The 228667-nt window shown below is 61.9% G+C and carries 213 protein-coding genes, 1 other RNA gene, 1 pseudogene and 1 riboswitch (2 of these 216 only partly in view); of the genes and pseudogenes, 122 read left to right on the top strand and 93 right to left on the bottom strand.

Annotated elements, in window-relative coordinates:
• The 3 genes in view from gatB to gatC are tightly spaced (at most 16 nt apart) and all read right to left on the bottom strand, a layout consistent with a single transcriptional unit that may run on beyond the window.
• Positions 1–1383, bottom strand: the 5' portion of a protein-coding gene (gene gatB / locus PverR02_RS04715) for an Asp-tRNA(Asn)/Glu-tRNA(Gln) amidotransferase subunit GatB (RefSeq protein WP_017845406.1). Its footprint begins 63 nt before the window's first position; only the first 1383 of its 1446 coding nucleotides appear in the window; it begins with the start codon at positions 1381–1383; its stop codon lies off the left edge, out of view.
• 10 nt (positions 1384–1393) lie between these two features.
• Positions 1394–2845 (bottom strand): Asp-tRNA(Asn)/Glu-tRNA(Gln) amidotransferase subunit GatA, encoded by a 1452-nt coding sequence (gatA, locus tag PverR02_RS04720; protein WP_057004249.1) that lies wholly within the window; start codon positions 2843–2845, stop codon positions 1394–1396.
• Between the two features lie 16 nt (positions 2846–2861).
• Positions 2862–3149, bottom strand: a complete 288-nt coding sequence (gene gatC, locus PverR02_RS04725; protein WP_017845404.1) for an Asp-tRNA(Asn)/Glu-tRNA(Gln) amidotransferase subunit GatC — start codon at positions 3147–3149, stop codon at positions 2862–2864.
• Between the two features lie 210 nt (positions 3150–3359).
• Here gatC and mreB point away from each other — a divergent pair, with 210 nt between their 5' ends.
• The 8 genes from mreB (at position 3360) to tldD (ending at position 14546) form a co-directional block, all read left to right on the top strand.
• Entirely contained in the window at positions 3360–4397 is a 1038-nt protein-coding gene (gene mreB / locus PverR02_RS04730; RefSeq protein WP_002555108.1) for a rod shape-determining protein MreB, read from the top strand.
• A gap of 140 nt (positions 4398–4537) precedes the next feature.
• Entirely contained in the window at positions 4538–5635 is a 1098-nt protein-coding gene (gene mreC / locus PverR02_RS04735; RefSeq protein WP_079442865.1) for a rod shape-determining protein MreC, read from the top strand.
• On the top strand, positions 5635–6123 hold the full coding sequence (gene mreD / locus PverR02_RS04740) for a rod shape-determining protein MreD (protein ID WP_046384686.1): 489 nt from the start codon (positions 5635–5637) through the stop codon (positions 6121–6123). Before mreC ends, mreD begins: the two co-directional genes overlap by 1 nt.
• A gap of 51 nt (positions 6124–6174) precedes the next feature.
• Positions 6175–6771, top strand: coding sequence for a Maf family protein (locus tag PverR02_RS04745; RefSeq protein ID WP_057004251.1), 597 nt, complete (start codon positions 6175–6177; stop codon positions 6769–6771).
• A gap of 70 nt (positions 6772–6841) precedes the next feature.
• Entirely contained in the window at positions 6842–8299 is a 1458-nt protein-coding gene (gene rng / locus PverR02_RS04750; RefSeq protein WP_046384684.1) for a ribonuclease G, read from the top strand.
• A gap of 75 nt (positions 8300–8374) precedes the next feature.
• Positions 8375–12190 (top strand): YhdP family protein, encoded by a 3816-nt coding sequence (locus PverR02_RS04755; protein WP_079442866.1) that lies wholly within the window; start codon positions 8375–8377, stop codon positions 12188–12190.
• Between the two features lie 48 nt (positions 12191–12238).
• On the top strand, positions 12239–13087 hold the full coding sequence (locus PverR02_RS04760; protein WP_079442867.1) for a carbon-nitrogen hydrolase family protein: 849 nt from the start codon (positions 12239–12241) through the stop codon (positions 13085–13087).
• Positions 13088–13103: 16 nt separating this feature from the next.
• Complete coding sequence (gene tldD / locus PverR02_RS04765) at positions 13104–14546, top strand: metalloprotease TldD (protein ID WP_046384681.1); 1443 nt, start codon at positions 13104–13106, stop codon at positions 14544–14546.
• A 45-nt stretch (positions 14547–14591) separates the two neighbouring features.
• Here the strand turns inward: tldD and yjgA are convergent, their stop codons facing one another.
• Positions 14592–15113 carry a ribosome biogenesis factor YjgA gene (gene yjgA / locus PverR02_RS04770; protein ID WP_010567685.1) on the bottom strand — a complete coding sequence of 174 codons (522 nt, stop codon included), beginning with the start codon at positions 15111–15113 and terminating at the stop codon, positions 14592–14594.
• A gap of 108 nt (positions 15114–15221) precedes the next feature.
• Here yjgA and pmbA point away from each other — a divergent pair, with 108 nt between their 5' ends.
• The 6 genes from pmbA to PverR02_RS04800 all read left to right on the top strand — a co-directional run bounded on the left by pmbA (position 15222) and on the right by PverR02_RS04800 (position 20476).
• Positions 15222–16568, top strand: coding sequence for a metalloprotease PmbA (gene pmbA, locus PverR02_RS04775; RefSeq protein WP_079442868.1), 1347 nt, complete (start codon positions 15222–15224; stop codon positions 16566–16568).
• 147 nt (positions 16569–16715) lie between these two features.
• A complete protein-coding gene (locus PverR02_RS04780; RefSeq protein WP_057004254.1) occupies positions 16716–17111 on the top strand; it encodes a hypothetical protein in 396 nt (131 codons plus the stop codon).
• A complete protein-coding gene (locus tag PverR02_RS04785; protein WP_017845990.1) occupies positions 17104–18480 on the top strand; it encodes a class II fumarate hydratase in 1377 nt (458 codons plus the stop codon). The genes PverR02_RS04780 and PverR02_RS04785 overlap by 8 nt, the downstream gene beginning before the upstream one ends.
• A gap of 27 nt (positions 18481–18507) precedes the next feature.
• Positions 18508–18936, top strand: coding sequence for a hypothetical protein (locus PverR02_RS04790; protein WP_017845989.1), 429 nt, complete (start codon positions 18508–18510; stop codon positions 18934–18936).
• A 1-nt stretch (position 18937) separates the two neighbouring features.
• Positions 18938–19549, top strand: coding sequence for a superoxide dismutase (locus PverR02_RS04795; protein ID WP_079442869.1), 612 nt, complete (start codon positions 18938–18940; stop codon positions 19547–19549).
• Positions 19550–19582: 33 nt separating this feature from the next.
• Positions 19583–20476: a ZIP family metal transporter gene (locus tag PverR02_RS04800; protein ID WP_079442870.1), complete on the top strand. Its 894-nt coding sequence runs from the start codon at positions 19583–19585 to the stop codon at positions 20474–20476.
• A 38-nt stretch (positions 20477–20514) separates the two neighbouring features.
• Here the strand turns inward: PverR02_RS04800 and PverR02_RS04805 are convergent, their stop codons facing one another.
• From PverR02_RS04805 to PverR02_RS04850, 10 genes are all read right to left on the bottom strand, one after another.
• Entirely contained in the window at positions 20515–20787 is a 273-nt protein-coding gene (locus PverR02_RS04805) for an HPr family phosphocarrier protein (RefSeq protein WP_046384677.1), read from the bottom strand.
• Between the two features lie 16 nt (positions 20788–20803).
• Complete coding sequence (gene rapZ / locus PverR02_RS04810) at positions 20804–21661, bottom strand: RNase adapter RapZ (protein ID WP_017845985.1); 858 nt, start codon at positions 21659–21661, stop codon at positions 20804–20806.
• A 2-nt stretch (positions 21662–21663) separates the two neighbouring features.
• Positions 21664–22128, bottom strand: a complete 465-nt coding sequence (gene ptsN, locus PverR02_RS04815; RefSeq protein ID WP_057004257.1) for a PTS IIA-like nitrogen regulatory protein PtsN — start codon at positions 22126–22128, stop codon at positions 21664–21666.
• Between the two features lie 12 nt (positions 22129–22140).
• Positions 22141–22446: a ribosome hibernation-promoting factor, HPF/YfiA family gene (hpf, locus tag PverR02_RS04820; RefSeq protein WP_017845983.1), complete on the bottom strand. Its 306-nt coding sequence runs from the start codon at positions 22444–22446 to the stop codon at positions 22141–22143.
• A gap of 75 nt (positions 22447–22521) precedes the next feature.
• The gene (locus PverR02_RS04825) at positions 22522–24015 is read right to left on the bottom strand and encodes an RNA polymerase factor sigma-54 (RefSeq protein WP_026139902.1); all 1494 of its coding nucleotides are present in this window, start codon (positions 24013–24015) and stop codon (positions 22522–22524) included.
• A gap of 197 nt (positions 24016–24212) precedes the next feature.
• Positions 24213–24938: an LPS export ABC transporter ATP-binding protein gene (gene lptB / locus PverR02_RS04830; protein WP_017845981.1), complete on the bottom strand. Its 726-nt coding sequence runs from the start codon at positions 24936–24938 to the stop codon at positions 24213–24215.
• Entirely contained in the window at positions 24938–25471 is a 534-nt protein-coding gene (gene lptA / locus PverR02_RS04835; protein WP_046384676.1) for a lipopolysaccharide transport periplasmic protein LptA, read from the bottom strand. Before lptA ends, lptB begins: the two co-directional genes overlap by 1 nt.
• Positions 25458–26030: an LPS export ABC transporter periplasmic protein LptC gene (gene lptC / locus PverR02_RS04840; protein ID WP_046384675.1), complete on the bottom strand. Its 573-nt coding sequence runs from the start codon at positions 26028–26030 to the stop codon at positions 25458–25460. The genes lptA and lptC overlap by 14 nt, the downstream gene beginning before the upstream one ends.
• 8 nt (positions 26031–26038) lie before the next feature.
• Positions 26039–26563 carry a KdsC family phosphatase gene (locus PverR02_RS04845; RefSeq protein WP_017845978.1) on the bottom strand — a complete coding sequence of 175 codons (525 nt, stop codon included), beginning with the start codon at positions 26561–26563 and terminating at the stop codon, positions 26039–26041.
• On the bottom strand, positions 26564–27538 hold the full coding sequence (locus PverR02_RS04850) for a KpsF/GutQ family sugar-phosphate isomerase (protein WP_017845977.1): 975 nt from the start codon (positions 27536–27538) through the stop codon (positions 26564–26566).
• Positions 27539–27853: 315 nt separating this feature from the next.
• On the opposite strand from PverR02_RS04850, the gene PverR02_RS04855 reads away from it, so the two are divergent.
• The 10 genes from PverR02_RS04855 to hisC all read left to right on the top strand — a co-directional run bounded on the left by PverR02_RS04855 (position 27854) and on the right by hisC (position 36084).
• Positions 27854–28663 carry an ATP-binding cassette domain-containing protein gene (locus tag PverR02_RS04855; protein WP_003171811.1) on the top strand — a complete coding sequence of 270 codons (810 nt, stop codon included), beginning with the start codon at positions 27854–27856 and terminating at the stop codon, positions 28661–28663.
• Positions 28663–29460 (top strand): lipid asymmetry maintenance ABC transporter permease subunit MlaE, encoded by a 798-nt coding sequence (gene mlaE, locus PverR02_RS04860; protein WP_017845976.1) that lies wholly within the window; start codon positions 28663–28665, stop codon positions 29458–29460. Before PverR02_RS04855 ends, mlaE begins: the two co-directional genes overlap by 1 nt.
• On the top strand, positions 29460–29927 hold the full coding sequence (gene mlaD / locus PverR02_RS04865) for an outer membrane lipid asymmetry maintenance protein MlaD (RefSeq protein WP_017845975.1): 468 nt from the start codon (positions 29460–29462) through the stop codon (positions 29925–29927). The genes mlaE and mlaD overlap by 1 nt, the downstream gene beginning before the upstream one ends.
• A gap of 11 nt (positions 29928–29938) precedes the next feature.
• Positions 29939–30586: an MlaC/ttg2D family ABC transporter substrate-binding protein gene (locus PverR02_RS04870; RefSeq protein WP_046384674.1), complete on the top strand. Its 648-nt coding sequence runs from the start codon at positions 29939–29941 to the stop codon at positions 30584–30586.
• Positions 30583–30888 carry an STAS domain-containing protein gene (locus PverR02_RS04875; protein ID WP_017845973.1) on the top strand — a complete coding sequence of 102 codons (306 nt, stop codon included), beginning with the start codon at positions 30583–30585 and terminating at the stop codon, positions 30886–30888. The genes PverR02_RS04870 and PverR02_RS04875 overlap by 4 nt, the downstream gene beginning before the upstream one ends.
• Positions 30889–31002: 114 nt before the next feature.
• Entirely contained in the window at positions 31003–31242 is a 240-nt protein-coding gene (locus PverR02_RS04880; RefSeq protein WP_017845972.1) for a BolA family protein, read from the top strand.
• Between the two features lie 23 nt (positions 31243–31265).
• Complete coding sequence (gene murA, locus PverR02_RS04885) at positions 31266–32531, top strand: UDP-N-acetylglucosamine 1-carboxyvinyltransferase (protein WP_017845971.1); 1266 nt, start codon at positions 31266–31268, stop codon at positions 32529–32531.
• A gap of 156 nt (positions 32532–32687) precedes the next feature.
• Positions 32688–33323, top strand: a complete 636-nt coding sequence (gene hisG, locus PverR02_RS04890) for an ATP phosphoribosyltransferase (protein ID WP_017845970.1) — start codon at positions 32688–32690, stop codon at positions 33321–33323.
• 379 nt (positions 33324–33702) lie between these two features.
• Positions 33703–35028 (top strand): histidinol dehydrogenase, encoded by a 1326-nt coding sequence (hisD, locus tag PverR02_RS04895; protein ID WP_017845969.1) that lies wholly within the window; start codon positions 33703–33705, stop codon positions 35026–35028.
• Positions 35029–35031: 3 nt separating this feature from the next.
• On the top strand, positions 35032–36084 hold the full coding sequence (hisC, locus tag PverR02_RS04900) for a histidinol-phosphate transaminase (protein WP_079442871.1): 1053 nt from the start codon (positions 35032–35034) through the stop codon (positions 36082–36084).
• 129 nt (positions 36085–36213) lie between these two features.
• On the opposite strand, the gene PverR02_RS04905 is transcribed toward hisC, so the two are convergent.
• Both PverR02_RS04905 and upp read right to left on the bottom strand, forming a co-directional pair.
• Positions 36214–37488, bottom strand: coding sequence for a uracil-xanthine permease family protein (locus PverR02_RS04905; protein WP_017845967.1), 1275 nt, complete (start codon positions 37486–37488; stop codon positions 36214–36216).
• Between the two features lie 2 nt (positions 37489–37490).
• Complete coding sequence (upp, locus tag PverR02_RS04910; RefSeq protein ID WP_017845966.1) at positions 37491–38129, bottom strand: uracil phosphoribosyltransferase; 639 nt, start codon at positions 38127–38129, stop codon at positions 37491–37493.
• A 163-nt stretch (positions 38130–38292) separates the two neighbouring features.
• On the opposite strand from upp, the gene PverR02_RS04915 reads away from it, so the two are divergent.
• From PverR02_RS04915 to PverR02_RS04930, 4 genes are all read left to right on the top strand, one after another.
• On the top strand, positions 38293–38850 hold the full coding sequence (locus tag PverR02_RS04915; protein ID WP_010567709.1) for a hypoxanthine-guanine phosphoribosyltransferase: 558 nt from the start codon (positions 38293–38295) through the stop codon (positions 38848–38850).
• 62 nt (positions 38851–38912) lie between these two features.
• Positions 38913–39398 (top strand): hypothetical protein, encoded by a 486-nt coding sequence (locus PverR02_RS04920; RefSeq protein WP_017845963.1) that lies wholly within the window; start codon positions 38913–38915, stop codon positions 39396–39398.
• 191 nt (positions 39399–39589) lie between these two features.
• On the top strand, positions 39590–39877 hold the full coding sequence (locus PverR02_RS04925; protein WP_017845962.1) for a PA4642 family protein: 288 nt from the start codon (positions 39590–39592) through the stop codon (positions 39875–39877).
• A 112-nt stretch (positions 39878–39989) separates the two neighbouring features.
• A protein-coding gene (locus tag PverR02_RS04930; protein WP_167379478.1) for an IS3 family transposase occupies positions 39990–41212 on the top strand; the annotation gives its coding sequence in 2 pieces (ribosomal slippage) (positions 39990–40341 and positions 40341–41212; 1224 coding nt in all).
• 43 nt (positions 41213–41255) lie between these two features.
• Here the strand turns inward: PverR02_RS04930 and mqo are convergent.
• The gene (gene mqo, locus PverR02_RS04935) at positions 41256–42764 is read right to left on the bottom strand and encodes a malate dehydrogenase (quinone) (RefSeq protein WP_057004261.1); all 1509 of its coding nucleotides are present in this window, start codon (positions 42762–42764) and stop codon (positions 41256–41258) included.
• Between the two features lie 718 nt (positions 42765–43482).
• Positions 43483–43716, bottom strand: coding sequence for a hypothetical protein (locus tag PverR02_RS04940; RefSeq protein WP_046384669.1), 234 nt, complete (start codon positions 43714–43716; stop codon positions 43483–43485).
• Positions 43717–43909: 193 nt separating this feature from the next.
• On the opposite strand from PverR02_RS04940, the gene PverR02_RS04945 reads away from it, so the two are divergent.
• Entirely contained in the window at positions 43910–44494 is a 585-nt protein-coding gene (locus PverR02_RS04945; RefSeq protein ID WP_017845959.1) for a YajG family lipoprotein, read from the top strand.
• A 55-nt stretch (positions 44495–44549) separates the two neighbouring features.
• Here the strand turns inward: PverR02_RS04945 and PverR02_RS04950 are convergent, their stop codons facing one another.
• Positions 44550–44759 carry a hypothetical protein gene (locus PverR02_RS04950; protein ID WP_017845958.1) on the bottom strand — a complete coding sequence of 70 codons (210 nt, stop codon included), beginning with the start codon at positions 44757–44759 and terminating at the stop codon, positions 44550–44552.
• 182 nt (positions 44760–44941) lie between these two features.
• Here PverR02_RS04950 and PverR02_RS04955 point away from each other — a divergent pair, with 182 nt between their 5' ends.
• A complete protein-coding gene (locus PverR02_RS04955; RefSeq protein ID WP_046384667.1) occupies positions 44942–45199 on the top strand; it encodes a hypothetical protein in 258 nt (85 codons plus the stop codon).
• Between the two features lie 121 nt (positions 45200–45320).
• Here PverR02_RS04955 and PverR02_RS04960 read toward each other — a convergent pair whose 3' ends face one another.
• The gene (locus PverR02_RS04960; protein ID WP_169850554.1) at positions 45321–46484 is read right to left on the bottom strand and encodes a 1-acyl-sn-glycerol-3-phosphate acyltransferase; all 1164 of its coding nucleotides are present in this window, start codon (positions 46482–46484) and stop codon (positions 45321–45323) included.
• A gap of 133 nt (positions 46485–46617) precedes the next feature.
• On the opposite strand from PverR02_RS04960, the gene PverR02_RS04965 reads away from it, so the two are divergent.
• The 4 genes from PverR02_RS04965 (at position 46618) to PverR02_RS04980 (ending at position 48684) form a co-directional block, all read left to right on the top strand.
• Positions 46618–46800 (top strand): CPXCG motif-containing cysteine-rich protein, encoded by a 183-nt coding sequence (locus PverR02_RS04965; protein ID WP_017845955.1) that lies wholly within the window; start codon positions 46618–46620, stop codon positions 46798–46800.
• An 11-nt stretch (positions 46801–46811) separates the two neighbouring features.
• Positions 46812–47072, top strand: coding sequence for a putative signal transducing protein (locus PverR02_RS04970; protein ID WP_017845954.1), 261 nt, complete (start codon positions 46812–46814; stop codon positions 47070–47072).
• 36 nt (positions 47073–47108) lie between these two features.
• Positions 47109–47729, top strand: a complete 621-nt coding sequence (locus tag PverR02_RS04975) for an SOS response-associated peptidase (RefSeq protein WP_046384665.1) — start codon at positions 47109–47111, stop codon at positions 47727–47729.
• Positions 47730–47865: 136 nt separating this feature from the next.
• On the top strand, positions 47866–48684 hold the full coding sequence (locus tag PverR02_RS04980; RefSeq protein ID WP_017845952.1) for a M48 family metallopeptidase: 819 nt from the start codon (positions 47866–47868) through the stop codon (positions 48682–48684).
• An 80-nt stretch (positions 48685–48764) separates the two neighbouring features.
• Here the strand turns inward: PverR02_RS04980 and PverR02_RS04985 are convergent, their stop codons facing one another.
• The 3 genes from PverR02_RS04985 to PverR02_RS04995 form a co-directional block, all read right to left on the bottom strand.
• Positions 48765–49349 (bottom strand): TMEM165/GDT1 family protein, encoded by a 585-nt coding sequence (locus PverR02_RS04985; protein WP_017845951.1) that lies wholly within the window; start codon positions 49347–49349, stop codon positions 48765–48767.
• Between the two features lie 88 nt (positions 49350–49437).
• Positions 49438–49559: riboswitch (yybP-ykoY riboswitch) on the bottom strand.
• 50 nt (positions 49560–49609) lie between these two features.
• Positions 49610–50608 (bottom strand): class I SAM-dependent methyltransferase, encoded by a 999-nt coding sequence (locus PverR02_RS04990; protein ID WP_017845950.1) that lies wholly within the window; start codon positions 50606–50608, stop codon positions 49610–49612.
• A 30-nt stretch (positions 50609–50638) separates the two neighbouring features.
• A complete protein-coding gene (locus tag PverR02_RS04995; protein ID WP_017845949.1) occupies positions 50639–51604 on the bottom strand; it encodes a 2-hydroxyacid dehydrogenase in 966 nt (321 codons plus the stop codon).
• Positions 51605–51688: 84 nt separating this feature from the next.
• On the opposite strand from PverR02_RS04995, the gene PverR02_RS05000 reads away from it, so the two are divergent.
• The 7 genes from PverR02_RS05000 to PverR02_RS05030 all read left to right on the top strand — a co-directional run bounded on the left by PverR02_RS05000 (position 51689) and on the right by PverR02_RS05030 (position 62517).
• Positions 51689–52321 carry a LysE family translocator gene (locus PverR02_RS05000; RefSeq protein ID WP_017845948.1) on the top strand — a complete coding sequence of 211 codons (633 nt, stop codon included), beginning with the start codon at positions 51689–51691 and terminating at the stop codon, positions 52319–52321.
• 205 nt (positions 52322–52526) lie between these two features.
• Complete coding sequence (locus PverR02_RS05005) at positions 52527–54209, top strand: fatty acid--CoA ligase (RefSeq protein WP_017845945.1); 1683 nt, start codon at positions 52527–52529, stop codon at positions 54207–54209.
• A gap of 331 nt (positions 54210–54540) precedes the next feature.
• Positions 54541–56412, top strand: a complete 1872-nt coding sequence (locus PverR02_RS05010; RefSeq protein WP_079442872.1) for a DUF1302 domain-containing protein — start codon at positions 54541–54543, stop codon at positions 56410–56412.
• Between the two features lie 29 nt (positions 56413–56441).
• Complete coding sequence (locus tag PverR02_RS05015; protein WP_079442873.1) at positions 56442–57806, top strand: DUF1329 domain-containing protein; 1365 nt, start codon at positions 56442–56444, stop codon at positions 57804–57806.
• 225 nt (positions 57807–58031) lie between these two features.
• Positions 58032–60761, top strand: a complete 2730-nt coding sequence (locus PverR02_RS05020) for a LuxR C-terminal-related transcriptional regulator (protein ID WP_057004263.1) — start codon at positions 58032–58034, stop codon at positions 60759–60761.
• A gap of 126 nt (positions 60762–60887) precedes the next feature.
• Positions 60888–61532, top strand: coding sequence for an MBL fold metallo-hydrolase (locus tag PverR02_RS05025; RefSeq protein WP_079442874.1), 645 nt, complete (start codon positions 60888–60890; stop codon positions 61530–61532).
• A gap of 211 nt (positions 61533–61743) precedes the next feature.
• On the top strand, positions 61744–62517 hold the full coding sequence (locus PverR02_RS05030; RefSeq protein ID WP_079442875.1) for an OmpA family protein: 774 nt from the start codon (positions 61744–61746) through the stop codon (positions 62515–62517).
• A 68-nt stretch (positions 62518–62585) separates the two neighbouring features.
• Here PverR02_RS05030 and PverR02_RS05035 read toward each other — a convergent pair whose 3' ends face one another.
• The 4 genes from PverR02_RS05035 to PverR02_RS05050 all read right to left on the bottom strand — a co-directional run bounded on the left by PverR02_RS05035 (position 62586) and on the right by PverR02_RS05050 (position 66032).
• Positions 62586–63167: a BON domain-containing protein gene (locus PverR02_RS05035; RefSeq protein ID WP_017845939.1), complete on the bottom strand. Its 582-nt coding sequence runs from the start codon at positions 63165–63167 to the stop codon at positions 62586–62588.
• Entirely contained in the window at positions 63164–63757 is a 594-nt protein-coding gene (locus tag PverR02_RS05040) for a phosphoheptose isomerase (RefSeq protein WP_003171862.1), read from the bottom strand. The genes PverR02_RS05035 and PverR02_RS05040 overlap by 4 nt, the downstream gene beginning before the upstream one ends.
• 92 nt (positions 63758–63849) lie before the next feature.
• Positions 63850–64221 (bottom strand): YraN family protein, encoded by a 372-nt coding sequence (locus tag PverR02_RS05045; RefSeq protein WP_017845938.1) that lies wholly within the window; start codon positions 64219–64221, stop codon positions 63850–63852.
• A complete protein-coding gene (locus PverR02_RS05050; protein WP_079442876.1) occupies positions 64221–66032 on the bottom strand; it encodes a penicillin-binding protein activator in 1812 nt (603 codons plus the stop codon). The genes PverR02_RS05045 and PverR02_RS05050 overlap by 1 nt, the downstream gene beginning before the upstream one ends.
• Before the next feature lie 187 nt (positions 66033–66219).
• Between PverR02_RS05050 and rsmI the strand changes: the two genes are divergently transcribed.
• The 18 genes from rsmI (at position 66220) to lpxC (ending at position 85769) form a co-directional block, all read left to right on the top strand.
• A complete protein-coding gene (rsmI, locus tag PverR02_RS05055) occupies positions 66220–67125 on the top strand; it encodes a 16S rRNA (cytidine(1402)-2'-O)-methyltransferase (RefSeq protein ID WP_162231502.1) in 906 nt (301 codons plus the stop codon).
• 96 nt (positions 67126–67221) lie between these two features.
• Positions 67222–67575: RNase P RNA component class A (gene rnpB, locus PverR02_RS05060), an RNA gene on the top strand.
• A 355-nt stretch (positions 67576–67930) separates the two neighbouring features.
• Positions 67931–68386, top strand: coding sequence for a division/cell wall cluster transcriptional repressor MraZ (gene mraZ, locus PverR02_RS05065; RefSeq protein ID WP_003171868.1), 456 nt, complete (start codon positions 67931–67933; stop codon positions 68384–68386).
• Positions 68383–69330 (top strand): 16S rRNA (cytosine(1402)-N(4))-methyltransferase RsmH, encoded by a 948-nt coding sequence (gene rsmH, locus PverR02_RS05070; RefSeq protein ID WP_012722289.1) that lies wholly within the window; start codon positions 68383–68385, stop codon positions 69328–69330. The genes mraZ and rsmH overlap by 4 nt, the downstream gene beginning before the upstream one ends.
• On the top strand, positions 69327–69620 hold the full coding sequence (gene ftsL / locus PverR02_RS05075; RefSeq protein ID WP_017845934.1) for a cell division protein FtsL: 294 nt from the start codon (positions 69327–69329) through the stop codon (positions 69618–69620). The genes rsmH and ftsL overlap by 4 nt, the downstream gene beginning before the upstream one ends.
• Positions 69620–71362, top strand: a complete 1743-nt coding sequence (locus PverR02_RS05080; RefSeq protein ID WP_164673122.1) for a peptidoglycan D,D-transpeptidase FtsI family protein — start codon at positions 69620–69622, stop codon at positions 71360–71362. The genes ftsL and PverR02_RS05080 overlap by 1 nt, the downstream gene beginning before the upstream one ends.
• Positions 71362–72825, top strand: coding sequence for a UDP-N-acetylmuramoyl-L-alanyl-D-glutamate--2,6-diaminopimelate ligase (locus tag PverR02_RS05085; protein WP_017845932.1), 1464 nt, complete (start codon positions 71362–71364; stop codon positions 72823–72825). The genes PverR02_RS05080 and PverR02_RS05085 overlap by 1 nt, the downstream gene beginning before the upstream one ends.
• On the top strand, positions 72818–74188 hold the full coding sequence (locus PverR02_RS05090; protein ID WP_079442877.1) for a UDP-N-acetylmuramoyl-tripeptide--D-alanyl-D-alanine ligase: 1371 nt from the start codon (positions 72818–72820) through the stop codon (positions 74186–74188). Before PverR02_RS05085 ends, PverR02_RS05090 begins: the two co-directional genes overlap by 8 nt.
• Positions 74188–75270 (top strand): phospho-N-acetylmuramoyl-pentapeptide-transferase, encoded by a 1083-nt coding sequence (gene mraY, locus PverR02_RS05095; protein WP_046384653.1) that lies wholly within the window; start codon positions 74188–74190, stop codon positions 75268–75270. The genes PverR02_RS05090 and mraY overlap by 1 nt, the downstream gene beginning before the upstream one ends.
• Positions 75271–75276: 6 nt before the next feature.
• Entirely contained in the window at positions 75277–76623 is a 1347-nt protein-coding gene (gene murD / locus PverR02_RS05100; RefSeq protein WP_079442878.1) for a UDP-N-acetylmuramoyl-L-alanine--D-glutamate ligase, read from the top strand.
• Positions 76620–77843, top strand: a complete 1224-nt coding sequence (gene ftsW, locus PverR02_RS05105; protein ID WP_017845928.1) for a putative lipid II flippase FtsW — start codon at positions 76620–76622, stop codon at positions 77841–77843. Before murD ends, ftsW begins: the two co-directional genes overlap by 4 nt.
• Complete coding sequence (gene murG / locus PverR02_RS05110) at positions 77833–78903, top strand: undecaprenyldiphospho-muramoylpentapeptide beta-N-acetylglucosaminyltransferase (protein WP_046384652.1); 1071 nt, start codon at positions 77833–77835, stop codon at positions 78901–78903. The genes ftsW and murG overlap by 11 nt, the downstream gene beginning before the upstream one ends.
• Positions 78896–80356, top strand: coding sequence for a UDP-N-acetylmuramate--L-alanine ligase (murC, locus tag PverR02_RS05115; protein WP_046384651.1), 1461 nt, complete (start codon positions 78896–78898; stop codon positions 80354–80356). Before murG ends, murC begins: the two co-directional genes overlap by 8 nt.
• Positions 80353–81321 carry a D-alanine--D-alanine ligase gene (locus tag PverR02_RS05120; RefSeq protein WP_017845925.1) on the top strand — a complete coding sequence of 323 codons (969 nt, stop codon included), beginning with the start codon at positions 80353–80355 and terminating at the stop codon, positions 81319–81321. Before murC ends, PverR02_RS05120 begins: the two co-directional genes overlap by 4 nt.
• A 3-nt stretch (positions 81322–81324) precedes the next feature.
• Positions 81325–82194 carry a cell division protein FtsQ/DivIB gene (locus PverR02_RS05125; RefSeq protein WP_026139894.1) on the top strand — a complete coding sequence of 290 codons (870 nt, stop codon included), beginning with the start codon at positions 81325–81327 and terminating at the stop codon, positions 82192–82194.
• Positions 82195–82209: 15 nt separating this feature from the next.
• Positions 82210–83472, top strand: a complete 1263-nt coding sequence (gene ftsA / locus PverR02_RS05130; RefSeq protein ID WP_017845923.1) for a cell division protein FtsA — start codon at positions 82210–82212, stop codon at positions 83470–83472.
• Between the two features lie 67 nt (positions 83473–83539).
• The gene (ftsZ, locus tag PverR02_RS05135; RefSeq protein ID WP_017845922.1) at positions 83540–84745 is read left to right on the top strand and encodes a cell division protein FtsZ; all 1206 of its coding nucleotides are present in this window, start codon (positions 83540–83542) and stop codon (positions 84743–84745) included.
• A 112-nt stretch (positions 84746–84857) separates the two neighbouring features.
• The gene (lpxC, locus tag PverR02_RS05140; protein WP_003171886.1) at positions 84858–85769 is read left to right on the top strand and encodes a UDP-3-O-acyl-N-acetylglucosamine deacetylase; all 912 of its coding nucleotides are present in this window, start codon (positions 84858–84860) and stop codon (positions 85767–85769) included.
• Positions 85770–85864: 95 nt separating this feature from the next.
• Here lpxC and PverR02_RS05145 read toward each other — a convergent pair whose 3' ends face one another.
• From PverR02_RS05145 to PverR02_RS05170, 6 genes are all read right to left on the bottom strand, one after another.
• Positions 85865–87358: a sensor domain-containing diguanylate cyclase gene (locus PverR02_RS05145; RefSeq protein ID WP_079442879.1), complete on the bottom strand. Its 1494-nt coding sequence runs from the start codon at positions 87356–87358 to the stop codon at positions 85865–85867.
• A gap of 86 nt (positions 87359–87444) precedes the next feature.
• Positions 87445–88773 carry an OprD family porin gene (locus PverR02_RS05150; protein ID WP_079442880.1) on the bottom strand — a complete coding sequence of 443 codons (1329 nt, stop codon included), beginning with the start codon at positions 88771–88773 and terminating at the stop codon, positions 87445–87447.
• A gap of 395 nt (positions 88774–89168) precedes the next feature.
• Positions 89169–90533 (bottom strand): heavy metal sensor histidine kinase, encoded by a 1365-nt coding sequence (locus PverR02_RS05155; protein ID WP_079442881.1) that lies wholly within the window; start codon positions 90531–90533, stop codon positions 89169–89171.
• Positions 90523–91200 carry a heavy metal response regulator transcription factor gene (locus tag PverR02_RS05160; protein WP_017845918.1) on the bottom strand — a complete coding sequence of 226 codons (678 nt, stop codon included), beginning with the start codon at positions 91198–91200 and terminating at the stop codon, positions 90523–90525. The genes PverR02_RS05155 and PverR02_RS05160 overlap by 11 nt, the downstream gene beginning before the upstream one ends.
• 9 nt (positions 91201–91209) lie before the next feature.
• Positions 91210–94305, bottom strand: coding sequence for a multidrug efflux RND transporter permease subunit (locus PverR02_RS05165; RefSeq protein WP_079442882.1), 3096 nt, complete (start codon positions 94303–94305; stop codon positions 91210–91212).
• On the bottom strand, positions 94302–95468 hold the full coding sequence (locus PverR02_RS05170) for an efflux RND transporter periplasmic adaptor subunit (protein WP_046384646.1): 1167 nt from the start codon (positions 95466–95468) through the stop codon (positions 94302–94304). Before PverR02_RS05170 ends, PverR02_RS05165 begins: the two co-directional genes overlap by 4 nt.
• A gap of 215 nt (positions 95469–95683) precedes the next feature.
• Between PverR02_RS05170 and PverR02_RS05175 the strand changes: the two genes are divergently transcribed.
• Together PverR02_RS05175 and PverR02_RS05180 are read left to right on the top strand one after the other, a co-directional pair.
• Entirely contained in the window at positions 95684–95917 is a 234-nt protein-coding gene (locus PverR02_RS05175) for a hypothetical protein (RefSeq protein WP_017845915.1), read from the top strand.
• Between the two features lie 168 nt (positions 95918–96085).
• Positions 96086–96874 carry a transporter substrate-binding domain-containing protein gene (locus PverR02_RS05180; protein ID WP_046384645.1) on the top strand — a complete coding sequence of 263 codons (789 nt, stop codon included), beginning with the start codon at positions 96086–96088 and terminating at the stop codon, positions 96872–96874.
• Here PverR02_RS05180 and PverR02_RS05185 read toward each other — a convergent pair.
• The 5 genes from PverR02_RS05185 to PverR02_RS05205 all read right to left on the bottom strand — a co-directional run bounded on the left by PverR02_RS05185 (position 96871) and on the right by PverR02_RS05205 (position 102030).
• Positions 96871–97614 carry a YkgJ family cysteine cluster protein gene (locus tag PverR02_RS05185; RefSeq protein ID WP_017845913.1) on the bottom strand — a complete coding sequence of 248 codons (744 nt, stop codon included), beginning with the start codon at positions 97612–97614 and terminating at the stop codon, positions 96871–96873. The two genes, PverR02_RS05180 and PverR02_RS05185, sit on opposite strands and share 4 nt — an antisense overlap.
• Before the next feature lie 108 nt (positions 97615–97722).
• Entirely contained in the window at positions 97723–98205 is a 483-nt protein-coding gene (locus PverR02_RS05190; protein WP_079442883.1) for a GNAT family N-acetyltransferase, read from the bottom strand.
• Between the two features lie 3 nt (positions 98206–98208).
• Complete coding sequence (locus PverR02_RS05195; RefSeq protein WP_017845911.1) at positions 98209–99111, bottom strand: chemotaxis protein; 903 nt, start codon at positions 99109–99111, stop codon at positions 98209–98211.
• A gap of 96 nt (positions 99112–99207) precedes the next feature.
• Positions 99208–100182 carry a 2-hydroxyacid dehydrogenase gene (locus PverR02_RS05200; protein ID WP_079442884.1) on the bottom strand — a complete coding sequence of 325 codons (975 nt, stop codon included), beginning with the start codon at positions 100180–100182 and terminating at the stop codon, positions 99208–99210.
• Between the two features lie 879 nt (positions 100183–101061).
• A complete protein-coding gene (locus tag PverR02_RS05205; protein WP_017845908.1) occupies positions 101062–102030 on the bottom strand; it encodes a LysR family transcriptional regulator in 969 nt (322 codons plus the stop codon).
• Positions 102031–102212: 182 nt separating this feature from the next.
• On the opposite strand from PverR02_RS05205, the gene PverR02_RS05210 reads away from it, so the two are divergent.
• From PverR02_RS05210 to PverR02_RS05225, 4 genes are read left to right on the top strand one after another with little or no spacing between them, the layout of a single operon-like run.
• Complete coding sequence (locus PverR02_RS05210; RefSeq protein WP_079442885.1) at positions 102213–103724, top strand: efflux transporter outer membrane subunit; 1512 nt, start codon at positions 102213–102215, stop codon at positions 103722–103724.
• Positions 103725–103734: 10 nt separating this feature from the next.
• Positions 103735–105936: an FUSC family protein gene (locus PverR02_RS05215; RefSeq protein WP_079442886.1), complete on the top strand. Its 2202-nt coding sequence runs from the start codon at positions 103735–103737 to the stop codon at positions 105934–105936.
• On the top strand, positions 105926–106126 hold the full coding sequence (locus PverR02_RS05220) for a DUF1656 domain-containing protein (protein ID WP_017845905.1): 201 nt from the start codon (positions 105926–105928) through the stop codon (positions 106124–106126). The genes PverR02_RS05215 and PverR02_RS05220 overlap by 11 nt, the downstream gene beginning before the upstream one ends.
• A 10-nt stretch (positions 106127–106136) precedes the next feature.
• Positions 106137–106997 carry an efflux RND transporter periplasmic adaptor subunit gene (locus tag PverR02_RS05225; RefSeq protein ID WP_046484565.1) on the top strand — a complete coding sequence of 287 codons (861 nt, stop codon included), beginning with the start codon at positions 106137–106139 and terminating at the stop codon, positions 106995–106997.
• 34 nt (positions 106998–107031) lie between these two features.
• Here the strand turns inward: PverR02_RS05225 and PverR02_RS05230 are convergent, their stop codons facing one another.
• From PverR02_RS05230 to yaaA, 20 genes and pseudogenes are all read right to left on the bottom strand, one after another.
• Complete coding sequence (locus tag PverR02_RS05230; RefSeq protein WP_017845903.1) at positions 107032–107934, bottom strand: HlyD family secretion protein; 903 nt, start codon at positions 107932–107934, stop codon at positions 107032–107034.
• Positions 107931–108581: pseudogene (locus PverR02_RS05235) on the bottom strand (ABC transporter ATP-binding protein); the annotation flags it as partial. The pseudogene PverR02_RS05235 and the gene PverR02_RS05230, both read right to left, overlap by 4 nt.
• A 109-nt stretch (positions 108582–108690) precedes the next feature.
• Positions 108691–109821 carry an ABC transporter permease gene (locus tag PverR02_RS05240; protein ID WP_046384635.1) on the bottom strand — a complete coding sequence of 377 codons (1131 nt, stop codon included), beginning with the start codon at positions 109819–109821 and terminating at the stop codon, positions 108691–108693.
• Complete coding sequence (locus PverR02_RS05245) at positions 109821–111167, bottom strand: efflux transporter outer membrane subunit (RefSeq protein ID WP_256823249.1); 1347 nt, start codon at positions 111165–111167, stop codon at positions 109821–109823. The genes PverR02_RS05240 and PverR02_RS05245 overlap by 1 nt, the downstream gene beginning before the upstream one ends.
• A 310-nt stretch (positions 111168–111477) precedes the next feature.
• Positions 111478–111879 carry a hypothetical protein gene (locus PverR02_RS05250; protein WP_017845899.1) on the bottom strand — a complete coding sequence of 134 codons (402 nt, stop codon included), beginning with the start codon at positions 111877–111879 and terminating at the stop codon, positions 111478–111480.
• The gene (locus PverR02_RS05255; protein WP_017845898.1) at positions 111880–112692 is read right to left on the bottom strand and encodes an SDR family oxidoreductase; all 813 of its coding nucleotides are present in this window, start codon (positions 112690–112692) and stop codon (positions 111880–111882) included. It lies immediately after the preceding gene.
• 14 nt (positions 112693–112706) lie between these two features.
• Positions 112707–113171 carry a hypothetical protein gene (locus PverR02_RS05260; protein ID WP_017845897.1) on the bottom strand — a complete coding sequence of 155 codons (465 nt, stop codon included), beginning with the start codon at positions 113169–113171 and terminating at the stop codon, positions 112707–112709.
• 692 nt (positions 113172–113863) lie between these two features.
• A complete protein-coding gene (locus PverR02_RS05265; RefSeq protein WP_079442889.1) occupies positions 113864–115315 on the bottom strand; it encodes a mannose-1-phosphate guanylyltransferase/mannose-6-phosphate isomerase in 1452 nt (483 codons plus the stop codon).
• 221 nt (positions 115316–115536) lie between these two features.
• Positions 115537–116193, bottom strand: coding sequence for an alginate O-acetyltransferase AlgF (locus PverR02_RS05270; protein ID WP_079442890.1), 657 nt, complete (start codon positions 116191–116193; stop codon positions 115537–115539).
• A 16-nt stretch (positions 116194–116209) separates the two neighbouring features.
• Positions 116210–117394, bottom strand: a complete 1185-nt coding sequence (locus PverR02_RS05275) for an alginate O-acetyltransferase (RefSeq protein WP_046488669.1) — start codon at positions 117392–117394, stop codon at positions 116210–116212.
• Between the two features lie 11 nt (positions 117395–117405).
• Positions 117406–118938 (bottom strand): MBOAT family O-acyltransferase, encoded by a 1533-nt coding sequence (locus PverR02_RS05280; protein WP_046384629.1) that lies wholly within the window; start codon positions 118936–118938, stop codon positions 117406–117408.
• Positions 118939–119071: 133 nt separating this feature from the next.
• A complete protein-coding gene (locus PverR02_RS05285) occupies positions 119072–120181 on the bottom strand; it encodes a mannuronate-specific alginate lyase (RefSeq protein ID WP_126587567.1) in 1110 nt (369 codons plus the stop codon).
• 8 nt (positions 120182–120189) lie between these two features.
• Complete coding sequence (locus PverR02_RS05290; RefSeq protein ID WP_046385355.1) at positions 120190–121638, bottom strand: alginate O-acetyltransferase; 1449 nt, start codon at positions 121636–121638, stop codon at positions 120190–120192.
• A gap of 11 nt (positions 121639–121649) precedes the next feature.
• Complete coding sequence (algG, locus tag PverR02_RS05295; protein ID WP_079442891.1) at positions 121650–123239, bottom strand: mannuronan 5-epimerase AlgG; 1590 nt, start codon at positions 123237–123239, stop codon at positions 121650–121652.
• On the bottom strand, positions 123239–124726 hold the full coding sequence (locus PverR02_RS05300; protein ID WP_046384627.1) for an alginate export family protein: 1488 nt from the start codon (positions 124724–124726) through the stop codon (positions 123239–123241). Before PverR02_RS05300 ends, algG begins: the two co-directional genes overlap by 1 nt.
• Positions 124723–126225 (bottom strand): alginate biosynthesis TPR repeat lipoprotein AlgK, encoded by a 1503-nt coding sequence (gene algK / locus PverR02_RS05305; protein WP_174630449.1) that lies wholly within the window; start codon positions 126223–126225, stop codon positions 124723–124725. Before algK ends, PverR02_RS05300 begins: the two co-directional genes overlap by 4 nt.
• Before the next feature lie 8 nt (positions 126226–126233).
• Positions 126234–127400 (bottom strand): alginate biosynthesis protein Alg44, encoded by a 1167-nt coding sequence (locus tag PverR02_RS05310; protein WP_017848639.1) that lies wholly within the window; start codon positions 127398–127400, stop codon positions 126234–126236.
• Between the two features lie 38 nt (positions 127401–127438).
• Entirely contained in the window at positions 127439–128920 is a 1482-nt protein-coding gene (alg8, locus tag PverR02_RS05320; RefSeq protein ID WP_017848640.1) for a mannuronan synthase, read from the bottom strand.
• An 83-nt stretch (positions 128921–129003) separates the two neighbouring features.
• Positions 129004–130320 (bottom strand): nucleotide sugar dehydrogenase, encoded by a 1317-nt coding sequence (locus PverR02_RS05325; RefSeq protein WP_079442893.1) that lies wholly within the window; start codon positions 130318–130320, stop codon positions 129004–129006.
• Positions 130321–131205: 885 nt separating this feature from the next.
• Positions 131206–131985 (bottom strand): peroxide stress protein YaaA, encoded by a 780-nt coding sequence (gene yaaA, locus PverR02_RS05330; RefSeq protein ID WP_046384625.1) that lies wholly within the window; start codon positions 131983–131985, stop codon positions 131206–131208.
• 131 nt (positions 131986–132116) lie between these two features.
• Between yaaA and PverR02_RS05335 the strand changes: the two genes are divergently transcribed.
• From PverR02_RS05335 to moaE, 5 genes are all read left to right on the top strand, one after another.
• Positions 132117–133241 carry a polysaccharide deacetylase family protein gene (locus tag PverR02_RS05335; RefSeq protein WP_079442894.1) on the top strand — a complete coding sequence of 375 codons (1125 nt, stop codon included), beginning with the start codon at positions 132117–132119 and terminating at the stop codon, positions 133239–133241.
• 349 nt (positions 133242–133590) lie between these two features.
• On the top strand, positions 133591–134985 hold the full coding sequence (locus PverR02_RS05340; protein ID WP_017848644.1) for a PhoH family protein: 1395 nt from the start codon (positions 133591–133593) through the stop codon (positions 134983–134985).
• 147 nt (positions 134986–135132) lie between these two features.
• Complete coding sequence (gene moaC, locus PverR02_RS05345) at positions 135133–135606, top strand: cyclic pyranopterin monophosphate synthase MoaC (protein WP_046384623.1); 474 nt, start codon at positions 135133–135135, stop codon at positions 135604–135606.
• On the top strand, positions 135603–135845 hold the full coding sequence (locus tag PverR02_RS05350) for a MoaD/ThiS family protein (RefSeq protein ID WP_046384622.1): 243 nt from the start codon (positions 135603–135605) through the stop codon (positions 135843–135845). The genes moaC and PverR02_RS05350 overlap by 4 nt, the downstream gene beginning before the upstream one ends.
• 2 nt (positions 135846–135847) lie before the next feature.
• Positions 135848–136297: a molybdopterin synthase catalytic subunit MoaE gene (gene moaE / locus PverR02_RS05355; RefSeq protein WP_017848647.1), complete on the top strand. Its 450-nt coding sequence runs from the start codon at positions 135848–135850 to the stop codon at positions 136295–136297.
• 147 nt (positions 136298–136444) lie between these two features.
• Here moaE and rhlB read toward each other — a convergent pair whose 3' ends face one another.
• Together rhlB and PverR02_RS05365 are read right to left on the bottom strand one after the other, a co-directional pair.
• Complete coding sequence (rhlB, locus tag PverR02_RS05360) at positions 136445–137926, bottom strand: ATP-dependent RNA helicase RhlB (protein WP_046488650.1); 1482 nt, start codon at positions 137924–137926, stop codon at positions 136445–136447.
• 96 nt (positions 137927–138022) lie between these two features.
• On the bottom strand, positions 138023–138679 hold the full coding sequence (locus PverR02_RS05365; RefSeq protein ID WP_017848649.1) for an alpha/beta hydrolase: 657 nt from the start codon (positions 138677–138679) through the stop codon (positions 138023–138025).
• Positions 138680–139024: 345 nt separating this feature from the next.
• On the opposite strand from PverR02_RS05365, the gene PverR02_RS05370 reads away from it, so the two are divergent.
• From PverR02_RS05370 to PverR02_RS05385, 4 genes are all read left to right on the top strand, one after another.
• On the top strand, positions 139025–140056 hold the full coding sequence (locus PverR02_RS05370; protein ID WP_010564018.1) for an amino acid ABC transporter substrate-binding protein: 1032 nt from the start codon (positions 139025–139027) through the stop codon (positions 140054–140056).
• 72 nt (positions 140057–140128) lie between these two features.
• Complete coding sequence (locus PverR02_RS05375; protein WP_079442895.1) at positions 140129–141310, top strand: amino acid ABC transporter permease; 1182 nt, start codon at positions 140129–140131, stop codon at positions 141308–141310.
• A gap of 10 nt (positions 141311–141320) precedes the next feature.
• Positions 141321–142418: an amino acid ABC transporter permease gene (locus tag PverR02_RS05380; RefSeq protein WP_017848652.1), complete on the top strand. Its 1098-nt coding sequence runs from the start codon at positions 141321–141323 to the stop codon at positions 142416–142418.
• Positions 142419–142429: 11 nt separating this feature from the next.
• A complete protein-coding gene (locus tag PverR02_RS05385) occupies positions 142430–143194 on the top strand; it encodes an amino acid ABC transporter ATP-binding protein (protein WP_003171943.1) in 765 nt (254 codons plus the stop codon).
• A 64-nt stretch (positions 143195–143258) separates the two neighbouring features.
• On the opposite strand, the gene PverR02_RS05390 is transcribed toward PverR02_RS05385, so the two are convergent.
• The gene (locus PverR02_RS05390) at positions 143259–143747 is read right to left on the bottom strand and encodes a type II toxin-antitoxin system MqsA family antitoxin (protein WP_046384619.1); all 489 of its coding nucleotides are present in this window, start codon (positions 143745–143747) and stop codon (positions 143259–143261) included.
• Positions 143744–144055: a type II toxin-antitoxin system MqsR family toxin gene (locus PverR02_RS05395; RefSeq protein WP_017848654.1), complete on the bottom strand. Its 312-nt coding sequence runs from the start codon at positions 144053–144055 to the stop codon at positions 143744–143746. Before PverR02_RS05395 ends, PverR02_RS05390 begins: the two co-directional genes overlap by 4 nt.
• Before the next feature lie 159 nt (positions 144056–144214).
• Between PverR02_RS05395 and PverR02_RS05400 the strand changes: the two genes are divergently transcribed.
• Positions 144215–144874 carry a FadR/GntR family transcriptional regulator gene (locus PverR02_RS05400; RefSeq protein WP_079442896.1) on the top strand — a complete coding sequence of 220 codons (660 nt, stop codon included), beginning with the start codon at positions 144215–144217 and terminating at the stop codon, positions 144872–144874.
• Positions 144864–146129 (top strand): CynX/NimT family MFS transporter, encoded by a 1266-nt coding sequence (locus PverR02_RS05405; RefSeq protein ID WP_079442897.1) that lies wholly within the window; start codon positions 144864–144866, stop codon positions 146127–146129. Before PverR02_RS05400 ends, PverR02_RS05405 begins: the two co-directional genes overlap by 11 nt.
• Here the strand turns inward: PverR02_RS05405 and PverR02_RS05410 are convergent.
• The 8 genes from PverR02_RS05410 to PverR02_RS05445 form a co-directional block, all read right to left on the bottom strand.
• Positions 146126–146767: a DUF1120 domain-containing protein gene (locus tag PverR02_RS05410; protein WP_079442898.1), complete on the bottom strand. Its 642-nt coding sequence runs from the start codon at positions 146765–146767 to the stop codon at positions 146126–146128. The two genes, PverR02_RS05405 and PverR02_RS05410, sit on opposite strands and share 4 nt — an antisense overlap.
• Positions 146768–146784: 17 nt before the next feature.
• Positions 146785–147909: a DUF1120 domain-containing protein gene (locus PverR02_RS05415; RefSeq protein WP_079442899.1), complete on the bottom strand. Its 1125-nt coding sequence runs from the start codon at positions 147907–147909 to the stop codon at positions 146785–146787.
• A 10-nt stretch (positions 147910–147919) separates the two neighbouring features.
• The gene (locus PverR02_RS05420) at positions 147920–150358 is read right to left on the bottom strand and encodes a fimbria/pilus outer membrane usher protein (protein WP_079442900.1); all 2439 of its coding nucleotides are present in this window, start codon (positions 150356–150358) and stop codon (positions 147920–147922) included.
• 124 nt (positions 150359–150482) lie between these two features.
• Complete coding sequence (locus PverR02_RS05425; RefSeq protein ID WP_017848660.1) at positions 150483–151205, bottom strand: fimbria/pilus chaperone family protein; 723 nt, start codon at positions 151203–151205, stop codon at positions 150483–150485.
• A 79-nt stretch (positions 151206–151284) separates the two neighbouring features.
• The gene (locus tag PverR02_RS05430; RefSeq protein ID WP_017848661.1) at positions 151285–151911 is read right to left on the bottom strand and encodes a DUF1120 domain-containing protein; all 627 of its coding nucleotides are present in this window, start codon (positions 151909–151911) and stop codon (positions 151285–151287) included.
• 56 nt (positions 151912–151967) lie between these two features.
• A complete protein-coding gene (locus PverR02_RS05435) occupies positions 151968–152594 on the bottom strand; it encodes a DUF1120 domain-containing protein (RefSeq protein WP_017848662.1) in 627 nt (208 codons plus the stop codon).
• Positions 152595–152658: 64 nt separating this feature from the next.
• Positions 152659–153279 carry a DUF1120 domain-containing protein gene (locus PverR02_RS05440; RefSeq protein WP_079442901.1) on the bottom strand — a complete coding sequence of 207 codons (621 nt, stop codon included), beginning with the start codon at positions 153277–153279 and terminating at the stop codon, positions 152659–152661.
• 44 nt (positions 153280–153323) lie between these two features.
• Positions 153324–153953, bottom strand: a complete 630-nt coding sequence (locus PverR02_RS05445; protein WP_017848664.1) for a DUF1120 domain-containing protein — start codon at positions 153951–153953, stop codon at positions 153324–153326.
• 414 nt (positions 153954–154367) lie between these two features.
• On the opposite strand from PverR02_RS05445, the gene PverR02_RS05450 reads away from it, so the two are divergent.
• The 8 genes from PverR02_RS05450 (at position 154368) to dacB (ending at position 162887) form a co-directional block, all read left to right on the top strand.
• Complete coding sequence (locus tag PverR02_RS05450; protein ID WP_186351966.1) at positions 154368–155195, top strand: response regulator; 828 nt, start codon at positions 154368–154370, stop codon at positions 155193–155195.
• A gap of 181 nt (positions 155196–155376) precedes the next feature.
• Positions 155377–156012 carry a response regulator transcription factor gene (locus tag PverR02_RS05455; RefSeq protein ID WP_026140231.1) on the top strand — a complete coding sequence of 212 codons (636 nt, stop codon included), beginning with the start codon at positions 155377–155379 and terminating at the stop codon, positions 156010–156012.
• A gap of 227 nt (positions 156013–156239) precedes the next feature.
• Positions 156240–156878 (top strand): DUF1120 domain-containing protein, encoded by a 639-nt coding sequence (locus PverR02_RS05460; protein WP_167379479.1) that lies wholly within the window; start codon positions 156240–156242, stop codon positions 156876–156878.
• A gap of 100 nt (positions 156879–156978) precedes the next feature.
• Complete coding sequence (locus PverR02_RS05465; protein ID WP_079444987.1) at positions 156979–157449, top strand: nuclear transport factor 2 family protein; 471 nt, start codon at positions 156979–156981, stop codon at positions 157447–157449.
• A gap of 36 nt (positions 157450–157485) precedes the next feature.
• Positions 157486–157761, top strand: coding sequence for a GIY-YIG nuclease family protein (locus tag PverR02_RS05470; RefSeq protein WP_026140234.1), 276 nt, complete (start codon positions 157486–157488; stop codon positions 157759–157761).
• A 76-nt stretch (positions 157762–157837) separates the two neighbouring features.
• Entirely contained in the window at positions 157838–158773 is a 936-nt protein-coding gene (locus tag PverR02_RS05475) for a glutathione S-transferase family protein (RefSeq protein ID WP_017848670.1), read from the top strand.
• A gap of 111 nt (positions 158774–158884) precedes the next feature.
• A complete protein-coding gene (locus PverR02_RS05480) occupies positions 158885–161299 on the top strand; it encodes a TonB-dependent siderophore receptor (RefSeq protein ID WP_079442903.1) in 2415 nt (804 codons plus the stop codon).
• 130 nt (positions 161300–161429) lie between these two features.
• On the top strand, positions 161430–162887 hold the full coding sequence (gene dacB / locus PverR02_RS05485; protein ID WP_079444988.1) for a D-alanyl-D-alanine carboxypeptidase/D-alanyl-D-alanine endopeptidase: 1458 nt from the start codon (positions 161430–161432) through the stop codon (positions 162885–162887).
• A gap of 1 nt (position 162888) precedes the next feature.
• Here the strand turns inward: dacB and PverR02_RS05490 are convergent, their stop codons facing one another.
• Positions 162889–163668, bottom strand: a complete 780-nt coding sequence (locus PverR02_RS05490; protein ID WP_046384607.1) for an IclR family transcriptional regulator — start codon at positions 163666–163668, stop codon at positions 162889–162891.
• Positions 163669–163787: 119 nt separating this feature from the next.
• On the opposite strand from PverR02_RS05490, the gene hmgA reads away from it, so the two are divergent.
• From hmgA to maiA, 3 genes are read left to right on the top strand one after another with little or no spacing between them, the layout of a single operon-like run.
• Positions 163788–165071: a homogentisate 1,2-dioxygenase gene (gene hmgA / locus PverR02_RS05495; RefSeq protein WP_046488623.1), complete on the top strand. Its 1284-nt coding sequence runs from the start codon at positions 163788–163790 to the stop codon at positions 165069–165071.
• A 3-nt stretch (positions 165072–165074) separates the two neighbouring features.
• Positions 165075–166361, top strand: coding sequence for a fumarylacetoacetase (fahA, locus tag PverR02_RS05500; RefSeq protein ID WP_079442904.1), 1287 nt, complete (start codon positions 165075–165077; stop codon positions 166359–166361).
• Positions 166362–166372: 11 nt separating this feature from the next.
• Positions 166373–167008: a maleylacetoacetate isomerase gene (gene maiA / locus PverR02_RS05505; protein WP_079442905.1), complete on the top strand. Its 636-nt coding sequence runs from the start codon at positions 166373–166375 to the stop codon at positions 167006–167008.
• A gap of 15 nt (positions 167009–167023) precedes the next feature.
• Here maiA and PverR02_RS05510 read toward each other — a convergent pair whose 3' ends face one another.
• Complete coding sequence (locus PverR02_RS05510; protein WP_046488617.1) at positions 167024–167827, bottom strand: SirB1 family protein; 804 nt, start codon at positions 167825–167827, stop codon at positions 167024–167026.
• Between the two features lie 185 nt (positions 167828–168012).
• On the opposite strand from PverR02_RS05510, the gene PverR02_RS05515 reads away from it, so the two are divergent.
• A complete protein-coding gene (locus tag PverR02_RS05515; protein ID WP_017848678.1) occupies positions 168013–169032 on the top strand; it encodes a Leu/Phe/Val dehydrogenase in 1020 nt (339 codons plus the stop codon).
• A 55-nt stretch (positions 169033–169087) separates the two neighbouring features.
• Here the strand turns inward: PverR02_RS05515 and PverR02_RS05520 are convergent, their stop codons facing one another.
• Positions 169088–169348 carry a YebG family protein gene (locus PverR02_RS05520; RefSeq protein ID WP_010564043.1) on the bottom strand — a complete coding sequence of 87 codons (261 nt, stop codon included), beginning with the start codon at positions 169346–169348 and terminating at the stop codon, positions 169088–169090.
• Between the two features lie 248 nt (positions 169349–169596).
• On the opposite strand from PverR02_RS05520, the gene PverR02_RS33015 reads away from it, so the two are divergent.
• Complete coding sequence (locus PverR02_RS33015) at positions 169597–169803, top strand: hypothetical protein (protein ID WP_079442906.1); 207 nt, start codon at positions 169597–169599, stop codon at positions 169801–169803.
• Positions 169804–169893: 90 nt separating this feature from the next.
• Positions 169894–170331, top strand: a complete 438-nt coding sequence (locus PverR02_RS05530) for a phosphate-starvation-inducible protein PsiE (RefSeq protein ID WP_057004297.1) — start codon at positions 169894–169896, stop codon at positions 170329–170331.
• 121 nt (positions 170332–170452) lie between these two features.
• Here the strand turns inward: PverR02_RS05530 and PverR02_RS05535 are convergent, their stop codons facing one another.
• Positions 170453–171670 carry a DNA cytosine methyltransferase gene (locus PverR02_RS05535; RefSeq protein ID WP_079442907.1) on the bottom strand — a complete coding sequence of 406 codons (1218 nt, stop codon included), beginning with the start codon at positions 171668–171670 and terminating at the stop codon, positions 170453–170455.
• A 90-nt stretch (positions 171671–171760) separates the two neighbouring features.
• Here PverR02_RS05535 and PverR02_RS05540 point away from each other — a divergent pair, with 90 nt between their 5' ends.
• Entirely contained in the window at positions 171761–172012 is a 252-nt protein-coding gene (locus PverR02_RS05540) for a helix-turn-helix domain-containing protein (protein WP_222941879.1), read from the top strand.
• Position 172013: 1 nt separating this feature from the next.
• On the top strand, positions 172014–172772 hold the full coding sequence (locus PverR02_RS05545) for a hypothetical protein (protein ID WP_079442909.1): 759 nt from the start codon (positions 172014–172016) through the stop codon (positions 172770–172772).
• A 435-nt stretch (positions 172773–173207) separates the two neighbouring features.
• Here PverR02_RS05545 and PverR02_RS05550 read toward each other — a convergent pair whose 3' ends face one another.
• Complete coding sequence (locus PverR02_RS05550; protein WP_057004300.1) at positions 173208–173525, bottom strand: DUF3509 domain-containing protein; 318 nt, start codon at positions 173523–173525, stop codon at positions 173208–173210.
• Positions 173526–174094: 569 nt separating this feature from the next.
• Here PverR02_RS05550 and PverR02_RS05560 point away from each other — a divergent pair.
• Positions 174095–174505: an HPF/RaiA family ribosome-associated protein gene (locus PverR02_RS05560; protein WP_046384600.1), complete on the top strand. Its 411-nt coding sequence runs from the start codon at positions 174095–174097 to the stop codon at positions 174503–174505.
• A 54-nt stretch (positions 174506–174559) separates the two neighbouring features.
• Here PverR02_RS05560 and PverR02_RS05565 read toward each other — a convergent pair whose 3' ends face one another.
• Complete coding sequence (locus tag PverR02_RS05565) at positions 174560–176080, bottom strand: MFS transporter (RefSeq protein WP_079442910.1); 1521 nt, start codon at positions 176078–176080, stop codon at positions 174560–174562.
• A gap of 106 nt (positions 176081–176186) precedes the next feature.
• On the opposite strand from PverR02_RS05565, the gene PverR02_RS05570 reads away from it, so the two are divergent.
• The 6 genes from PverR02_RS05570 (at position 176187) to PverR02_RS05595 (ending at position 180955) form a co-directional block, all read left to right on the top strand.
• Complete coding sequence (locus PverR02_RS05570) at positions 176187–177098, top strand: LysR family transcriptional regulator (protein WP_026139741.1); 912 nt, start codon at positions 176187–176189, stop codon at positions 177096–177098.
• A 96-nt stretch (positions 177099–177194) separates the two neighbouring features.
• Positions 177195–177497 carry a DUF3649 domain-containing protein gene (locus PverR02_RS05575; protein WP_046384598.1) on the top strand — a complete coding sequence of 101 codons (303 nt, stop codon included), beginning with the start codon at positions 177195–177197 and terminating at the stop codon, positions 177495–177497.
• Positions 177494–179068 carry a PepSY domain-containing protein gene (locus PverR02_RS05580; RefSeq protein WP_079442911.1) on the top strand — a complete coding sequence of 525 codons (1575 nt, stop codon included), beginning with the start codon at positions 177494–177496 and terminating at the stop codon, positions 179066–179068. The genes PverR02_RS05575 and PverR02_RS05580 overlap by 4 nt, the downstream gene beginning before the upstream one ends.
• Positions 179069–179395, top strand: coding sequence for a DUF3325 domain-containing protein (locus tag PverR02_RS05585; RefSeq protein WP_046384596.1), 327 nt, complete (start codon positions 179069–179071; stop codon positions 179393–179395).
• Positions 179396–179402: 7 nt separating this feature from the next.
• Positions 179403–179981 (top strand): RNA polymerase sigma factor, encoded by a 579-nt coding sequence (locus tag PverR02_RS05590; protein ID WP_079442912.1) that lies wholly within the window; start codon positions 179403–179405, stop codon positions 179979–179981.
• Positions 179978–180955 carry a FecR family protein gene (locus PverR02_RS05595; protein WP_079442913.1) on the top strand — a complete coding sequence of 326 codons (978 nt, stop codon included), beginning with the start codon at positions 179978–179980 and terminating at the stop codon, positions 180953–180955. Before PverR02_RS05590 ends, PverR02_RS05595 begins: the two co-directional genes overlap by 4 nt.
• Here PverR02_RS05595 and PverR02_RS05600 read toward each other — a convergent pair whose 3' ends face one another.
• Both PverR02_RS05600 and yejK read right to left on the bottom strand, forming a co-directional pair.
• Complete coding sequence (locus PverR02_RS05600) at positions 180956–181306, bottom strand: glutaredoxin family protein (protein WP_017844532.1); 351 nt, start codon at positions 181304–181306, stop codon at positions 180956–180958.
• Entirely contained in the window at positions 181306–182310 is a 1005-nt protein-coding gene (gene yejK, locus PverR02_RS05605) for a nucleoid-associated protein YejK (protein ID WP_017844533.1), read from the bottom strand. Before yejK ends, PverR02_RS05600 begins: the two co-directional genes overlap by 1 nt.
• 397 nt (positions 182311–182707) lie before the next feature.
• Between yejK and PverR02_RS05610 the strand changes: the two genes are divergently transcribed.
• Positions 182708–182989 (top strand): HU family DNA-binding protein, encoded by a 282-nt coding sequence (locus PverR02_RS05610; RefSeq protein ID WP_003188840.1) that lies wholly within the window; start codon positions 182708–182710, stop codon positions 182987–182989.
• A 68-nt stretch (positions 182990–183057) separates the two neighbouring features.
• Here the strand turns inward: PverR02_RS05610 and rlmF are convergent, their stop codons facing one another.
• From rlmF to PverR02_RS05635, 5 genes are all read right to left on the bottom strand, one after another.
• Complete coding sequence (gene rlmF / locus PverR02_RS05615; protein ID WP_079442914.1) at positions 183058–184080, bottom strand: 23S rRNA (adenine(1618)-N(6))-methyltransferase RlmF; 1023 nt, start codon at positions 184078–184080, stop codon at positions 183058–183060.
• A gap of 156 nt (positions 184081–184236) precedes the next feature.
• Positions 184237–187083, bottom strand: coding sequence for a valine--tRNA ligase (locus PverR02_RS05620; RefSeq protein WP_079442915.1), 2847 nt, complete (start codon positions 187081–187083; stop codon positions 184237–184239).
• Positions 187084–187257: 174 nt separating this feature from the next.
• Positions 187258–187662, bottom strand: a complete 405-nt coding sequence (locus PverR02_RS05625) for a hypothetical protein (RefSeq protein WP_046384590.1) — start codon at positions 187660–187662, stop codon at positions 187258–187260.
• A gap of 7 nt (positions 187663–187669) precedes the next feature.
• Complete coding sequence (locus tag PverR02_RS05630) at positions 187670–188098, bottom strand: DNA polymerase III subunit chi (RefSeq protein ID WP_017844538.1); 429 nt, start codon at positions 188096–188098, stop codon at positions 187670–187672.
• Positions 188099–188150: 52 nt separating this feature from the next.
• Positions 188151–189641 carry a leucyl aminopeptidase gene (locus PverR02_RS05635; protein ID WP_017844539.1) on the bottom strand — a complete coding sequence of 497 codons (1491 nt, stop codon included), beginning with the start codon at positions 189639–189641 and terminating at the stop codon, positions 188151–188153.
• Positions 189642–189927: 286 nt separating this feature from the next.
• On the opposite strand from PverR02_RS05635, the gene lptF reads away from it, so the two are divergent.
• The 10 genes from lptF to tadA all read left to right on the top strand — a co-directional run bounded on the left by lptF (position 189928) and on the right by tadA (position 200405).
• Positions 189928–191046 (top strand): LPS export ABC transporter permease LptF, encoded by a 1119-nt coding sequence (gene lptF / locus PverR02_RS05640; protein WP_046384588.1) that lies wholly within the window; start codon positions 189928–189930, stop codon positions 191044–191046.
• Positions 191039–192118, top strand: a complete 1080-nt coding sequence (gene lptG / locus PverR02_RS05645; protein WP_079442916.1) for an LPS export ABC transporter permease LptG — start codon at positions 191039–191041, stop codon at positions 192116–192118. Before lptF ends, lptG begins: the two co-directional genes overlap by 8 nt.
• Positions 192119–192269: 151 nt before the next feature.
• Complete coding sequence (lepA, locus tag PverR02_RS05650) at positions 192270–194069, top strand: translation elongation factor 4 (RefSeq protein ID WP_017844542.1); 1800 nt, start codon at positions 192270–192272, stop codon at positions 194067–194069.
• A gap of 5 nt (positions 194070–194074) precedes the next feature.
• Positions 194075–194929 carry a signal peptidase I gene (lepB, locus tag PverR02_RS05655; RefSeq protein WP_046384586.1) on the top strand — a complete coding sequence of 285 codons (855 nt, stop codon included), beginning with the start codon at positions 194075–194077 and terminating at the stop codon, positions 194927–194929.
• A gap of 147 nt (positions 194930–195076) precedes the next feature.
• On the top strand, positions 195077–195766 hold the full coding sequence (rnc, locus tag PverR02_RS05660) for a ribonuclease III (RefSeq protein WP_046384585.1): 690 nt from the start codon (positions 195077–195079) through the stop codon (positions 195764–195766).
• Entirely contained in the window at positions 195759–196661 is a 903-nt protein-coding gene (gene era / locus PverR02_RS05665) for a GTPase Era (RefSeq protein ID WP_003210432.1), read from the top strand. The genes rnc and era overlap by 8 nt, the downstream gene beginning before the upstream one ends.
• Before the next feature lie 156 nt (positions 196662–196817).
• Positions 196818–197507, top strand: coding sequence for a DNA repair protein RecO (gene recO / locus PverR02_RS05670; RefSeq protein ID WP_017844545.1), 690 nt, complete (start codon positions 196818–196820; stop codon positions 197505–197507).
• A 52-nt stretch (positions 197508–197559) separates the two neighbouring features.
• Complete coding sequence (gene pdxJ, locus PverR02_RS05675; protein ID WP_017844546.1) at positions 197560–198303, top strand: pyridoxine 5'-phosphate synthase; 744 nt, start codon at positions 197560–197562, stop codon at positions 198301–198303.
• Between the two features lie 222 nt (positions 198304–198525).
• The gene (locus PverR02_RS05680) at positions 198526–199908 is read left to right on the top strand and encodes a multicopper oxidase family protein (RefSeq protein WP_079442917.1); all 1383 of its coding nucleotides are present in this window, start codon (positions 198526–198528) and stop codon (positions 199906–199908) included.
• Positions 199908–200405 carry a tRNA adenosine(34) deaminase TadA gene (gene tadA, locus PverR02_RS05685; protein ID WP_079442918.1) on the top strand — a complete coding sequence of 166 codons (498 nt, stop codon included), beginning with the start codon at positions 199908–199910 and terminating at the stop codon, positions 200403–200405. Before PverR02_RS05680 ends, tadA begins: the two co-directional genes overlap by 1 nt.
• Positions 200406–200545: 140 nt before the next feature.
• Here the strand turns inward: tadA and cmoB are convergent, their stop codons facing one another.
• The 6 genes from cmoB to PverR02_RS05715 form a co-directional block, all read right to left on the bottom strand.
• On the bottom strand, positions 200546–201502 hold the full coding sequence (cmoB, locus tag PverR02_RS05690; protein ID WP_046384583.1) for a tRNA 5-methoxyuridine(34)/uridine 5-oxyacetic acid(34) synthase CmoB: 957 nt from the start codon (positions 201500–201502) through the stop codon (positions 200546–200548).
• A complete protein-coding gene (cmoA, locus tag PverR02_RS05695; protein WP_017844550.1) occupies positions 201499–202242 on the bottom strand; it encodes a carboxy-S-adenosyl-L-methionine synthase CmoA in 744 nt (247 codons plus the stop codon). Before cmoA ends, cmoB begins: the two co-directional genes overlap by 4 nt.
• Positions 202243–202278: 36 nt before the next feature.
• Positions 202279–202935 (bottom strand): lysoplasmalogenase, encoded by a 657-nt coding sequence (locus PverR02_RS05700; protein WP_046384582.1) that lies wholly within the window; start codon positions 202933–202935, stop codon positions 202279–202281.
• 1 nt (position 202936) lies between these two features.
• Positions 202937–203326: a protease inhibitor I42 family protein gene (locus PverR02_RS05705; RefSeq protein WP_079442919.1), complete on the bottom strand. Its 390-nt coding sequence runs from the start codon at positions 203324–203326 to the stop codon at positions 202937–202939.
• Positions 203327–203517: 191 nt separating this feature from the next.
• Positions 203518–205938 (bottom strand): endopeptidase La, encoded by a 2421-nt coding sequence (gene lon / locus PverR02_RS05710; RefSeq protein ID WP_079442920.1) that lies wholly within the window; start codon positions 205936–205938, stop codon positions 203518–203520.
• Positions 205939–206092: 154 nt separating this feature from the next.
• Positions 206093–207082, bottom strand: a complete 990-nt coding sequence (locus PverR02_RS05715; RefSeq protein ID WP_046384581.1) for a GntR family transcriptional regulator — start codon at positions 207080–207082, stop codon at positions 206093–206095.
• Positions 207083–207432: 350 nt separating this feature from the next.
• Between PverR02_RS05715 and PverR02_RS05720 the strand changes: the two genes are divergently transcribed.
• The 9 genes from PverR02_RS05720 (at position 207433) to PverR02_RS05760 (ending at position 215691) form a co-directional block, all read left to right on the top strand.
• Positions 207433–208764 (top strand): amidase, encoded by a 1332-nt coding sequence (locus tag PverR02_RS05720; RefSeq protein ID WP_079442921.1) that lies wholly within the window; start codon positions 207433–207435, stop codon positions 208762–208764.
• A 12-nt stretch (positions 208765–208776) separates the two neighbouring features.
• Positions 208777–209655 (top strand): polysaccharide deacetylase family protein, encoded by an 879-nt coding sequence (locus PverR02_RS05725; RefSeq protein ID WP_046488589.1) that lies wholly within the window; start codon positions 208777–208779, stop codon positions 209653–209655.
• 162 nt (positions 209656–209817) lie between these two features.
• Positions 209818–211158: an MFS transporter gene (locus PverR02_RS05730; protein WP_017844557.1), complete on the top strand. Its 1341-nt coding sequence runs from the start codon at positions 209818–209820 to the stop codon at positions 211156–211158.
• A 10-nt stretch (positions 211159–211168) separates the two neighbouring features.
• The gene (locus PverR02_RS05735; protein ID WP_017844558.1) at positions 211169–211930 is read left to right on the top strand and encodes an SDR family NAD(P)-dependent oxidoreductase; all 762 of its coding nucleotides are present in this window, start codon (positions 211169–211171) and stop codon (positions 211928–211930) included.
• Positions 211931–211967: 37 nt separating this feature from the next.
• Positions 211968–212717 carry an SDR family NAD(P)-dependent oxidoreductase gene (locus PverR02_RS05740; RefSeq protein WP_017844559.1) on the top strand — a complete coding sequence of 250 codons (750 nt, stop codon included), beginning with the start codon at positions 211968–211970 and terminating at the stop codon, positions 212715–212717.
• Positions 212718–212730: 13 nt separating this feature from the next.
• Positions 212731–213030, top strand: coding sequence for a hypothetical protein (locus PverR02_RS05745; RefSeq protein WP_017844560.1), 300 nt, complete (start codon positions 212731–212733; stop codon positions 213028–213030).
• A gap of 112 nt (positions 213031–213142) precedes the next feature.
• Positions 213143–213544 carry a GTP-binding protein gene (locus tag PverR02_RS33020; protein WP_407691833.1) on the top strand — a complete coding sequence of 134 codons (402 nt, stop codon included), beginning with the start codon at positions 213143–213145 and terminating at the stop codon, positions 213542–213544.
• A gap of 3 nt (positions 213545–213547) precedes the next feature.
• On the top strand, positions 213548–214522 hold the full coding sequence (locus PverR02_RS05755; RefSeq protein WP_079442922.1) for a CobW family GTP-binding protein: 975 nt from the start codon (positions 213548–213550) through the stop codon (positions 214520–214522).
• Positions 214519–215691, top strand: a complete 1173-nt coding sequence (locus PverR02_RS05760; protein WP_026139746.1) for an ABC transporter substrate-binding protein — start codon at positions 214519–214521, stop codon at positions 215689–215691. Before PverR02_RS05755 ends, PverR02_RS05760 begins: the two co-directional genes overlap by 4 nt.
• A 62-nt stretch (positions 215692–215753) precedes the next feature.
• Here PverR02_RS05760 and PverR02_RS05765 read toward each other — a convergent pair whose 3' ends face one another.
• Both PverR02_RS05765 and PverR02_RS05770 read right to left on the bottom strand, forming a co-directional pair.
• The gene (locus PverR02_RS05765; RefSeq protein WP_079442923.1) at positions 215754–218165 is read right to left on the bottom strand and encodes a glucose/quinate/shikimate family membrane-bound PQQ-dependent dehydrogenase; all 2412 of its coding nucleotides are present in this window, start codon (positions 218163–218165) and stop codon (positions 215754–215756) included.
• Positions 218166–219094: 929 nt separating this feature from the next.
• Positions 219095–221113, bottom strand: coding sequence for a TonB-dependent receptor (locus tag PverR02_RS05770; RefSeq protein WP_046384575.1), 2019 nt, complete (start codon positions 221111–221113; stop codon positions 219095–219097).
• A gap of 210 nt (positions 221114–221323) precedes the next feature.
• Between PverR02_RS05770 and PverR02_RS05775 the strand changes: the two genes are divergently transcribed.
• Positions 221324–221557, top strand: a complete 234-nt coding sequence (locus tag PverR02_RS05775; RefSeq protein ID WP_010212838.1) for a VF530 family protein — start codon at positions 221324–221326, stop codon at positions 221555–221557.
• Between the two features lie 4 nt (positions 221558–221561).
• Positions 221562–222185, top strand: a complete 624-nt coding sequence (locus PverR02_RS05780) for a Pr6Pr family membrane protein (protein ID WP_079442924.1) — start codon at positions 221562–221564, stop codon at positions 222183–222185.
• A gap of 1 nt (position 222186) precedes the next feature.
• Here PverR02_RS05780 and PverR02_RS05785 read toward each other — a convergent pair whose 3' ends face one another.
• A complete protein-coding gene (locus PverR02_RS05785) occupies positions 222187–222954 on the bottom strand; it encodes a siderophore-interacting protein (RefSeq protein ID WP_079442925.1) in 768 nt (255 codons plus the stop codon).
• The gene (locus PverR02_RS05790) at positions 222951–223520 is read right to left on the bottom strand and encodes a PadR family transcriptional regulator (RefSeq protein WP_017844567.1); all 570 of its coding nucleotides are present in this window, start codon (positions 223518–223520) and stop codon (positions 222951–222953) included. The genes PverR02_RS05785 and PverR02_RS05790 overlap by 4 nt, the downstream gene beginning before the upstream one ends.
• Before the next feature lie 157 nt (positions 223521–223677).
• Between PverR02_RS05790 and PverR02_RS05795 the strand changes: the two genes are divergently transcribed.
• Positions 223678–228667, top strand: partial view of a membrane-targeted effector domain-containing toxin gene (locus PverR02_RS05795; protein ID WP_079442926.1) — the 5' portion only. The gene runs 722 nt beyond the window's last position; the window shows 4990 of its 5712 coding nt (coding positions 1–4990); its start codon is at positions 223678–223680; its stop codon lies beyond the right edge, outside the window.

A 228667-nucleotide genomic window follows, 5' to 3' on the forward strand; every position in this document is an offset into this window, starting at 1 on the left:
GGCTTTCATGGCCTGGCCGACAAAGAAGCCGAACATCTTGCCGCGCTTGGCTTCGTCTGCCGCGCGGTATTGTTCGACCTGCTCCGCGTTGGCCGCGAGCATTTCATCGAGCACCGCCGAGATGGCGCCGCTGTCGGTGACTTGCTTGAGGCCGCGCTTCTCGATGATCTCGTCGCTGCTGCCCTCACCGCTGGCCATGGCTTCGAACACGGTCTTGGCGATTTTGCCGGAGATGGTGTTGTCTTTGATGCGCAGCAGCATGCCGCCCAACTGCTCGGCCGAGACCGGTGCTTCGTCGATTTCCAGGCCCTGTTTGTTCAGCAGGCTGCCCAATTCCACCATCACCCAGTTGGCCGCCAGCTTGGCGTCCCCGGCGATGCTCACGACTTTTTCAAAGTAGTCGGCTTGCTCACGGCTCGACGCGAGGACGCTGGCGTCGTAGACCGACAGGCCGAACTGCGCCTGGAAGCGCTCGCGTTTCTGCGGCGGCAATTCCGGCAGGGTGGCGCGCACGTCATTGAGGAACGAGTCCTCGATGACCACCGGCAACAGGTCCGGATCGGGGAAGTAACGGTAGTCGTTGGCTTCCTCTTTGCTGCGCATGGCGCGGGTTTCGTCTTTGTTCGGGTCGTACAGGCGAGTTTGCTGGATCACCTTGCCGCCGTCTTCGATCAGTTCGATCTGGCGACGCACTTCGGTGTTGATCGCCTTCTCGATGAAACGGAACGAGTTGACGTTCTTGATCTCGCAGCGGGTGCCGTACTCGACCTGGCCCTTTGGCCGGACCGACACGTTGCAGTCGCAGCGCAGCGAGCCTTCGGCCATGTTGCCGTCGCAGATGCCCAGGTAGCGCACCAGCGCGTGGATCGTTTTGACGTAGGCCACGGCTTCCTTGGCGCTGCGCATGTCCGGTTCGGACACGATCTCCAGCAGCGGCGTGCCGGCGCGGTTCAGGTCGATGCCGGTGGCACCGTTGAACTCTTCATGCAGGCTCTTGCCGGCGTCTTCTTCCAGGTGCGCGCGGGTTACGCCGACACGCTTGATGGTGCCGTCTTCCAGCGGGATATCCAGGTAGCCTTTGCCGACAATCGGCAACTCCATCTGGCTGATCTGATAGCCCTTGGGCAGGTCCGGGTAGAAGTAGTTCTTGCGCGCGAACACGCTGTGCTGGCCGATCTCGGCGTCAATCGCCAGGCCGAACATCACCGCCATGCGTACCGCTTCCTGGTTCAGCACCGGCAACACACCGGGCATGCCCAGGTCTACCAGGCTCGCCTGGGTGTTGGGTTCTGCGCCGAACGTGGTGGCGCTACCGGAGAAAATCTTCGATTGGGTGGCGAGCTGGGTATGAATCTCCAGCCCGATCACGACTTCCCATTGCATAGTGTTCTCCTCAGAAGCCGGTAGGGGTGCGAGTGTGCCAGTCGGTGTTCAACTGGTACTGGTGCGCCACATTGAGCAGGCGGCCTTCCTGGAAGTACGGGGCAAGCAATTGCACGCCGACCGGCAGGCCATCGACGAAACCGGCGGGCATGGACAAGCCCGGCAAGCCCGCGAGGTTGGCGGTGATGGTGTACAGGTCTTCCAGGTACTCGGCGATCGGGTCGCCGGTCTTGGCGCCGATCTTCCAGGCCGGGTTCGGCGTGGTTGGGCCGAGGATCACGTCGACTTCTTCGAACGCCGCCATGAAGTCGTTCTTGATCAGGCGACGGATTTTTTGCGCCTTGAGGTAGTACGCGTCGTAGTAACCGGCCGACAGGGCGTAGGCACCGACCATGATCCGGCGCTGCACTTCGACACCGAAGCCTTCGCCACGGGAACGTTTGTACAGGTCGTTGAGGTCTTTCGGGTTTTCGCAGCGGTAACCGAAACGCACGCCGTCGAACCGCGACAGGTTGGAGGACGCTTCGGCCGGCGCGATCACGTAGTACGCCGGAATCGCGTGCTGGTTGTTCGGCAGGCTGATTGGCTTGATCACGGCGCCGAGCTTTTCCAGCTCCTTGACGCTGTTGTGGACCAGTTCGGCGATACGCGGGTCGAGGCCGGCGCTGAAATATTCGTTCGGTACGCCGATGCGCAGGCCTTTGAGCGAGGTATTGAGGCTGGCGCTGTAGTCCGGCACCGGCTCGTCGACGCTGGTGGAGTCCTGTGCGTCGAAGCCTGCCATACCTTGTAACAATATTGCGCAGTCTTCGGCAGTGCGTGCCAGGGTACCGCCCTGATCAAGGCTGGAGGCGTAGGCGATCATGCCCCAGCGGGACACGCGACCGTAGGTCGGCTTCAGCCCGGTGAGGTTGGTGAACGCGGCGGGCTGGCGGATCGAGCCGCCGGTGTCGGTGGCCGTGGCCGCCGGCAGGAAGCGCGCGGCAACCGCCGCCGCCGAACCACCGGACGAGCCGCCTGGCACGCAGTCCAGGTTCCACGGGTTTTTCACCGCGCCGTAGTAGCTCGACTCGTTGGCCGAGCCCATGGCGAATTCGTCCATGTTGGTCTTGCCCAGGGTCACGGCCCCGGCGGCGGCCAGCTTGGACACCACGGTGGCGTCGTAGGGCGCCTTGAAGTTGTCGAGCATCTTCGAGCCGCAGCTGGTGCGAATGCCCTGGGTGCAGAACAAGTCCTTGTGGGCGATCGGTGCGCCCAGCAGCGCGCCGTTCTCACCGTTGGCGCGACGTGCGTCGGCGGCCTTGGCCTGGCTCAAGGCCAGCTCCTCGGTGATGCTGATGAAGCTGTTGACCTTGGGGTCGAGCTCGGCGATACGCGCCAGCAAGGTCTTGGTCAGCTCTTCGGAAGAAAACTTTTTGTCGGCGAGACCGCGGGCGATCTCGGCCAGAGTCATGTGATGCATGAAAGGCTCTTTCCCTTTAGTCGATGACTTTCGGAACCAGATACAGGCCGTTTTCGACCGCTGGCGCGATGGACTGGTAGGCCTCGCGATGATTGACTTCGGTCACGACGTCTGCGCGCAGGCGCTGGGTGGCTTCCAGCGGGTGAGCCAGGGGCTCGATGCCGTCGGTATTCACGGCCTGCATTTGGTCAACCAGCCCGAGAATGCTGTTCAGGGCTGCGGTGGTCTGTGGAAGATCGGCATCATTCAGGCCAAGCGAGGCCAGATGTGCGATTTTTTCCACGTCGGAGCGTTCAAGCGCCATGGGATTCTCCAGTGGAAAACAGAACGGAGGGCGTCCGTGTGTTAGATTGTCGGAACACTACCGCATTTCTACGGTCATATGGCCGCGATTGTGGGGGTTGGTGCGTAGAAAGTCGGCCAATTTAGCACATTGGCGCCTTGCCCAAAATCCCTGTCGTTGTTAGAGTTTGCCGCACTTTTTTACCCACGCGTTGCCTAGGGTCCTTTCCCCATGTTCAAGAAACTGCGTGGCATGTTTTCCAGCGATCTTTCCATTGACCTGGGCACTGCCAACACCCTTATTTACGTGCGCGAGCGCGGTATCGTCCTGAATGAGCCATCGGTTGTGGCTATTCGGACCCATGGTAATCAGAAAAGTGTCGTTGCCGTCGGCACCGAGGCCAAGCGCATGCTCGGCCGAACACCAGGCAATATCGCGGCCATTCGTCCGATGAAAGACGGCGTGATCGCCGACTTCAGTGTCTGCGAGAAGATGCTGCAGTACTTCATCAACAAGGTTCACGAAAACAGTTTTCTGCAGCCCAGCCCTCGTGTGCTGATCTGCGTACCGTGCAAGTCCACCCAGGTGGAGCGTCGTGCCATCCGTGAATCGGCCCTTGGTGCCGGTGCCCGTGAAGTGTTCCTGATCGAAGAGCCGATGGCTGCTGCGATCGGTGCCGGCCTGCCGGTTGAAGAAGCGCGCGGTTCGATGGTGGTGGATATCGGTGGTGGTACCACTGAAATCGCCCTGATTTCCCTGAACGGTGTGGTGTATGCCGAATCCGTCCGTGTGGGCGGTGACCGCTTCGACGAAGCGATCATCACTTATGTGCGTCGCAACTACGGCAGCCTGATCGGCGAATCCACTGCCGAGCGCATCAAGCAGGAAATCGGTACCGCTTATCCGGGCGGCGAAGTGCGCGAAGTTGATGTGCGCGGTCGCAACCTGGCCGAAGGCGTGCCACGTGCCTTCACCCTGAACTCCAATGAAGTGCTCGAGGCTCTGCAAGAGTCCCTGGCCACCATCGTTCAGGCGGTGAAGAGCGCGCTGGAGCAATCGCCGCCGGAGCTGGCTTCCGATATCGCCGAGCGTGGCCTGGTACTGACCGGTGGTGGCGCCTTGCTGCGCGACCTCGATAAGTTGCTGGCCCAGGAAACCGGCCTGCCGGTGATCGTCGCCGAAGACCCGCTGACCTGCGTCGCCCGTGGCGGTGGCCGTGCACTGGAAATGATGGATAAACACACCATGGACCTGCTCTCCAGCGAATAAGTGATTGCTGGTAAGCCCATGTTTCGCCCGCAGGCAGCACTTTGCAGTGCTGCCTGTTGGCGTTTATCTTCTTCAATCTGCATCCAGGCCGGTTAGATGCCGTATGAATAGAGAGAACATTTGCCTGGGAGGAGCGGCCTATTAAACCGCTTTTCGCCAAAGGCCCCTCATTGGGCGTGCGCTTATTGGTGCTGGTCGTGCTTTCGGTCGCGCTGATGGTGGTCGATGCTCGCTTTGCACTGCTCAAACCCGTGCGTAGCCAGATGTCGCTGGTGTTGATGCAGACTTACTGGATCACCGACCTGCCGCAACGTCTCTACCAGGGCGTGGCCAGCCAATTCGGCAGCCGCACCGAGCTGGTCGCCGAGAACGAAAAACTCAAGACTGAAAACCTGCTGCTGCAGGGGCGCATGCAAAAGCTGGCGGCCCTCACCGAGCAGAACGTTCGGCTGCGCGAGTTGCTCAACTCCTCCGCTCTGGTCAACGAGAAGGTCGAAGTCGCCGAGTTGATCGGCATGGACCCCAACCCCTTTACCCATCGCATCATCATCAACAAGGGTGAGCGCGACGGTGTGGTTCTTGGTCAGCCGGTACTCGATGCCCGTGGCCTGATGGGGCAGGTGGTCGAGTTGATGCCCTACACATCGCGGGTATTGCTGCTGACGGACACTACCCACAGCATTCCGGTGCAGGTCAACCGCAACGGCCTGCGCGCGATTGCCAGCGGTACGGGTAACCCGGAGCGGCTGGAACTGCGTCATGTGGCCGACACCGCCGATATCAAGGAAGGCGACCTGCTGGTCAGTTCCGGCCTGGGTCAGCGCTTCCCGGCGGGTTATCCGGTGGCGACGGTCAAGGAAGTGATCCACGACTCCGGCCAGCCTTTCGCGATTGTCCGCGCCGTGCCGACGGCCGCGCTGAACCGCAGCCGCTACCTGTTGCTGGTCTTCAGCGACAACCGCACCCCGGAAGAGCGCGCCAACGACGCCGCTCAGGCCCAGGAAGCGGAAGACAAACGCAACGGCACCGCGCCGATCATCCCGGCGACCGTACCCAAACCCGCGCCAGCCACACCGCCTGCAACAGCGCCGGCGGTGACTGCGCCCGTGGCCACGCCAGCCAAGCCGGCCGCTCACAGCGCTCGCCCGGTGAAACCGGCGGCGACCAAACCGCCGGCCGCCGCGCCTGCGCCCGCGACGCCCGCCGCCCGGGCAACCACGCGGCAGAGGGAGGAATAATGGCCGGTACTCATTCGCGCAATGGCTGGATCGTCTGGCTGACCTTTGCTCTCGGCTTGCTGCTCAGTGTTTCGCCGCTGCCGCAGTTCATGGAAATCCTGCGTCCGCTCTGGCTGGCCCTGCTGCTGGCATTCTGGTCGCTGAACCTGCCGCATAAAGTGGGCATGGTCACCGCAATGTTTCTGGGCTTGGCGGAAGATGTGCTCTATGGCACCTTGCTGGGGCAGAACGCGTTGATCCTGACCTTGATCACCTTCCTGGTGCTCTCATTGCAGCAGCGCCTGCGCATGTTCCCGATGTGGCAACAGTGCCTGGTGATCCTGGTGATCTTCGGCCTGGCGCAGTTGGTGCAGCTGTGGCTCAGTGCCTTGACCGGCAACCGACAGCCGACCTTGGCACTGGTGTTGCCGGCCCTGGTCAGCGCGTTGCTGTGGCCGTGGGTCAGTTTCGGTCTGCGCGGGTTATGTCGCCGCTATAAAATCAATTGAATGGATTGCGAGGCTCTGCCTGGTTATCGAACCCCACAGGGAGAGTCTGCAATGAATTCGCTTTATCTGGCCTCGGGCTCCCCAAGGCGGCGTGAACTGCTGACCCAGATCGGTGTGCCGTTCACCGTGGTCAGCGCCGCGATTGATGAAACGCCTCTTACCAACGAATCTCCTGTTTCCTACGTCGAGCGTCTGGCGCGCGCCAAGGCCGCGGCGGGTTTCGCTGCCCTCGGGGAAACCTCCGGGGCCTGTGTGCTGGGCGCCGACACGGCGGTGATCGTCGACGGCCAGATCCTTGGCAAACCGGTGGATCAGGCCGACGGCCTGGCCATGTTGCTGGCGCTGGCAGGGCGTGAACATGAAGTGCTGACGGCCGTTGCTCTCACGGACGGTCAGCGCTGTGACACCCGATGTGTAAGCAGTCGCGTACTTTTTCGTGGGATTTCTGTCGAGGAGGCTACAAGCTACTGGCACAGTGGCGAACCTCAGGACAAGGCCGGGGGTTATGCTATCCAGGGGCTGGGCTCGGTGTTCGTGGCCGGGCTCAATGGCAGTTATTCCGCCGTGGTCGGCTTGCCGGTGTGCGAAACCGCGCAGTTGCTTGGCCAATTCGGCATACCCTGTTGGCAAAACCTTACCGCGCGCTGAACGCCGTACACCAGCGCCCAGCCTTAAGCGATCGGCCACTATTGTGAAAACGCCTGAACGAGACCCAGCCATGAGTGAAGAGATTCTGATCAATATCACGCCGATGGAATCGCGCGTGGCGGTGGTAGAGAACGGTGTTCTGCAGGAAGTTCACGTCGAGCGCACCCAGAAGCGCGGGATCGTCGGCAACATCTATAAAGGCAAGGTCGTGCGCGTATTGCCCGGCATGCAGGCCGCCTTCGTCGATATCGGCCTGGACCGCGCCGCGTTTATCCATGCCTCGGAAATTTCCCTGCGTGAAGGCCCGGCGGTGGAAAGCATCAGCGCCCTGGTGCATGAAGGGCAGAGCCTGGTGGTGCAAGTCACCAAGGACCCCATCGGCTCCAAAGGTGCGCGGCTGACCACGCAACTGTCGATTCCTTCGCGCTACCTGGTGTACATGCCGCGCACCGCCCATGTCGGCATTTCCCTGAAGATTGAAGACGAAGCCGAGCGCGAGCGCCTGAAAAAAGTGGTCAGCGACTGCGTTGCCGCCGAGGGCATCAAGGAAGCGGGTGGGTTTATCCTGCGCACCGCCGCCGAAGGCGCCGGTGCCGATGAAATCCTCATGGATATCCGCTATCTGCGGCGCCTGTGGGACCAGATCGGCACACAGATCAAGACCGTCGGCGCCCCCAGCGTGATCTATGAAGACCTGGGCCTGGCCCTGCGCACCTTGCGTGACCTGGTCAGCCCCAAGATCGAGAAAATTCGCATCGACTCGCGGGAAACTTTCCAGCGCACCACGCAATTTGTTGCCGAACTGATGCCGGAAATTGCTGACCGCCTGGAGCATTACCCTGGCGAGCGGCCGATCTTCGACTTGTATGGCGTCGAAGACGAAATCCAGAAAGCCCTCGAACGCAAAGTGCCGCTCAAGTCCGGTGGCTACCTGGTGGTGGACCCGGCCGAAGCCATGACCACCATCGACGTCAACACCGGTGCGTTCGTGGGGCACCGCAACCTTGAAGAGACCATCTTCAAGACCAACCTCGAAGCGGCCACTGCGATTGCCCGCCAATTGCGCCTGCGCAACCTGGGCGGGATCATCATCATCGACTTCATCGACATGGAAGATGAAGAACACCAGCGTCAGGTGCTGCGCACCCTCGAGAAGCAGCTGGAACGTGATCACGCCAAGACCAACATCATCGGCATCACCGAGCTGGGCCTGGTGCAGATGACCCGCAAGCGCACCCGCGAAAGTCTCGAGCAAGTGCTGTGCGAGCCGTGCAGCAGTTGCCAGGGGCGCGGTAAATTGAAGACCCCTGAAACGGTTTGCTACGAGATTTTCCGGGAAATCCTACGAGAGGCACGAGCCTACCAGGCTGAAGGTTATAGAGTGCTTGCCAACCAGAAAGTGGTCGACCGCTTGCTGGATGAAGAGTCCGGTAACGTGGCTGAACTGGAAGGGTTTATCGGGCGCACCATTCGTTTTCAGGTCGAAACCATGTACTCCCAGGAACAATACGACGTGGTGCTGCTCTGATTTTCATTCATTGGCTTTCCCTGAACCCGACAGACCTGGATCTGCGGTCCGACTACTGCCTGAGGGTCGCTTGACATGGAGCGTCTGACACGCTTTTTTGCCGCTTTGACCCGCTGGGGCCTGGGCCTGTGCGCCCTGCTGCTGGTATTGGCGGCGGTGTACGTGAGCCTGGGGCGTGAATTGACCCCGCTGGTCGCCGAATACCGCGCAGAAATCGAAGCCAAGGCCCAGGCCGCGGTGGATATGCCGCTGCAGATCGGTCGCCTTGAAGGCCGCTGGAGCGGTTTCGCCCCTGTGTTGCTGGCTCATGACGTGATGGTGGGCGAGGGCAGCAATGCCTTGCGCCTGGACCAGGTGCAGGTGGTGCCGGACATCTGGGCCAGCCTGATGGCGCGCGACGTGCGTATTGCCCACCTGGAAGTCAGCGGCCTGCAACTGAGCGCCAGGGAAGACAAGGATGGCCACTGGGCGCTGCAAGGCCTGCCGGTGCAGGACGACCAGCCGCTGGACCCGGAACAGTTGCTCAAGCGCATGCAGAGTGTCCAGCGCGTGTCGTTGCTGGATAGCCAGGTCACGTTGCAGCCGTTCGACCAGGCGCCGCTGACCTTCACGTATGTGGGCCTGAGCTTGCAAACGGGCGCGACCCGCCAACGCCTGGACGCCCGCCTGACCCTGCCGGATGGCCAACCCCTGGCCCTGAGCCTGCGCACGCAGATCCGCGCCAGTGCCTGGAAAGACGCTGAGGTCCAGGCCTACCTGAGCCTGCCCCAGAGCGATTGGGCCAAATGGGTTCCGGCCAGGTTGACCCAGCAGTGGAAACTCACGCAGTTCAAGGCTGGCGGTGAATTCTGGCTGACCTGGGCCAAAGGCACCGTGCAAAGCGCGGTGGTGCGCCTCAACTCGCCGCAAGTGAAGGGCAGCTACGCCGACCGCAAGCCGGTCCACATTGAAAACCTCGCCCTGACCGCCTACCTGCAACGCAGTGAGAGCGGCCTCAAGGTGCTGTTCGATTCGTTGGCGATGAACATCGGCGATAGCCGTTGGGAATCGCGTCTGCAATTGCAGCAACGCCTGGCCACCGACAAGGCGCAGGAAGTCTGGAACCTGCAGGCCGATCGCCTCGACCTGACCCCGATCACCCCGTTGCTCAATGCCTTGGCGCCGTTGCCGGAAGGCTTCGCCAAGACGATCGAACACCTCAAAGCCACCGGTCTGTTGCGCAATGTGTTGGTGGATTTTCGTCCGCAGGACACGACCGATCAGAAAGTCAGCTTTGCCGCCAACCTCGAGCGGGTGGGCTTCGACGCCTACTTCGGCGCCCCTGCCGCACGCAACGTTTCCGGTAGCATCAGCGGCGACCTGGGGCAGGGCGAGCTGCGCATGGACAGCAAGGACTTTTCCTTGCACCTCGACCCGATCTTCGCCAAGCCCTGGCAGTACATCCAGGCCAATGCGCGCCTGACCTGGAAGCTTGATCAGCAAGGTTTCACCCTGATCGCGCCGTATATCAAGGTGCTGGGCGAGGAAGGCAAGGTCGCCGCCGACTTCCTGATTCGCCTGCATTTCGACAATAGCCAGGAAGACTACATGGACCTGCGGGTCGGCATGGTCGATGGCGATGGACGTTTCACGCCTAAATACCTGCCGGCGGTGCTGAGCCCGGCGCTGGATGAATGGCTGCGTACCGCGATTCTCAAAGGCGCGGTCGATGAAGGCTTCTTCCAGTACCAAGGCTCGCTGAATCACGGCGCGTTGCCGGCTTCGCGCAATATCAGCCTGTTTTTCAAGGTGCATGACGCTGAGTTGGCGTTCCAGCCGGGCTGGCCCCATGTGAGCAAGGTCAACGGCGAAGTGTTTGTCGAGGAGAGCGGTGTCCGCATCCTGGCCAGCAAGGGCCAACTGCTCGATACCGGCGTCAAGGACATCTACGTCAATATCCCCCACGCGCCCGCGGGCAAGGACAGCCACTTACTGCTCACCGGTGAGTTTGCCGGCGGCCTGGGTGATGGCCTGAAAATCCTCCAGGAAGCGCCGATAGGCACCGCTTCGACCTTTGCCGGTTGGAAAGGCGAGGGCGATCTACAGGGCAAGCTGGACCTGGATATCCCGCTGGCCAAGGGCACCGAACCGAAGATCGTGGTGGATTTCCAGACCGACAAGGCGCGCCTGCAATTGGCTGAGCCGCCTCTGGACCTGAGCCAGCTCAAGGGGGATTTCCGCTTCGACAGCGCCAAGGGCCTGAGTGGGCAGAACATCACGGCGCAAGCCTTCGATCGGCCGATCACCGCGCAGATCTTCGCGGATGGCAAGCCGGGCAGTATCAGCACCCGCGTTACCGCCAAAGGCCAGGTCACGGTCAAGCGCCTGACGGACTGGTTGAAAATCAGCCAGCCGCTGCCGGTGTCCGGTGATATTCCGTATCAGTTGCAGCTCAATCTGGACGGTGCCGACAGCCAGTTGAGGGTCAGCTCCAACCTCAAAGGCGTGGCCGTGGACCTGCCGGCACCGTTCGGCATGGCGGCCAGTCAGGGCCGTGACAGCGTGTTCCGCATGACCTTGCAGGGCGCCGAACGCCGCTACTGGTTCGATTACGGCGACCTGGCGAACTTCACCTTTGCTGCGCCGCCGGATAAATTCAGCGACGGCCGCGGCGAGTTGTTTCTCGGCGATGGCGATGCGCTGCTGCCCGGTGGCAAGGGCCTGCGCATTCGCGGTGTGCTGTCGGAACTGGACATCGATCCGTGGAAGAAACTCATTGATCGCTACGCGGGCAACGACCCGGGAGGCAGCGCGAAACAGCTGTTGAGCGGCGCCGACTTCAAGGTGGGCAAGTTGACTGGCTTTGGGCAGCAGTTCGACCAGGTCAGCCTCCAGCTTGACCGCAAACCCTCGGCTTGGGGCCTGCAGTTCGACAGCCAGCAGGCCAAGGGCACGGTCAACCTGTCGGACGCCAAGGGCGCACCCATCGCGGTCAACCTGCAGTACGTGAAGCTGCCGGCGGTGGACCCGACGGTACAGGCGGATGAAAATGCGCCGGACCCATTGGCCGACATCGATCCCAAGGATATTCCAGCGCTGGACATCAGCATTGATCAACTGTTCCAGGGGCCGGACCTGATCGGCGCGTGGTCGCTGAAGATCCGACCGACCGCCAAGGGCCTGGCCTTCAACAACCTGGACCTGGGCCTCAAGGGCATGTTGCTCAAGGGCGCTGGTGGTTGGGAAGGCGCGCCGGGCGACAGCAGCAGTTGGTATAAAGGGCGCCTGGATGGCAAGAATATCGCCGATGTCCTCAAGGGCTGGGGCTTTGCGCCTACCGTGACCAGTGAAGATTTCCACCTGGACGTGGACGGTCGTTGGCCGGGCTCCCCCGCCTGGGTCGGGCCCAAGCGTTTTTCCGGCAGCCTGGATGCAACATTCCGCAAAGGCCAGTTCGTTGAAGTGGAAGGTGGCGCCCAGGCGCTGCGGGTGTTCGGCCTGCTTAACTTCAACTCCATCGGCCGTCGGTTGCGCCTGGACTTCTCCGACCTGCTCGGCAAAGGCTTGAGTTATGACCGGGTCAAAGGCTTGCTCGCGGCCAGCAACGGGGTGTTTGTGACCCGCGAGCCGATCACCCTGACGGGGCCGTCGAGCAACCTGGAGCTTAATGGCACCATGGACCTGGTGGCTGATCGCGTGGATGCCAAGTTGCTGGTGACATTGCCGGTGACCAACAACCTGCCGATCGCTGCGCTGATTGTCGGCGCGCCGGCCATTGGCGGCGCGCTGTTCCTGATCGACAAGCTGATCGGCGACCGGGTTTCGCGGTTTGCCAGCGTGCAGTACAAAGTCGAAGGGCCATGGAAAGACCCGAAAATCAGCTTCGACAAGCCATTTGAAAAACCAAACTGAGAGCCTGTGGAGTAGCATGGCTGCATGCCATTTATGGAGTGTCGGCCCATGTCCTTTGCGGTAATTCAAATGGTCAGCCAGAGCGATGTGCTGGCCAACCTGGCCCAGGCCCGGCGCCTGCTGGAGCAAGCGGCGGCAAAGGGGGCGCGGCTGGCGGTGCTGCCGGAAAACTTCGCCGCCATGGGCCGCCGCGATGTGGCTGACATCGGCCGCGCCGAGGCGTTGGGTGAAGGACCGATCCTGCCATGGTTGAAACAGACCGCCCGCGACCTCACCTTATGGATAGTGGCTGGCACTTTGCCGCTGCCGCCCAAGGATCAACCGAACGCCAAGGCTAACGCCTGCTCGTTGCTGATCGATGAGCATGGCGAGATCGTCGCCCGCTACGACAAGCTGCATTTGTTCGATGTCGACGTGGCGGACGCGCGCGGTCGCTATCGTGAATCCGATGACTATGCTTTCGGGAGCAACGTTGTGGTGGCGGATACGCCGGTCGGCCGCTTGGGCCTGACGGTGTGTTACGACCTGCGCTTCCCGGAGTTGTACAGCGAGTTGCGCGCGGCGGGGGCTGAACTGATTACCGCGCCCTCGGCCTTCACCGCGGTCACCGGCGCCGCCCATTGGGATGTGCTGATTCGCGCACGGGCCATCGAGACCCAGTGCTATCTGCTGGCGGCCGCCCAGGGCGGGGTGCATCCGGGGCCACGGGAGACTTATGGCCACGCGGCGATTGTCGACCCCTGGGGGCGCGTACTGACGCAACAGGATCAAGGCGAAGCGGTGTTGCTGGCCGAACGCGACAGCAGTGAACAGGCGTCGATACGGGCGCGCATGCCGGTGGTCAACCACCGGCGCTTTTTCTCGCAGGGCGCGCAGCGGCCTGTTTCAGAACGATGAATTTAAGGCCAAACCTATGAGCGAGTTGTTGTCCTCAGTCAGCGAACACCTCCTGGCACCCGGTGGCGTGACCATCGAAAGCCTGCAAACCGTGCTGGGCGATCTGGCCGGGCCGGGCATCGACGCGGCCGACCTGTATTTCCAGGGGCAGATTTCCGAGTCGTGGGCTTTGGAAGACGGGATCGTCAAGGAAGGCAGTTTCAACCTCGACCAGGGTGTCGGCGTGCGCGCGCAATCCGGTGAGAAAACCGGTTTCGCCTACAGCAACGCGATCACCCTGGAAGCCTTGGGCCTGGCCGCCCGGGCTGCCCGTTCGATTTCCCGCGCCGGCCAGAACGGTACGGTGCAGGCATTCAGCACCCAGGACGTGGCCCAGTTGTACGCGCCGGATAACCCCCTGGAGGTGATCAGCCGCGCAGAAAAAGTCGATCTGCTCAAGCGTATCGATGCCGCGACCCGCGCCCTCGACCCGCGTATCCAGCAAGTCACGGTGAGCATGGCCGGGGTGTGGGAACGCATCCTGGTGGCGTCCACCGACGGCGGCCTGGCGGCGGATGTGCGGCCGCTGGTGCGTTTCAACGTCAGCGTGATCGTCGAACAGAATGGCCGCCGCGAGCGCGGTGGGCACGGCGGCGGCGGGCGTACCGACTACCGTTATTTCCTCGCCGAGGACCGCGCCATGGGTTATGCCCGTGAAGCGCTGCGCCAGGCGCTGGTCAACCTGGAAGCCATCCCCGCACCGGCTGGCACCTTGCCGGTGGTGTTGGGCTCGGGCTGGTCTGGCGTACTGCTCCACGAAGCCGTGGGCCATGGCCTGGAAGGCGACTTCAACCGCAAGGGCAGTTCGGCCTACAGCGGGCGCATGGGCGAGATGGTCGCCTCCAAGCTGTGCACCATTGTCGATGACGGCACCCTGGCCGGTCGCCGTGGCTCGTTGAACATCGATGACGAAGGCACGCCGACCGAATGCACCACGCTGATCGAAAACGGCGTGCTCAAGGGTTACATGCAAGACAAGCTCAACGCCCGCCTGATGGGCGTGGCGCGTACCGGTAACGGCCGTCGCGAATCCTACGCGCACCTGCCGATGCCGCGCATGACCAACACTTACATGCTCGCTGGCGAAAGTGACCCGGCGGAAATCATCGCCTCGGTGAAACGCGGGATCTACTGCGCCAACCTCGGCGGCGGCCAGGTGGACATCACCAGCGGCAAGTTCGTGTTCTCCACCAGCGAGGCGTACCTGATCGAAGACGGCAAGATTACCGTGCCGGTCAAAGGCGCGACGTTGATTGGTAACGGGCCGGAAGCGATGAGCAAGGTGTCGATGGTCGGTAACGACCTGGCACTGGACAGCGGCGTGGGTACGTGCGGCAAGGATGGGCAGTCGGTGCCGGTGGGCGTGGGTCAGCCAACCTTGAAAATTGATGCGATCACCGTGGGTGGCACGGGGTCGTAAGAGCGGGAGCTTCGGGTGGCGAAGACCGCCACCCGGGGAAGAGGATCAACGCAGGCCGCGTTGAGTCTCGTCCAGCTCACGGATGTACTTGAAGATTTTACGGCTGGTGGCCGGCGCCTTGTTTTGCGCCAGTTCGTGCTGGGCCTGACGGATCAGGGAGCGCAGTTGCTGGCGGTCCGCGTCCGGGTAGTCCAGTACGAATTTCTCCAGCACCGCGTCATCGCCCGAGATCAGGCGGTCACGCCAACGTTCCAGGTTGTGGAAGCGTTCGTTGTACTGGCGAGTGGAGGCATCGAGTTGATCGAGCAGGGTCAGAATCGCGTCAGTGTCCTGATCGCGCATCAGCTTGCCGATGAACATGATGTGCCGTTTACGCGCGATATTCGCGGTGTGCTTGGGTGCATCCGCCAGAGCCCGGCGCATTTCGTCGGTCAGAGGCAGTTTTGCAATCAAGTCCGGCTTGAGCGTTGTAAGGCGCTCGCCGAGGTCAACCAGAGCATGCAGCTCGCGTTTGACCTGGGTTTTGCTTTTCTCCCCATCGAGGGAGTCGTCGTAAGAATCAACCATGGTGGCAGTCCGCAAAGAAACGCCGCCATGATAACCAGTCGGGGGCCGCTTGTCCGGCCCGGTCGCTCGATGGCCTTAACCGAAAGCAGAATTTGAGTGGAGAAAACCATGAGTGCAGCCCAAAGCGTCGGTCCGCAAGCGTTACCGGCACTGCAGGAACAAGTCGAGCAGATCCTTGCCGAGGCCAAGCGCCAGGGGGCCAGTGCCTGCGAGGTGGCTGTGTCCCTGGAGCAGGGGCTGTCGACGTCGGTACGTCAGCGGGAAGTCGAAACCGTCGAATTCAACCGCGACCAGGGGTTTGGTATCACCTTGTACGTCGGCCAGCGCAAAGGTTCGGCCAGCACCTCGGCGAGTGGGCCGGAAGCGATTCGCGAGACGGTGGCCGCCGCATTGGCGATTGCCAAGCACACGTCCGAGGATGAAAGCTCGGGCCTGGCCGACAAGGCGTTGATGGCCAAGGATCTGCAGGATTTCGACCTGTTCCATGCCTGGGACATCACCCCGGAACAAGCCATCGAACAAGCGCTGACCTGCGAAGCGGCGGCGTTCGATGCCGACCCGCGGATCAAGAATGCCGACGGCACCACCTTGAGCACCCACCAGGGCTGCCGCGTGTACGGCAACAGCCATGGTTTTATCGGCGGTTATGCGTCGACGCGCCACAGCCTGAGTTGCGTGATGATCGCCGAAGCCAACGGCCAGATGCAGCGCGATTACTGGTACGACGTGAACCGTCAGGGCGAGTTGCTGGCCGACCCGGTCAGCATTGGCCTGCGTGCCGCGCAACGTGCCGCGAGCCGCCTGGGCGCGCGCCCGGTGCCGACCTGTGAAGTGCCGGTGCTGTTTTCGGCGGAGCTGGCCGGGGGTCTGTTCGGCAGTTTCCTGGGGGCGATTTCCGGCGGCAACCTGTACCGCAAATCGTCGTTCCTCGAAGGTGCGATTGGCCAGAAGCTGTTTCCGCAGTGGCTGACCATCGACGAGCGTCCACACCTGATGCGGGCCATGGGCAGTTCGTCGTTCGACGGCGATGGCCTGGCGACCTATGCTAAGCCGTTCGTCGAAAACGGTGAGTTGGTTTCCTACGTGCTGGGCACGTATGCCGGGCGCAAACTGGGCCTGCCGAGCACCGCGAACGCTGGCGGCGTGCATAACCTGTTCGTGACCCACGGCGAGGAAGACCAGGCGGCGCTGTTGCGACGCATGGGGCGTGGCCTGCTGGTGACTGAATTGATGGGCCAGGGCTTGAACATGGTCACCGGTGATTATTCCCGTGGCGCGGCGGGTTTCTGGGTAGAAAACGGTGAGATTCAGTTTGCTGTCCAGGAAGTAACCATCGCCGGCAATATGCGCGACATGTTCAAGCAGATCGTTGCCGTGGGTAACGACCTGGAACTGCGCAGCAATATCCGTACAGGTTCGGTCCTGATCGAGCGGATGACGGTCGCCGGTAGTTAATCCTTCCGACGCTTCACCAAAAGGCGCGCCATCTGCAGGATGGCGCGCCTTTTTTGTGGCTGCATTCCCGGTTGATTGGCTTGCCACTCTTGTGTTGATTATCAATATCATTTAATAATAAATATCATTATCGAATGAGTACGGATCATGAATGCTGTCCTGCATGAGGACCCCTACCTGGAAAGCTGGCGTTGGATGAGTCGTCAGATTCGCTGCTGCCTCGAGCCCAATGAACCGCGCCTGATCGAACATTACCTCAATGAAGGTCGATACCTCGCCTGTTGCACCGCGACTCATCCGTGGACGATCGCTGAAACGGCTTTCCGCCTGCTGATCGACACCGCCACGGACATTGCCTTGCCGTGGCATTGGCGATCCCAGTGCCTGGACCAGGCCTGGCGCCCGCTGCGCGACCTGGAAACACTCTCCCACTGTGCCTGCCGCCTCAAGCGCTGGCAGGCCTTTGCCTGGCAATTGGCGACGTGCGAATTGCTGCCTTCGATTTCCGTTTCTGACTGGGTGCAAGGATCTTCCGATGAGTAATAACCGTATCGAACGCGACAGTATGGGTGAACTGCAAGTCCCCGCCGAGGCCTTGTATGGCGCGCAAACCCAGCGCGCGGTGAACAACTTTCCGATCAGCCACCAGCGCATGCCGGCGCCGTTCATTCGTGCGCTGATCCTGGCCAAAGTGGCAGCGGCCAAGGTCAACGTCGATCTCAAGCAGATCAGCGAAGGGCAGGGCAAGGCCATTGTCGATGCTGCCCTGGGCTTGCTGGACGGTGACTTCATGCCGCACTTTCCGGTGGATATCTTTCAGACCGGTTCCGGCACCAGTTCCAATATGAACGCCAACGAAGTGATCGCGACCCTGGCCAGCCGTTTGCTCGGTGAGGCGGTCAACCCCAACGATCACGTGAACTGCGGCCAAAGCAGCAACGACATCATCCCGACCACCATCCACGTCAGTGCGGCGTTGGTGCTGCATGAGCAAACGCTGCCGGCGTTGCTGCATCTGGTGCAGGTCATCGAACGGAAGGCCGAAGAGGTCCACCCCTTCATCAAGACCGGTCGCACGCACCTGATGGACGCCATGCCCGTGCGTATGAGCCAGGTGCTCAATGGCTGGGCGCAGCAGCTCAAGGCCAATATCGCGCACCTGCAGGACCTGTTGCCCAGCCTGCAAGCCCTGGCCCAGGGCGGCACGGCTGTCGGTACCGGGATCAACGCGCATCCGGAGTTTGCGCTGCGTTTCAGCCAGCAGCTGAGCAGCCTGACCGGCGTGCAATTCACGCCGGGCAAGAACCTCTTCGCGTTGATCGGCTCCCAGGACACCGCCGTCGCCGTCTCCGGCCAGTTGAAAGCGATCGCTGTGTCATTGATGAAAATCGCCAACGACTTGCGCTGGATGAATTCCGGGCCCCTGGCTGGCTTGGGCGAAATCGAACTGGAAGGGTTACAGCCCGGTTCTTCGATCATGCCGGGCAAGGTCAACCCAGTGATTCCGGAAGCGACCGCCATGGTCGCCGCACAAGTCATCGGCAATGACACGGTGATCACCATTGCCGGGCAATCCGGCAACTTCGAGCTGAACGTGATGCTGCCGATCATCGCCCAGAACCTGCTCGGCAGCCTCGAACTGCTGGCCAATTCCAGCCGCCTGCTGGCGGACAAGGCCATTGCCAGTTTCAAGGTCAACGAGGCCAAGCTCAAGGAAGCGTTGTCGCGCAATCCGATCCTGGTGACCGCACTCAACCCGATCATTGGTTACCAAAAGGCCGCTGAAATCGCCAAGCAAGCCTATCAGCAAGGTCGCCCGGTGATTGATGTCGCCCTCGAGCACACCGACTTGCCGCGCAGCCAACTGGAAGTCCTGCTGGACCCGGAAAAGCTCACGGCCGGCGGCGTGTAATCACCGACCCTGCTTTGGAGGCTGACCATGGAGCATTGGAAACGCACGATCGAACGGGCCAATCGCTGCTTTATGCAGGGCGAGTTGGTCGACGCTCGCGAAGCCTATTTACAAGCCCTGGCCCTGGCTCAAGTGTTGTTCGAGCGCTGGGCGAACGCCGACGAAGCAGTGGCGGCTTGCGTCATTTCCCATCACAACCTGGCGGACCTGCACCTGCGCCTGAACCAGCCGGAAGAAAGCGCGGAATACCTTTGTGCCATCCACCAACGGCTGTTACAGGCGCTGCAGGACCAGCGCCTCAGCCCGCAACTGCGCGACGCGGCGTTGCGCCAGAGCAGCAAGACCTACGTCGAACTGTTGAATTTCATCAGCGATCACGGCGAATACCCCCGTACCCATCGCTTGCTGGGCGGTACTGCGGCGCAACCGACCCCTCCTCAATACGGAGCACACTGATATGTCCTACACCTTGCCTGCTTTGCCTTACGCCTACGATGCCCTGGAACCGCATATCGATGCGCAAACCATGCAAATTCACTACACCAAGCACCACCAGACTTACATCAACAACCTCAATGCCGCCGTGGAGGGCACCGAGTTTGCGGGTTGGCCGGTAGAGAAGCTGGTGTCGAGCGTCCAGCAACTGCCCGAGCAACTGCGCGCCGCGGTGATCAATCAGGGCGGTGGGCATGCCAACCACTCGTTGTTCTGGGCGGTGATGTCACCCAAAGGCGGCGGCAAACCCGATGGCGCGCTGGGCCAGGCGATCGATGAGCAACTGGGCGGTTTCGACAGCTTCAAGGAGGCCTTCACCAAGGCCGCATTGACCCGCTTCGGCAGCGGCTGGGCCTGGTTGAGCGTGACCCCGCAGAAGACCCTGGTGGTGGAGAGCAGCGGCAATCAGGACAGCCCGCTGATGAGCGGCAACACACCGATCCTCGGCCTGGATGTGTGGGAACACGCCTACTACCTGCTGTACCAGAACCGGCGTCCTGAATACATCAATGCCTTCTACAGTGTCATCAACTGGCCGGAAGTCGCCGCCCGCTACCAGGCCGCCCTGGCCTGATATCACGCCGTACAACACGACCTAAGGCCGACCATGGGTACTGAAACACTGGCGATCAGCAGCGTGCGAATGTTTCGTTACGCATTTGGCTCGCTGCTGCTATTGGCAGGTATTGCATTGCTGGTGGCTCAAGGATTCGCCTGGCTGGACCTGGAGCCGCGCATCCTGCGGGCCCTGCAAGGTGGGGCGATCTGTGCGCTCGGCACCGCGTTGGGCGCCGTACCGGTGTTGGTTATCCGGCGCATGCCAGCAGCAATGAGCGATACCTTGCTGGGCTTTGGTGCCGGCGTGATGCTCGCGGCCACGGCGTTTTCGTTGGTCGTGCCGGGCATTGCCGCCGCTGAAGGCCTGGGGCTCAGCCCTTGGGGCGCGAGTGGCTTGATCAGCATTGGCATCATGCTGGGAGCGTTCGGCTTGTACCTGGTCGATCGCAAGGTCTCCGGGGCCAGCCCGGAAATGCTGGTCGGTACGCCGGAGCATCCGGTGATCCCGCCACGTATCTGGCTGTTCGTGTTTGCCATCATCGCGCACAACATCCCGGAGGGTATGGCGGTTGGCGTGTCGGCGGGCGGCGGCATGCCGGATGCCGACAGCCTGGCCATGGGCATCGCTTTGCAGGATGTGCCCGAAGGCCTGGTGATTGCGTTGGTGCTGGCCGGGGCAGGGATGTCGCGGTTCAAGGCGTTCCTGATCGGTGCGGCTTCGGGCTTGGTCGAGCCGATATTCGCAGTGCTTTGTGCCTGGTTGGTGAGTCTGGCGCAGGTGCTGCTGCCGTTAGGCTTGGCGTTGGCTGCTGGCGCGATGCTGCTGGTGGTCACTCACGAGGTGATCCCCGAATCGCGGCGCAATGGCCATGAAAAGCTCGCCAGCCTGGGACTGTGCATCGGGTTTTGCTTGATGATGGTGATGGATACTGCATTGGGCTGAAGCTGTTGCGGCTTCAGCCTCTGTCTCGTCGGGTGGGTTTATTCACCCTCATCAAAGAAGTTATTGATCAGCTTGGTCAAGGCCGCCATCGCTTCCTGCTCTTGCTCGCCTTCGGTCTTCAAATGAATCTTGGTGCCCTTGCCGGCGGCGAGCATCATCATCGCCATGATGCTCTTGCCGTCGACCATGGTTTCCGGAGTGCGTCCAGCGCGAACCTGGCAGGGGAACTGCCCGGCAATGCCGACGAACTTGGCTGAGGCGCGGGCGTGCAGGCCCAGCTTGTTGATGATTTCAATTTCCAGAACGGGCATCGCGGGGGTGTTCCTTTCAGCTAAGGTCGCGGTGGCGAACCTGGACGTTCTTGAGGGTTTGTTGCAGCATCTGGCCCAGGCGTTCGGTCAGGTAGACGGAACGGTGGTGGCCGCCGGTGCAGCCGATGGCAATGGTGACATAGGCCCGGTTGCTGGCGGCAAAGCGTGGTAGCCATTTGAGCAGGTAGCTGGAGATGTCCTGGAACATCTCCTCGACATCCGGTTGCGCGGCCAGGTAGTCCGCCACCGGCTGATCCAGCCCCGACTGGTCCCGCAACTCCGGCTTCCAGTAAGGATTGGGCAGGCAGCGCACATCGAATACCAGATCGGCGTCCACCGGCATGCCACGCTTGAAGCCAAACGACTCGACCAGAAAGGCCGTGCCGGGCTCGGGCTGGTTCAGCAGGCGGAGCTTGATGGCATCGCGCAGTTGGTACAGGTTGAGGCTGGTGGTGTTGATCTTGAGGTCGGCGAGGTCAATGATCGGCCCCAACAGCTTGGTCTCGTCCTCGATGGCTTCGGCCAGCGAACGATGCGGGCTGCTGAGGGGGTGACGTCGACGGGTCTCGGAGAAGCGTTTGAGCAGGGTTTCTTCGTCTGCGTCCAGGTACAGCACATCACAGTGAATGTGCTTGGCACGCACTTCCTCAAGCAGTGCCGGGAACCGCGAGAGGTGGCTGGGCAGGTTGCGGGCGTCGATCGACACGGCGACCAGTGGCTGTGCCAGTTCGGTGTGGATCAGCGCGCGCTCCGCCAACTCCGGCAGCAGGCCGGCGGGCAGGTTGTCGATGCAATAGAAGCCGTTGTCCTCAAGAACGTTGAGGGCGGTGCTTTTACCTGAGCCGGAGCGGCCACTGACGATGATCAAACGCATGATTACTGCTCGATTTGTTCAGCCAGGACAACCTGATACAACGCCTCATTGCTGCTGGCACTGCGCAGTTTGTCGCGTACTTCCTTGCGGTCAAGCATGCTGGCGATCTGCCGGAGCAGTTCCAGGTGTGCATCGGTGGCGGCTTGCGGGACCAGCAACACGAACAGCAGGTCGACCGGGGCACCGTCGATGGCGTCGAAATCGATGGGAGCGTCCAGGTGCAGCAGGGCGCTGACAGGTGTCTCGCAGCCTTTGAGGCGGCAGTGAGGAATGGCGATGCCGTTACCAAAACCGGTCGAGCCGAGTTTTTCACGGGCAATCAGAGCCTCGTAGACATCTTGCATCTCCAGCTCAGGCACTTGTTTGCTGATCAGGTTGGCAATCTGTTCGAGGGCTTTCTTCTTGCTGCCCCCCGGCGCGTTCACAAGGGAACGGCCGGGAGTCAGGATGGTTTCAAGTCGGATCATGGGTGGGGAGTGTTAGCGGCCGGTGCCCTGTAGGAGGCTCTGCTGCTTTTCCTTATGCTTTTTGATTTGGCGATCCAGCTTGTCGGTCAGGTCGTCAATGGCGGCATACATATCAGAATGCTCAGCATTGGCGACGACTTCTCCGCCGGGTATACGCAAGGTGGCTTCGATTTTCTGCTTCAGCTTTTCGACAGTCATAATGACTTGCACGTTGGTGATCTTGTCGAAATGCCCCTCAATTCGTTTGAGTTTTTCGCCGATATAGGTGCGCAGCGCGTCGGTCACTTCCAGTTGGTGTCCACTGATATTGACTTGCATACAGCTTCTCCTTCGTTGCCAGTGCATAAAGCGGCAGGCAGAGATGCCTGCCACTGGAACGCTGTGGCCTGCCCGTCACATCAAACGCTTACGCTCGCTGGAAGGCGCGATCCCAAGGGACTCGCGGTACTTGGCGACGGTTCGACGGGCGACCTGAATGCCTTGTGCCTCCAGTAAACCAGCGATCTTGCTGTCACTCAACGGCTTTTTCTGATTTTCCGCGGCAACCAGTTTTTTGATGATTGCGCGGATCGCCGTGGACGAGCATTCGCCGCCTTCGGAGGTGCTGACATGGCTGGAGAAAAAGTATTTCAGCTCATATATACCCCGTGGGGTATGCATGAATTTTTGCGTCGTTACCCGGGAAATCGTCGATTCGTGCATGCCCACCGCTTCTGCGATGTCGTGCAGGACCAGCGGTTTCATCGCTTCGTCGCCGTACTCAAGGAAGCCGCGCTGGTGCTCGACGATTTGCGTGGCCACTTTCATCAGGGTTTCGTTGCGGCTTTGCAGGCTCTTGATGAACCAGCGCGCTTCCTGCAGTTGGTTGCGCATGAAGGTGTTGTCGGCGCTGGTGTCGGCGCGACGGACGAAACCGGCATATTGCGGGTTGACCCGCAGGCGCGGCACCGATTCCTGGTTCAGCTCCACCAGCCAGCGTTCGTTGTCTTTGCGCACGATCACATCGGGGACGACGTATTCGGCTTCGCTGGACTCGATCTGCGAGCCCGGACGCGGGTTGAGGCTCTGCACCAGCTCGATGATGTGGCGCAGGTCGTCTTCCTTGAGCTTCATGCGGCGCATCAGCTGGCTGTAGTCGCGGCTGCCCAGCAGGTCGATGTAGTCGGTGACCAGGCGTTGGGCTTCAACGAGCCAAGGGGTCTTGGCGGGCAGCTGGCGCAATTGCAGCAGCAGGCACTCGCTGAGGTTGCGCGCGCCAATGCCGGCGGGCTCGAACTGCTGGATGCGGTGCAGGACGGCTTCGATCTCGTCCAGTTCGATGTCCAGTTCCGGGTCGAAGGCTTCAAGAATCTCTTCGAGGGTCTCGTCCAGATAACCCTGGTTGTTGATGCAGTCGATCAGGGTCACAGCGATCAGGCGATCGGTGTCGGACATCGGCGCCAGGTTCAATTGCCACAGCAAGTGGCTCTGCAGGCTCTCGCCGGCGGAGGTGCGGGTGGTGAAATCCCACTCGTCGTCATCATTGCTGGGCAGGCTGCTGGCGCTGGTCTGGTAGACGTCTTCCCAGGCGGTGTCCACGGGAAGTTCGTTGGGAATACGTTCGTTCCATTCGCCTTCCTCCAGGTTGTCCACCGTAGGGGCGGTTTCCTGGTAAGAGGGTTCCTGCACGTCGGAATTGGGTTTTTGCTCGATGTTGTCGGCCAGCGGGTCTGCATTATCGAAGTCGTCGCCTTCTTCCTGGCGTTCGAGCATCGGATTGGACTCCAGGGCTTCCTGGATTTCCTGTTGCAGGTCCAGTGTCGACAATTGGAGCAGGCGGATGGCCTGTTGCAGCTGCGGTGTCATCGTCAGCTGCTGGCCCATTCTCAGGACTAGCGATGGTTTCATGGCAGGGGCTTAACACCTTATTCGCCGGCGCAATGCGCCATCCACGACAGGGCGCGTGAGCGCCAAACATAAGCAAATTATATGCCTGATATCGGGGGCTTTGCCTAGAGCGCGGTAACAATAAAAATCCGGAGGTTTTCATTGACTCCCGCGCACCTTGGCGAACGGCCTGCCACCGCCTTTTTTTCCAGGCAGGCTTACAGGCGGAACTCGTGGCCCAGATACACTTCCTTGACCAGTTCGTTGGCCAGGATCGTGGCCGAATCGCCTTCGGCAATCAGTTGCCCATCGTTGACGATATACGCAGTTTCGCAGATATCGAGGGTCTCGCGGACGTTGTGGTCGGTGATCAGTACACCGATGCCCTTGGCCTTGAGGTGATGGATGATCTGCTTGATGTCGCCGACCGAGATCGGGTCGACACCGGCAAACGGTTCGTCCAGCAGGATGAACTTCGGTGCAGTGGCCAGGGCGCGGGCAATCTCCACGCGGCGGCGTTCACCACCGGACAAACTCATGCCGAGGTTGTCGCGAATGTGGTTGATGTGGAATTCCTGCAGCAGGCTTTCCAGCTCCTTGCGGCGGCCGTCGCGGTCGAGTTCCTTGCGGGTCTCGAGGATCGCCATGATGTTATCGGCAACCGACAGTTTGCGGAAGATCGACGCTTCCTGGGGAAGATAGCCGATACCGGCGCGCGCACGGCCGTGCATCGGCTGGTGGCTGACGTCGAGGTCGTCGATCAGGATGCGACCTTGGTCCGCTTGGACCAGGCCGACGATCATATAGAAACAGGTGGTCTTGCCGGCACCGTTGGGGCCAAGCAGGCCGACGATCTGGCCGCTGTCGATCGACAGGCTGACGTCGCGCACGACCTGACGGCCTTTATAGGCCTTGGCCAGATGCTGGGCTTTCAGGGTTGCCATTACTCGGCCTTCTTCTTCGGCTGGATAACCATGTCGATACGTGGACGCGGTGCGGTGACCTTGGTGCCGTTGGCGCGACCGGCGTTGGCAACCTGCTTCACGGTGTCATAGGTGATTTTTTCACCTTCCGTGGAGTTGCCGTCGGGGCTGAGTACCTTGGCCTGGTCGATCAGCACGATGCGATTTTGCTGGGCGTGATACTGGATGGTTTTGCCGTAGCCCTTCATCGGGGCGGTGTCGGTGGCAGCCTGCTTCTGTTCGAAGTAGGCCAGGTTGCCCACCGAGGTCACGACGTCAATGTCGCCAGCAGGGGTGCGAGTCAGTGTCACCGTGTTGCCGGTGATCTTCATCGAGCCTTGGGTAATGATCACACCGCCGGTGTAGGTCGCGACGCCTTGCTTGTCATCGAGCTGTGCATCGTCGGCCGAAATGTGGATCGGTTGCTGGCTATCGTTCGGCAGAGCCCAGGCGCTCACGCTTCCCAGTGCTGCGCCCAGACTGAGCAAAATAGGGAGGGTTTTAACGAGCCTCATACTGTCCTCTTACGTTCGATAGCAGGTGTATCCTGCTTTCTTTCAAATACGCTTTCATTCCCTTGCCAGTCGATACACCGCCAGCGCCGTCGATTCTAACGTCTTGCTCGGTCTGCGCATATTGCTTCTGTGGGAATACGGTCATGCGACTGCTGGTGATGATGGTGTCGCGGTTCTGTGCGTCGGTCCGTGCGACGCGCACCGAGTCGATCAGTTCCACTTCGGTGCCGTCCGGGTTGACTTCGCCACGCTTGCTGGTGACGTGCCAAGGGAATTCGGTGCCGCGATACAGATTCAAATCGGGGTTGGTCAGCAGGGTGACTTCGGACGCTTTCAGGTGCTCGACCTTGTCCGAGTTCATTTCATACTGCACCTTGCCATCGGGCAGGAACTGCACGCTGTAGGCATTGGTGGCGTAATAGTCGATAGCGCCTTGGTCAACCTGCGCCACAGGCTGGTCGAGAAAGCGCTCCGGGCTGATATTCCAGTAGCCAACCGCCAGGAGCAGCGCGGCGATGACCCCGAATAGCAGGAAGTTGCGAATCTTTTTGCTCAGCATAAAACGCTCTATAGGTAGGCGGCGTGGGCCGCTTCAAGGCTGCCCTGGGCACGCAGGATCAACTCGCAGAACTCGCGGGCGGCGCCTTCGCCGCCACGGGCCGTGGTGATGCCGTGGGCATGCTCGCGAACAAATGCCGCCGCATTGGCGACAGCCATGCCCAGGCCCACCCGGCGGATCACCGGCAGGTCGGGCAGGTCGTCGCCCAGATAGGCAACCTGCTCATAGCTTAGGTTCAGTTGGCCAAGAAGCTCGTCCAGAACGACTAGTTTATCCTCCCTGCCTTGATACAGGTGAGGAATCCCCAGGTTTTGTGCGCGGCGTTCCACAACCGGGGTTTTCCGACCGCTGATAATCGCGGTTTGCACGCCCGCCGCCATGAGCATCTTGATGCCCTGGCCGTCGAGGGTGTTGAACGACTTGAATTCGCTGCCGTCCTCGAGGAAGTACAGGCGGCCATCGGTCAGCACGCCGTCAACGTCGAAAATCGCCAATTTGATGTGCTTGCCGCGTTGCAACAGGTCGCTGGTCATTTACATCACTCCCGCACGCAGCAAGTCGTGCATGTTCAGGGCGCCGATCGGGCGGTCATTGCCATCGACCACCACCAGCGCGCCGATCTTATGGTCTTCCATGATCTTCAGGGCTTCTGCCGCCAGCATTTCTGCGCGTGCGGTCTTGCCGTGGGGAGTCATCACCGCATCGATGGTGGCGGTGTGGATATCGATAGTGCGGTCCAGGGTGCGGCGCAGGTCACCGTCGGTGAATACGCCGGCCAGGCGTCCGTCGGCTTCCAGGATCACGGTCATGCCCAGGCCCTTGCGGGTCATCTCCATGAGTGCGTCCTTCAGCAGAGTGCCGCGCTGTACGTGGGGCAGTTCATCGCCGGAATGCATGACGTTTTCCACTTTCAGCAGCAGGCGTCGGCCCAGCGCGCCGCCCGGATGGGAAAACGCGAAGTCTTCCGCCGTAAACCCACGTGCTTCCAGCAGCGCCACGGCCAGGGCATCGCCCATGACCAGCGCGGCGGTGGTGGAAGAGGTTGGCGCCAGGTTCAGCGGGCAGGCCTCTGCGGTCACATGAACATTCAGGTTCACTTCGGCGGCCTTGGCCAGCGTCGACTCCGGGTTGCCGGTGATGCTGATCATCTGGATGCCCAGGCGCTTGATCAACGGCAGCAAGGTCACGATTTCGTTGGTGGTGCCGGAGTTGGACAGTGCGAGGATGATGTCATCCTTGGTGATCATGCCCATGTCGCCGTGGCTGGCTTCGGCCGGGTGGACGAAAAACGCCGTGGTCCCGGTGCTTGCCAGGGTGGCGGCGATCTTGTTGCCGACGTGACCGGACTTGCCCATGCCGACCACGACAACGCGGCCTTTGCTGGCCAGAATCATCTCGCAGGCGCGTACGAAATCCACGTCGATATGGGCCAGCAAGCCTTCTACGGCTTCAAGCTCGAGGCGGATGGTGCGTTGTGCGGATTGGATAAGATCGCTGGATTGGCTCATGTCTGAAATCGTATAGCCTGACGAAAAGTCGACGATTATAACGATAATGATCAATTCCCTCACGCAAGTTCGTCAGTCTTTAGTCGTCAGGCGCTTCAGATTCATTCCTCGGTAACATAGCAAGCAACGGTTTTTCCCTGTCTCCAATCTGAACAAGCGCTGTTCCGGCCTTGGGGGCGCTGTACCAGCAGTGATATAGTTCGCCGCCAGTTCGGTCCACCCAGCCCATGTGGCTAACTATATGTTGGGCAACCGTTGCAAACGTTTGTCACAAGCGTGGTGTCTGAGTGAGAGGCTGCATCCCAAGGAGTTTAGATGAGTGCCGATAACGCCTACGCGGTCGAGCTGAAGGGCCTTACCTTCAAGCGCGGGACGCGCAGCATCTTCAATAACGTCGATATTCGCATTCCCCGCGGTAAGGTCACCGGCATCATGGGGCCTTCCGGTTGCGGCAAGACCACCCTGTTGCGCTTGATGGGCATGCAATTGCGCCCCAGTGCCGGCGAAGTGTGGGTCAACGGCCAGAACCTGCCGACGTTGTCGCGCAGCGATCTGTTCGATGCGCGCAAGCACATGGGGGTGCTGTTCCAGAGCGGTGCATTGTTCACCGACCTCGATGTGTTCGAAAACGTAGCGTTTCCGCTGCGGGTGCATACCCAGCTGTCCGACGAGATGATTCGTGACATTGTGTTGCTGAAGCTGCAGGCCGTGGGCCTTCGCGGCGCCATCGACCTGATGCCGGATGAACTGTCCGGCGGCATGAAGCGTCGTGTCGCCCTGGCGCGTGCCATTGCCCTCGATCCGCAGATTCTCATGTATGACGAACCCTTCGTGGGCCAGGACCCGATCGCCATGGGCGTGTTGGTGCGCCTGATCCGCCTGCTCAACGATGCGTTGGGGATCACCAGTATCGTGGTCTCCCACGACCTGGCCGAAACCGCGAGCATCGCCGACTACCTCTATGTAGTCGGTGATGGCCAGGTGCTGGGGCAGGGTACGCCGGAAGAACTGATGAACGCTGACAACCCGCGCATTCGCCAATTCATGACCGGCGATCCCGATGGCCCGGTGCCTTTTCATTTTCCGGCAGCGGACTACCGCTCAGATCTTCTGGGGAAGCGCTGATGCGCAAGACATCTCTTATCGAAAAGGTGCGCCTTTTCGGGCGTTCCGGCATCGACATCATCGAAGTGCTCGGCCGTTCGACGATATTCCTGTTTCACGCCTTGCTCGGCCGTGGCGGCATTGGCGGCAGCTTCGGCCTGCTGATCAAGCAACTGCACTCCGTTGGTGTGATGTCCCTGGTGATCATCGTGGTTTCCGGGGTTTTCATCGGCATGGTGCTGGCGTTGCAGGGCTTCAATATCCTGTCCAGCTACGGCTCGGAGCAGGCGGTGGGGCAGATGGTCGCCCTGACGCTGTTGCGTGAACTCGGCCCGGTCGTCACGGCCCTGTTGTTCGCTGGGCGCGCTGGTTCTGCGCTGACCGCCGAAATCGGCAACATGAAGTCCACCGAGCAGTTGTCCAGCCTCGAGATGATCGGCGTGGACCCGCTCAAGTACATTGTTGCCCCGCGCCTGTGGGCCGGCTTCATTTCCCTGCCGCTGCTGGCGATGATCTTCAGCGTGGTGGGTATCTGGGGCGGTTCGTGGGTGGCGGTGGACTGGCTGGGGGTCTATGAAGGCTCCTACTGGTCCAACATGCAAAACAGCGTGAACTTCAGCGGCGATGTGTTCAATGGCATCATTAAGAGCATTGTCTTCGCCTTTGTCGTGACCTGGATCGCCGTATTCCAAGGCTATGACTGTGAGCCCACTTCAGAAGGGATCAGTCGCGCCACCACCAAGACCGTTGTGTACGCCTCGCTGGCGGTACTGGGCCTTGACTTTATTTTGACCGCCTTGATGTTTGGAGATTTCTGATGCAAAACCGCACTGTGGAAATCGGTGTCGGCCTTTTCTTGCTGGCTGGCATCCTGGCTTTACTGTTGCTGGCCCTGCGAGTCAGCGGCCTTTCGGCCAGCCCCACCGCCGATACCTATAAACTTTACGCGTACTTCGACAATATCGCGGGTTTGACTGTCAGAGCTAAAGTGACCATGGCCGGTGTAACCATCGGCAAGGTCACGGCGATCGATCTGGACCGCGACAGCTTCACCGGGCGTGTGACGATGCAACTGGACAAGAAGGTCGATAATCTGCCGACTGACTCCACGGCATCGATCCTCACCGCAGGTTTGCTGGGCGAGAAATACATCGGTATCAGCGTAGGCGGGGAAACCGCTCTGCTCAAGGATGGTTCGACCATCCACGACACACAGTCGTCGCTGGTGCTTGAGGACCTGATCGGTAAATTCCTGCTCAATACGGTCAATAAAGACGCTAAATGAGGAATCTGTTCATGATCTCTACCTTGCGACGTGGTCTGCTGGTACTGCTTGCAGCACTGCCGTTGATGGCCAACGCGGCAGGTTCTGCGCACGAACTGGTGCAGGACACGACCAGCAGAATGCTGGCTGACCTGAAGGCCAATAAAGAACAGTACAAGCAAGACCCTACCAAGTTCTACGACTCGCTCAACACCATTGTCGGCCCGGTCGTGGATGCCGAAGGCATTTCGCGCAGCATCATGACGGTGAAGTATTCGCGCAAGGCGACACCTGCGCAGATGCAGACATTCCAGGAAAACTTCAAGAAGGGCCTGTTTCAGTTCTACGGCAACGCCCTGCTCGAGTACAACAACCAGGGGATCACTGTCGACCCTGCCAAGGATGAGTCGGGCGATCGCACCAGCGTCGGCATGACCGTCAAGGGCAGCAACGGCGCCATCTATCCAGTGCAATACACTCTGGAGAAGGTCAGCGGTGAGTGGAAGCTGCGTAACGTGATCATCAACGGCATCAACATCGGCAAACTGTTCCGTGATCAGTTCGCCGACGCGATGCAGCGCAATGGCAACGACCTCGACAAGACCATCAATGGTTGGGCCGGTGAAGTGGCCAAGGCCAAGGAAGAGACCGATAAAGCCGCCGGGAAGCCCGCGCAATGACCGAGGCGGCTGTTCGTATCGGCGATGCCGGCGAGTTGTTCCTCAGCGGCGTGCTGGATTACCGCACCGGGCCCGACCTGCGCAAGCAGGGGCAGGCGCTGATCCAGGCGAGCACCGCACCGTCGCTGGTGCTCGATTGCTCGGCGGTGACCAAGTCCAGCAGCGTCGGCTTGTCGTTGCTGCTGTGCTTCATGCGCGACGCCGAGGCGGCCAAAAAGCCGGTGAGCATTCGTGCGTTGCCCGACGACATGCGTGAAATTGCCGACGTTTCTGGTCTGACCGAGCTGTTGGCGCATCCTTAATACACATATTCAAGAAAGCCCCCCGTCAGAGTCCTGCTATGCGGGGTTCGCAGGCGCGGGGCTTTTTTGTATGATGTGCGACCCGCGCGCACTGGGCGCCGATAGAGGTTGAGCATGCAGGCCCTAGAAGTTAAGAGCTTCCTTGAAGGAAAGCTGCCGGAAACGAACGTAGAAGTTGAAGGCGAAGGCTGCAACTTCCAGCTGAATGTGATTAGCGATGAACTGGCGGCATTGAGCCCGGTCAAGCGTCAACAGCAGGTCTATGCCCATTTGAACCCGTGGATCACCGATGGCAGCATCCATGCGGTCACTATGAAATTTTTCAGCCGCGCGGCCTGGGCCGAGCGCACCTGAGCCCCCAAGGCGTCGAGATTCTTATGGATAAATTGATTATTACCGGTGGTGCCCGCCTTGATGGCGAGATCCGCATTTCCGGTGCGAAAAACTCCGCCTTGCCGATCCTGGCAGCGACCTTGCTGTGTGATGGCCCTGTGACCGTGGCCAACCTGCCGCACCTGCACGACATCACCACCATGATCGAACTGTTCGGTCGCATGGGCATTGAGCCGGTGATCGACGAAAAACTGTCGGTTGAAATCGACCCGCGCACCATCAAGACCCTGATCGCCCCGTATGAGCTGGTGAAAACCATGCGTGCGTCGATCCTGGTGCTCGGCCCGATGGTTGCCCGTTTCGGCGAAGCCGAAGTGGCCTTGCCTGGCGGTTGCGCGATCGGTTCGCGTCCGGTCGACCTGCACATCCGTGGCCTTGAAGCCATGGGCGCCACCATCGACGTCGAAGGTGGCTACATCAAGGCCAAGGCGCCGGAAGGCGGCCTGCGTGGCGCCAACTTCTTCTTTGATACCGTCAGCGTGACCGGTACCGAGAACATCATGATGGCCGCTGCCCTGGCCAACGGCCGCAGCGTCTTGCAAAACGCCGCGCGCGAGCCGGAAGTGGTCGACCTGGCCAACTTCCTGATCGCCATGGGCGCCAATATCAGCGGCGCCGGCACCGACACCATCACCGTCGAAGGTGTAAAACGCCTGCATTCGGCCACCTACAAGGTGATGCCGGACCGCATCGAGACCGGGACCTACCTGGTTGCCGCCGCCGTCACCGGTGGCCGCGTCAAGGTCAAGGACACTGATCCGACCATCCTTGAGTCCGTGCTGGAAAAACTCAAGGAAGCCGGCGCTGAAATCACCACCGGTGAAGATTGGATCGAGCTGAACATGCACGGCAAGCGGCCAAAAGCCGTCAACGTGCGGACCGCTCCGTACCCGGCGTTCCCGACCGACATGCAAGCGCAGTTCATCTCCCTGAACGCGATTGCCGAAGGCACCGGCGCTGTGATCGAGACCATCTTCGAAAACCGCTTCATGCACGTGTACGAACTGCACCGCATGGGCGCGAAGATCCAGGTCGAAGGCAACACGGCCATCGTGACCGGCATCGACAAGCTCAAGGGCGCGCCCGTCATGGCCACCGACCTGCGGGCCTCGGCCAGCCTGGTGATCTCCGCACTGTGTGCAGAGGGCGACACTCTGATCGACCGCATCTACCACATAGACCGTGGCTACGAGTGCATCGAAGAAAAACTGCAGATGCTCGGCGCGAAGATCCGCCGCGTACCGGGCTAGCCCCCGCTGCACGGGCGCAGGGATGCGCCCGCCCGGGGTGTGCAATTGCGTATTCCGGCTGAATGTGTTTCAAATCGAGGCTGTAATGGCCTCGATCTGTGTCTGGCGCCGTTTGCGACCAGACCGCAATAGCCTGATGAAGGACTGACGTTTCCCATGTTGACCATCGCACTGTCCAAGGGCCGCATCCTTGACGACACTTTGCCGCTTCTGGCTGAAGCGGGCATCGTGCCGACCGAGAATCCGGACAAGAGCCGCAAGCTGATCATCCCTACGACCCAGGACGACGTTCGTCTGCTGATCGTGCGGGCTACCGATGTGCCGACCTATGTTGAACACGGTGCCGCCGACCTGGGTGTCGCCGGTAAAGACGTATTGATGGAATACGGCGGCCAGGGCCTGTACGAGCCGTTGGACCTGCGTATTGCCCTGTGCAAGCTGATGACCGCCGGCCGTGTCGGTGATGTCGAGCCAAAAGGTCGCCTGCGGGTGGCCACCAAGTTCGTCAATATCGCCAAGCGTTACTACGCCGAGCAAGGCCGTCAGGTCGATATCATCAAGCTGTACGGCTCGATGGAGCTGGCGCCGCTGATTGGCCTGGCCGACAAGATCATCGACGTGGTCGACACCGGCAACACCCTGCGCGCCAACGGTCTGGAGCCCCAGGATTTCATTGCTGACATCAGCTCCCGGCTGATCGTCAACAAGGCATCGATGAAGATGCAGCACGCGCGTATCCAGGCGTTGATCGACACCCTGCGCAACGCAGTGGAGTCTCGACACCGCGGTTGACTCACCCGCGTAGCCAAACGGCTGCGCCCGTCTATCCGCCTCATAGCCAGAATTCTCAGGTGCCCAGGCGGATACGACTGCTGGGAAGGTGCGCTGATGTTCAATAACGAATCGCGCCTTACCCCAAAAGGCAAGTTATGTTAGTAGAAGATTTTTTTTCAATACCTAGCGACGCGTAGCAGCCTGCCTTTTGAGGCAAGGCTCTACGGGTTGGTACTGTGGCCGCGCCATGCCGCGTTGCGGGACTTGGTAGGGAAACAAACCCTTACCGGCGTCCCGCGCCTTGCCTGGCACGGCCACAGCACCAACGCGATTCGTTATTGAACGTCAGCGCACCTTCGGGCGCCTGAGTTTTTGCCAATCCTATGAGGCCCTCGCTATGACCACGTCCACTGCAATTGCCCGACTCAACGCTGCCGACCCGGATTTCGCCCATCATCTGGATCATCTGCTGAGTTGGGAAAGCGTGTCCGACGACTCGGTCAACCAGCGGGTGCTCGATATCATCAAGGCCGTGCGCGAGCGCGGTGACGCCGCGTTGGTGGATTTCACCCGCCAGTTCGACGGCCTGGACGTCAAGTCCATGTCGGACCTGATCCTGCCCCGCGAACGCTTGGAGCTGGCCCTGACGCGCATCACCGCGCCGCAGCGCGAAGCCCTGGAACTCGCGGCGGCGCGGGTGCGCAGCTACCACGAAAAACAGAAACAGGATTCCTGGAGCTACACCGAGGCCGACGGCACCGTATTGGGCCAGAAGGTCACGCCGCTGGACCGCGCCGGCCTGTACGTGCCGGGCGGTAAAGCCTCGTACCCGTCGTCGGTATTGATGAACGCGATTCCCGCCAAGGTGGCCGGTGTGACCGAAGTGGTCATGGTGGTGCCGACCCCGCGCGGTGAGATCAACGAGCTGGTCCTCGCGGCCGCCTGCATCGCCGGTGTCGACCGCGTGTTCACCATCGGCGGCGCCCAGGCTGTCGCGGCGTTGGCCTACGGCACCGAAAGCGTGCCGATGGTCGACAAGGTGGTCGGCCCCGGCAACATCTATGTCGCCACCGCCAAGCGCCATGTATTTGGCCAGGTCGGTATCGACATGATCGCCGGTCCTTCGGAAATCCTCGTGGTGTGTGATGGCCAGACCGACCCGGACTGGATCGCCATGGACCTGTTTTCCCAGGCCGAGCACGACGAAGACGCCCAGGCGATTCTGGTCAGCCCAGATGCCGAGTTCCTCGACAAAGTCGCCGCCAGCATCAACAAGCTGCTGCCGACCATGGACCGCGCCGAGATCATCGAGAAGTCGATCAATGGCCGTGGTGCGTTGATCCTGGTGCGCGACATGGAGCAGGCCATCGAAGTGGCCAACCGCATCGCGCCGGAACACCTGGAGTTGTCCGTGGCCGACCCACAGGCCTGGCTGCCGTCGATTCGTCACGCGGGCGCGATCTTCATGGGCCGTCACACCAGCGAAGCCCTGGGCGACTACTGCGCGGGCCCCAACCACGTGTTGCCGACCTCCGGCACCGCGCGCTTCTCGTCGCCGCTGGGGGTGTACGACTTCCAGAAGCGTTCGTCGATCATCTTCTGCTCGCCACAAGGTGCTTCCGAGTTGGGCAAGACCGCCTCGGTACTGGCCCGTGGCGAATCCTTGAGCGCCCATGCCCGGAGCGCCGAATACCGCATCCTTGAAGACAATAAGGGGAACTGAGACATGAGCAAATTCTGGAGCCCCTTCGTCAAGGAGCTGGTGCCTTACGTACCCGGTGAACAGCCCAAGTTGACCAAGCTGGTCAAGCTCAACACCAACGAAAACCCCTACGGCCCGTCGCCCAAGGCGCTGGCGGCCATGCAGGTCGAGTTGAGCGACAATCTGCGCCTGTACCCGGACCCCAACAGCGACCTGCTCAAGCAGGCCGTGGCCCGCTATTACGGGATCGACGCCGGTAAAGTGTTCCTCGGCAACGGTTCCGACGAAGTCCTGGCACACATCTTCCACGCGCTGTTCCAGCACGACTCGCCGCTGCTGTTCCCGGATATCAGCTACAGCTTCTATCCGGTGTACTGCGGCCTTTACGGCATCAAATTCGACGCGGTGCCGCTGGATGAGCAGTTCCAGATCCGCGCGGCGGACTACGCCAGGCCGAACGGCGGGATCATCTTCCCCAACCCGAACGCGCCGACCGGCTGCGTGCTGGCCCTGGACGCGGTGGAGCAGATCCTCAAGGCCAGCCCGGATTCGGTGGTGGTGGTGGATGAAGCCTACGTCGACTTCGGTGGCGAAACTGCCATCAGCCTGGTGGATCGCTACCCGAACCTGCTGGTCACCCAGACCTTGTCCAAATCGCGCTCACTGGCCGGTTTGCGCGTGGGCCTGGCCGTGGGCCACCCGGACCTGATCGAGGCGCTGGAGCGGGTCAAGAACAGCTTCAACTCCTATCCGCTCGATCGCCTGGCGATTGTCGGCGCAGCGGCGGCGTTCGACGACCGCGAGTACTTCGAGAAGACATGTCGGTGGGTGATCGACAGCCGCAACAAGGTGGTCGCGCAATTGGAAGGCAAGGGCTTTGAAGTGTTGCCATCGGCTGCGAACTTCATCTTCGCCCGCCACCCACGGCACGACGCCGCCGGCCTGGCGGCCAAGTTGCGTGAGCAGGGCGTGATCGTGCGGCACTTCAAGCAGGCGCGGATTGATCAGTTCCTGCGGATCAGCATCGGTACGCCGGAGCAGAACCAGGCGCTGATCGATGGCCTAGGCGAGCTCTAAGTCACACTGAAGATCTAACAATGTGGGAGGGGGCTTGCCCCCGATAGCGGCAGATCAGTCGATTAGATGTCGACTGGCACTCCGTCATCGGGGGCAAGCCCCCTCCCACATTCAGTTTTGCAGTGCTGGTTAGATCAACGGCTCATCCGGCTTCTTGTGCTTCCAGCCATCATTGCCCGGCAGCAGCAGGTTCAAGCCAATCGCTACCACCGCACACAGGGCGATGCCCTTCAGGCCGAAATCGTCCGGACCGGTGCCGGTGCCGATCAGCACACCGCCAATCCCGAACACCAACGTCACCGACACAATCACCAGATTGCGGGCTTCGCCCAGGTCGATCTTGTGGCGGATCAGCGTGTTCATGCCTACGGCGGCGATCGAGCCGAACAGCAGGCACAGAATCCCGCCCATCACCGGCACTGGAATGCTCTGCAGCAGTGCGCCGAACTTGCCGATAAACGCCAGGCTGATGGCAAAGATTGCCGCCCAGGTCATGATCTTCGGGTTGTAGTTCTTGGTCAGCATCACTGCGCCGGTCACTTCGGCGTAGGTGGTGTTCGGCGGGCCGCCAAACAGGCCAGCGGCCGTGGTGGCAATCCCGTCACCCAGCAGGGTGCGGTGCAGGCCGGGCTTCTTCAGGTAGTCGCGACCGGTCACGCTGCCCACCGCGATCACACCGCCGATATGCTCGATCGCCGGGGCCAGGGCCACCGGGACGATAAACAGAATCGCCTGCCAGTTGAATTCCGGCGCGGTGAAGTGAGGCAGGGCGAACCACGGTGCGGCGGCAATTTTGGCCGTATCGACCACGCCGAAGTAGAACGCCATGGCAAAGCCCACCAGCACGCCGGAGATGATCGGCACCAGGCGGAAAATGCCCTTGCCGAACACGGCCACGATCAGGGTGGTCAGCAGCGCCGGCATCGAGATCAGCATCGCCGTCTGGTAATGGATCAGCTCGGCGCCATCGCCGGATTTACCCATCGCCATGTTGGCGGCAATCGGCGCCATGGCCAGGCCGATGGAAATGATCACCGGCCCGATCACCACCGGCGGCAGCAGCCGGTCGATGAAACCGGTGCCCTTGATCTTCACCGCCAACCCCATGAAGGTATAAACGAAACCGGCCGCCATCACCCCGCCCATGGTCGCCGCCAGGCCGAACTGGCCCTTGGCGAGAATGATCGGGGTGATAAAGGCAAAGCTCGACGCCAGAAACACCGGCACCTGCCGCCCGGTCACCAGTTGGAACAGCAGCGTGCCCAAGCCAGCGGTGAACAGGGCGACGTTTGGATCAAGACCTGTGATCAGCGGCATCAACACCAACGCGCCAAATGCCACAAAGAGCATTTGTGCGCCAGACAGGATCTGGCGCCAAAGCGGGTCGTTGAATTCATCCTGCATGCTCACGCGTCCTTCTGCTTGGTACCGAAGATCTTGTCACCGGCGTCGCCCAGGCCTGGGATGATGTAGCCGTTTTCATTCAGGCGCTCATCGATGGACGCGGTGTAGATCTGCACGTCCGGGTGGGCCTTCTCGACGGCGGCGATGCCTTCGGGCGCGGCGACCAGCACCATGGCGCGGATGTCCTTGCAACCGGCCCTCTTCAGCAGGTCGATGGTGGCAACCATGGAACTGCCGGTGGCGAGCATCGGGTCGATGATCATCGCCAGACGCTCGTTGATTTCCGGTACGAGTTTTTCCAGGTAGGTGTGGGCCTGCAGCGTCTCTTCATTGCGAGCCACGCCCACGGCGCTGACCTTGGCGCCGGGGATCAGGCTGAGGACGCCTTCGAGCATGCCGATGCCGGCGCGCAGGATCGGCACCACGGTGATTTTCTTGCCGGCGATCTTCTCGACCTGGACGGGGCCGGCCCAACCGGGGATCTCGTAGCTTTCCAGGGGCAGGTCTTTGGTGGCTTCGTAGGTGAGCAACGCTCCGACTTCCTGAGCGAGCTCACGGAAGTTCTTCGTGCTAATGTCGGCGCGGCGCATAAGGCCGAGCTTGTGTCGGATCAGCGGATGGCGGATCTCGCGAGTGGGCATGGGAAAGGCTCCGGCGGCGGGCAAAAAAACCGGCCTAGATTAATCTATCCGAGGGTGTTGTCCTATAGACATCTAGCACGTTAGTCCATTAAGGCTTGAACGTTGCGCCTCACATGCGTACCTTTGCCCGCTTTTCTTGCCACAGCACCCCCTGGAGAGCGCCATGTCTGCTGATCTCGAGCATATCCGTCAAATCATGCGCGAGGCTGACTGCCTGTACACCGAAGCGCAAGTCGAAGAGGCGATCGCCAAGGTCGGCGCACAGATCACCCGCGAAATGGCCGACACCAACCCGGTGGTCTTCTGCGTGATGAACGGTGGTCTGATCTTCGCCGGCAAATTGCTGACCCATCTGCACTTCCCGCTGGAAGCGTCCTACCTGCATGCCACGCGTTATCGCAACGAAACCAGCGGCGGCGACCTGTTCTGGAAAGCCAAGCCGGAAGTCTCGTTCATCGACCGCGACGTGCTGATCATCGACGACATCCTCGATGAAGGGCACACCCTGGGCGCGATCATCGACTTCTGCAAACACGCCGGCGCGCGCAAAGTCCACACCGCCGTGCTGATCGACAAAGACCACGACCGCAAGGCGCGCCCCGAAATGAAGGCCGATTTCGTCGGCCTGCCGTGCATCGACCGCTACATCTTCGGTTACGGCATGGACTACAAAGGTTACTGGCGCAACGCCAATGGGATTTACGCCGTTAAAGGCATGTGATCAAGGCTCCGACGCAGGGTTGCGCATGCTATCGTGCTTGGCTTCTGCGTCTGGAGCTGTTCATGAGCCTGTTGATTCGCACCTGCGCCGCCCTGGCGCTGACCCTCAGCTTGCCGCTGGCCGCCGCCCCGGCGCCGATGCACAGCCAATTCCTGCCGCCCGACGACCTGGCCCTGCGCGCCGAAGCGCCCGATCAGCAGCAACTGTTGCAAGTCACCGAGTATGCGGTGGTGGTCGGTAATCAGCGCCAATCCACGCAGCAGCCGATCCCGGTGACGTCGCCGGTGATGATTCGCCTCAAGGGCAAGTCCTTGAACAAAGGCGCAAGCATCGCCCAGGTGATCGTCAATTTCGACGCCGAAAGCAAAAGCCTGAAAAAGCCGGTGTTCGATGACAAGACCAAGACCCTGACCTTGTCCTACCCCGCGACCCAATACCGCGTGATCGTCGACCTGCTGCGCAATGACACGGTGTATGTGCAGTTCCTCAGTTATGCCAACGGGCATATCTGGGCGGATCTGCATACCGGCGTGGTACGCACCAAGTAGCCAGCACCCTGACGAACCCAATGTGGGAGGGTGCTTGCTCCCGATGACGGTGTGTCAGTCGACAGCTAATTGACTGATCCAGCGCAATCGGGAGCAAGCCCTCTCCCACAGTGGTTCTCAGCGCTTTCGCCGCCCGCGCCTCGCAGGTAGACTTCAAACCCCATGTAAATGTCCGCAGGCTGGAGTCGGTAATGCGTAAAGATAAGAAACAGGTGATTGGTGACGAGATCGGCGACGATCAGATCAAGTTGTTCCTGGACTTCGAACCCGTCGACGCGACTTCACCCTCCCTGCACAAACTGATCAAGGCCTATCGTGGCCTGCGTATCGACGACTTCGAGCGCTTCCTGGGCTTCTTCAAGGCCGCCGGCCTGGACCTCGATGGCAAGGACGAGCATGGCCAGACCTTCGTCGACCTGATCAAGGACCAGCGCAACGCCGCCGAGTACATTGAATTGATCGATAACGCCCGCGGCTGATTGCAGGCGAAAAAAAGCCCCGCTGCTCATATCGAGAAGCGGGGCTTTTTTATTTCGAGTGTCCCGTCCTGAATAAGGTTTACGCCTTCTGACCTATCTTCAGGAGGACTCAATGGATACGGGCAAAAGGCGCAGCCAGCGCGACTACACGTTAGCTTTTAAATTATCGGTCGTAGACCAAGTTGAAAAAGGCGAGTTAAGTTATAAAGAGGCTCAACGGCGCTTTGGCATTCAGGGCCGGTCCACGGTACTGGTTTGGTTACGCAAGCATGGCCGACAGGACTGGAGTCAAGGCGCATCAATTCGAGCGCCGCGGAGCAAGCCAATGACCGACCCCAACCTCCCGCTAACACCCGAACAGCGGATCAAAGAGCTTGAAGAGCAACTGGCACTGAGCAATCAGAAAGCCCAGTTCTTTGAGGCTGTCGTGAATGTCTTGAAAAATGACTACGGTGTTTCCATCGTAAAAAAGCGACCCGGCAAGTCCTCTCGCAAGGGCAAATCCAAAACCTGAGCATTACCAGGGCTTGCCTGTTCATGGGTATTTCGCGTCAAGCGTATTACAAACGCAATCGAGTTTTTGATGCCCGAGTCCGCCAGGACCAGGAAGTGGTGGACTTTGTTCTGGAAAAGCGTCGACGCCAACCCAGGCTAGGAACGCGTAAGCTGCATTACCTGATGAGCATTGAGGCTGGTGCGGCATTAAGTGTCGGCAGAGACCGCCTGTTTGCCATCTTGAGAGAGGCGCGAGCGCTCGTTCCACGCAAGCGGGCCTACCATAAAACCACTCATAGCCATCATCGTTTTCGCCGCCATCCAAACCTGCTCAAAGCAGGTCCGGAACAAGTCGTAGCCAGCAGGCCCGAACAGGTTTGGGTCGCAGACATTACCTATCTACCAACGCGGGAAAGTGTCGCCTACGTCAGCCTGATAACGGACGCGTACTCACGCAAGATCGTAGGTCATCATGTGCATGAAAGCCTGCATACGGAATCGGTGATCAAAGCGCTGCAGAAAGCGGTTAGCCAGCGAAGCTCCAAGGAGCCGCTTGTCCATCACTCAGACCGCGGCGCCCAATACTGCTCCGACTTATACCAGCGGATGCACATCAAGCACGGGATCAGGTGCTCAATGACCGACGGTTATGATTGTTATCAGAACGCGATGGCCGAGAGGATAAACGGGATTTTGAAAACTGAATTTTTGCTACATCGCCCCAAAGACTTGGCAGACGCAGTAAAAATGGTGGATGAGTCGGTGCGGATCTACAACGGGGAGCGACCGCATTTCTCCCTGAAATACAAAACGCCCGATGCGGTGCACCGGGCGTTTTGAGACTGAAATAGGTGTAAACCTATTTCAGGACTAGACAGAGGCCTTAAGCGTAGCTTTGGGCTTCGTTGTTTTGCTCAACCAGTTCCAGGCTGATGTTGTTCTGCGCGTTGATCTTACGGTACAGCTCGGCATCGGTCTCCAGGACCTTTTCACGGGCCGGGAAGATCTCGTGCAGTTTGGCCGCCCACTCGCCGGCAGCCTTGGTCGGGAAGCAGCGTTCGATCAGTTCGAGCATGATCGACACCGTCACCGAAGCGCCCGGGGACGCGCCCAGCAGCGCCGCCAGCGAGCCGTCTTTGGCCGCGACCAGCTCGGTGCCGAATTGCAGCACGCCGCCTTTTTTCGGGTCTTTCTTGATGATCTGCACCCGTTGGCCGGCCACTTCCAGGCGCCAGTCTTCGGCTTTGGCTTGCGGGTAGAAGCGGCGCAGGGATTCCAGGCGCTGTTCCATGGACTGCATCACTTCGCTGACCAGGTACTTGGTCAGGTCCATGTTGTCCCGGGCCACGGCCAGCATCGGGCCGATGTTGCCGGCGCGCACCGACAACGGCAGGTCAAGGAACGAGCCGTGCTTGAGGAACTTGGTGGTGAAACCGGCGTAAGGCCCGAACAGCAGGGACGTCTTGCCGTCGACCACGCGGGTGTCCAGGTGCGGCACGGACATCGGTGGCGAACCCACGGCGGCCTGGCTGTAGACCTTGGCCTGGTGGTGCTTGACCACTTCCGGGTTGTCGCAACGCAGCCACTGGCCACTGACCGGGAAACCGCCGAAGCCTTTGCTTTCTTCGATGCCCGAGGCTTGCAGCAGCGGCAGGGCCGCGCCACCGGCGCCGAGGAACACGAACTTGGCGTCCACGTCGCGGCTGTTGCCGCTGTTGACGTCCTTGATGCTCACGGTCCAGCCCGCGCCATTGCGCTTGAGGCCGGTCACGCGTTTGCTGTACTTGACCTGGGCATCGGGCGCGCTGGTCAGGTGGTTCAGCAACTGGTTGGTCAGGGCGCCGAAGTTGACGTCGGTGCCGTTCTGCACACGGGTCGCGGCGATTTTTTCGTCGAGCGGGCGGCCTGGCATCATCAGCGGCATCCACTCGACCATCTCGTTGCGGTCTTCGGTATAGCGCATATCCGAAAATGCATGATGCTGGCTGAGGGTTTCAAAGCGCTTCCTGAGGAAGGCTACGCCTTTGTCGCCCTGCACGAAGCTCAGGTGCGGCACCGGGGTGATAAAGGACCTGGACGAGCCAAAGGTGCCTTTTTTGGTCAGGTACGCCCAGAACTGCTTCGACACCTCGAACTGGGTGTTGATGTGGACAGCTTTCTTGATGTCGATGGAACCGTCGGCGGCCTGGGGTGTGTAATTCAGCTCACACAGCCCGGCGTGGCCGGTACCGGCGTTGTTCCACGGGTTGGAACTCTCCGCGGCTCCCGAGTCCATCAGCTCAACGACTTCCAGCTTGAGGCCGGGGTCGAGCTCTTTGAGCAGTACGGCCAGGGTGGCACTCATGATGCCGGCCCCTACCAGTACTACGTCGACTGCTTCGTTATGCGCCATTTAACGCGTCTCCAAAATCTGCAGCACCAAATTGACGGCATGGCTGCCAGGAGTGACGGGGCGGTTCACGTGTTGCCCCAGGTTACCCATGGCCAGGATCGCCATGTCCGATTCGCAATTCTTTGCAAGTTCAGCGCACGCTTCCTGCCGGGCTAATCCGCCTATGAACGCATTCATGGGCTGCCGTGGCAATTCGACTTATGGTCAAAGCGTGCGATCCGTGCAATCAATCCGTAGCGGACAGGCTCAAGCCCCGGAGCACTCGGTCCTGTGTGATTGGGCTGTTCCAGACGCTGATGGTGCTTGTACAAACGCCAAACTATTCATTTGCTCGCCACACTCTTGTGAAGTTGTGAAAACCCGTTTTTTCACGCTCTTTTGAAGACGTGAACCTCAAAAAAGGGCTGCCCCAGCCTGGCACCTGGCCCGGAAAACCTTGCCGGCATGCGGCAAAACGGGCAAACAACTCAAGTGGCCGAGCGCAATGGCAGCTCTGGCAGATTCGGTAAAGGCGGGTGGTTTGCAAAGAAAACAGCAAGCGCGCCAGCTTCACACGATCTGTGTGGGCGGCTCTCTGTGGGCGATCTGGGGGGGCTAATACCGAAGCATTAACGATGTTGCGAGGCCCGATCAGGAGACGTCCTTATAATCGGGGGGAGATTGTAGCGAAGAACGCCAAGGAAATGGGCGTGTTTTATGACTTTTATTAGGCGTTCGGTCAGGCGGCCAACGGGTGGCGATGCGGCGACTGCGTCGCGCGTGGGCTGATACGGGCGCTGGCGGGCAGCGGGCGGTGCATCCAGCTCAAGCGGATTTCTTCGATTTCCACCCAGCCAGCGCCGACCGGTGGCTGGCTGCACTCTTTGAAAGCCTGGCAGCGACCTTGCACATCGAGCAGGGCAAATTGGCGAAGGGCGGGCTTGCGGGTAAACAGCGACCAGAGAAAATGCATGAAGTCAGCCTCCTGAGATTGAGGCCAAGCATGCCTGCCGGGGATGACGGGCGCGTGTATCGGCTGTGACATATCGGTGACACCGAACCCCTACAATGTCTGCGGGTCTTAGGTTGTAACTGACGCTAGTTCCCGGCGAGGGCCGCCCGCTATACTGCCGGCCTGTCGGTACTCGATTTCTGGAGAGAAGAGCATGTTGCAACGCCTGTTGTTCGGTTTGATCACTGTGACCAGTTTGACCCTGGTTGGCTGCGCCAATAGCCCGCAACAACTCAGCCCGCAACCGAAGCTCACCACGCAGTTGGCCCCGGTGGGTCACGGTCAGCCGGTGTCGGTGCGTGTGGTGGATGGTCGTCCTTCGCCGACCCTGGGCTCCCGTGGTGGCCTGTATCCGGAGACCGCGCTGGTGTCGGTGAGCGGTGCCGATGTGCTCCCCAAGCTGCAAGCCCAGGCTGAAGCCGCGGTGCGGTTGCTCGGCTTTACCCCGGCCAACTCGCCGGGCGCGCCGCAGTTGACCATCACCCTGGCCGAGCTGAAATACCAGTCGCCCAAAGACGGCCTGTACGTGACTGAGGCCACTATCGGCGCGACGTTCAGGTCCGACGTGAGCGCCGGCACCCGTCGCTACAGCGGCCGTTATGGTGCGTCCCTCAACCAGCGCTTCGGCATGTCGCCCAACCAGGAGACCAACACCAAGCTGGTCAGCGACGTCCTGAGCGACGCCTTGACCCGTCTGTTCAAGGACCCGAGCATCGGCCAGCTGCTCAGCTCGCAATAACGCTCAATAACAAGCCGGGCTCAGCGCTGAGCCCGGCTTTTTTGTGCCCGCCGTTTCATGCCGCGGTGTCGATACCGAAGTCGAGCAGGCTTATCCCGGTCAGCAGGTCCGTCTCCGGCAGGTCCGCATGCTGGTGCCCGCCAAGGGCGCAATACACCAGCCAGTGGCGGTCCTGGACGTTGAACGCGAGGCCGCCGATCAGCGCCTCTTGCTCATCGCTTGGGGCTATCAAATACAGTCGATCCTGGTTTTGCGCGTGCAACATGACAAGCTCCCGAGCGTTCGAAGGGCCACAGAGTGAACGGTTAAGGTGACGTTCAGGTGACGCCGTAAATTACTCGATACATTAGCCGTCAATGGGGGAAGGAGCTTTTAGGCGCAGAAGGCGACTTCCGTTCAGGTTTGTATCTGAATGGATACCAAGGCACTGTTTCAAGGAGGTGTGTGATGGCGCTGGCCGGACTGCTGATCAATGTTGTTGCTCTATCAGTGGCCTGCTCTGGCGCTGCACTGCTATTCATTACCCGTTTGAAGGAACAGCGCGCCATGGCCAGGCTCGCCGCGCAAAGCGAAGAGCGCGCCATCGACCAACCCATGCTGTTTCTGGATGTACGCACCGAACGGGCGCATCGCCTGGCTTATCGTATTGGTTTCGCCTGCCTGGGGCTGGCGCTGCTGGTTTCATGGATCAGCACGCGTTTTTAGTTGCACCCTGAAACGACGGTGGGAGCGGGCTTGCTCGCGACAACGGAGTTACAGTCGGTACCGCTGTGACTGAACCACCGCATCGCAGGCAAGCCCGCTCCCACAGGTTTGGCTAGGTGTATTACAGCGGGATTCCCGCCTTGACCCGATATTGATTGCGCACTGGCGTTGCATATTGCACCACCAGGAACGGCCGGTGTTCGACCGGGCACTCGCTCAAGCGCCGCTCCCACTCTGCCTTGGCCTTGGCCAACTCGTCGGCCGGGAAGATATCCGCTGCCTTGGGCACCTGCAGTTGCGGGTCGGCGTCACTCCACTGGGCGTAGGCCAGGTAGTGAACCGGGAACAGGCGATAACCTCCGAGAATCTGCCGGTCCATTTCCACGGCGAGCAGCTTGGTGTCTTCGAAGCGCTCGGTGATCGGCGGCGCAAAGTTCACATGCACCCGGCCCTTGTAGCCGGTAATGCCCAGGGCAATGCTCACATCGTCTTCACCCGGCGCCTTGGTGTAGGTGCCGGTGGTGGCGCGGATGTACAGCTCGCGAGCCTTGGCCAAGTCGCATGGGTCGTATTCGTAGCTGATGGACACGGGCGTCAGGTTCAGCGACTGGATCACCTCGGCGAACGGCTCGTCCTTGCGGCTGACGTGGAACATCTTGAGGATCGCCGATTCGGTGCGGTCATCCCCATCCTTGGCGCGGCCTTCGGCCTGGGCGATCCAGATCGACTGGCAGTCGTGGCGGATCGAATGGTTGATGTAGGCCGACAGCAACTGGTAAGCCGCCATTTTTTCCTTTCGCCCGGTGATCGAGCGGTGCACGATGAAGCTCTTGTTCAGGCGCATCAGGTCGCTGACAAACGGCTTTTGCAGCAGGTTGTCGCCGATGGCGATACGCGGTGTCGGCAGGCCGGCGTGGTACACGGCGTAGTTGACGAAGGCCGGGTCCATCACGATATCGCGATGGTTGGCCAAAAAGACGTAGGCGGTGCCCGATTTGAGCTGTTCCACGCCGGTATAGGTCACGCCGTCGGTCGCTCGATCAATGGTGTGGTCGACGTAATACTCGACTTTGTCCTGCAGCGTGGCCACGGTGGTGACGCCGGCGAATTCACGGCGCAGTTTGCGGGCGATCATGGGTTTGAGCAGCCAGCCCAGCGCGCCGGCAAAGCGCGGGAAGCGGAAGTGGGTCAGGATGTCCAGAAAGGCCTTGTCACTGAACAGCCGCTCCAGCACTGCCGGGACTTCGCTGTCGTTGTAAGGTCGGATGGTATCGAATTCGCCCATCATGCTCTCTTGTTAGAAACGGCTAGGGTAAGTAGAGGAAATACCAGGGTGCGGCCCGAGTAATGGGCTCGGCCGAAATATAACCCTGTAAATAGACCGGCGATTATACGCACAAGTCACTTGGGAGACTGCGATGCTGGAAACCGCGCTGTACGATTGTCCTTATTGTGGTGAAGTGGTGGAGACAACCGTGGATTTATCCGGCGGCGACCAGACCTATATAGAAGACTGTCAGGTATGTTGCCGACCGATCATTTTCAACCTGCAGGTCCATGGTGAAGAGTGGATGCTCGAAACTCGCAGCGAAAACGAATAACAGGTACGCCCATGCAGCGAATCTACGAACCGGAAAACCTGATGGAAGGCGAGCTGCTGCAGCAGATGCTCGCCAGCGAAGGGATCGAGGCGCATTTGGTGGGACGCCATTTGCTCGGCGGTAGCGGCGAGTTGCCGATTTTCGGGCTGCTGGGGCTAGAGGTGGACAACGACCAGGCAGCCTGCGCGCGGGAGCTGATCACCGCGTATAACGGTGCGCAACCGTTGCCTGGCGATGAACCCGACAGCTTCCCCGACGTGTTGGTCTGTTAGGCTGTCGGTCGGTTTACCCAAGAGTCGTGTTGCCCCATGTGTGGACGTTATGCCCTGTTTCGCTGGAACCCCACGTTTGCTGCCTTGCCGGGCTTTCCGGCGGATCAGCAGGCCCAGTGGAATATTTCTCCCAATGATTCGGTGCTGATCCAGCGCGCCACCGACGGCCAGCGCACCCTGGCCCGCGCCCGCTGGGGCCTGACACCGCCTTGGCTGACGGACCTTTCCCGTACCCCGGCGCATGCCCGCGCCGAAACCCTGGCTGAGCAACCGATGTTCCGCGAAGCGTTTCGCCAGCGTCGCTGCCTGTTGCCGGCCAACGGGTTCTACGAATGGCGCGGCACCCAGCGCAAGCGGCCGTACTGGTTGACGCCAGGGGAAGGTTCGACGCTGTTTTTTGCGGCCATCTGGGAAGCGTATCCGGTGCAGGAGCAAGTGTGGCTGAGCACCGCGGTGGTGACCCAGGCGGCGCAGAGTCAGCGGCGGCCGTTGATTCTGGATGTGGCGGGGCAGGAAGCCTGGCTGAACCCCGAGACGCCGCTGCCGGTGTTGCAGGGACTGTTGGCCAGCGAGCCGGTCGCCTTGCGTGAACGGGTGCTGGCCAACATGGTCAACGATCCCAAGCTGAATGGGCCGGAGTGCCTGACTCCGGCTTGAGCCAGAAAATCCGCCACCGTTGTGGGATGTATCCGAAATTTAGCGTCTGCACGTCTGATGTATCTGGCGTCGATACAAATCACCGCCTAGGATACGCGCCATGTTTTCAGGGCGTCTTTTCAGGGAGAGTGTGTTGATGAAGAAATCATTGGCCGTAAGTGTATTGGCGGCAGCAGTGCTGCTGGCCGGGTGTCAGTCCGTCAACACCACCAGCGGCGGTGCCGTTGGGGTGGAGCGCAAGCAGTACATGTTCAGCATGCTGTCGAGCCAGGAAGTCGACCAGATGTATGCGCAGTCCTACCAGCAGACTTTGGGTGAAGCCAGCGGTAAAGGCCTGGTGGACAAGACCAGCGCCAACGCCAAGCGCGTGCAGGCCATCGCCAACCGCCTGATCGCCCAGGCGCCGACCTTCCGTCCGGATGCGGCGCAGTGGAAGTGGGAAGTGAACCTGATCAAGAGCGATGAGATGAACGCCAACTGCGGGCCGGGCGGCAAGATCTTCGTGTACAGCGGGCTGATCGATAACCTCAAGCTCAGCGATGACGAGCTGGCGGCGGTGATGGGCCATGAAATCGCCCACGCCTTGCGCGAACATGGCCGTGAAGCCATGTCCAAGGCCTACGGCATCGAGATGGCCAAGCAGGGCGCCGGCGCGTTGCTTGGTCTCGGCCAGGACAGCATGGCGCTGGCCGATACCGTGGCCAACTACGGCATGACCTTGCCCAACAGCCGCAGCAATGAAAACGAAGCGGACCTGATCGGCCTGGAGCTGGCGGCCCGCGCCGGTTACAACCCGAACGCCGCCATCACGTTGTGGAACAAGATGGCCAAGGCTTCGGAAGGCGCGCCTCCGGAGTTCATGAGCACTCACCCGGCCTCCGACAGTCGGATCGCCTCGTTGCAGGCGGCGATTCCGAAGGTGATGCCGTTGTATCAGCAGGCCAAGAAGTCCTGATAATCCAAGCCTCATGAAGATCCCAATGTGGAAGGGGGCAAGCCCCTCCCACATTGGATTGGGTTTGCAGGCTTGGATCCTTAGATCCAACCGCTGCTTTGCATGGCCTTGTACACCGCCACGATCGCCAGGACAAAAAACGCCGTAGCCGCCAGTCGACGAATCAAGGTCAACGGCAATTTCTCCGCGGCAAAATTCCCCGCCAGAACCACCGGTACGTTGGCAATCAACATGCCCAGGGTGGTGCCGATAACCACCAGCCACAGCTCAGGGTATTGCGCCGCCAGCATTACCGTGGCGATCTGCGTCTTGTCGCCGATTTCGGCGAGGAAGAACGCAATCAGGGTGGTCAGGAACGGCCCGAACTTGCGCGTGGTGCTGGCTTCGTCATCGTCGAGTTTGTCCGGCACCAGGGTCCACAGCGCCGTGGCGCAGAAACTCGCGGCGAGAATCCAGTGCAGCACCGCATCCGAGAAGAAACTGCCGAACCAGGCACCTACGGCACCCGCAGCGGCATGGTTCGCCAGGGTTGCGGCGATGATGCCGGCGATGATCGGCCAGGGTTTGCGAAAGCGTGCGGCAAGGATGAGCGCGAGCAGTTGGGTCTTGTCGCCGATTTCGGCCAAGGCAACGATTGCGGTAGGGACGAGCAGTGAATCCAGCATCAGGTAGGTTTCCAGGGGCGGGTCGACACGGCTATGACACGTACAGCCTTCCCGCCCCGGGTAAGGTGTGCGTGTCATAGGTCTTGTCAAACCCCGGTCCGTCTGAGCGGACTCCTGGGTCGCATACGCCATGGTCTGCTGACCAAGTATGTTGACGTATGCCGGACGAGCGTGGCGCTCGTGGGAGACTACTCCCCTAGGACGGAGCGGATTCTGCCTAGGCAAAATCCATTCGGCAAGTGTTCTTTTGCAAACGCCGATCAGCCGCGCTTGGCGCGATAGATGCGAAAACCATTGCCTTCGGCCTTGACCGCACACACGCCCAAGTGCTCTTCGATCAGCGGCTGGTACTTCAGGAAGCTGTTGGCAACCAGTCGGAGTTCGCCGCCTTTTGCCAGGTGTTTCGCGGCTTTTCGCAGCAAGTTCTCCGTGGCGAAGTAATCGGTGTGTACCCCGACATGGAACGGCGGGTTGCTCAAGATCGCGTTCAAGCCCATTGGCGCGGCATCGATGCCGTCTGCGGTCAGCACGTCGGCTTCCAGACCGTTGGCCGCCAGGGTCAGGCGGCTGCTGGCGGTGGCGAAGGCGTCCACATCCAGCATCGTCACCGTATTGTGCGGGTAGCGACGTTTGACCGCCGCGCCCAACACACCGGCGCCGCAACCGAAGTCCAGCAGGTGGCCGCTGGGCAGTTTGTCCAAATGCTCCAGCAACAACTCGGTGCCACGATCCAGGCGACCATGGCTGAACACGCCCGGCAGGCTCACCACTTTCAGCGGGCCTTCGGCCAGCGGCACTTCGAAAACCTGCGCCAGGCTCTCCAGCTCTACCGCTTGCGGCGCGTTGGCCACGGTGACCTGCCACAACTGGCAGTGCCGTGCGTTATCGAGTTTGCGCGGCTTGCCGAAGGGGATCATCTGTTTGGCGGCGCTTTCGATCCCGCCTTTTTTCTCCCCCACCAGAAACAGCTCGGCACCGGGCAGGCGTGCGGCCACGGCGTTGAGCAGATAGTCGGTGAGGTCCTTGGACTTGGGCAGGAAGATCACTGCCGCATCAAACGTGCGCTGCGGCACATTCACGCCGAACTGGCTGCGCTCGGGGAAACGTGCGTCGAGCGCAGCCTGGTCACCGGCATGCCAGCACCAGCCATGGGCGTTGGGCAGGCGGCCGAGCAAATCGTCGGCAGGCAACCCCACCAGCAGCAGGTTGCCTTGAAAAAGTTCGGCCTGACGAAGCAGTACTTCACTGCGCGGATCCATGGTCTGCTCCTTGAAAAGGGGCGCAGTTTATCAACTGACGACGCGCAGCGGGGCGCCGCTGAAAAAGCCGCGGGCGTTTTCCGCCAGTTGGCCGACAATCCGCTGCCGCGCTTCGCGACTGCCCCAGGCGTTGTGGGGCGTGACGATCAAGCGCGGGATATCGTCGGCCAGCAACGGGTTGCCATGCACCGGGGGTTCGACGCTCAGCACATCGGTCGCCGCGCCGCCCAGGTGGCCATTGCGCAAGGCGTCGGCCAGGGCCTGTTCGTTGATCAGGCCACCGCGCGCGGTGTTGACGATAAACGCGCCGGGCTTGAGCAACGCCAGCTCGCGAGCGCCGATCAAGTCGCGGGTGTGTTCGTTGAGCGGGCAGTGCAGCGTCAACGCGTCGACCTGCGCCAGCAGTTCATCCAGCGGCATGCGGTCGGCGCGGGCAGGGCGCCCGGGAATGGCGCCGAGTATGACGCGCATGCCAAAGGCCTCGGCCAGCCGTGCGACGGCGCTGCCCAGTTCGCCATGCCCGAGCAAACCGAGGGTTTTGCCCTCCAGCTCGACGATCGGGTGGTCCAGCAGGCAGAACTGCTTGGCGGCTTGCCATTTGCCCGCGCTGACATCCCGTTGATAGTCCTTCAGCCGCGTCGCCAGGTTGAGCAGCAGCATGATCGTATGCTGCGCCACCGACGGCGTGCCGTAGCCCTGGCAGTTACTGACGGTGACACCATGGGCGCGGGCGGCTTCAAGGTCGACGTTATTGGTGCCCGTGGCCGACACCAGGATCAGTTTGAGTTCGGGGCAGGCGGCCAGGGTTTCGCTGTTGAGCGCAATCTTGTTGCTGATAGCGACCTGGGCGCCTTGCAGGCGTTCGACCACATTCTGCGGGGTGGTCTGCTCAAACAACTGCAGCTCGCTGAAACAGTTGTGCAGCTCACTGAGATCGAGATCCCCCAGGTCGAGGGATGGGTGATCGAGGAAGACGGCGCGGCGATTGTTCGTCATCAACTGTACCTTTTGTGACAGGGTTCGAAGGCGTAATCTGCCGAGCCTATCAGATGAAATAATCCGTTACTTAATGGAGTGAGTATGTACGTCGCCGAGTTTTTGACCGTGGCCTTGATTCACCTGCTGGCAGTGGCCAGTCCCGGTCCGGATTTCGCGGTGGTGGTGCGCGAAAGTGTCACCCACGGCCGCCGCGCCGGGACCTGGACCGCATTGGGCGTGGGTTCGGCGATTTTCCTGCACGTGGGGTACTCGTTACTCGGCATCGGTTTGATCGTGTCCCAGTCCATCGTGCTGTTCAACGCGCTGAAATGGGCGGCGGCGGCCTACCTGCTGTACATCGGCTTCAAGGCCCTGCGCGCGCAGCCGGCCAAGCCAGCCGCCGAGGGTGAACTGCACCGCGAAGTCGGCGAACGCACCCCACGCGGGGCGTTTACCGCAGGCTTTGTGACTAACGGTTTGAACCCCAAGGCCACGTTGTTCTTCCTGTCGCTGTTTACCGTGGTGATCAACCCGCACACACCGCTGGCGGTGCAGGCGGGTTATGGCGTGTACCTGGCGGTAGCGACGGCGGCGTGGTTCTGCCTGGTGGCGATGTTGTTCAGCCAGCAGCGGGTGCGTGCAGGGTTTGCGCGGATGGGGCATTGGTTCGATCGGACGATGGGGGCGGTGTTGATTGCCATCGGCGTAAAACTGGCGTTCACCAGTATGAAATAAATGATCTTCTCTCATTGAGGACAGTCCAAATGTGGGAGGGTGCAAGACCCTCCCACATTTGATCGCTATCGGCTTTGAGTGGTGGCGCAAAGCTAGCATCCAGCAGTCCCTACAAATCATTCCTTTGGCTGATTTGGTCGGCACCTAACGTCTCTACAGTGCAGGTCTTCAAGCCGAGACCGTGCAGTCATAAAAAGGGATTCGTATGTTGCAGACCCGTGTTATCCCGCCCGCCGAAGGTGCGTACCAATATCCGCTGTTGATCAAACGCCTGCTCATGTCCGGGGCCCGTTATGAGAAGACCCGGGAAATCATCTATCGCGACAAGCTGCGCTACACCTATCCAACCCTGATCGAGCGGGTCGCGCGCCTGGCCAATGTGCTCACCGAAGCCGGGGTCAAGGCCGGTGATACCGTTGCCGTGATGGACTGGGACAGCCACCGTTACCTGGAATGCATGTTCGCCATCCCGATGATCGGCGCGGTGATTCATACCATCAACGTGCGCCTGTCGCCGGAACAGATTCTCTACACCATGAACCACGCCGAGGACCGCTTTGTGCTGGTCAACAGCGAGTTCGTGGGGCTCTACCAGGCGATTGCCGGGCAGCTCACCACCGTCGACAAAACCTTGTTGCTGACCGATGCGGCCGAGAAAACCGCTGAACTGCCGAACCTGGTGGGGGAGTACGAAACCCTGCTGGCCGCCGCCAGCCCGAAATACGATTTCGAGGATTTCGACGAAAATTCCGTCGCCACCACCTTCTATACCACCGGCACCACCGGTAACCCCAAGGGTGTGTACTTCACCCATCGCCAATTGGTGCTGCACACCATCGGCGTGGCGACCATCATGGGCAGTGTCGACAGCGTGCGCTTGCTGGGCACCAACGACGTGTACATGCCGATCACGCCGATGTTCCACGTGCATGCCTGGGGCCTGCCGTATGTGGCCACCATGCTGGGCCTGAAACAGGTCTACCCCGGGCGTTACGATCCGGAATACCTGGTGGAGCTGTGGCGCAAGGAGAAGGTCACCTTTTCCCACTGTGTGCCGACCATCCTGCAAATGGTGCTCAACGCCAAGGCCGCCCAGGGCGTGGACTTTGGCGGCTGGAAAATCGTCATCGGCGGCAGCGCCCTCAATCGCACGCTGTATGAAGCGGCCAAGGCGCGTGGGATTCAACTGACCGCCGCGTATGGCATGTCCGAGACCGGGCCGTTGGTGTCCTGCGCCCATCTCAACGATGAGCTGATGGCCGGCACCGAGGACGAGCGCACCACTTACCGCATCAAGGCCGGTGTGCCCGGGCCGTTGGTGGAAGCGGCGATCATCGACAGCGACGGGCATTTCCTGCCCGCCGATGGCGAGTCCCAGGGCGAACTGGTGCTACGCGCGCCGTGGCTGACCGAGGGTTACTACAACGAGCCGCAAAAGGGCGCCGAGCTGTGGGAAGGCGGCTGGATGCACACCGGCGACGTGGCGACCCTCGACGCGTTTGGGGTGATCGATATCCGCGACCGCATCAAGGACGTGATCAAGACCGGCGGCGAATGGATCTCGTCCCTGGCTCTGGAAGACCTGGTCAGCCGCCACCCGGCGGTACGCGAAGTAGCGGTGGTGGGCATCGCCGATCCGCAGTGGGGCGAGCGCCCGTTTGCGTTGCTGGTGGTGCGTGATGGCCATGTGATAGGCGCCCGTGAGCTCAAGGAGCACCTCAAGCCGTTCGTGGAGTTGGGCCACTTGAGCAAGTGGGCGATTCCAAACCAGATCGCCATTGTTACTGAAATTCCCAAGACCAGTGTCGGCAAGCTCGACAAAAAACGTATCCGCGTCGACATCATTGAGTGGCAGGCCAACAACAGTACGTTCCTCTCTACCCTTTGATACCTTTCGCCGTGCCCGTTCGGGCACGGCAATGCTCTATCTCGCGGCTTCACTTGTGATTTGCCGATTTTCAGCCATCCTTGCCGCGTCGGCCTTCGTCGACGTGGCAAAAGGGCTGTGGCAGACGGGTCGGTGATGCAAATCACACTTTAGAGGGATCAAGCGGTACCCCCTGCTGGCTATAGTCCCTCTCAGAGTTTTTCAAGGATGTTGCGCTTCGAGCCATGGGGGCTCGGTTGCCGGGCGGCATTGGAATCGTTGTATTCCGGCCGTTACATGCATCACCGAAAGAACTCACTGCCATAACAATAATGCACATGGAGTAGCGTCGATGACCTCAGTAAATCAGTTCTGGCGCCGGGCAAGATTGCCCCTGGCCGTCAGTCTCGCTTCTACGCTCGCCGGGCCGGCATTCGGCGTCAGTTTCAATATCGGTGAAATCGAAGGGAATTTTGACTCCTCTCTTTCCGTGGGGGCGAGTTGGTCGACAGCCAAGGCCAACCGCGATCTGATCGGCGTCAACAATGGCGGCAAGGGCTTGTCCCAGACCTCCGATGACGGCCATTTGAACTTCAAGCGCGGCGAGACGTTCTCGAAAATCTTCAAGGGCATCCATGACCTGGAACTGAAATACGGCGACACCGGTGTGTTTGTACGCGGCAAATATTGGTATGACTTTGAACTCAAGGACGAAAATCGTGAGTTCAAGGACATCAGTGACAAAGGCCGTCCTATGGGCGCCCGGTCTTCCGGCGGGGAAATTCTCGACGCCTTCATTTATCACAACTACTCGATTGCCGATGAGCCCGGTTCCGCGCGTTTCGGTAAGCAGGTTGTAAGTTGGGGCGAAAGTACCTTCATCGGCGGCGGCATCAACTCCATCAACCCGATTGACGTAGCGGCGTTCCGTCGCCCGGGTGCCGAGATCAAGGAAGGCCTGATTCCGGTCAACATGTTCTATGTGTCGCAGACACTGACCGAAAACCTGTCGGCGGAAGGCTTCTATCAGTTGGATTGGGAGAAGACCGTCACCGATAACTGCGGGACATTTTTCTCCCAGGCGGACGTCATTACAGGCGGCTGCAATGACAACCTGCGGTTGCTCAGCAAGCGCTCTGTGATAACCGCAGCCGGTGGTTTGCCGCTGATGAATCAGTTTGGCGTCAACATCAACGAAGAAGGTGTGCTGGTCAAGCGCGGCTCTGATCGCGACGCGCGTGATGGCGGGCAGTTCGGTGTAGCCATGCACTATAACTTCGAGCCGCTGGACACTGAGTTCGGCGCTTACTTCATGAACTACCACAGCCGTGCGCCGATTTTCAGCGCCAAGGGCGCATCGGCTGCGACTTACGCTGCGGCTAACGCATTGACGTTCACGCCAGCCAGTAGTCTGCGTCCACTCATCGTGGCCGGTAACTCCAGCTACTTCGTCGAATATCCAGAAGACATTCGCTTGTACGGTTTGAGCTTCTCGACAACCTTGCCTACCGGCACAGCGTGGAGCGGCGAGATCAGCTACCGGCCGAACGCGCCGGTTCAGCTCAACACCACCGACATCTTGTACGCGGGCGTTACGCCGTTGACAGGCTTGAACGGTGCTTCCCCGCTCAAGGGTGCCGCCGGTCAGGATCTGAATGGCTATCGCCGCAAGGAAATCACCCAGCTCCAGACCACCTTTACGCACTTCTTTGATCAGGTCATGGGCGCCAGCCGGCTGACACTGGTGGGCGAAGTGGGGCTGACCCACGTCGGCGGCCTGGAAAGCAGCTCGAAAGCGCGCTACGGGCGTGATCCGGTATTTGGTCCTGGGGAAGGCCCACTGTGTGCGACGCTCAACGCGGGAACCATTGCCGGTGCGGGCGCAGGTACAGACCGCAGTAACCTGACGGCCAACTGCAACAATGACGGCTTTACCACCGCCAACTCCTGGGGCTATCGCGGCCGGGCAATCTGGGAATACCCGGACGTGTTCGCGGGTGTGAACCTCAAGCCCAACGTGGCCTGGTCCCATGACGTCAGCGGTTATTCGCCAGGCCCTGGCGGCAACTTCGAAGAAGGTCGCAAGGCTGTCAGTCTCGGCCTGGATGCTGAATACCAGAATACCTACACCGCGAGCTTGGCCTACACCAACTTCTTCGGCGGTAAGTATTCCACTGTGGACGACCGTGATTTCATCGCCCTCAGCGTCGGCGCCAACTTCTAAGCACACTGCATTTCAGGAAGAACCAGAACATGAAAATAACTAAAAGTCTGTTGCACGTCGGTGTGCTTGGGCTGTCGATCCTGGCGAGTAACGTCATGGCGGCGGTGTCGGCGGATGAGGCCGCCAAGCTGGGCACGACCCTGACCCCGATGGGTGCCGAAATGGCCGGTAACGCCGCAGGCACCATTCCCAAATGGTCGCCGTTGCCGACGAATGCCGGCGCCGTCGACGCCCGTGGTTTCCTGGCCAACCCTTATGCCAGCGAACAACCGCAATTCACCATCACCGCGCAAAACGTCGAGCAATACAAAGACAAGCTGGCGCCGGGGCAGTACGCGATGTTCAAGCGCTACCCGGAAACCTTCAAGATGCCGGTCTACCCGACCCATCGCGGCGCCACTGTACCGGCCGAGGTGTTCGCCTCGATCAAGAAGAACGCGACCAACACCAACCTGGTGTCCGGCGGTAACGGTCTGGAAAACTTCGAAACCGCCGTGCCGTTCCCGATTCCGAAAAGTGGCGTTGAAGTCATCTGGAACCACATCACCCGCTATCGCGGCGGCAGCGTGACCCGCCTGGTGACCCAGGCCACGCCGCAGACCAACGGTTCGTTCAGCCTGGTGTATTTCAAAGACCAGTTCGTGTTCCGCGACAAAATGAAGGACTTCGACCCGAAAAACCCCGGTAACGTGCTGTTCTACTTCAAGCAGCAAGTGACCGCGCCGGCACGTCTGGCCGGTGGTGTGCTGCTGGTCCACGAAACCCTCGACCAGGTGAAGGAACCGCGCTCGGCGTGGGTCTACAACGCCGGCCAGCGCCGTGTACGCCGGGCGCCGCAAGTGTCTTATGACGGGCCGGGTACCGCTGCCGACGGCCTGCGTACCTCCGACAACCTCGACATGTACAACGGTGCGCCGGACCGCTACGACTGGAAACTGGAAGGCAAGAAAGAAATCTACATCGCCTCCAACAGCTACAAGATCGACGATCCGAAACTCAAGTATGTCGACATCATCAAGGCCGGCCACATCAACCAGGACCTCGCACGCTACGAGTTGCGCCGCGTGTGGCATGTGGTCGCGACCCTGAAGGAAGGCCAGCGCCACATCTACGCCAAGCGTGACTTCTTCATCGACGAAGACACCTGGCAAGCGGCCGTGATCGACCACTACGACGGTCGCGGCCAACTGTGGCGCGTCGCCGAAGCCCATGCCGAGAACTACTACGACAAACAAGTGCCGTGGTACGCCCTGGAAACCCTCTACGACCTGCAGTCCGGCCGCTACCTGGCCCTGGGCATGAAGAACGAAGAGAAACAGGCGTATGACTTCGGCTTCACCGCCGGCATCAGCGACTTCAGCCCGGCGGCCCTGCGCCAGGACGGTGTTCGCTAAGCTGCACGCATAGCCAAATGTGGGAGGGGGCTTGCCCCCGATAGCGGTCTGACAGCCAAGAATTCTATTGGCTGCCCCAGCGCAATCGGGAGCAAGCCCCCTCTCACATTTCTTGTCGCAGTTCTTTTTCAGGCAAATGTTGCAAAGATCTACAAAACCGCCGCTTTTACCGCTAGTCTGCGGACATCTGCAATGCCGACAACAGCCTTCTACAAGAGCCCGGCGATGACTGATCTGTCCCGAATCCAGGGGCCTGCCAGCGCGGTGATCCCGACCCTGGAAGGTCGCTTCTACAGGCCTCCGCTGCCTGACGGCTATGTGCTGCGCCCGCGCCTGTGCGAACGGCTGAGCGCTGGCCTGGAAGGGCGATTGCTGCTGGTCTGCGCGCCGGCGGGGTTCGGCAAGAGTTCGCTGGCGGTCGAGTTCTGCCAGAGTCTGCCCGCCCATTGGCAAAGCCTTTGGCTGGGCCTGAGCCCACGGGATAACGACCCCGGGCGTTTCCTCGAGCGCCTGCTTGACGGCTTGCAGCAATACTTCCCGCAACTGGGTGCGCAATCCCTGGGCCTGCTGAAAATGCGTCAGCGTCATCAACCGTTTGCCTTCGAGGAATGGCTCGATGGCTTGCTCGATGAGCTGGCGCTGCAGTTGTCCACGCGTGCGCCTTTGTTGCTGGTGCTGGATGACTACCATTTGGCCCAGGGCCCGGTGCTTGACCGTTGCCTGCAGTTTTTCCTCAATCATTTGCCCGATGGCCTGCTGGTGTTGGTTACCAGTCGCCAGCGCCCGGACTGGCACCTGGCGCGCTTGCGCCTGTCTCGGCACCTGCTGGAGCTGCATGAGCAAGACCTGCGCCTGACCCACGCCGAATCCCTGGCGGTGTTGGATCGCCACAGCAGTTCGCTGCGCGGCGAGGCGCTGGATAACTTGATCCGGCGCAGTGAAGGCTGGGTCGCCGGCTTGCGTTTCTGGCTGTTGGCGGCCTCCGAAGCGGGGAATGAGGGCGCCTTGCCGCAGAGCCTGCACGGCGGCGAAGGCTTGATACGCGACTATTTGCTGGAAGAAGTGATTGATTGCCTGCCGGCGGAAGTCCAGGCATTCCTCTATGAAACCGCTTCGCAGGAACGCTTTTGCAGTGAACTGTGCGACGCCATACGCGATGCCCACGACAGCGCGGAAATCCTGCGTTACTTGCAGGCTCATCAGGTATTTCTGGTGCCGCTGGACGAGCAGGGGCACTGGTTCCGTTACCACCATTTGTTTTCCGACCTGCTGCGCACCCGGCGCGCGAGCAGCGCCGTGCTGCCGCCCGCCAGCCTGCACCTGCGCGCCTGTCGCTGGTTCAACGCCCAGGGGCTGATCGATGAAGCGGTCGAGCAGGCGCTGCGCGCCGGTCATCTGGATGTGGCGGCGAACCTGGTGCAGAACCTCTCCGAGGAGCAACTGCTGGCCGAGCAGAACGTCGGCATGCTCCTACGCTGGAAAATGGACCTGCCCGACAGCCTGCTGATCAGCACGCCCCGGTTGATCGTGCTGTACAGCTGGGCCTTGGGCCTGGCGTGCCAGCTGGATGCGGCGGAAGAACTGTCCGGCTATCTCAGCCGCTTCCTGCCGGCGCCATCGGCCACTGCGCAGAAGTCGATGCTGGCGCAGTGGCTGGCGCTGAGCGGGATCATCGCCCGAGGCCGAGGCGACCGCGAGCTGACCCAGCGCTATTGCAGCGAAGCCTTGGAAAGCCTGCCGCAGCGCCGTTATGGTCAGCGCCTGATGTGCCTGTCGACCCTCTCCAACCTGGCGATCGTCGATGCCGACCTGTGGCGCGCCCGTGGCTTGAACCGCGAATCCCTCGAATTGGCGCAGCGTGTCGGCAACCCCCTGTTCGAGGCCCTGGCCCATTACGACCGCGCGCGGGTCCTGCAGGCGCGCGGCGAAATCCTGCGCTCGCTGGATGAAGTACACCAGGGCCTGCAACGCTTGCACGACCTTTCGCCCCAACGGTTGTACGCCGTGCGCGCCCGATTAGCGCTTTACGAAGGCTACCTGCTGCTCGCGCGTTGTCAGCCTGAAGCCGGCCTGGTCCGCCTGCGCGCCGGCCTGGCCGAAGCCCGCGCCTGCCGGGATATCAGCGTGCTGATCGGGCATTGCGTGATTGCCAACTTCGAAGGGCGCCGCGGCGACTTCCCCAAAGCCTTCGCCGAACTGGCCGAGGCCGAACGTCTGATGCACATCTGGGATGTGCCGCCGATTTACTACCTGGCAATGATCACCCTGATCAAATGCGAGCTCTGGTTGGCCCAGGGGCGTACCGACCTGGCCGACGCCTGGCTGACCCGCCTGGGGCAAACCTACAACGGCGCACACGCGGCGGCGGCCCCGGAGTTTCATCCGCACCTACCGCAGCATATCGAGCTGCAGCAAGCCGCGTTGGACGCGATCCGCCATCAACCGGCGGCGGCCCTGCAGCGCCTCGAAGACCTGGCGCAACACGCTCATGGCAGCGGCCGCCAGATGATTGCCCTGATGGCGCTGACCCAGCAGGCGCAGTTGCTGCTGGAGAGCGGCCAGGAGGCCAAGGCGCGCGAGGTGTTGGTTCGCGCCCTGGAAGCCGGAGCCGGGGGCGCGCTGCAACCCTTCCAGCGCCTGCTTGAAGGGTATCCCGACTGGATGCGCGATCAACTCGGCCAAGACCCCCATGGTTTATTGAACCAGAGCCTGTTGGCGCTGCTGCCGGCCGTTGCTGTCAGCGAGCCGGCGCCCAACCATGAAACCCTGAGCGCCCGCGAGCTGGCGGTGCTGCAACTGATCGCCCAGGGTTGTTCGAACCAGGAGATCAGTAACCGCCTCTTCATCTCCCTGCACACGGTCAAGACCCACGCGAGCCATATCAACAGCAAGCTCGGCGTGGAGCGGCGCACCCAGGCGGTCGCACGGGCGCAGGAGCTGCGGTTGATTGGTTAAAGCCTGAGTCCGCTGGCGAGCTTGCTTGCGTTGAGGTGCGACGCCGCTCCAGTCTGGTTTAATAGTGCAATTATTCTGGCGACAGTCGCCCGGAAACCCTATGCCGTTTGCACGAGAGGACCGTTCATGGACACCGCAAAGCCGACCCTTATCCGCGAAACCTTCCCCGTCGGCCCGTTGCAGTGCAACTGCACCATCATCGGCGACCCCATCAGTAAACAAGCCATCGTGGTCGACCCCGGCGGCAATCACGAGCTGATCCTGGCGCGGCTCGAGGCGCTGGGCCTCAAGGTGGTGAGCATCATTCACACCCATGCTCACCTGGATCACTTCCTGGCGTCCGGCCAGTTGAAGGAGAAGACCGGCGCGACCCTGCATTTGCACAAGGCCGACCAGTTCCTCTGGGATAACCTGGAGATGCAGTGCCAGACGTTTGGCGTGCCGTATACGCCGGTGCCGTCGCCGGACCGTTGGCTGGCCGACGATGAAGAGCTGGCTTGCGGTTGCGGCGTCGCATTGCATACGCCGGGGCACACGCCGGGGTCGATGAGTTTCTGGTTTGCCGATGCCAAGCTGCTGATCGCCGGGGATACGTTGTTTCGCCGGGGCGTAGGCCGCACGGATTTGTGGGGCGGGGACCAAGCGGCGATTGTGCGCTCGATCAAGCAGCGCCTGTATACGCTGGATGAGGCGGCGACGGTGGTGACCGGTCACGGGCCGGAGACGCGACTCGGTGACGAGATGCGCGAGAACCCCTTTGTGCGCGCATGATTGCAACGTAGGCGGTCAAGCTCTGTAGCAAAAAACTCAGCGTGTGTTCAGCGTGCGTCTGCTACGGTTTGTGCCGCGACGATAGTCCTGCGTTTTTTGTTACAGGTTAAGATACGTCCACGGAATTTTTACCGTTTGTCGCGTTCAAAACCCGGCAAAGATCCATTGTCCATATCCTCTGCACCCAGAGTGCAAAAGTAGGAGCTTCTCCATGTTCACTCCGCGTCGTCTGCTCGTTGTCGCTACTGCCGTAGCCATGTTATCTGGCTGTGCTTCACCCAATCCGTATGACGGTAGCAGCCAGGGACAGGCGAGTAATGAATCCGGTGGCATGAGCAAGACCGTCAAGTACGGCGGCCTCGGCGCTCTGGCCGGTGCGTTGGCCGGTGCAGCCATCGACCATAACAACCGTGGCAAGGGCGCACTGATCGGTGCCGTCGTCGCGGGTGCAGGCGCTGCGGGTTATGGCTACTACGCCGACCAGCAGGAAAAGAAACTGCGCGAAAGCATGGCCAATACCGGGGTTGAAGTTCAGCGCCAGGGCGATCAGATCAAGTTGATCATGCCGGGCAACATCACCTTCGCCACCAACTCGGACGCGATCTCCAGCAGCTTCTATACGCCGCTGAACAACCTGGCCAACTCGCTCAAGCAGTTCAGCCAGAACACCATCCAGATCGTGGGTTACACCGATAGCACCGGCAGCCGCCAGTTGAACATGGACCTGTCCCGGCGTCGTGCGCAGAGCGTGGCCAACTATCTGACCTCCCAAGGCGTCAGCGCTGCCAACCTGAGCGCTCGTGGTGCCGGTCCGGATAATCCGATTGCCAGCAATGCCGACGTCAACGGTCGCGCGCAGAACCGTCGTGTAGAAGTGAACCTGGGCCCAATCCCAGGCCAGCAGTATGGCCAGCCGGCCGCCCAGCAACAGGCGCCGCAGCAGAACAACCAGTTCCAGGGCAACCCGTACTCGCAGTACCAGTAATCTGCAGCCAATAAAAAGGGCGCCGTGCAATCAATGCACGGCGCCCTTTTTTGTGGCCGTCGGTTACATCAATCGATGTACTCGAACACCTTCACGATCTTCTGTACGCCGGACACGCCCTGTACCAAGTTCGCCGCACGGGTCGCTTCCGCCTGGGTCAGCAGGCCCATCAGGTAAACGATGCCGTTGTCGGTGACGACTTTGATGCGTGAACCGGGAATGGCGTTGTCGGTCAGCATCTGCGCCTTGATCTTGGTGGTCAGCAGCGCATCGTTGCTGATGGCCAGCAGGGTGATCGGGTCCATTACCTGCAATTCGTTGTGGACCTTCTTGACCCGCTGCACGGCCGAGGCGGCTTGTTCGGCCTGAGCCTTGAGTTCGGCACGTGGCGTTTGGCCGGCGAGCAGCACCACGCCGTTGAAGCTGGTCACGACGATGCGCGACGCGCCATTGCCCAGGTCCGTAGCGGCCTTGGCGACGTTGACCTCGACCTTGGTTTCGATCAGCGAGTCGTCAATCTTGCTGCCGAAGGTGCGGGTGCCCTTGTCGTCCTGGATGGGGGTGTCACGTGTCGCGGTGATTGCCGTGCTGCAGCCGCTGATGCCGAGGCACAGCGCAATCGCCAATAGGCTGAGGCGTTTAACGGTCATTCTTCACTCCCGAACAGTTGGCTGTCGATCAGATCGCACAGGCAGTGGATCGTCAGCAGGTGGACTTCCTGAATACGTGCGGTGACATTGGCCGGGACGCGAATCTCCACGTCTTCGGGCAGCAACAGCGAGGCCATGCCGCCGCCGTCGCGGCCAGTCAATGCTACGACAATCATTTCGCGATCATGTGCGGCCTGGATCGCCTGAATAATATTCGCCGAGTTGCCGCTGGTGGAAATCGCCAGCAGCACGTCACCCGGTTGCCCCAGGGCGCGGATCTGTTTGGAGAAGATTTCGTTGTAGCTGTAGTCGTTGGCGATCGAGGTGATCGTCGACGAATCGGTGGTCAAGGCAATGGCCGGCAAGCTCGGACGCTCGCGCTCGAAGCGGTTGAGCAACTCGGACGAGAAATGCTGGGCATCGCCGGCCGAGCCGCCGTTGCCGCACGAAAGCATTTTGCCCTCGTTGAGCAAGGCATTGACCATGACCTGACTGGCTTGCTCGATGTGCGGTGCAAGTACGTCCATCGCCTGTTGCTTGGTGTCGATGCTGGCCTGGAAAAGCTGGCGAATTCGGGATTGCATGTCCATCTGTGTGACCTTAAGTAGCGCGGCTATTTGGCACAGGAATGTGCAGCCCGCAAAGCAAAGAGCAAAAGTATGTGGTGAAGATGTCCGGCGAATCAGCTGTCGAAGGCATCTTTGAGCCAGTTCAAATCAGCTTTGCCAGACGGTGTGCTTTCAATGGCAACCACATCGAAACGGCAGGGGGAGTCAGCCCAGCGATGCTCCTTGAGCAGGAAAAACTGCGCGGCGAGTATCAGCTTCTGACGCTTGCGCCCGTCGATACTGGCGAGCGCGCCACCCCATTGTGCGTGTTTTCTGTAGCGGACTTCGACGAATACTACTGTATCGCCGTCAAGCATGACCAGATCAAGCTCGCCGCGTTTACACAACCAGTTCTGCGCCAGAAGGCGCAGACCCTGTTGTCGAAGATACTCAAGCGCTTGAAGTTCGGCATCCTTGCCGCTTTGTGCGCTGGACCGCTCGGGCATCAGCGTGGGGTATCGGGCAGACGCTGGACCTCGCCGCCGACGAACTTCGCCCACGGCATCTGGCGGTCAACGCGCTGGTGCGTGCTGATGCCCAGGTTGCCCGAGAGGCCGTCAATGCGCGTATCCGGCAATGCCTTGAGTTGGCCTACGCGTGGCGCCAGGCGGTAGGCATCGACGCCCATCGCGTACAGGCGGCCAAGGCTGCCATTGGCTTGCGGCCACTGTGCAGCGACCTGGTTGCGCAGCGGGTCGGTGGTGTTGAGCAGCCAAGGGGTTTCGCAGAACATCACGTTGGTCATGTCCAGGTACTGGTTCTTGTCGCCGCTGGCGCTGAACACGTGAGACGTCGCATACACCGGCACGTCGCCAGCGTACTGGAAGTTCAGGGTCGGCTTGATCTGCTGGGCCAGTTGCGGGGTGACGGCCAGGAAGATGAACTCGATATCCTGGCGACGCGAAGGTTGTGCGGCGACGTCGGTGCCGACGGCGCTTTGCAGGCTCTTGGCACGGCCTTCACTTTTACGCAGTTGGAACAGATCGGCAATCTGCTGGGCGAGGGCGACCGGCTGGTCGACGTACTCGACGCCGACAACGGTGCCGCCGTTGGCTTCCCAGTCCTGGCGGAAGGCCTTGTAGACACGCTCACCCCATTCGCCACGGGGCACCATCGCAGCGGCGCGGTGCAGGCCGTCGGCACGGGCGCGGCGCGAGACTTCGCGAGCTTCGTCTTCAGCCGCCAGGCCGAACTGGAACAACTGCGCCGGGTTTTGATCGGTCTCGCTGTAGTTCAACGCCAGGGTGGTAATCGGCAATTGCGGGCGCGCGCTGAGCTGTTTGACCAGCGGCTTTTCCAGCGGCCCGACGACCAATTGCACGCCGGCAGCCTTGGCCTTGGCGTAGAAGTCGTCGAGGGAGGTCAGGCGCGAGCTGTCATAGAACTCGATGACCGGCGGCTTCTGCCCGGCTTGTTCAGCCTGGTAATGCGCGGCCATGAAGCCTTCGCGCAGGGCCTTGGCCACGTTGGCCAGTGGACCCTCCTGCGGCAGCAGCAGGGCGATCTTGTTCAGCGGCTGGCTCGCCAGTTCCTTGAGTTTGGTCAGCGGCGTCGGCAGTTGCACGGCGGCCGGATGGCCCGGGTTCTGCGCGCGCCAGGTGTCAATGGCGGCTTGCTGTTGCTCCAGCGTGCCGGCGCCCTTGACCGCCTGGGCCAGGGTGATCCAGCCGTCGAGCGTCGGGTTGCCGCTGGCTTGCAGCTGTTCGGCCGGCAGCGCGGCAATCAGCGCCCAGATGGCTTCATGGTTGCTCTTGGCGGCGTCGCCGGTCAGCAGTGGCGCCATGGTCACACGCTCGCGAGCGGCGGCCAGGGTCTGGCCGTCGGCTTCATAGGCGCGTGCATGTACGGTGCCGGTGCGGACCTGCTGTTCGGCCGGCAGCTCCTTCAGGTTCTGCAGGCTGGGGTGGTTCAACGCCGCCAGCGCGGCCTTGGGCTGGTTACGCGTCATGGCCAGTTCGGCGGCCAGGGTGTTGGCGAACACCTGCGCAGCGGGCTTGAGAACATCCAGCGGCACCTGCGCAAGAATCTGCGACGAGCGGCCAGCGTTGTTCTGGTGGTAGGCCATGTCGGCCGCGCTCAGGCGCAGCAACGCAGCTTTTTCGGGCGTGTTGGCGGTAGTCGCCTGTTCGAGCAGTTGCTCGATACTGGCATCCGGGGTCCGTGGCAGGTCGCCAAGGCGGGACGAGGGCGAGCTGGCACAGGCGCCCAGCAAGGCAGCGAGGCAGAGGGCGGAGAGCAGCCGCAGGCAAGGGATCATGTAAGTGTTCCTGATACCGATCAAATTAGCGTGGAATTGTACCCAAGCACTGGCCCAGGCGCGATGTTACTGGCGTGAAACCGTGAATTTAGGTGGTGCAAATGTTGCGTTTGGGTGGCTAGGGCCGACCGACGGCTGAAACGGCATCCATCTCGATGGCATATTTCCGCGGCGTCGACGCGCTACAATGTGGCTTTTGCCAACCATCGAGGTGTGCGTTTTGACTGCTCCAGGTCCTTTGAATTCCACTGCAGGCTCGCTTTTTGTCGTGGCGACGCCCATTGGCAACCTGGACGACATCAGCGCCCGGGCGCTTAAAGTGTTGCGCGACGTTAAATTGATCGCTGCGGAAGACACTCGGCACTCCCAGCGCTTGATGCAGCATTTCGGCATCAGTACGCCATTGGCGGCCTGCCACGAACATAACGAGCGCGAAGAAGGCAGCCGTTTTATCACGCGCCTGCTGGCCGGTGACGATGTGGCGCTGATTTCCGATGCCGGTACCCCGCTGATTTCCGATCCCGGTTACCACCTGGTCCGTCAGGCGCGTGCCGCGGGTATCAATGTAGTGCCGGTTCCGGGCGCATGCGCTTTGATTGCGGCGTTATCCGCCGCGGGGTTGCCGTCGGATCGTTTCATCTTCGAAGGTTTCCTGCCGGCCAAGGCGGTGGGGCGTCGCGCACGTCTTCAGGCGCTTAAGGAAGAACCGCGCACGCTGATCTTCTATGAAGCCCCGCATCGTATCCTCGAATGCCTGCAGGACATGGAGCTGGTGTTCGGTGGCGAGCGCCTGGCGCTGCTGGCCCGCGAGCTGACCAAGACCTTCGAGACGCTCAAGGGGCTGCCGCTGGAAGAACTGCGCGCGTTTGTCGAAGGTGACAGCAATCAGCAGCGTGGCGAGTGCGTGGTGCTGGTGGCGGGTTGGACGGCGCCGGAAAATGAAGACGCCGTCGGTGGCGAAGCCATGCGCGTTCTGGATCTGCTGCTCAAGGAGATGCCCCTTAAGCGAGCGGCGGCGCTGGCAGCGGAAATCACCGGAGTGCGTAAAAATGTGTTGTATCAGGCCGCGCTGGATAAACAGAAAGCCGAATAGTTCCGGGGTTAAACCGGTATTCCGTCTGAACGTGATGGCATTGCTGCACTTTTAATACTTGTCCTAACTCCGTCGTGCCGTTAACCTGCGCGGCGGAGAGTCGATTGGACAGTCGCTGCCCTCTATGAAAATTAGGGGGGGGAGGAAAGTCCGGGCTCCATAGGGCGAAGTGCCAGGTAATGCCTGGGAGGCGTGAGCCTACGGAAAGTGCCACAGAAAATAACCGCCTAAGCACTTCGGTGCCGGTAAGGGTGAAAAGGTGCGGTAAGAGCGCACCGCACGTCTGGCAACAGTTCGTGGCTAGGTAAACCCCACTTGGAGCAAGACCAAATAGGGTCCCAAGGCGTGGCCCGCGCTGGGACCGGGTAGGTTGCTAAAGATGTCCAGTGATGGCCATCGTAGACGAATGACTGTTCAAGACAGAACCCGGCTTATAGATCGACTCTCCACCTTTTTTCCTTCTGTCCGAATCTCGTGCAGAAACCCGGTAGTAACGCAAGAATCCCTCCCTGCCAAATCATTGGCAGATGCATCTTGGTAATACCAAAAAAATCTTACTCTTAATAAATTACTTTAACTTTGAAGCATAGCTCTTTGAGCTATTTGTGCTTATTGAGCCAAAAATACCGCTGAACTCTGATTTCTCCTCCTCTTGCGCTCCTAAATCTCCGTTCTGTAAGGCTTTTCCTTGAATCCGCGCCTTGACGGTGTGGTGGACGCATTCCTATAGTGTGCGCAAGTGGCGGAAAGTGGCACAAAGTGGGTTTTTTTAACGTAAAGCGCTAAAATTTGGAGAAACGCATCTGTGTTTCGCGGAGCTAACGCTATCAGTCTCGATGCAAAAGGCCGTCTCGCTATGCCGAGCCGGTATCGTGACGAGCTGATTTCGCGAAGTTCCGGGCAGTTAATCATCACGATCGATGCCGTTGACCCTTGTTTATGCGTTTACCCCCTCGATGAGTGGGAGTTGATTGAAACCAAACTGCGTGCCTTGCCTTCATTGCGTGAAGAAAACCGCCGTCTGCAGCGTTTGCTGATCGGTAATGCCGTCGACCTCGAACTCGATGGCAGTGGTCGTTTCCTGGTGCCTCCGCGTCTGCGCGAGTACGCCAAGCTCGACAAGCGCGCAATGCTGGTGGGCCAACTGAACAAGTTCCAATTGTGGGACGAAGATGCCTGGGATGCTGTTTCTGCAGCTGACCTGGCTGCTATTCAACAACCGGGCGCCATGCCTGATGAACTGCGTGATTTGATCTTGTGACTATTGATAGCGGCTTTAACCACATCACCGTACTGCTTGACGAAGCCGTTGAGGCTCTCGCCGTACGCGCGGATGGCTGCTATCTGGATGGCACCTTCGGCAGGGGCGGGCACAGCCGGTTGATACTCAGCCAGCTCGGGTCCGACGGTAAACTTCTCGGGTTCGACAAAGACCCCCAGGCGATTGCCACCGGGCAAGCGCTAGCGGCCGAAGACGGCCGCTTTGTCGTTGTACAACGCAGCTTTGCCGAGCTGGGTGCCGAAGTCGCCGAGCGCGGCATGGCAGGCAAGGTGGCCGGGGTTTTGCTCGACCTGGGCGTGTCCTCGCCGCAGCTCGATGACCCGGAGCGCGGTTTCAGTTTCATGAACGACGGCCCGCTGGATATGCGTATGGACCCCACCCGTGGTGTCAGTGCCGCCCAGTTCATCGCCACCGCGCCGGTGGAAGAAATCGCCCGTGTGTTCAAGGAATACGGTGAAGAACGCTTCGCCGGTCGCATGGCGCGCGCCGTGGTCGAGCGCCGCGAAATCCAGCCGTTCGAGCGCACCGCCGACCTGGCGGAAGTGCTGAAAGTCGCCAACCCTGCCTGGGAAAAGGGCAAGAACCCGGCGACCCGTGCGTTCCAGGGCCTGCGCATTCACGTCAACAATGAGTTGGGCGATCTGGAAGCCGGCCTCGAAGCCGCGCTGGAAGCCTTGGAAGTGGGCGGGCGCCTGGTGGTGATCAGCTTCCACTCCCTGGAAGACCGCATCGTCAAACTGTTCATGCGTCGCCTGGTCAAGGGTGAATCCGACAACCTGCCACGCAACCTGCCGGTGCGTTTCGAAGCCTTCGTGCCGAAAATCAAAATCCATGGCAAGGCGCAGTTCGCTTCCGAAGCTGAACTCAAGGCCAACCCACGCTCCCGTAGCGCCGTCATGCGCGTCGCGGAGAAGTTGCGGTGAGCAGGCTCTTCGCCAAGCCCCTCCCGGGCGGCAGCTTCTTTATGTTGCTGCTGTTTATCGGCGTGCTGGTGTCCGCGATTGCGGTGTCCTACAGCGCCCATTACAACCGCCAACTGCTCAATACCCTGTACGGCGAATTGAGTGTGCGTGATAAAGCGCAGGCGGAGTGGGGCCGGTTGATCCTCGAGCAAAGCACCTGGACCGCCCATAGCCGCATCGAAATACTGGCCACCGAACAGTTGAAGATGCACATCCCCGGCGCGGCCGAAGTTCGAATGGTGGCGCCATGATGAAACTCGAAGGCGCACTTTACCCGTGGCGCTTCCGCCTGATGCTCGGCTTGCTGGCCTTGATGGTCGGCGCCATCGCCTGGCGGATCATCGACCTGCAGGTGGTCGACCGCGACTTCCTGATCGGCCAGGGCGATGCCCGTAGCCTGCGACATATTCCGATTCCTGCACACCGCGGCCTGATCACCGACCGTAACGGCGAGCCCCTGGCCGTCAGTACGCCGGTGACCACGCTGTGGGCCAACGCCAAGGAATTGCAGGTAGCCAAGGACAAATGGCCACAACTGGCTGCCGCGTTGGGTCAGGACCCGAAAGCCCTGGCCGAGCGCCTGGAAGCCCAGGCCAATAAAGAATTCATCTACCTGGTTCGCGGCCTCACCCCCGAACAGGGCCAGCAAGTGCTCGACCTCAAGGTCCCCGGTGTCTATGGCATCGAGGAATTCCGCCGTTTCTACCCGGCCGGTGAAACCACCGCGCACATGGTTGGCTTTACCGACATCGACGACCATGGTCGCGAAGGGGTTGAGCTGGCCTACGATGAATGGCTGGCCGGCGTGCCCGGCAAGCGACAGGTCATCAAGGATCGGCGCGGCAGACTGATCAAAGACGTCCAAGTCACCAAAAACGCCAAGGCCGGCAAGCCCTTGGCGTTGTCGATTGACCTGCGCCTGCAATACCTGGCCAACCGCGAGCTGCGTAACGCGATCATCGAGAACGGCGCGAAGGCCGGCAGCCTGGTGATCATGGACGTGAAGACCGGCGAGATCCTCGCCATGGTCAACCAGCCGACCTACAACCCGAACAACCGTCGCAACCTGCAACCGGCGATGATGCGCAACCGCGCGATGATCGACGTGTTCGAGCCGGGTTCGACCATGAAAGCCATCTCCATGAGTGCCGCCCTGGAAACCGGGCGCTGGAAGCCCAGCGACAAGGTCGAGGTCTACCCCGGCACCCTGCAGTTGGGCAAATACACCATTCGTGACGTGTCGCGTACCGAAGGCCCGGTGTTGGATCTGACAGGTATCCTGATCAACTCCAGTAACGTGGGCATGAGTAAGGTCGCCTTCGATATCGGCGGCGAAACCATCTACCACCTGGCGCAAAAGATTGGCCTTGGCCAACCCACCGGCCTGGACTTCCCGGGTGAGCGCGTGGGCAACCTGCCGAACTACCGCGACTGGAAAAAAGCCGAGACCGCCACGCTGTCCTACGGCTATGGCCTGTCGGTGACCGCGATCCAGCTGGCCCATGCTTTCTCTGTATTGGCCAATAACGGTCGGATGGTTCCTTTGAGCCTGATCCACGTCGACGAAGCGCCGAAAGCGACCCAGGTGATTCCGGAAAACGTCGCCAAGACCATGCAAGGCATGCTGCAACAAGTGATCGAAGCACCGCGTGGCGTATTCCGCGCCCAGGTGCCGGCGTATCACGTGGCCGGCAAGTCGGGTACTGCGCGTAAGACCTCGGTCGGCACCAAAGGCTATGCCGAGAACTCCTATCGCTCGCTGTTCGCCGGTTTCGGCCCGATGAGCGACCCGCGCTACGCCATCGTCGTCGTGATCGATGAACCGAGTAAAGCGGGCTACTTCGGTGGCCTGGTGTCGGCGCCGGTGTTCAGCAAAGTGATGTCCGGCACCCTGCGCCTGATGAACATCACGCCGGACAACCTGCCGCCGACCCAACAAGCGAACGCCGGACCACCGGCCGCCGCGGTAAAAGCCAATGGAGGGCGCGGCTGATGTCTCTTAGCCTGAACAAGATTTTTGCCCATGCCGGTCGCGATCTGCTGATCCGCGAGCTGACGCTGGACAGTCGTAATGTACGCGCCGGGGACCTGTTTCTGGCGGTGCCTGGCGGCAAATACGATGGCCGCGCGCACATCGCCGATGCCCTGCAACGCGGCGCCGCCGCCGTGGCGTATGAAGTGGACGGTGCCACCGTGCTGCCGATCACCGACGTGCCGTTGATTCCCGTCAAGGGCCTGGCCGCGCAACTGTCGGACATCGCCGGGCGTTTCTACGGCGATCCGAGCCGCCACCTGAACCTGATTGGCGTGACCGGCACCAACGGCAAGACCAGCGTGACCCAACTGGTCGCCCAGGCGCTTGACCTGTTGGGCCAGCACTGCGGCATCGTCGGCACCCTGGGCACCGGTTTCTATGGCGCGCTGCAAAGCGGCCTGCACACCACGCCGAACCCGATCGCCGTGCAAGCGACCCTGGCCGACCTGAAAAAGGCCGGTGCCAAGGCGGTTGCCATGGAAGTGTCGTCCCACGGTTTGCACCAGGGCCGCGTTGCTGCGCTGGCTTTCGATGTGGCGGTGATGACCAACCTGTCCCGCGATCACCTGGACTACCACGGCACCATGCAAGCCTACGCCGCCGAGAAGGCCAAGCTGTTTGCCTGGAACGACCTGAAGTGCCGCGTGGTGAACCTGGATGACGCGTTCGGTCGCGAGCTGGCTGCCCAAGACAGCGAAGCGCGCCTGATCAGCTACAGCCTGGAAGACTCCCGCGCCTATCTGTATTGCCGCGAAGCCCAATTCAATGACGAGGGCGTGCGCGCCACGTTGGTGACGCCGCAGGGCGAGCACCATTTGCGCAGCACCTTGCTGGGTCGTTTCAACCTGAGCAACGTCCTCGCGGCGATCGGTGCGCTACTCGGTCTGGATTACGCGCTCGATGAAATCCTGCGCGTGCTGCCGAAGCTGGAAGGCCCGGCCGGTCGCATGCAACGTCTGGGCGGCGGTTCGCAGCCGCTGGTGGTGGTCGATTACGCCCACACCCCGGACGCACTGGAAAAAGTCCTGCTGGCCCTGCGCCCACACGCCAAGGGCAAGTTGCTGTGCCTGTTCGGCTGTGGCGGTGATCGCGATCGCGGCAAGCGTCCATTGATGGCCGAGATTGTCGAGCGTCTGGCCGATGGCGTGCTCGTCACCGACGACAACCCGCGCAGCGAAGACCCGAGCCAGATTTTCGACGACATCCGCGTCGGCTTCAAAGACCCATCCAAAGCCAGTTTCATTGCCGGTCGCGGCGCGGCCATTGCCCAATTGATCGCCAGCGCCAGCGTCGACGATGTCGTGGTACTGGCTGGTAAAGGTCACGAGGACTACCAGGAAATCAACGGCGAACGCCACGCTTTCTCCGATCTGGTCGAGGCCGATCATGCCTTGACCGCCTGGGAGGTCGCCCATGCTTAAAGCGATGAAATTCAGCGAGCTGACCCAGGCCCTCTCGGCGCGCATGCTGTCGGGTGATTGCAGTTTCAATGGCGTCAGTATCGATAGCCGTGCGATCAAGCCGGGCCAACTGTTTGTTGCCCTGGCCGGTCCGCGTTTCGACGGCCATGACTACCTGAATGAAGTCGCCGCCAAAGGCGCAGTCGGTGCCCTAGTGCAACGCGAAGTGACGGACTCCACCCTGCCGCAATTGCTGGTGGCCGACACGCGCCTGGCCTTGGGCCAACTGGGTGCGCTGAACCGTGCCGCGTTCACCAAGCCGGTGGCCGCGATCACCGGCTCCAGCGGCAAGACCACGGTCAAGGAACTGCTCGCCGGTGTCCTGCGCACGCGCGGGCCGGTGCTGGCCACCCGTGGCAACCTGAACAACGATTTCGGCGCACCGCTGACCCTGCTCGAACTGGCCCCGGAACACACGGCGGCCGTGATCGAGTTGGGCGCTTCGCGTATTGGCGAAATTGCCTACACCGTGGCGCTGACCAAGCCTCACGTGGCAATTATCAACAACGCCGGGACCGCCCACGTCGGCGAGTTCGGCGGCCCGGAAAAAATCGTCGAAGCCAAGGGCGAAATCCTCGAAGGCCTCGATGCCTCGGGCATAGCTGTGTTGAATCTTGACGACAAGGCCTTCGAGACCTGGCGTGTACGCGCCGCCGGTCGCAAGGTGCTGACGTTCGCCGTGCTGAATGCTGCGGCCGATTTCCACGCGTCGAACATCGCGGTCGACGCCCGTGGTTGCCCGTCCTTTACCTTGCATTCGCCGCAAGGCGAGCAGCATGTGCAGTTGAACCTGCTGGGCAACCATAACATCGCCAATGCCTTGGCGGCCGCGGCTGCGGCTTACGCCCTGGGCGTGTCGCTGTTCGGCATCGCCACCGGCCTGGGCGCGGTGCAACCGGTCAAGGGCCGTACCGTCGCGCAATTGGCCAGCAATGGCATGCGCGTGATTGATGACACTTACAACGCCAACCAGTCCTCGGTCTGCGCCGCCATCGACCTGCTCAAGGGTTTCGATGGGCGCAAGGTGCTGGTGCTGGGTGATATCGCCGAACTGGGCGATTGGGCCGAACAGTCCCATCGGGAAGTCGGCGCTTACGCCAGCGGCAAAGTCGACGCGCTCTACGCCGTCGGCCCGAACATGGCTCATGCCGTCAATGCCTTCGGCCCCGGTGCGCGGCATTTCGCCACCCAGGCCGAGTTGATCCAGGCGCTGCGTGTGGGCGAACAAGACAAACACACAACCATTTTGATCAAGGGATCGCGCAGCGCGGTGATGGAAAACGTCGTCGTGGCCTTGTGTGGCTCAAGTACGGAGAAACATTAATGCTGCTGCTGCTGGCTGAGTATCTGCAACAGTTCCACAAAGGCTTCGCGGTCTTCCAGTACCTGACCCTGCGCGGGATTCTGGGCGTGCTGACCGCGCTGTCTCTGTCGCTGTTCCTGGGGCCGTGGATGATCCGCACCCTGCAGAACCTGCAAATTGGTCAATCGGTTCGCAATGACGGCCCGCAGTCGCACCTGTCCAAATCCGGCACCCCGACCATGGGCGGCGCGCTGATTCTGTCGTCCATCGGCATCAGCACCTTGCTCTGGGCCGACCTGTACAACCGCTACGTTTGGGTGGTGCTGCTGGTGACCTTGTTGTTCGGCGCCATCGGCTGGGTCGATGACTATCGCAAAGTGATCGAGAAAAACTCCAAGGGGCTGCCAAGCCGCTGGAAGTATTTCTGGCAGTCGGTGTTCGGCCTGGCCGCCGCGATCTTCCTCTACATGACGGCTCCAAGCGCGGTCGAGACCACCTTGATCATCCCGATGCTCAAGGATGCGAGCATTCCGCTGGGCATCGGCTTCGTGGTGCTGACCTACTTCGTCATCGTCGGCTCCAGCAACGCGGTGAACCTGACCGACGGCCTCGACGGCCTGGCGATCATGCCGACGGTGATGGTGGGCGGCGCACTGGGCATCTTCTGCTACCTGTCGGGTAACGTGAAATTCGCTGAATACCTGCTGATCCCGTATGTGCCGGGCGCCGGTGAACTGATCGTGTTCTGCGGCGCGCTGATCGGTGCCGGGCTGGGCTTCCTGTGGTTCAACACCTATCCCGCGCAAGTGTTCATGGGCGATGTCGGCGCACTGGCGCTGGGCGCGGCCCTGGGCACCATCGCGGTGATCGTTCGCCAGGAAATCGTGCTGTTCATCATGGGCGGTGTGTTCGTGATGGAAACCCTGTCGGTGGTCATCCAGGTGGCTTCTTTCAAATTGACCGGGCGCCGCGTGTTCCGCATGGCGCCGATCCACCACCACTTTGAACTCAAGGGCTGGCCTGAGCCGCGTGTGATCGTCCGATTCTGGATCATCACCGTGATTCTCGTGCTGGTCGGCCTTGCCACCCTGAAACTGAGGTAGAAACGAGTGTCCCTGATCGCTTCAGACCACTTCCGCATCGTTGTCGGCCTCGGCAAGAGCGGCATGTCCCTGGTTCGCTTCCTGGCGAACCAGGGCACGTCGTTTGCCGTCGCCGATACGCGGGAAAATCCACCGGAGCTGGTCACGCTGCGCCGTGACTACCCGCACGTGGAAGTGCGTTGTGGCGAGTTGGATGTCGAGTTTCTGTGCCGTGCCGACGAGCTCTACGTGAGCCCCGGCCTGGCCCTGGCGACACCGGCCCTGCAAGCCGCGGCGGCGCGTGGCGTGAAGCTGTCCGGCGATATCGACCTGTTCGCGCGTAACGCGAAGGCGCCGATCATCGCGATCAGCGGTTCCAACGCGAAAAGCACCGTGACCACCCTGGTCGGCGAGATGGCGGCTGCGGCCGGCAAGCGCGTGGCCGTGGGCGGCAACCTCGGCACCCCGGCGCTGGACCTGCTCAGCGACGACGTCGAGCTGTACGTGATGGAACTGTCGAGCTTCCAGCTGGAAACCACCCACGACCTGGGCGCTGAAGTGGCCACCGTATTGAACGTCAGCGAAGACCACATGGACCGCTACAGCGGCCTGCCGGCCTATCACCTGGCCAAGCACCGGATCTTCCGCGGCGCCAAACAAGTGGTGGTCAACCGCCAGGATGCCCTGAGCCGTCCGCTGATGGGCGAGGGCCTGCCGTGCTGGACCTTCGGCCTGGGCAAACCCGACTTCAAGGCCTTCGGTATCCGTGAAGAGAACGGCGAGAAATACCTGGCCTTCGAATTCCAGAACCTGATGCCGGTGCGCGAGCTGAAAATCCGTGGCGCCCACAACCAATCCAACGCCCTCGCGGCCTTGGCGCTGGGGCATGCCGTGGGCTTGCCGTTCGATGCCATGCTCGCGAGCCTGCGCACCTTCGGCGGCCTCGAGCATCGCTGCCAGTGGGTCCGCGACCTGAATGGCGTCAGCTATTACAACGACTCCAAGGCCACCAACGTCGGTGCGGCCCTGGCCGCCATCGAAGGCCTGGGTGCCGATATCGACGGCAAGCTGTTGCTGATCGCCGGTGGCGACGGCAAAGGCGCCGACTTCAAGGACCTCAAGGGGCCGGTGGCCCAGCATTGCCGCGCCGTGGTGCTGATGGGCCGCGATGCCGACTTGATCGCCGCCGCCCTTGGTGATGCGGTGCCGCAAGTGCGCGCCAGCTCACTCGACGACGCGATTGCCCAGTGCAAAGCCCTGGCCCAGCCGGGTGATGCGGTGCTGCTGTCGCCGGCGTGCGCCAGTTTCGACATGTTCAAGAACTACGAAGAGCGCGGCCAGCTGTTCGCCCGCGCCGTGGAGGCCTTGGCATGAATCTCAACCTCCGTAACATCATCAAGCCGTACCCGTCGCCGATCATTACCGGGCGCGGCATCGACCTCGACTTCCCGATGCTCGCCGGTTGCCTGGCTTTGCTCGGCCTGGGGCTGGTGATGATCACGTCGGCGTCCTCCGAAGTGGCGGCCGTGCAGTCGGGCAACACCCTGTACATGATGATCCGTCACCTGGTGTACCTGGTGATCGGCCTCGGCGCGTGCATCGTCACCATGATGATCCCCATCGCCACCTGGCAGCGTCTGGGTTGGCTGATGCTGATCGGTGCGTTTGGCTTGCTGATCATGGTGATCCTGCCCGGCATTGGCCGCGAGGTGAACGGTTCGATGCGCTGGATCGGCTTCGGTGCGTTCAACGTGCAGCCGTCGGAAATCGCCAAGGTGTTCGTGGTGATCTACCTCGCCGGCTACCTGGTGCGGCGTCAGAAAGAAGTGCGTGAAAGCTGGATGGGTTTCTTCAAGCCGTTCATCGTGCTGCTGCCCATGGCCGGCCTGTTGCTGATGGAACCTGACTTCGGGGCCACCGTCGTGATGATGGGTGCCGCTGCGGCGATGCTGTTCCTCGGTGGGGTCGGGCTGTTCCGCTTCACCTTGATGGTGGTGCTGGCGGTGGCCGCCGTGACCGTGCTGGTGCAGGCGCAACCTTATCGGATGGCCCGTCTGATCACCTTCACCGACCCGTGGTCCGACCAGTTCGGCTCCGGCTACCAGTTGACCCAGGCGCTGATCGCCTTCGGTCGCGGCGAGTGGCTGGGCGTGGGCCTGGGCAACAGCGTGCAGAAACAATTCTACCTGCCGGAAGCGCACACCGACTTCGTGTTCTCGGTGCTCGCCGAAGAGCTGGGCGTGGTCGGTTCGCTGTGTACCGTCGCATTGTTCGTGTTCGTGTGTGTGCGCGGCATGTACATCGGCTTGTGGGCCGAGAAGGCCAAACAGTATTTCGCTGCGTATGTGGCGTATGGCTTGTCGTTCCTGTGGATCGGCCAGTTCCTGATCAATATCGGCGTGAACGTCGGCCTGCTGCCGACCAAGGGCCTGACCTTGCCGTTTCTCAGTTACGGCGGCAGTTCGTTGGTGATCTGCTGTGCCTGTCTTGGCTTGTTGCTGCGCATCGAGTGGGAGAGTCGAACCCACCTGGGCAGCGAAGAGATGGAGTTCAGCGAAAGTGACTTCGCCGAGGAGCCGACCCATGGGCGCTAACGTGCTGATCATGGCGGGCGGCACCGGGGGCCATGTGTTCCCGGCCCTGGCCTGTGCGCGCGAATTCCAGAGCCGTGGCTACAGCGTGCATTGGCTGGGAACGCCGCGCGGCATCGAAAACGAACTGGTGCCGAGCGCCGGCTTGCCGCTGCATTTGATCAACGTCACGGGCCTGCGCGGCAAGGGCAAGCTGTCGCTGCTCAAGGCACCGTTCGTGTTGCTCAAGGCGGTGTGGCAGGCGCGCAAGGTCATCCGTGAATTGCAGCCGGTGTGTGTGCTCGGTTTCGGCGGTTACGTGACCGGCCCCGGCGGCGTCGCGGCCAGGCTCGCGGGCGTGCCGGTGATCGTGCATGAGCAGAACGCTGTCGCCGGCACCGCCAACCGCTTGCTGGTGCCGCTGGCGGCGCGGGTGTGCGAAGCGTTCCCGAATACCTTCGGCGCCTCGGACAAACGTCGCACCACCGGCAACCCGGTACGCACCGAGCTGTTTATGGACATTGCCCGGCAGCCCTTGGCCGGGCGCAAGGCGCACCTGCTGATCCTGGGCGGGAGCCTGGGCGCCGAGCCGCTGAATAAATTGCTGCCGCAAGCGCTGGCGCAACTGCCTGTGGACGTGCGCCCGCAGGTCTTTCACCAGGCCGGCAAGAACCACGATGAAGTCACCGCCACGCGTTATCGCGAGGCCGGTGTCGAGGCTGATGTGCAGCCCTTCATCAAAGACATGGCCCAAGCCTATGGCTGGGCCGACCTGGTGGTCTGTCGCGCTGGTGCGCTGACCGTCAGTGAACTGGCCGCCGCCGGTCTGCCGTCCTTGCTGGTGCCTTTGCCCCATGCGATCGACGATCACCAGACCCGCAACGCCGAATATTTGGCCGGGGAGGGCGCTGCCTTCCTACTGCCGCAAAGAACGACTGGCGCCGCCGATTTGGCCGCACGCCTGACCGAGGTTTTGATGCAACCGGAACGACTCAACAGCATGGCGAGCACCGCACGCCGCCTGGCCAAACCTGACGCAACCCGCACCGTGGTCGATATCTGCCTGGAGGTGGCCCATGGTTGAGAATCAGAAAGCCATGCCGCAACCGGAAATGCGCCGCATCCGTCGTATCCACTTCGTCGGGATCGGCGGCGTGGGCATGTGTGGCATTGCCGAAGTATTGCTGAACCTGGGCTACCAGGTGTCCGGCTCCGACTTGAAAGAGTCGCCGGTCACCGAGCGCCTGAAGTCCTTCGGCGCGAAAATCTTCATCGGCCACCGCGCCGAGAACGCCGTCGAGGCCGACGTGCTGGTGGTGTCCAGCGCCGTGAACACCTCCAACCCGGAAGTTGCCAGCGCCCTTGAGCGCCGCATTCCCGTGGTGCCCCGCGCCGAGATGCTGGCCGAGCTGATGCGCTACCGCCACGGCATTGCCGTCGCCGGTACCCACGGCAAGACCACCACCACCAGCCTGATCGCCTCGGTGTTCGCGGCCGGTGGCCTGGACCCGACCTTTGTGATCGGTGGCCGCCTGAATGCAGCCGGCACCAATGCGCAACTGGGCACCAGCCGCTACCTGATCGCCGAAGCCGACGAAAGCGATGCCAGCTTCCTGCACCTGCAACCGCTGGTGGCCGTGGTCACCAACATCGACGCCGACCACATGGCGACCTACGACGGCGACTTCAACAAGTTGAAGAAAACCTTCGTCGAGTTCCTGCATAACCTGCCGTTCTACGGTTTGGCAGTGGTGTGCCTGGATGACCCGGTGGTGCGCGAGATCCTGCCGCTGGTCAAGCGTCCGACCGTGACCTACGGCTTCAGCGAAGACGCCGACGTGCGTGCGATCAATGTGCGCCAGCAAGGCATGCAGACGTTCTTCACCGTGCTGCGCCCGGACCGCGAACCGCTGGACGTGTCGGTGAACATGCCGGGCAACCACAACGTGCTCAATTCCCTGGCGACCATCTGCATTGCCTCCGATGAAGGCGTCAGCGATGAAGCCATTGTCGAGGGCCTGTCGGGCTTTGCCGGCGTGGGCCGGCGCTTCCAGGTCTACGGGCAACTGCCGGTGGAAGGTGGCGAGGTGATGCTGGTGGACGACTACGGTCACCACCCGACCGAAGTCGCCGCCGTGATCAAGGCCGTGCGCGGTGGTTGGCCGGAGCGTCGCCTGGTGATGGTCTACCAGCCGCACCGCTACAGCCGCACCCGCGACCTGTATGACGATTTCGTCAATGTACTGGCCGATGCCAACGTGCTGCTGCTGATGGAAGTCTATCCGGCCGGTGAAGAACCGATCCCAGGGGCGGACAGCCGCAAACTGTGCAACAGCATCCGTCAGCGCGGCCAGTTGGACCCGATCTACATCGAGCGCGGTGTGGACCTGGCGCCGATCGTCAAGCCGCTGCTGCGCGCCGGCGACATCCTGCTGTGCCAGGGTGCCGGTGATATCGGCGGCCTTGCGCCTAAATTGCTGGCGAGCCCCTTGTTCGTAAACAAAGCACTTGCTGCTGAACAGGGGAAGTCGAAATGACCACGAACTACGCCTCCCTGTTCTCCACCATCGCCCCTGCCGACTTCGGCCGCGTGGCCGTGCTGTTCGGCGGTAAGAGCGCTGAGCGTGAAGTGTCGCTCAAGTCCGGCAACGCCGTGCTCGAAGCGCTGCAAAGCGCGGGCGTGAATGCGTTCGGGATCGACGTGGGTGACGACTTCCTCGCACGCCTGCAGGCCGAGAAGATCGACCGCGCCTTCATCATCCTGCACGGCCGTGGTGGTGAAGACGGCAGCATGCAAGGCCTGCTGGAGTGTGCCGGGATTCCTTACACCGGCAGCGGCATCCTCGCCTCGGCGCTGGCCATGGACAAGTTGCGCACCAAGCAGGTGTGGCACAGCCTGGGAATTCCTACCCCGCGTCACAGTGTGCTGTGCAGCGAAGACGATTGTATTTCTGCAGCCAAGGAACTGGGCCTGCCTTTGATCGTCAAACCAGCCCATGAAGGCTCCAGTATCGGCATGGCTAAAGTGAACTCGGCCGCCGAATTGATCGACGCATGGAAAGCGGCAAGTACCTACGATTCGCAAGTGTTGGTGGAACAGTGGATCCAAGGTCCCGAGTACACCATCGCCACCCTGCGTGGCCAGGTATTGCCGCCCATCGCCTTGGGCACGCCCCACACCTTTTACGATTACGACGCCAAGTACCTGGCTTCCGATACCCAGTACCGGATCCCCTGCGGCCTTGACGCAAGCAAAGAACAGGAATTGATGGACCTCACGGCGAAAGCCTGTGAGGCGCTGGGTATCGCCGGTTGGGCGCGGGCAGACGTGATGCAGGACGACCAAGGGAATTTCTGGTTCCTGGAAGTCAACACCGCACCGGGCATGACCGACCACAGCCTGGTCCCTATGGCCGCGCGCGCAGCCGGCCTGGATTTCCAGCAGTTGGTGCTGGCGATCCTGGCGGCCAGCGTTGCCGGTGAAGAAAGGCAGCGAGGCTAAGACATGAAAGGCGCATCGCTTCGTCATCAGCCCCCACCCGCACCCGGCCGCAAGCCGGTGCCACGGGGTGCCAGCCGAATGGTGGCTAAAGAGCCGATGTCGGCGCGCCTGCCGAAAGCCAACTTTGGTTTCCTCAAGGCGCTGTTCTGGCCGGTGTTGCTGGTGGTGTTGGGCTTCGGCACTTACGAAGGCGCGCAGCGTCTATTGCCTTATGCCGACCGGCCGATCACCAAGATCAGCGTGCAGGGCGACTTGAGCTACATCAGCCAGCAAGCGGTGCAGCAGCGCATCGGCCCGTTCCTGGCGGCGAGCTTCTTCACCATCGACCTGGCCGGCATGCGCCGGGAGCTGGAGCAGATGCCGTGGATCGCCCACGCCGAAGTCCGCCGTGTATGGCCGGACCAGGTGACGATCCGCCTGGAAGAACAACTGCCCGTGGCCCGTTGGGGCGATGAGGCGCTGTTGAACAACCAGGGCCAGGCGTTCACCCCGCGTGAGCTGGCCAATTACGAGCACCTGCCGCAGCTGTTCGGGCCGCAGCGGGCGCAGCAGCAAGTGATGCAGCAGTACCAGGCCTTGAGCCAGATGCTGCGGCCGCTGGGCTTCTCCATTGCACGCCTGGAATTGCGTGAACGGGGCAGCTGGTTTTTGACGACCGGGGCAGGCAGTTCCGGCCCGGGCATCGAGTTGTTGCTGGGACGCGACCGCTTGGTGGAAAAGATGCGCCGCTTTATTGCCATCTATGAAAAGACCTTGAAAGAACAGATTACGAACATTGCGAGCGTCGACCTGCGTTACGCCAACGGCCTTGCCGTCGGCTGGCGTGAACCGGCTGCGCCCACGGCAGCGCAACCCGCTGTCGCGAAGAATTAAGAAGAGGCAGGACCCATGGCAAACGTGCAAAGCGGCAAAATGATCGTCGGTCTCGATATCGGCACCTCCAAGGTGGTGGCGCTGGTGGGCGAGGTCGGGGAAGACGGCACGATCGAAATCGTCGGTATTGGCACGCATCCGTCACGGGGCCTGAAGAAGGGCGTGGTGGTGAACATCGAGTCCACCGTGCAATCGATCCAGCGCGCCATCGAAGAAGCGCAGCTGATGGCCGGTTGCCGGATTCACTCGGCGTTCGTCGGCGTGGCGGGCAATCACATCCGCAGCCTGAACTCCCACGGCATCGTGGCGATCCGCGACCGCGAAGTCAGCGCGGCCGACCTTGAGCGCGTACTCGACGCCGCCCAGGCCGTGGCGATCCCGGCGGACCAGCGCGTGCTGCACACCCTGCCGCAGGACTACGTGATCGACAACCAGGAAGGCGTGCGCGAGCCCCTGGGCATGTCAGGCGTGCGCCTGGAAGCCAAGGTCCACGTGGTGACCTGCGCGGTCAATGCCGCACAGAACATTGAAAAGTGCGTGCGTCGCTGCGGCCTGGAAATCGACGACATCATTCTCGAGCAACTGGCTTCGGCCTACTCGGTACTGACCGACGACGAAAAAGAACTGGGCGTGTGCCTGGTCGACATCGGCGGCGGCACCACCGACATCGCGATCTTCACCGAGGGTGCGATCCGTCACACCGCCGTGATCCCGATTGCCGGCGACCAGGTCACCAACGACATCGCCATGGCGTTGCGCACACCGACGCAGTACGCCGAAGAGATCAAGATCCGCTATGCCTGCGCCCTGGCCAAACTGGCCGGTGCCGGTGAAACCATCAAGGTGCCGAGCGTGGGCGACCGTCCACCGCGCGAGCTGTCGCGCCAGGCCCTGGCCGAAGTGGTCGAGCCGCGTTACGACGAGCTGTTCACCCTGATCCAGGCGGAACTGCGCCGCAGCGGCTACGAAGATTTGATCCCGGCCGGCATCGTGCTGACCGGTGGCACCTCGAAGATGGAAGGCGCGGTCGAACTGGCCGAAGAGATCTTCCACATGCCAGTTCGCCTGGGCGTGCCCCATGGCGTCAAAGGCCTGGGCGACGTGGTGCGCAACCCGATTTATTCCACCGGTGTGGGCTTGCTGTTGTACGGGCTGCAAAAGCAGACCGACGGCATTTCCCTGTCGGGCCCGAGCATCCGCGACAGCTACCGCGGCGACGACGAAGCGAAAGCGCCGTTGTTCGAACGGTTGCAGGCTTGGGTCAAAGGCAATTTCTAACGATTTACCGCAACACCGTAAAAAAGCAGTAGGCGAAAAAACTAGAGAACACGAAAGGAGAGGGAAAATGTTCGAACTCGTAGACAACATCCCCGCAAGCCCGGTCATCAAAGTGATCGGTGTCGGCGGTGGCGGCGGCAACGCTGTCAACCATATGGTCAAGAGCAACATTGAAGGCGTTGAATTCATCTGCGCCAACACTGATGCCCAGGCGCTGAAGAGCATCGGCGCGCGGACCATCCTGCAATTGGGCACCGCCGTGACCAAGGGCCTCGGCGCTGGCGCCAACCCGGAAGTCGGCCGTCAAGCCGCGCTGGAAGACCGCGAGCGTATCGCCGAAGTGCTGCAAGGCACCAACATGGTGTTCATCACCACCGGCATGGGCGGCGGTACCGGTACCGGTGCAGCGCCGATCATCGCCGAAGTGGCCAAGGAAATGGGGATTCTGACGGTCGCCGTCGTGACCCGTCCGTTCCCGTTCGAAGGCCGCAAGCGCATGCAGATCGCCGACGAAGGTATCCGTCTGCTGTCTGAAAGCGTCGACTCGTTGATCACCATCCCCAACGAGAAGCTGCTGACCATCCTGGGCAAGGACGCGAGCCTGCTGTCCGCGTTCGCCAAGGCTGACGATGTACTGGCCGGTGCCGTTCGCGGTATCTCCGACATCATCAAGCGCCCGGGCATGATCAACGTCGACTTTGCCGACGTGCGTACCGTGATGAGCGAAATGGGCATGGCGATGATGGGCACTGGCTGCGCCAGCGGTCCGAACCGTGCGCGTGAAGCCACCGAAGCGGCCATCCGCAACCCGTTGCTCGAAGACGTGAACCTGCAAGGCGCACGCGGCATCCTGGTGAACATCACCGCCGGTCCTGACCTGTCCCTGGGTGAGTACTCCGACGTGGGTAGCATCATCGAAGCCTTCGCTTCCGAGCACGCGATGGTCAAAGTCGGCACCGTGATCGATCCGGACATGCGCGACGAACTGCATGTGACCGTGGTCGCGACCGGCCTGGGCGCAAAAATCGAGAAGCCTGTAAAGGTCATCGACAATACCGTTCACACCGGCCACAACAGCCACGCCAGCCAGGCGGCTGCCGCTCCAGCGCCTGCGCGCCAGGAACTGCCGTCGGTGAACTACCGTGATCTGGACCGTCCGACCGTGATGCGCAATCAGGCTCAGGCCGGTGCTGCAGCGTCCCGTAGCCCGAATCCGCAAGATGATCTGGACTACCTGGACATCCCGGCATTCCTGCGTCGTCAGGCCGATTAATGGAATGTATCAGGGCTATGAAGGTGATTGGTGTTCAGCAAAGGTCTGGTCTGCTATTATCGCCAGCCTTTGTTGATACCAGTTCGCAATTTGCGCTGAAGCGGTCCAAGCCATGATTAAACAACGCACCCTGAAGAATATTATTCGTGCCACAGGTGTAGGTCTGCACTCCGGGGAGAAGGTATACCTGACCCTCAAACCTGCACCTGTCGACACCGGCATCGTGTTTGTTCGTGCCGACCTGGACCCTGTGGTGCAGATTCCTGCTCGCGCGGAAAACGTCGGCGAAACCACGATGTCGACCACATTGGTCAACGGTGACGTCAAGGTGGACACGGTGGAGCACTTGCTCTCGGCCATGGCTGGCCTGGGCATCGATAACGCCTACGTCGAGCTCTCCGCGTCCGAAGTCCCCATCATGGATGGCAGCGCTGGTCCCTTCGTATTCTTGATTCAATCTGCCGGCCTGGAAGAACAGGACGCAGCCAAGAAGTTCATTCGCATTCTGCGGGAAGTGACAGTAGAAGACGGCGACAAACGCGCCACCTTCGTCCCGTTCGAAGGCTTTAAAGTGAGCTTTGAGATCGATTTCGATCACCCGGTATTTCGCGACCGCACCCAAAGCGCAAGCGTGGATTTTTCCAGTACTTCGTTCGTAAAAGAAGTCAGCCGCGCCCGCACCTTTGGTTTCATGAGTGACATCGAGTACCTGCGCAAGCACAACCTCGCACTCGGCGGCAGCGTTGAAAACGCCATTGTGGTCGACGCGGATGGTGTACTGAACGAAGACGGCCTTCGCTATGAAGACGAATTCGTGAAGCACAAGATCCTCGATGCAATCGGTGACCTCTACCTGCTGGGCAATAGCCTGATAGGCGAGTTCAAAGGCTTCAAGTCGGGCCACGCCCTTAACAACCAGCTGCTGCGCAAGTTGATTGAGCAGACAGATGCTTGGGAAGTCGTGACCTTCGAAGATGCCAGCACCGCACCGATCTCTTACATGCGTCCCGTTGCGGCGGTGTAAGTAACAACTCTCTTTCTTTAGTTTTTAAGGGCTGCCTTCGGGTGGCCCTTTTTATTTTCCGTGGCGAGCGAGCCACAATGGCCTGTTCGCCTCAGTCATCGCGCCGTTGCCTCCACGATGCAATTGCGCCCACTGTGCTTGGCTTCATACAGCGCGCGGTCCGCACTGAGCTGCAAGTCCTCCAGGGACATGCGACTGCGCTTGTCCCACGTACTCAGGCCAATGCTCACGGTAATCGGCCGTTCATCCCCTGCCACCCGTGGCAAGTGCTCGACGCCGCGGCGGATATGCTCGGCGATTAGCCATGCGCCCCTGATATCGGTAGACGGCAACACCACGGCGAACTCTTCACCGCCATAACGTGCGGCCAGGTCGGCCGGGCGACGGATGTTGCCGCCGATCACCTGGGCGACGTTGCGCAACGCTTCATCGCCGCCGTGATGGCCATGACGGTCGTTGAATGCCTTGAAGTGGTCGACGTCGATCATCAACAGCGTCAGCGGTTCGGCGGAGCGCTGGGCGCGGTCCCATTCCAGGCGCAGGCGTTGGTCCAGAATGCGCCGGTTGGCCAGGCCGGTGAGCGCGTCGGTGGCTGCCAGTTCTGACAGCACCTTCTCCGCGCGAAAACGGCGGCGCAGCTCCCGGCGCAGCATCCAGGTCAGCCATAACAGGCCGATACACAGGATGCCGGTGGCGCCGCCGGTCAGCGTCGCCGCGCGCTTCCATGGCGCGAACACGTCCTCACTGGACAACGCCACGACCACAATCAGCGGCAGCTCGCCGACATTGGTGAAGGTATACAGGCGCTCCTTGCCGGTGATGGTCGAGATGGCCCGAAAGCTGCCGCTTCCTTCGCGCAGCATGCGCTTGAAGTTGGGGCGATCACTCAGGTCCTTGTTGATCATGTCGCGCTCCAGCAGCGGTTGCTGGGCCAGGAGAATGCCGTGGCTGCTCAACAGGTTGACCGAGCTGCTATTGCCGATGGTCAGGCTGTTGAACAACTGATCGAAGTACGCCAGGCGCATGGTGGCCACCGCGACCCCGAGGAACTCGCCGTTGGCGCCGGTGACGCGGCGGCTGAACGCGATGCGCCAGACTTGCTCGCAATGGCACTGAATCATGAACGGCCGGCTGATGAACAGGTCGCTCTGGTTGGTGATTTTATGCACGAGGAAGTAGTCGCGATCAGCCAAATTACGCGAGGTCGGCTTGAGCGTCGAAGAGTCAGCAACGACGGCGCCATTGGCGTCCAGCAACAGCACTTGGTCTTTGAACAGCGCGGCCGTCGACAGCTCGAATTGCACCAGATGCCGGATATCCCCCGATACCTTGGACAAATCCGTGCGCTGCGTGGCGGCGATCAACCCTTGCAGCGCGAGGTCGTATAGCTCGACGTTACGCAGCACATCGGCGTTGATCAGTTGGGTGATGTTGGTGGTTGAGCGTTTCGCCGCCTGCAGGGTGCTGGCGTGTTCGCGGATCAACAGCACCGCGACGATAATCACAATCAATGCGACGGTGAAGCCGCTGCCTAGCATCAACAATAATTCTGTGCGTTCAGATGGGGTACGAAAAGGGCGTGGACTCATCGGGCAGACTTCAACGGTGAAGATACTGGCAGTTTAGTTCTACCCGATGAAAATTGATTGTTTGGTTGCAAAGAAAGTGCGGCGACTTAGAACACGTTGATCGGATAGTCGACGATCACCCGGTATTCATCCACATCCCGATCCACCGCCGAGTAGCCATTGCTGCCGCGGTTGGTCGCCCATTGCAGGCGCAGGGACAGATCCTTGGCCTTGCCGCCCTGTACCACGTATTTCACGTCGATGTCCCGTTCCCAGTGCTTGGCGTCCTGGCCGTCGGCGCTGTACCAGGCGCTGTAGCCCCGGCTGGTGGGATCGACTTTGCTCAGGTCGGTCTTACCGCTGCTGTAGGACACGGCAGTGGTCAGGCCCGGCATGCCGAGGCCGATGAAGTCGTAGGCGTACTTGAGCTTCCACGACCGCTCGTTGGGGCCGTTGAAGTCCGAGTATTGCTGGGAGTTGTCCAGGTACACGCTGTCGCCCTGGGTGATGTAGTCGAACGGTGTGTTGCCGTTCACCCGCTGGTACGCGGCGGTGACGCTGTGGCTGCCCACGGCTACGGTGAAATGCAGGCTGTAGGTGTTGTTGTCGATGTTACCCAGCAACGACTGGCCGCTGTCTTGGGTGTGGTAGTAGTGCAGGCCGGGGTTGAGGCTGACCAGGTCGTTCAGCGCGTAGGTGTAGTCCAGGTCGTAGTAGTACTGGTGCCACACATCCTTGAGTTCGGCGGCGTACAGGTTGCTGGTCAGTCCCGGTACGCCGCTGAACGACACGCCGGCCCAGTCCAGGTGCTGGCTGTCGGTGTGTTCCGGCAGTGTGCCGTAGCTGGTGCCGATGCGCTGGTGGCCGCTCTGGTTGTAGAGCTTGGTGAAGCTGGCCTGGCCGCCTTCGATCATCCAGCCGTCGAGGCTGTGGTTGGTCAGGCTTACGCCGCGAAAGGTCTGGGGCAGCATGCGGGTCAGGCCGCCGGCGATCACCGGGTTGTTGAGGAACAGGTCGCCGGCTTTCAGTTCCGTGTCGAACGCGCGCATCTTCAACGTGCCGCCTGCGGTGGAGAACGACCCCGGCGCCTTGCCGCTGCCTTGACTGTTGCCATACGGGAGGATGCTGGAGCCGTCGGTGCCGCCACCGCCGTCGAGCTTGAGGCCGAGCATGGCGTGGGCATCCAGGCCGAAACCGACGGTGCCCTGGGTGTAGCCGGATTCGAAGATGCCGAGAAAGCCCTGGCCCCATTCTTTGTTGTCATCAGTGTGGATGTCGTGACGGTCGCGGTTCATGTAGTAGTTGCGGGCGTTGAGCTTGAGGCTTGCGCCTTCGACGAAACCGTCGGCGGGGGTGGTGTCTGCTGCGTGGGCGAGGGGGGCGATCGTTGCTGTAATCGCGAGGAATAACGGGGTGAACGTCAGCGAGTTCTTCACCGGTGGAGCTCCTTTGGTCAAACGGAAACGGCCAATGTCGTGGGGGTGTGCCTGGCCTTTTTTGCGGCAAAAAAAAAGCCGCTGAAGTCAGCGGCTTTAAGACAGATTCCCAGTGTAGAGCCCTGGAAAAAAGTCGAGGGAAATTCGGGTAAGCAGGTCAGCTGTCTTTGCCGTCGCGCTCATCGATGCGTCAAATTAACGCAGGCGAGCGCTGCGATACAGAGTGTAACAAGATAATGACTGTTGCCCAAATCGCAACAGTCAGAGCTTTGGCGCATGCCAATGTGGGAGGGGGCTTGCCCCCGATAGCGGTGTATCAGTCACTGAAGTACTGACTGATCCGCCGCCATCGGGGGCAAGCCCCCTCCCACATTGGTCTGAAGTGTTCTCAAGCGTTAGACGGGCAGGGTAATACCGAAGGTGTTGCCGCCGGCGTCACTGCGCACGAATACATCGCCGCCATGCATCAGCGCAATCGCCTTGACGATGGCCAGCCCCAGCCCATGGTTGGCGCCACTGTTGCTGCGCGATGCGTCCACCCGATAGAAGCGTTCGAACAGCCGAGGCAGGTGCTCGCTGGCAATCGCGTCGCCGGGGTTGGTCACGGCGATCGCCACCTGATGCTCCCGCACGTCGATGTTCACCGCGATGACCTGCCCTGGCGCGGTGTGCTGCACCGCGTTGCTCAGCAGGTTGATCAGTGCGCGGCGCAGGTGGGCTCTTTCGATCTGCACCCGGGCGTCGCCGTGGACGTGCACCCGGACCTGGGCGTCTTCGAGGATGAAGTCCAGGTAGTCGAGGGTGGTCGCCACTTCGTCGGCCAGGGAGCTTTCGATCAGCTTGGTGGCCTTGCTGCCCTGGTCGGCGCTGGCGAGGAACAGCATGTCGTTGATGATCGAACGCAGGCGCTCCAGTTCTTCCAGGTTCGATTGCAGCACCTCGAAATAATGTTCGGCCGAGCGCCCGCGTGTCAGGGCCACCTGGGTCTGGCCGATCAGGTTGGTCAGGGGCGAGCGCAGTTCATGGGCGACGTCGGCATTGAACGATTCCAGGCGCGAGTAGGCCTGTTCGACGCGGTCCAGGGTGGCGTTGAACGAGTTGACGAACTGACGCAACTCCGGCGGCAGCGGCGACAGTTGCAGGCGCCCGGAGAGTTTCGGCGGTGCGAGTTTCTGCGCTTCGTCCGAGAGTTTACTCAGCGGCTTGAGGCCGATGCGCGAGACCCAGAACCCCAGCAGCGCCGCCAGCACCACGCCGATAAACGCCAGGCTGATCAGCGCCACCAGCAAGTGGTGCTGGGTGGCGCGGAAGTTTTCGGTGTCGATGGCGATCATGAAGCGCAACGGCGGGCGCTGGTCCTGGGCGGGGAACTGGCTCACCAGCACCTTGAACGGTTCGGTGTGATCGGCCAGGCGCAAGTCGCGCTTGCCGGTCGGGCCGGTGGCGAAGGCGCGGATCTGTGCGTCCGGGCTGCCATATTCGTAGTTCGGGTCGCTGCTCACCACCCAGAAACGGATGCGCTTGTCTTCCTCGGCCAACAACTTGAGTTTGGCCTTGATCTTGGTCCAATGCTCCGGCGTGCCGAAGCGCGTCACCGACGACTCCAACACGCTGTAGCGCGCATCCAGTTCGGCCTCGGGTAACAGGCCCAAGCCACGGTCCACCTGCTGATAGAGCGCGCCGCCGATCAACAGGAAGATCAGCAGCGCCACCAGGGTGAACATGCCGCTCAAGCGCAGCGCGATGGAGTTAGTTGACACCGCGGTTCTCCAGCACATAACCCATGCCACGGATGGTGTGCAGCAGCTTCTGTTCGAACGGCCCGTCGAGCTTGGCGCGCAGGCGTTTGATCGCGACTTCGACCACGTTGGCGTCGCTGTCGAAGTTGATGTCCCAGACCATCTCCGCGATGGCGGTCTTGGACAGGATCTCACCCTGGCGCCGCGCCAATACGCTGAGCAGCGAGAACTCCTTGGCGGTCAGGTCCAGGCGCACGCCGTTGCGGCTGGCCTTGCGGCTGATCAGGTCGATCCACAGGTCGGCGACCGTCACCTGCACCGGTTCGTGCCCGCCACTGCGGCGGGTCAGGGCTTGCAGGCGCGCCACCAGCTCCAGGAACGAAAACGGCTTGCCCAGGTAATCGTCGGCGCCTTCACGCAGGCCGCGAATGCGGTCTTCCACGCGCTCGCGGGCGGTGAGCATGATCACCGGCGTTTGCTTGCGCGCGCGCAGGGCACGCAACACGCCGAAGCCGTCGAGACCGGGCAGCATCACGTCGAGCACGATCACCGCGTAATCGTTTTCCAGCGCCAGGTGCAAACCTTCGACGCCTTCACGCGCCACGTCGACGGTGTAGCCTTGCTCCGTCAGGCCGCGATGCAGGTAGTCCGCGGTTTTTTCTTCATCTTCAACGATCAGTACGCGCATGACCCCGCCTTAATGTGTGGTCGCCAACGCGGGCGTTGGTGTGGGCCGGTGGAAAAACCGCTCAAGGTACAAGTATATGATCGGCGTGGTGAACAGCGTCAGCGCCTGGCTCACCAGCAAGCCGCCGACCACCGCGATCCCCAGCGGTTGGCGCAACTCGGCACCGGGGCCTGCGCCGAGCATCAGCGGCACGGCGCCGAGCAGGGCGGCGAGGGTGGTCATGATGATCGGCCGGAACCGCGTGACGCAGGCTTCGTAGATCGCTTCCTCCGGCGGCAGGCCTCTGACCCGCTGCGCTTCGAGGGCGAAGTCGATCATCAGGATGCCGTTCTTCTTCACGATGCCGATCAGCAACACCAGGCCGATCAAGGCCATGATCGAAAAGTCCTGGCCCAGCAGCCACAACATGATCAACGCGCCCAAGCCAGCCGAGGGCAGGGTGGAAATGATCGTCAGCGGGTGGACGAAACTTTCGTACAACACGCCGAGAATGATGTACACCGCCACCAGCGCCGCGAGGATCAGCCACGGCTGGCTGGCCAATGAACTCTGGAACGCCTGGGCCGCGCCCTGGAAGTTGCCGAGGATGGTGGCCGGCATGCCGATTTCGTTCTTGGCCTGGTTGAGCATGATCACCGCATCCCCCAACGCCACGCCGGGCGCCAGGTTGAACGACAGGTTGGCCGCCGGGAACATGCCGTCATGGCTGATGGACAGCGGGCCCACGCTGGGCGGGTCGACCTTGGCCAGGGCCGACAACGGCACCATCTCGTTGGTCAGCGGCGAGCGCAGGTAGAAGTAATTGAGGCTTTCGGCTTTGCCGCGTTGCTGGGTGTCGAGTTCCAGCACCACTTGGTATTGGTTGATTTCGGTCTGGAACTCGTTGATCTGGCGCTGGCCGAATGCGTCGTACAACGCCTGGTCGACATCGGTGGCGGTCAGGCCGAAGCGCGCGGCGGCCTGACGGTCGATGCTGATGTGGGTGATGCTGCCGCCCAGTTGCAGGTCGTTGGACAGGTCGCGAAACGCCGGGTTGGCGCGCAGTTTTTCGGTGAGGCGCTGGGTCCAGGTATTCAGTGTCGCGCCGTCGTTGCTCTTGAGCACGTACTGGTACTGGGCGCGGCTGGGGCCGGAGCTGAGGTTGATGTCCTGGCCGGCGCGCAGGTACAGCACGATGCCCGGCACCTTCGCCAGTTTCGAGCGGATGCGGTCGATGAACTGGCTGGCGGACACGTCGCGATCGCCGCGGTCTTTCAAGGCGATCCAGAAACGGCCGTTGGCGATGGTCTGGTTGCTGCCGGTGACGCCCACCGAATGGGAAAACGTTGCCACTGCCGGGTCAGCCTTGATGATCTCGGCCAGGGCCTTGTGCTTGGCGACCATGTCCGGGAACGACACATCGGCCGCCGCTTCGCTGGTGCCAAGCACGAAGCCGGTGTCCTGCACCGGGAAAAAGCCCTTGGGGATGAACACATAGCCGACCACCGCCAGCGCCAGCGTGACCACGAAGATCGCCAGCATGCTGCGTTGATGGACCAGGGCGCGGCGCAGGTTGCGCGCATAGCCGGCCAGCAGGCGTTCGCTGAAACCGGGCTTGGCCTGGGCCGGATGGGTCGGGGCGCGCATGAACAGCGCCGCCAGGGTCGGCGCCAGGGTCAGCGAAACCACCACCGAAATCAGGATGGTCGAGGTCGCCGTCAGCGCGAATTCCTTGAACAAGCGCCCGACCACGCCGCCCATGAACAGCAGCGGAATGAACGCCGCCACCAGCGAGAAGCTGATGGACACCACGGTAAAGCCAATCTCGCCGGCGCCCTTGATCGCCGCTTCACGCTTGCCCAGCCCGGCTTCGAGATGGCGGTGAATGTTCTCCACCACCACGATCGCATCGTCCACCACAAAGCCCACGGCGATGACGATCGCCACCAGGGTCAGGTTGTTCAGGCTGAAGCCCATCAGGTACATCAGGGCGAAGCTGGCGATCAGCGACACCCCGAGCACGCTCGACACAATCAACGTCGCCGACAGCTGGCGCAGGAACAACGCCATCACCGCCACCACCAGCAGCACGGCGATCAGCAGGGTCACTTCCACTTCATGCAGGGAGGCGCGGATGGTCTTGGTGCGGTCGCTCAACACGCTGACCTGCACCGACGCCGGCAGCATGGCCTGCAGGCGCGGCAGTTGCGCTTGAATGCGGTCGACGGTCTCGACGATGTTCGCGCCGGGCTGGCGCGAGATCACCAGGTTGACCCCCGGGGTGTCGCCGGACCAGGCTTGTACGTAGGCGTTTTCCGAGCCGTTGATGACTTTAGCGATATCGCGCAGTTGAACCGGCGCGCCATTCTTGTAGGACACGATCAGTTGGGCGTAGTCCCCGGGCTGAAACAGCTGGTCGTTGGTCGACAGCGTCGACACGCTGTTCTCCCCGTAGATCGCGCCTTTGGCCAGGTTCAGGCTCGACTGCTGGATCGCCACGCGGATGTCGGCCAGGGTCAGGCCGATGGCCGCGAGCTTATCGGGCGAAGCCTGCACGCGAATCGCCGGACGTTGCTGGCCGGTGATGTTGATCTGGCCGACGCCGTCGATCTGGCTGATCTGCCGTGCCAGCAGGGTTTCCACGTAATCACTCAGCTCGGTGCTGGGCATGCTGTCGGAACTGACGCTGAGGATCAGCACCGGGCTGTCTGCCGGGTTGACCTTCTTCCAGGTCGGCAGGGTCGGCATATCCCTGGGTAACTTGCCGGAAGCGGTGTTGATCGCCGCCTGGACTTCCTGGGCGGCGGTGTCGATGCTCTTGTTCAGGGTGAATTGCAGGGTCAAGAGGCTGGAGCCCAAGGCGCTGCTGGAGGTCATCTGGGTCATGCCGGGGATGGCGCTGAATTGCACCTCCAGCGGCGTGGCCACCGAAGAAGCCATGGTGTCCGGGCTGGCGCCGGGCAGTTGCGCGCTGACCTGGATTGTCGGAAATTCCGCTTCCGGCAGCGGGGCGATGGCCAGTTGCGGGAAGGCAATCAGCCCGAGCAACACCAGGGCGAAGGTCAGCAGCAGGGTCGCGACCGGGTGGTCGACGCACCACGCCGACGGCGAGCGGCTGGCGTTCATGGTTGCACCTTGGCGTCGACGGTCTGGATCACTTGCGGCGGTTCTTTGAGCACGTCGACCCGAGCGCCGGCCTTGAGCCGCGACTGGCCATCGCTGACCAGCACATCACCGGCCTGTACGCCTTTGATGAGCGTCACGTCGCTGTTCTGGTAGGTGACCTGCACCGGCACCACCTCCACCTTGTCGCCGTTGACCCGGTACACAAAGTGCGCGTCCAGGCCGCGTTGCACCACGGTCGGCGGCACCACCAGGGCGTTTTTGTCGAGGCCGGTCTGGATCTTGATGGTCACCAGTTGCCCCGGCCACAGGCGCTGCGTGGCGTTATTGAACTCGGCCTTGGCGCGCAGGGTGCCGGTGGTGGAACTGATCTGGTTGTCGATCAGGCTCAGGTGGCCTTCACCGAGCAGGTCGCCGGTCTGGCCGTCGGTGTCGGCGCCCAGGTAGGCGTCGACGCTGGCTGGGGTAGGGGCCGCGATCAGGCTTTGCAGAGTGGGCAGCATCTGTTGCGGCAGGGAAAATTCGACGGCAATCGGGTCGATCTGCGTCACCGAGAACAGCCCCTGGGCATCGCTCGTGCGCAGGAAGTTGCCTTCATCCACCGTGCGAATCCCTACGCGGCCGCTGACCGGTGAGCGAATCTGAGTGTAGGAAAGCTGCACCTTTGCCGCATCGATCGCCGCCTGATTGCCCTGGACGGTGGCATTGAGTTGGTTGACCAACGCCTGTTGCTGGTCATAGGTCTGCTTGGACACGCCGTCGTCGACACTCAATGCCTTGTAGCGCTTGAGGTTGATCAGCGCGACTTGCAACTGCGCCTGGTTTTCCGCCAACAGCGCCTTGGCCTGCTCGAGGCTGGCGCGGATCGAGCGGTCATCGATGGTCGCCAACAGGTCCCCGGCCTTGACCTGCTGGCCTTCCTTGACCAGCAATCGGGTGAGGATGCCGTCGACCTGTGGGCGGATCACCACGCTGTGCAACGACAGCACCGTCCCAATGCCGCTGACGAAACGCGGGATGTCCTGTTGCGCCACGCTCACCACCCGTACCGGGATCGCTGTCGGCGCCGCCAGTTTGGGTTTGGCCGGCCGCGTCAGGGCCCAGGCTGCAATCGCCAGCACCACGAGGACTCCGACGATCAGCGCGGTTTTTCGTTGAATTTGCATGGAAGTGAGGTGCCAGGGCAGAGGAACGGAAGAGTGAGGTGTCTTTATAGCCCGTCAACCCGGTCAGCAAGGTGACTGCTAACTGACAGCGCTGTCAGTAAACGCCGACCATTCGTACAGGCGGTGGTTAAAGATCCTGAGGGCGCAGGTATACTGCGCGCCAGTGTGGCCCGCAAGCTGGCCCCGCATCAATTTTTGCCTGCTCCGGAGCTTCCATGACTTCCCCGACACATCCCCCTGTTGAAGCGGCCGACCTCGTCGATCCGGCCAGCGCTGAAAGCGTTGAAAAAACCGAGATCCCGGCGTTCAAGTTTCCGTTCAAGCCGGGTGAACTGGCCGGGGCCAAGAATGCCGCCCAGCCGTGGTACAAGAACGGCGCCAAGAACGGGCATACCAAGTCCCCAGGCATGGCGCCGCCGGGCACCCGTCGCTCGATGGGTAAACGCTGAGAATAATAAGTCGCACGCTGTGTCGACTATTGCCTACAACGTCTGCTGAAATTTCTGATTGTAGGGCCACGACCGTTTCTTGAAAGCTTGCACAGCCTCCGTGCCGCCCCGGCGTTTTCCGTCGGCGCGGGAGGGTGAGGTTGGACTTTCCGGAAAAGGACGTTTCCTGTGGCTCTGATACACATTTGTGCCGTGCTCGCGTTATTGCTGGCGGCCGATAGCGTTGCCGCCGGTGAGTCGCCACGGCGCGAAATCCGTTTCGCCGTCGCTGCGCAATTCTCGCCTTTCCAGAGCCGTAACCCGCAAGGCCAGTTGGTCGGCCTGAACATCGACCTGGGTAACGCCCTGTGCGTGCAGTTGAATGTGCGTTGCACCTGGGTCGACCAGGTGCTGGTGGAAAACTTCCCGGCCCTGGAGGCCCGGCAGTTCGACGCAATCATGGGCATGGCGCCCACGTCGATGCGTCGGCGCTGGGTCAACTTCACCGATGAGCTGTATCCGTTCACCACGCGCCTGGTCGCCCGCAGAACATCCGGCCTGCTGCCGACCGTGCGGTCGCTCAAGGGCAAGCGTGTCGGGGTGTTGCTGGGCAGTAATCGCGAAGCCTTCGCCCGAGCGCGGTGGGCGCCCAAGGGCGTTATCGTCAAGAGCTTCTGGCTCAATGACGAACTGATTCGCAGCCTGGTGGCGGGGGATATCGATGCGACCCTGCAAGGCACCGTGGAAATCCGTGAGGTGTTGCTCGATACCGTCGATGGCCAGGACTTTGACTTCCTCGGCCCCGCGATTTCGGCCGAACTCCTGGGCAGCGGCGTGGCGATCGCGGTGCGCAAGCCCGATACCGCCTTGCGCAATGCCCTCAACTGCGCCCTTGAACAACTGATGCAAAGCGGCGAATACCAACGGATCATTCAGCCCTACCGCCTGGATGCCGTTTCCGTCGCGCCCAACGACTAGGCGGCGCGCAGCGGGATAAACGCATAGTTGGCCGGCACCTCGGTGGCAAGCTGTGCCCCCGCGTCCAGCAACTGTTCGGCGATGTCCATCGCGGACACATGAAACACCCACTCATTCGCCACGCCGGGCTGGCTCGCCGCCAGCTCGATCGCCTGGGTAAAGGCATCCATCTGCGGCAGGTACGCCGTAAAGCCATCGCCCTTGAGCGCCGTGGTGCGAATCCCCAACAGGGTACACACCGCCTCTTTGGTCTGCACATCGTCGCGGTCGGCCTGGCGCGAGCGGCGGATCAGTTCAGCCAGTTCCGCGTCCATCAACTCGCCGCCGGCAATCAATACCGGGCCCTGTTCCCACGACTCCGGCGGGCATTCCTTGGCGGCAGGGTTCAACGGGATGTGCGGGTTGATCTCCATCGGATAGATGCGGCAGACCAACGGTCGGCGTTCATAGATGCGGCACAGGTTGTCTTCGTCAAGATTCCGGCAGCGTCCGGGGTTGTAGGCGGCAAAAGTGATGGCCACGAATGCCTGGGTCGTGCCGCTGGGCACCATCGCCGAACGGCGTTCGGCATGTTCGCGTTGTTGCAGTGGCAGGCCCAGGCCGTTGCCGAGAAAACCTTCCACCAGAACGATCACGCTGCCGCCGTCAGCCGCCCACTGGCGGGCTTCTGCGAGGGTCAGGGGGACATGGTGGTCGGTGCAGCATTTGCCACAACCGACGCAGGAAAAATGAGTGTTCATGGCAGATCTGTCACCAGGCTAGGTCAGAGGGCTCGCGCGAACGGTGACGGGTTTTCACCTCTTTTCAACGTTCGGGAGCACTGAAAGCAAGTTGTGCGCCAGTGCCCGTCAGTCTTCGCTGACCACATCGCGCAGCACGAACACCATGCCCGCGCTTTCATAGAGTTTCCGGGCGCGTCGGTTGCTTTCCAGGACCTTGAGGTCCACGTAGGGTTCGCCGCGCTGCTTGAACACCTGGAAGGCGTGCAGCAACAAGGCGCGGCCCAGCCCCTGGCCCTGGGCGCAGGGGTGTACAGACAGGTTCTTGATGAAGGCGCTGGTCCAGCACTGGGCCACGCCGAGGATGCCCTCGGCATTGCTCGCCACCAGGCACAGCGTGGGGTCGAACTCGGCATCGGTCACGAACTGCCGCTGCCAGGTTTGCAGGTCGGCGACGTGGCCGCCGCCTTGCGCCTGGGTCATGCGCAACACCGCGTGAATCGCTGGGGCCCATGCGTCGCGGTAGTGATCCAACTGCGTACCGGCCGGCCACTGCGGCGCGGGCAGGTCGCGGGTGAGGTCGCGGCGTAGCAGTTGGAAATACTCGGCCACCGCTTACAGGCCCTTTTGCGCCACGGTCTGGGCGGCCACCACCAGGCATTTGGTCAGTTCGGGCGAGGAGAATTTGGTCAGCACCGCGTCGGCCCCGGCCACGCGCGCTTTTTCGCTGTTCATCGCGCTGTCCAGGGAGGTGTGCAACAGCACGTAAAGGTCCTGGAAGTCCGGGGTTTCGCGCAGGGTGCGGGTGAGGGCGTAACCGTCCATTTCGGACATTTCGATGTCCGACACCACCACATTGATCTGCTCGACGGTGCCCTGCAGTTCCAGCAGCACGTCGATCGCTTCCTTGGCGCTGCGTGCGGTGTGGCAGGTCAGACCGAGGTTGCGCAGGGTGTGTACTGATTGTTGCAGGGCGACCTGGCTGTCATCCACCACCAGGATTCGCGCGTTGCCCAACACTTCGGCCTCTTCCATGGTCAAGTCGGTCGGCGCCATTTCAATCGGTGCCGGGGCGATGCCGTGGATGACTTTTTCGATGTCCAGCACCTGCACCAGCCCGCCTTCCACCTGGGTGACCCCGGTGATAAACGAGCGATTGCCGCCGGCACCGAAGGGCGGCGGGCGGATATCGGTGGTCAGGCAATGCACGATCTTGCTCACCGCCTGCACATGCAGGCCCTGCTTGGAGCGGCTGACATCGGTGACGATCAGGCAGCCGCCGTCCGGGTCTTCCAACGGCATTTCGCCGAGGGCGCGGCTCAGGTCGATCACCGACAGCGAGGTGCCGCGCAGCATGGCGATACCTTTGACGTGCGGATGGGACTCCGGCAGCTTGGTCAGCGGCGGGCACGGAATGATTTCGCTGACTTTCAGCAGGTTAATGGCCATCAACTTGCCGCTGCGCAAGGTAAAGAGCAGAAGCGAGAGTGAGTCTGCGCGGGCTTTAGACGTGGACATAAAAACCTTCTGTGGATCAGGGTTGATCATCTATGGAGGGTTATCGACTTCATCGGCCCAGGCTTTAGGGGAATGGGCCGATGAAGTTGACTTATCTCAGCCCTTCCATACCTGCGGGTTGACCAGATCCTGCGGGCGGTGGCCGAGCAGGGCGCTGCGCAGGTTGTCGAGGGCGCGGTTGGCCATGGCTGTGCGGGTTTCATGGGTCGCCGAGCCGATGTGCGGCAGGGTCACCGCATTGCTCAGTTGGAACAGTGGCGACTCGGCCAGCGGTTCCTTTTCATACACGTCCAGCCCCGCCCCGCGAATACGCTGGGTTTGCAGGGCTTCGATCAGCGCCGGTTCGTCGACCACCGGGCCGCGGGAAATATTGATCAGGATCGCGCTGGATTTCATCAGCCCCAGCTCGCGATGACTGATCAGGTGCCGGGTCTTTTCGCTCAACGGCACCACCAGGCAGACGAAGTCCGCTTCGGCGAGTAACTGATCCAGGCTGCAGAACTGTGCGCCCAGTTCCTGCTCCAGTGCGGGCTTGCGGCTGTTGCCGCTGTACACAATCGGCATATTGAAGCCCAGGCGCCCGCGCCGGGCCACGGCGGCGCCGATATTGCCCATGCCGACGATGCCCAGTGTCTTGCCATGCACGTCGCAGCCGAACAACGACGCGCCCACGCTGGCTTTCCACTCGCCGGCCTTGGTCCAAGCGTCCAGCTCGGCCACCCGGCGTGCGCTGCTCATCAGCAGGGCGAAGGCGAGGTCGGCGGTGCTTTCGGTGAGGACGTCGGGGGTGTTGGTGAGCATGACCCCGCGTTCGTTGAAGTAGGCCACGTCATAGTTGTCATAGCCCACCGAGATGCTGGACACCACTTCCAGCCGGCTCGCGCCTTCGAGTTGCGCGCGGCCCAGCTTGCGCCCCACGCCGATCAGGCCGTGGGCATGGGGCAGGGCTTCATTGAACTGTGCATTGATGTCGCCCAGCTTGGGGTTGGGGACGATCACCTCGAAATCCTGTTGCAGGCGTTCGATCATTTCCGGGGTGATACGGCTGAAGGCGAGGACAGTCTTTTTCATTGCAGGCGGGCTCATCGACTACGGAAGAATGCCAAGCAAGCTAACATTCCTGCCGGCAATTGTCAGGACACCGTTGAACCTCTGTGGGAAGGGGCTTGCCCCCGATAGCAGTGTGTCAGCCAATACATGCATGACTTCACTACCGCTATCGGGGGCAAGCCCCCTCCCACATTTTTGACCGAGTCCAGCTTCCAGGCTCAGGTTGGTTATAAGGCCGCTCCCAAGAGCAAGAGCCAAATGAGTTCTATCTGATCCATGGAGATCCAAATGTAGGAGGGGGCAAGCCCCCTCCTACATTTTTGACCGAGTCCAGCTTCCAGGCTCAGGTTGGTTATAAGGCCGCTCCTAAGAGCAAGAGCCAAATGAGTTCTATCTGATCCATGGAGATCCAAATGTGGGAGGGGGCTTGCCCCCGATAGCAGTGTGTCAGCCAATACATGCATGACTTCATTACCGCTATCGGGGGCAAGCCCCCTCCTACATTTTTGACCGAGTCCAGCTTCCAGGCTCAGGTTGGTTATAAGGCCGCTCCTAAGAGCAAGAGCCAAATGAGTTCTATCTGATCCATGGAGATCCAAGTGTGGGAGGGGGCTTGCCCCCGATAGCAGTGTGTCAGCCAATACATGCATGACTTCACTACCGCTATCGGGGGCAAGCCCCCTCCCACATTTTTGACCGAGTCCAGCTTCCAGGCTCAGATTGGTTATAAGGCCGCTCCCAAGAGCAAGAGCCAAATGAGTTCTATCTGATCCATGGAGATCCAAATGTGGGAGGGGGCTTGCCCCCGATAGCAGTGTGTCAGCCAATACATGCATGACTTCATTACCGCTATCGGGAGCAAGCCCCCTCCCACATTGGATCGCTATCGTCTGGCAGAAATCAGTTCGCCATCCGCACGCCGCCCAGGCTGCCGCTCAACTCATACGCGACCAATTCCGCCTGGTGCGCCGCGAGAATTTCCGGCAGCGAACCGCGCAGGTATTCCACCCAGGTCTTGATCTTCGCATCCAGGTACTGGCGCGATGGGTAAATGGCGTACAGGTTCAGTTCCTGGGAGCGATAGTTGGGCATCACCCGCACCAGCGTGCCGTTGCGCAGGCCTTCGATGGCGGCGTACACCGGCAACAGGCCGACGCCCATGCCGCTGGTGATGGCGGTTTTCATCGCATCGGCCGAGTTCACCAGGAACGGCGATGTGTTGATCGCGACACTTTCCTGGCCGTCAGGGCCGTTGAAGCTCCATTTATCCAGCAGGACCACCGGGCTGACCAGGCGCAGGCAGGCGTGGTTGAGCAGATCGTGGGGCCGTTGCGCGCAGCCTTTGGCTTTGACGTAGTCCGGCGAGGCGCAGGCGATGCTGTAGGTGATGCCCAGACGCTGGGACACGAAGCCCGAGTCCGGCAGTTCGCTGGCCAGCACGATGGACACGTCGTAGCCTTCATCGAGCAAGTCCGGCACGCGGTTGGCCAGGGTCAGGTCGAAGGTCACGTCCGGGTGAGTGCGGCGGTAGCGGGCAATGGCGTCGATGACGAAATGCTGGCCGATACCGGTCATGGTATGCACTTTCAACTGGCCGGCGGGGCGCGCGTGGGCGTCGCTGGCTTCGGCCTCGGCTTCTTCGACGTAGGCCAGGATTTGCTCGCAGCGTAATAAATAGCGTTTACCCGCCTCCGTGAGTGCAATGCGGCGGGTAGTGCGGTTGAGCAAGCGGGTTTGCAGATGGGCCTCCAGGTTGGAGACCGCGCGCGAAATGTTGGCGGTGGTGGTGTCCAGCTGTGCGGCGGCGGCGGTGAAGCTGCCGGCTTCGGCCACAGAACTGAAGGCGCGCATGTTTTGCAAAGTGTCCATGGGGTGTTCTCAAGGGAGATAGCAAATTGTGACAGAAAGTTACGTAGACCAGTGATCCCTACGAAGGGATTATCGCCTGAACGGTAATAAAGATTCACAGGAATACCAGCTTATCGTCATTCCCCTCGCGTCCTAGAATTACACCACCTACCCTGCATCACCCACCTCAGGAATTCGCAGCAGTGCCGCGTCGCATCAGCAGAGAGCTGAAGACTCTCAGTGTTTGGGCCTTATCGTTAGCAATCAGCGGCTGCATCGGAACCGGAGGAATCGCCCCCCAAGACCAGGCCCTCAGCGCCAATACCCTGGCCACCGACGAGGCGATCCAGAGCGCCGCCCGGGACGCCCGCTGGCCCACCGCGCAATGGTGGCAGGCCTATGGCGATCCCCAGCTCAACCGCTGGGTCGAACTCGCGACCCACGACAGCCCGAGCCTGGCCATGGCTGCCGCGCGTGTGCGTGAAGCGCGGGCCATGGCCGGGATTGTCGAGTCGGCCGAGTCGTTGCAGATCAACAGCGACACCACCCTCAAGCGCCACAACTGGCCGAACGACCAGTTCTACGGCCCGGGTGCATTGAGCGGTTCCAACACCTGGGACAACAATACGTCCCTGGGCTTCAGCTACGCCCTCGACCTGTGGGGCCGCGAAAGCAACGCCACCGAGCGTGCCGTCGACCTGGCGCACATGAGCGTGGCCGAAGCACGCCAGGCCCAGCTCGAACTGCAGAACAACGTAGTGCGCGCCTATATCCAGCTGTCGTTGCATTACGCCAACCGCGACATCGTCGCGGCCACGCTGGCCCAGCAACAGCAGATTCTCGACCTGGCGAATAAACGCCTGAACGCGGGCATTGGCACGCATTTCGATGTGAGCCAGGCCGAAACCCCGTTGCCCGAGACCCATCGCCAACTCGATGCCCTGGACGAAGAGATCGCCCTGAGCCGCAACCAGTTGGCGGCGTTGGCGGGTAAAGGCCCGGGCGAGGGCGCGCGACTGCAACGTCCGACCTTGTCCCTCGGCGCGCCGCTGAAATTGCCGTCCAGCCTGCCCGCGCAATTGCTCGGCCAGCGCCCGGACGTGGTCGCCAGCCGTTGGCAGGTGGCAGCGCAGGCGCGTGGCATCGATGTCGCGCACGCCGGTTTCTACCCCAACGTCGATCTGGTCGGCAGCCTCGGCTACATGGCCACCGGCGGCGGCATGCTGGGTTTTCTGGCCGGCAAGAAATTCAACTACAACGTCGGTCCGGCCATCACCCTGCCGATCTTCGACGGCGGCCGCCTGCGTTCGCAGCTGGGTGAAGCCAGCGCCGGCTATGACATCGCCGTGGCGCATTACAACCAGACCCTGGTCAACGCGCTCAAGGGCATCAGCGACCAGTTGATCCGCCGCGAATCCATGGACAAGCAAAAGGGCTTCGCCGCAGAGTCGGTGGCCTCGGCGCAGAAAACCTACGACATCGCGATGATCGCCTACCAGCGCGGCCTTACCGATTACCTCAATGTGCTGAACGCCCAGACCCTGTTGTTCCGCCAGCAGCAAGTCGAGCAGCAGGTGCAGGCCGCGCGTCTGACGGCCCACGCCGACCTGGTGACCGCCCTGGGCGGCGGGCTGGGCGCCGGCAACGATGTTCCGCAAGACACCAAGACTGTCCCGAGCAAGACCCCGGCGGCGCTCGCCGTGTTCGATCACTGAGTAGGATTTGATGACTCCCTTGCCTGCACCGCTGCGCTGGCTGTATTCCCTTGAGTGGCGCCGTGGCTTTTTCGACTGGGCACGCAGTGACGGCGTGACCTGGGTGTACATCTTCAAGGTGCTGATCGCTGCGTTCGCTACGCTGTGGCTGGCCATGCGCCTGGAACTGCCGCAACCGCGCACCGCGATGATCACCGTGTTTATCGTGATGCAACCCCAGAGCGGCCAGGTGTTCGCCAAGAGCTTCTATCGCTTCCTCGGCACCTTGGCCGGGTCGGCGGTGATGGTGTTCCTGATCGCCTTGTTTGCGCAGAACACCGAGCTGTTCCTCGGCTCGCTGGCGATCTGGGTGGGGATCTGCACCGCTGGCGCCACGCGCAACCGCAACTTTCGCGCCTATGGCTTCGTGCTCGCCGGTTACACCGCTGCGATGGTCGGCCTGCCGTCCCTGGCCCACCCGGACGGAGCGTTCATGGCGGCCGTGTGGCGGGTGCTGGAAATTTCCCTGGGGATTCTGGTCTCCACGCTGGTCAGCGCGGCGATCCTGCCGCAGACCTCCAGTGCGGCGATGCGCAACGCGCTGTACCAGCGCTTTGGCGTATTCGCGCTGTTCGTCACCGACGGCCTGCGTGGGCGCAGCCAGCGCGAAACCTTCGAAAGCACCAACGTGCGCTTTATCGCCGAAGCCGTGGGCCTGGAAGGCCTGCGCAGCATCACCGTGTTCGAAGACCCGCACATGCGTCGGCGCAACGGCCGGCTCAGTCGCCTCAACAGCGAATTCATGAGCATCACCACGCGCTTCAACGCCTTGCACCAGTTGCTCGAACGCCTGCGTGCCGATGCCGCGGACCACGTTGTCGCCGAAATCAAACCGGGCTTGCAGGACTTGGCCGAGGTACTCGACGGGTTCTCCGGCCGCGCCCTCACCAGCCCCGACGCGGCGCGGCTGGTCAACCAGTTGAGCGTCTACAAGGACGGCTTGCCCGCCAAGGTCCGCAGCCTGCGAGCGATCTTCCAGCAAGGCAACCCGAGCGAAGACGAGCAGTTGGACTTTCATACCGCCTACGAGCTGCTCTACCGCTTCGTCGACGACCTGCACAACTACGCACAGACCCACGCCTCCCTGGCCGATCACAGCCATGCGCGGGAACAGTGGGACGAAACCTTCATCCCCAAAACCAACTGGCTGGCCTGCGTGGCCTCGGGGGTGCGGGCGTCGTTCATCCTGATCGTGCTCGGCAGCTACTGGGTGGCGACCGCCTGGCCGAGCGGCGCGACCATGACCATGATCGCCGCCGCCACCGTCGGCCTGTCCGCCGCCACACCGAACCCCAAACGCATGGCGTTCCAGATGGCGTGCGGCACCCTGATTGGGGCGCTGGTGGGCTTCGTCGAAATGTTTTTCGTGTTTCCCTGGATCGACGGCTTCCCGCTGCTGTGCGTGATGCTCGCGCCGGTGATCATCCTCGGCGCCTTCCTCGCTTCACGCCCGCAATACGCCGGGGTCGGCGTGGGCCTGCTGATCTTTTTCAGCACCGGTTCGGTGCCGGACAACCTCACGGTCTACAACCCCTACAACTTTATCAACGACTACATCGCGATGATCATCGGCATGCTGGTATGCGCGGCGGCGGGGGCGATCATCCTGCCGCCCAACAGCCGCTGGCTGTGGCGCCGCCTGGAACAGGACCTGCGCGAGCAAGTGGTGTACGCGATCAGCGGCAAGCTCAAGGGCCTGGCGTCGAGTTTCGAAAGCCGCACCCGCGACCTGCTGCACCAGGCCTACGGCCTCGCTGTCGGCCAGCCGCAAGTGCAACGCAACCTGCTGCGCTGGATGTTCGTGGTGCTTGAAGTCGGCCATGCGATCATCGAGTTGCGCAAGGAACAGGCGATCCTGCCGATCCACCCGGCCTACGCCGAATCCCAGCCCTGGCGCCAGGCGATCCGCGTGATGGGCCGCTCACTGGTGCGCCTGTTCCTGCAACCCAGCGCCAGCAACCTGGAGCGCGGGCTGATTGCCGTCGACCATGCGATCAGCCGCGTGCAGGCGACCGACGAACCCTTCGCGCCGCACTTCGATACCTCGGCCCTGCGCCGGGTGAAAAGCTACCTGCACTTCATCCGCACTTCGCTGCTGGACCCGCAATCGCCACTGGCGGCCTACAAGCCCCAAGGCGCGCTTATGTTGAAAGGAGCTGGGCATGCCTCGTGAAATCGCGTTCCACGGCATTTACATGCCGACCGTGACCCTGATGTTTTTGATCGCGGCGGGGTTGGCCTGGGCGCTGGACCGCTTCCTGGGGGGGTTCGATCTGTACCGTTTTTTCTGGCACCCGGCGTTGCTGCGCCTGAGCCTGTTCGTTTGCCTGTTCGGCGCCCTGGCGCTGACCGTCTACCGTTGAGAATGCCCCGATGAAAAAGTTTTTCAGCCTGCTCGCGACCTTGCTGGTTCTGGCTCTGGCGATCTGGATTGGCCGCACGCTGTGGGTGCATTACATGGAAACCCCCTGGACCCGCGATGGCCGCGTGCGTGCCGACATCATCAATGTCGCCGCCGACGTCACCGGCGAAGTGGTCAACGTGCCGGTGCGTGACAACCAGTTGGTGAAAAAGGGCGACCTGCTGATGCAGATCGACCCCGAACACTACCGCCTCGCCGTCAAACAGGCACAAGCCCTTGTCGCTTCGCGCAAAGCCACCTGGGAAATGCGCAAGGACAACGCCCACCGCCGCGCCGACCTCGACGCGCTGGTGATCTCCAGGGAAAACCGCGACGACGCCGGCAACGTCGCCGACTCGGCCCTCGCCGACTACCAGCACGCCCAGGCACAACTGGAAGCCGCCGAACTGAACTTGAAACGCACGCAAGTGGTGGCGGCTGTCGACGGCTACGTCACCAACCTCAACGTGCATCGCGGTGACTACGCGCGCATCGGCGAAGCCAAGATGGCCGTGGTCGATATGAACTCGTTCTGGGTCTATGGCTTCTTCGAAGAAACCAAACTGCCCCACGTCAAGGTCGGCGATAAGGCCGATATGCAGTTGATGAGCGGCGAAACCCTCAAGGGCCATGTGGAAAGCATCTCTCGCGGCATCTACGACCGCGATAACCCCGAGAGCCGCGAACTGATCGCCGACGTGAACCCGACCTTCAACTGGGTGCGCTTGGCCCAGCGCGTGCCGGTGCGGATTCATATCGATGAAGTGCCCGAAGGCGTGTTGTTGGCGGCGGGGATTACCTGCACGGTGATTGTCGACTCTATCCAGCACTGAACCTCTGTCGGGCTGGGCGGGTCGTGACGATTACCTACGGCCCAAACCGCACCAGCAGGCGCTGCCCCACGCGCAGAGACGGCGGCGCCGGCTGATCGAACGCCAATATGCATTCAACGGTACGCGTATTGGCCCTGACCAAGGCGTCGTCTTCCAGGGTGCTGTTGCCCAGTACCGCGCTGATCCGCACCACATGGGCGGTCAGCGCCACTGAACCATCGGCGCTGTCATCGGTGACTTCGGCCTTCATCCCGGGGCGCACCGCACCGGTAAATGACTCGTTGAGCTCAGCCCTTACGATACGCGCCTGGTTCGGCAACAAAACGAAAGCCGGCCCGGACTGTGCAGACACTGCGGCACCGGGTTGAATCAGGCGCCGAACCACCTCGGCGTCGACCGGCGCACGCAGGCTGCGTTGCGCCAGTTCGTAGCGTGCCGCCGTCAGCTTTCTCGCGGCGACTTCGGCGTCTGTCTGAGTCTTTTCAATCTCGTCGCGCAAGCGCTCGGCGGCCTCGTGGGCCCCATCGGCACTCTGGCTGTCGCCGGCGCCTGCCTTGGCGGCGGCGGTCAGGCGGCTGGCCTGCTGCTCGGCGAACTTGAGCTGCCTTGCCAACTGTTTGGCTTGGATCTGCACTTGGCGTTGCTCGGTCAGTGCGGCGGCGACGGCCAGTTGCGCCAGTTCACTGTCCAGGGTGGCGAGCAGTTGGCCTTTCTTGACCTGCTCGCCTTCCGTCACCTTGATCTCGGCGACTACGCCGTCGCGACTCGCGCCGAGCTTGAGCAAACCGCCTTCCACATCGATACGGCCGCGCGCGACGGCCAGGTAGGTTGGCGCCGTTGACGTCGGCGTGGAAGGCGCATCTTCACGGGAGCAGGCGCTCAGCAATACAAGTGCGGTACTCAGAAGCAGCCAAGAGCGAAGCGGGCGCGCGTTCATACAGAGTGTTCCTGGGTTCCGACCATAGCGGCCGGTTGGAAGGGAAGGGATTGATCGTTCAAAATGCGGCCGTCTTCTATGGTCAGCACGCGGTCGCAATTACTGATCAGGCGCGGATCGTGGCTGACGCACAGCACCGTGGTGCCACGCGTGCGGGCGATGCGGTGCAAAATATCGATCACGATCTGGCCGTTGGCTGCATCGAGGGCGCTGGTCGGTTCGTCGGCGAACAACAACTCGGGGGCCTTTGCCACGGCGCGTGCAATCGCTACGCGCTGCTTTTCGCCGCCGGACAATTCGGCCGGGCGCAGTTGCATGCGCGAGCCCAGCCCGACGTCCTCCAGCGCCTCAATGGCGCGTGCTCGGACTTCCGTGCTCGGCAGCCCCAGGTAGCTCAAGGGCAGCTCGACCTGTTGCTGCGCAGTCAACGCCGGAAACAGGTTGAACCCCTGGAATACGAAGCCGGTGTGGCGCAGGCGAAAATTCTCCAGGGCCCGCGTGTCGAGGCTTGAAAGGTTGTGCCCCAGGGCCGATGCGCTGCCGCGGTCGGGCTGCTGCAGGCCGCTGAGGATCGCCAGTAGCGTGCTTTTGCCACAGCCGGACGGGCCTGAGATCAGGGTCAGTTCGCCGGGCCGTATCGCCAGGGTAATGTCATGCAGCACTGGGGTTACGACCCGCCCCGAGGTGAACGATTTACTGATACTGCTGGCTTGCAGCGTGAAGGGTGTGGCGGATGTCAGGAGACTCATGGCAGTGCTATCTCAGAAGGCTGGCCGGGTCGGCGTGGCGTAAGGTGCGGATGGCCGCCAGGCCCGACACGAGTGCCAGGAGCATGCTCAGGCACAGGCAGGCGAGGGCCGCGACGGGCGAAAGCTGCACCGGCACGTTGTAGTGCGCCGCCAGGGCGAAGAACAGGCCGGCGAGCACCGAACTGCCCAGCAGCCCCAGTGCCCCGACCCAGAAAGCCTGCTCCATGACCACTTTGCGCAGGGCATTCACGCCGACGCCAAGGGCGTTCAAGGTGGCGTACTCGCGGATGGAACCGACGACCGCGGCGACCAGCGTCTGGCTGGTGATGACCGCGCCCACCAGGAACACAATCGCGGCCAGAAACAGCACGCCGGCACCGGCACCGGTGTCGAACATCCAATACATCTGCGAGCGCTGGGCGAACTGTTGTGCGGTCCATACCGAGTAGTTGCCGAACGCAGGGCCGTTGCTCAGGCGCGCGGCAACCGCACCGGCCTGAGCGGGATCGCGCACTTTGGCCACCAGGTAGGTGATGCGGTCTGCTGCGGTGGTGGTGTCGAGCTGCCGGGCGGTGGCCAGCGACGCCAGCACATTGACCCCGCCCAGCGCGCGCAGGCCGCTGGTGACGCCCACCACGCGCACACGTTGCCCGTTGATGGTCGCGGCGTCCCCCAGGTTCACGCCCAGGGTGCTCAGATCGGCGCGGTCGACGATCACCGCACCGGGCTCGGCCAGGCGGGCGCGCAGTGCCGTCGGCAGGGCGCGCGCAAACATCAGGCCGTCTGGCCCGGCGTCGATGCCGCTGACAAACACCGACACGCCACCGGTATCTCGCGCACCGCGCCAATCGGCGTCGACCCAGCGAAACGACTCGACACGCAGGACATCGGCGTCCATGCGCAGGCGCATTTCCACGCCGGCATCGATCGGTCTCCCGAGGTTGACGCTTTGCGTGCCGGGGTAACCGACCCAGAGGTCCGCCGTAGAGCCGGTGATATAGACGCTGGCACTGCCGAAAATACCCAGCACCAGCGCAGCCTGAAGCAACTGCAGCAGCCCCGCGAAGCCTACGGCAATCATAGCGGGCAGGAAGCGCCGCCATTCGTGGATCAGTGTCAGACGGGCAAGCGCCACCATCAGTCAGCATCCTTCACTGTCGGGTTCGGTAACGGTGCGCCGCCCAGGGCTTTATAAAGCGCGATGTAGGCGATGTCCCGTTCGGTGCTGGCGCTGTCGGCCTGTCGCATGGCTTGCAGTGCCTGCACGTGGGCGCTCGTCAGCTCCAGTGGGCTCATGAGCCCCAGGCGCTCGCGTTGTTGCAAGGCCTCCAGGCGCGTCTGCGTCGCCTTATGGGCCTGGCGCGAGGCGTGCTCGCGCAGGCGCGTTTGTTCGAGGTCGCCCAGGGCGATTTCGGCTTCGGCAACGCCTTGCAACACCGCCTGGCGATAAGTCAGAACCGCTGCCTGCAACAGGTGGTCTTTCGCGCGGGCAGTGGCGATACGTTGGCCCCAATCGAACAACGGGATGCTGATCCCCGGCCCGGCCGAGAAAATACTGTTGCCGCTGGGCGTGCGCTTGCGGTTGCTGGCAATGTTCAGCGACCACTGCAACGAAGCGCCCAGGCTGAGATGCGGGTAGATATCGGCGCGGCTCATCCCCAACTCCCCGGCGGCCACAAGAACCTCGGCCTCGGCGCTGGCAATTTCCGGGCGTGTGCGCAGCAGGTCCGCCGGCACGTTGTTGAGTTGCCACTGGCCGAGCGTGGGCTGCGGTCCGGGCTGCAGCCAGCGCGGGTCGGGCTCCGGCCGACCCGACAACAGCGCCAACTGCTGGGCATGGCGGTGGATCCGTTGTTGCGGCCCGCTCAGCTGCATCTCGGCTCGCGCCAGTTCCGCCTCGGCGCCCGCCACGTCAGCGTGCGGCGCCAGGGCAAGTTGCTCGCGCACACGCAGCAGCGCCAGTTTTTCCTGCTGAGCGTCACGAATGGCCGTCAGCGCGCGTTCGGCGTGTTGCGCCGAACGCAGCTCAACCCAATGCCGGGTGACTTCGGCGACCAGCGACACCTGGACGCTGCGCAAGTCGGCGGCCACCAGCGCCTGGTTGCCCTCGGCGATGCGATCCGCGCTCTGCCTGGCGCCGAACAGTGGCAGTTCCCATTGCGCATCGAAGCCGATCAGGAAGTACGAACTGCTGGTGTCGGGGCTTATCGCGTCGTGGGTCTTGATCCCGAGCGAGGGCAGATAGGGCGCTTGGGAATGTTGGCTCAGCACACGCGCAGCCCGCAGGCGCTCGACTGCGGCGGCGACGTCGAGGTTGTTGTGCAATGCCTGATCCACCAGGGTATCGAGTTCAGGATCATTGAAGGCGTGCCACCACCGATTGAGGTCGGGCTTGGCCGGCGCCAGTGGGGACGGTGCATTGCGCCATGCCTCTGGCGCGGGCGGTTTCAACGCGGGCAGAGGTGCGACCGAACAGCCTGTCACCGCAGTTAACCCCAGTGACAGTGTGAGCAGCGTCCGACAGGCGCGCGATTTGTTTAAAGGCTTGATAGGGGTCACCCAAGAGGTACCGGAACGGCTGTGTCGAATCGACGCGAACAGCGATCAACGACAAGCTAGGTATGAGGTCTGAGCGTGTTGAGTCAGAAGTCAGCGCGTCACTCTAGCGAGAGTGTCCGTTCAGTTCTGTAGCGAAATTGTATTGCCGCCAATGAGCGGGGGACTCAGGGCGATGGGCTGTGCGCGCAAGCGGGGGGAGGCTTGCGCGCATACTGGCGGGGTGTTGCCTGGCGGTTCAGGCCTGGCAGTACGTCTCGTGCAAATGGCGCCACAGCAGTGCGCCGCTGGCCTGTTTCTCGAAGACCACCGTGGCGCGGCGATCGGTCTGGGTGCCGCTGTCGTCGATCTGATGTTCGCGGTAACTGACGACGGCGCCGCGGGCATGCCGGTCAATGCCGCTCAGTTCGCTCAAGGTGATCTTCAACCCTGGCCGCTGGCCGCCCAGGCGGGTGAACAGGTAATTGACCCCAGCGGCGTTCATGCGTGTGCCGGTGGAGGGCGCAATCATGCTGAACTCCGGCGAGAAGCGCGCGAGCAGCCTTTGCAGCGTGCCTTCAGGCGCCACCCCGGCGAACCATTGTTCGATCTCGACGTGGGTCTGGATCACTTCCTCGAAAAAGTCGCTGTAGTCGATCATTTATAAACTCCTATTCAAACCAAAGCGTCGCTTCAATACGTTTTCCAACAACCCTTTGGGCAGTAACGCCGCCATCAACGGCAGTGCCCGACTGCCATTGCCCGCGCGCAATAAGCGGGGCGGTGTCGGTTGTTGCACGGCGTTCAGGACCTGGCTGGCAAATCGGCTGGCCGGTGTCGGGTTGTCCTGGGAGGCCCGGGAGCGCGCGCGGATGCCTTCGCGCAACGGCCACCACGGCGATTGTTCGTTGATCAACAGCTCCGCCTGGGCCCCGGCGTTTTTCGCAAAGCGGGTATCGATTGCGCCCGGTTGCACTTCCATCACCCGCACGCCAAACGGCGCCAGTTCCATGCGCAGGGCATCGCTCAAGGCATGCACGGCGGCTTTGGAGGCGCAGTAGGCGCCAGCGAATGGTGTCACCAGCACCCCGGAAACGCTGCCGATATTCACCACCAGGCCTTTGCCGCGACGCAGCGCGGGGAAGAACGCCTGGGTCACTCCGACGATGGAAAACACGTTGGTTTCGAACTGACACTGCAGCGCCTCGGTGCCGCCATCGAGCAACGGGCCCATGGCGCCGTAGCCGGCGTTGTTGACCAGCACATCCAGCTCGCCCCACTGCTCGGCCAGGTGCTGCAAGGCGGCGCTGTCGTTGACGTCCAGTTGCACCGCGTTGAAGCCGGCGGCGGACAAGCGGGCGACGTCTTCCGGTTGGCGGGCGCTGGCCCACACGTCGAAGCCGGCGGATTTGAAGGCCTCGGCCAAGGCGCGCCCGATGCCGCTGGAGCAACCGGTGATGAGTACGTTGGGCATGGATCGGTCCTTTGTCAGTCCGAGAAGCTGCCTTGCAAATGCTCGGCGCGAAATTCCAGGGTTTGCGGGCGGTAGCCAGGGCGCAACGGCGGGGTGGGCAGGCAGTCGTCCCAGGTGGCGCCGGCCTGCAACTCGCCGGGGCCGCGATAGCGTGGGGCAGCATAGACGTTGTCGGCCAGGTTGACCGTATCGCCCGGCGCATAGGCAGCGACGCGCCAGCGCAGTTCGGTCAGCGGTACGTCGTTGCCGTTGTTCAGGGTCAGCTTCAGTGGGCGGTCGGCCGGGCAGTCCTGCGGGGCGTAGACAATGCGCAGCTCCAGGCGCGCCAGTTGCGACGCTTCACGATTGTCCAGCCACACCACCCATACGCCCACCAGCCCCAGGCCCACAGCGGCGGCCAGCGATACGGGCAGGGCTTTGGCCGGATAGCGCAGCAGCAGGACCAGCCAGGTGATGATCAGGAGAACGCCGAAGAACATGGAGACCACCTCGAATAGGGAACGAGCATCCTAACTTAAGCGTAGGTGGGATTGGCTACCTTGAGTGCTGCGGTGGCCGGGCGGGGCTCATCGGGGGCAAGCCCCCTCCCACCTTTGATCTGTGAATACATTCAAATGTGGGAGGGGGCTTGCCCCCGATGAGGCCCTCACAGCCAGCACAAATCCCAAACAAAAAGCCCCCACCCACCTTTGATCTGTGAATACATTCAAATGTGGGAGGGGGCTTGCCCCCGATGAGGCCCTCACAGCCAGTACAAATCCCAAACAAAAAGCCCCCACCCACCTTTGATCTGTGAATACATTCAAATGTGGGAGGGGGCTTGCCCCCGATGAGGCCCTCACAGCCAGCACAAATCCCAAACAAAAAGCCCCCACCCACCTTTGATCTGTGAATACATTCAAATGTGGGAGGGGGCTTGCCCCCGATGAGGCCCTCACAACCAGCGCAAATCCCAAACAAAAAGCCCCCGATGAGGCCCTCACAACCAGCGCAAATCCCAAACAAAAAGCCCCCACCCACCTTTGATCTGTGAATACATTCAAATGTGGGAGGGGGCTTGCCCCCGATGAGGCCCTCACAACCAGCGCAAATCCCAAACAAAAAGCCCCCACCCAAGCCACTGCGGATAGGGGACGCAATGACCTGGGCGAGGGCTTCTTTTACGACTGTTTTACTGCGCGATCGTTTTCACCGACACGCCACGTTCCACCGGCGTCGAGCGACCATAGATATCCTCAAACCGCTCGATATCGTCTTCGCCCAAATAGCTGCCCGATTGCACTTCGATGATCTCCAGCGGGATCTTGCCCGGGTTGCGCAAGCGGTGTACCGAGGCGATCGGGATGTAGGTGGACTGGTTCTCGCAGAGCAGGAACACGTTCTCGTCACAGGTGACTTCGGCGGTGCCGCTGACCACGATCCAGTGTTCGGCGCGGTGGTGGTGCATCTGCAGCGACAGGCACGCGCCCGGCTTGACTGAGATGTGCTTGACCTGGAAGCGCCCGCCCATGTCGACCGAGTCGTAGGAGCCCCACGGACGGTAGACTTCGCAGTGGTTCTGGGTTTCGCTGCGCCCTTGTTCGTTGAGGGTGGCGACCATCTGCTTGACGCCCTGGACCTTGTCCTTGTGGGCAATCATCATCGCGTCCTTGGTTTCCACCACCACGATGTTTTCCAGGCCGATCACCGACACCAGCTTGCCGTTGCCGTGGATCATGCAGTTCTTGCTGTCCTGGATCACCACGTCGCCCTTGGTGACGTTGCCGTTGATGTCCTTATCGTTGACCGCCCACAGCGACGCCCAGCAACCCACGTCGCTCCAGCCCGCGCTCAGCGGCACCACGCAGGCGCGCTGGGTTTTTTCCATCACCGCGTAGTCGATGGAATTGTCCGGGCAGCAGGCGAAGGTGGCTTCGTCGAAGGTCACGGTGTCGGCGGTCTGCTCGCTGCGTTCGAGGGTCAGCACGCAGGTGTCGTAGATGTCCGGGTCGTGTTTTTTCAGCTCTTCGAGGAAGCGGCTGGCGCGGAACAGGAACATGCCGCTGTTCCAGAAGTAGCCGCCGCTTTTGACGAACTCGACGGCGCGTTTTTCATCGGGTTTTTCCACGAACTGTTGCACGCGGCTCACGCCTTCGGGCAGCAGCGAATCGTTGGCGGACTTGATGTAGCCATAACCGGTTTCCGGACGGGTCGCCGGCACGCCGAACAGCACCATCTCGCCACGCTCGGCGGCCACAGTGGCCAGGGCCAGGGCGCGTTGCAGGGCTTTCTGGTCGTCGATCACGTGGTCGGCGGGTAGCACCAGCATCAGCTCGTCGCGGCCTTCATTGACCAGCATCATCGCGGTCAGCGCCACGGCTGGCGCGGTGTTGCGGCCGAAGGGTTCCATCAGGATGCGCTGGGCTTCCAGCTTGCGCACGCTCAGTTGCTCGTTGACGATGAACCGATGGTCTTTGTTGCAGACCACGATTGGGGTGTCCATGCCATCGAATACCAGGCGCTCCAGGGTTTGCTGGAACAGCGTGTGCTCGCCGGTCAGGGCCAGGAACTGTTTAGGAAACTGTTTGCGCGAAAGCGGCCAAAGACGTGAGCCGCTACCACCGGAAAGGATTACTGGGATCATGCTGTTTCTCCTTGAATCGATTTGGGTCAGAGCTACGAAGGTTTGTCGTTCCACTCTTGTTTTTGTCTCGGTCCGAACTGACGCCTCTGCCCTCTGTAGGAGCGAGCTTGCTCGCGAAGAACTCCCCGACACCGCGTACATCCAGAATGCCCGCGTTATCGTTGGCGATTTTCGCGAGCAAGCTCGCTCCTACAGTGGGTTGCTGTCAGTCCGAGAAATGTTTAGCGGGTCGACACGGGGCGTTTCACCCACACTGGCGACAGGCTTGAACCGGAGCCGGTGATGTACAGCACCGCCGCCTCACCACGCTCCAGGGCTACCGGTTTCACGTCGCCGACTTTCTTGTCGCCGTCGTACAGCGCCAGGCTGACCTTCACCGGGTTGATTTCACGCTCGCCACGGCCTTTGGCGGCGACGGCCTTGACCACGTCGGTCTTGCCGTCGGCGGTTTTCAGGGTCAGGGCCTTGTCGCTGAGGTTCTGCACGCGCACCAGGGATTTCTGTTTGTTCTTGAACGGTGGTTCTTCGATCAACTGCGGCTGGCCGCTGCTGTTGTTGACCAGGGTGTAGTAGTGGTCGGCGGCGAGCTTGACCGACACGGTCTGGCTGCCCACCTTGGCGCTGTAGTCGCCGCCGGGCATGAAGCTGAAGTCGCTGCTGGCCAACGGGGCCACTTCGCTCAGGTTGGTGGCGCCGACGGTGGCGCTGACTTCCTGATTGGAGGCGTTATAGACACGCACGAAGCTCGAGCCTTTCGGTGCGACAGGGCCGTACAGGGCGGCGTCACCGCCGGCGAAGGCGGACATCGATACAACGCTCATGCCGGCAACCAGGGCCAGGGTCTTGGCGAGACGACGCGGAGTAGTAGTGAAAGTCATGTGAGTTACCTCTCTTTCAGTTTTGCGCCCGTTCGGGCGTCTCGGATTTTGGGTGTTTAGCTGGAGTGTTCAGTGCCATGTTCTGTTGGCGCGCACCGGCTTGTTTGAGTTGCGCAACCCACTGCGGGTCGGCATCACCGATTTCGTTGTTGACAGGCAGATAGCGTTCGGGGAACTCCCAGATCAGCACCTGGGGCGGGCGGTTCTTGAAGTCATCGCTTTTGAGGTAGCTGAGCATCGGCAGGATCGGGCCATGGCCGTCTTCGGCGTAGCTGATCACGTCGCTGCCCAGGGCTTGCTTGAGCGCCCCGACGAAGTTCCAGTTGGGGTTGGCGCTGTAGCTGGTGCCGACCAGTGCCACCGGGGTTTCGCTGTCGCTGAACAGCGCGTCGTCGCCTTTGGTTTCGGCCAGGTGCGTGACGCGTTTTTCCAGCGGCTCCTTGGGCGGCATCAGGTTTTCGAACAGCGGGTCGAGCGGCAGGAACAGGCGCAGGTCGCCCTTGTGCGGTGCGGTTTTCTCGGCTTCGGTGACAAAGCGCTGCGGTTCGCCGCTCAGTGGGGCCTTGTCGGCGATCGCCTTGGCCAGTTGCTTGGCGGCGATTTCGGCACCGTCCGGGGTCCAGTGGGTGTCGGTGCGCAGGAACACTTGCTGGCCGCCGAGCTTGGCCTGTTGCAGCGGGCCAAGCAGGTCGGGGGCGAGGATCTTGTCGGCGGCGACACGGGCGTGGAAGTCCTGGTACAGGTTGGCGTGGATGCTCGCCGGTTTCACGTCACCCAGGTGTTCCGGGTACAGGCGCACCTTGGCCGGCACGATGGCGAGCACCAGTTGAATGCCTTGGGCCTTGAGCTGCTGGCGCACGCCTTCGACCAGGGCGTAGTTGCCCTCCAGGTTCTGCTCTTCGTTGACGGCGGGGTTGAACTCCTCGTCGCTGTACAGCCAGTGATCGCGGCCCAGCACTACGCCGGGGCGGCCTTCATTGAACAGCTTGTAGTCCAGCGCAGCCCAGAGGTTGGTGCCCAGGCGCTTGATCGGGAACTGTTCGTCGTAGTGGGTCTCGACGGCTTTGGTCCAGCGGCCGTTGAGCACGGTGGCGTCGGCATTGGTGCTGAAGCCGAAGAATCCGCGCAACGACCAGGCGCCCAGGGCGAGCAGCACCACCAGGAACAGGCCGATATAGAGGACGCGCAATGATCGGGTCATGGTCGGCTCCCTCAGAATTGGAAGTAAAGGAACGGCGAGAAACTCTGCGCCGACAGTTTCAGAATCGACGCCACGAACAGCAGCAGCACCGCCGCGCGCATGGCGTAGCGTGGCCAGTCAGCGGTCCAGTAGGCCGGTTGCACGGCGGCGTCTTTGCCCACGGTGAAACCTGGCTGGTGGATGCTGCCCGGGTCGTCGCCCGGTACGGCCTTGATCAGGCTCGGGTCGGCCGCCTTGGTTTTCTCGGCAGGGCGGTTGCTGTAGAAGTCGCGCAGGCCAAAGAACGCCAACGTTGCGTAGGCCACCACCAGGGTCGCCACTTGCAGGCCGGTGAGGCTGGCGCGGTTGAGTTCCGACAGCGACCATTCGCCAAAGCTGAACATCGCGCCGTACATGCGCCCGGCGACGTGCAGGTTTTCGGAACGGAAGATCACCCAGCCCATCACCACCAGCAGGAAGGTCAGCGCCCAGCGGATCGGGTTGAAGCTGCGCGGCGAGGTGTTCAGGCCGATGGCTTTCTCGATCGCCAGCCACATGCCGTGCCAGGCGCCCCACACGATGTAGGTGATGTTCGCGCCGTGCCACAGACCACCGAGCAGCATGGTCAGGAACAGGTTGCGGTAGGTGATCAGCGTGCCTTTACGGTTGCCGCCCAGGGTGATGTAGAGGTAGTCGCGCAGCCAGGTCGACAGGCTGATGTGCCAGCGCCGCCAGAACTCGGTGATCGACTGGCTGATGTACGGCTGCTTGAAGTTTTCCATGAAGCGGAAACCCATCATCAAGCCCAGGCCAATGGCCATGTCGCTGTAGCCGGAGAAGTCGAAGTACAACTGCGCGGTGTACGCCAGCGCACCGAGCCAGGCATCACCGGTGGTGGGGTTTTGCAGGGCGAAGCAATGGTCGGCCACCACCGCCAGGGTGTCGGCGATGAAGACCTTCTTGATGAACCCCTGCATGAACCGCGTACAGCCTTCGGAGAACTTGTCGAGGGTGTGGGTGCGGTTGTTGAACTGGTCGGCCAGGTCGCGAAAGCGCAGGACGGGGCCGGCGATCAGGTGTGGGAAGATCGCCACGAACGCGGCAAAGTCGATGAGGTTGCGCGTGGCCGGAGTGTCGCCGCGATACACGTCGATGATGTAGCTGATGGACTCGAAGATGTAGAACGAGATCCCGATCGGCAACAGTACGTGGGTCAGGATGAACGGCTCCAGGCCCGCCGACTTCATCATCACGTTGATGCTGTCGACGCCGAAGTTGGCGTACTTGAAGTAGCCGAGGATGCACAGGTCGACCGCCACGCCCAGCAGCAGCCAGCGTTGCGCCGGCTTGGTACGCACGCCGGCGGCACCGACCTTGAGGCCGATCCAGTAATTCCACAGCGTGACGGCGGCGAACAGCGCCAGGAAGTCCACTCGCCACCAGGCGTAGAACACGTAGCTGGCCAGTAGCAGCAGCAGGTTGCGATAGCGTTGCCCGCTCAAGTAGTACAAGCCGAGAAAGATCGGCAAGAACAGAAACAGGAACACATTGGACGAGAAAACCATCCCGATCTCTCCATGTTTAACCAACAGTCAAGGGCCGCAGCCCCCCCAAACCCCCCCACGAATCCGGGGGGAGGTTGTATTGCTCAAATGTGGGAGGGGGCTTGCCCCCTCCCACATTTCTAACCGCGTTTCGTCAGCTGCCTTTGTTGCCTTTTTCGTGCGTCGGGTCGTAGACCTTGGTCAGGTCGCCCCCGAGGCGGAAGGTCTTGAACGGCTGCATCCCATGTTTGCGCTCGAGCACATCCGGCGCGCAGGTGTAGAGGGTGCAGAAGGGTTCAAGCCAGGCGAATTTCATGTCTTCCTTGAGGTCCTTCATGTCCTGCTCTTTGCCGTTCTTCTGCTCGAAGATCTGCGGGTCCTTGACCCCGGCCAGCACCTTGTCGCCCAGGCGTTTGAGCGCGCCGTTGTTTTCCTGGCGCAGGTCCACGCCGTTGACCAGGGCAAAACTGGCGATCATCGACAGCGGCGGCAGGGCGTAGTTGTGGTACGACAGCGCGCGCTGCTGGCGCTTCAGTTCGTTGGGCAGGAAGCCCTGGTCGTCGACCTGGTTGGCGCCGACTTTGTATTCCTTTACCGCCCAGTCAAACAGGTCGCGACGGTTGGTGGCGATGGACGTCGCCATCACCGACCAGGCGGCCCAGTAGGAGTGGTTGTTGGTTTTTTCCAGCGGCAGGTTGTCCCAGTCGCTCACCACCTGATCGGCCAGCCGGTTGAACCAGGCTTCGATCAGTTGCGATTCCTGCTGATGGTTGGCCAGCGGGTGCGAGTCGGAGAACTTCAGGCGCACATAGGCCGAGGCCATGCTGCCCAGCGCCCATTTGCGCATGGATTTGCCGGTGTGGTTGAAGTCCTTGGACATCAACGCATCCGCCTTGGCCCAGCTGGTCAGCCAGTTGAGTGTGCATTCCAACTGTTCCGGGCGACCGTCGCGCATGAACTGCATCACGCGCTTGCTGGTGTCTTTTTCCAGCTTGGTGATGTCGGCGGTGCTGTCGCGAAAGGCCTTTTCCGACTGCACGTTCAGCGTGGAACGGGCCTTGTCCGAGCCTTCGTACTTGCTGCGAAACTGCAGCGAGCCGGTGTACGGCGCCGGCATGGCGTCGCAGCCGTCCTTGAAGTCGCCGGTCTTGAACGCTTCCACCGGGGCGAAATAACCCTGGGGCGGACGCAGTGGCGCGGCGGCATTCACAGAACCGGCGAAGATCGCCAGGCCCAGCAATGTGGGGATCAATAACTTCTGCATAGGTAACCTCATTGCCCGAGTGAGGCAGTCTTCTGACCACCGCTTGGGAATACGTTGCGTGTGCAAATTTTCGCTTCGACTTTCTGCGCGGCAGCACCCGCTTCGGGGCCCTGCACTTCCACGGCCAGCAAGTTCTGCGAGGCCCAGTCTTCGTCGGTGCGCAGTTCAAAGGCGAAACGCCCGTCTGTATCGGATGTTTCGGGTTTTTCGATCTTGATGTCCTCGTGGCGCCCGTTCATGTACCAGAGGGTGGCTTGCAAGGTTTTCACCGACGGGTCGGCGAAGCGGATGTCGACCTGATGGTTGGCGTTGCGCAGGTCTTTGTTCGAACTGTTGACCAGCAATTCGTTCTTGCCGGGTTTCAGGGTGGCGCTGGCGCTCATCTGCGCGGTCTTGCCTTCGCAGCCGTTGTCCAGCAGCGCCATCATCTGGCGGTAGATGGTTTCCTGGTCGAGGCGGTACAGCGGCGAGAATTCCCAGATCAGGATTTTCGGCGGCGTCTTCTGGAACTCGTCGCTGCCCAGGTACTGGATCATCGAGCCTTCCAGGCCGCCGCCGGGGAAGGCGACGTTGAGGATGTCGGCGCCGATTTCCTGTTCGAGGAAGCCGGCGAAGTTGTAGTTCTTGCCGCTGTGGCTGGTGCCGACCAGGGTGATCTGCGGGTTGCCCGAATCGCCGAACAGGTCGCCGTCGCCGGCTTCGCCCTTGGGCTCGGTGGTGAACTGGTCCATGTACTGGATCGCGTAGCTGGTGCCGCACAGTTGCCCGGCCATGTTGTGCAGGGTGCCGGTCTTGCCCATGCGCCCGGAGCGCTTGGTTTCGAATTCGCGCTTGGGAATCTCGGCGAACTCGGGCATCGCGCGCACTTTGGCACCGACGATTTTCGCGGTGCGCTGGGCGCCGTAAGGGGTCCAGTGCTGGTCGCCGCGGAAGTAGAAATCGTGGGCCGGTAATTCATCGGGCAACTGCTCGTTGGTCAACGGCGACAGGTCCGGCACCACGTAGCCCATCTTGGCGAAACGGCCGAGCATGCTCTTGTAGTTGCCCAGGGCCTTGTCGAAATCGAACGCGGCTTTCTCTTCGGGGTTGAGCTTGTTGCGGTTCACCAGGCCACGGGTCGGCTGGTAGACCACCACCAGTTCCACGCCCTTGGCCTTGAACGCATCGTGCAGCTGTTGCATGCGTTTGTAGCCGGCGGGGCTGGTGTCGAATTCGGTGCGCAGGTCTTCCTGGGTACGGAACAGCCAGTCGCCCTGGGCTTGCACCAGGGTGGTGAAGTTCTGCTGGTAGCGCGTGGTGTAGTTCTTCGCGTCGTGGGCCGCCGGGCACAGGCTGCAGCACGGTTCGGCGCTGAAGGTCGGCGCCTTGATCTCGTCGGCGCGCACGCCCTGGCTGGCCGCGAGCAGGCCGAGGGTCAGACCCGAGAGGCTCAACAGTTTGATCATGTGTGGGTGCATAAGGGTCATCCTCAGTCCTGCATTTCGGTCTGGCGTTCGACAGGGTCGATCAGCACGGCTTTCTGCTGGCGTACCAGCAGGTCGAGAATTTCTTCCTGGCGCTCGCCAAGAATGCCGTTGAAGCTGATGCCGCTGGATTTGGTCGGCGCCAGCATCGACACGCGGTACAGCTCGATACTCAACGGCGAGTCGATCGACAGCGGCCCGCTGCCGTTACCGGCCAGTTCGCCGCCGACCACGATCAGCGAGACCTTGGTGTCGAACGGGTCGAGGGCGATGTCGCGGTCGGTGTCGGTCAGGTCCTTGATGTGGCCGTAGACGCCGGTCAGCCCGTTGGCCATCGAGGTGTTTTCGTACAGCTTGATGTTGACGCTGTTGCGTATGCGGATGCCGTGGCGACGGTTGGCAATCACCTTGTTGCCCCACAACAGGTTGTCGCCGCTCTCATAGAGCGTGATGCCGTCGGTGTGGTTGCGGTAGATCTCGTTGTCGGCGATCAGGTTGTTCACACTGTTACGGTCGATCACCAGGCCCGAGAGCTTGTTGTCGTAGCTGCGGTTGTTGAAGATGAAGCTGTTGTTCACTTCCCGGGAAATGATGATGCCGTGCTTCTTCTTGGTGCCGTAGACGGTGTTGTCCGCGATGATCAGGCCGTGGGAACGGTCGTGGGGGTCGATGCCGTAGACGATGTTGTCTTTGTAGGTGTTGCCCTTGATCACGAAGCCTTCGGTCTCGTAGCAGTAGAAGCCGTACCACATGTCCGAGAACTCGGAATCGATGATCCAGCCGGTCGGCTCAGGGCGCTTGAGCACCTTGGCCATGTTCGGCGTGTACTGGGAAATACTCACCCCATACGACTTACTGTTGGCGTAGCCGAAACTGGCCATTTTGGTGTTGGCGATGTAGGTCTCGGTGCCGCCCCAGGCCAGCAGGAACGGGCGGAACTCATTGGGCGACTGGTAGGTCGCCGGGCCGTTGGCCTTTTCTTTCCAGCCGGTGATCTTGGTATCGCGCACAAACAGTTGGCCGTCGTTGATCAGGAACGAACCGGCTTCCTGGGACAGGCGCAGTTCTTTGGTGTGCTTGTCGATATCGAGGATGCCCTTGCGCCCGACCACGATCGGCAACTTGGCGAGGAACACGCCCGGCGAGGTTTCGCTGAGGTACTGCTTGGGCACTTTGCCCAGCAGGTCCTTGAGGTTCATGTAGCCGTCGTCGATAAAGATCGCCTGGGGAATGCCGTGCTGGCGCACCACCCACTCGGCCATCTTGTTGTCGCCGCCGATGAAGTCCTTCAGCGCGTCTTCCTGCATCATGCGGCGGATGCTGATTTTGCCCGGCTTGGTTCTGACGATTTTCTTTTCCATCGCCGCGGCGGTGTAGCCCGACAGGTCCGGCAGGGCCGGCTTGGGCATTTCCAGCGGCGCGGTCGGCGGGCTGGAAATGGTGTAGGTCTTGGCCTGTTGCAGTTCTTTGGCGATGGTCGGCGCCTTGACCGGCTGCGCGGTATCGGCGAAGGCTGTGGCATTGGCCATCAGCATCGCGGTCACCAGCAAGCATCTGCCTGTGAAGGGGTGAGCAATCATTGCGCGGGCTCCCATCAGAACTTCCAGATCACGTCGACAAAGGCGCGATGCATGTACGAGTCGACCTGGCTGCCATAAGCGTCGCCCGGTTTGAACACGCCGGCACGAAAGCGCACCAGGGCCGACGGTTCGTCGATCGACTGGCTGAGCGCGGCCGGCAGCAGGCCTTTCTTGAAGTACTTGGTGACGACCAAGTCCATCTCCTGACCCAGGTCTTTCTTGCCGTCTTCAAGGGGCAGGGAAGTGCTGGACAGGATCGCGCCGGTCACGTCGTCGGTGTTGTTCTGCACGGCGTCGATGCCGTTGCTGCCCACCGGCTTGTTGCCGTCGACGCGCCAGAACTTGTGGTACACCAGGCTGGCGTCGTAGTCCTCGCGCAACTGCCAGGAACCGAACAGGCTCATGGACTGCATGTTGTTCATCTCGCCGCGGAACGCTTCGCCGAAGCGATGCAGGCGGGACTGGGTGCCGGTGAAGTTCGAACGGTTGCTTTGCAGGCCGTTCTGTTCGTACTCGGCGCTGGCGCGGGCATAGGCCGCACCCACTTGCCACTGCGGGTCGAGGCGCAGGCGGATACCCAGGTCGGTGGCCCAGCCGCTCACGTCTTCGCTGCGCTTGGCGTTGCTCGGGCGGGTGCCGTCGGCGTTCAACGCGTTGACGGTGTCGCGGTCGCCCTGCATGCCGGTGACGCTGGCCCAGTAGTTGACGGTGTTGGTGTTGCGCCAGTTGTAGGCGTCGCTGTTGGCTTCGATGCCGAGCCAGGTCAGGTCGCCGTTCTCGCGCTTGTCCGAGGGGGCGATGGGCATGCCCGGTTCGGAATAGTCGAGCTTGCCGGCGTCATGGGTGTGGTGCCCGCGCAGGCCGATCCACTGGCCTGGCGTCCACTGGTAGGCGGCGTCGGCGTAGAAGTGCTGGCGGTCTTTTTCGTCGGGCGACAGCTCCTTGAGGTCGGTGCGGTATTCGCTGAAGCGTTCGGCGGCGCCGACGTTGGCCTTGAGCAGGGTGGTGTCGAAGGTCCAGTTCAGCGCTTCGATGTTGGTGTCGCGCCATTGGCCGTCGTCATTGCGCAGACGCTGGCGGCCGAACTTGAGGAGCTCGCCGGGGTAGGGCGTGAAGCCGCTGTAGCCGACCCAGAACTCGCGCAGTGCCAGGTAGTTTTTCTTCGCTGTGCGGTCGCTGTTGCTCGACTGCTCGGTGGTGTCACTCGACGACTGTTGCAGGGTGTCGGTCTCGATGATGTCGCTCGAGGCAACGGCCTGGCCCATGGCGTAGGCGCTCCAGTTGCCGCTTTCGCCGTAGATCCACGGGCGCAGGTCGAGGCCGATGCCGTTGACGTCGCCACCCTTTTGGGTGCCGAGGTCGCGGTCGTCTTCGGACTGGCCGGTGACTTTGACTTCCAGGCCGAAGTTATTGGCTTCGGTCAGCGCGGCCAGGGTCGGGCACGACCACAGCAGGGCGAAGGTCAGGCCGATACCGGCCTGCACGAATGGATTGAGCTTCATAGGGATTCCTCGCCGTCTTCTTCTTGCAGGGCGTGCAGTTGCAGCGTGCTCTGGGCCAGGGTGCCGCGCGCGGCCAGTTCCTGTTGCACCAGGCGTTGGCCTTCGGCGCGTTGTTCCGGCGTCAGCGGGGCTTCGAGCTGCGTGGCCAGGTCGTTGGCCTCTGGTGTGTCCTGGGCTTTAGCCAATTGGCTGAAGACATAGGCGTTCAATGGGTCGGGCTTGGTGCCCTTGCCTTGGGAAAACAATTGCGCGATGGCGAAGTCGGCGCTGTTCTGGCCGTTGCGCGCAGCAGTCAGCAGGTGGTCCAGGGCTTTTTGCGAGTAGACCTTGCCCAGGTAACCACGGCGGTAGATCTGGCCGAGGTAGTAGTCGGCGGCCACTTCGCGGCCCAGGGCTTTCTCGAAATGCGCTTCGGCGGCCTTGGCGTCCGCCGGCACCCACTTGCCATCGTAGTAGAGCTTGCCCAGCAACAGCTCGGCGCGCGGCTGGTCGGCGGCGCGGCCGTTGTCCAGGTACTTCATCATCTGGTCGACGTCGCCCAGTTCCGCGAAGTCGTAGAGCAATTGCGCCAGGCTGACCCAGGATGCGGGGTAGCCGGGGGCGATTTTTTCCAGCAGCGCCTGGGCGGTTTTCTCGTCGGTCTTGCCCAGCGTTGCGTCGCCCAATACGCGGGCCACGCTGTCGATGCGCTGTGCGGTGACGGTGCCGCTGCTGTAGCCGGCTTCCATTTGCTTGAGCAGTTCGGCCTGTTTTTCTGGCTCGGCTTTTTTCTGGTAGACCGTGGCCAGTTCGACGTAGCAGATGTCGGTGGTGTTCAGCGCGGCCTTGCAGATGCGCTCGACATCATCCAGATGCTGGTCGTAGGTGTCCTGGGTGCGATACAGCAGCACCTGGGCCAGACCGGCTTCCGGGTAACCGGCGGCCTGCCATTTGTTGATCTGCTGCTGGGCGTTCACGTTGGGGAAGCTGTGCGGGTATTGCAGGTACAGCATCGCCAGCGGGATCAGGGTGTTGCCTTCGCCATTGGCAAAGGCTTTTTTCAGCAGGCCTTCGGCTTCATGGTGTTCGGCTTCGGTGGCGCCGGGCTTGGCCACCAGCAGGCGCCCCAGGCGGGCCTGGGCGCGCGGCGAAATATCCGCAGCGGCGCGGTAAGTGGCCTCGGCCTGCTTGATCTGCGCCGGGTCGCGTGTGCCGACCTGGATATCGGCCAGGCCCACCTGGGCCTCGCTGTAACCCAGGGTCGCCAGTTGCTGGTAATTCTGCTGCGCGGTGAGCGTGTCGCCCCGCTTGAGGGCTTCGTTGGCCAGGCGCTGGTCGGGCAGACCGGCGCAACCGGCGAGGCTGACCGCAAGGGCCAGCAACGCGACAGGACCCTTGTGGGAGCGGGCTTGCTCGCGATGCAGGCCGTGCGGTCCGTCAGGCAAACCGCACTGATCCCATCGCGAGCAAGCCCGCTCCCACAGGGATTGCGGTGTTTTCAGGAGAGTCGTCACAGGCATGTCCTCGCTTACAGTCCGGCAGCCATGGCTTTATCGATCAGCCAGTTCAGCGATGGACCACGGTCGCTGGTGACTTCCACCGGGCGGCCGGCGTAGGCGCTGTCCAGCGGTGCGTCCGGCTTGATCTGCACGCGGATGTCGGAGGACAGGTCGGCGCTGTTCAGGCTGGTGCTGCTGACGATGGTGCCGGTGCGGGTCTGTTCTTCGTCGGCGACCTGGAAGTTCACCGGGGTACCTGGGCGAACGTCAGCGAACTGGCGGTAGGAGAAGCGTGCTTCCACGTTGGCCAGGCTGCCGCGTGGCACCAGTTGGAAGATCACGTCGCCTTTGCTTGCGTATTGACCGTCGGCCACCATTTGCTGGGCCACGATGCAGTCGCAAGGCGAGGTCAGGGTGCCGGTCATTTGTTTGCCGAACAGTTCTTCGACCTTGGCCGGTTGCAGTTGGTCTTCGTCCAGGTGGCCCTTGAGCACGTCGAGCATGCTGGTGCTGAAGGTCGCGAGCGGCGCGCCTTTGGCCGCCACCGCGTCGCCTTTGAGCAGGCTTTGCACGGTGCCGTCGCGGGGCATGGTCACGTTCATGCCGGGCACGCTGACCAGGCCGGCCTGGGCGTGGCTGACGAAGTACATGCCGTACAGCGATTTGAAGACGAAACCGAATGCCGCCAGGCCCACCAGGAAGATCGCCAGGCTGAACGTCACGGCGCGCAGGCGGCCGAAGACGCTCATGTTGCTGCCGCCGTCCTTGACCTTGCGCGCCTTGGTGAAGTTGTCGCGTTGCAGGGTGGCGAGTACGTCGCCCATGGTCACGATATCGCCCGACAGGTGCGACGTGATCAGGTGACGCAGCGTGGAAATATCCTGCGCGTCGAGGTTCTGGAACTGGCAACCGGTGCGCCCGCTCTGGCGGTCGTAGGAGCGAATCTGCAGCTCCACATCCATCGCCAGGCCGAGGTTGTCGATGACAAATTGCAGGCGCCCCTTGTGCACTTCGCCAACGATCAGCGGCTGGGTGGCGGTGAACGCCAGGCCGCCGGCGGACAGGTCGATGACCCGCGCTTCGGTCGGCGTGCGGTCAGTGTTGAAAAAGCGCAACTTGGCCGGGATTTTGACCCGGGCGTGCTGGCGTTGGGCTTCGGATTCGTGGACAACGTTGGCGTTTACTTGGCTGTTCATCAGGGCAATTTCCTAGAGTTAATTCAGGCTTGGCAGGGTCAGACCATCATCAGCAACACGGCGACGAAAATGCTGCCGGCGGAGAAGGTCATGGTCCGAGACGACCAGGTGTTGAACCAACGTTGAAAGCTGGCCAAATCGCGGGTCAGTTTGGTGTCCTGGCGGGTCCAGGACTGTTGATCGAGGCGGAAGAACACGTAGATCTTCACCAGCGCGCCCATGATCTGGTTGTAATAGAGAATCACCGGGTACGCCGGGCCGATCCTGTGCCCGGAGCACGACAGCAGCACGGTCAGGATCAGGCGGGTGATGCCGATCCACAGCAGGTACGCGAGGATGAACGCACCGCCGTACTTGAAGGTGGCGATGATCGCCACGGTCAGGCCGAGCAGCGAGGTCCACATCGACACGCGCTGGTCGAACAACACCACGCTGGTGAACAGGCCGAGGCGACGTACACCCAGGCCCAGGGCGCGGGAGTTCTGGCGCAGGTTGTTGCCGTACCAGCGGAACATCAGCTTGCGGCTGGCTTTGATAAAGCTCTTTTCCGGCGGGTGCTCCACGGTGTTGATCGCGGCATCCGGTACGTAGAAGGTGTCGTAGCCCAGGCGCATCAGGCTGAACCAGCTGGACTTGTCGTCGCCGGTCAAAAACTTGAAGCGGCCCAGGCGCCAGTGTTGCAGCGAGTCGCTTTCCACATCGGCGATAAAGCCCGGGTCGGTGACCACGCTGGCGCGGAACACCGACATGCGCCCGGTCATGGTCAACACGCGCTTGGACAGGGCCATCGAGCACATGTTGATGTGGCGCTGGGCGAAGCGCAGTTTGTGCCATTCGCTCATGATGTAGCCGCCGCGCACTTCGCAGAACTCGTTGGTGGTCAGGCCGCCGACATTGCCGAACAGCTGGAACCACGGCACGGTTTTGCGCACGACGCCTTCGGCGAGCACGGTGTCGCCATCGATCACTGCAACCACGGCGCGGTCATCCGGCAAGTGGCGGGAGATGGCGCGGAAACCGAAGGCCAGGCCGTCGCGCTTGCCGGTGCCGGCGATACGCACGAAGTCGAGCTTCACATGGCCCGGCGGGTTCATGCGTTCCCACAGGCTTTTCACCAGCAGTTCATCGGACATTTCCACCAGCGAGCAGACCACGGTGGTGGGGAAGCCGCATTCGATCGCTTCGCGGATCACCGAGCTATAGACCTGCGCGGTGGTCAGCGCATCGATCCGGAAACTGGTGACCATCAGGAACACATGGGACGGGTCCGCGGCCTTGCCCAACTTGCGCACTTTGCGCCGCAGGTGGGGGTAGACCACGTACAGGAACAGCATGCCGCGAAAGAAATGCGTCGCACCCATCGAGTAGCGCCAGATACCGACGGCGCCAATCAGGAAAATAAAATTCTTCGACTCGGAGTCGAACGTACTCGCCGGCAACAGCAGGGCGAGTCCCATCAGCAGGCTCAAGAAGAACAGCCAGCCGGCGGATTGGAGCAGTACGTGTTTTAACTTGGACATAGGCGTCATCCGCAGGTGAAGGAGGTTTCGAGCTGCAAGCGCTGGGGATCAGGACGCCGGCAGCCCGAAACTTGCGGTTGCTGTTACCAGCAAATACCTTCGGTACGGCCGCTCACACTGGTGGCCTTGGACATGAAGCCCACCAGGTCGACCACTTGCTTGCCGTGCGGTGCGTTATGGGCCAAGGCCCGGAACTTCTCGTCACGGTTGCCGAGGATGATCACGTCGGAGTTGTTGATCACATCGTCGAAGTCCGAGTTGAGCAGGGACGACACGTGCGGGATCTTGCCTTCGATGTAGTCCTTGTTCGCGCCGTGGACACGGGCGTACTCGACGTTGCTGTCGTAGATGCTCAGGTCGTAACCCTTGCCGATCAGCATTTCCGCCAGCTCCACCAGGGGGCTTTCGCGCAGGTCATCGGTGCCGGCCTTGAAGCTCAGGCCCAGCAGGGCGACTTTGCGTTTGTCGTGGCCGGCGACGATGTCGAAGGCGTTCTGCACCTGGGATTCGTTGCTGCGCATCAGCGAGTTGAGCAGCGGCGCTTCCACGTCCAGCGAGCCGGCGCGGTAGGTCAGGGCGCGCACGTCTTTGGGCAGGCACGAGCCGCCGAACGCGAAGCCCGGGCGCATGTAGTACTGGGACAGGTTGAGGGTCTTGTCCTGGCAGACCACTTCCATCACTTCGCGCCCGTCGACGCCGACTGCCTTGGCGATGTTGCCGATCTCGTTGGCGAAGGTCACCTTGGTGGCGTGCCACACGTTGCAGGTGTACTTGATCATTTCGGCAACGGCGATGTCCTTGCGGATGATCGGCGCGTCGAGTTCTTCGTACAGCGATTGCAGGACATCACCGGAGGCTTTGTCGAATTCGCCGATGACGGTCATCGGTGGCAGGTCGTAGTCGGCGATGGCGGTGGATTCACGCAGGAACTCCGGGTTGACCGCGACGCCGAAGTCGACGCCGGCTTTCTTGCCGGAGCAGTCTTCGAGGATCGGGATCACCACATTGGCCACGGTACCCGGCAATACGGTGCTGCGCACGACGATGGTGTGGCGGGTGGTCTTGTCACGCAGGACAAAGCCAATCTCGCGGCATACCGATTCGATGTAGTTGAGTTCCAGGTCGCCGTTTTTCTTGCTCGGCGTACCGACGCAAATCATCGACAGGTCGGTAGCGCGGATGGCTTCGGCGAAGTCGGTCGTACCGCGCAGTCGTCCGGTCTCGATACCCTGGCTCAGCAGCTCGCCCAGGCCCGGTTCAACGATCGGCGATTTGCCTGCGTTGATCAGGTCGATTTTTTCCTTGGAGATGTCTACGCCGACCACTTCATGGCCGCGGGCAGACAGGCAACCGGCACAGACTGCGCCAACGTAACCCAAACCAAATATGCTGATACGCATCGCATTTACCTCTGTATTAAATCATGCCATTAAATGGCCGGAGTTCATGTTTGCAAGCGTCACTGATGCCGCGAAAGTTAGGCGAATAGACGCCGACTTGCCGCGTGCAGGCATGTTGAATAACGAGTGACTAACTATTGCACTCAAGTTGTGCGCAACGTGGCCTTGTTATTGGTGCTTGCCCTGAAATGCAGCCGGCCTTCCTGGGAGAAGGGCCTGGCGCCAGTGCAACAGGGCCTTGATAAAAGGCTGTAAGCCTATAGTTATCAATGCCTTGGGTTGTAGCACTGACCCATTTGGGTAAGCACGGCCTTGGCCTTATAGTGTGTGGCAATCGATCCTTATCGCCGCTCTTAACTAATCGGTTGGTAATATGAGCCCAGAGTCAAAGTTTAATGTGACAACTTTGCTACTTCCGTTGGTCGCCATGTAAGTCATCTCTTACAGAAGCAGAGAATTCCGTTACCGGTGGTATGAGCGGTGCTTTAGGGCTAAGTTCCTGGCCGCTCATCCTGTTTCCGGAAATTTCTTGAAATATCAGCAAAGATGGCACTGGTACTATATTGATAGCACTTGCTATTTGGGCCAGTAGTTACGGGGAGTTGGCGCGCGGGAATAGTTTTGTGCCACTAGTGATTTAAAAAAGTGGTGCCACTACGAAAAAAAATGACGAATGTCGAGTGAAATATTTGTTAGAGATGCGTCAGGATATTTTTTGACGCCAAACAATTGACGATTCACGATGTGAAATGCAGACAAAAATGTGGGAGGGGGCTTGCCCCCGATGGCGGTGTGTCAGTCTATCCATGTATGACTGATCCCCCCATCGGGGGCAAGCCCCCTCCCACATTTGATCTTTAGCGTCTATGAGGGCGGAGCAGGGCCTTATTCCGGTGCGTGATCGCGCAGGAACACCAGGTTGTCCGGCTTGGACTGCTCGGCATTGAAGCGATAACCCTGCACATCGAACTGCTTGAGCTGGGCCGGGTCGTTGATACGCTCTTCGATCACGAAGCGGCTCATCATGCCCCGGGCCTTTTTCGCGTAGAAGCTGATGATCTTGTACTGGCCGTTCTTCAGGTCCTTGAACTCGGTATTGACGATCCGCGCATTCAGCGCCGTGCGCTTGACCGCCGAGAAGTACTCGTTGGATGCGAGGTTGAGCAGCACGTCATCGCCTTGTTCGGCCAGGGCTTGGTTGAGCCACTCGCTGATCCGGGTGCCCCAGAAGGCGTACAGGTCCTTGCCACGGGCGTTGGCCAGTTTGGTGCCCATCTCCAGGCGATACGGCATCATCAGGTCCAGGGGGCGCAGCAGGCCGTACAGGCCCGAGAGCATGCGCAGGTGGTCCTGGGCGTAGCTGAAGTCGGCGTCGCTGAAGGTGTCGGCGTTGAGGCCGGTGTACACGTCGCCCTTGAACGCCAGCAACGCCTGCTTGGCGTTGGCCGGTGTGAACGCCGGGGTCCAGCTGCCGAAGCGCGCGGCGTTGAGGCCGCCGATCTTGTCGGACACATGCATCAATTCGCTGATCTGCGCCGGGCTCAGGTGGCGCAGTTGCTCGATCAACTCCTGGGAATGGTCCAGGTACTGCGGCTGGGTAAAGCGCTGGGTCGCAGGCCTGGACTCGAAGTCGAGGGTCTTGGCGGGGGAAATCACCATCAGCATGAAGTTGGCTCCTGTAATCGTGCTTGTAACGTGGGCGGGATTCTAGGGGGTTGGGCACTTTGACTCCACCTATGATGGCGATAGGCGCGATCCGTTATGATGGCCGGTGATTCTGGAGAGGGAGACCCTGTGTGCGAATAGCGCTTTTATTGTCGGCGTGCCTGTTTTGCCTGAACGCCCACGCGGCGCCGGTGGACGTGGCCAGCCTGGATCGCGGCGTCTGGCCGGAAAAACTCAGCAGCCCTGCGCTGTTCGACGTGGCCTCGCGCGCTGAAATATTGATGTTCGCCCGCAGCCTGATCGGCAGCGAAGCCCTGGATGAAGCGGCGCTCAAACAGCGCCTGGGCCTGAAGATCATCAACCTGGCGGCCATCGACGATCTGCGTCGCCAGCTCTGGCGGCGCCTTCTGGAGAATTACACCGCTGCCCAGGAAAGTTGCGAGGAGGATGCGTCGTTCTGCTACCTGGTGGAAAACATGGACGACCTGCGCGAGCAGGCCGGCAAGTTCGAGGTCAGTGACAACTCCTTCTATATAGGCTGGGCCGGCCCGAGCCACAATTTCCACGAGCGTTACCTGGACGAGCTGCTGCGCAAAGCCGCGCTGTTCCCGCAGATCAGCAGCGAAATCGCACGTTTCGGTGACCATGAGCGCAATGGCGACGAATTCAACGACCGCCTGTTCCTGCTGACCTTCGACGGCGGCCCGGCACCGGTCAGCGGCAATACCGACTGGCTCACCGATTACCTGCGCAAGCAGAAGATGAACGCCACGTTCTTCGCCCTCGGCAGCAGCCTGCAAAACCGTGTGGAGCGCAGTTCCGTCGTGGATGTGCAGGCGCTGTATCAGGGGCAGTGCGTGGGCACTCAAGGTTGGCAGTACCGTTCCCACAGCCATTGGGTCGACTGGCAAAGTTCGATCATCCGCAGCGCCGCGCTGGCGCAGAACCTGATGCCGGAAAACTACGTGCCGCTGTTCCGTCCACCCTACGGCCAGCGCCGCGCGGACAGCCAGGGTTTCTTCCAGTCCCAGGGTTTGCAGGTGGCGTTGTGGGATATCGACTCCCAGGACGAGCCAGGCAAGCTCAAGGCCGATGAGTCGGCGCAGCGGGTGCTGACATTGATGTTGTTGTGGCGCAAAGGGGTGATTGTGTTTCACGACACCCAGGACAAGGCGCGGGTCGCATTGCCGATGGTATTGCAGGCAACGGCGCAAAGCGGGCTGGGTTGGCAGGACTGCCGGGAGGCGTTTCGCTGAAGAGGCTGAAGTGCCCGCTCCCGTTGGGGATGCGGCATTTTCGGGGTGATTTTGTACGATATTTCTATGCGGGCCGACTTCCGACTTTAACGGGGTAGCTGGCACTCGGCTAGTGCTATTCGTCATCCTGAAAAATAAACTTCAAAAAAACGTCAAAGTGCTTTTTCCTGTCATGGGTTTTGCGGTATTACGAAGTCAGATCGCCGAAACCTGCAACACAGGTGGCGTCTTCCAAGACTCCTCATGTGGGCACTGCACTTGACGTCACGCAAGGTGCAGTCGGTGGTCGAATCGAGGCGCAGCACTGTTGTGGTATTGCGTCGACTGGCTCCCACAAAGGTGACCGAGTATGGATGATCATGGACGTAACCCTTCTTCCGACCAGCCAATCCTTTATGTGCTTGATACCAACGTGCTGATCCACGATCCGAACGCTCTGCTTAACTTCGAAGAACACCACGTCGCCATCCCGATGATCGTGTTGGAGGAACTCGACAAACTCAAAAGCGGGCATCACAGCGTGGCCGCCGAATGTCGCCAGGCCATCCGCCTGATCGACAAAACCCTGGGTGAAGCGTCACCCGAGGACGTCGAAGTCGGCGTGCCGATCCAGCGCGGCAAAAGCGGGCCCAAGGGTTTGTTGTCGATTTTGATGAGCAAGCGCAGCGAGCCCAACAGCCTGCTGCCGGAAAACCTCAACGACAACAAAATCATCAACCAATTGATCGACCTGCACGCTCGTGACAAGGACATGCGCGTGGTGCTGGTGACCAAAGACATCAATATGCGCCTCAAGGCACGAGCGTGTGGGATCGCTGCCGAGGACTACAGTACCGACCAACTGGTCGACGACGTGTCGATGCTGTCCCGTGGTTATCACACCATGACCGGCTCGTTCTGGGACCGCGTCAGCAAGGTTGAAACCCGTCAGGACCACGGTCGCACCTGGCACCAGGTGCAACTGATCGACAACCTGCCGGCGGTACACGTCAACGAGTTCATCATCGACGAACAGGGCTTCGTGGGCTGGATCAAAGAGATCCAGGTCGACAGGCTGCTGATCCTCGACCTGCATCAGGAACCCCTGTTGCATCAGGAAGCCTGGGGCCTGAAACCGCGTGATATCTACCAGAGCCTGGCGCTGTATGCGCTGCTCGACCCGGACATCCACCTGGTCAACCTGACCGGTGCCGCCGGCTCGGGCAAAACCATCCTGGCCCTGGCGGCCGCCATCGAACAGACCATGGTGACCAAACGCTATCGCCGCATCATCGCCACCCGAAGCGTGCAGGGCCTGGACCAGGAAATCGGTTTCCTGCCCGGCACCGAAGCGGAAAAAATGGAGCCGTGGCTGGGGGCGATCACCGACAACCTCGAAGCTTTGCACATGGATGACGAAAACACCCATGGCAGCGTCGACTACATCCTCAGCAAAGTGCCGTTGCAGTTCAAATCCCTCAATTACATCCGAGGTCGCAGCTTCCAGCAGAGCCTGATTTTGATCGATGAGTGCCAGAACCTCACGCCGCACCAGATGAAAACCATCATCACCCGTGCCGGCGCCGGTTCCAAAGTGGTGTGCCTGGGCAACCTGGCGCAGATCGACACCCCTTACCTGTCCGCGACCAGCTCCGGGCTGACTTACCTGACGGAACGCTTCAAAGACTTCCCGAACGGCGTGCATATCGCGCTGCAGGGAGTTCCACGTTCGATCCTGGCCGAATACGCCGAATCTCACTTGTAAACGCGGTCCATGTAGGAGCGAGCTTGCTCGCGAAGAGTGTCTACGATAACGCGGGGTCTCTGGAGCCCCGCGTTGTTCTTTGGTTTTTCGCGAGCAAGCTCGCTCCTACAGGGTTTACAATCGACGCTCCTGATCAGGAGTATCCCTGTGCTGACTCATCTCGATTCCCAAGGTCGCGCCCATATGGTCGACGTCACCGACAAGTCCGTGACGTTCCGAGAGGCGGTGGCTGAAGCGCGGGTGCGTATGCTGCCCGAGACACTGAAAATGATTGTCGATGGTGCCCATCCCAAGGGCGATGTGTTTGCCGTGGCCCGTATCGCCGGGATCCAGGCGGCGAAAAAAACCAGTGATTTGATCCCCTTGTGCCATCCGCTGATGTTGACCGGCGTCAAGGTCGAACTGAGCGCCGAGGGCATAGACTCCGTGCACATCGTGGCGCGCTGCAAACTCTCGGGCCAGACCGGCGTAGAGATGGAAGCGCTGACGGCCGCCAGTGTCGCTGCGTTGACCATCTACGACATGTGCAAGGCCGTGGACCGCGGCATGACCATCGAAAACATCCGCCTGCTGGAAAAGCTCGGCGGGAAAAGCGGGCATTTCAAGGCGGACCAGGCATGAGCATCAACGTACTGTTTTTTGCCCGCTACGGCGAAACGATCGGCCTGGATTCCCTGGAGATGGAAGGCGACTTCGCCACCGTCGACGCGGTGCGCCAGGCATTGGTTGGCGATCCGGGCTTTGACGTGCTCAACGAGACCAGCTTGATGTGCGCGCGCAATCAGGAAATGTGCAGCGTCGACGAGCCGCTCGAAGCCGGTGATGAAGTCGCCTTCTTCCCACCCGTGACCGGAGGCTGAGCATGGCCATCCGTGTGCAGCCCGCGCCGTTTGACCCCGGCGCCGAAGTCAACGCGATGCACGCTGCCAATGTCGGCGTCGGCGCGGTGGTGAGTTTTGTCGGCTATGTCCGCGACTTCAATGACGGCCACGACGTGGCGGGGATGTTCCTGGAGCATTACCCCGGCATGACCGAAAAGGCCCTGGCCAAGATCGCCGTGGAAGCCGAACAACGCTGGCCGCTGCTCAAGCTGGAAGTGCTGCACCGCATCGGCGCGTTGGAACCGGGCGAGCCCATCGTCTTCGTCGCCGCTGCTAGCGCGCATCGTCAGGCTGCGTTTGATGCCTGCGCGTTTGTGATGGACTACCTGAAGACCCGTGCGCCGTTCTGGAAGAAAGAAAGCACCAGCGAAGGTGCGCGTTGGGTGGACGGGCGCGACAGCGACCACGCCGCAGCGGATCGCTGGAAGTAGCCAGCCGAACACCTATCTCAAAATCAGCTGAAATCAAATGTGGGAGGGGGCAAGCCCCCGATAGCAGTGGGTCAGTTGGCAAATTCTGCGACTGACACTCCGCTATCGGGGGCTTGCCCCCTCCCACATGTTTGACCGCATTTGAGCTTAGGGGCGTTTGCGTTCTACAGCCCGGAGCAAGTGCGTCGGCGGTGTCTCGCAGCTGATCTTGCGGCCCAGCAGCGTCTCGATCGACGGCAACTGATACGAGTCATCCTCCCCGGCAAAGCTGATCGACACGCCCGCTGCCCCGGCACGGCCGGTACGGCCAATACGGTGTACGTAGTCGTCGGGCATTTCGGGCAGGGTGAAGTTGATCACATGGCTGATGCCGTCGATGTGAATCCCGCGCCCGGCCACGTCGGTGGCCACCAGCACGCGGATCTTGCCTTCGCGAAAGCCTTCCAGGGTCTTGATGCGCTTGTGCTGCGGCACGTCGCCTGACAGTTGCGCGGCGTTGACGCCATCACGCACCAAGCGCTCTTCGATACGGCGCACTTCGTCCTTGCGGTTGGCAAACACCATCACGCGCTCCCAACCGTTGTCGTTGATCAGGTTGTAGAGCAGCTTGTACTTGTCGGCACCGGCCACGGCGTAGATGTGTTGCTCGACGTTTTCGCTGGCGACGTTCAGTGCCTCGATCTCGACGATGGACGGCTCGGTGGTCCACTGCTTGGCGAGGTTCATCACGTCTTCGGTGAAGGTCGCGGAGAACAGCAGGGTCTGGCGCTCGTTTTTCGGCGGGGTCTGGCGAATGATCTGGCGTACTTGCGGGATAAAACCCATGTCGAGCATGCGGTCGGCTTCGTCCAGCACCATCACTTCGACCATGTCCAGGTGTACGTCGCCGCGCTGGTTGAAGTCGAGCAGGCGGCCCGGAGTGGCGACCAGGATGTCGCAGTGGCGCGCTTCGAGGTGCTTGAGCTGCTTGTCGAAGTCCATGCCACCGACAAACGTCATGACGTTGAGGCCGGTGTACTTGGTCAGGTCGGCGGCGTCCTTGGCGATCTGCACCACCAGCTCGCGGGTCGGGGCGATGATCAGCGCGCGCGGCTCACCCATGTAGCGTTCTTTCGGCGGCGGCGTTTGCAGCAGTTGGGTGATGATCGAGATCAGGAACGCGGCGGTCTTGCCGGTGCCGGTCTGGGCGCGGCCGATGGCGTCTTTGCCGGCCAGGGTGAAGCCCAGCACCTGCGCCTGGATCGGTGTGCAGTACGGGAAGCCCAGGTCCTGGATGGCGTGCATCAGTTCCGGTGCGAGCTTGAAATCGTGGAAGCGGGTTTTGCCTTCCTGGGGTTCGACGACGAAATCTTCGAGTTTCCACGGCGTGACGGGCGGCTTGGGCGCGCGTTCACGGCGTGCGGCTTTTGGCGCAGGCGCAGGCGCGGTTGCCGCAGCGGCTTCGGCCGGTTTCGGCGGTTCGGTTGGCGTCACCTCGAGCGGTTTCGGCGCGGTCACAGGCGCGGCCAGGCCAGGCTGTTTACCGTCGTGGCGGCTGCCGGGTGTCGGGACGGGAGCACTGGGAACTGGCGCGAGCGGCTCAGCCTCGCTTTTGCCGAACATCTTCTTGAGTGCTTTGAGCACGGTGATCTCATTAATTGGTTAAGGAATATACGCCGGCCAGTGTAATGCAAGAATCGGGCGCGGCGTAGTGCGTCTGTCATGTGGCTAAATAAACGGCGGTGTTCAGCGCAGTCGTTCGGCCAACCACGTACCGATATCGCTGATCTCTTCAGGTAACACTTCGTGACCCATTGGGTATTCCTGCCATGTCACGGTGACACCACGGGTCTTCAAGTGCTCGTAAGCGCTGCGTCCCATTGCGTTCTGCACCACCTCGTCGTACTGGCCATGCAGGCAAAGGACCGGAATGCGCTGCTGACTGGCGGATAATTCCAGCTCGTCGTCGAAGGTCGGCGCATAAGTGGAGAGGGCAATCACGCCACCCAAGGCGCCTTGCCATTTATGGAAAGCGGTGTGGTACACCACGGCGCCACCCTGGGAGAAACCCGCCAGGAAAATCCGCGAGGCGTCTATTCCGCTGCTTTTTTGTTCCTTGATCAAATCCGTGACCATTTTGGCCGACTCTTTCAGCTCTTCCAGGCTGATGGACCGCGCCGGGCTCATCGCCCTGATGTCGTACCAACTGGGCATCTCATAGCCGCCGTTGATGGTCACCGGGCGGGTCGGTGCTTGAGGCAGGACGAAGCGGGTGGTCAGCAGGTTTTCCTGCAGCGCTTGGGCCACCGGCTGGAAGTCGTAGCGATCGGCACCCAGGCCATGCAGCCAGATTACGCAGGCGTCTGCAGGCTTGGTGGGCTGAAGAATCAAGGGGTTGCTCATGTCTGCTCCATTAATGTGCGTGCGCTCCGATTGGGTGCGACGGAACGGTGCGCAATAGTTTGATCTGTTACGAGAATGTCGCAAGGTTGAATCTTTTGCCATTGACCTTGGGCTGAATCGACTCAGCAGCCACTCTGGTACGCGCTTTGCTATGTGTAGGTCGATGTCAGATCTTTCCTGGGACGGTAACACTATCAGTGACTGCCGTTTGTGGGATAGCAACTGGAATTACTGCGACTGCCTCATGCTGCTTGACCCTAATAAAAGCCAACACGGGTCGATATCGCCTCATAAGGGTGCGCTGAGGTTCTAGCTCCGACACAACAAGAGCAACTGGAGGTTTGAATGAAGGTATTGAAATCCACCCTGGCCATCGTTTCCGCGGCCGCTGTATTGGGTGTCAGTGGTTTCGCCCAAGCCGGCGCCACCCTGGACGCCGTGCAGAAGAAAGGCTTTGTGCAATGTGGCGTGAGTGACGGCTTGCCGGGTTTCTCGGTACCGGATGCCAGCGGCAAGATCCTCGGGATCGACGCTGACTTCTGCCGCGCGGTAGCCGCTGCTGTGTTCGGCGACGCGACCAAGGTCAAATTCAGCCAGTTGAACGCCAAGGAGCGTTTCACCGCGCTTCAATCCGGCGAAGTCGACATTCTGTCCCGTAACACCACCATGACCAGCTCCCGCGATGCGGGCATGGGCCTGAAATTCCCCGGCTTCATCACTTACTACGACGGCATCGGCTTTCTGGTAAACAACAAGCTGGGCGTTAAAAGTGCCAAGGAACTGGACGGTGCAACCATCTGCATCCAGGCCGGTACCACCACCGAGCTGAACGTTTCCGACTACTTCCGTGGCAACGGTCTGAAATACACCCCGATCACCTTCGACACCTCCGACGAAAGCGCCAAGTCGCTGGAGTCCGGGCGTTGCGACGTGCTGACCTCCGACAAGTCCCAACTGTTCGCCCAGCGCAGCAAGTTGGCCTCGCCGAAAGACTACGTGGTTCTGCCGGAAACCATTTCCAAGGAACCGCTGGGCCCGGTCGTGCGTAATGGCGACGACGAGTGGCTGGCCATCGTGCGCTGGGTTGGCTACGCCATGCTCAACGCGGAAGAAGCCGGTATCACTTCCAAAAACGTCGAAGCTGAAGCCAAGTCCACCAAGAACCCGGACGTTGCGCGTCTGCTCGGTGCCGACGGCGAATACGGCAAAGACCTGAAAGTGAAGAAAGACTGGGTCGTACAGATCGTCAAGCAGGTCGGCAACTACGGTGAAGTGTTCGAGAAAAACCTCGGCAAGAGCACGCCACTGGAAATCGACCGTGGCCTGAACGCGCTGTGGAACAACGGCGGCATTCAATACGCACCCCCTGTGCGCTGATCGCTGATGGTTCTATCACCCGGTGGGCCAACCGCCGGGTGATGTTCTGTTCCATTCTTTCCGGGGCACTTCATGCAAAATAAAATCGGCGCACCAAAGCAGAAGCTCAGCTTCAGCGATCCCAAAGTGCGTGCGTGGCTCTTCCAGATCATCACGATTGTGGCGGTGGTCTCGCTGGGCTGGTACCTCTTCAACAATACCCAGACCAACCTTCAACACCGGGGCATTACCTCGGGCTTCGACTTTCTTGAGCGCAGTGCCGGCTTCGGCATCGCGCAGCACCTGATCGACTACACCGAATCGGACAGCTATGCCCGGGTGTTTGTGATCGGGCTGCTCAATACTTTGCTGGTGACCGTGATCGGCGTGGTCCTGGCGACCCTGCTCGGGTTCATCATCGGCGTGGCCCGCTTGTCGCCCAACTGGATGATCAACAAGCTGGCGACGGTGTACGTGGAAGTGTTCCGCAACATCCCGCCGTTGCTGCAAATCCTGTTCTGGTACTTCGCGGTGTTCCTGACCATGCCGGGGCCACGCAACAGCCATAACTTCGGCGACACGTTCTTCGTCAGCAGCCGTGGCCTGAACATGCCGGCCGCGCTGGCCGCCGACGGGTTCTGGCCGTTCGTGGTCAGCGTGGTCGTGGCCATCGTGGCCGTCGTGCTGATGACCCGCTGGGCCAACAAGCGCTTTGAAGCGACCGGTGTTCCCTTCCACAAGTTCTGGGCGGGTCTGGCGCTGTTCATCGTGATCCCGGCATTGTGCGCCTTGGTCTTCGGCGCGCCGTTGCACTGGGAAATGCCCAAGCTGCAAGGCTTCAACTTCGTCGGCGGCTGGGTACTGATCCCTGAACTGTTGGCGCTGACCCTGGCGCTGACCGTGTACACCGCGGCGTTTATCGCCGAGATCGTGCGCTCGGGCATCAAGTCCGTCAGCCACGGCCAGACCGAAGCCGCACGCTCCCTGGGCCTGCGCCCCGGGCCGACGCTGCGCAAGGTCATCATCCCGCAAGCCCTGCGGGTGATCATTCCGCCGCTGACCAGCCAATACCTGAACCTGGCGAAAAACTCGTCGTTGGCCGCCGGTATCGGTTACCCGGAAATGGTTTCGCTGTTTGCCGGCACGGTGCTCAACCAGACCGGCCAGGCCATCGAAGTCATTGCCATCACCATGAGCGTGTACCTGGCGATCAGCATCAGCATTTCCCTGCTGATGAACTGGTACAACAAGCGCATTGCGCTGATCGAGCGGTGAGGAAACGAGCATGAGTTCGCATACGTTCAAACCTGATATGCCACCGCCGAGCAAAGTCTTCGGGCCGATGGCATGGATGCGCGCCAACCTGTTTTCCAGCTGGCTCAACACCTTGCTGACCTTGTTGGCGTTTTACCTGATCTACCTGGTCGTGCCGCCGATCCTGCACTGGGCCATTCTCGACGCCAACTGGGTCGGGACCACTCGCGCCGACTGCACCAAAGAAGGCGCCTGCTGGGTGTTTATCCAACAGCGCTTCGGGCAGTTCATGTACGGCTACTACCCCGGCGACCTGCGCTGGCGCGTAGACCTGACCGTGTGGTTGGCCATCGTGGGCGTGGCGCCGTTGTTCATCTCGCGTTTTCCACGCAAGGCGATCTACGGCCTGGGCTTTCTGGTGTTGTACCCGATCATTGCCTTCTTCCTGTTGCGTGGCGGCATTTTCGGCCTGACCAGCGTGGCCACCAGCCAATGGGGCGGCCTGATGCTGACCCTGGTCATCGCCACCGTCGGCATCGCCGGTGCCTTGCCGCTGGGGATTGTGCTGGCGCTGGGGCGGCGTTCGAACATGCCGGCGATTCGTGTGGTCTGCGTGACCTTCATCGAATTCTGGCGCGGCGTGCCGTTGATCACGGTGCTGTTCATGTCCTCGGTGATGCTGCCGTTGTTCCTGCCCGAAGGCATGGGCATCGACAAGCTGCTGCGGGCGTTGATCGGCGTGATCCTGTTCCAGTCGGCCTACGTGGCGGAAGTGGTGCGCGGTGGCTTGCAGGCGATTCCCAAAGGTCAGTACGAAGCGGCCGCGGCGATGGGCCTGGGTTACTGGCGCAGCATGGGCCTGGTGATTCTGCCGCAAGCCCTGAAGATGGTGATCCCCGGCATCGTCAACACGTTTATCGCGCTGTTCAAGGACACCAGCCTGGTGATCATCATCGGTTTGTTCGACCTGCTCAACAGCGTCAAGCAAGCCGCCGCCGACCCAAAATGGTTGGGCATGGCCACTGAAGGCTACGTGTTCGCCGCCCTGGTGTTCTGGATTTTCTGTTTTGGTATGTCGCGCTATTCCATTCATTTGGAACATAAGCTCGACACAGGCCACAAGCGTTAGGAGTTGATGTTATGAGCGAAGCGATCAAACAGCCTGTGAGCCCTGAAGGCATTATCCAGATGCAGGGCGTGAACAAGTGGTACGGCCAGTTCCACGTATTGAAAGACATCAACCTCAACGTCAAGCAGGGCGAGCGTATCGTGCTGTGCGGCCCGTCGGGTTCGGGCAAGTCCACCACCATCCGCTGCCTCAACCGCCTGGAAGAACACCAGCAGGGCCGCATCGTGGTCGATGGCGTGGAGCTGACCAACGACCTCAAGCAGATCGAAGCGATCCGCCGCGAAGTCGGCATGGTGTTCCAGCACTTCAACCTGTTCCCGCACCTGACCATCCTGCAGAACTGCACGTTGGCACCGATGTGGGTGCGCAAGATGCCCAAGCGCAAGGCCGAAGAAATCGCCATGCACTACCTGGAGCGCGTGCGTATCCCGGAGCAGGCCCACAAGTTTCCGGGGCAACTCTCCGGCGGCCAGCAACAGCGCGTGGCGATTGCCCGGGCGCTGTGCATGAAACCGAAAATCATGCTGTTCGACGAACCGACCTCGGCCCTCGACCCGGAAATGGTCAAGGAAGTGCTCGACACCATGATCGGCCTGGCCGAAGACGGCATGACCATGTTGTGCGTGACCCACGAAATGGGCTTCGCCCGTACCGTGGCCAACCGCGTGATCTTCATGGACAAGGGCGAGATCGTGGAACAGGCGGCGCCGAATGACTTCTTCGACAACCCGCAGAATGACCGGACCAAGTTGTTCTTGAGCCAGATTCTGCATTGATCGATGGTTGATGCTTGAAGCGATAAACCCGGCACCAGGCCGGGTTTATTTTTGCCTGCTGTTTTTACGCGGACGCTTGAGTTGCAAGCTGCGCATCTTTTGCGATCAGCAGATGGTTCAGGTCTTCGCCGGCATTGAGTGCCTCTATTTCGGCCAATAGATGCGGATGTTTATCCAGTAGACGCATCAATGTGAGCAGTGGCGCGGGCGGAAAGATCTCAGCCCTTTCGTAGCGGGAAAATGCGTTATGGCCGCGGCCGGTCAATAGCCTCACCGCGTCTTTCTGCGTCAGATGCAATTTGCGGCGAATTCGTTTCATTTCGGCGGCGATGATTGTCCTGGCATCCATTAACAACTTATCGCTGGCATCGGAATAACGCTCTGCGCTATCGGTGTCCGAATCGAATTCGACCTCGTGACAGGCCTGGCATTCCCAGCCTGCAATATCAGGGATATCCCGGATCATGCCGCGTGTGTTGATCGTGAAGTTGCGACCTTCGAAATGCTGCATTGCGTCATGGGTTCCGCAGCTCACGCATTGTTGGGTTTTCATAAGGTTTTCTCCTTGAAGGAGATTACGGGAGGACCACCACCTGGGCGGTAAGTCACTTTGATGTAAATCTCCGTAGCGTAAATCTTGATCAGATAGACGTCCTGCCACACACGGTGGTCTGAATAGGTCGTCATTGACTTGTACAACATTCGATTCTCAAGGGCGCAGACCGCGAGTCGCATCTGGCCGATGTTCAACTCAAGTTGTCGAGCCGCCTCCCGCGCGCTTGCGGTGAATGCTCTGCTACCCAACCTGATGACATCCGCCTTTATCACCGCCAAATCGTAATGAGGTGTGTACTTTTCCATAAGACACCTAAGGCTGAAATTACCCTTTAAGGGTAATTTTAACAATCGAAAATACTGCTCCGTTTCCCTGCCTGAAAACCCTAGTGCGTTGCCTTTGTAGACAAGTCCGAATAGGCTGTAGGTAAATTCATCCTATGATTGGACGAAAGCGCAAACCTCATGACAGACATCTCCCCGCTGATCAAACGCTCCCTGGTCGACCAAGCCCTCGAGCAGCTGCGCCAGCGCATCACCCAAGGCACGTGGGCCATCGGCGAGCGCCTGCCCACCGAGCCTGAGCTGGCGGCGGAACTGGGCATCAGCCGCAATACCGTGCGCGAGGCCATGCGGGTGCTGGCATTCTCTGGATTGATCGAGGTCCGCCAGGGCGACGGCAGTTACCTGCGTTCGATGACGGACCCGCTGGGCGCCATGCGCGCGTTATCCCATTGCAGCCTGGAACAGGCGCAGGAGACGCGGCAGATCCTGGAAGTGGAGGCCATCGGTCTGGCCGTCCTGCGTCGCACCGAGCAAGACCTGCACCGGTTGCTCGAGGCGCTTGATGCCAGCGCCGCGCTGTATCACGGTGAGCTGGAGGCCTACATCAGCGCCGATCTGGTATTCCACCAACGGCTGGTGGACGCGGCGCACAACCCGGCGTTGAGCGAGTTGTACCGGTACTTTTCCAGCATCATCGGCGCGCAACTGCGCCAGACCCTGAACATCTCGCCGCGTCGCCAGGCGGTGTTCGACCTGCACACCGCCTTGCTTGATGCCGTAGCGCAGCAAGACCCGGAGCGCGCCAAATCCCTTTGCCGGCAGTTGATCAATGAACCCTGACGCCCCACGCACGCCTGAGTTGGAAGAATTGCTGATCGACGCCGAGGCCGACGACGATGCAGTCCAGCACAGCCCCCCGCCGACGAGCCGGCCATGGCTGTTGCTGCTGGGCCTGGTGCTGGTGGCGCTGAACCTGCGCCCGGCGCTGTCGAGCCTGTCGCCGCTGCTCAGTGAGGTCTCGGCCAGCCTGGGCTTGTCGGCGGCCAGGGCCGGTCTGCTGACCACCTTGCCGGTGCTGTGCCTGGGCCTGTTCGCGCCGCTGGCGCCGCTCCTCGCTCGGCGCTTCGGTGCCGAGCGGGTGGTGCTGGGGATCTTGTTGACGCTGGCCGGCGGTATTCTGCTGCGCAGTGCGTTCGGTGAGGTCGGGTTGTTTGTTGGCAGCCTGATCGCCGGGGCCAGCATCGGCATCATCGGCGTGTTGTTGCCCGGTATCGTCAAGCGCGACTTCGCCAGGCAGGCGGGCGCGATGACTGGGGTCTACACCATGGCGCTGTGCCTGGGCGCGGCGTTGGCGGCGGGGGCCTCGGTGCCCTTGAGCGACTCCTTCGGCAACCGTTGGAGCATCGGGTTGGGCTTCTGGATGGTGCCGGCGTTGCTGGCCGCGCTGTGCTGGTTGCCGCAAGTCGGGCAGAAGCACGGCGCGCATCGCGTCGCCTACCGGGTGAAGGGCTTGCTGCGCGATCCGCTGGCCTGGCAAGTGACCTTGTACATGGGTCTGCAATCGTCCCTGGCCTACATCGTGTTCGGCTGGGTGCCGTCGATCCTCATCGACCGCGGCCTGAGCGCCACCGATGCCGGGCTGGCGCTGTCCGGTTCGATCATCGTGCAACTGCTCAGCGCCCTCACCGCGCCTTGGCTGGCCACGCGCGGCAAGGACCAGCGCCTGGCCATCGTGGTGGTGATGCTGCTGACCCTCGGCGGGCTGATGGGCTGCCTGTACGCGCCCCTCGACGGGCTGTGGGGCTGGGCGATTCTGCTGGGCCTGGGGCAGGGTGGTACGTTCAGCCTGGCGCTGACCTTGATCGTGCTGCGCTCGCGGGATGCCCACGTGGCCGCCAACCTGTCGAGCATGGCCCAGGGCTTCGGTTACACCCTGGCCTCCCTGGGCCCGCTCGCGGTGGGCCTGATTCACGACTGGACCGGCGGCTGGGCCGCCACCGGCTGGGTCTTCGCGGTGATCGGCCTGGGCGCCATCGTCGCCGGCCTCGGTGCGGGGCGCGCGCGGTACGTCGAGGTCAGCAGCGAGAAAGTCTAGAGGTACTCCACCTCCAGCGTCGCCGAACCGTCCATGAGGATGTCGGTACTCAGGTCCAGATTCTGTTTGGCGTTGATCACCGTCTCCAGGCTCAGCGTGCTGGTCAGGTTCTGGATCGCCATGGGGCCGGCGGTGCTGCCCGCGGTGTCGGTGAAGCCCAGCAGGCTCTTGGCGCCGATGTTGATCGGGTTGCGGTTGGCCGCGCGCCAGGCCACGCCGCCGGTGGTGGACTCGGTGCCGTAGACCTCGGCCACGCCACCCACCACGGTCTGCTGCGGATCGAACGTCAGCGAGTACACGCCGATCTTGTTCGCGCTCTTGTCCAGGCCCAACCCGTAATAAATCTCGCTGTTGACGTGGGCCGAGCCGTCGCGGTTGTCGTGCATGCGCAAGGCATAACGCACCGGGCCGTTGCAGATCACCGTCAGGTTCAGGGACTTGATCGGCAGCCGCGTGCCGGTCGTGAGGTTGAGGTCTTGCTGGGCGATCTTGCCGAAATCCACCACGCCGTTGGCCGACAGGCTTGGCGCGCAGGACACCGGGATGATCCGGCCGTTGACGTTCAGGTCGACGGGGGCGGCGGCCTGCGCCGGTTGGCTGAACAACAGGGGCACGAGGATCAGGTAGCGAGCAATCATGGGAGGCTCCGAGGGGCTTAGAAGTAGGTGATTTCCAGGGTCGCCGAACCGTCGAGCCGCACTTCGCTGCGCAGGTCCAGGCTGTCGAGCGGCGCGATGAAGGCTTTCAGGCTGAGTAATGCGCTGAGGTTTTGCAGGGCATTCGGGCCTTCGGTGCTGCCGGCCGTGGCGGTAAACCCGAGGAGGCTGCGCGCGCCCAAGGGGATCGCGCTGGCGCTGGCGCTGCTCCAGGCGGCGCCGCCCGTGGTCGAGTCGGTGCGATACAGCTGGGACAGGTTGTCGGCGCTGGCCCGGGCGGGGTCGACCAGCAGGTAATAACGGCCGACTTTCTGCCCGCGTGCATCCAGGCCCAGGCCGTAGGCGGTTTCATCGATGCCGCCGGTGGCTGAGCCGGCGCGGTTGTCGTGCATGACCAGGGCAAACGGAGTCGGGCCGTCACAGCTGACCGTGAGGCTCAGCGCGCGGGCGGGCAGGGCGGTGTCTTTGTCGCGGTGCAAGTCGCTGACCGACAACTTGCCGAAGTCCACCGTGCCGTTGTTGGTCAGGGTGGGCGTGCAGGCCGTCGGTGCGAAGCGCGCTTGCAGCTGCAATTCCCGTGAACGCCCGGAGGTGGGCGCGTCCACCTGCGCCGAGGCTTCCCAGGTTTCGGCATCGCGCACGCGGATCGCTTCGTCCCGCGCCCACGCACTCACCTGCAGTTGCGCGGCAAAACTGCGCCCGGTGGCGGGCTGGCCGTCGTGCAGCGGGACGATGCCGTGGTCGGCGCGCCAGGCCAGGCTCGTGCCGATTTGCGCGGGCGCCTGGCCTGGGCCGGCGAGCAAGCCGAGTTGCACCGCGTGGCCATCGAGCACCGCGTCATGCACTTGCACGCGGTAACTGCCGCCGTCGCCCAAGCGCAAGCGCTCGGTGCCGGCAGCCAGGGCGCGGTAGAACAGGCTCATGTCAGCCGGTTGCGGGCAGTTCAAGGTCAAGGACAGGCGCCGTTCGCCGAGCAGGTGTTCCGCTGCCGGTGCTGACGCGACGGCGCGGTTCATCAGGCCAAAATCCAGGCGCGATTCGCTCAGGTCCAGGCGGCAGTCGTTCTCGGCCAGGGCCGTGCCGGCGAACAGCAGCAGGGCTGCCAGGCTGTGTTGAAGCTTCATATTGGGGTCCTCAAGGTCGCTGGCAGCGGGCCGGTGCGGTTTCGAAATACACGTGGGGGTCGGCCTTGGCCGGCAGTTCAAAGCGCAAGTGGCAGCGCGGCTGGTCAGGGGCCTTGATCCATAGCGGGCGGGTGTCGAGCACGTCGGGCAAGAACACTTGGTTGCCTTCCTGGACCAGGGTGATGAACTCGCCGTCCTCCGTGGTCACGGTCGAGCCGCGTGGCATCGGGGTGTCCAGGGTCAGCAGCGCACGCCGGGTGAGCGACACGCCGAACTCGATGCGGTCCACCGCGCCGCGGCCTGCCGATACCACCGCAAGCCCGTTGTGGATGTCGGCATTGCGCGGCAGCGAACGGGTGTGGACTTCCAGCGGGCTGCGCCCATAGGCGCTGAGCTGAGGCGCCACGGCCTGGCCTTGCCAGTCGGTCCACACCGGGCCGCTGGGGGTGTTGACCTTGATCCCGGGCATGTCGCCCACCGCCAGCACGGCAAAGGTGTCGCGCACCGGGTAGGGCGAGAACGTCAACCCGTCGGCGTGCAGCACCATCCCGCCGCGTGCGCCGCCCTGGTAGCTGGAGCGTTCGGCGTCAGCGCGCGTGTAGTTGAAGTCCAACTGGCTGTAGAACGGCAGGGCCGACACGCCCAGGGACGATTCGACTTCGCGGTCGCGGGTGTCATGTTCGACGCCGACGCGATACGCCAAGTGGTCGTTGATCTGCTCGTTGAGCCCCATCCCGGTGCGGTGCTCGCCGCCGGAATTGCGCACCCAGGCGCGGCCACGGCGGCTTTCGCCGAGGGGCAGGCTGACCGTCAGGTACAGGCTGTCGTCGTTGTAACGACGCCCGCCCATGTGCCATTCGGCGGTGGTGGAAATCGACATACCGGCGACCTGCGTACCCCAGGAGGCGAGGGCGCGGCTGCTGCTGTCGCCCTGGAACGAGGACGAACGGGAAACCCCCGCGCTGAAGGCGCCCAGCCACGGGTGCGACCACGAGCTGGTGGCGCTCTGCTGGTCGCGGTAACGCGCGCGTTGCTGCTCGCGGGTGTCGGCGATGTAGGTTGATTCGGTGAGGTCGCGGTAGCCCTGGGTGCGCCAGGAATTGGCTGCCGTGAAGGCCCAGCGCTCACTCAGTTTGTGCGACCACGACAGGTCGGTCTGCACCCCGCGTTCCTGGGTGCGCCGCGAGGCTTCGGAGGCGACCACGGCCACTTGCACCTGACTGTCAGGCAGCGGCAACAGGCCCAGGCTCAGGCCCGCCGAGCGATAATCCGCGGCCGCCAACAGCCCGCTGCCGAAGCTGAGCTGCGGATGCGGCGCGGCGCTCCAGCCGGCGCTCAGCACCCAGGGTTCGGCGCCCGGGCCGTCGCCGATATTGCGCACCCGCCCGGCCGCCACCGAGTAGCCGGGCGCGGGCAGCCCCAGGCCGAGCATGGCGGCGGGTACGGTAAAGCGCCGTTCCTCGCCGGTGCTTTCCTTGACGGTGACTTCGACGTCGGAGCGCCCGTTGAGGCGCGGCACATTGCTCAAGCTGAACGGGCCGGCGGGCACCACTGTGGAGTGAATCAACGCGCCGTTCTGGCGCACTTCCACCTGCGCCGGGCCGTTGGCGATGCCGTTGATGGTCGCGCCCTGGTTCTGATCCTGCAGGGCCTGTTCGGTGAGCACCTGCACGCCGGTGATTGGCGCACCCGCGAGCACCGGGTTGTAGAGGTTGATCTGCCCGGCCTGCAACACCGCCTGGTGGCTGGCGAAGGTGCGCTGGGCGTAGGCGTCCAGATGGGTGGTGCTTGAGCGGCTGTCCTGCCAGGTCTGTACCTGGCGGCTGCGCACGATCCAGTCGCCGGCATTGAAGCCGACCTCGGTATTGGCCGAGCCAAAGCGGCTGGAATCATCGCGGTAATGGTTGTACAGGCCGCTCACGTCGTAGTTGAGCAGCGCCGCGAAACCGCCGGTCTGATAGCCGGAAATGTCCTGGGTGAGCGGGCGCAGCGCCTGGGTGGGCACCACCAGGTTCAGGCTCAGGTTGGCTGGGTCGTGCTCGACCACGGTCTGTGGGTATTGCTCGAGAAAGGCATAACAACTGCTTTCTTCTGCCGGGCCCGAAGACGGTGTCACCAACTGCGCGGCGTCCAGCAGCGGCGGGTCGAAGCATGTGGCGCCGTGCTGATCCACGCTGACATCGACGCGCCCGCGCCGCTGGCCGTTGACCGTCAGGTTGAGCGCATGGCGCCCCTGGGTAAAACGCGGGGTCTGCATCAGCAGGCTGGCGAGTTCGGGATCGATGCCGCGCTGGAGCAGGGTCTGTGGATCAAACGAACCTGTCGACGACTGCTCTGCCCATGCCAGGTTCGTCAGCAACCCCTGACTGAGCGTCAGCACCAGTAATGCCAGGCGCGGTGAAACGCCGGGCACGGCTTTGCCGTCACGGTAATGGATGACTGTGTTCACACAAATGCACTCGGATGATGGAAGTACCCGGCGTGATTCCCTATCGCGTCAGGTCTTCCCGGTGGCCTTCAGTGGGTGGCCACTTCGTGATAGTGGCGCCGTCGTGTCCCTGGGCGCCGTTGCATCACAGGCTTATGGGCGCGTCGTGGGGCGCGACCGCAAAGCCATACACTGTGGCCGGTTGCAGGCGCACGCTGGTGGCGCCGGCGCCGGCGCCGCTGGCGGTGACGGTCAGCGTTTCACCGGGCAGCACATAGGTGCGCGGCAGCATCGCCGAAGCATTGCCGGGCAGCAGTTGCAGCTCCTGGGCCAGGCGCACCACATACGGGGACGGGTTGTGGACGCTGAGCTGGTCGGCTTTCAAGGTCCATTGCAGGCCCAGCCACGGCGTGCGATTTGGCGCCAGCCCCTTGGGATGAATGATCACCGGCAGGTTCTGCCGCACGGTCACGCCCACTTGCGCGCGCCCGAGCTGGGCCGGGTCGCGCTGGGCGGGCATGCCCTCGAAAATCACCCGTTTGAGGCGCTGGGTTTGCAGCGGCGCCTGGGTTTGCAGGATGAAGCGCACCAACTGGCTCTTGGACGCCTCGACGCGGGTCAGGGGTGGAGTCACGAACAGCAGCGTGTCGCTGTCCTCGGGGATGTTTTCGAGGGTGACGTGCAGCAAGGCCATTTTGGTGTCGGTGTTGGTGACCGAGACCGTGGCCTCGCCATCGGCCTCGTTGACGATCACCACCGAGGTGTCCGGGACCATGCCGTCGGCACGCGCGACGGTTGCACCGAGTACGGCCAGTGCCACGCAGCAGAGACGCGGCAGCCAGCGCCAAACGGAAAAAAACGAGTTCATAACAGGGCTCTTCTATACAGGGCGCTTCAAATGGGCCGACATGCGCGCGGTGGGTGACCGGGGCGCCGACGGCACGGTGTCAGAGGTAACGCAGGTCCAGCGTGATCGAGCCATCGAGGGGCACCTCTTCGTGGAGCGTCAAGGTGTTGGCCGGGCTGATCGAGGTGTCGACCCGCAGGGACGCCACCAATTGCCGGATCGGCGCGGGCAGCGTATCGCCGGCCCGGGCAAAGCCCATCAACAGACGCGGGTACATGTTAGGTTCGGGCTTCCAGCTAGCCCCCTGGTCGGATGAGGTCAGGGTTTGCATCGGCTGCGAATCGCCTACCGGGCCGCGCAACGACAGGCTGACCGACCCGAGGCGTTCGTCGGGGGCATGGGGGTTCATGCCCAGCCCATAAAAATAATCCGGCGCCAGCGATGACTCGCGCTTGTTGTCGATGCCCACCAGGGCGAACAACACCAGGCCTTCGCAACTGATGCTCAAGCCCATCTGCTGGTTCGGCAGCACGGTGAACTCACTCGGATGCAACGTCGTCGCCAGGATCTTGTCGTGGTCGACAAGGCCGTTGTCCGACAGCGATACGCTGCACGCGCTGGGGGTGATTCGCCCGTTGACGTCCAACTCCACGCTCGAGAGCGCGAAGGCCAAGGGCGCTGCCGCCAACAGAAGGGTGAGGGCCGGCAAGCGAGTAAGCAGGTTCATGGCTTGAGTTACCTGGTGTTGAACGGGTGGTACGGGCATCGGGCAAGGCGGTGGCGTTACAGGTAGAGGACTTCGACCGTGACCGAACCGTCGATCACCGTGTCTTCGGTAATCGTCAGACCCTGGGCCGGCAGGATGAATGGCTTGACCGAGAGCGCCACCTGCGTGTTCTGGGCCGGCACAGGCACCCGCGGTGCGCCGATCTCTTGGATCGAGATCCATCGATTGGTCTGCCATCCCGTGTCTGCCCCATAAGAGTTCCAGGTGGCGCCGTTGTCCGCCGACTGGATAAGCCTGACGGAGTTGCTATCGGCGACGCCCTGGTCGAGGAACATGACGTAGCCGCCAATACGCTGACCGGCACTGGTCTTACCGATGCCATATTCGATGATGCTGTTTGCCGAGTCGGTGCGGTTGTCGGTGGCCGTCAGGGCAAACAGGGTCGAGGCTTCGCAGTCGATGCCCATCTGCAGGGTGACCGGGGTGAGTTGGGTCCGGGTGTCCAGGTTAAGGTCCTTGACCGAGACTCGGCCGACGTCGATGGTCTCGGCCGACAGGCTCGGCATGCACGCCGAGGGCACAATCAGGCCCTTGACGGTCAGGTCAACGGTGGAGGCGGCGAGCACCGGGAAAGCGCAGCCGATCAGTACGCCGGTAACGCTGGTACGCAGTAGCTTTTTCATGACGGGTGAAGCTCCAGGGATGGATAGGAATACAGGGGGTCCAGGGGGACAGGGGGTTACGCTGTTACAGGTACTTCATCTCAAGGGTCGCGTGCCCGTCGACGAGGACTTCGTCGGTGAGGGTCAGGCCATCGGCGCGGGCAATTCGGGTGTAGAGCACAATGTCTGCGTCGAAGATCGTCACGGCCATTGGCTGAGTGGGGTTGTCCATTGCGGCAACCGCGAGCAGGTTGAGGTGGCCCAACTGCGTACCGGGGGTCCACGTGGTACCGCCATCCAGCGACACGATGGTTCGCACGGCCATGGTGTCCGCCATGGGGTTGCTCAAACTCAGCGAAACGCTGCCCAGTTTCTCGTCGTTGGGGGTCGTGCCCAGGCCGTGGTGGTTGGGGATCACCGATGTGCCGTGGCGGTTGTCGATGGTGGTCATGGCGAAGAGCGTCGAGCCTTCGCACCGCACGTTCAGGTGCAGGGTGTTGCGCGGCAGCAACGTGTCTCGGTCTTGGTTGAGGTCGCGCACGGTCACCTTTCCGTGGTCGATGGTGCCGCCTTCAGCCAAGCCCGGCGTGCAGGCTTTGGGCGTAATTACGCCGCTCACGCTCAGCTCGGCCTGGCTGCTGGCTAAAGCGCTGGGCACGTTCGCCAGCAGCAGACTCGCCAACAATGCGGGGAAATATTTATCCATGAAATGAACAACCTCTCTGGGCAATGCCCTGCGTGGATGATGAGTTACAGGTACTTGACCTCGATCGTGGCGGAGCCGTCGATCAGCACTTCGTTGCTCAAGTCCAGGCTGTTGGCGGCGGCGATCTGGGTGTCGATCACCAGCTCGCTGATCACGTTCTTGATCGGGATCGGCTTGGGATCCTGACCGTTCGACCTGTCGCCAAACGCCGCCATGTACGGGTTTTGCCAAACCACATCGTCAATGGCTTGCCAGCTCACGCCATCCAATGACTCGATGGGCTCGACGGCGACGTTGTCGGCCACCGGATTTCTCAGGGAGAGCCAGAACGTGCCGATTTTCTGCAGGTTGTTGATCAGGCCCAGGCCGTAGCCGAAACCGTAGATTGACGACCCGGCGCGGTTGTCGGTGGTGCGCAACGCAAACAGGGTTGCGGCCTCGCAGTCCACATTGAGTTGCAGCCTGGCGGTGGGCAGGCTGGTCGGGCTGTCGAGGTTGAGGTCTTTTACCGAGACCTTACCGTGATCCACCACACCACTGGCGGACAACGTCGGTGTACAGGCGCTTGGGGTAATCACGCCTTTGACGGTCAATTCCACGGTACTGGCGGCGAAGGTCATACCGCTGCCGACAAGGGCGATGACGGCGGTGAATGCGGCTAAGGGCTTTTTCATGTGATCGAGCTTCCGATGCAAAACTGATTGCCGAGGGGCAAAGGGGGACCCGTCGGTAACTAGGTGGCGACCGCCTGGAGTGGCCGGTCGCGTCCCGCTCTGGGGATGCCGGGCAATCTATCGGGGGGAGGGCGTCGGGCAAATACAACAAATACGACAATGGGCGGATGTCGCACACGCCCAATCGACTTGTCGGAACTCGTTTTTTTGTGTGTAGGAAATATAAGGGTTTCGTAGTTGTTGTATCGCGCAGGCGGCCTAATTCAAATAGCGTTCCGGCCGATACATCTTCACAGCACATTCGAACAGCCAGGCGTGTTGCGTGCCGTACCCGGTACCTATGTCGGCGGATGTTCTGTCGGCCATTGAGGTTGCCGTTCCCCGCGCCGTGCGCTTATTGAATTTGAGGTAGTCATGTCATCAGGCCCTATCCCAGGCGACCGAGCAGGGGATGACCTGGCCGCACAGCCGGCGTCAACCCGGCATTGGCGTGAGCTCAAGGTGTTGTTGGTAGACGATCATCCCGCGTATTGCCTGCTGATGGGCGCGATGCTGGAGCGGCTGGGGCTGGCATTTGCAGTGTGCGCGCACGGCCAGGCTGCCCTGGCGATTCTGGACGTCAGCCGCGCCGACCTGATTTTCAGCGACTGCCAAATGCCGGTGATGGATGGCTATGCCATGACCCGCGAACTGCGCCGCCGCGAACTGCGCGACGGCACGGAGCGCGTGCCGGTCATCGCGTTCACCGGCAAGCTGGGCGCGCGCGAAATCCAGCAGTGCCAGGCTGCGGGCATGGATGCCTGGCTGGCCAAACCGGTGACCTTTCAACAACTGCGCCAAGTCCTCGGCGACTGGCTGCCCGGCCCGCGTATCAGCGAGACCGCGCAGCCGGTCACGGCGGTGGAGGGGCGCTGGCCGAGTCGCGGCCGGTTGGGGCAACTGTTCGGCTGCAGCGAGGCGCTGCCCGGTATCCTGGCGAGCCTGGTGTATGAGGCCGAGCTCGATCTGCATGCGCTGGCCCAGGCCACCGACGGCCTGCAAGCGCAGGCCACGGTCGAGCATTTGCACCGCTTGATCGGCAGCGTGGCGTTCTTCGGCGCCACACCGCTGGAAATGCGCGGTCATCAGTTGATCGAGGCGATCAACCGCGACGGCGTGGCCATGCACCTTCAGCGCTTGCTCGCCTTGCGCAGCGACTTGATGGGGTATCTGAAATATTTGTCGCTGTTAGGAAAAGGATGACAGCTAAGACCGATGGCTTCTGTAGGTCTTCAGAGTGGGCAATTTCCTTTTTTTCTGTGGGGTAAAATTCTGCTCCCAGGGATTGCTGGGCTATCTGCCATTACGGCGTTTGGGGGCGGTTGTTGCCGATCCGATCCGGGAGTATTTTGCGCGGATTCAAGTTGCCATCATGGTGGTGCTCATGCTTCGCGTAATTATTGCTGACGATCATCCCATCGTGCGTATCGGGCAGAAAGTGGTGATAGAAGCCAATGGCCGGTGCAAAGTTGTCGCCGAGGCCGACGGCCCGGATCAGTTGCTGGCGCTGGTGGACAGCACCCCGTGCGATATCCTGGTGACGGACTTCGCCATGCCGGGTAACCAGCAAGCCGACGGCTATGGCTTGCTCGGCCTGATGCGGCGCCGGCACCCGGACTTGCCGGTGATTCTGGTGACCATGTTTGCCAATGTCGCCACGTTGCGCGAATCGTTTGCCCAGGGCGCGCGGGCGATCCTGGCCAAAAGCGCGTCGGCCCGCGAACTGCCCCTGGCGATTGCCGCCGTCAGTGAAGGGCGCACCTTCGTCAGCGAGTGTCTGCGCGCACAACTGGCGGAGGCCGGGACGGGCAATCAGCAAGCCGTGCCGCAGTTGTCCGGCAAAGAGCGCGAAGTGGTGCGGATGCTCGCCAGCGGCATGACCGTCAGCCAGATCGCGGCGCGGGTCAACCGCAGCATCTCGACCATCAGCAAGCAGAAAAGCACCGCGATGACCCGGCTGTGCATCTCCACCGATGTGGATTTGTTCGCTTATGCGCGGGCGGCGGGCATGGTGCCGTAGAAAGTTGCAGTTTCATGACGGTGCTAGAGTGAGTCAGGCAGTGGCTGAGTATCGTATTACTTGTATTAAGTTTGAATGAGTTATCCCTTAACTTGTGATGGTTGTCCTGGCATTGTTTGGTCGGGGCATACACTTCATTCTAATAGTTTTGTCTTGCTGGCGAGTTAAAGTAAGCGCGTCTGTGCGCTTGCCTGGCTTATCAAGTAATGACCGAAAGTGAGCCTATTATGCAACCGTCCCGTGTACTTGTTGCCGCCGCGTTTTTGCTGGCCGGTGTTTCTAATGTAATGGCCGCATCCAGTGTGGATGTCAGCGTGGTCGGTACTATCATTCCGTCGGCCTGTACGCCAACTTTATCTGATGCCGGTACGGTGGATTATGGGAAGATCTCGATCAACGATTTTCCTAGACTGGGGGAGATGGTACTGCCAGCGGCGACGATAACCTTGGAGGTTACTTGTGACGCGCCGACTTTGATGGCAGTCAGGAGTCTGGACAATCGAGCCGGAACTGCGGCTGTTCAATCACCGTCACATGACCCGCTCACCGTGTATGGTTTGGGCTTGGCAAGTGGTGGGCAAAAGATCGGCAGGTACGAACTTAAGATGAACGATGTGACAGCCGACGAACAACCGAGAGCCGTGATTGAGTCCATCGATAAAGAGACGTGGTTTGCTGCCGATAACGCAACGTGGCAACCACGTTGGCTGCGCACCGTGAGTAACGGTAATATAATTCCCGTGGCAGTGACGACCCTTAAGACAGACCTGATGTTGAGTACAGTCCTCGCGCCCAAAGACTCTCTGCCGGGTGAGGAAGAAATCCAGATAGACGGCAGCGCCACTTTGGACGTTATCTACCTTTAACCCCGCCAGGCATCACTTATTCTCGTGACGAATAACCATGGCTTTCCCGTGTTACGAGGATTATCGTTCAGCACCCCTGACCATCGTGCGAATGTTGCCCATGAGTGATGCCCACAACGTCCTGATCACCGAGTTCTATACGGCCTTCCAACATCTGGATGCCGAAGCCATGGCCGCCTGCTACACCGACGACGTGGTGTTCAGCGACCCGGCGTTCGGCGAGCTGCGCGGGCGCGATGCCGGGGATATGTGGCGCATGCTCACCACGCGGGCCAAGGACTTTTCCCTGACCTTCGACCATGTGCGCAGCGATGACACCACCGGCAGCGCCCATTGGGTGGCGACGTACCTGTTCAGCGCGACCGGCAACACGGTGGTCAACGACATCGGCGCACGCTTCGTGTTTCGCGACGGCAAGATCTGCGAACACCACGACCACTTCGACCTGTGGCGCTGGTCGCGCCAGGCCCTGGGCCTCAAGGGGCTGCTGCTGGGCTGGTCGCCCGCGCTGAAAAACGCCGTGCGCGCCCAGGCGCTCAAAGGCCTGAGGGCATTTCAGGCCAGTCGTTGATAAGATTGGCGCTCCTCTGGTTTGCCGAATCGACCCGTGACTGATCTTCCTGAACCCAAGCCCTGGTTCGTGTACCTGGTGCGTGCCGCCAACGGCTCGCTGTATTGCGGCATCAGCAATGATCCGCTGCGCCGGTTTGCCTCCCATCAAAGCGGCAAGGGCGCGCGGTTTTTCCTCTCCAGCCCCGCCGTCGCGCTGGTGTACACCGAGCAGTGTGCAAGCAAGGGCGAGGCGCTGCGCCAGGAACGCTTGATCAAAAAACTGAAGAAGAGCGCCAAGGAATGCCTGGCGGCGAGTGGCTCATTGACCTGATTGATGGGGGCCTATTTCACCCACGCGTGATTTTGCAGGCTAAGCTGAACGCTCATTTAATTGAGCGGAGCCTGGCATGTCTGAGTTGATCCTGCACCACTACCCGCAATCCCCTTTCGCGGAAAAAGCCCGCCTGCTCCTGGGCTTCAAGGGCTTGTCCTGGCGCTCGGTGCTGATCTCGCCGGTGATGCCCAAGCCTGACCTGATCGCCCTCACCGGCGGCTATCGCAAGACTCCGGTGCTGCAGATCGGCGCCGACATCTACTGTGACACAGCACTGATCGCGCACCGCCTGGAACAGGAAAAAGCCGGGCCGGCGCTGTTTCCCCAAGGCCTGGAACTGGTCGCCCAGGGGTTCGCCGCCTGGGCCGATTCGGTGGTGTTTGCCCATGCCGTGGCGTTGGTATTCCAGCCCGAATCCTTGGCGGCCAAGTTCGCCAAAGTGCCGCCCGAAATGCTCAAAGTGCTGGTGGCCGATCGTGCCAAGCTGTTCAGCGGCGGCACCGCAGCCCGTCTGCATCTGGAGCAGGCCAAGCATCAATGGCCGGCGATCATCAGCCGCATCGACCAGCAATTGCAGCATCAAGAGGGAGATTTTCTGTTCGGTGAGCCTTCGATTGCCGACTTTGCCCTGGCCCATCCGCTGTGGTTCCTCAAAGGCTCGGTGGTGACCGCGCCGTTGGTTGACGCACATCCCGCCGTTGCCACCTGGCTCGACCGGGTGCTGAGCTTTGGCCATGGCACCGCCACCGAGATGAGCACCGAGCAAGCCCTTGACGTAGCGCGTCACGCCACCCCGGCGGCGTTGCCCGCTGAAGTGTTCGAGGACTTGAATGGCTTCACGGCCGGCCAGCAGGTGAGCATTGCGGCCACCGACTACGGCACCGACCCGGTGCTCGGTGAGTTGTTGTTTGCCGGCCGCGAAGAACTGATCCTGCGCCGTACCGACGAACGCGGCGGCACCGTGCATGTTCACTTCCCGCGCCTGGGTTTTTGCATTCAGGCGCAATAAAACCGGATTATTTTCAACCGGAGGTGAGGTAAACCCGACGCCCATCCGTGTAGTGCTTGAAACTGCGATCTATTCGCATTAACAGCGTTTTCTACACGGGTGCTCACAAGCATGAAATCGACGGCGGGCGGTTGGGTTAAACAGTGGCTGGGAGCCTCGGTCTTGACGGTATCGGGGCTGGCACTGCTGCCCCTGAGTGTGGCGCAGGCGCAGGAACAACAAAGTGCCCAGTTCAACTTTGCCCTGGCGGCCAAGCCGCTGCCCCAGGCGCTCAGTGATTTCAGCCGGGTCACCGGGCTCAGTGTGATCTACACCGACGAAGCCCCCTACGGCCTCAATGCCCCGGCCGTCAGCGGCCCGATGAGCGCGACCCAGGCCTTGCAACGCCTGTTGGGCGGCTCCGGTTTTACCTTCCGCCAGATCGACGCCCGCACCCTGGCCTTGGAGCCGGTGCCCAGCGACGGCGCGCTGAACCTGGGCGCCACCACCATCAGCGCGGTCGCCGAACCCGCCGACAGCACCAGCTACCAGCCGCCACCCACCAGCTCGGTCATGCGTTCCCGTGGCCTGCTGCTGGAGACCCCGCAAACCGTCAACGTAGTGCCCGCCCAAGTGCTGCGTGATCAACAACCGCGCAACCTGGATGACGCCCTGGCCAATATCAGCGGCATCACCCAGGCCAACACCCTCGGCAGCACCCAGGATGCGGTGATGCTGCGCGGCTTTGGCGACAACCGTAACGGTTCGATCATGCAGGACGGCATGCCCGTGGTGCAGGGCCGGGCGCTGAACGCTACGGCCGAACGGGTTGAAGTGCTCAAGGGCCCGTCGTCGCTGCTGTATGGCATCCAGGACCCGGGCGGCGTGGTCAATATCGTCAGCAAAAAGCCGCAGTTGCTGCAGTCCACCTCCTTGACCGTCCGTGGCTCCACCTTCGGCAACGGCAAGAACGGCAGCGGCGGCAACCTCGACACCACGGGGCCCATCGGCGACAGCGGGCTGGCGTATCGCCTGATCGTCGACCACGAGGACGAAGACTACTGGCGCAACTACGGCACTCACCGCGAGAGCCTGATCGCGCCATCCCTGGCCTGGTATGGCGACACCACCCAGGTGGTGTTTGCATACGAACACCGCGAGTTTCTCTCGCCGTTCGACCGGGGCACCGCCATCGACCCCAAGACCAATCACCCATTGGACATCCCCGCCACCCGGCGCCTGGATGAGCCGTTCAACAACATGGAAGGCCGCTCCGACCTGTATCGCTTGGAGGCCGATCACGACCTGAACGACGACTGGAAGGCGCACGTCGGCTACAGCTGGAACCGCGAAACCTATGACGCCAGCCAGGTGCGTATCGCCTCGGTCAACAGCAACGGCACCTTGACCCGCAGCATGGACGGCACGCGTGGTGCGCTGACCACCGACCGCTTCGCCACGGCCAGCCTGGAAGGCAAGGTCAAGCTTGGCGGCATGCAGCATGATCTGGTGTTCGGCCTCGACGATGAGTATCGCAAGATCTATCGCGCCGAACTGATCCGCCAGGCGCAGCGCAGTGCCTTCAGCTACGTCAATCCGGTGTATGGCAACGATGTGCAAGGCACCACGGTGAGCGCCAAGGACAGCGCGCAGACCGACTTGCTGCGCAGTGACTCACTGTTCTTCCAGGATGCGATTCACCTGACCGACCAGTGGATTCTGGTGGGCGGCGCGCGCTATCAGATGTACGACCAATACGCCGGCAAAGGCGTGCCGTTCAAGGCCAATACCGACGGCAATGGCCAGAAATGGGTGCCGCGTGCCGGCCTGGTGTACCGCTACACCGACGAACTGTCGTTTTACGGCAGCTACACCGAGTCGTTCAAACCCAACTCGACCATTGCCGCGCTGAACGATGGCAGCGTGCTTCAGGGCGACCTGCAGCCGGAAGAGTCCAAGGCCTGGGAGTTGGGAACCAAGCTCGACATGCCGGGGCGCATCACCGCCAGTGCGGCATTGTTCGATATCACCAAGCGCAATGTGTTGGTGTCCGAGACCGTCAGTGGGGAAACGGTCTACAGCGTGGCGGGCGAAGTGCGCTCCCGTGGCCTGGAACTGGACGCCAGCGGCCAGCTCAGCGACCGCTGGAGCCTGATCGGCAGCTATGCCTATACCGATGCCGAAGTCACCAAAGACCCGGCGCTGCAAGGCAAGCGCCTGCAGAACGTCGCCAAACACACCGGTTCGTTGTCGGCGGTGTACGACGTCGGCAGCCTGCTTGGCGGCGATGATCTGCGCGTCGGTGCCGGTGCGCGTTACGTCGGCCAGCGCGAAGGCGATGCCAAGAACAGCTTCAATCTGCCGGGGTATACCGTGGCCGATCTGTTTGCCAGCTACGACACTAAAATCGAAGGGCAGAAGGTCAAGTTCCAGCTCAACGTGAAGAACCTGTTCGATCGCACCTACTACACCTCGGCCGCCAGCTCGGTGTTTGTGTCGATGGGGGATGCGCGGCAGGTGTCGGTGTCCAGCACGCTGGAGTTCTGAGCCGGCGGCGAGGGCAGTGGTCGAGCCTGTCAGGGGCGCTTCGCCCTCCAGCGCGAGCACGCTCTCTCGCCACAAACGGCATGAGCTGTTAGCGTTGCCGCCACTGACGGCTTTGCGGAAAACGGTACTGATGCGGTTTGCACGAGGGTTACACACCAGCGCGATGCTGGTCGGCTTGAGCGTTTTATTGGGGGGCTGCGCCAGCGTTGCGCCGACCGCCGGCCCTTCAACCCTGGACCGCCTGTTGGCCGACCCGGCCCTCAATGGCGCCACGGTTTCACTCGTGGTGCGCGACGCCCGCAGCGGCAACACGCTCTATCAACACAACCCGCGCACGCGGCTGGTGCCGGCCTCCAACCTCAAGCTGCTGACCACCGCGGCGGCGATGGACGTGCTGGGCCAGCAGTATCGGTTTTCCACCCAACTGCTGAGCGACGGCACGCAGCAAGGCGAGCGCCTGAGCGGCAACCTGTACCTGCGCGGCCTGGGCGACCCGACCACGCAGTTCGCCGATTACCAGGCACTCGCCGCGCAACTGGCGAGCCAGGGCGTGCGTCAGGTGCAGGGCGACCTGGTGTTCGACGACAGCTGGTTCGATGCGCAGCGCCTCGGCGTGGATTGGGCTCAGGACGATGAAAGCACCTACTACGGCGCGCAGATTTCGGCGCTGACCGTGTCACCCAATTCTGATTTTGATGCGGGCACCTTGATGGTCACCGCCACCGCGCCCATGAGCCCCGGCCAGCCGGTCAGTGTGGCGATCAGCCCGGCCACCGATTACGTGCAACTGAGCAACCGCGCGGTGAGCGGCCCCGGCAACAGCTATGGGATCACGCGCCAGCACGGCACCAACCTGCTGCAACTCACGGGCGCGCTGGCGCCGGGCAAGCACAGCCGGCAATGGGTGAGTGTGTGGGAACCGACGCAACTGGTGGCCAATCTGTTTGAACAGGCATTGGCGCAGCAGGGCATCCAGGTGCTGGGCCGTCGAGTGATCGGAGGCAGCAGTCCGGCGACGGCGCGGCTGCTGGCGGAGCATCAATCGGCCCCGTTGCAGGAACTGATCACGCCGCTGCTCAAACTTTCGAACAACAACATGTCCGAAGCCTTGCTCAAGGCCATGGGCCGCCAGACCGCGAACGCCGGAACCGCGCAGGCGGGCGTGGCGGCGGTGGCGGCGTTCATGCGGCGCCAGGGGTTGGACCCGGCGAGCCTGAATCAGGTGGACGGTTCGGGGTTGTCGCGGCGCAATCTGGTGTCGGCGCAGACGCTCACCGACCTGCTGCTGGCGACGTCCAGGCAACCCTGGTTCGACGCGTGGTACAACGCCTTGCCGATTGCCGGCAACCCCGCGCGCATGAGCGGCGGCAGCCTGCGTTATCGCCTGCGCGGCACGCCGGCGCAAGACAACCTGCATGCCAAGACCGGCTCCATGGGCGGCGTGTCGTCATTGAGCGGTTACCTCACCGACGCCCACGGGCGGCGCCTGGTGTTTTCGATGATCAGCAACAACTACCTGAGCGACGCCGCACCGGTCCGCGCTCTGGAGAACCGCCTAGCGGTCGCCCTGACGCAATGGCGCGACTGACTCAGGGCTGGTAGCCCATCCGCCAACTCACCGCCCGGGTCGCCGCCAGCAGGCGCTGCGCCGCCGGGCCGTCTTCATCGGCATGGAACAGCGAGGTGGGGCCGACCACGGTCATCACCGCCGCCACCTGGCCGACCGCGTTGAACACCGGCGCCGACAACGCATCCACACCCGGCATCAGCAGGCCATGCACAAAGTGCAAGCCACGCGCGCGGATCTGTTCGCAGGCGCTGGCGTAGGCCTGGTCGTCCGCCAGGGCGTGGGCGATGCCCGCCTGGATCTCGCGCTCGCGCAATTCGATGGTTTCCCGCGCTGGCAAAAAGGCGCTGAACACCAGCCCGGTGGATGAACTGAGCAGCGGCAACACCGAGCCCAGTTGCGTCACCACGGTGACCGCGCGCACCGCCGGTTCGATCTGCACCACGGTCGCACCCTGGTTGCCCCACACCGCGAGGAAGCAGGTTTCATTCAACTCGTCGCGCAGCTCGGCCAGGGGCAGGGCGCCGACTTTGAGCACGTCCATGCTGCCCAGTGCGGCGAGGCCCACGCGCAACGCTTCGCGACCCAGGCCGTAATGGTTGGTGGCGCTGTTCTGCTCGGCGAAGCCCGACGCGATCAGGGCCTGGAGATAGCGGTGAACCTTGCTCGCCGGCATCTGCACATGCTCGGCCAGGCGCGACAGCGAGGTGGAGGGCGACAGTTCGGCCAGGGCCTTGAGGATGTCGGTGCCCACTTCGGCCGAGCGGACTTTCTGTTTACCGGTGTCGCGGGGCTTTTCCATGGGGCAACGGGAATCCGAGAGATGAGTGGGCGTCTTTATAGCTTGACGGTCGACAGCGATCAAATTACGTTATGCGTAACTGGATTACGATAAAAACAACTTCCGTCAGAGGATGATCCATGAACCTCGAATACCTCTCGGGCTTCGGCAATGAATTCGCCAGCGAAGCCCTGCCCGGCGCGCTGCCGGTCGGCCAGAACTCCCCGCAAAAAGCGCCTTACGGCCTGTACACCGAACTCTTCTCCGGCACGGCCTTCACCATGGTGCGCAGTGAAGCGCGTCGTACCTGGCTGTATCGCATCCAGCCGTCGGCCCATCATCCGGCGTTCGTCAAACTGGAGCGACAACTGGCTGGTGGGCCGCTGGGCGCGGTGACGCCGAATCGGCTGCGTTGGGACCCGTTGGCGATACCGAGCGAGCCGACCGACTTCATCGATGGCCTAGTCGCCATGGCGGCCAATGCCGGGGCGGAGCAACCGTCGGGCATCAGTATTTACCATTACGGCGCCAACCGTTCGATGCAGCGCGTGTTCTTCAACGCCGATGGCGAGTTGTTGATCGTGCCCGAGCAGGGCCGCTTGCGTATCGCCAGCGAACTCGGGGTGCTGGAGGTCGAGCCGTTGGAAATCGTCGTGCTGCCACGCGGCCTGAAATTCCGCGTCGAACTGCTGGATGCGCAGGCGCGCGGTTATGTCGCCGAAAACCACGGCGCCCCGCTGCGCCTGCCGGACCTCGGCCCGATCGGCAGCAACGGCCTGGCCAACCCGCGTGATTTTCTGACCCCGGTTGCTCACTACGAAGACCGCCAGCAGCCGACGACCCTGGTGCAGAAATTCCTCGGCGAACTGTGGGCCTGCGAACTCGACCATTCGCCCCTCGACGTCGTGGCCTGGCATGGCAACAACGTGCCGTACAAATACGACCTGCGTCGGTTCAATACGATCGGCACGGTAAGTTTCGATCATCCCGACCCGTCGATCTTCACCGTATTGACCTCGCCCACCAGCGTGCATGGCTTGGCCAACCTCGATTTCGTGATCTTCCCGCCGCGCTGGATGGTGGCCGAGAACACCTTCCGGCCGCCGTGGTTCCACCGCAACCTGATGAACGAATACATGGGCCTGATCCAGGGGGCCTACGACGCCAAGGCCGAAGGCTTCCTGCCCGGCGGCGCGTCGCTGCACAGCTGCATGAGCGCCCACGGCCCGGATGGCGAGACCTGCACCAAGGCGATCAATGTCGAGCTGGCCCCGCACAAGATCGATGACACCATGGCGTTCATGTTCGAGACCAGCCAAGTGCTGCGCCCGACGCGCTTCGCCCTGGACTGCCCGCAACTACAATCTGCTTATGACGCGTGCTGGGCCTCGCTGCCCGTCACCTTCGACCCGAACCGGAGATAACCCATGACGCAATCAACGCTCGCCCGCAGTTGGGTCACCAGCGCCAACGGTCATCGTGATTTTCCCCTGCAAAACCTGCCGCTGGGGGTGTTCAGCATCAACGGCGCGGCGCCGCGCAGTGGCGTGGCGATCGGCGACTGCATTCTCGACCTGCTGGCCGCCCGCGATGCGTTTGACGGTGAAGCGCTGCGCGCCGTCGACGCCACTGCCGGCGGGCAGTTGAACGCGTTCTTCGAGCTGGGCCGTGGGCCGCGCGTGGCCTTGCGCGAGCGCCTGTTGGCATTGCTCGGGGAGGGCAGCCCGCTGCAAGCACGCGAGGCCGAAGTGCTGCACCGCGCCGCCGATTGCCAGATGCACCTGCCCGCCAAGATCAATGACTACACCGACTTCTATGTCGGCATCGAACACGCGCAGAACGTCGGCAAACTGTTCCGCCCCGACAACCCGCTGCTGCCCAACTACAAGTACGTGCCGATCGGCTATCACGGCCGTGCATCGACCATTCGCCCGTCCGGCACCGAGGTGCGCCGCCCCAAAGGCCAGACCCTGCCGGCCGGCCAGACCGAGCCGAGCTTCGGCCCCTGCGCGCGGCTGGACTACGAGTTGGAGCTGGGCATCTGGATCGGCCAGGGCAATGCCATGGGCGACTCGATTGCCATTGGCGAGGCGGCCGAGCACATTGCCGGTTTCTGCCTGCTCAACGACTGGTCGGCGCGGGATATCCAGGCCTGGGAGTACCAGCCGTTGGGGCCGTTCCTGTCGAAGAGTTTTATCACCAGCATCTCGCCGTGGGTGCTGACGGCCGAAGCGCTGGCGCCGTTCCGCCAGGCACAACCGGCTCGTCCCGCAGGCGATCCGCAGCCGCTGCCGTACCTGCTGGATCAACGCGATCAGGCGGCGGGCGCGTTCAATATCGAGCTGGAGGTGCTGCTGACCACGGCGTCGATGCGTGAACAGAACCTGCCGGCCCAGCGCCTGACCCTGAGCAACACCCAGTACATGTACTGGACCGTGGCGCAAATGGTTGCGCATCACAGCGTCAATGGCTGCCAGTTGCAGGCCGGCGATCTGTTCGGTTCGGGCACCTTGTCCGGGCCGCAGCCGGGGCAGTTCGGCAGCCTGCTGGAGATCACCGAGGGTGGCAAGAAGCCAATTGAACTGGCGTCGGGCGAGGTGCGTAAATTCCTCGAAGACGGTGATGAAATCATCCTGCGCGGCCGTTGCAGCCGTGACGGTTTTGCCTCCATCGGCTTCGGCGAATGCCGTGGCACGGTGGTCGCGGCGCGCTGAGGGGCAGGGCGATGGAGCTTTACACTTACTATCGGTCTACCGCGTCGTACCGGGTACGGATCGCGCTGGCGCTCAAGGGCCTGGATTTCACCGCCGTGCCGGTCAACCTTGTGGCGCCGGCGGGCGGCGCCCATCGCCAGCCGGAGTACCTGGCGATCAACCCGCAAGGTCGCGTCCCGGCGCTGCGCACCGATGACGGCGAACTATTGATCCAGTCGTCGGCGATCATCGAATACCTGGAGGAATGTTATCCACAGGTGCCGCTGCTGTCCCGGGACCTGGCAGCCCGCGCCCATGCGCGCGCGGTGGCGTCGATCATCGCCTGTGACATTCACCCGCTGCACAACTCCAGCACCCAGAACCTGCTGCGCCAGTGGGGGCATGATGAAACCCAGGTGCTGGCCTGGATCGGTCATTGGATCAGCCAGGGCTTGGACGCGGTCGAGCAGTTGATTGGCGATCACGGGTTTTGCTTTGGCGAGCAGCCGGGGCTGGCGGATGCGTTTCTGATTCCGCAGCTGTATGCCGCCGAGCGCTTCAAGGTGGCGTTGGCGGGGTATCCGCGTATCGGGCGGGTGGCGGCTTTGGCGGCGCAGCATCCGGCGTTTATCCAGGCGCACCCTGCCAACCAGCCTGATACACCCTAGACGCGCTCGTTGTGTTCAGTGAATCACCGAGTTGGGCGGCAAGTGGCCCAGCCGCTGGGTCAGGCGCAGGCGCTGGATCGGGTCTTCGCTGAGCAGCAGCGCGTGCTCCAGGTCGAAACGCTCGGCGCTTGGGCAGTCCAGGCGTTGATACAGGCTGGCCCGCGCCAGGTAATCGGCGGCGCTGGCATGGCCCAGTTCCAGCACGCGCTCGGCGTCGACCAGGGCGGCCAGCGGGTCGTCATTGGAGAGGTACAACTGGCGCAGGTTGCGCGACAGCCGTTGCAGGATCGAGCGTGGGCTGGCGGTGCGCAGGTGGTCGGCCTGCAGCTTGAGGTCGGGGCCGTATTGGCGTTGCAACAGTTCGCGGCAATCGTTGGGGTACAGGCGTCGGCCGCCGCAAGGGTCGAGCAGGTGATCGGCGCCGGGTACCCGCAGCAGGAAGTGGCCGGGGAAGTTGACGCCGACCATCGGGATATTCAGGCGTTGCGCCAGTTCCATCGCGATCAGCCCCATGGCCAGGGGTTGTCCGCGCTTGCGCTGCAACACCTTGTCCAGCAGCGCGGCGGCGGGGCGCAGCGGGGTGAAGTCATCCTGGGCGAACCCGAGGTCATTCAGGCGTCGCAGCAACGGCTGGCCGAGCTCATCCGCCGGCAACAGGGGCATGCCCAGGCTGACCTGCTGTTGCAGCACGTTGAGCTCCTGCAGGATCAACAGCGGTTGCACCGTTGGGTCATGCTCGGCCGCAATCCACAGCGCAGCTTCAAACAGCGCAGGGGGCGAACGTTCCAGGCAGGCGAAAAAGGCGTGACGGGGGTTCATTGCATTCTCCGGCGGATGCTCCCGTTTTAGCCTTGCTGAGAATTTTCGTCCAGTAGCTTGAGAGATATCCTACTTGCTTATGTCGCAGGCCCCGCAAAACCGGGTGGCTTATTCCCGCGCACTTCGGCAGTTTTCTGCCGCAGGCCTATACTTGGCGACACCAGAAGTGATTCGGGAGCTTGACGATGTTTGCTCTCATGCACAGCACCCGCCTTGAATCGCTGCACCTAAGCATCGACCCGACGACCGGGTTGAAGGCGATCATAGCCATCCACAACAGCCGCCTGGGGCCTGCCCTGGGTGGTTGTCGTTACCTCGCATATCCCGACGACGAAAGCGCGGTGGCCGACGCCGCACGCCTGGCCCAAGGCATGAGCTACAAGGCCGCCCTGGCGGGTTTGCCGGTAGGCGGCGGTTGCGCCGTGATCCTGCGCCCCGCCCATGTGGAAAGCCGCGCAGCCCTGTTTGAAGCCTTCGGGCGATGTGTCGAGCAACTTGATGGCCGCTATATCACCGCCATCGACAGCGGCACCTCGGTGGCCGACATGGATTGCATTGCCCAGCAAACCCGCTTCGTCACCAGCACCACCGCCGCCGGCGACCCCGCGCCCCATGCCGCCATGGGCGTATTCGCCGGCATCCGCACCACCGCGATGGCGCGCCTGGGCAGCGACAATCTCGAAGGCTTGCGCGTGGCGATCCAGGGCCTGGGCAACGTCGGTTACGCCCTCGCCGAACAACTGCATGCCGCCGGCGCCGAACTGCTGGTCAGCGACATCGACCAAGGCAAAGTGCAACTGGCCATGGAGCAACTCGGCGCACACCCGATCGCCAATGACGCCTTGCTCAGCACCCCCTGCGACATCCTCGCGCCCTGCGGCCTCGGCGCCGTGTTCAATCGCAACAGCGTCGGCCAACTGCGTTGCGCCGCCGTGGCCGGTTCCGCCAGTGCGCAACTGACCAACCTGCAAGTCGCCGACCAGTTGGAAGGGCGCGGCATCCTCTACGCCCCGGACTATGTGATCAACTCCGGTGGCCTGATCTACGTCGCCCTCAAGCACAGCGGCGCCGAACTGCCGACCATCACCGCGCACCTGTCGAACATCGGCACGCGCCTGACCGAAATCTTCGCCCACGCCCAGGCCGAAAAACGCTCCCCTGCACGGGTCGCCGATGAACTGGCCGAGCGCCTGCTTTACCGCTAGCCCACGCATTAAAAAGGCCCTGAATCATCGATTCAGGGCCTGTTCAATTCGGACTTTATTCCGCCGGCGGGTTCAGCAACTCGGACAGCGCGTCCGGTTGGCTCTTGAACGCCTTGGCAAAGACATCGCGGTTTTTCGCCATGTAGATCCCGGCCTCTTCAACCTGCTGCTCGCTCAACGACGGCACGGCTTTTTGCAACACTTCTGCGAGCAACTCAGCGAGTTCAAGCATCTTGTCATGACGGTCAGCTTCGGCTTTATCCATGAACAAACGCTCCAGATCTCGGCTGCTGCGGTATACCACTTCGACGGCCATTCACCACCTCACATGCCTTCACGATAGTTGTCTTTTGCGACTACTGTATTTATATACAGCTAAAAGGGTAAGCCAAACCGTGGGGTTTGGGTAGCAGTTTTTTAATGTAGCCCGGAAATACAGGTTTGGAGTGTCTCATGTCACCCCGCCATCATCTTACCCCTGCCGCTGGCCTTTTTTCTGCATGCAGAACAACCGTCACGTCCAAGCGGCACTATCCGGTCGAGCCGACCTAAGGAAGCATCATCGTGAAAATCAACCGGGTCGAAAAGCTGCGTCAGAATGTCCACGGGCTGGCCGAGTCGCTGGGCAATCTGTTTGTCGAGTCGTTCGACTACCTGGCGTTGGCCGCCATGTTCTGGATTTACTTCAAGAGCAAGGTCAAGTTTACTTATATCCTTAACGTTGGCCTGTTTTTAGGAAGAACTCCGCAAGATCAATTTGTTACTGTGTAGCCTCGGATACGGGGGCTGGATGAGCCGTGCGGTAGAGGCAATGCGTGGTCTTTTTTTTTCGGTTTGACGTGCGATGGGGAGTGGAAAGTTATGAAGTGGGCAGATCGGATGCGGGTGCGGCTTCATGCGGGGGCTAATAGCTTAGGGAACCTGAGTGTAGAGTTTTTTCACTATCTAGCATTGTTCGCAATTGGCGCAATCACCGTGTGGGCGGGTATTTCGGCGTTTGTTGATATGCTGCATCAAGAGAAAGTCAGTGTCGATGACATCTTGCTGCTTTTCATTTATCTCGAATTACTCGCCATGTCGGGTATCTATTTTAAAACGAATCATATGCCATTGAGGTTCCTCCTTTACATTGGAGTGACGGCATTGATTCGGCTACTGATTAGCGATGTGTCGCACCACAAAGCTCCTGATGAAGGGATTCTGTATATCAGTGGCGGCGTTCTGCTTCTCGCTTTTTCGATTCTGGTTGTAAGGTATTCTTCGTCAAAATATCCATCCGTGAAAGAAAGGAGTGATTGAGTGTCAAGGTTGTTTTGGGGTTGAGTGTTTTTGTTGTTGGGGGTAATTCAATGTGCTGAGACTGTTTGTTGTATGACGGTGGTGACTATGAAGGAGGATTTTCCTTCATAGTTACGTTGAATTATTGCGTCAGGTGGCTAAGGCTATCCTTATCTAATAGATCCGCTATCGCCTGTCCAAAAGCCTGAGCCATAAGAGGGGGGACAGCGTTGCCTATCATCTGAGACACAGGGTTTATCAAATCAGGAAATACAAAATCGTCATCGAAGCTTTGCAACCGCGCGGCCTCACGCATGGTAATTGCTCTATCCTCGACTGGATGTGCGAATCTACCCGAACCGACATGATAAACCCATGTGGTGATTGTCAATGCCGGCTCGTTCCAGTCGAGCCTTCTATAGGCACTGCCATAGAAGCTTCGAGTTTGTAAGCTTTCATCGACATGTTTCATTCTGCCTGTACCTACCGCGTTGATACGCTGTAAGCTCTTTTCACTGAGAATTCTCGCAATATGGTTGCGAACTTCACCTGATTTTGAACGCATCAAGGTCGCAAACGCATTCTGACTTTTCCTGTTGTAGGGGAGTCGCGTCCCTTGTACATAAGAGGGTTCAGGAAGGTCACCAATCGCATCGCTGACAGTGTTGTAAGGCTTGTCGGCAATAAGGTCCAGTTGGTTGCTGCTGGGTTTGACATGCGTAGGGGTAGGGAAAGGTAGCTTCGATGTTGGGATATCCATATAGCCGCGATGGATGCCAATAAATATTACCCGGTTGCGGATTTGAGGCACTCCATAATCGGCCGCACAAACCTTTCTGTAATCGGCGGTGTAACCCAACTCATCTAATCGCTTTAATAAGTCTTCGGCAAATCGCCCTCCACCGAAACTCAGAAACTCTCTAACGTTTTCAATAAGAACAACCTTAGGCCTCAAGGTCTCAATGGTGCTCAAAAATGCACGGTATAAATGGTTTCTCGGGTCGTCATAGAAGCGTTTTACCCCGCACTCCTCGTACTGCCGAACGCCATTTCTACTGAAACCTTGGCAGGGTGGGCCGCCCACCAATAAGTCCAGTTCTCCGGGAGTATCCAAGCCTGTAGGGCGTAGCCAATCACTGATGTTCTTTGTTGCGTCTGGTCCCGCTATTTCTCTTATATCGCCTTGGTACGAAAGTGGCGGAGACCCTGCTGAATTGAGATGGTTGGCCACAAATGTCCGTATTGGATGTGCTTCTATCTCGACCCCAGCTTCAATTGAGTAGCGCCCAGTGCGCTCAAGTCCCCTGCTGATTCCACCGCACCCACAAAAAAGGTCAATAACGCGATATTTTTTTTTCATTTCAAAAGGTACTGATAGTCCGTGGATTCATGGTCTTCATGTCCGGACTATACGCATCTCATGAGAGGGGTGCAAATGACAGCTGACGATATGTGGGGGGCCAAGGTAAAACAGGCTTTTGGTGATCGACTCCGGGGTCTACGCCATCAGCTATCTATTACCCAAGAAGGCTTGGCGCTCCGGTGTGGACTTGACCGTAGCTATGTCGGTCAAGTCGAGAGAGGGGAGCGAAATATTAGTCTTGAGAATATTTATCGACTTGCGGAGGGGTTGGGCATTCCTCCCAGTGAACTACTAGTGGAATTAGACGGTTTAACCAAGAATACAAGTTCTGGAGTGTAAGGTGAGCTATCTCTCGAAAGATCAGCTGGTGGAGCTGTCACGTCTGCTTAGAACTTTTTTCTGTTTGCCGTACTCGACCGATTTGGATGGCAAGGATGCAGAAACGTTAATCAGAATCGTAAAGAAAGCAGTTGGTCCCAGGTCGAAACGCAAGGAGCTTTTCGATATTATCGATGGGGATGTTGGGTATTCTGTTAAAACTTTATTCAAAAGTCCCAATGCGGTCAGGGTGGATCTTCAAGAGCAGCGATTTTGTGATGTAGATGAAGTTCGGGTTTTGCGTGCGGCGGGTGGTGATAATGCCGCAGCTCAAGGGAAAATACTTTTGAGCTATATGTACTCTCGAATCAAGGAGCAGATGGATGAACGCGGTATAAAAACTGCTAAATCCTTAATTCTTTTGAAACACTGGAATGTCAGTCGTACCGAGTTTGAGTTTGTTTATTGGGAAGAGGATTTTTTAGGGTTTGTCGAAAACCTGCTTGTTCGTGACGAGGCAGGCGAAATTGAATGGGTGATTCAAGGTGCGGGTCTCCATGCCAGGGACCGGTTGAGGCTCGCGCAGAAACGCGGCAAGAGCGAATCAGATCCTGAGGCCGTCAGGATGCTGCGAATGCATTATAAGCATAACCAGATATTTACAGATCACGATATTCCAGTGGAGGCTGACAGGATTTCGTTTTCCGCTTCTCCCTTGTCGTGGGATGATACGAATAGTTTGATCGATCTACACTTTGCTAATCAGCTTCGTGCTAATTAGTGCATAGATGCCGAGCTGGTTTTCCAGCTCGAATTTCTTTCCTGTTGCATTCTCTCGTTCGCTGGATTATTGGAAGTTATTCCGTTCGCGTATTGGTGCTTTACTGGGGCTGCGGCTGAACAGCTCATTGCATCAAGGGGCGATAATTGCGCGGGATACGTCTGGACGGTCAGCGTTTATTTCTTAAATATAGCTGTTCTACCGAACGCTATCGATTATTGAAATATAGAGAAGTCGGTGCGAGTTTAAGACGCGTTTCGAGTAAGACACAGCTAGTCGGTGGCTTGATGCACTCGAGAATGAATCGTCCATCCCTCTCGCGCAGTTCTGCCAGTCTCGGTGGTGATCAAAAACGTACCCATGGTTATTCTTCGGCGTTTCCGTCGGTGAAGGTGCAAGGCCCGCGCCGCATGGGTGAGAGCCCTGAAACAGCGTTTAAAACCTGACGCTCAAGGGCTGGGCGCGGGTGGGCGGTCGCTGCAACAGCTTGTGACTGTCCCCGTCCGTCATCACTGCCAGGATTTCCATGGCGCTGTGGCCCTGCTCGATGGCAATGCCGAACTGGATGCTTTGCACCAGGCGCTTGAGCCGTTGCGGGTCGTTGCGTTGTGCGGCGCTGATCATGCGCTTGACCACCACGCCCTGCTCATTCGAGAGGGTCAGCATGATGCTGCCATCCAGGCGCTGGATGCTCAGGTTGACCCGGTATTGTGGGGTGAAGGTGTCGGTGATGATCTGAAAAGGATTGTCCATGGTGCGTTACCGCCTGATAAGAACATGCAGTCATTGACGACCGAGGTCTGGATTAGTTCGCGTTGCCTGACCACCGGCCACTCCGTCGCTGAGGGTTCACAACATCCGTTTGCCTCATCAGCTGTACAGCAAGGGCCGTGCCGTACAGCGACCTGTCTGACGCTGGAACACACCTGTGGGAGAGGGCTGGCCCGCGATTGCGGGGGATCAGCTCATGAATCCTCGGCTGAGAGACGGCTATCGCGGGCGAGCCGGTTCCCACATGGGTTGGCGTCGTGCTTTGTTTCAGGGCAATAGCGAGAATGCGGTGCATGATTGGTCGGCGGCGCAAGCAGGCGCGCGCGGGGCAACGATGAAGATTGCGGGGGGTAGGAAGATGTAACTAACTCCCCACCCTACCAGCGTTTTTGCTTGTAGTCAGGGTTAATTTGTAATGTGGGATTTATCTTTGCAAAGGGGTTGAATTGTTTCTCTGACTGCTCAATTGTGTAATCAAGAGGTCATGGTTTCACCACCCCGGTGTTGCAGTTTGTGACCTCTCGCGAGCTAGCTGAAATAAGGGAAGAACTATGCAAATCCAAGTCAATAGCGATAACCATATTGAAAGCAGCATCCGACTGGAGGAGTGGGTACGTAATACCATTGAAAGCACGCTCGAACGTTATGAAGAAGACCTGACCCGCGTTGAGGTCTACCTGCGGGATGAGAACGGCGACAAGCCCGGTCCCCACGATTTAAGCTGCCGCCTGGAAGCACGGCCAAAGGGCCATCAACCGCTTTCGGTGCTGCATAAAGCCGATACGCTGGAACTGGCGATCGACGGTGCCGCGACCAAGCTGGACCATGCGTTGGAACACCTGTTCGGCAAACTGCAAGGCAAGCCACGCGCTGCCGCGAAAAATGTGCCGGCCAACAAAGTGAATGATGACGCGCTTGAAGAGGAATTCCTGGAAAACGAAAACGCTGCAATTAACAGCTGACAGTCTTTTCATTCCCCACTGAGAACGGGCCTGCAGATGCAGGCCCGTTTTTGTTTACCTGCTGCGTCGGAAAAAATACCCGCTCAACAACGCCAACCCACACGCCCCTACGCCCGCAAACAACATCGCCCAACCTGCACCGTGGCGCAGCGCCGCTTGGGCATCCGCGCGCGCCAGCCCCATCGAGCTCAGCACTTCCAGCTTGCCCGCTGCAATGTGCTGACTGATCGCGGGCCAATCCAGTGCGCTGGTTTCGGGCAGCACTTCGGCCAGTTGATGGCTGATCCCCAGCAAGAGCACCAAACCCATCAGCGCAATATTCAGCGCCAGGGTGATCAGCCGCGCACTGAGGTCGATACCCGAGGCCATGCCGGCGCGATCCGCCGAGACCGAGCCGGTGGTGGTGTTGGTGGTCGGTGAGTTGGTCAGCGCCAAGCCCACGCCGGCCATCGCGCAACTGAACAGCACCAGCACGATGTTTGGATGCGCGGCGCCATTGGCGGCGGCCATGGCCAGAAAGCCGGTGCCCATCACCCCCAGGCCCAGCGGGATGATGCGTGCGGCGCCGTAGCGCAGGGCCAGGCGTTCGGCCAGCGGCGGTACCAGCAAGGTGGGCAGGGTATAGGCGAGCAGGGCGCTGCCGGTGGTCAGGGTGTCGTAGCCCAGGCCCGCCTGGAAGTACAACGGCAGGTAGATCATGAACGGCCAGAAACTGAAGTTCATGCCGATCGACCCCATCAACGCGCCGTTGAAGCGTTGGATGCGAAACACCGAAAAATCGAACATCGGATGGGCGCTGCGCCGCTCAATCAAGCTGAACAGCAGCAGCGCGGCCAGCGACAGGCCGGCCCAGCCCAGCATGGCCGGTGCGCCAAAGCCATTCTCGGTGCCTTGGGTGATGAAATAAACCAACGCAAACACCGACAGCGTCAAGGTGAGCATGCCGGCGATATCGAGGCGATGGCTGGCCGGGTCGCGCGACTCCTGCACGCTGACATGCAGCAGCACCAGAGTCAGCAAGGTCAGCGGCACATGTACGAGAAACACCCAGCGCCAGTCCGCCACCGCCAGGATCAACGCCCCGACCATCGGCCCGAAGCCCAGGCCCAGGCCCGCGATCACGCCCCACACCGCAAAAGCCCGCGCCCGCGCCGCCGGTTCACGGAACTGGTGCGACAAAATTGCGAACTGGCAGATCATCATCGCCCCGGCGCCCACGCCCTGGACGAAACGCGCGGTGATCAGCAGGGACGCGTCTTCAGCCAGCCCGCAGGCCAGTGAGGCCAAGCCAAACAGCCACAGGCACAGCACCAGCATGCGTCGCCGGCCAAAGCGGTCGGCCAGCGTGCCGGCAGCCATCAGTACGCTGGTGCAGGCCAGGGTGTAGGCGTTCATGATCCATTGGGCATCCTGGAAACCCGTGCCCAATTGTTGTTCCAGCGTGGGCAGGATCACCGGCACGCTGGAGATTTCCAGGCCGAACATCAGCGCCACCAGGCACACGGCGGTGAGGGCGAGCGCGTTTCTGGCGGAGCTTGATGGGCTGACAGCCGATACAGCGACGGCGGGAGGCATGGGGTCTTCCTTTCGAGAGGTGGAGCGTGTCATTCTCGCGGGAAGTGGATTCTTTATTCGTGACAAGTTTTCCTTCAATCAGGGAATCAAAGGCGACAATTACAGCATGGCCACCCCACGTTTTGATGGCGTTGAACTCTTTCTGCAGATCGTCGAGAGCGGCAACCTGACCGAAGCCGCCGAACGGCTGAACCTCACCCGTTCGGCCGTGGGCAAAGGCTTGGCGCGCCTCGAGGCGCGCCTGGGCACGTGCCTGTTGCAGCGTTCCACCCGCCGCCAGCGGTTGACTGAGGACGGGCAGGCTTATTACGAGCATTGCCTGCGCGCGCTGGCCGAGCTGGAAGCGGCCGAATCCGTGCTCGAAAGCGGTCGGCAGCAGCCTCGCGGGCGCTTGAGGGCGAGCTTGCCGCTGGCTTTCGGGCATCACTACGCGGCGCCGGCGTTGTGGGGCTTGCTGGATCGTTTTGCGCAGTTGGAGATTGATATTTCGTTTTCTGACCGGCTGATCGACGTGGCCCAGGAAGGCTTCGACCTGGCGGTGCGAATCGGCGCGTTACCCGACACCGACCGCTTGAGCGCGCGGCGCCTGGGCGAACAGGCCATCGGCCTGGCGGCGGCGCCGGCGTATTTGCGCCGCGTCGGTCGAATCGAGTGTCTCGAGGATTTGGCCGGGCACCGCGGCATTGCCTACCGCTGCAATGCGCCGCGCCTGGAGTGGGAACTCAATGATGCCCAAGGCCGCCCGCACCGCGCGCGGGTCGCCTCGCCGCTGATGATGGACGACCTCCAGGCCGTGGCCGATGCCGCCATCGCTGGCGTGGGCCTGGCCTGGTTGCCGAGCTGGCTGATCGCGCACTATGTGCTGCGCGGGCAGTTGGAAGCGGTACTGCCGAGCTACCGCGAGCAACCCGCGCCGATTCATGTGATCTGGCCCACCGCGGCGCACATGCCGGCCAAGACGCGCTGCGCCATCGACGCCCTGGTCGCGGGCACCCCGAGTTGCCTGGCGGGCAGCTAGATCTCACGCCTTCGAGCAGGTGATTCATCCGTTCTCTTTTGCTTATGAGAATATTTATCATTAATATTGCGCTCTGATGAACCTGGCGCTCCCCGCATGAAAAGCAAAACCTCGCTTCCCGCCGCTTACCGCCTCGCTGTCACGTCACGCGCATTGGCCGCTGTGGTCGGCGGCTATCTGATGGCGTCTCTGGCCGCCGTCTGCCTGGCGCTGTGGCTGCCTACGTCCCGCGCCGACGCAGTGATCACCGGGATGATGAGTTCGTTTGTGTTCTACCTGTTGGCGGTGCTGTGGTGCTTTGCCTGCCGCACGGCATGGCGTGCCTGGTGTGGCGTGATGCTGCCGAGCGCGTTGTTCGCGACCCTGGCAGGTGTGGGTGTATGGATGGCACGCACATGAAAGAAGGATTCCGCCAGGCCATGGCCTGGTTGCACACTTGGGCCGGACTGATCTTTGGCTGGCTGCTGTTTGCGATTTTCCTGACGGGCACCTTGTCGTATTTCAAGGATGAAATCAGCCATTGGACCCAGCCCGAAGTGCAGGCCAGGCCGTTGGACGATGGGCGCAGCCTCGCGGTGGCCCAAGCCTACCTGCAGCAGCAGGCGCCCACCGCCGCGCGCTGGATTATCACCTTGCCGAACAGCCGCGACCCTGGCCTGTCGGTGATGTGGCAAGACAAGGTCGACCCGGGCAAACGCGGCAACTTCATCCAGAAAGTCCTCGACCCGGTCAGCGGCCAAGCCGTGCAAGCCCGCGAAAGCATGGGCGGCGAGTTCTTCTATCGCTTCCACTTCCAGCTGCAAATGCCGTACCCCTGGGGCCGCTGGTTATCCACCTTCGCCGCGATGGTGATGTTGGTCGCGTTGATCACCGGCATCATCACCCACAAAAAAATCTTCAAGGACTTCTTCACCTTCCGCCCCCGCAAGGGCCAGCGCTCCTGGCTCGACGGGCATAACGCGGTGGGCGTGCTGGTGCTGCCGTTTCATTTGATGATCACCTACAGCAGCCTGGTGATCTTCATGAGCATGGTCATGCCGGCCCCGATCGTGGCCTCTTACGGCAACGACAGCCGGGCCTTCTTCAACGAGGTGTTCCCCGCCACCGACAACGCCCCGGCGCTGGGCCAGCCCGGCACATTGTTGCCGTTGCTGCCGATGTACGAACAGGCGCGGGCGCAGTGGGCGGGCGGGCATGTCGGGCGCTTGGTGGTGAATAACCCGAGTGATGCGAATGCCTCGGTCAATGTGGTCCGCGCCGGCGCCGACCGCGTGGTGCATGATTTCGGCAGCACCGTGTCGTTCAACGGCAGTACCGGCGAGCGGCTGCGGGTCAGCGCCGAGCAATCGCTGCCGGCGGCGATCGGTGGCAGTTTCTATGGCCTGCACATGGGCCGTTTCGCCGGCCCGGTGTTGCGCTGGCTGTATTTTATCTGTGGGCTGGCTGGCACCGCGATGATCGGCACCGGCCTGGTGATCTGGCTCGGCAAGCGCCAGCTCAAGCACGCTAAAACCGGCGGCATGCCGTTTGAGCTGCGCCTGGTCGAAGTGCTCAATATCGCCGGCATGTCCGGGTTGTTGATCGCCATCGCGGCGTTCTTCTGGGCCAACCGTTTGTTGCCGGTGAGCTTCGCCCAGCGCGCCGACTGGGAAGTGCAAATGTTCTTTATCGCGTGGGGCCTGAGCCTGTTGCACGCCATGCTGCGCCGAGGGCGCCAGGCCTGGGTCGAGCAACTGAGCGTTGGCGCGCTGTTGTTTGGCGCGATCCCTGCGCTCAACGCGCTGACCACCTCGCACCACTTGGGCGTGTCACTGGCGACGGGCGACTGGGCCATGGCCGGCTTCGACCTGACGTGCCTGGGCAGCGGGGTATTCCTCGCCTGGGCCGCCTGGAAGATGCACCACCGCACGGCGCCCCAGCCCAAGGCCGAACGGGCGCGCGCGCTCACTCTCAAACCGGAGGCGCATTGAATGCTGCTTGCATGGCTGATGTGCTACGTCGGGTTTACCGCACTGTGCCTGTCCACCGACCGTCACCATGGCGAGCTGCTGCGCAGCAAGCCGTCGCCGCGCCGCCGCCTGGGGTTGCGCGCGGTCGGTGGGGGGTGCTTGACGCTATCGATCTGGCCAGCGGTGGCTGCCTCGGGGTGGGCCCAAGGCCTGGTGGAGTGGTGCGCGGTGTTGATGCTCAGCGCGCTGCTGCTGGTGCTGCTGTTGCCGTATTGGCCGAGGTTGGCCTTGAGCCTGGCGGGCGTCGGCCTGCTGGCCGGTCCCGTCGCAGCCTTTGCCACCCTGTGAGCCGCGCATGATGATCAGTACGCCACCGGAACCCCAGGACAGCCCGCACGCGGACGCGGCGGGTGGGCGCGCGCATTTCCTGCAGGTGTTTTTGTCCCAGCGTTCGCAGATGGAAGCGCTGGTCAGCCGGCGCGTGGGCTGTCGTGCCACTGCAGCCGACCTGGTGCAGGACTTGTTCCTGCGCTTCTGGCGCCGGCCGCTGGTGCAGGTCGAAGAACTCAGCACGTACCTGCTGCGCTGCGCCGGCAATATCGCCATCGACCACCTGCGCAGCGAAGGCGCGCGGGTGCGCAGCAACGAAGGCTGGTTGCCCGAGCAGCAGGACAATCAGGGCTCCGAACCCCAGGCTGCACTGGAGGCCGGCAACGACTTGCGCCACGTCGAGGCGGCCTTGCGCAGCTTGCCCGAGCGCACCCGCCAGATCTTCCTGCTCAACCGCATCCATGGCCGCAAATACGCGCAAATCGCCAAGGCCATGGGGCTGTCCCAAAGTGCCGTGGAAAAACATATGATGCGTGCCCTCGAAGCCTGCAAAGCCAGCCTTCGCGAGCCATTGCCTCCACGCACGCCAGGGAAAGCACCGTGAACGTCACCCCGACGCCCGACCAGCAACAGGCCGCACTGGCCTGGCTGAGCCTGTTGCACGACCAGCCCAGCAGCGGCGACCAGGCCACCTTCAGCCTTTGGCTGCGGGCTGATCCGGCACACGTCGAGGCCTATTCCCAGGCCCAGGTGCTATGGGAGTTGAGCGAAGTGCCGGCGCGTAAACTGGCGGACGAAGACGCGTTGGCCTTACAGGGCTACCTGAATGCGATGCACACCTCGCAGCGCTCACGGGCCATGCGCGGGGTGGGCGCCCTGGCCATGGCCGCGTGCCTGGTGTTGATGGTGTGCATGGGCGGCGGCTGGCAACCGTCGCGCTGGGTCGATGACCTGGGGGCGGACTACGTGACGGCGCCGGGCGAGGTGAAAACCGTGACCCTGGCCGATCAATCCCGCGTCACCCTGGATGCCGACAGCGCCATCGCCGTGGATTTCAGCCAAGGTGAGCGGCATGTCCAACTGCGGCGCGGCGCGGGCCTTTTCAGCGTGACTCACACCGGCGCGGCATTTGTGGTGGGCGCGGGCAGTGGTGAAACACGGGTGCTGGGCACGCAGTTCGAAGTGCGCCTGCAACCGGCGGGCGCGCAGGTGACGGTGTTGTCGGGGCGGGTCGGCGTCACGCCGGCCAAGCAGGGTGCGCAGCAAATTCTTACGGCGGGCCAGCAAATGAGCTACGCCGAGGGCGTGGCCGAGCCCCTGCACGCGGTCGACAGCGAATCACGCCTGGCCTGGCGCGACGGCTGGCTCAACTACTACAAGGCACCGCTGGCCGAGGTGATCGAGGATCTGCAGCGTTACTACCCTGGGCGCATCCTGCTGCTCAACGACGAAGTGGGCTCCCGGCGTGTCAGCGGCAGTTTCCCGAGCAACGATCCGCAAGCCGTGCTGAATGGCTTGCAAGCGGTGCTGGGGTTCGAGCAGCACACGCTGCTGGGGCGGCTGATCGTGGTGCGCTGATTATTTCAGCGCCGCCATGATCTTCTCGGGGCTGTAATCGCGAATCAACGTGCCGTTCACGTCCACGAACGGAATCCCGCCGCCGCCCAACGCTTCATAGGCCTTGCGCGCCTGGGCGTCTTTTTCGATATCGAGCGCCTGGTACGGAATGCCTTTCTGGTCGAGGAAGCGGCGGATCTGTTTGCAGTAGCCACACCACTCGGTGGAGTAGAGCACCACGCGCGCCGAGGCCCGCGTTTGCTCCGGGACCACCTGGGACGGGTTGAACAGCCGTTCGACCTTGCCCCAGTTCTGGATCGCCACCACCACCAGCAACACCAGCAGGACTTTTTTAAGGACCCCGCCGAGCATCAGTTGCGGCGCTTGAGCTGGTCGGTCAGTTGGGTCGGCAGGCCCTTGATGATCAAGGTGCCGGCGGCTTCGTCGTACTCGATCTTGTCGCCCAGCAGGTGCGCTTCAAAGCTGATCGACAGCCCTTCGGCGCGCCCGGTGAAGCGGCGGAACTGGTTGAGGGTGCGTTTGTCGGCCGGGATCTCCGGCGACAGCCCATAGTCCTTGTTGCGGATGTGGTCATAAAACGCCTTAGGCCGATCTTCATCGATCAGACCCGACAGTTCTTCCAGGCCCATCGGCTCGCCGAGCTTGGCCTGGCTGCTGGCGTAGTCCACCAGGGTCTTGGTCTTTTCGCGGGCGGTTTCGTCCGGCAGGTCCTCGCTTTCAACGAAGTCGCTGAACGCCTTGAGCAGGGTGCGCGTTTCGCCCGGGCCGTCGACGCCTTCCTGGCAGCCGATGAAGTCGCGGAAGTACTCCGAGACTTTCTTGCCGTTCTTGCCCTTGATGAACGAGATGTACTGCTTGGACTGCTTGTTGTTCTGCCACTCGGACACGTTGATCCGCGCCGCCAGGTGCAACTGGCCCAGGTCCAGGTGGCGCGATGGCGTCACGTCCAGTTCGTCGGTGACCGCCACGCCTTCGCTGTGGTGCAGCAGGGCGATGGCCAGGTAGTCGGTCATGCCTTGCTGGTAGTGGGCAAACAGCACGTGGCCGCCGGTGGACAGGTTGGACTCTTCCATCAGCTTCTGCAGGTGTTCGACGGCGGTGCGGCTGAACGTGGTGAAATCCTGGCCCCCGTCGAAATACTCCTTCAACCAGCCGCTGAACGGGTGCGCGCCCGACTCGGCATGGAAGAAACCCCAGGCCTTGCCTTGTTTGGCGTTGTAGCTCTCGTTGAGGTCGGCAAGCATGTTCTCGATCGCGGCCGACTCGGCAAGTTCGGAGTCGCGGGCGTGGAGAACTGCGGGTGTGCCGTCGGGTTTTTTGTCGATCAGGTGGACGATGCAATGACGGATCGGCATAGGCTTCTCGGCTGGTTGATAGGGGAGCGGTTGGCCTCCCCGAAAAGTCGCCCAGTGTACCGCACCCATTGGCCAAGACGTGCTTTGAAGGTGTTTTGGAAGGCCTCCGACGGGCCATATGCCTTTTTTTCACGGTTTAGAGCGATAAAGCTGACCAAATGGGTAGGTAGAAGCGGATATTTCCCCGTCTCTGTGCTAGTTTTGCCCGGTCTTACGCCCAAGACTCGGCGTTAAGCGTGCATTCAGTATTTGTCAGGTCGAACCAATCCTCGTTTCAAGCATCTATAACCCCGATCTCCGAGGTTATAGCCGGGGATGCCAGGCCTTGACGGTCGGGCTCGACGGCTGACACTGCACTCTGCAATCCATATGAATTTGATAGGGAAGGAACACCACAATGGCTATTACTAAAGACCAACTGATCGCTGACCTGGCTGAAGCAGTAGACGCACCGAAAACCACCGTGCGCGCTCTGCTGGACCAACTGAGCCAAGTTGTTGCTGATCAGCTGGAAAACGGCGGCGAAATCACTCTGCCAGGCGTTGGCAAACTGAAAGTGACCGAGCGTCCTGCCCGTACTGGCCGTAACCCTTCGACTGGCGCTGCCATCGAAATCGCTGCCAAGAAAGTTATCAAGCTGGTTGTGGCCAAAGGCCTGACCGACGCTGTTAACAAGTAAGACGCAGCAAAAAAAAACCGTGCGCCGGAGCGATCCGGGCACGGTTTTTTGTTGCCTGGGATTTAGGCTCAGTCTTTGCGCGCCCAGCGCTGGCGCCATACCTGCTGCTCGGATGGGGTCTGGAAGGTCCAGGCGACAAAGCGGCTCTGTTTCTGGCCCTGGGACATTTCCACCACCTGGCTTTGCAGCACGCCGGCTTTTCTCAGCGCGGTCTCGATCGCGGGCAGGTTCGAGGCTTTCGACACCAGGGTGCTGAACCACAACACCTTGTGGGCAAAGTGCGCGCTCTCGGCGATCAATTGCGTCACGAAGCGCGCTTCACCGCCTTCACACCACAGTTCGGCCGATTGGCCGCCGAAGTTCAGCACCGGCAACTTGCGTTTTGGGTCAGCCTTGCCCAGGGCGCGCCATTTGCGTTCGCTGCCTTTGGTGGCCTCGTCCATGGACGCGTGGAACGGCGGGTTGCACATGGTCAGGTCAAAGCGCTCGCCCGGTTCCAGCAGGCCCAGCAGGATCTGTTTGGGGTTGCTTTGCTGGCGTAGCTGGATCGCCTTGTTCAGGCCGTTGGACTGCACGATGGCCTTGGCGGCGGCGACGGCAGTAGGGTCGACTTCTGAGCCGAGGAAGTGCCAGCGGTATTCGCTGTAGCCGATCAGCGGGTAGACGCAGTTGGCGCCCATGCCGATGTCCAGCACCTTGACCGGCGCGCCGCGGGGGATTTCGCCGTCATTGACGCTGGCCAGCAGGTCGGCGAGGAAGTGGACGTAGTCGGCACGCCCCGGCACCGGCGGGCACAGGTAATCCGCCGGGATGTCCCAATGCTGCACGCCATAGAAGGACTTCAACAGCGCCCGGTTGAATACGCGCACGGCGTCCGGGCTGGCGAAGTCGATGCTTTCCTTGCCGTAGGGGTTGATGATCACGAATTGCGCCAGTTCCGGCGTGGTCTTGATCAGCGCCGGGAAGTCGTAACGGCCCTGGTGGCGGTTGCGCGGGTGCAGGCTGGCCTCTTTGCGCGGCACGACGGGTTTGGCCGTGGTGGCGGTCTTGGGCTTCTTGCGCGGAGGTTTCGGTGTGCTGGGGGCGGTCATGATGATTCTGGTGTTGGCTCAAAGTGGTGGGCATTGTCACACATCCTGAGGTCAACTCGATCAAATGTGGGAGGGAGCAAGCCCCCTCCCACATTGATCGGGTTTGCAAAGGAAAAAAAAGAGACCCGCAGGTCTCTTTTTTCACACGGCTAGCCCTTACAGGCTGGAAATCCGCGCATGTTGCTCCGCCAGCTTGCCCAGGGCCTGTTCGGCCTCGGCCAGTTTGGCGCGTTCTTTGTCGATCACTTCAGCCGGTGCCTTGTCGACGAATGCCGCGTTGGACAGCTTGCCGCCGACCCGCTGCACTTCGCCTTGCAGGCGTGCAATTTCCTTGTCGAGACGGGCCAGTTCCGCGCCTTTGTCGATCAGGCCGGCCATCGGCACCAGCACTTCCATGTCGCCGACCAGTGCGGTCGCCGACAGTGGCGCTTCGGCGTCATCCGCCAATACGGTGATCGATTCGAGCTTGGCCAGCTTCTTGAGCAGCGCATCGTTCTCGCTGAGACGACGCTGGTCTTCGGCGCTGGCGTTCTTCACGAACACCGCCAGTGGCTTGCCCGGGCCGATGTTCATCTCGGCGCGGATGTTGCGCGTGCCGAGCATCAGGGTCTTGAGCCATTCGATATCGCTTTCGGCAGCCTCATCGATGCGGGCTTCGTTGGCCACCGGCCAAGGTTGCAGCATGATGGTCTTGCCTTGGATACCGGCCAGCGGCGCGAGGCGCTGCCAGATTTCTTCGGTGATGAACGGCATGAACGGGTGCGCCAGGCGCAGCGCCACTTCGAGTACGCGCACCAGGGTGCGACGGGTGCCGCGCTGACGTTCGACCGGCGCATTTTCGTCCCACAGCACTGGTTTGGACAGTTCCAGGTACCAGTCGCAATACTGGTTCCAGATGAACTCGTACAAGACCTGCGCGGCCAGGTCGAAACGGAACTGGTCGAGTTGGCGGGTCACTTCGGCTTCGGTACGCTGCAGTTGCGAGATGATCCAGCGGTCGGCCAGGGTCAGTTCGACTTCTTCGCCGTTCTGCCCGCAGTCTTCGCCTTTATCCAGCACGTAGCGCGCCGCGTTCCAGATCTTGTTGCAGAAGTTGCGATAGCCTTCGACGCGGCCCATGTCGAACTTGATGTCGCGACCGGTGGACGCCAGCGAGCAGAAGGTGAAGCGCAGGGCGTCGGTGCCGTAGCTGGCGATGCCGTCGGCGAACTCGTCGCGGGTCTGCTTCTCGATCTTCTTCGCCAGTTTCGGCTGCATCATGCCCGAGGTGCGTTTCTGCACCAGGGTTTCCAGGTCGATACCGTCGATGATGTCCAGGGGGTCCAGAACGTTGCCCTTGGACTTGGACATCTTCTGGCCCTGGCCATCGCGCACCAGGCCGTGGACATACACGGTCTTGAACGGTACTTGCGGCGTGCCGTCTTCGTTCTTCACCAGGTGCATGGTCAGCATGATCATCCGGGCAACCCAGAAGAAAATGATGTCGAAGCCGGTGACCAGCACGTCGGTGGAGTGGAATTTCTTCAGGAACTCGGTCTGCTGCGGCCAGCCCAGGGTGGAGAAGGTCCACAGGCCCGCGCTGAACCAGGTGTCCAGTACGTCGTTGTCCTGCTGCAGCGCCACGTCCGGGCCGAGATTGTGCTTGGCGCGCACTTCGGCTTCGTCGCGGCCGACATAGACCTTGCCCGACTCGTCGTACCAGGCCGGAATGCGGTGGCCCCACCACAGCTGACGGCTGATGCACCAGTCCTGGATGTCGCGCATCCACGAGAAGTACATGTTTTCATACTGTTTAGGCACGAACTGGATGCGGCCATCTTCCACGGCTGCAATCGCAGGCTCAGCCAGCGGCTTGGTAGACACGTACCACTGGTCGGTCAGCCACGGTTCGATGATGGTGCCGGAGCGGTCGCCCTTCGGCACTTTCAGGTTGTGGTCGTCGACGCTGACCAGCAGGCCGGCGGCGTCGAAGGCGGCAACGATCTGCTTGCGCGCTTCGAAACGGTCGAGGCCGACGTATTCGGCCGGGATCTTGCCGTCGATGCTCGCGTTCAGCGTGCCGTCCAGATTGAAGACCTGGCAGGCCGGCAGTACGGCGGCATTCTTGTCGAAGATGTTCAGCAGCGGCAGGTTGTGGCGCTTGCCGACTTCGTAGTCGTTGAAGTCGTGGGCCGGGGTGATTTTCACGCAGCCGGTGCCGAATTCGGGGTCGCAGTAGTCGTCGGCGATGATCGGGATGCGGCGGCCGACAAGCGGCAGCTCGACGAACTTGCCGATCAGGGCCTGATAGCGCTCATCGTTCGGGTTCACGGCCACGGCGGCATCGCCGAGCATGGTTTCCGGACGGGTGGTGGCGACGATCAGATAGTCGTGGCCTTCAGCGGTCTTGGCGCCGTCGGCCAGCGGGTACTTGAGGTTCCACAGGAAGCCTTTCTCGTCGTGGTTTTCCACTTCGAGGTCGGAAATCGCCGTGTGCAGCTTGGTGTCCCAGTTGACCAGGCGCTTGCCGCGGTAGATCAGGCCGTCTTCATGCAGGCGCACGAAGGCTTCTTTCACGGCTTCCGACAGGCCGTCGTCCATGGTGAAGCGCTCGCGGCTCCAGTCGACGGACGAACCCAGGCGACGGATCTGACGGCTGATGTTGCCGCCGGACTGGTCCTTCCATTCCCAGACTTTCTCCAGGAATTTCTCGCGGCCCAGGTCGTGACGGCTCTGGCCGGTGGCTTCGAGTTGGCGCTCCACCAGCATTTGCGTGGCGATACCGGCGTGGTCGGTGCCCGGTTGCCACAGGGTGTTGCGGCCCTGCATGCGGCGGAAACGGATCAACGCATCCATGATCGCATTGTTGAAGCCATGGCCCATGTGCAGGCTGCCAGTGACGTTCGGTGGCGGAATCATGATGGTGTAGGAATCGCCCGCACCTTGCGGAGCGAAATAATTCTCGGACTCCCAGGTCTGGTACCAGGAAGTTTCAATAGCGTGCGGCTGGTAGGTCTTATCCATGCGCGGCGGGACCCTAGTTGGCATTAATTCAGGAAAGCCGGCAAGTATAACGGGGGATAGGGGCGAGGGGTAGGAGCGAGCTTGCTCGCGAAAACCTGAAGGGCCGCGCGTTCATTCAGGATGTCCGCGCCATCATTGACGTTTTTCGCGAGCAAGCTCGCTCCTACAGGGGCGCTAATTCTGGTATTGGCTGAGCAACCGTTCCATCCGCGCATCCATCCGGCGCTTGATCTCGGTTTCGATATGCGGGGCGAAGTCGTCGATCACGTCTTGCATGATCAGTTGCGCGGCGGCGCGCAGTTCGTTGTCCAGGTGCAGCAGCAAGGCATCCGGGGTTTTTTCGGCAGGCGCGGTAGCGGGTGCCGCTTCGACAACCGGTGGGGCCGGCGCAGGTTGCGGTTCGAGCGGTTCAACCGGCTTGGCGCCGACCATGTCGAACAACAAGGGGATCTGCACGTCGCCATTGACGGTTTCTGTCAATAACGGCGGTTGAAGGTTGTCATCACCCAGCAACTGACGGATCGACTCCAGGTCGTCCAACAGGTGGTCGTCTTTTTTTAGCGTGTTCGGGGTGTCCATCATGCACTCAAAGTCGTTGTAGCCGGTGATCCTGCAAAGGATAGCCCTGTTCGCGATAGAAACGGAAACTCTCCCGCGCGGCCTGACGAATAGCCGGATCTTCCACCACCACTTCCGCCACACGGGCGAACGCCTTGGCAAAGGCCGGGACTTTCAGGTCGAGGTTGACCAGCAGGTCATGGTGATCGCCGCAGCTGTCGCCCACGCCCAGGACCACCTGGCCGTCGGGTTCAGCTTCTGCGGGGCCGTGGGGCACGAAACTTTCGCCCTTGAAGCGCCACAGGCGTGCGTCGAGCTCGTCGCGTTGGGCGGCATCGCTGCAATGCAGGTAGATGCGGTGGCCCATGCGCCAGGCTTTTTCGGTGAGTTTGCAGGCAAAGTCCAGGCGCGCGAGCGGATCGGCGCTGGGCAGTATATAGAAGTCAACTTGGGTCATTGCGGTTCCTGGAGCCCGAGGCGGCGGTAACGCCGCCCCGGAGTCACGGTTTTCAGGCCTTGGCGCGATCCAGCAGGTACTGGGTCAGCAGAGGCACCGGACGGCCGGTAGCGCCCTTGTCCTTGCCGCCGCTGGTCCAGGCGGTGCCGGCGATGTCCAGGTGCGCCCAGTTGAAGTTCTTGGCGAACCGCGACAGGAAGCAGGCTGCAGTGATGGTGCCGGCTTTCGGGCCGCCGATGTTGGCGATGTCGGCGAATGGGCTGTCCAGCTGTTCCTGGTACTCATCGAACAGCGGCAGTTGCCAGGCGCGGTCGTCGGCGGCCTTGCCGGCGCTGAGCAGTTGCTCGATCAACTCGTCGTTGTTGCCCAGCAGACCCGAAGTGTGGGAACCGAGAGCAACGATGCAGGCACCGGTCAAGGTGGCGATGTCGATCACCGCCTGTGGCTTGAAGCGTTCGGCGTAGGTCAGCGCATCGCACAGTACCAGGCGGCCTTCGGCGTCGGTGTTGAGGATTTCGACGGTCTGGCCGCTCAGGGTGGTGACGATATCGCCCGGACGGGCCGCGCCGCCGCTCGGCATGTTCTCGGCGCAGGCCAGGATGCACACCAGGTTGATCGGCAGCTTGAGCTCCAGCACCGCGCGCAGGGTGCCGAACACGCTGGCGGCGCCGCCCATGTCGTACTTCATCTCATCCATGCCCAGGCCCGGCTTGAGGCTGATGCCGCCGGTGTCGAAGGTGATGCCTTTACCGACCAGGGCGTAAGGCTTCTCGGCCTTCTTGCCGCCGTTGTATTGCATCACGATCAGGCGTGGCGGCTGGTCGCTGCCCTGGCCGACCGCATAGAACGAGCCCATGCCCAGTTCCTTGATCTTCTTCTCATCCAGCACTTCGACTTTCAGGCTTTTGAATTCCTTGCCCAGCGCCTTGGCCTGCTCGCCCAGGTAGGTCGGGTGGCAGATGTTCGGCGGCAGGTTGCCGAGGTCGCGGGTGAACGACATGCCGGCGGCGATGGCCTGGGCGTGGCTCACGGCGCGTTCGACTTCGGCCTGGGCGGCCTTGATGGTCAGCAGGGTGACTTTCTTCAAAGCACGCGGTTCGGCTTTCTGGCTCTTGAACTGGTCGAAGATGTAGCCGCCGTCGAGCAGGCTTTCGGCCAGCAGGCGGGTCTTGCCGTAGCTGTCACGGCCCTTGACCACGATTTCATCGAGTGCCAGCGTCGCGTCGCTGCCGCCCAGGCCCTTGAGGGTGGTGAGAATGCCGCTGATGATCTTGCGGAACGGGCGGTCGCCGAGTTCGGCGTCCTTGCCCACGCCCACCAGCAATACGCGCTCGGCCTTCAGGTTCGGCAGGCTTTGCAGCAGCAGGCTCTGGCCGACCTTGCCGGCCAGGTCGCCGCGCTTGAGGACCGCGCTGATGGCGCCGCCGCTCAGTTCGTCGAGTTGTTTGGCCGCAACGCCGAGCTTGCGGCCTTCGCCGACAGCGACCACGAGGGTGGCGGTTTTCAACGTTTCGGGGCTAACGCTTTTTACAACCAATTCCATGTTCGGGTCCCTTATAAAGGTCTGTGAGCCTGGAGTCTGTGTGCTCCGGCTTTTAAAGCCTGGCAGCCGTGTAAACCGCCAGCGACAAAGGCCGCAGTTTGAACCTCGGCGGCGGAGCCTGACAACCCTTGCCGCAGGCTTTGTGTACGCGCATGAGTAAGCTCCGTGACAGGCGCGGTCAATCACAGGATAATGCGCAATCTTTTTAGCCGGCCTGTTTAAACGGGCCGACTCGTTATGCTTGCTTGTTTGGCCGCCTTAGCCTGACAACCCTGGAGTGTCTGGTTTGATTGTCTTCCGTTATCTGTCCCGCGAAGTCCTGTTGACCCTGAGTGCCGTGAGCGCGGTATTGCTGGTCATCATCATGAGTGGTCGTTTCGTCAAGTTCCTTGCCCAGGCGGCTTCTGGCGCCCTGGATCCGGGCTCGCTGTTCTTGATCATGGGCTTTCGCCTGCCAGGCTTTCTGCAGCTGATTCTGCCGCTCGGCCTGTTCCTCGGCATTCTTCTGGCCTACGGCCGGTTGTACCTTGAAAGTGAAATGACTGTGCTTTCGGCCACCGGCATGAGCCAGCAGCGTCTGCTGGCCATGACCATGGTGCCGGCCGCCGGTGTTGCCCTGCTGGTGGCCTGGTTGAGCATGAGCCTGGCGCCGCAAGGTGCCATGCAGTTCCAGTTGCTGCTGAACAAACAGGACGCGATGACTGAGTTCGACACCCTCGAGCCCGGGCGCTTTCAGGCACTCAACGACGGCACGCGGGTGACCTACACCGAAACCATGACCGATGACCGCGCCAACCTCGGCGGCGTGTTCATTTCCCAGAAAAACCTTGGGCAGAACCAGAAAGACCGTGGCATTTCTATTCTGGTGGCCGACAGCGGCCGGCAGGAAGTTCGCCCCGACGGCAGCCGTTACCTGATCCTGGAAAATGGCTATCGCTATGACGGCAGCCCGGGCCTGGCGGATTATCGGGCAATCAAATACGACACTTATGGCGTAATGCTGGCTCGTCCTGATATCAGCGAAGAAGTCACCGACCGCGATGCACTCCCGACGTCGTCGCTTTTCGGCAGCCCGGAACTGCGCTCCATCGCCGAGCTGCAATGGCGTATTTCCCTGCCGTTGCTGGTGTTCATCGTGACGCTGATGGCCGTGCCGCTGTCCCGCGTCAACCCGCGCCAGGGCCGCTTCCTCAAGCTGCTGCCGGCGATCCTGCTGTACATGGCCTACCTGACCATCCTGATCTCCGCCCGTGGTTCCCTGGAAAAGGGCAAGCTGTCGCCGACCCTGGGCCTGTGGTGGGTACACGGGGTCTTCCTGATGATCGGCCTCGGGCTGCTCTACTGGGAACCTATACGTCTGAAAATGAAGAGCCGTCGTGGCCAGAAGGAGTTGGCTCGTGGCTAAGCTCGATCGCTACATCGGTAGCAGCGTACTGATCGCCATCCTGGCGGTGTTGGGCATCATTCTCGGGCTGGCGTCGTTGTTCGCCTTCATTGATGAAGTGGGCAACGTCACCGACACCTACACCGTGACGGACGTATTGAGCTTCGTGGCGCTGACCGCCCCGCGTCGTCTCTACGAAATGATGCCGATGGCCGGGTTGATCGGCTGCCTGATCGGCCTGGGCGGCCTGGCCAGCAACAGCGAGCTGACGATCATGCGTGCGGCCGGGGTTTCCATCGGCCGTATCGTCTGGGCCGTCATGAAACCGATGCTGTTGCTGATGGCGTGCAGCGTGCTGATCGGCGAGTACGTGGCGCCACCGTCCGAAGCCACTGCCCAGGCCAATCGTGCCCTGGCCCAGGGTTCGGGCGATGCACAAAGCGCCAGGCACGGCCTGTGGCACCGTCAGGGTGATGAATTCATCCACATCAACGCCGTGCAGCCCGACGGCCTGCTGATTGGTGTGACGCGCTACACGTTCGACAAAGAACGCCACATGTTGTCCTCCAGTTTCGCCAAGCGCGCGCAGTACAGTGCTGAGAAATGGACGCTGAGTGATGTCACCACCACTTACTTCCGCAATGTGGGCCAAGGCATCAAGGCCAGCACCGAAGTGATCAGTGTGCCGACCGAGCAATGGGACATCGCCCTGAAGCCGGAACTGCTCAGCACCGTGGTCATGATCCCGGAAGCCCTGCCGATCTCCGGTTTGTGGAGTTATATCCACTACCTCAAGGATCAGGGCCTGAATAACGGCCGTTACTGGCTGGCGTTCTGGGTCAAGGTGCTGCAGCCGGTGGTCACCGCCGCGCTGGTGCTGATGGCGATCTCGTTCATCTTCGGCCCGTTGCGCTCCGTGACCCTCGGTCAGCGGGTCTTCACCGGCGTTCTGGTGGGCTTCGCGTTCCGGATCGCCCAGGATTTGCTTGGCCCGTCGAGCCTGGTGTTCGGCTTCTCGCCGCTGTTTGCGGTGCTGGTGCCGACCGCCATCTGCGCCCTGGCCGGGTTCTGGCTGCTGCGCCGCGCCGGGTGAGCCTGCGCTTATGAGCAAAAAATGCCCCGTTCGAGAGATCGGGGCATTTTTGTTCTGGTCAGCAAAGATGACGTCCTGCCCGAGCATCAGGTACAATTCCCGGCTATTTTTCAGCGGGCAGTCTGCCTGCAGCCTTTTTGAGTGTTGATCCGTGAGTGATTTGAGTCATATCCGCAATTTCTCCATCATCGCCCACATTGACCATGGCAAGTCGACGCTGGCCGATCGATTCATCCAGATGTGCGGCGGCCTTGCCGAGCGTGAAATGGAAGCCCAGGTACTGGACTCCATGGACCTCGAGCGCGAGCGCGGGATCACCATCAAGGCCCACAGCGTGACTCTGTACTACACCGCCAAAGACGGTATCAAGTACCAGCTGAACTTCATCGACACCCCCGGCCACGTCGACTTCACCTATGAAGTCAGCCGTTCCCTGGCGGCCTGCGAAGGCGCGCTGCTGGTGGTGGACGCGGGGCAGGGCGTCGAAGCCCAGTCCGTGGCCAACTGCTACACCGCCATCGAGCAAGGCCTGGAAGTCATGCCGGTGCTGAACAAGATCGACCTGCCGCAGGCCGATCCGGACCGCGTGAAGGAAGAAATCGAAAAAATCATCGGCATTGACGCCACCGACGCCGTCGAGTGCAGCGCCAAGACCGGCCTGGGCGTCGACGAAGTGCTCGAGCGCCTGGTCAAGACCATCCCCGCGCCTACCGGCAACATCGAAGATCCGCTGCAGGCGTTGATCATCGACTCCTGGTTCGACAACTACCTGGGGGTTGTCTCCCTGGTGCGCGTGCGCCATGGCCGTGTGAAGAAAGGCGACAAGATCCTGGTCAAATCCACCGGCAAGATCCACCTGGTGGACAGCGTCGGTGTGTTCAACCCGAAGCATACTGCCACCGTTGATCTGAAAGCCGGTGAAGTCGGCTTCATCATCGCCGGCATCAAGGACATCCACGGCGCGCCGGTGGGTGACACCCTGACCTTGAGCAGCACCCCTGACGTCGACGTGCTGCCGGGCTTCAAACGCATCCAGCCGCAGGTCTACGCCGGCCTGTTCCCGGTCAGCTCCGACGACTTTGAAGACTTCCGCGAAGCCCTGCAGAAGCTGACCCTCAACGATTCGTCGTTGCAGTACACCCCGGAAAGCTCCGACGCCCTGGGCTTCGGCTTCCGTTGCGGCTTCCTCGGCATGCTGCACATGGAGATCATCCAGGAGCGCCTTGAGCGCGAATACGACCTGGACCTGATCACTACCGCGCCAACCGTTATTTTTGAGCTGTTGCTGAAAAACGGTGAAACGATTTACGTCGACAACCCGTCCAAGCTCCCGGACCTGTCTTCCATCGAAGACATGCGTGAGCCGATCGTGCGCGCCAATATTCTTGTGCCGCAGGAGCACCTGGGCAACGTCATTACCCTGTGTATCGAGAAGCGCGGCATCCAGCACGACATGCTGTTCCTCGGGACCCAGGTACAAGTGACCTACGATTTGCCGATGAACGAAGTGGTCCTGGACTTCTTCGACCGTCTCAAATCCACCAGTCGCGGCTATGCTTCGCTGGATTACCATTTCGATCGTTACCAATCGGCTAATCTGGTGAAACTGGATGTGTTGATCAACGGCGACAAGGTCGATGCCCTGGCACTGATCGTGCACAAGGACAACGCGCACTACAAAGGTCGACAGTTGACCGAGAAGATGAAAGAACTGATTCCGCGCCAGATGTTCGACGTCGCGATCCAGGCCGCCATCGGCGGGCAGATCATTGCGCGGACTTCCGTCAAGGCACTCAGAAAGAACGTACTGGCCAAATGCTACGGTGGCGACGTCAGCCGTAAGCGCAAGCTGCTTGAGAAGCAAAAGGCCGGTAAAAAACGCATGAAGCAAGTGGGCAACGTGGAAATTCCACAAGAAGCCTTCCTTGCGGTGCTCAGGTTGGATAGTTAGGTCCTATGTCGCTAAATTTCCCGCTGTTGCTGGTCATCGCCGTTGCCGTTTGCGGACTCCTGGCGTTGCTCGATCTGGTGTTCTTCGCCCCGCGTCGGCGGGCGGCTATCGCGTCCTATCAGGGCAGCGTCAGCCAGCCCGATGTCGTGGTGATCGAGAAGCTGAACAAAGAGCCTTTGCTGGTTGAATACGGCAAATCGTTCTTTCCGGTGCTGTTCATCGTGCTGGTACTGCGTTCGTTCCTGGTGGAGCCGTTCCAGATTCCGTCGGGGTCGATGAAACCGACCCTGGACGTGGGCGACTTCATCCTGGTGAACAAGTTTTCCTACGGGATCCGCTTGCCGGTGATCGACAAGAAAGTCATCGAGATCGGTGACCCGCAGCGCGGCGACGTGATGGTGTTCCGCTACCCGAGCGATCCGAACGTCAACTACATCAAGCGTGTGGTCGGCCTGCCGGGTGACGTGATTCGCTACACCAGCGACAAGCGGCTGTTCATCAACGGCGAGTCGGTGGCCGAGAAGCTGCTGGGCGCCGAGCCGAACACCCTGGGCAGCGCCGAGCTGTATCAGGAAAAACTCGGTGCGGTGGAGCACGAAATCCGCAAGGAAATGAGCCGCTACCGCGCGATGCCCGATGGCGAATGGAAAGTGCCGGCCGGGCACTATTTCATGATGGGCGACAACCGCGACAACTCCAACGACAGCCGCTATTGGGATGACCCCACCATTCCCAAGGACCTGCTGGGCATGGTTCCCGACCAGAATATCGTCGGCAAGGCCTTCGCGGTCTGGATGAGCTGGCCGGAACCCAAGCTCAGCCACCTGCCGAACTTCTCGCGGGTCGGGCTGATCAAGTAATACAGACGGCGCTGTGATCACAGCGCCGAATGCTTTTCTGGGGCTGGGACAATTTCCGGCCTCATGCAGCACCAATCAGGATTTGAATTTGAACACTGCGTCAATCGTCGATGGCCGCCGGTGCCACCAAACAGATATGGGTAAACCGTGAGCGTTTCTCTAAGCCGTCTCGAGCACCTGCTCGGCTACACCTTCAAGGACCAGGAACTGATGGTCCTTGCCCTCACACACCGCAGTTTTGCTGGGCGTAACAACGAACGCCTGGAATTCCTCGGTGACGCCATCCTCAATTTCGTTGCCGGTGAAGCGCTCTTCGAACGCTTCCCGCAAGCCCGTGAAGGCCAGTTGTCGCGCTTGCGTGCGCGGCTGGTGAAGGGCGAGACCCTGGCCGTGCTGGCCCGTGGTTTTGGCCTGGGCGAGTACCTGCGCCTGGGCTCCGGTGAGTTGAAAAGCGGCGGTTTCCGTCGCGAGTCGATCCTGGCCGACGCCCTTGAAGCGCTGATCGGCGCCATCTATCTGGATGCGGGCATGGAAGCGGCCAAGGCGCGCGTCACCGCCTGGCTGACGTCCGAGATCGAAAGCCTGACCCTGGTCGACACCAACAAAGATCCCAAGACCCGCCTGCAGGAATTCCTGCAGTCCCGCGGGTGCGAACTGCCACGCTACGAAGTGGTGGATATCCAGGGTGAGCCCCATTGCCGCGTCTTTTTCGTGGAATGTGAAATCACCTTATTGAATGAAAAAAGCCGAGGTCAGGGTGTGAGCCGTCGTATTGCCGAACAGGTAGCGGCCGCTGCAGCACTGATTGCCCTGGGCGTGGAGAATGGCCATGACTGATTCAACCGCAACACGCTGTGGCTATGTCGCCATCGTCGGCCGTCCCAACGTGGGCAAGTCCACGCTGCTCAACCACATCCTCGGCCAGAAGCTTGCGATCACCTCGCGCAAGCCGCAGACCACCCGCCACAACATGCTGGGCATCAAGACCGAAGGCGCCGTACAAGCGGTCTACGTCGACACCCCGGGCATGCACAAAGGCGGCGAGAAAGCCCTGAACCGCTACATGAACAAGACCGCCTCGGCCGCGTTGAAAGACGTCGACGTGGTGATCTTCGTGGTCGACCGCACCAAGTGGACCGACGAAGACCAGATGGTTCTCGAACGTGTGCAATATGTCACCGGCCCGTTGATCGTCGCGCTGAACAAGACCGACCGCATCGAAGACAAAGCCGAGCTGATGCCGCACCTGAGCTGGCTGCAGGAACAACTGCCGAATGCCCAGATCATGCCGATCTCGGCCCAGCACGGGCACAACCTCGAAGCCCTGGAGCGCGTGATCGCCGGCTACCTGCCGGAGAACGAGCACTTCTTCCCGGAAGACCAGATCACCGACCGCAGCAGCCGTTTCCTCGCCGCCGAACTGGTACGCGAGAAAATCATGCGCCAGATGGGCGCGGAGCTGCCGTACCAGATCACCGTCGAAATCGAAGAGTTCAAGCAGCAGGGCAAAACCCTGCATATTCATGCGCTGATCCTCGTCGAACGTGACGGCCAGAAGAAAATCATCATTGGCGACAAGGGCGAGCGCATCAAGCGCATCGGCACCGAAGCGCGCAAGGACATGGAATTGCTGTTTGATTCCAAGATCATGCTGAACCTGTGGGTGAAGGTGAAGGGTGGCTGGTCCGATGATGAGCGCGCATTGCGCTCCCTGGGTTACGGCGACCTGTAAGAACACCGCAGGGCAAAAAATGTGGGAGGGGGCTTGCCCCCGATAGCAGAGTGTCAGTCACTAAATATTTTGACTGAGCCACCGCCATCGGGGGCAAGCCCCCTCCCACATTAGGTTTGTGTCGTTTTCACTAGTGCATTCCAGCAACGAGAACCCATGTCCTCAACCCCGCCTCCCAGCCAGCCCGCTTACGTGCTGCACAGCCGCGCCTACCGCGAGACCAGCGCCTTGGTGGACTTCCTCACGCCCCAAGGTCGCCTGCGCGCGGTGTTGCGCAGTGCGCGGGGCAAGGCGGGCACGTTGGCGCGGCCATTCGTGGCGCTGGACGTGGAGTTTCGTGGCAAGGGCGAGCTGAAAAACGTCGGCCGCCTGGAAAGCGTCGGCAACTCTGCCTGGCTCAATGGCGAAGCGCTGTTCAGTGGCCTCTATCTCAATGAATTGCTGATCCGCCTGCTGCCGGCCGAAGACCCGCACCCGGCGGTCTTCGATCACTACGCCGCGACGCTGCTGGCCCTGGCCGAAGGCCGTCCGCTGGAGCCGCTGTTGCGCGCGTTCGAATGGCGCCTGCTCGACGACCTCGGCTATGGCTTCGAACTGAGTAACGACCTGCATGGCGAACCCATTGCCGCCGACGGCATGTATCGTCTGCAGGTCGACGCCGGCCTGGAGCGCGTTTACCTGCTGCAACCCGGCCTGTTCCAGGGCACCGAGCTGCTGGCCATGAGCGAAGCCGACTGGAGCGCCCCCGGCGCCTTGTCCGCCGCCAAGCGCCTGATGCGCCAGGCCCTGGCCGTGCATCTGGGCGGGCGGCCGCTGGTCAGTCGCGAGTTGTTTCGAAAGCCCTGACAACCCCGTGTATGCTGTGCAGCGTTTCTTTCCCCTTTTCAGGAGCGCTTCCGTGACCACCAGCAATCGCATTCTTCTCGGCGTCAATATCGACCACGTCGCCACGCTGCGCCAGGCCCGGGGCACCCGTTACCCAGACCCGGTCAAAGCCGCGCTGGACGCCGAAGAAGCGGGCGCCGACGGCATCACCGTACACCTGCGCGAAGACCGCCGTCACATCCAGGAGCGCGACGTGCTGCTGCTCAAGGACGTGCTGCAAACCCGCATGAACTTCGAAATGGGCGTCACTGAAGAAATGATGGCGTTCGCCGAGCGCATCCGCCCGGCGCATATCTGCCTGGTGCCGGAGACCCGTCAGGAACTGACCACCGAAGGCGGCCTCGACGTGGCCGGCCAGGAAGCGCGGATCAAGGCTGCGGTGGAGCGTCTGTCGCAGATCGGCAGCGAAGTCTCGCTGTTCATCGACGCCGACGAGCGCCAGATCGAAGCCGCGCACCGGGTCGGTGCGCCGGCCATCGAATTGCACACCGGGCGTTATGCCGATGCGACCACGCCGAGCGAAGTCGCCGCCGAGTTGCAGCGCATTATCGACGGCGTGGCCCAAGGTCTGCGTGAAGGCCTGATCGTCAACGCCGGCCATGGCCTGCATTACCACAACGTCGAAGCCGTGGCGGCGATCAAGGGCATCAACGAGCTGAACATCGGCCACGCGCTGGTGGCGCATGCGCTGTTCGTCGGTTTCAAAGGTGCGGTCGCCGAGATGAAGGCCCTGATCCTGGCCGCTGCCAAACACTAAAAATAATGAAGATCCAATGTGGGAGGGGGCTTGCCCCCGATAGCGATGTGTCAGTCAACTCATCTATAGCTGACCCACCGCAATCGGGAGCAAGCCCCCTCCCACATCAGTCCTCGGTGTTTTTGGCATGCGGCAATGCGAAGTCTTACTGTTTAGCCGTCGCAGGTGTATCGTATCTGCCCTTTGCAGGCCCCCGGCCCGCAGCAGATACGTGAGGTTGTTGTGTCCCGATCCTTTTCCCGTCGACAAATCCTGGGTGGTCTTGCCGGCCTGGCCGTAGTGGGCGTCGGTGCCGGTGGCGGCTACCGCTACTGGCTGGGGAAAGTCGCCGAGGCCGAGGCGGGACACGACTACAAACTGATCGCCGCGCCCCTCGATGTGGAACTGGTGCCGGGGCACAAGACCCAAGCCTGGGCGTTCGGCCCGTCGGCCCCCGGCACCGAGCTGCGCGTGCGCCAGGGCGAATGGCTGCGGGTGCGTTTCATCAACCACCTGCCGGTCGCCACCACCATCCATTGGCATGGCATCCGCCTGCCGCTGGAAATGGACGGCGTGCCCTACGTCTCGCAGTTGCCGGTGTTGCCCGGCGAATACTTCGACTACAAGTTCCGCGTGCCCGACGCCGGCAGCTACTGGTATCACCCCCATGTGAACAGCAGCGAAGAACTCGGCCGTGGCCTGGTCGGCCCGCTCATCGTGGAAGAGCGCGAACCCACCGGTTTCAAGCACGAACGCACCCTCAGCCTGAAAAGCTGGCACGTCGACGAAGAGGGCGCCTTTGTCGCCTTCAGCGTGCCCCGTGAAGCGGCGCGTGGCGGTACGGCCGGGCGCCTGTCGACCATCAATGGCGTGGCCCAGGCGGTGATCGATTTGCCGGCCGGGCAGATCACCCGTGTGCGCTTGCTCAACCTCGACAACACGCTGACCTATCGCCTCAATATTCCCGACGCCGACGCGCAGATCTATGCGCTGGACGGCAACCCCATCGAGCCGCGCCCCTTGGGCAAGGAATACTGGCTCGGCCCGGGCATGCGCCTCTGCCTGGCGATCAAGGCCCCGCCGGCGGGCGAAGAATTGTCGATCCGCAACGGCCCGGTGCGCCTGGGCACGTTCCGTTCGGTGGCCAACGCCGACGCGCCGAGCGCATGGCCGCCGGCGCTGCCCGCCAATCCGATCAGCGAGCCGGACCTGGCCAACGCCGAGAAACTCAACTTCAATTTCGAATGGGTCGGTTCGGTGTCGGTCAACGTCGACAACGGCAAACCGCCGAGCCTGTGGCAGATCAACGGCCAGGCCTGGGACATCACCGACAAGGCCTGCGCCGACCGCCCGATTGCCAGGCTGGAGAAGGGCAAAAGCTACATTTTCGAACTGAAAAACATGACCCAATACCAGCACCCGATCCACCTGCACGGCATGAGCTTCAAGGTGATCGCTTCGAACCGCCACACGGTGATTCCGTACTTCACCGACACCTACCTGCTGGGCAAGAACGAACGTGCCCGCGTCGCGCTGGTGGCGGATAACCCGGGCGTGTGGATGTTCCACTGCCATGTGATCGACCACATGGAAACCGGCCTGATGGCCGCCATCGAGGTAGCGTGATGCGCCAGTTTCGCCCCACGGCGATCATTGACCGCAGCCGCGACCAGGACTTCATGCGCGAAGCCCTGGCCCTGGCGGCACAGGGCGCGGCGTTGGGCGAAGTGCCGGTGGGCGCGGTGCTGGTGCAGGACGGTGTGATCATCGGCCGTGGCTTCAATTGCCCGATCAGCGGCAACGACCCCAGCGCCCATGCCGAAATGGTCGCCATCCGCGCCGCCGCCCAGGCGCTGAGCAACTATCGCCTGCCCGGCAGCACGCTGTATGTGACGCTGGAACCGTGCAGCATGTGCGCGGGCCTGATCGTGCATTCGCGCATTGCGCGGGTGGTCTACGGCGCACTGGAGCCGAAGGCGGGGATTGTGCAAAGCCAGGGGCAGTTTTTTACCCAGGGCTTTCTCAACCATCGGGTGCTGTTTGAAGGCGGGGTACTGGCCGAGGAATGCGGGACGGTGTTGAGCGAGTTCTTCAAGGCCCGCCGGGCTAAGCCGCCACTCTAAAGAACACTGATGAGCAAATGTGGGAGGGGGCTTGCCCCCGATAGCAGTGTGTCAGTCAGCTTATCTATAGCTGACCCACCGCCATCGGGGGCAAGCCCCCTCCCACATTTTTGATCTTCATTTTTTCAGGGAGATTGGGGTCACTTCCTGGCGATGATCACCGCCCGCATCGGCGCCGGCAGCCCTTCAATCGTCTTGCTGTGATCATCCGGGTCGAGGAAGTCACTCAGCGACTGATACTTCATCCACTCCGTCCCCCGCTGTTCTTCAACCGTGGTCACGCTCACATCCACGCAGCGCACCTCACTGAACCCGGCCCGGCGCAGCCACAGCATCAACGCTGGCACCGATGGCAGGAACCATACGTTGCGCATCTGCGCGTAGCGGTCTTCCGGCACCAGCACCTGTTGCTGATCGCCTTCGATCACCAGCGTTTCCAGCACCAGTTCACCGCCTTTGACCAGGCAGTCTTTCAGCGCCAGCAAATGCTCGATCGGTGAGCGACGGTGGTAGAACACGCCCATGGAAAACACAGTGTCGAAGCCTTCCAGGTTCGCCGGCAAGTCCTCGAACGGGAACGGCAGGTGCCAGGCGTTCGGCGCCGACAGGTAACGTTGCACCGCCTGGAACTGGCAGAAGAACAGCCAGTTCGGGTCCACGCCGATCACACTGTCGGCACCGGCGCCGAGCATGCGCCACATGTAATACCCATTGCCGCAGCCTACATCGAGAATGCGCTTGCCCTTCAGGTCCAGGTGCGGCGCGACCCGCGACCACTTCCAGTCCGAACGCCATTCGGTGTCCACATGCACGCCGAACAAGTGGAACGGGCCCTTGCGCCACGGGCACAGGCCCATCAATGCGCTGTGCATCTGCGCGCGCGTGGCGTCGTCGCAATCGCTGTCGAGGGTCAGGCCATTGAGCAAATCGACTTCGCTGGGCTGGATCTTCGGCAATGCATCCAGCGCGCTCTGCCAGCGCTCCAGGTCGCCATGCCCCTTTTCCATCTTGCTATCGAGTTGCGCTTGCAGGCCCTGGGCCCACACGGCCAGGGGAGTGCCGACCAGATGGCGGGCGAGGGGGGACAGATCAATCATGGCAAGGCAATCAACGAGGCAAAGTTAAGACACTGGAACCACGGCACGACTTTCGAGAACCCGGCCGCCAGCAGGCGTTCGCGGTGTTCTTCGAGGCTGTCGGGCTTCATGACGTTTTCGATGGCGCTGCGCTTCTGGGCGATTTCCAGCTCGCTGTAGCCGTTGGCGCGTTTGAACGCGATGTGCAGGTCGGTGAGCAGCGCGTGTTCTTCAAGGTCATTGAAGCGCAGCTTTTCCGAGAGGATCAGCGCACCGCCGGGCAACAACGCCTGGCGGATGCGCCCGAGCAACGCCAGGCGCTGATCGGGGGCGATGAATTGCAGGGTGAAGTTCAGCGCCACCACCGAGGCCGGCTGGAACTGCAGCGCGAGGATATCGCCCTCGATCACCTGGACCGGCAGCAACTCCTGGAACATCGAGTCCTGGCCATTGAGGTACTCGCGGCAGCGCTCGACCATCGCCGTCGAATTATCCACCGCGATGACGTGGCAGCCGTCGGTACGCACGTGGCGGCGCAACGCCTGGGTGACCGCGCCGAGGGAGGACCCCAGGTCGTACAGCACACTGTTGGGCTGGGCGAACTGCGCGGCGAGCACGCCGAGGTTTTCGACGATGGTCGGATAACCGGGCACCGAGCGCTTGATCATGTCCGGGAACACCCGCACCACGTCTTCGTTAAAGGCGAAGTCCGGCACCTGGGGCAGGGGCTGGGCGAATAGGCGATCGGGTTCTTTGCTCACGGTTGTTCCGGCGACGAGGGGGGAAAGGCGGGCATTTTAGCCAAGTTGCTCCTTGGATGCGCGGGTTGTCTGATGGAACGCCGAGGCGGTGATGCCCCACTGACCGAGCCAGTAAGTGGCGATCAGCAGATACGGCGCCGCGTCGAAGCTCAGCACAAAGCGATTGATACCGATCAGCGTGTCGGAAACCACAAACGATACGGCCCCCGCCGCCGCCAGTAGCGCCGAACGCTTGGGCACCGCGCTGCCCAGTCGCGCCAGCGCCCGCCAGAGCATCGCGCTGATCACCAAGGCGTAGACCACCACTGGAATCAGCAAGTCGCCGAGGCCATGGGCGATCAGGATGCTCAGCAGCATCGCGCCGACGCCCAGCGCCAGCACCAACGGCAGCCACGCCAAGCGTCGGCAGTCGCTGAAATAGGCTTTGAGGTACGCCAGGTGCGCGCACAGAAACGCGCCCAGGCCAAAGATAAACAAGTCGCCCGGCCACGCCAGCAGCACATCGCCGACCAGGGAGAAAATCAGCCCCAGGCTGATCCAGCGTCGATAGTCGCTCGGCGGCGCATCATGCAGCCAGCCCAGCAGCGCCAGCACCGGCAACGGTTTGACCAGCAGGCACAGTAACGCCGCGTGGACGGTCAGGCCGTAGATAAAGGTGCCGGCGCCCATCAACGCAAGAATCAGCCATGGCATATCAGTTCACCGTGATGGCGCAGTCGAACGTCTCGGCCGGTTCGGCTTCCGGTTCCCAGGGTTGCTGGGAGGTCAGGCGCAAACGGCCCTGGCCGGCCGCAAAGGCCTGGAAGCGCCAGGTGGACTGGCCGCCGCCGCCGACCACGCCGGATTCTGTGCTGCTGTAGACCTCGGGCCCCAGGGCGCGCAGCACGCCGCCGGCGGAATCCTGGATGGCCCAGCGGTAGCCGGTGGTGGGGTTGCTTGGCAGGGTCAGGATCAGGTTTTGTCCGTTTTTGAGCTGGAGCGGGCAGGCGCTCTGTTTTTCCACGCTGACGTTTTGCTGCGGGGCACTGGCGCACGCGGCCAGCAGGGCAAGGCTCAAGGGGAGAAGCAGGCGGGCAGCGGTCATGGAGGCTCCGTTGATGTGCGACGAAGGGCGAGCATAACCGAAGATGCGACAGGGTGTGACAAGAGGGCGGCGACGGACGCCATTGCGCGCAAGCCCGCTCCCACATCTTGGCCGCCTTCCAAAGGATGTACTCGGTCAAGTGTGGGAGCGGGCTTGCGCGCGATGACGCCCGCCCAAGCGCTAAAGGACGATCAGAACAGCACCTTGGCCACATCCGCAAAGCGCTTGGCGAAGTGGACGGTCATCCCTTCCTTCAGATACTCCGGCAATTCCTCAAAGCTGCCGCGATTCGGCTCCGGCAAGATCAACTCGTGAATCTTCTGGCGCCGCGCCGCGATCACCTTCTCACGCACCCCGCCAATCGGCAGGACATGCCCGGTCAGCGTCAGCTCGCCGGTCATGGCCACGCCTTTCTTCGGTGGCTGGTTGCGCGCCAGCGACAACAGCGCACTGGCCATGGTCACGCCAGCGCTGGGGCCGTCCTTCGGCGTGGCGCCTTCGGGGACGTGCAGGTGGACGAAGGCTTCATCGAAGAACTTCGGATCACCGCCAAACGATTTCAGGTTGGAGCTGACGTAGCTGTAGGCGATTTCAGCGGATTCTTTCATCACCTCACCCAACTGCCCGGTGAGCTTGAAGCCGCGATTGAGCGTGTGGATGCGGGTCGCCTCGATCGGCAGGGTCGCGCCGCCCATGCTGGTCCAGGCCAGGCCGGTGATCACGCCGACGCCGGACAGCACTTGTTCGTTGCGGAACACCGGGATGCCCAGGGAGCTTTCCAGGTCCTTGGTGCCGATCTTGATCACCGCCTCCGGCTCATCCAGCAGCTTGACCACCGCCTTGCGCACCAGCTTGCCCAGTTGTTTCTCCAACTGGCGCACCCCGGCTTCGCGGGCGTAGCCGTCGATCAATGCGCGCAGGGCGCCGTCGCTGATGGTCAGGCTGTTTTTCGACACGCCGGCTTTTTCCAACTGCTTAGGCCACAGGTGGCGCTTGGCGATGGCGACTTTCTCTTCGGTGATATAGCCCGACAGGCGAATCACTTCCATGCGGTCCAGCAAAGGGCCGGGGATCGAGTCGAGGGTGTTGGCGGTACACACGAACAGCACTTTCGACAGGTCCAGGCGCAGGTCCAGGTAGTGGTCGAGGAATTCGACGTTCTGTTCCGGGTCGAGGGTTTCCAGCAGCGCCGAAGCCGGGTCGCCCTGGAAGCTCTGGCCCATCTTGTCGATCTCGTCGAGCATGATCACCGGGTTCATCACTTCCACATCTTTGAGCGCCTGCACCAGCTTGCCGGGCAGGGCGCCGATGTAGGTGCGGCGATGGCCCTTGATCTCGGCCTCGTCGCGCATGCCGCCGACGCTGAAGCGATAGAACGGCCGCCCGAGGGATTCGGCAATCGATTTACCCACGCTGGTCTTGCCCACGCCCGGCGGGCCGACCAGCAGCACGATGGAACCGGCGACTTCGCCTTTATAAGCGCCCACCGCGAGGAATTCGAGGATACGACTCTTGATGTCGTCCAGCCCGGCATGGTGTTTGTCCAGGACCTTGCGCGCATGTTTCAGGTCGAGCTTGTCCTTGCCGTACACGCCCCACGGCACCGAGGTTGCCCAGTCCAGGTAGTTGCGCGTCACCGCGTATTCCGGCGAACCGGTTTCGAGGATCGACAGTTTGTTCAGTTCTTCATCAATGCGTTTCTGCGCCTGGGCTGGCAGCACTTTGCCTTCCAGGCGCTGTTCGAACTGTTCGACGTCGGCGCTGCGGTCGTCCTTGGTCAGGCCCAGCTCCTGCTGGATGACCTTGAGCTGTTCCTTGAGGAAGAATTCGCGCTGGTGCTCGCCGATCTTGCGGTTCACCTCGGCGGAGAGTTCTTTTTGCAGGCGCGCGACTTCAACTTCCTTGCGCAGCATCGGCAGGACTTTTTCCATGCGTTTGAGCATGGGCACGCAGTCCAGCACTTCCTGCAACTCATTGCCGGTGGCGGAGGTGAGGGCGGCGGCGAAGTCGGTCAGCGGCGACGGGTCGTTGGGGCTGAAGCGGTTGAGGTAGTTCTTCAACTCTTCGCTGTACAGCGGGTTGAGCGGCAGCAGTTCCTTGATCGCATTGATCAGCGCCATGCCGTAGGCCTTGACCTCATCGGTCGGCTCGGTCGGCTGGTGCGGGTATTCGACTTCCACCAGGTACGGTGGGCGATGGTGCTTGAGCCAGGTGCGAATCCGCACGCGGGTCAGGCCCTGGGCGACGAATTGCAGTTTGCCGTTTTCGCGGCTGGCGTGGTGGACCTTGACCAGGGTGCCGTACAGCGGCAGCGCGGAGGTGTCGAAATGCCGCGGGTCTTCGGGCGGCGTGTCCATGAAGAACAGGGCCAGGGAGTGATGGTCGGATTTGCTCACCAACTCCAGGGTTTCGGCCCACGGCTCTTCATTGACGATCACCGGCAATACTTGCGCCGGGAAGAACGGTCGATTGTGAATCGGGATGATGTAGACCTTGTCCGGCAGGTTCTGCCCAGGCAGGGCCAGGCCGGTATTGGACGAGTGAACCTCGGCGTTTTCAGGGTCGGCGTATTCGTTGGCGTCGTAATCGGGGGTATCTTGCTGGTCGCTCATGGGGCACCTGCATCAGGAAGTATGCAAGTTAGATGGGGCGGGCCAGCGGCGGTTTCAATGGCGGGGGCTAGATAGCAACATATTGCATGAAATTACTGCAGAGACCCGGTCAAGGTGGGAGGGGGCTTGCTCCCACAAGGTTAACCGCATGCCGTCAGCTGATTTTGTGCAGGTAGGCGGGCAGGGGCTGTTCCGGCAACACCGACAACACCTTCAACCGCTGCAACATCCGCTGCCGCGCCCGTTGCAGGTGCTCGCGCAGGTTCAACGCCGCCGCATCGAACGCGCCGTGCAGCAACAATTCAAGGATCAAGCGGTGTTCGGCGAGCATCGCCGGGTCGGCGCCGATCCCCAGCAAGCGATAGAAAATCCGACTGATGATCATCGGGCTCTGGCCCTGGCGGATCAGCGCGGCGATCTTGCGGTTCTGCAGGCCGGCCAGGCAGCGTTGGTGCAAGTCTTCTTCGATCTGCTCGATGGCTTCCAGGCTGCACTGCGGGCTGTCCTGGGCGTCGAGCACGCGTTGCAACATGGCTTCGAGCAGCGCGCGGTCGAGGTTCGGCGCGCTCTGGCGCAGCGCTTCAGGCTCCAGGCAGGCGCGCAGTTCGTAGTCTTCGGTGACTTCCCGCGCCGTCAACGGCCCGGCCAGCCATTGGGAGTAGGGCTCTTTTTCCACCAGGCCACGGTCGCGCAGACGCATCAGCGCTTCACGCACCACTGCGCGGCTGACGCCATAGTGGTCGGCGGCGGCTTGCTCATCCAGGCGATAATGGCCAAAGGCTATGCAGGTGGACAGCGCCGCGCCGATTTCCTCGACGATCCGCTCGCCCAACGGCCGTGTATCCACCAACTCGTCCTCGTCGTTCAGGCCCAGGTGCGCAGCGCTCAGCGGCAGGCGCAGCGGTTCCATGGCCACGCCCTCGGGGTTGATCAGGTAACCGCGCCCGTTGAAACGGCAGATCAACCCTTCGGCATGCAGCAGGTCCAGCGCCTTGCGCACCGGCACGCGGCTGGTGCCGAACAATTCGGCCAGCGGTGCTTCGAGCAGGACCAAGCCGTGGCGGGCGGTGCCGTTGACGATCGCGTCACGCAAAAGCTGGTGAATCATCGCGTAACGGGAGGCCGAGGCGGACACTGCTTTCATCGTGTTCTCTGAGGTAAAGAGGTCTGGTGTATGTAGGACGAAGCCGGGGATTCTCTCATAGATGCGCCTGTCACTCCGCGCCACGTCGGTGGCACTTTTTTGGGGCCTTGAATCTAGGGCTGTTACTTTTCTGCACTAAAATGTACTTATTCATAAAAGATACATTATTGGCTTGGGCGTGGGTTGCAGAGTCCGCGCCAGGTTTTTTTGCTTCCTACAAAACCATCTAGCCCGGCGCTCTGGTCGATAAAGCGCAATCGCCGGAAGAGCCCTCGACACAGACTGGCACGAAAGCTGCCTTTATTAAATGTACATTTTATTAATATGTACGTTTTATGAGGGTCAACCTGATGTCAGACGCCACTTCAATGGCCGAGGATTTCGCCAGCGGTCGTAGCGACCCGGTGCAAGCCCTCGAACAGGCGCTCGACCACGCGAGCCGCGCGGCCGCGGTGTTTATCTCCCTGACCGCCGACCGCGCCCGCCGCGAAGCCGAAGCCGCCGCCGCCCGGTGGCGCGCCGGCCAGCCCTTGAGTGTGTTCGACGGCGTGCCCCTGGCCTGGAAAGACCTGTTCGACGTGGCCGGCAGCATCACCACCGCCGGCGCCGCCTACCGCCGCGACGCGCCCGCCGCCTTGCTCGATGCGCCGAGCGTGGGCCTGTTGTGCCGCGCCGGGATGGTCAGCGTGGGCAAGACCAACCTCAGCGAGCTGGCCTATTCCGGCCTTGGCCTGAACCCGCATTTCGGCACGCCGCACAACCCCCATGGGCGTGACCAGCCGCGGATTCCCGGCGGTTCGTCGTCCGGTTCGGCGGTGGCCGTCGCCGCTGGCATCGTGCCCATCGCCATGGGCACCGACACCGCTGGTTCGATCCGCATCCCCGCTGCCTTCAACGGCCTGGTCGGTTACCGCAGCAGCAGTCGGCGCTACAGCCGCGACGGTGTGTTCCCGCTGGCCCGCACCCTCGACAGCCTCGGCCCGCTGACCCGCAGCGTGCGTGATGTGCTGGCCATCGACGACCTGCTCAACGGCCGCCGGCAAACCCACCGCGCCCGCAGCCTCAAGGGCCTGCGCCTGGTGCTTGAGCAACGCCTGCTGGATGACGTGCAACCGGCGGTGCGCAACAACCTGCTGCGCGCCGTCGAGCAACTCAACGCCGCCGGCGCGCTGATCGACGTGCGCCCGTGCGCCACCTTCCAGGCCACCCTGGAACTGATCCAGCAGCAAGGCTGGCTCGGCGCGTTCGAAGCCTTCGCCCTGCACGAAGCGCTGCTCGACAGCCCCGACGCCGCTCGGCTCGACCCGCGTGTCCGGCGCCGCCTCGAAGCGGCGCGGTCGCTGCCGGCCAGCCGCCTGCTCCAGCTGATCGACGCGCGTCGCCGCCTGCAACAGCAACTGGTCGACGAACTCGACGGCGCCCTGTTGATCACCCCGACCGTCGCCCATGTCGCCCCGGCGCTGGCAGCGCTGGAAGTCGACGACGAACGCTTTGCAAGCACCAACCTCGCCACCCTGCGCCTGACCATGCCCGGCAGTTTGCTCGACATGCCCGGCGTCACCTTGCCCAGCGGCTGCGACGCCCTGGGCTTGCCCACCGGGCTGCTGCTCAGCGCCCCGACGGGGGAAGACGCACGCCTGTTGCGGGCGGCGCTGTCCGTCGAATCCCAACTGACTATCTAAGGAGACACCCCCATGGCTAAAGACATCCTCTGTGCATTCGGCGTCGACGTTGACGCCGTCGCCGGCTGGCTCGGTTCCTACGGCGGCGAAGACTCGCCCGACGACATTTCCCGCGGCCTGTTCGCCGGTGAAATCGGCACGCCGCGCCTGCTCAAACTGTTCGAGCGCTACGGCCTGCGCACCACCTGGTTCATCCCCGGCCACTCGATGGAAACCTTTCCCGCGCAGATGAAGGCGGTGGCCGACGCCGGTCACGAAATCGGCGTACACGGCTACAGCCACGAAAACCCGATCGCGATGACCGCCGAGCAGGAAGAAATCGTGCTCGACAAGTCCATCGAACTGATCACCCAAGTGACGGGCAAACGTCCGACCGGCTACGTCGCACCGTGGTGGGAATTCAGCAAGGTCACCAACGAGCTGCTGCTGAAAAAAGGCATCAAGTACGACCACAGCCTGATGCACAACGACTTCCACCCCTACTACGTGCGCAAGGGCGACAGCTGGACCAAGATCGACTACAGCCAGCACCCCGACACCTGGATGAAACCCCTGGTACGCGGCGAAGAAACCGACCTGGTGGAGATCCCGGCCAACTGGTACCTCGACGACCTGCCGCCGATGATGTTCATCAAAAAGGCGCCCAACAGCCACGGCTTCGTCAACCCGCGTCACCTCGAAGAAATGTGGCGCGACCAGTTCGACTGGGTCTACCGCGAACACGAACACGCGGTGTTCACCATGACCATCCACCCCGACGTGTCCGGCCGCCCGCAAGTGCTGCTGATGCTCGAACGCTTGATCGAACACATCCAGAGCCATGCCGGCGTGCGCTTCGTCACCTTCGACGAAATCGCCGATGACTTTATCCGTCGGCAACCGCGTACCTGATCCCCAGCCCTTGTAGGAGCGAGCTTGCTCGCGAAAAACCTGAGAACGCCGCGTGCATCCAGGATGCCCGCGTCATCGTTGATGATTTTCGCGAGCAAGCTCGCTCCTACAAGATGGGTTCAAACCGCGTAGCTGATCCCCCCCACCTTTGAGGCGTGATTCATGTCCATCTACAACAAGCTTGACCTGACTGGCTGGAAACCCCGGCAACTGACGTCCCAGGAAGTGCGCTTCGCCACCTGGATCGCGTTTTTCGCCTGGGTGTTTGCGGTGTACGACTTCATCCTGTTCGGCACGTTGCTGCCGGAGATCGGCCGGCACTTCGGCTGGGGCGAGGTGGAGCAAGCTGAAATCGCGACCTGGGTGGCGGTGGGCACGGCGGTGGTGGCGTTTGCCATTGGCCCCGTTGTCGACAAGTTGGGGCGACGCAAAGGGATCATCTTCACCGTGGCCGGTTCCGCAGTGTGCTCGGCGCTGACCGCGATCGGTGGGGCGTGGGGCAAGTCGCCGCTGATTCTGATCCGTTCGTTGGGCGGTCTGGGCTATGCCGAGGAAACCGTCAACGCCACGTATTTGAGCGAGCTGTATGGCGCCTCGGAAGACCCCCGACTGACCAAGCGTCGCGGGTTTATCTACAGCCTGGTGCAGGGCGGCTGGCCGGTCGGTGCATTGATTGCCGCCGGTTTGACCGCGCTGTTGCTGCCGATCATCGGCTGGCAGGGGTGCTTCATTTTTGCTGCGATCCCGGCCATCGTGATTGCGATCATGGCGCGCAAGCTCAAGGAGAGCCCGCAGTTCCAGATCCACCAGCGCATCAGCGAGCTGCGTAAAAGCGGCGCGGTGAGTGAAGCGCAAAACGTTGCCGTGACCTATGGCGTGGACTACGACGAGCACAGCAAAGCCGGCCTCAAAGCCGCCTTCCGAGGCCCGGCCCGCCGCGCCACCCTGGTGATCGGCGCCGCGCTGTTGCTCAACTGGGCGGCGATCCAGGTGTTCAGCGTGCTCGGCACGTCGGTGATCGTCAGCGTTCACCACATCTCGTTCGAGAACTCGCTGATCATCCTCGTGCTGTCGAACCTGGTGGGTTACTGCGGTTACCTCAGCCACGGCTGGATGGGCGACAAGATCGGCCGCCGCAATGTCATCGGCCTGGGCTGGATGCTCGGCGGGCTGTCGTTCGCCGGGATGCTGTTCGGCCCGAGCAACATGGCGATGGTGGTCGGGCTGTACAGCCTGGGCCTGTTCTTCCTGATCGGGCCGTATTCGGCGGCGTTGTTTTTTATCAGCGAAAGTTTCCCCACCAGCATCCGCGCCACCGGCGGCGCGATCATCCATGCCATGGGCCCGATCGGTGCGGTGGTCGCGGGGTTCGGCGCGACGCAAGTGTTGTCCGCCGGCAGCGACTGGCAGACCGCCGCCCTGTGGTTCGGCGCCGTGCCGTGCTTTTTGTCCGGCGTGCTGATGTTCGCCGCACGCCATGTGCGCCCGGAAACCGTGCAGTAAGGAGTGTTCGATGAACCGTAAAGTTGCCTTGATTACCGGTGCCGCCAGCGGCATCGGCCAAGCCCTCGCCGTGGCCTATGCGCGTTGCGGCGTGGCCGTGGTGGGCGGGTATTACCCGGCCGACCCCCATGACCCGCGCACCACCGTGTCCTTGGTGGAGCAAGCGGGCGGCGAGTGCCTGATGCTGCCGCTGGACGTCGGCGACAGCGCTTCGGTGGACGCCTTGGCGGCCCAGGCCGTGCAGCATTTTGGCCGCCTTGATTACGCAGTGGCCAATGCCGGTCTGCTGCGTCGGGCGCCGCTGCTGGAAATGACCGATCAGGTGTGGGACGAAATGCTCAATGTCGACCTGACCGGGGTGATGCGTACCTTCCGCGCAGCGACCCGGCATATGCCCGCAGGCGGTGCGCTGGTGGCGATTTCGTCGATTGCCGGCGGCGTATATGGCTGGCAGGAACACAGCCATTACGCGGCGGCCAAGGCCGGTGTGCCGGGGTTGTGCCGCTCGCTGGCGGTGGAACTGGCGCCGTTGGGGATTCGCTGCAATGCGGTGATCCCGGGCTTGATCGAGACGCCGCAATCGCTGGATGCGCAGAACTCCCTCGGGCCGCAAGGCCTGGCCAAGGCGGCGCGGGCGATTCCGCTGGGCCGGGTGGGCAGGGCGGATGAAGTGGCGTCGCTGGTGCAGTTTTTGACCAGTGACGCGTCGAGCTATTTGACCGGGCAAAGCATCGTCATCGACGGTGGCCTGACCGTGCGCTGGCCCGACTGACCCCACCTGGGTACTGTGTTTTTTCAGGAGTTTGTGTATGCCCCAACTGACTAACCGCCGCGCCGTGATCACCGGCGCCGGCAGCGGCATCGGTGCCGCCATCGCCCGTGCCTATGCCGCTGAAGGCGCGCGCCTGCTGCTGGCCGACCGCAATGCCGTCAGCCTCGCCGAAACCGCCGTCACCTGCCGCAACCTCGGCGCGCAAGTGTTCGAGTGCCTGGCCGATGTCGGCACCGTCGAAGGCGCCCAGGCCAGTGTCGACCGTTGCGTCGAACATTTCGGCGGCATCGATATCCTGGTCAACAACGCCGGCATGCTCACCCAGGCGCGCTGCGTCGACCTTACGATCGAAATGTGGAACGACATGCTGCGCGTCGACCTCACCAGCGTCTTCGTCGCCAGCCAGCGCGCCTTGCCGCACATGCTGGCGCAGGGCTGGGGACGGATCATTAACGTCGCCTCGCAACTGGGGATCAAGGGCGGCGCCGAGCTGACCCACTACGCCGCGGCCAAGGCTGGGGTGATTGGCTTTACCAAATCCCTGGCGCTGGAAGTCGCCAAGGACAACGTGCTGGTCAACGCCATCGCGCCGGGGCCCATCGAAACGCCGCTGGTGGGCGGCATCAGCGACACCTGGAAGCGCGCCAAGGCCGCCGAACTGCCCCTGGGCCGCTTCGGCCTGGCCGACGAAGTGGCGCCGACCGCCGTGCTGCTGGCCAGCGAGCCGGGCGGCAACCTGTTCGTCGGCCAGACCCTGGGCCCGAACTCCGGCGATGTCATGCCATGAGCGGGGTATAGCCATGTGCGGACTCTGCGGGCTGCTCGGCGAAGACCTGCACTGGAGCGACCCCCTGGGCGACGAGTTGCCCCGGCGCCGCGAACGCCTGCGCCGGATCGCCGCGATCAACCAGGTGCTGGCGGTGTTCCGGCTCAAGGTCGAAGACTTCCAGGGCGCGTCGTACCTGCTGCTCGGCGCGACCGGCAAGCAGGCGTTGGCCAGTGGCCTGGATCAACTCTGGCAAGCGGCCGAAACCATGCTCGGGCGCCAGCTGGATCCCCTCGACCCGCAACTACTCGATCACTTGGAATGCCCCCTGTAGGAGCGAGCTTGCTCGCGAAAAGCCCGAGAACGCCGCGTGCATCCAGGATGCCCGCGTCATCGTTGATGATTTTCGCGAGCAAGCTCGCTCCTACAAGAGGCGGAGGTAACATATGAGTATTGCCCTCAACGTCATCACCGGCTTCCTCGGCAGTGGCAAGACCAGCTTGCTCACGCGCCTGCTGCAGGGCGAGAGCCTTGGCGACACGGCGCTGCTGATCAATGAGTTCGGCGACGTCGGCATCGACCACCTGCTGGTGGAAGAGGTCGCGCCGGACACGGTGCTGCTGCCCGGGCGTGTTCATATCGGCCTGGATCAACTCTGGCAAGCGGCCGAAACCATGCTCGGGCGCCAGCTGGACCCCCTCGACCGCAACTACTCGATCACTTGGAATGCCCCTTGTAGGAGCGAGCTTGCTCGCGAAAAGCCCGAGAACGCCGCGTGCATCCAGGATGCCCGCGTCATCGTTGACGATTTTCGCGAGCAAGCTCGCTCCTACAGGGGGCGGAGGTAACATATGAGTATTGCCCTCAACGTCATCACCGGCTTCCTCGGCAGTGGCAAGACCAGCTTGCTCACGCGCCTGCTGCAGGGCGAGAGCCTTGGCGACACGGCGCTGCTGATCAATGAGTTCGGCGACGTCGGCATCGACCACCTGCTGGTGGAAGAGGTGGCGCCGGACACGCTGCTGCTGCCCGGCGGCTGCGTGTGCTGCTCGATTCGCGGCGAACTCAAAGACGCATTGCTCAGCCTGTTGCAACGCCGCGAGCGCGGCGAGATCCCGGCCTTCAAGCGGGTGATCCTGGAAACCACCGGCCTGGCCGACCCGGCGCCGATCCTCGCGACCCTCAACAACGACGTGCAACTGCGCGGGCGTGTTCATATCGGCCTGGTCATCACCCTGGTCGACGCCAGCCACGCGGCCCTGCAGGAACGCCTGCACCCGGAATGGCTGGCCCAGGTGGCGGCGGCGGATCGCTTGCTGCTGAGCAAGACCGACCTTGTGGACGACTGCACGCCGCTGCGCCTGCACCTGCAGGCGCTGAACGCGGGCACGCCGATCCTTGATAGCCGCGACATCCACAGCGGCGATCAACTGCTGCTCGGCGCAGGTCTGCGCAGCGCCGAACCGGCCGCCGAAGTCAGGCGCTGGCAACTGCACCGGACCACCACCGCCCGCCACGGCGCCGCGCAAGTCTGCTGCCTGAGCTTCGACCGGCCGCTGGATTGGGTCGGTTTCGGAGTGTGGTTGTCGATGCTGTTAAGATGCCATGGCGAACGAATCCTTCGCGTCAAAGGACTGCTCAACGTGAACGCAAGCTCGGCCCCCATCGTCATTCATGGTGTGCAGCACTGCCTGCATGCGCCGGTCCACCTGCCAGCGTGGCCGGGCAGCGACCGCCAATCGCGCCTGGTGTTTATCCTGCGCGGCCTCGACCCGGTGCTGCTGCGCCGCTCGTTTGAGGCGTTTTCACGGCGGTTCGCGGCATGATCACCTTAAGAGTCCTCGGTACGTCGGTGACCTTGCTCGAATGCTTGCGCGTGCGGGCCGAACAGGAACTGGGCATTCGCCTGGTGTACCAGGTGCATGACGTCGAACAGGCCCAGCGCATCGCCGTGATGCAGCCCGACAGTTACGACCTGTACGACCAGTGGTTCCACAACGTCGACTTCGTGTGGCCCGCCCGCGCGATCCAACCCATCGACACGCGGCGCATCGCCTTGTGGCACGAGATCAACGACCTGCCCAAGCGCGGTCGCCTGTCGCCCAGCGACCGCCTGGGCAGTGGCAGCGTGCCCAGCGAGCGGTTGTTTGTGCAGCACGATGGCAGCCTCGGCAGCACGGTCACCGAACGCATCAGCATGTTGCCGCTGACCCACAACGCCGACAGCTTCGCCTACCGCCCCGAGCGCCTGCCCGAGGCGTTCAGCCGCAGCAATGAAAGCTGGGGCTGGCTGCTCGACCCGCTGTTGCGCGCGCGCACCGCGCTGCAAAGTGACGCCGCCATCGGCGCGCTCGATGCCGCGTTGGCGGTGCAGGGCGCCGGGCTGGCGAGGTTCAGGGACATCGGCAACATGAGCATCGAAGAGATCGACGTGCTCGCCGATATCCTGGTGCGCAAGCAGAAGGAAGGGCACTTCGCGGCGTTCTGGTCCGACGATGAAGAAGCCGCGCAATTGATGCTCAGCCCGAACATCGATATCCAGAGCCTATGGTCGCCGACCCTGATGCGCCTGCATCGCGCCGGGGTGAAGTACCGCCTGGCAGTGCCGCGTGAAGGCTATCGCGCCTGGTTCGGCGGCCTGTCGTTGTCGCGCCATGCCCAGGGCCCGGTGCTCGACGCGGCTTATGCGTACCTCAATTGGTGGTTGTCCGGCTGGCCGGGCGCGGTGATGGCACGCCAGGGTTACTACATCGGCAACCCGGCACGCAGCCGCGATCATTTGACCAGCGCCGAATGGGACTACTGGTACGCCGGCAAGCCCGCGCGCGAAGAGTTACCGGGCAGCGACGGCCTGCCGCTGATCGATATCGGCGAAGTGCGCGACGGCGGCTCCTATGAACAGCGCATGGGGCATATTGCGGTGTGGAATTCGGTGATGGATGAACACAACTACCTGGTGCGGCGCTGGGGGGATTTCATGCGCGCGCGAGGCTGATGCCAACCAAAAAAGGCGGCTACCTGTGAGGGTAGCCGCCTTTGTTTTGCTGCAGGTTTTGCTTAATCCGGCAGTTTGAACGCCATCACATAGTCACCCTGCTTGGTGCCCAGGGAGCCGTGACCGCCGGCCATGACCAGCACGTATTGCTTGCCGTCCTTGCCGGTGTAGGTCATCGGTGTGGTTTGCGCACCGGCTGGCAGGCGACCTTCCCACAGTTGCTTGCCGTTTTTCACGTCATAGGCACGCAGGTACTGGTCGAGGGTGCCGCTGAGGAAGGACACGCCACCGGCCGTGGTGAAAGTGCCGCCCAGGCTAGGCACGCCCATGGTCAGCGGGAGCGGAACCGGCGAGCTGTCGCGCACGGTGCCGTTCTTGTGCATCCAGATGGTTTTGTGGGTGGTCAGGTCGACCGCCGCCACATAACCCCACGCCGGCGCCTGGCACGGCAGGCCCATCGGCGACAGCATCGCTTCGAGGATCACGCCGTAGGGCGCGCCTTTGTTCGGCTGCACGCCTTGGGTTTCGCTGATGCGCGGGCCTTGCTTGGCAATGTCGGCGGCCGGGATCAGTTTCGATTTGAACGCCATGTAGTTCGGGTTCACGAACGCGATCTGGCGCACCGGGTCGACGGAAATGCCACCCCAGTCGAACACGCCGAAGTTACCCGGATAAACGATGGAACCTTGCAGCGAAGGCGGGGTGAACGCACCGTCGTAGCGCATGGATTTGAAATCGATGCGGCACAGCATCTGGTCGAACGGGGTCACGCCCCACATGTCACGCTCTTTGAGCGGCGGTGGCATGAAGTTCAGATCAGACTTCGGTTGCGTCGGCGCGGTGTGATCGCCCGCGACTGCGCCTTGCGGCACGGCCACTTCGTGGATCGGCACCACCGGTTGGCCGGTGGCGCGGTCCAGCACGTAGATGCTGCCTTGTTTGGTCGACGCCATCACCGCTTGTTTCACGCCGGCTTCGGTCTTGATGTCGATCAGCGAAGGCTGGCCGCCCACGTCCATGTCCCACAGGTCATGGTGGGTGAACTGGAAGGTCCACTTCACGTGGCCGCTGTCGATGTCCAGGGCGGTCAGGCCGGCGCTGTATTTTTCCGAGTCTTCGGTACGGTCGCCGCCGTATTGGTCGGGCATCTGGTTGCCCATCGGCAGGTAGAGCATGCCGAGTTTTTCATCCACAGAGAACATGGACCACATGTTCGGCGAGTTGCGGGTGTAGGTCTTGCCTTCGGCCAACGGGGTGGTGTCGTCCGGGTTGCCGCTGTCCCAGTTCCACACCAGCTTGCCGGTGTGGACGTCGAACGCGCGGATCACGCCGCTGGGCTCGTCGGTGGAGACGTTATCGGTGACGTGACCGCCGATCACCACCAGGTTTTTGGTCACCGCCGGTGGCGAAGTGGAGTAGTAACCGCCTGGGGCGAAGCTGCCGATATTGGCACGCAGGTCGACCTGGCCTTTGTCGCCGAAGTCTTCGCACATCTTGCCGGTGTCGGCGTTCAGGGCGATCAGGCGGGTGTCGGCGGTCGGCACGAAGATGCGTTTCGGGCAGGCGTTCGGCGCGGCAGCCGGGCTGGCGCTGCCGGTCGGGCTCTGTTCGGAGGCGTAGGCGGCGTCATCGTGATACGACACGCCACGGCAGGTCATGTGCGCCCAACCCTTGAAGTTTGCGGCACCTTCGGTGCTGATCTTCGGGTCGAAACGCCAGATTTCCTTGCCGGTATCCGGGTCCAGGGCAATCACCTGGCTGTGCGGGGTACACACGTAGAGCATGCCGTTGACTTTCAGCGGGGTGTTTTCCGCGGTGGTCTCGCCCGGGTCGTTCGGGCCTGGGATGTCGCCGGTGCGGTAGGTCCACGCTGGAACCAGTTTGTGGGCGTTTTCCGGGGTGATCTGCGCCAGGGGCGAGTAGCGATCGCCGTAGGCCGAACGGCCGTAGGAATTCCAGTCGCCATCGGACTGGGTCGGCGCGGCGCTGGCCATGCCCGGTACTGCGTCGCGGTCCAGTTGGCCTTTGATTTCACCCGGGTGGGTGAATTGGCTGGCCACGGCGGCAGCGCCGGCCAGGACCACGGCCACGCTCAGCGCGCCGGTGCCCAGCGGTGCCGATTGGCCACGCAGCAACGGACGGCGAAACCATGGGAGCAGCATGACGATGCCCAGGGCGAACAGCAGTGCCAGGCGCGGTACCAACTGCCACCAGTCCAGGCCGACTTCCCACAGTGCCCACACGGTGCTGGCGAAGAGTACCAGTGCGTATAGGCCCAGCGCGGCGCGGCGGGTGGCCAGCAGCAGAAGGCCGGTCAGGGTGATGCCGATACCGGCCAGCAGGTAGTACAGCGACCCGCCGAGCAGGCTCAGCTTGATACCGCCGGCCAGTAAGGCCAGGCCCATGATCAGCAGCAAGACGCCTAGCAGCCTGGGCAGTAGGCGGCTTGGGCTTGAGGCACCATCAGTGCTCATAGTGTGTTTCTCCGTGACGTTGGAATTATGTGTCCCCGTGTGTCTTCACTGTAGATGACGATTTGGCACGGGCTTGGTTCAGCGTGAGTCGGTTTTTCCTGGGGATAGCGGGGGGTATCCACAGGGGGGTGATTTATTTTTAGGCGCGGTCGGGTGTGAGACAGCGCTGTCTTTGTGGCGAGGGGTGTTCGGTAGGTTGGGGTTGACCGAGAGTGAATCGTTTCAGGTTATTGCCGCCAAGGATAATGCGGTGGGGCGTTGAGAGAAAGTGAAAATCGCAAGATGCATTATTTCGGATTTGGTAACAGTGACAGAATGTCGCTGTGGGATGAGGGGGTGGGGTTGTTGTTAGGGGGGCTGGTGGATGGCCTTGGGGGAGGGGGCATATCCGTTTCTTCGGTAACGGCGGCTATGGGTTCCGCCCTTACGGCGGGTCACTTTGGAAAAGCCCCAAAGTAACCAAAGGGCTCTTGCCCCACCACTCGGCACCTCGCTAGTGCTCGGTGTGCCCTCACTCCGGCTTGAATCCGTGGGCCGCCGTCATGGGCCATCCTTGGCCCAGGACGGCTAACCCGGCGTCCTGCCGGGTTACCCACGGATTCAAGCCTGCGTTCGGCCAGCGTGGTTTAACGGGGCGCCTCAGATCAAGATCAAGAGCCTCGCTTCGCATTGTGGAGTGCTTTGGATCAAAAGCGGATCAAGAGCCTCGCTTCGCATTGTGGGGTGCTTTGGATCAAAAGCGGATCAAGAGCCTCGCTTTGCATTGTGGGGGGCTTTGGATCAAAAGCAGGTCAAGAGCCTCGCTTCGCATTGTGGGGTGCTTTGGATCAAAAGCGGATCAAGAGCCTCACTTTGCATTGTGGGGGGCTTTGGATCGAAAGCGGATCAAGAGCCTCGCTTTGCATCGTGGGGCGGTTCTTTTTGGATAGTTAGAAGGTGGTGCGCAGGCCCACTTGTACGCTTCTGCCTGCTGCCGGGGCGATGTCGCGCAGGATCGAGCTGGCATAGCGCACGGTTTGGTTGGTCAGGTTTTCGCCATTGACGAATGCCAGCCACTGGCTGCCGCCGACGTTGAAGCGATAGCCGGCGCTGGCGCCCAGCGTGGTGTAGCCGTCGGTGCCGCTTTCGTTGGAGGGCACACGGCCTTGTCCGGCGGCGTGTTCGATGTCGATGCGCGCTTGCCAGCGGTCCAGTTCCCACAGCAAGCCGCTGTTCAGGCGCAGCGGTGCGATGCGCGGCAGGGCTTCGCCGGTGTCGAGGTTGGTGGCGCGGGTGTAGTCGCCCGACAGTTCCAGTGCGAACTTGCCGTAGGCGCCTTCGCCGAGCTTCCAGTGATCCTGGGCTTCAAAGCCGGCGAAACGGGCGCGCACTCCCGAGTATTCGTATTCGGGGATGCCGCCGGCGTCTTCTTCACCTTCGTCGTTCAATGTGCGACCTGTGCCCAGCAGGCCGATGTAGTTGGAGAAACGGCTGTAGAACACGCCGAAGCTGCCCTTGTGCGTGCCGTTGTCAAAGCGCAGTGCGAGGTCGCTGGATACGGCTTTTTCTTTCTTCAGGTTGGCGTTGCCCAACTCGTAGGTGCCGGTGGCGACGTGAGCGCCGTTGGCGTACAGCTCGTAGAAGGTCGGCGCGCGTTCGGTGTAGCCCAGGGTTGCGGCCAGCGACCAGATCGGCGTGAGGGTGTACACCGCGCCGGACGACAGGCTGCCGGCGGTGAAGTCGTTGGTCTTGTCGGCATTGGCGAAGCGCGCGTTGCCTTTGCTGTCCGGGTCGACGCTGGTGTGCTCCAGGCGCCCGCCGAGGCTGAGTTTCAGGCGCTCGGTGGCCTGCATTTCTTCGAGGATGAACAGCGCGCCGGCGTTGGTGTCGGTCTGCGGCACGAAGGCTTCTTCGCCGAGGGCCGAGAACTCGTTGCGGGTCACTTGTGCGCCGACCACGCCGTCGAAGGGGCCGAGCGGCTGGTGGCGCGCTTCAACCCGGGCTTCATAGCCTTTGTTCTTGAAGATCGTGCCGGTTTCGCCGCCTTCGATTTCGCGGTGCTCGTAGTCGGTGTAGCCGGCGTCGAGTTTCACCGAGGTGAACGGGCCCTGCAGGTTGCGTACCTCGGAGGCAAACGCGTAGTGGTCCTGCTTCATGCGGATCCGCACAGCCTGTTCGGCGGGTGAGCCGTAGTTGCTGTCGTAGGTGCTGTAGGACAGCCCGGCATAACCGTCGTCCCAGGTGTAGGAACCGCCCAGCGCACCGCCGTCCTGGCGCCCGTCGCTGTTGCCCAGGCGGCCGTTTTTGCCGGGGCCGTCTTCGGCTTCCGGGGCGTGGCGGCTGCGGGCTTGGCCCGGGATTTTGAGGTCGTTGAATTCCCGCGCATTCGCGTCCAGGTGCAGGGCGAAGGTGCCGTTGCCGGCTTCGAGTTTGCCCGCGCTGCTGCGCGTGGTGTCGGCGCCGCCGTAGCGTAATTCGCCGGCGCCGTGGATGCCTTCGATGGCTTCGGTGGGGATGCGATTGTCGAAGGTGTTGACCACCCCGCCGATGGCGCTGCCGCCGTACAACAGGGCCGCCGGGCCGCGCACGATTTCGATGCGGTCGACGTTGACCGGGTCCAGCGGCACGGCGTGGTCGTAGGACAGCGACGACGCATCCAGCGCGCCCACGCCGTTGCGCAGCAGGCGAATGCGGTCGCCATCCTGGCCGCGGATGATCGGTCGGCTGGCGCCCGGGCCGAAGTAGGACGACGACACGCCCGGTTGCTTGTTCAGGGTTTCGCCGAGGCTGCCTTTTTGCTGCAGGGTCAGCTCATCGCCCTCCAGCACGGTGGTCGGCGAAGCCAGTTGCGCGCTGCCCAGGGGGTTGGCGGTGATGACTTGGGGTTGCAGTTCCAGCGCATGGGCTTCGGAGCAGATCAGCAGGGCGGCGGCGAGGGGCGACAAGCGCCAGGCAGAGGAGAGGGACATCGGACATTCCTTGGCAAACGACAAAAAGAGAAGGCGGCAAACGGTAACGAACAGCTTACGGTTGATAACTATCGTTACAATATAACATCTCTTTTTGCCCTGAAAAGGGCAACTTTTCCCCAGGGGCTATATTCAATGCGGTGCTTCCACCTGTTCGCCCCGTCGGCTAAGGTGCGCGGCTGTATTTCCTCTTTTTGCAAAAGGCCTGGCATGACCGCGACAAGCAACGACCCGCTTCACGGCGTGACTCTGCAACACGTCCTCACCACCCTGGTGGAACACTACGAATGGAGCGGTCTGGCCGAGCGCATCGATGTCCGCTGTTTCAAGAGCGACCCGAGCATCAAGTCGAGCCTGACGTTCCTGCGCAAAACCCCGTGGGCGCGGGAGAAAGTCGAAGGGCTGTACGTGAAACTGATGCGTACCAAACGCCCGTTGGACTGAGCCCATGAAACGCTGTGTGACGGCGGCGGCCCTGGCCGGTTGGGTGGGGTTGGCGATTCAGCAATACCTGATTTTCTATTCGCGCTGGTCGACGGGCGCCAGCCTGTTGGGCGGGCTGGTCAACTTCTTCAGCTTCTTCACCGTGTTGACCAACACCCTGGTGGTGGTGGTGCTGAGCTACGCCGTGGTTGATCGTGATTCAGCGGCGAAGCGGTTTTTCCTGGCGCCCAGGGTCAGCAGTGCGATTGCCGTCAGCATCGTGCTGGTGAGCCTGGCCTATAACCTGCTGCTGCGGCACCTGTGGCAGCCCGAAGGGTTCCAGTTCATCGCCGACGAATTGCTGCACGACGTGATGCCGCTGCTGTTTGTCGTCTACTGGTGGCGCTGTGTGCCCAAGGGCACGTTGCAGTGCAAACACATTGGCCTGTGGGTGTTGTACCCGTTGGTGTACTTCGCCTATGTGCTGCTGCGCGGGGATTTGCTCGGGCAATACCAGTACCCGTTTTTCGACGTCGGCACCCTCGGTTATCCACAGGTGTTCGTGAATGCCGGGGGGATTCTGGCGGGGTTCGTGCTGATTGCTCTGGCGGTGGTGGGGTTGGATAAAAGCATCAAACCCCACGGATGACTCATTCTTCCTCACTGCCCTCGGCGCGCCAGTAGCCGACGGCCTTGAGGAACGCTTCATCGAGCTTGTGCGTATCCAGCAGCACCCGGCGCACCTGGCGCGACAGCTTGGTTTCCATCGCGACGAAGGTGTACAGCGCACCGCTCGGCAGCGTCAGTGCGCGCACGGTGTCGAGCAGGTCGGCCTGGCCGCGCACCAGCCAAATCACTTCTACCTCGGCCGCGCTTTGCAGTGTTTGCCGTTCCGCCGCATCGGCGATTTCGATCACCGCCAGCACCGTGCGCCCGGCCGGCAGTTCTTCGAGGCGGCGGGCGATGGCGGGCAGGGCGGTTTCGTCGCCGATCAGCAGGTAGCTGTCGAAGATGTCCGGCACGATCATCGAGCCCCGTGGGCCGCCGATGTACAGGTGCTGGCCGACTTGAGCCTGCTCGGCCCAGGTGGAGGCGGGGCCGTCGCCGTGCAGCACGAAGTCGATGTCCAACTCGCCGAGGCTCAGGTCGAAACGCCGTGGCGTGTAGTCGCGCATGGCCGGCTGCGGGCCATCGCCCTTGATGCTGAAGGTCGGGCTTTGCAGCGCGGCTTGCTCGGCGGCGTTCTGCGGGAACATCAGCTTGATGTGATCGTCACTGCCCAGGCTGACAAACCCCGCCAGTTCGGGGCCGCCGAGGGTGATGCGGCGCATGCGCGGGGTGATATCGACCACCCGCAGCACGTCGAGGCGACGGCGTTTGATCTCGTGGCTGACGCGATGGATGACGGGCGTATTCATTGATTTTCCCCCTGGACAGCTTGAACGGCCGGGCCGTCGACGATGGCTTGTGCGGTGCTGTTGAGCAGCGTGGCGACCCGCGCGATTTCTTCGGCGCTCCAGCGTCCGTGGTGCAGTTGCAAGGCATGACGCAGGTTATGCACCGCCTCGTGGATTTCGGGCGGGCGATCATGGCCGCGCAGCGAGCGTTTGCTCACGTCGATACGCATTCGCACGCCTTCCAGTGCAATCGCCTGCTCACTTAAAGAAAGACGACCGGCGTCGGTGATGGTGTAGCGTTTTTTTCCGCCTTCGGCATCGCCGCTGATCAATTCGCTTTCTTCAAGGAAGGTCAGGGTCGGGTAGATCACACCGGGGCTGGGGCTGTAGGCGCCGTCGAACAGGCCTTCGATCTGGCGGATCAGGTCGTAGCCGTGGCACGGCTGCTCGGCGATCAGCGCCAGCAACAGCAACTTCAGGTCGCCGGGGGCGAACACGCGTGGGCCGCGACCACCGCGTTCACGGCCGGGGCGTTTTTCGAAGCCGTCGCGGCCGTCGCCGTGGGAATGGGGATGATGCTCTCTCATTTTGGGTCTCTCCGTTTTGGTTAAGATATAACTTAAGATATATCTTTAGACTGTTCAAGATCAGTCGACCAACGGTCGCGGCCTACTTAACTACCACCGTCCCGCGTGATGCGCCCAGCATGCTGATGGCTCTTCCCATGTGCATGGAGCCAGTGCGATGAGCACATTGATTTCTCCCCCTTACTCGCCAACCTCCTTGGAAATACGCGGGTATCTGCATCAGATCGGTCACCAGTTGCTCGAAACCGACACCCCGTTACTGTCCAAGCGGCCGCTCCCCGTCGAGTTACAACAGCTTGAAAAACTCAACCAGACGCTCACGGCGCACGCGCGCGCTCACTTCGACCGCTGTCGTGCGCTGTATGCCGATGTGGCGCAGGCCGACCTGCAAAGTGACGAGGGCAAGCAACGGCTGGCGACGCTCAAGCGCGACCTCACGGCGCACTTGCAGAAACTGGACGAAACCGGGGTGTTGGGCGGCCAAAGCCTGCGCACGTTCATGGCCAACGACGCCGGCCTGGTCGCGTTGGAACTCGAAGCCAGGCTCAACATCCAGGACTCTCTGCTGCATCGTGAAGAGGCCCGCCTGGTGCAGAACCTGGGGCTCGGGCCGAGCTTTCGACCGGGCATCTATGCGCTGACGTTCAGCTATCGAGCCCAGACGATCGAGTTCGCCGGGGCCTTTGTGTTGACCGAAAAAAACACCCCCGTGGTCGCGCAGCTGACCCCGGCCGACGATGCCGGCTACGTCGTGCTGTTCACGCCGGCCCGCGGCTTCGAGTCGTTCAGCTCGCTGGCCGAGATGAACCGCCGACTGCGCGAGACGATGGCGGTCGGCAGTTGGCGCAAGGAGTTCATGCGCCTGCTGCCGCGCCGGTACTGGGGGCTGTCCGTCATGGGCGTCTGGCCGCTGCAGTTGGTCCCCATCAACAGCGAACCGCTGTGCGAACACACCTACGACGCCAGGCTGGCCAAACGCGCGCTGGATATCGATTGGGCCTTGAGCCTGGACGCCAACCCCGACCATAGCGCCCGACAGCTGCTTGCCGAGCTGGACGACGCGATTCGCGCGGCCTTGCCCGACCTCAGCCCGCGCCTGGAATTGCGCGCCCAGCGCCTGCTCGACCGTTGCCTGGAACACAGCGCCCCGGCCTGGTATCGCAACGCGCCGAGCCACCAGCGCGAGGCCCTGGCGCGGCAGCTGAGCGAGTACGACGAGGCCCGCCAAGCCCTGCTGAACCTGTTCGGCCATGCCGCCTCGCCGCAGGCCCTGGCGCGCTATCAGTTGCTCGAACAACTGGCCGCTGACCTGGAAATCACCGACCTGGACCCCGACCGCCTGCAAGTCCGCACGCGCCGCAGTGTGGCCAGGGTCGGCGCCTACGAGCAGAAACACAACCTGACCGCGCTGGCGCTGCGCGGCCTGCACACCGGCGACGAACTGCCCGGCTCGGCGTTTTTGCTCAATACCACCCTCACGTATGCCGACGCGCCGCTGCCCGAGCGCTATCAAGACCTGACCCCGGCCTATCTGGTCAGCCTGCTCGACAGCCTCAAACCGCGTGCGGAGTTTGAGGCCGTGCGCCGCGAGTACTACGCCAAGCCGCAGATCCATGCCGCCATCGAACAGATGCTCGACCGCCGCATCAATGCCCTGGCCTACACGGCCACGCTGCAAAACCACATCACCGAGGCCGACTATCAACGCGTTTCCCGCCTGCGTCGCGGCACCGACGCGCAACTGCACGCGAGCAACGTTGTGCTCAATGGCTGCGTGCTCAAGGACCTCTGGCTGCTGCGCGAGCGCGACGAGCAGGGCGCGATCCAGCGCTTGCTGCTGTGTACCCCCGAAGCGCCGCAGGCCCAGCAGTTTCATGGGTTCGACACGGAAACCGGCTGCCAGGCGCATATCCTCGGCTGGTGCGCGGACGAAACCATGCGTGCTTATCTGCTGGGGCAAGTCGCCCTCAAGTCCCGCGCGGGTCTGGAAACGTTCATGGCTGGCCTGGGCTTCATTCCGGCGCGCCAGGAATATCGCCACGTCACCTTCAGCCAGGCGGCCGACCACGCCGATTGCCTCAAGGCCCTGCGCGCCCAACTGCTGCAGGTGCAGACCGACGATTACCACTGGGGCACCCCGACGTGGTACCGGGCCGCCACCGAGGCCCAGCGTCGACAACTGACTCAACTGGCGGAAAACGCCGAAGGCGCGGCGAACACCTATGCGCAAAACCCGTTATCCGACGCCCGCTTCATCAGCTTCGAGCGCTTCCTGCATGCGCAGGCCAAGACGCAGCTCAACGCCCTGCTGGGGCGCCAGCGGCAAAACGATGTCGACCCCGATACGGTGTGGGTGCATTACCCCAAAGACTTCCCGGCGTTGACGCGCCCCGCGTCGGTGTCCTACACCCGCCTGTATCGCGATGGTTATGAGGATTCGCTGGGGTTTCTCGACGCCAGGTTCGACGCCGTCGCCACCTTCATGGGCCCGGCCGGGGTCGACCTGAGCAAGCTCACGCCGCGCAACGTCGCGCTTTCGGTGCGCGGCGTATGGATCGGCCAGCGCTACGCCGATGAAGTCCAGGCCAAACTGCAAAACCCGGCCAGCCCCGGTTATGCCCTGCGCCGCGACGCAACGCTGGCGATCAACCAGTTGCAGTTGCACAGCGCGGCGCTCGAATCGCGCCTCAAAGGCCATATCGCCCAGGTCGATCTGGATTGGTTTGAACGCGCCATCAAGAGCCTGGACGACACCTCGGTCGAGACGCGCAGCACCTACAACGTGCATCGCCTGATGATCGACGGCGACTGGGTGATCGACACCTTGCTGTTCAGCCACGGCGCGAACCCGGTGTTGCTCTATACACCGCAGGCGCCGGACGGCGTGTTCTTGCGCGAAGCCCGGCTGTTCAACTACCTGCTGAAAAAAGTCGACGGCATGCTCGATTACTTCAGCGCCCGCGTCGGTGTGCAGTCCCGGGTGCGCGTCCGGCGTTTTCTGCAAATCGCCCAGGCCGGCCTGCCCGCAGACCTCAACAGCACCGACCTGAGCCTGGCGCGCTACGACGCGATCGAGCGCGTGCCGCCCGTGCTCGACCTGCGTCACCTGCTGCACGACATGAAGCTGCAACGCAAGATCGACGACGTTGCCGCCACCACGGTCAATCGCACCGACATGATCATGGGCCTGGTCTGGAGTTGCCTCGAACCGCTGATCGCCATTGCGACCGCACCGTTCCCGGTGTTGAGCCTGAGCCTGGGCCTGCTGCTGGCGCTCAAGGACGGCATGCTGGCCCTGCACGCCTACAACCAGGGCGACACCGATGCGGCGCTGCAACACTTCGTCGGCTACCTGAGCAACAGCCTCGGCGCGGTGTTCACCGACCTGCGCCCGGCACTCAAGTCCATCGGCCCGCTGCTCCGGCCGATGCGCCACCTCATGCGCCCAGCAGCGCCGCGCCAGGCCATGGCGTTGATCCAACAACTGCAGCCGCCGAGCCCCGCGCTCGCCGGTATGCAGGCGGTGTGGTTCGAGGGCCGGCCGTTGTGGGCGGGCAAAACCCCCGATGCCCTGGGCCGCTATCTGCTGTTTCGCCAGGACCCGGTGAGCGGCAAACTCGTGTCGACCGCCCGCCTGGTCAACCAGAACGCCGAGGGCCGCTGGGTGCGCTCGGGCCTCACCGGCGGGGCGCCGAAACGCCCCGCGCCAAGCCCCCACGCGTTGCAGCGCTATGAAGTTCCGCCGGAGCTGGCCAAAGACTACGAAAGCGTTCTGAGCGTGGAGTTTCGCAACACCTCCAGCGTCGATGAGTTGTTGGGCGAGGGCACCCGCGACAGCCTGCTGACCTATGAAATGGCCCCGCTCCAGGCCCCTTACCTGCACGCCTACCTGCAGTTGCGCGGCGATGCCGACACGTTCTTCGCCCAGCTCAATCCCATCGTTCCCAGGGCCGATGTACTGGCCTTCGAAGCCAGCGCGAGCCATCGGCACATCCTGGAAAGCGCCTTCAAGGAAAACCCCGGCTTGGTGGTGGGCGCCGTGCCTGGCTCGCTCGCCGCCAAACAGCTGCTGATCGACAATATGCACACCCTCTACGAGCAGGGCGTGCGGCGCCTGTACATCGAGTACCTGCCGGCGGACCTGTTCCGGGGCAAACTGGACAAGTTCAACGCCGGCGGCAGCTACCGGCACATCAGCGAGTACCTGAAAAAAGTCGAGGCAGCCCTGGGGATCGCCAACGACTCCCCGCATTCCTATCGCGCCCTGATCCTTGCGGCGCGCCGGCAAAACATCGCCGTCTGTGGGCTGGACGCGTCTACCGGCTACGAGGTGGACAAAGCCTTCAACCTGAAAAACGGCGCGCTGGTCAGCCCTCGGCCCAACGCCCAGCGAAACTTCTACTCCCACACGCTGATCGAGGCCGACCTCGGCGCAAAACCCGGCGAAGGGTGGGTCGCCCTGGTCGACAGCCGCCGTCTCAACACGCACACCCAGACCCCGGGCCTGGCCGACCTGCAAAAGACCCTGAGTGTGCGCGTCGAAGACGTCGCCCCCGGCCAACCGGTGGGCATCTGGAACGATACGCCCGGCGCGATCGTCGACGACCCGGCGGCCAAAGCCGACTTCAAGCTGACCCTGCAAACCGCCTACACGGCGCCCCCGGCATTCGTCACCGCGCCTGGCCGCGCAAGCGCGTACAGCGAGTTCGACATCGACTCGCGGTTCGTCCCCGAGCTGCATGAAATGGGCAAAGGCGCGCATGCGTTCGACACCCGTTATGGGTCGCTCAACCCGAAAATCGCCGCTGCCGAAAGCGCCTTCCGCAAGACCCGCGAGCGCCTGAACACAGCGGCGCAGGCGTTCTTCAAAACCCCTGAACTGCCCCCCAGGCCGACGTTGCCGGACCTGCCGGCGAACACCACGCCCGCCGACTTTATCGCGCAAAGCTACCAACACGCTCGGGGGCTGATTGTCTGCGAGAGCCACGTCGAGCAATCGAGCAAGGCGCTGCTGATCGATCAGATGAAGGCGCTCAAGCAGCAAGGCGTCAAAACCCTGTACATGGAGCACCTGTTCACCGACCTGCACCAGGCCGACCTGGATACCTTCCAGCGCACGGGCGTATTGCCCCCAGCGCTCAAAGACC

Origin of the sequence: Pseudomonas veronii (assembly GCF_002028325.1) — a bacterium.
Classification (GTDB): domain Bacteria; phylum Pseudomonadota; class Gammaproteobacteria; order Pseudomonadales; family Pseudomonadaceae; genus Aquipseudomonas; species Aquipseudomonas veronii.

Bases quoted from the DNA above. Each gene is read 5' to 3' on its own strand.
- gatA (WP_057004249.1), bottom strand. From the start codon at position 2,845: ATGCATCACATGACTCTGGCCGAGATCGCCCGCGGTCTCGCCGACAAA.
- gatC (WP_017845404.1), bottom strand. From the start codon at position 3,149: ATGGCGCTTGAACGCTCCGACGTGGAAAAAATCGCACATCTGGCCTCG.
- mreB (WP_002555108.1), top strand. From the start codon at position 3,360: ATGTTCAAGAAACTGCGTGGCATGTTTTCCAGCGATCTTTCCATTGAC.
- mreD (WP_046384686.1), top strand. From the start codon at position 5,635: ATGGCCGGTACTCATTCGCGCAATGGCTGGATCGTCTGGCTGACCTTT.
- PverR02_RS04745 (WP_057004251.1), top strand. From the start codon at position 6,175: ATGAATTCGCTTTATCTGGCCTCGGGCTCCCCAAGGCGGCGTGAACTG.
- rng (WP_046384684.1), top strand. From the start codon at position 6,842: ATGAGTGAAGAGATTCTGATCAATATCACGCCGATGGAATCGCGCGTG.
- PverR02_RS04755 (WP_079442866.1), top strand. From the start codon at position 8,375: ATGGAGCGTCTGACACGCTTTTTTGCCGCTTTGACCCGCTGGGGCCTG.
- PverR02_RS04760 (WP_079442867.1), top strand. From the start codon at position 12,239: ATGTCCTTTGCGGTAATTCAAATGGTCAGCCAGAGCGATGTGCTGGCC.
- tldD (WP_046384681.1), top strand. From the start codon at position 13,104: ATGAGCGAGTTGTTGTCCTCAGTCAGCGAACACCTCCTGGCACCCGGT.
- yjgA (WP_010567685.1), bottom strand. From the start codon at position 15,113: ATGGTTGATTCTTACGACGACTCCCTCGATGGGGAGAAAAGCAAAACC.
- pmbA (WP_079442868.1), top strand. From the start codon at position 15,222: ATGAGTGCAGCCCAAAGCGTCGGTCCGCAAGCGTTACCGGCACTGCAG.
- PverR02_RS04780 (WP_057004254.1), top strand. From the start codon at position 16,716: ATGAATGCTGTCCTGCATGAGGACCCCTACCTGGAAAGCTGGCGTTGG.
- PverR02_RS04785 (WP_017845990.1), top strand. From the start codon at position 17,104: ATGAGTAATAACCGTATCGAACGCGACAGTATGGGTGAACTGCAAGTC.
- PverR02_RS04790 (WP_017845989.1), top strand. From the start codon at position 18,508: ATGGAGCATTGGAAACGCACGATCGAACGGGCCAATCGCTGCTTTATG.
- PverR02_RS04795 (WP_079442869.1), top strand. From the start codon at position 18,938: ATGTCCTACACCTTGCCTGCTTTGCCTTACGCCTACGATGCCCTGGAA.
- PverR02_RS04800 (WP_079442870.1), top strand. From the start codon at position 19,583: ATGGGTACTGAAACACTGGCGATCAGCAGCGTGCGAATGTTTCGTTAC.
- PverR02_RS04805 (WP_046384677.1), bottom strand. From the start codon at position 20,787: ATGCCCGTTCTGGAAATTGAAATCATCAACAAGCTGGGCCTGCACGCC.
- rapZ (WP_017845985.1), bottom strand. From the start codon at position 21,661: ATGCGTTTGATCATCGTCAGTGGCCGCTCCGGCTCAGGTAAAAGCACC.
- ptsN (WP_057004257.1), bottom strand. From the start codon at position 22,128: ATGATCCGACTTGAAACCATCCTGACTCCCGGCCGTTCCCTTGTGAAC.
- hpf (WP_017845983.1), bottom strand. From the start codon at position 22,446: ATGCAAGTCAATATCAGTGGACACCAACTGGAAGTGACCGACGCGCTG.
- PverR02_RS04825 (WP_026139902.1), bottom strand. From the start codon at position 24,015: ATGAAACCATCGCTAGTCCTGAGAATGGGCCAGCAGCTGACGATGACA.
- lptB (WP_017845981.1), bottom strand. From the start codon at position 24,938: ATGGCAACCCTGAAAGCCCAGCATCTGGCCAAGGCCTATAAAGGCCGT.
- lptA (WP_046384676.1), bottom strand. From the start codon at position 25,471: ATGAGGCTCGTTAAAACCCTCCCTATTTTGCTCAGTCTGGGCGCAGCA.
- lptC (WP_046384675.1), bottom strand. From the start codon at position 26,030: ATGCTGAGCAAAAAGATTCGCAACTTCCTGCTATTCGGGGTCATCGCC.
- PverR02_RS04845 (WP_017845978.1), bottom strand. From the start codon at position 26,563: ATGACCAGCGACCTGTTGCAACGCGGCAAGCACATCAAATTGGCGATT.
- PverR02_RS04850 (WP_017845977.1), bottom strand. From the start codon at position 27,538: ATGAGCCAATCCAGCGATCTTATCCAATCCGCACAACGCACCATCCGC.
- PverR02_RS04855 (WP_003171811.1), top strand. From the start codon at position 27,854: ATGAGTGCCGATAACGCCTACGCGGTCGAGCTGAAGGGCCTTACCTTC.
- mlaE (WP_017845976.1), top strand. From the start codon at position 28,663: ATGCGCAAGACATCTCTTATCGAAAAGGTGCGCCTTTTCGGGCGTTCC.
- mlaD (WP_017845975.1), top strand. From the start codon at position 29,460: ATGCAAAACCGCACTGTGGAAATCGGTGTCGGCCTTTTCTTGCTGGCT.
- PverR02_RS04870 (WP_046384674.1), top strand. From the start codon at position 29,939: ATGATCTCTACCTTGCGACGTGGTCTGCTGGTACTGCTTGCAGCACTG.
- PverR02_RS04875 (WP_017845973.1), top strand. From the start codon at position 30,583: ATGACCGAGGCGGCTGTTCGTATCGGCGATGCCGGCGAGTTGTTCCTC.
- PverR02_RS04880 (WP_017845972.1), top strand. From the start codon at position 31,003: ATGCAGGCCCTAGAAGTTAAGAGCTTCCTTGAAGGAAAGCTGCCGGAA.
- murA (WP_017845971.1), top strand. From the start codon at position 31,266: ATGGATAAATTGATTATTACCGGTGGTGCCCGCCTTGATGGCGAGATC.
- hisG (WP_017845970.1), top strand. From the start codon at position 32,688: ATGTTGACCATCGCACTGTCCAAGGGCCGCATCCTTGACGACACTTTG.
- hisD (WP_017845969.1), top strand. From the start codon at position 33,703: ATGACCACGTCCACTGCAATTGCCCGACTCAACGCTGCCGACCCGGAT.
- hisC (WP_079442871.1), top strand. From the start codon at position 35,032: ATGAGCAAATTCTGGAGCCCCTTCGTCAAGGAGCTGGTGCCTTACGTA.
- PverR02_RS04905 (WP_017845967.1), bottom strand. From the start codon at position 37,488: ATGCAGGATGAATTCAACGACCCGCTTTGGCGCCAGATCCTGTCTGGC.
- upp (WP_017845966.1), bottom strand. From the start codon at position 38,129: ATGCCCACTCGCGAGATCCGCCATCCGCTGATCCGACACAAGCTCGGC.
- PverR02_RS04915 (WP_010567709.1), top strand. From the start codon at position 38,293: ATGTCTGCTGATCTCGAGCATATCCGTCAAATCATGCGCGAGGCTGAC.
- PverR02_RS04920 (WP_017845963.1), top strand. From the start codon at position 38,913: ATGAGCCTGTTGATTCGCACCTGCGCCGCCCTGGCGCTGACCCTCAGC.
- PverR02_RS04925 (WP_017845962.1), top strand. From the start codon at position 39,590: ATGCGTAAAGATAAGAAACAGGTGATTGGTGACGAGATCGGCGACGAT.
- mqo (WP_057004261.1), bottom strand. From the start codon at position 42,764: ATGGCGCATAACGAAGCAGTCGACGTAGTACTGGTAGGGGCCGGCATC.
- PverR02_RS04940 (WP_046384669.1), bottom strand. From the start codon at position 43,716: ATGCATTTTCTCTGGTCGCTGTTTACCCGCAAGCCCGCCCTTCGCCAA.
- PverR02_RS04945 (WP_017845959.1), top strand. From the start codon at position 43,910: ATGTTGCAACGCCTGTTGTTCGGTTTGATCACTGTGACCAGTTTGACC.
- PverR02_RS04950 (WP_017845958.1), bottom strand. From the start codon at position 44,759: ATGTTGCACGCGCAAAACCAGGATCGACTGTATTTGATAGCCCCAAGC.
- PverR02_RS04955 (WP_046384667.1), top strand. From the start codon at position 44,942: ATGGCGCTGGCCGGACTGCTGATCAATGTTGTTGCTCTATCAGTGGCC.
- PverR02_RS04960 (WP_169850554.1), bottom strand. From the start codon at position 46,484: ATGGGCGAATTCGATACCATCCGACCTTACAACGACAGCGAAGTCCCG.
- PverR02_RS04965 (WP_017845955.1), top strand. From the start codon at position 46,618: ATGCTGGAAACCGCGCTGTACGATTGTCCTTATTGTGGTGAAGTGGTG.
- PverR02_RS04970 (WP_017845954.1), top strand. From the start codon at position 46,812: ATGCAGCGAATCTACGAACCGGAAAACCTGATGGAAGGCGAGCTGCTG.
- PverR02_RS04975 (WP_046384665.1), top strand. From the start codon at position 47,109: ATGTGTGGACGTTATGCCCTGTTTCGCTGGAACCCCACGTTTGCTGCC.
- PverR02_RS04980 (WP_017845952.1), top strand. From the start codon at position 47,866: ATGAAGAAATCATTGGCCGTAAGTGTATTGGCGGCAGCAGTGCTGCTG.
- PverR02_RS04985 (WP_017845951.1), bottom strand. From the start codon at position 49,349: ATGCTGGATTCACTGCTCGTCCCTACCGCAATCGTTGCCTTGGCCGAA.
- PverR02_RS04990 (WP_017845950.1), bottom strand. From the start codon at position 50,608: ATGGATCCGCGCAGTGAAGTACTGCTTCGTCAGGCCGAACTTTTTCAA.
- PverR02_RS04995 (WP_017845949.1), bottom strand. From the start codon at position 51,604: ATGACGAACAATCGCCGCGCCGTCTTCCTCGATCACCCATCCCTCGAC.
- PverR02_RS05000 (WP_017845948.1), top strand. From the start codon at position 51,689: ATGTACGTCGCCGAGTTTTTGACCGTGGCCTTGATTCACCTGCTGGCA.
- PverR02_RS05005 (WP_017845945.1), top strand. From the start codon at position 52,527: ATGTTGCAGACCCGTGTTATCCCGCCCGCCGAAGGTGCGTACCAATAT.
- PverR02_RS05010 (WP_079442872.1), top strand. From the start codon at position 54,541: ATGACCTCAGTAAATCAGTTCTGGCGCCGGGCAAGATTGCCCCTGGCC.
- PverR02_RS05015 (WP_079442873.1), top strand. From the start codon at position 56,442: ATGAAAATAACTAAAAGTCTGTTGCACGTCGGTGTGCTTGGGCTGTCG.
- PverR02_RS05020 (WP_057004263.1), top strand. From the start codon at position 58,032: ATGACTGATCTGTCCCGAATCCAGGGGCCTGCCAGCGCGGTGATCCCG.
- PverR02_RS05025 (WP_079442874.1), top strand. From the start codon at position 60,888: ATGGACACCGCAAAGCCGACCCTTATCCGCGAAACCTTCCCCGTCGGC.
- PverR02_RS05030 (WP_079442875.1), top strand. From the start codon at position 61,744: ATGTTCACTCCGCGTCGTCTGCTCGTTGTCGCTACTGCCGTAGCCATG.
- PverR02_RS05035 (WP_017845939.1), bottom strand. From the start codon at position 63,167: ATGACCGTTAAACGCCTCAGCCTATTGGCGATTGCGCTGTGCCTCGGC.
- PverR02_RS05040 (WP_003171862.1), bottom strand. From the start codon at position 63,757: ATGGACATGCAATCCCGAATTCGCCAGCTTTTCCAGGCCAGCATCGAC.
- PverR02_RS05045 (WP_017845938.1), bottom strand. From the start codon at position 64,221: ATGCCCGAGCGGTCCAGCGCACAAAGCGGCAAGGATGCCGAACTTCAA.
- PverR02_RS05050 (WP_079442876.1), bottom strand. From the start codon at position 66,032: ATGATCCCTTGCCTGCGGCTGCTCTCCGCCCTCTGCCTCGCTGCCTTG.
- rsmI (WP_162231502.1), top strand. From the start codon at position 66,220: ATGTGGCTTTTGCCAACCATCGAGGTGTGCGTTTTGACTGCTCCAGGT.
- PverR02_RS05080 (WP_164673122.1), top strand. From the start codon at position 69,620: ATGAAACTCGAAGGCGCACTTTACCCGTGGCGCTTCCGCCTGATGCTC.
- PverR02_RS05085 (WP_017845932.1), top strand. From the start codon at position 71,362: ATGTCTCTTAGCCTGAACAAGATTTTTGCCCATGCCGGTCGCGATCTG.
- PverR02_RS05090 (WP_079442877.1), top strand. From the start codon at position 72,818: ATGCTTAAAGCGATGAAATTCAGCGAGCTGACCCAGGCCCTCTCGGCG.
- mraY (WP_046384653.1), top strand. From the start codon at position 74,188: ATGCTGCTGCTGCTGGCTGAGTATCTGCAACAGTTCCACAAAGGCTTC.
- ftsW (WP_017845928.1), top strand. From the start codon at position 76,620: ATGAATCTCAACCTCCGTAACATCATCAAGCCGTACCCGTCGCCGATC.
- murG (WP_046384652.1), top strand. From the start codon at position 77,833: ATGGGCGCTAACGTGCTGATCATGGCGGGCGGCACCGGGGGCCATGTG.
- murC (WP_046384651.1), top strand. From the start codon at position 78,896: ATGGTTGAGAATCAGAAAGCCATGCCGCAACCGGAAATGCGCCGCATC.
- PverR02_RS05120 (WP_017845925.1), top strand. From the start codon at position 80,353: ATGACCACGAACTACGCCTCCCTGTTCTCCACCATCGCCCCTGCCGAC.
- PverR02_RS05125 (WP_026139894.1), top strand. From the start codon at position 81,325: ATGAAAGGCGCATCGCTTCGTCATCAGCCCCCACCCGCACCCGGCCGC.
- ftsA (WP_017845923.1), top strand. From the start codon at position 82,210: ATGGCAAACGTGCAAAGCGGCAAAATGATCGTCGGTCTCGATATCGGC.
- ftsZ (WP_017845922.1), top strand. From the start codon at position 83,540: ATGTTCGAACTCGTAGACAACATCCCCGCAAGCCCGGTCATCAAAGTG.
- lpxC (WP_003171886.1), top strand. From the start codon at position 84,858: ATGATTAAACAACGCACCCTGAAGAATATTATTCGTGCCACAGGTGTA.
- PverR02_RS05145 (WP_079442879.1), bottom strand. From the start codon at position 87,358: ATGAGTCCACGCCCTTTTCGTACCCCATCTGAACGCACAGAATTATTG.
- PverR02_RS05160 (WP_017845918.1), bottom strand. From the start codon at position 91,200: ATGCGCGTACTGATCGTTGAAGATGAAGAAAAAACCGCGGACTACCTG.
- PverR02_RS05165 (WP_079442882.1), bottom strand. From the start codon at position 94,305: ATGAACGCCAGCCGCTCGCCGTCGGCGTGGTGCGTCGACCACCCGGTC.
- PverR02_RS05170 (WP_046384646.1), bottom strand. From the start codon at position 95,468: ATGCAAATTCAACGAAAAACCGCGCTGATCGTCGGAGTCCTCGTGGTG.
- PverR02_RS05175 (WP_017845915.1), top strand. From the start codon at position 95,684: ATGACTTCCCCGACACATCCCCCTGTTGAAGCGGCCGACCTCGTCGAT.
- PverR02_RS05185 (WP_017845913.1), bottom strand. From the start codon at position 97,614: ATGAACACTCATTTTTCCTGCGTCGGTTGTGGCAAATGCTGCACCGAC.
- PverR02_RS05195 (WP_017845911.1), bottom strand. From the start codon at position 99,111: ATGTCCACGTCTAAAGCCCGCGCAGACTCACTCTCGCTTCTGCTCTTT.
- PverR02_RS05200 (WP_079442884.1), bottom strand. From the start codon at position 100,182: ATGAAAAAGACTGTCCTCGCCTTCAGCCGTATCACCCCGGAAATGATC.
- PverR02_RS05205 (WP_017845908.1), bottom strand. From the start codon at position 102,030: ATGGACACTTTGCAAAACATGCGCGCCTTCAGTTCTGTGGCCGAAGCC.
- PverR02_RS05215 (WP_079442886.1), top strand. From the start codon at position 103,735: ATGACTCCCTTGCCTGCACCGCTGCGCTGGCTGTATTCCCTTGAGTGG.
- PverR02_RS05220 (WP_017845905.1), top strand. From the start codon at position 105,926: ATGCCTCGTGAAATCGCGTTCCACGGCATTTACATGCCGACCGTGACC.
- PverR02_RS05225 (WP_046484565.1), top strand. From the start codon at position 106,137: ATGAAAAAGTTTTTCAGCCTGCTCGCGACCTTGCTGGTTCTGGCTCTG.
- PverR02_RS05230 (WP_017845903.1), bottom strand. From the start codon at position 107,934: ATGAACGCGCGCCCGCTTCGCTCTTGGCTGCTTCTGAGTACCGCACTT.
- PverR02_RS05240 (WP_046384635.1), bottom strand. From the start codon at position 109,821: ATGGTGGCGCTTGCCCGTCTGACACTGATCCACGAATGGCGGCGCTTC.
- PverR02_RS05250 (WP_017845899.1), bottom strand. From the start codon at position 111,879: ATGATCGACTACAGCGACTTTTTCGAGGAAGTGATCCAGACCCACGTC.
- PverR02_RS05255 (WP_017845898.1), bottom strand. From the start codon at position 112,692: ATGCCCAACGTACTCATCACCGGTTGCTCCAGCGGCATCGGGCGCGCC.
- PverR02_RS05260 (WP_017845897.1), bottom strand. From the start codon at position 113,171: ATGTTCTTCGGCGTTCTCCTGATCATCACCTGGCTGGTCCTGCTGCTG.
- PverR02_RS05265 (WP_079442889.1), bottom strand. From the start codon at position 115,315: ATGATCCCAGTAATCCTTTCCGGTGGTAGCGGCTCACGTCTTTGGCCG.
- PverR02_RS05270 (WP_079442890.1), bottom strand. From the start codon at position 116,193: ATGACTTTCACTACTACTCCGCGTCGTCTCGCCAAGACCCTGGCCCTG.
- PverR02_RS05275 (WP_046488669.1), bottom strand. From the start codon at position 117,394: ATGACCCGATCATTGCGCGTCCTCTATATCGGCCTGTTCCTGGTGGTG.
- PverR02_RS05280 (WP_046384629.1), bottom strand. From the start codon at position 118,938: ATGGTTTTCTCGTCCAATGTGTTCCTGTTTCTGTTCTTGCCGATCTTT.
- PverR02_RS05285 (WP_126587567.1), bottom strand. From the start codon at position 120,181: ATGCAGAAGTTATTGATCCCCACATTGCTGGGCCTGGCGATCTTCGCC.
- PverR02_RS05290 (WP_046385355.1), bottom strand. From the start codon at position 121,638: ATGCACCCACACATGATCAAACTGTTGAGCCTCTCGGGTCTGACCCTC.
- algG (WP_079442891.1), bottom strand. From the start codon at position 123,239: ATGGGAGCCCGCGCAATGATTGCTCACCCCTTCACAGGCAGATGCTTG.
- PverR02_RS05300 (WP_046384627.1), bottom strand. From the start codon at position 124,726: ATGAAGCTCAATCCATTCGTGCAGGCCGGTATCGGCCTGACCTTCGCC.
- algK (WP_174630449.1), bottom strand. From the start codon at position 126,225: ATGCCTGTGACGACTCTCCTGAAAACACCGCAATCCCTGTGGGAGCGG.
- PverR02_RS05310 (WP_017848639.1), bottom strand. From the start codon at position 127,400: ATGAACAGCCAAGTAAACGCCAACGTTGTCCACGAATCCGAAGCCCAA.
- alg8 (WP_017848640.1), bottom strand. From the start codon at position 128,920: ATGTCCAAGTTAAAACACGTACTGCTCCAATCCGCCGGCTGGCTGTTC.
- PverR02_RS05325 (WP_079442893.1), bottom strand. From the start codon at position 130,320: ATGCGTATCAGCATATTTGGTTTGGGTTACGTTGGCGCAGTCTGTGCC.
- yaaA (WP_046384625.1), bottom strand. From the start codon at position 131,985: ATGCTGATGGTGATTTCCCCCGCCAAGACCCTCGACTTCGAGTCCAGG.
- PverR02_RS05340 (WP_017848644.1), top strand. From the start codon at position 133,591: ATGGATGATCATGGACGTAACCCTTCTTCCGACCAGCCAATCCTTTAT.
- PverR02_RS05350 (WP_046384622.1), top strand. From the start codon at position 135,603: ATGAGCATCAACGTACTGTTTTTTGCCCGCTACGGCGAAACGATCGGC.
- moaE (WP_017848647.1), top strand. From the start codon at position 135,848: ATGGCCATCCGTGTGCAGCCCGCGCCGTTTGACCCCGGCGCCGAAGTC.
- PverR02_RS05365 (WP_017848649.1), bottom strand. From the start codon at position 138,679: ATGAGCAACCCCTTGATTCTTCAGCCCACCAAGCCTGCAGACGCCTGC.
- PverR02_RS05370 (WP_010564018.1), top strand. From the start codon at position 139,025: ATGAAGGTATTGAAATCCACCCTGGCCATCGTTTCCGCGGCCGCTGTA.
- PverR02_RS05375 (WP_079442895.1), top strand. From the start codon at position 140,129: ATGCAAAATAAAATCGGCGCACCAAAGCAGAAGCTCAGCTTCAGCGAT.
- PverR02_RS05380 (WP_017848652.1), top strand. From the start codon at position 141,321: ATGAGTTCGCATACGTTCAAACCTGATATGCCACCGCCGAGCAAAGTC.
- PverR02_RS05385 (WP_003171943.1), top strand. From the start codon at position 142,430: ATGAGCGAAGCGATCAAACAGCCTGTGAGCCCTGAAGGCATTATCCAG.
- PverR02_RS05390 (WP_046384619.1), bottom strand. From the start codon at position 143,747: ATGAAAACCCAACAATGCGTGAGCTGCGGAACCCATGACGCAATGCAG.
- PverR02_RS05395 (WP_017848654.1), bottom strand. From the start codon at position 144,055: ATGGAAAAGTACACACCTCATTACGATTTGGCGGTGATAAAGGCGGAT.
- PverR02_RS05400 (WP_079442896.1), top strand. From the start codon at position 144,215: ATGACAGACATCTCCCCGCTGATCAAACGCTCCCTGGTCGACCAAGCC.
- PverR02_RS05405 (WP_079442897.1), top strand. From the start codon at position 144,864: ATGAACCCTGACGCCCCACGCACGCCTGAGTTGGAAGAATTGCTGATC.
- PverR02_RS05410 (WP_079442898.1), bottom strand. From the start codon at position 146,767: ATGATTGCTCGCTACCTGATCCTCGTGCCCCTGTTGTTCAGCCAACCG.
- PverR02_RS05415 (WP_079442899.1), bottom strand. From the start codon at position 147,909: ATGAAGCTTCAACACAGCCTGGCAGCCCTGCTGCTGTTCGCCGGCACG.
- PverR02_RS05425 (WP_017848660.1), bottom strand. From the start codon at position 151,205: ATGAACTCGTTTTTTTCCGTTTGGCGCTGGCTGCCGCGTCTCTGCTGC.
- PverR02_RS05430 (WP_017848661.1), bottom strand. From the start codon at position 151,911: ATGAACCTGCTTACTCGCTTGCCGGCCCTCACCCTTCTGTTGGCGGCA.
- PverR02_RS05435 (WP_017848662.1), bottom strand. From the start codon at position 152,594: ATGAAAAAGCTACTGCGTACCAGCGTTACCGGCGTACTGATCGGCTGC.
- PverR02_RS05440 (WP_079442901.1), bottom strand. From the start codon at position 153,279: ATGGATAAATATTTCCCCGCATTGTTGGCGAGTCTGCTGCTGGCGAAC.
- PverR02_RS05445 (WP_017848664.1), bottom strand. From the start codon at position 153,953: ATGAAAAAGCCCTTAGCCGCATTCACCGCCGTCATCGCCCTTGTCGGC.
- PverR02_RS05450 (WP_186351966.1), top strand. From the start codon at position 154,368: ATGTCATCAGGCCCTATCCCAGGCGACCGAGCAGGGGATGACCTGGCC.
- PverR02_RS05455 (WP_026140231.1), top strand. From the start codon at position 155,377: ATGCTTCGCGTAATTATTGCTGACGATCATCCCATCGTGCGTATCGGG.
- PverR02_RS05460 (WP_167379479.1), top strand. From the start codon at position 156,240: ATGCAACCGTCCCGTGTACTTGTTGCCGCCGCGTTTTTGCTGGCCGGT.
- PverR02_RS05465 (WP_079444987.1), top strand. From the start codon at position 156,979: ATGAGTGATGCCCACAACGTCCTGATCACCGAGTTCTATACGGCCTTC.
- PverR02_RS05475 (WP_017848670.1), top strand. From the start codon at position 157,838: ATGTCTGAGTTGATCCTGCACCACTACCCGCAATCCCCTTTCGCGGAA.
- PverR02_RS05480 (WP_079442903.1), top strand. From the start codon at position 158,885: ATGAAATCGACGGCGGGCGGTTGGGTTAAACAGTGGCTGGGAGCCTCG.
- dacB (WP_079444988.1), top strand. From the start codon at position 161,430: ATGCGGTTTGCACGAGGGTTACACACCAGCGCGATGCTGGTCGGCTTG.
- PverR02_RS05490 (WP_046384607.1), bottom strand. From the start codon at position 163,668: ATGGAAAAGCCCCGCGACACCGGTAAACAGAAAGTCCGCTCGGCCGAA.
- hmgA (WP_046488623.1), top strand. From the start codon at position 163,788: ATGAACCTCGAATACCTCTCGGGCTTCGGCAATGAATTCGCCAGCGAA.
- fahA (WP_079442904.1), top strand. From the start codon at position 165,075: ATGACGCAATCAACGCTCGCCCGCAGTTGGGTCACCAGCGCCAACGGT.
- maiA (WP_079442905.1), top strand. From the start codon at position 166,373: ATGGAGCTTTACACTTACTATCGGTCTACCGCGTCGTACCGGGTACGG.
- PverR02_RS05510 (WP_046488617.1), bottom strand. From the start codon at position 167,827: ATGAACCCCCGTCACGCCTTTTTCGCCTGCCTGGAACGTTCGCCCCCT.
- PverR02_RS05515 (WP_017848678.1), top strand. From the start codon at position 168,013: ATGTTTGCTCTCATGCACAGCACCCGCCTTGAATCGCTGCACCTAAGC.
- PverR02_RS05520 (WP_010564043.1), bottom strand. From the start codon at position 169,348: ATGGCCGTCGAAGTGGTATACCGCAGCAGCCGAGATCTGGAGCGTTTG.
- PverR02_RS05530 (WP_057004297.1), top strand. From the start codon at position 169,894: ATGAAGTGGGCAGATCGGATGCGGGTGCGGCTTCATGCGGGGGCTAAT.
- PverR02_RS05535 (WP_079442907.1), bottom strand. From the start codon at position 171,670: ATGAAAAAAAAATATCGCGTTATTGACCTTTTTTGTGGGTGCGGTGGA.
- PverR02_RS05540 (WP_222941879.1), top strand. From the start codon at position 171,761: ATGTGGGGGGCCAAGGTAAAACAGGCTTTTGGTGATCGACTCCGGGGT.
- PverR02_RS05550 (WP_057004300.1), bottom strand. From the start codon at position 173,525: ATGGACAATCCTTTTCAGATCATCACCGACACCTTCACCCCACAATAC.
- PverR02_RS05560 (WP_046384600.1), top strand. From the start codon at position 174,095: ATGCAAATCCAAGTCAATAGCGATAACCATATTGAAAGCAGCATCCGA.
- PverR02_RS05565 (WP_079442910.1), bottom strand. From the start codon at position 176,080: ATGCCTCCCGCCGTCGCTGTATCGGCTGTCAGCCCATCAAGCTCCGCC.
- PverR02_RS05570 (WP_026139741.1), top strand. From the start codon at position 176,187: ATGGCCACCCCACGTTTTGATGGCGTTGAACTCTTTCTGCAGATCGTC.
- PverR02_RS05575 (WP_046384598.1), top strand. From the start codon at position 177,195: ATGAAAAGCAAAACCTCGCTTCCCGCCGCTTACCGCCTCGCTGTCACG.
- PverR02_RS05580 (WP_079442911.1), top strand. From the start codon at position 177,494: ATGAAAGAAGGATTCCGCCAGGCCATGGCCTGGTTGCACACTTGGGCC.
- PverR02_RS05585 (WP_046384596.1), top strand. From the start codon at position 179,069: ATGCTGCTTGCATGGCTGATGTGCTACGTCGGGTTTACCGCACTGTGC.
- PverR02_RS05590 (WP_079442912.1), top strand. From the start codon at position 179,403: ATGATGATCAGTACGCCACCGGAACCCCAGGACAGCCCGCACGCGGAC.
- PverR02_RS05600 (WP_017844532.1), bottom strand. From the start codon at position 181,306: ATGCTCGGCGGGGTCCTTAAAAAAGTCCTGCTGGTGTTGCTGGTGGTG.
- yejK (WP_017844533.1), bottom strand. From the start codon at position 182,310: ATGCCGATCCGTCATTGCATCGTCCACCTGATCGACAAAAAACCCGAC.
- PverR02_RS05610 (WP_003188840.1), top strand. From the start codon at position 182,708: ATGGCTATTACTAAAGACCAACTGATCGCTGACCTGGCTGAAGCAGTA.
- rlmF (WP_079442914.1), bottom strand. From the start codon at position 184,080: ATGACCGCCCCCAGCACACCGAAACCTCCGCGCAAGAAGCCCAAGACC.
- PverR02_RS05620 (WP_079442915.1), bottom strand. From the start codon at position 187,083: ATGGATAAGACCTACCAGCCGCACGCTATTGAAACTTCCTGGTACCAG.
- PverR02_RS05625 (WP_046384590.1), bottom strand. From the start codon at position 187,662: ATGGACACCCCGAACACGCTAAAAAAAGACGACCACCTGTTGGACGAC.
- PverR02_RS05630 (WP_017844538.1), bottom strand. From the start codon at position 188,098: ATGACCCAAGTTGACTTCTATATACTGCCCAGCGCCGATCCGCTCGCG.
- PverR02_RS05635 (WP_017844539.1), bottom strand. From the start codon at position 189,641: ATGGAATTGGTTGTAAAAAGCGTTAGCCCCGAAACGTTGAAAACCGCC.
- lepB (WP_046384586.1), top strand. From the start codon at position 194,075: ATGTCGCTAAATTTCCCGCTGTTGCTGGTCATCGCCGTTGCCGTTTGC.
- era (WP_003210432.1), top strand. From the start codon at position 195,759: ATGACTGATTCAACCGCAACACGCTGTGGCTATGTCGCCATCGTCGGC.
- recO (WP_017844545.1), top strand. From the start codon at position 196,818: ATGTCCTCAACCCCGCCTCCCAGCCAGCCCGCTTACGTGCTGCACAGC.
- tadA (WP_079442918.1), top strand. From the start codon at position 199,908: ATGCGCCAGTTTCGCCCCACGGCGATCATTGACCGCAGCCGCGACCAG.
- cmoB (WP_046384583.1), bottom strand. From the start codon at position 201,502: ATGATTGATCTGTCCCCCCTCGCCCGCCATCTGGTCGGCACTCCCCTG.
- PverR02_RS05700 (WP_046384582.1), bottom strand. From the start codon at position 202,935: ATGCCATGGCTGATTCTTGCGTTGATGGGCGCCGGCACCTTTATCTAC.
- PverR02_RS05705 (WP_079442919.1), bottom strand. From the start codon at position 203,326: ATGACCGCTGCCCGCCTGCTTCTCCCCTTGAGCCTTGCCCTGCTGGCC.
- lon (WP_079442920.1), bottom strand. From the start codon at position 205,938: ATGAGCGACCAGCAAGATACCCCCGATTACGACGCCAACGAATACGCC.
- PverR02_RS05715 (WP_046384581.1), bottom strand. From the start codon at position 207,082: ATGAAAGCAGTGTCCGCCTCGGCCTCCCGTTACGCGATGATTCACCAG.
- PverR02_RS05720 (WP_079442921.1), top strand. From the start codon at position 207,433: ATGTCAGACGCCACTTCAATGGCCGAGGATTTCGCCAGCGGTCGTAGC.
- PverR02_RS05725 (WP_046488589.1), top strand. From the start codon at position 208,777: ATGGCTAAAGACATCCTCTGTGCATTCGGCGTCGACGTTGACGCCGTC.
- PverR02_RS05730 (WP_017844557.1), top strand. From the start codon at position 209,818: ATGTCCATCTACAACAAGCTTGACCTGACTGGCTGGAAACCCCGGCAA.
- PverR02_RS05735 (WP_017844558.1), top strand. From the start codon at position 211,169: ATGAACCGTAAAGTTGCCTTGATTACCGGTGCCGCCAGCGGCATCGGC.
- PverR02_RS05740 (WP_017844559.1), top strand. From the start codon at position 211,968: ATGCCCCAACTGACTAACCGCCGCGCCGTGATCACCGGCGCCGGCAGC.
- PverR02_RS05745 (WP_017844560.1), top strand. From the start codon at position 212,731: ATGTGCGGACTCTGCGGGCTGCTCGGCGAAGACCTGCACTGGAGCGAC.
- PverR02_RS33020 (WP_407691833.1), top strand. From the start codon at position 213,143: ATGAGTATTGCCCTCAACGTCATCACCGGCTTCCTCGGCAGTGGCAAG.
- PverR02_RS05755 (WP_079442922.1), top strand. From the start codon at position 213,548: ATGAGTATTGCCCTCAACGTCATCACCGGCTTCCTCGGCAGTGGCAAG.
- PverR02_RS05760 (WP_026139746.1), top strand. From the start codon at position 214,519: ATGATCACCTTAAGAGTCCTCGGTACGTCGGTGACCTTGCTCGAATGC.
- PverR02_RS05765 (WP_079442923.1), bottom strand. From the start codon at position 218,165: ATGAGCACTGATGGTGCCTCAAGCCCAAGCCGCCTACTGCCCAGGCTG.
- PverR02_RS05770 (WP_046384575.1), bottom strand. From the start codon at position 221,113: ATGTCCCTCTCCTCTGCCTGGCGCTTGTCGCCCCTCGCCGCCGCCCTG.
- PverR02_RS05775 (WP_010212838.1), top strand. From the start codon at position 221,324: ATGACCGCGACAAGCAACGACCCGCTTCACGGCGTGACTCTGCAACAC.
- PverR02_RS05780 (WP_079442924.1), top strand. From the start codon at position 221,562: ATGAAACGCTGTGTGACGGCGGCGGCCCTGGCCGGTTGGGTGGGGTTG.
- PverR02_RS05785 (WP_079442925.1), bottom strand. From the start codon at position 222,954: ATGAATACGCCCGTCATCCATCGCGTCAGCCACGAGATCAAACGCCGT.
- PverR02_RS05790 (WP_017844567.1), bottom strand. From the start codon at position 223,520: ATGAGAGAGCATCATCCCCATTCCCACGGCGACGGCCGCGACGGCTTC.